Annotated in this window: 192 protein-coding genes, 1 tRNA gene, 7 pseudogenes and 1 other annotated feature (2 of these 201 only partly in view); of the genes and pseudogenes, 87 read left to right on the plus strand and 113 right to left on the minus strand. The window is 41.2% G+C overall.

Annotated elements, in window-relative coordinates:
• Positions 1–152, plus strand: the 3' portion of a protein-coding gene (locus tag P2E05_RS13370) for a hypothetical protein (protein ID WP_154623984.1). Its footprint begins 70 nt before the window's first position; 152 of the gene's 222 nt are visible here — the last part of the coding sequence; its start codon lies beyond the left edge, outside the window; the stop codon is at positions 150–152.
• A 186-nt stretch (positions 153–338) separates the two neighbouring features.
• A complete protein-coding gene (locus tag P2E05_RS13375; protein ID WP_154635716.1) occupies positions 339–1,088 on the plus strand; it encodes an ankyrin repeat domain-containing protein in 750 nt (249 codons plus the stop codon).
• A gap of 157 nt (positions 1,089–1,245) precedes the next feature.
• Here the strand turns inward: P2E05_RS13375 and P2E05_RS13380 are convergent, their stop codons facing one another.
• On the minus strand, positions 1,246–1,476 hold the full coding sequence (locus tag P2E05_RS13380) for a hypothetical protein (protein ID WP_244316437.1): 231 nt from the start codon (positions 1,474–1,476) through the stop codon (positions 1,246–1,248).
• A 988-nt stretch (positions 1,477–2,464) separates the two neighbouring features.
• Here P2E05_RS13380 and P2E05_RS13385 point away from each other — a divergent pair.
• Entirely contained in the window at positions 2,465–3,352 is an 888-nt protein-coding gene (locus tag P2E05_RS13385; protein WP_269723240.1) for a PhzF family phenazine biosynthesis protein, read from the plus strand.
• A 367-nt stretch (positions 3,353–3,719) separates the two neighbouring features.
• Positions 3,720–4,043, plus strand: a complete 324-nt coding sequence (locus P2E05_RS13390; RefSeq protein ID WP_244316438.1) for a hypothetical protein — start codon at positions 3,720–3,722, stop codon at positions 4,041–4,043.
• A 525-nt stretch (positions 4,044–4,568) separates the two neighbouring features.
• Here the strand turns inward: P2E05_RS13390 and P2E05_RS13395 are convergent.
• Complete coding sequence (locus P2E05_RS13395) at positions 4,569–4,898, minus strand: hypothetical protein (protein WP_272657468.1); 330 nt, start codon at positions 4,896–4,898, stop codon at positions 4,569–4,571.
• A 1,052-nt stretch (positions 4,899–5,950) separates the two neighbouring features.
• Between P2E05_RS13395 and tssB the strand changes: the two genes are divergently transcribed.
• The 22 genes from tssB to P2E05_RS21695 all read left to right on the plus strand — a co-directional run bounded on the left by tssB (position 5,951) and on the right by P2E05_RS21695 (position 34,735).
• A complete protein-coding gene (tssB, locus tag P2E05_RS13400; RefSeq protein WP_154623943.1) occupies positions 5,951–6,448 on the plus strand; it encodes a type VI secretion system contractile sheath small subunit in 498 nt (165 codons plus the stop codon).
• 19 nt (positions 6,449–6,467) lie between these two features.
• Entirely contained in the window at positions 6,468–8,012 is a 1,545-nt protein-coding gene (gene tssC, locus P2E05_RS13405; RefSeq protein ID WP_375097468.1) for a type VI secretion system contractile sheath large subunit, read from the plus strand.
• A gap of 23 nt (positions 8,013–8,035) precedes the next feature.
• A complete protein-coding gene (gene tssK, locus P2E05_RS13410; RefSeq protein WP_196712939.1) occupies positions 8,036–9,373 on the plus strand; it encodes a type VI secretion system baseplate subunit TssK in 1,338 nt (445 codons plus the stop codon).
• Complete coding sequence (gene tssL / locus P2E05_RS13415) at positions 9,370–10,026, plus strand: type VI secretion system protein TssL, short form (RefSeq protein ID WP_247047288.1); 657 nt, start codon at positions 9,370–9,372, stop codon at positions 10,024–10,026. The genes tssK (P2E05_RS13410) and tssL (P2E05_RS13415) overlap by 4 nt, the downstream gene beginning before the upstream one ends.
• 2 nt (positions 10,027–10,028) lie before the next feature.
• On the plus strand, positions 10,029–11,765 hold the full coding sequence (locus tag P2E05_RS13420) for an OmpA family protein (protein ID WP_272657471.1): 1,737 nt from the start codon (positions 10,029–10,031) through the stop codon (positions 11,763–11,765).
• Positions 11,766–11,767: 2 nt separating this feature from the next.
• On the plus strand, positions 11,768–12,259 hold the full coding sequence (locus P2E05_RS13425; RefSeq protein ID WP_004912469.1) for an Hcp family type VI secretion system effector: 492 nt from the start codon (positions 11,768–11,770) through the stop codon (positions 12,257–12,259).
• A 170-nt stretch (positions 12,260–12,429) separates the two neighbouring features.
• On the plus strand, positions 12,430–15,093 hold the full coding sequence (gene tssH / locus P2E05_RS13430) for a type VI secretion system ATPase TssH (protein ID WP_276122823.1): 2,664 nt from the start codon (positions 12,430–12,432) through the stop codon (positions 15,091–15,093).
• Positions 15,090–17,612: a type VI secretion system Vgr family protein gene (locus tag P2E05_RS13435; RefSeq protein ID WP_247047297.1), complete on the plus strand. Its 2,523-nt coding sequence runs from the start codon at positions 15,090–15,092 to the stop codon at positions 17,610–17,612. The genes tssH and P2E05_RS13435 overlap by 4 nt, the downstream gene beginning before the upstream one ends.
• Positions 17,613–17,653: 41 nt before the next feature.
• On the plus strand, positions 17,654–19,357 hold the full coding sequence (locus P2E05_RS13440) for a lipase family alpha/beta hydrolase (protein ID WP_272657476.1): 1,704 nt from the start codon (positions 17,654–17,656) through the stop codon (positions 19,355–19,357).
• The gene (locus P2E05_RS13445) at positions 19,344–20,453 is read left to right on the plus strand and encodes a T6SS immunity protein Tli4 family protein (RefSeq protein ID WP_249999063.1); all 1,110 of its coding nucleotides are present in this window, start codon (positions 19,344–19,346) and stop codon (positions 20,451–20,453) included. Before P2E05_RS13440 ends, P2E05_RS13445 begins: the two co-directional genes overlap by 14 nt.
• 235 nt (positions 20,454–20,688) lie before the next feature.
• Positions 20,689–20,985, plus strand: coding sequence for a hypothetical protein (locus P2E05_RS13450; RefSeq protein ID WP_249999065.1), 297 nt, complete (start codon positions 20,689–20,691; stop codon positions 20,983–20,985).
• Positions 20,986–21,072: 87 nt separating this feature from the next.
• Positions 21,073–21,330, plus strand: coding sequence for a PAAR domain-containing protein (locus P2E05_RS13455; protein ID WP_249999067.1), 258 nt, complete (start codon positions 21,073–21,075; stop codon positions 21,328–21,330).
• Between the two features lie 21 nt (positions 21,331–21,351).
• Entirely contained in the window at positions 21,352–22,440 is a 1,089-nt protein-coding gene (locus P2E05_RS13460) for a hypothetical protein (protein ID WP_272657478.1), read from the plus strand.
• Position 22,441: 1 nt separating this feature from the next.
• The gene (locus P2E05_RS13465) at positions 22,442–25,798 is read left to right on the plus strand and encodes an ImcF-related family protein (protein WP_420794205.1); all 3,357 of its coding nucleotides are present in this window, start codon (positions 22,442–22,444) and stop codon (positions 25,796–25,798) included.
• 20 nt (positions 25,799–25,818) lie between these two features.
• On the plus strand, positions 25,819–27,429 hold the full coding sequence (tssA, locus tag P2E05_RS13470) for a type VI secretion system protein TssA (RefSeq protein ID WP_163862506.1): 1,611 nt from the start codon (positions 25,819–25,821) through the stop codon (positions 27,427–27,429).
• A 40-nt stretch (positions 27,430–27,469) separates the two neighbouring features.
• Complete coding sequence (gene tssF / locus P2E05_RS13475) at positions 27,470–29,221, plus strand: type VI secretion system baseplate subunit TssF (protein ID WP_272657480.1); 1,752 nt, start codon at positions 27,470–27,472, stop codon at positions 29,219–29,221.
• The gene (tssG, locus tag P2E05_RS13480) at positions 29,197–30,288 is read left to right on the plus strand and encodes a type VI secretion system baseplate subunit TssG (RefSeq protein ID WP_249999075.1); all 1,092 of its coding nucleotides are present in this window, start codon (positions 29,197–29,199) and stop codon (positions 30,286–30,288) included. The genes tssF (P2E05_RS13475) and tssG (P2E05_RS13480) overlap by 25 nt, the downstream gene beginning before the upstream one ends.
• A 15-nt stretch (positions 30,289–30,303) precedes the next feature.
• Complete coding sequence (gene tssJ, locus P2E05_RS13485) at positions 30,304–30,843, plus strand: type VI secretion system lipoprotein TssJ (protein WP_154623922.1); 540 nt, start codon at positions 30,304–30,306, stop codon at positions 30,841–30,843.
• A 2-nt stretch (positions 30,844–30,845) separates the two neighbouring features.
• Positions 30,846–31,274, plus strand: a complete 429-nt coding sequence (gene tssE, locus P2E05_RS13490; RefSeq protein WP_154623921.1) for a type VI secretion system baseplate subunit TssE — start codon at positions 30,846–30,848, stop codon at positions 31,272–31,274.
• Between the two features lie 56 nt (positions 31,275–31,330).
• Complete coding sequence (locus tag P2E05_RS13495) at positions 31,331–32,683, plus strand: VasL domain-containing protein (RefSeq protein WP_196713458.1); 1,353 nt, start codon at positions 31,331–31,333, stop codon at positions 32,681–32,683.
• Positions 32,684–32,735: 52 nt separating this feature from the next.
• Positions 32,736–33,914 (plus strand): DUF3828 domain-containing protein, encoded by a 1,179-nt coding sequence (locus P2E05_RS13500; RefSeq protein WP_154623920.1) that lies wholly within the window; start codon positions 32,736–32,738, stop codon positions 33,912–33,914.
• 98 nt (positions 33,915–34,012) lie between these two features.
• Positions 34,013–34,735 carry a CPBP family glutamic-type intramembrane protease gene (locus tag P2E05_RS21695; RefSeq protein ID WP_154635717.1) on the plus strand — a complete coding sequence of 241 codons (723 nt, stop codon included), beginning with the start codon at positions 34,013–34,015 and terminating at the stop codon, positions 34,733–34,735.
• Positions 34,736–34,970: 235 nt separating this feature from the next.
• Here P2E05_RS21695 and P2E05_RS13510 read toward each other — a convergent pair whose 3' ends face one another.
• From P2E05_RS13510 to tssK (P2E05_RS13635), 27 genes and pseudogenes are all read right to left on the minus strand, one after another.
• The gene (locus P2E05_RS13510; protein ID WP_163862543.1) at positions 34,971–35,258 is read right to left on the minus strand and encodes a hypothetical protein; all 288 of its coding nucleotides are present in this window, start codon (positions 35,256–35,258) and stop codon (positions 34,971–34,973) included.
• A gap of 151 nt (positions 35,259–35,409) precedes the next feature.
• Positions 35,410–35,604 carry a hypothetical protein gene (locus tag P2E05_RS13515; protein WP_272657482.1) on the minus strand — a complete coding sequence of 65 codons (195 nt, stop codon included), beginning with the start codon at positions 35,602–35,604 and terminating at the stop codon, positions 35,410–35,412.
• A gap of 49 nt (positions 35,605–35,653) precedes the next feature.
• Positions 35,654–35,902, minus strand: a complete 249-nt coding sequence (locus P2E05_RS13520; RefSeq protein WP_272657483.1) for a hypothetical protein — start codon at positions 35,900–35,902, stop codon at positions 35,654–35,656.
• 66 nt (positions 35,903–35,968) lie between these two features.
• Positions 35,969–36,211 (minus strand): hypothetical protein, encoded by a 243-nt coding sequence (locus P2E05_RS13525; protein WP_272657484.1) that lies wholly within the window; start codon positions 36,209–36,211, stop codon positions 35,969–35,971.
• A gap of 21 nt (positions 36,212–36,232) precedes the next feature.
• The gene (locus tag P2E05_RS13530; protein WP_272657486.1) at positions 36,233–36,763 is read right to left on the minus strand and encodes a DUF3304 domain-containing protein; all 531 of its coding nucleotides are present in this window, start codon (positions 36,761–36,763) and stop codon (positions 36,233–36,235) included.
• A gap of 125 nt (positions 36,764–36,888) precedes the next feature.
• Complete coding sequence (locus tag P2E05_RS13535) at positions 36,889–37,428, minus strand: hypothetical protein (RefSeq protein WP_276122824.1); 540 nt, start codon at positions 37,426–37,428, stop codon at positions 36,889–36,891.
• Positions 37,429–37,590, minus strand: a complete 162-nt coding sequence (locus P2E05_RS21700) for a hypothetical protein (RefSeq protein ID WP_272682891.1) — start codon at positions 37,588–37,590, stop codon at positions 37,429–37,431.
• A 179-nt stretch (positions 37,591–37,769) separates the two neighbouring features.
• Positions 37,770–37,862, minus strand: a pseudogene (locus P2E05_RS21705) (DUF2345 domain-containing protein); the annotation flags it as partial.
• Positions 37,863–38,180: 318 nt separating this feature from the next.
• On the minus strand, positions 38,181–38,648 hold the full coding sequence (locus P2E05_RS13550) for a hypothetical protein (protein WP_272658105.1): 468 nt from the start codon (positions 38,646–38,648) through the stop codon (positions 38,181–38,183).
• Positions 38,649–38,705: 57 nt separating this feature from the next.
• A complete protein-coding gene (locus tag P2E05_RS13555) occupies positions 38,706–40,646 on the minus strand; it encodes a DUF2235 domain-containing protein (protein WP_276122826.1) in 1,941 nt (646 codons plus the stop codon).
• Positions 40,639–41,151 (minus strand): DUF3304 domain-containing protein, encoded by a 513-nt coding sequence (locus tag P2E05_RS13560; RefSeq protein ID WP_276122827.1) that lies wholly within the window; start codon positions 41,149–41,151, stop codon positions 40,639–40,641. Before P2E05_RS13560 ends, P2E05_RS13555 begins: the two co-directional genes overlap by 8 nt.
• Positions 41,151–41,978 (minus strand): DUF4123 domain-containing protein, encoded by an 828-nt coding sequence (locus P2E05_RS13565; RefSeq protein ID WP_163862563.1) that lies wholly within the window; start codon positions 41,976–41,978, stop codon positions 41,151–41,153. Before P2E05_RS13565 ends, P2E05_RS13560 begins: the two co-directional genes overlap by 1 nt.
• A 2-nt stretch (positions 41,979–41,980) precedes the next feature.
• Positions 41,981–44,314, minus strand: coding sequence for a type VI secretion system Vgr family protein (locus P2E05_RS13570; RefSeq protein WP_276122828.1), 2,334 nt, complete (start codon positions 44,312–44,314; stop codon positions 41,981–41,983).
• A 4-nt stretch (positions 44,315–44,318) separates the two neighbouring features.
• Complete coding sequence (gene tssJ / locus P2E05_RS13575) at positions 44,319–44,840, minus strand: type VI secretion system lipoprotein TssJ (protein WP_272667761.1); 522 nt, start codon at positions 44,838–44,840, stop codon at positions 44,319–44,321.
• A 45-nt stretch (positions 44,841–44,885) separates the two neighbouring features.
• A complete protein-coding gene (gene tssG, locus P2E05_RS13580) occupies positions 44,886–45,968 on the minus strand; it encodes a type VI secretion system baseplate subunit TssG (protein ID WP_276122829.1) in 1,083 nt (360 codons plus the stop codon).
• The gene (tssF, locus tag P2E05_RS13585; protein ID WP_276122830.1) at positions 45,932–47,701 is read right to left on the minus strand and encodes a type VI secretion system baseplate subunit TssF; all 1,770 of its coding nucleotides are present in this window, start codon (positions 47,699–47,701) and stop codon (positions 45,932–45,934) included. Before tssF (P2E05_RS13585) ends, tssG (P2E05_RS13580) begins: the two co-directional genes overlap by 37 nt.
• Positions 47,702–47,773: 72 nt before the next feature.
• Entirely contained in the window at positions 47,774–51,157 is a 3,384-nt protein-coding gene (locus P2E05_RS13590) for an ImcF-related family protein (RefSeq protein WP_276122831.1), read from the minus strand.
• Positions 51,150–52,373, minus strand: a complete 1,224-nt coding sequence (locus P2E05_RS13595; protein WP_276122832.1) for a hypothetical protein — start codon at positions 52,371–52,373, stop codon at positions 51,150–51,152. Before P2E05_RS13595 ends, P2E05_RS13590 begins: the two co-directional genes overlap by 8 nt.
• A gap of 1 nt (position 52,374) precedes the next feature.
• A complete protein-coding gene (locus P2E05_RS13600; RefSeq protein ID WP_006662537.1) occupies positions 52,375–52,638 on the minus strand; it encodes a PAAR domain-containing protein in 264 nt (87 codons plus the stop codon).
• Between the two features lie 34 nt (positions 52,639–52,672).
• Positions 52,673–53,047 carry a hypothetical protein gene (locus tag P2E05_RS13605; protein ID WP_276122833.1) on the minus strand — a complete coding sequence of 125 codons (375 nt, stop codon included), beginning with the start codon at positions 53,045–53,047 and terminating at the stop codon, positions 52,673–52,675.
• A gap of 4 nt (positions 53,048–53,051) precedes the next feature.
• Positions 53,052–53,450 (minus strand): hypothetical protein, encoded by a 399-nt coding sequence (locus P2E05_RS13610; protein ID WP_154624965.1) that lies wholly within the window; start codon positions 53,448–53,450, stop codon positions 53,052–53,054.
• Between the two features lie 214 nt (positions 53,451–53,664).
• Complete coding sequence (locus P2E05_RS13615; protein ID WP_154635743.1) at positions 53,665–54,216, minus strand: hypothetical protein; 552 nt, start codon at positions 54,214–54,216, stop codon at positions 53,665–53,667.
• Between the two features lie 29 nt (positions 54,217–54,245).
• Positions 54,246–57,389, minus strand: coding sequence for a hypothetical protein (locus P2E05_RS13620; protein ID WP_276122834.1), 3,144 nt, complete (start codon positions 57,387–57,389; stop codon positions 54,246–54,248).
• A 39-nt stretch (positions 57,390–57,428) separates the two neighbouring features.
• Positions 57,429–58,289, minus strand: a complete 861-nt coding sequence (locus P2E05_RS21955; protein ID WP_420794212.1) for a DUF2345 domain-containing protein — start codon at positions 58,287–58,289, stop codon at positions 57,429–57,431.
• A 12-nt stretch (positions 58,290–58,301) separates the two neighbouring features.
• Positions 58,302–59,785 (minus strand): annotated as a pseudogene (locus P2E05_RS21960) (type VI secretion system Vgr family protein); the annotation flags it as partial.
• A 49-nt stretch (positions 59,786–59,834) separates the two neighbouring features.
• Complete coding sequence (tssL, locus tag P2E05_RS13630; RefSeq protein WP_276122835.1) at positions 59,835–60,488, minus strand: type VI secretion system protein TssL, short form; 654 nt, start codon at positions 60,486–60,488, stop codon at positions 59,835–59,837.
• Positions 60,485–61,834, minus strand: a complete 1,350-nt coding sequence (gene tssK, locus P2E05_RS13635; protein ID WP_269723256.1) for a type VI secretion system baseplate subunit TssK — start codon at positions 61,832–61,834, stop codon at positions 60,485–60,487. The genes tssL (P2E05_RS13630) and tssK (P2E05_RS13635) overlap by 4 nt, the downstream gene beginning before the upstream one ends.
• 813 nt (positions 61,835–62,647) lie before the next feature.
• Here tssK (P2E05_RS13635) and P2E05_RS13640 point away from each other — a divergent pair.
• Positions 62,648–62,885 (plus strand): annotated as a pseudogene (locus tag P2E05_RS13640) (GTPase family protein); the annotation flags it as partial.
• Between the two features lie 166 nt (positions 62,886–63,051).
• Here P2E05_RS13640 and P2E05_RS13645 read toward each other — a convergent pair.
• The 3 genes and pseudogenes from P2E05_RS13645 to P2E05_RS13655 form a co-directional block, all read right to left on the minus strand.
• Positions 63,052–63,237 (minus strand): hypothetical protein, encoded by a 186-nt coding sequence (locus P2E05_RS13645; RefSeq protein ID WP_276122836.1) that lies wholly within the window; start codon positions 63,235–63,237, stop codon positions 63,052–63,054.
• Between the two features lie 619 nt (positions 63,238–63,856).
• Positions 63,857–64,508, minus strand: a pseudogene (locus tag P2E05_RS13650) (integrase core domain-containing protein); the annotation flags it as partial.
• Positions 64,509–64,673: 165 nt separating this feature from the next.
• Positions 64,674–65,033, minus strand: a complete 360-nt coding sequence (locus P2E05_RS13655; RefSeq protein WP_154624582.1) for a MerR family transcriptional regulator — start codon at positions 65,031–65,033, stop codon at positions 64,674–64,676.
• A 78-nt stretch (positions 65,034–65,111) separates the two neighbouring features.
• On the opposite strand from P2E05_RS13655, the gene P2E05_RS13660 reads away from it, so the two are divergent.
• Positions 65,112–65,894, plus strand: coding sequence for an SDR family NAD(P)-dependent oxidoreductase (locus P2E05_RS13660; protein ID WP_154624581.1), 783 nt, complete (start codon positions 65,112–65,114; stop codon positions 65,892–65,894).
• A 466-nt stretch (positions 65,895–66,360) separates the two neighbouring features.
• Here P2E05_RS13660 and P2E05_RS13665 read toward each other — a convergent pair whose 3' ends face one another.
• The 7 genes and pseudogenes from P2E05_RS13665 to P2E05_RS13695 all read right to left on the minus strand — a co-directional run bounded on the left by P2E05_RS13665 (position 66,361) and on the right by P2E05_RS13695 (position 70,825).
• Positions 66,361–67,155, minus strand: a complete 795-nt coding sequence (locus P2E05_RS13665) for an antA/AntB antirepressor family protein (RefSeq protein ID WP_276122837.1) — start codon at positions 67,153–67,155, stop codon at positions 66,361–66,363.
• 21 nt (positions 67,156–67,176) lie between these two features.
• A complete protein-coding gene (locus tag P2E05_RS13670; protein ID WP_163862586.1) occupies positions 67,177–67,452 on the minus strand; it encodes a hypothetical protein in 276 nt (91 codons plus the stop codon).
• A 15-nt stretch (positions 67,453–67,467) separates the two neighbouring features.
• Positions 67,468–67,860 (minus strand): hypothetical protein, encoded by a 393-nt coding sequence (locus P2E05_RS13675; RefSeq protein WP_154624578.1) that lies wholly within the window; start codon positions 67,858–67,860, stop codon positions 67,468–67,470.
• Positions 67,860–68,078: a helix-turn-helix transcriptional regulator gene (locus P2E05_RS13680; RefSeq protein ID WP_239978473.1), complete on the minus strand. Its 219-nt coding sequence runs from the start codon at positions 68,076–68,078 to the stop codon at positions 67,860–67,862. The genes P2E05_RS13675 and P2E05_RS13680 overlap by 1 nt, the downstream gene beginning before the upstream one ends.
• 150 nt (positions 68,079–68,228) lie before the next feature.
• A complete protein-coding gene (locus P2E05_RS13685; RefSeq protein WP_276122838.1) occupies positions 68,229–69,161 on the minus strand; it encodes a hypothetical protein in 933 nt (310 codons plus the stop codon).
• A 213-nt stretch (positions 69,162–69,374) separates the two neighbouring features.
• A pseudogene (locus P2E05_RS13690) lies at positions 69,375–70,586 on the minus strand (tyrosine-type recombinase/integrase).
• Between the two features lie 151 nt (positions 70,587–70,737).
• Positions 70,738–70,825: transfer RNA gene (locus P2E05_RS13695), tRNA-Ser, on the minus strand.
• 182 nt (positions 70,826–71,007) lie between these two features.
• On the opposite strand from P2E05_RS13695, the gene tusE reads away from it, so the two are divergent.
• Positions 71,008–71,337 carry a sulfurtransferase TusE gene (gene tusE, locus P2E05_RS13700; RefSeq protein WP_154623215.1) on the plus strand — a complete coding sequence of 110 codons (330 nt, stop codon included), beginning with the start codon at positions 71,008–71,010 and terminating at the stop codon, positions 71,335–71,337.
• A gap of 15 nt (positions 71,338–71,352) precedes the next feature.
• Here tusE and P2E05_RS13705 read toward each other — a convergent pair whose 3' ends face one another.
• Entirely contained in the window at positions 71,353–71,634 is a 282-nt protein-coding gene (locus P2E05_RS13705; RefSeq protein ID WP_154623216.1) for an acylphosphatase, read from the minus strand.
• 219 nt (positions 71,635–71,853) lie between these two features.
• On the opposite strand from P2E05_RS13705, the gene hspQ reads away from it, so the two are divergent.
• Positions 71,854–72,177 (plus strand): heat shock protein HspQ, encoded by a 324-nt coding sequence (gene hspQ / locus P2E05_RS13710; protein WP_195848159.1) that lies wholly within the window; start codon positions 71,854–71,856, stop codon positions 72,175–72,177.
• 59 nt (positions 72,178–72,236) lie between these two features.
• Here the strand turns inward: hspQ and P2E05_RS13715 are convergent, their stop codons facing one another.
• Positions 72,237–72,650 (minus strand): CoA-binding protein, encoded by a 414-nt coding sequence (locus tag P2E05_RS13715; RefSeq protein WP_154623217.1) that lies wholly within the window; start codon positions 72,648–72,650, stop codon positions 72,237–72,239.
• A gap of 260 nt (positions 72,651–72,910) precedes the next feature.
• Here P2E05_RS13715 and P2E05_RS13720 point away from each other — a divergent pair, with 260 nt between their 5' ends.
• On the plus strand, positions 72,911–73,369 hold the full coding sequence (locus P2E05_RS13720) for a methylglyoxal synthase (RefSeq protein ID WP_154623218.1): 459 nt from the start codon (positions 72,911–72,913) through the stop codon (positions 73,367–73,369).
• Positions 73,370–73,411: 42 nt separating this feature from the next.
• Here P2E05_RS13720 and helD read toward each other — a convergent pair whose 3' ends face one another.
• Positions 73,412–75,466 carry a DNA helicase IV gene (gene helD, locus P2E05_RS13725; RefSeq protein ID WP_154623219.1) on the minus strand — a complete coding sequence of 685 codons (2,055 nt, stop codon included), beginning with the start codon at positions 75,464–75,466 and terminating at the stop codon, positions 73,412–73,414.
• 256 nt (positions 75,467–75,722) lie between these two features.
• Between helD and yccS the strand changes: the two genes are divergently transcribed.
• The gene (gene yccS, locus P2E05_RS13730; protein ID WP_249999117.1) at positions 75,723–77,897 is read left to right on the plus strand and encodes a YccS family putative transporter; all 2,175 of its coding nucleotides are present in this window, start codon (positions 75,723–75,725) and stop codon (positions 77,895–77,897) included.
• 94 nt (positions 77,898–77,991) lie between these two features.
• Here the strand turns inward: yccS and P2E05_RS13735 are convergent, their stop codons facing one another.
• The gene (locus P2E05_RS13735; protein WP_154623221.1) at positions 77,992–78,621 is read right to left on the minus strand and encodes a TfoX/Sxy family DNA transformation protein; all 630 of its coding nucleotides are present in this window, start codon (positions 78,619–78,621) and stop codon (positions 77,992–77,994) included.
• Positions 78,622–78,827: 206 nt separating this feature from the next.
• Here P2E05_RS13735 and sulA point away from each other — a divergent pair, with 206 nt between their 5' ends.
• Entirely contained in the window at positions 78,828–79,349 is a 522-nt protein-coding gene (gene sulA, locus P2E05_RS13740; protein ID WP_154623222.1) for an SOS-induced cell division inhibitor SulA, read from the plus strand.
• Between the two features lie 355 nt (positions 79,350–79,704).
• Positions 79,705–80,778 (plus strand): porin OmpA, encoded by a 1,074-nt coding sequence (gene ompA / locus P2E05_RS13745; RefSeq protein ID WP_163862600.1) that lies wholly within the window; start codon positions 79,705–79,707, stop codon positions 80,776–80,778.
• Between the two features lie 223 nt (positions 80,779–81,001).
• Here ompA and matP read toward each other — a convergent pair whose 3' ends face one another.
• Positions 81,002–81,469 carry a macrodomain Ter protein MatP gene (gene matP, locus P2E05_RS13750; RefSeq protein WP_154623224.1) on the minus strand — a complete coding sequence of 156 codons (468 nt, stop codon included), beginning with the start codon at positions 81,467–81,469 and terminating at the stop codon, positions 81,002–81,004.
• Between the two features lie 162 nt (positions 81,470–81,631).
• Here matP and P2E05_RS13755 point away from each other — a divergent pair, with 162 nt between their 5' ends.
• The 3 genes from P2E05_RS13755 to fabA all read left to right on the plus strand — a co-directional run bounded on the left by P2E05_RS13755 (position 81,632) and on the right by fabA (position 84,331).
• Complete coding sequence (locus P2E05_RS13755) at positions 81,632–81,808, plus strand: GhoT/OrtT family toxin (protein ID WP_154623225.1); 177 nt, start codon at positions 81,632–81,634, stop codon at positions 81,806–81,808.
• Between the two features lie 181 nt (positions 81,809–81,989).
• Complete coding sequence (locus P2E05_RS13760; RefSeq protein ID WP_163862603.1) at positions 81,990–83,726, plus strand: AAA family ATPase; 1,737 nt, start codon at positions 81,990–81,992, stop codon at positions 83,724–83,726.
• Between the two features lie 86 nt (positions 83,727–83,812).
• The gene (gene fabA, locus P2E05_RS13765; protein ID WP_154623227.1) at positions 83,813–84,331 is read left to right on the plus strand and encodes a bifunctional 3-hydroxydecanoyl-ACP dehydratase/trans-2-decenoyl-ACP isomerase; all 519 of its coding nucleotides are present in this window, start codon (positions 83,813–83,815) and stop codon (positions 84,329–84,331) included.
• A gap of 126 nt (positions 84,332–84,457) precedes the next feature.
• Here the strand turns inward: fabA and rmf are convergent, their stop codons facing one another.
• The 6 genes from rmf to rlmKL all read right to left on the minus strand — a co-directional run bounded on the left by rmf (position 84,458) and on the right by rlmKL (position 92,606).
• Complete coding sequence (gene rmf / locus P2E05_RS13770) at positions 84,458–84,628, minus strand: ribosome modulation factor (protein ID WP_154623228.1); 171 nt, start codon at positions 84,626–84,628, stop codon at positions 84,458–84,460.
• A gap of 438 nt (positions 84,629–85,066) precedes the next feature.
• Positions 85,067–85,624 (minus strand): membrane integrity-associated transporter subunit PqiC, encoded by a 558-nt coding sequence (pqiC, locus tag P2E05_RS13775; RefSeq protein ID WP_154623431.1) that lies wholly within the window; start codon positions 85,622–85,624, stop codon positions 85,067–85,069.
• Entirely contained in the window at positions 85,624–87,273 is a 1,650-nt protein-coding gene (gene pqiB, locus P2E05_RS13780; RefSeq protein WP_163862606.1) for an intermembrane transport protein PqiB, read from the minus strand. Before pqiB ends, pqiC begins: the two co-directional genes overlap by 1 nt.
• Positions 87,270–88,544, minus strand: coding sequence for a membrane integrity-associated transporter subunit PqiA (gene pqiA / locus P2E05_RS13785; RefSeq protein WP_154623430.1), 1,275 nt, complete (start codon positions 88,542–88,544; stop codon positions 87,270–87,272). The genes pqiB and pqiA overlap by 4 nt, the downstream gene beginning before the upstream one ends.
• Positions 88,545–88,577: 33 nt before the next feature.
• Positions 88,578–90,485 (minus strand): ABC transporter ATP-binding protein, encoded by a 1,908-nt coding sequence (locus tag P2E05_RS13790; RefSeq protein WP_163862610.1) that lies wholly within the window; start codon positions 90,483–90,485, stop codon positions 88,578–88,580.
• A 12-nt stretch (positions 90,486–90,497) separates the two neighbouring features.
• Positions 90,498–92,606, minus strand: a complete 2,109-nt coding sequence (gene rlmKL / locus P2E05_RS13795; protein WP_154623428.1) for a bifunctional 23S rRNA (guanine(2069)-N(7))-methyltransferase RlmK/23S rRNA (guanine(2445)-N(2))-methyltransferase RlmL — start codon at positions 92,604–92,606, stop codon at positions 90,498–90,500.
• A 99-nt stretch (positions 92,607–92,705) separates the two neighbouring features.
• On the opposite strand from rlmKL, the gene P2E05_RS13800 reads away from it, so the two are divergent.
• A complete protein-coding gene (locus tag P2E05_RS13800; protein ID WP_154623427.1) occupies positions 92,706–93,821 on the plus strand; it encodes a YcbX family protein in 1,116 nt (371 codons plus the stop codon).
• Between the two features lie 86 nt (positions 93,822–93,907).
• Here the strand turns inward: P2E05_RS13800 and P2E05_RS13805 are convergent, their stop codons facing one another.
• From P2E05_RS13805 to pepN, 3 genes are all read right to left on the minus strand, one after another.
• Positions 93,908–94,453: a cell division protein ZapC gene (locus P2E05_RS13805; RefSeq protein ID WP_154623426.1), complete on the minus strand. Its 546-nt coding sequence runs from the start codon at positions 94,451–94,453 to the stop codon at positions 93,908–93,910.
• A 285-nt stretch (positions 94,454–94,738) separates the two neighbouring features.
• Entirely contained in the window at positions 94,739–95,749 is a 1,011-nt protein-coding gene (pyrD, locus tag P2E05_RS13810; RefSeq protein WP_154623425.1) for a quinone-dependent dihydroorotate dehydrogenase, read from the minus strand.
• Positions 95,750–96,161: 412 nt separating this feature from the next.
• On the minus strand, positions 96,162–98,780 hold the full coding sequence (gene pepN / locus P2E05_RS13815; RefSeq protein ID WP_196714090.1) for an aminopeptidase N: 2,619 nt from the start codon (positions 98,778–98,780) through the stop codon (positions 96,162–96,164).
• Positions 98,781–99,332: 552 nt separating this feature from the next.
• On the opposite strand from pepN, the gene pncB reads away from it, so the two are divergent.
• The 4 genes from pncB (at position 99,333) to P2E05_RS13835 (ending at position 105,474) form a co-directional block, all read left to right on the plus strand.
• Positions 99,333–100,547, plus strand: coding sequence for a nicotinate phosphoribosyltransferase (gene pncB / locus P2E05_RS13820; protein ID WP_154623423.1), 1,215 nt, complete (start codon positions 99,333–99,335; stop codon positions 100,545–100,547).
• A gap of 334 nt (positions 100,548–100,881) precedes the next feature.
• Positions 100,882–102,282 carry an asparagine--tRNA ligase gene (asnS, locus tag P2E05_RS13825; protein WP_276122839.1) on the plus strand — a complete coding sequence of 467 codons (1,401 nt, stop codon included), beginning with the start codon at positions 100,882–100,884 and terminating at the stop codon, positions 102,280–102,282.
• A 530-nt stretch (positions 102,283–102,812) separates the two neighbouring features.
• Positions 102,813–103,928, plus strand: a complete 1,116-nt coding sequence (gene ompC, locus P2E05_RS13830) for a porin OmpC (protein ID WP_272657905.1) — start codon at positions 102,813–102,815, stop codon at positions 103,926–103,928.
• A 355-nt stretch (positions 103,929–104,283) separates the two neighbouring features.
• Positions 104,284–105,474, plus strand: coding sequence for an amino acid aminotransferase (locus P2E05_RS13835; RefSeq protein ID WP_154623295.1), 1,191 nt, complete (start codon positions 104,284–104,286; stop codon positions 105,472–105,474).
• A gap of 125 nt (positions 105,475–105,599) precedes the next feature.
• Here the strand turns inward: P2E05_RS13835 and P2E05_RS13840 are convergent, their stop codons facing one another.
• From P2E05_RS13840 to cmoM, 8 genes are all read right to left on the minus strand, one after another.
• Positions 105,600–106,247: an MBL fold metallo-hydrolase gene (locus P2E05_RS13840; RefSeq protein WP_163862612.1), complete on the minus strand. Its 648-nt coding sequence runs from the start codon at positions 106,245–106,247 to the stop codon at positions 105,600–105,602.
• A gap of 327 nt (positions 106,248–106,574) precedes the next feature.
• Positions 106,575–107,123, minus strand: coding sequence for a YcbK family protein (locus P2E05_RS13845; RefSeq protein WP_154623293.1), 549 nt, complete (start codon positions 107,121–107,123; stop codon positions 106,575–106,577).
• Between the two features lie 418 nt (positions 107,124–107,541).
• Positions 107,542–109,269 (minus strand): L,D-transpeptidase, encoded by a 1,728-nt coding sequence (gene ldtD / locus P2E05_RS13850; RefSeq protein WP_163862615.1) that lies wholly within the window; start codon positions 109,267–109,269, stop codon positions 107,542–107,544.
• Between the two features lie 429 nt (positions 109,270–109,698).
• Positions 109,699–110,412, minus strand: a complete 714-nt coding sequence (aphA, locus tag P2E05_RS13855; protein ID WP_163862618.1) for an acid phosphatase AphA — start codon at positions 110,410–110,412, stop codon at positions 109,699–109,701.
• Positions 110,413–110,670: 258 nt separating this feature from the next.
• Positions 110,671–115,116: a chromosome partition protein MukB gene (mukB, locus tag P2E05_RS13860; RefSeq protein ID WP_154622458.1), complete on the minus strand. Its 4,446-nt coding sequence runs from the start codon at positions 115,114–115,116 to the stop codon at positions 110,671–110,673.
• Entirely contained in the window at positions 115,113–115,841 is a 729-nt protein-coding gene (gene mukE, locus P2E05_RS13865) for a chromosome partition protein MukE (protein WP_154622457.1), read from the minus strand. Before mukE ends, mukB begins: the two co-directional genes overlap by 4 nt.
• Entirely contained in the window at positions 115,822–117,147 is a 1,326-nt protein-coding gene (gene mukF, locus P2E05_RS13870) for a chromosome partition protein MukF (RefSeq protein WP_272657906.1), read from the minus strand. Before mukF ends, mukE begins: the two co-directional genes overlap by 20 nt.
• Entirely contained in the window at positions 117,144–117,932 is a 789-nt protein-coding gene (cmoM, locus tag P2E05_RS13875) for a tRNA uridine 5-oxyacetic acid(34) methyltransferase CmoM (RefSeq protein ID WP_154622455.1), read from the minus strand. The genes mukF and cmoM overlap by 4 nt, the downstream gene beginning before the upstream one ends.
• Positions 117,933–118,349: 417 nt before the next feature.
• Here cmoM and elyC point away from each other — a divergent pair, with 417 nt between their 5' ends.
• Positions 118,350–119,177, plus strand: a complete 828-nt coding sequence (gene elyC / locus P2E05_RS13880) for an envelope biogenesis factor ElyC (RefSeq protein WP_247047597.1) — start codon at positions 118,350–118,352, stop codon at positions 119,175–119,177.
• 71 nt (positions 119,178–119,248) lie between these two features.
• Here the strand turns inward: elyC and kdsB are convergent, their stop codons facing one another.
• The 13 genes from kdsB to seqA all read right to left on the minus strand — a co-directional run bounded on the left by kdsB (position 119,249) and on the right by seqA (position 134,402).
• The gene (kdsB, locus tag P2E05_RS13885; protein WP_154622453.1) at positions 119,249–119,992 is read right to left on the minus strand and encodes a 3-deoxy-manno-octulosonate cytidylyltransferase; all 744 of its coding nucleotides are present in this window, start codon (positions 119,990–119,992) and stop codon (positions 119,249–119,251) included.
• Positions 119,993–119,997: 5 nt separating this feature from the next.
• Entirely contained in the window at positions 119,998–120,177 is a 180-nt protein-coding gene (locus P2E05_RS13890) for a Trm112 family protein (protein ID WP_154622452.1), read from the minus strand.
• A gap of 144 nt (positions 120,178–120,321) precedes the next feature.
• Complete coding sequence (locus P2E05_RS13895; protein ID WP_154622451.1) at positions 120,322–120,537, minus strand: cold-shock protein; 216 nt, start codon at positions 120,535–120,537, stop codon at positions 120,322–120,324.
• Between the two features lie 385 nt (positions 120,538–120,922).
• Positions 120,923–121,921: a tetraacyldisaccharide 4'-kinase gene (gene lpxK, locus P2E05_RS13900; RefSeq protein ID WP_251464496.1), complete on the minus strand. Its 999-nt coding sequence runs from the start codon at positions 121,919–121,921 to the stop codon at positions 120,923–120,925.
• On the minus strand, positions 121,918–123,663 hold the full coding sequence (msbA, locus tag P2E05_RS13905; RefSeq protein WP_154622449.1) for a lipid A ABC transporter ATP-binding protein/permease MsbA: 1,746 nt from the start codon (positions 123,661–123,663) through the stop codon (positions 121,918–121,920). The genes lpxK and msbA overlap by 4 nt, the downstream gene beginning before the upstream one ends.
• Before the next feature lie 35 nt (positions 123,664–123,698).
• Positions 123,699–126,020 carry a DNA internalization-related competence protein ComEC/Rec2 gene (locus tag P2E05_RS13910; protein WP_272657907.1) on the minus strand — a complete coding sequence of 774 codons (2,322 nt, stop codon included), beginning with the start codon at positions 126,018–126,020 and terminating at the stop codon, positions 123,699–123,701.
• 305 nt (positions 126,021–126,325) lie between these two features.
• Entirely contained in the window at positions 126,326–126,613 is a 288-nt protein-coding gene (ihfB, locus tag P2E05_RS13915; protein ID WP_042846474.1) for an integration host factor subunit beta, read from the minus strand.
• 54 nt (positions 126,614–126,667) lie between these two features.
• A complete protein-coding gene (gene rpsA, locus P2E05_RS13920; protein WP_276122840.1) occupies positions 126,668–128,341 on the minus strand; it encodes a 30S ribosomal protein S1 in 1,674 nt (557 codons plus the stop codon).
• A 175-nt stretch (positions 128,342–128,516) separates the two neighbouring features.
• Positions 128,517–129,200 carry a (d)CMP kinase gene (cmk, locus tag P2E05_RS13925; protein WP_154624624.1) on the minus strand — a complete coding sequence of 228 codons (684 nt, stop codon included), beginning with the start codon at positions 129,198–129,200 and terminating at the stop codon, positions 128,517–128,519.
• 203 nt (positions 129,201–129,403) lie between these two features.
• Positions 129,404–130,678 (minus strand): 3-phosphoshikimate 1-carboxyvinyltransferase, encoded by a 1,275-nt coding sequence (gene aroA / locus P2E05_RS13930; RefSeq protein WP_154624627.1) that lies wholly within the window; start codon positions 130,676–130,678, stop codon positions 129,404–129,406.
• 106 nt (positions 130,679–130,784) lie between these two features.
• The gene (serC, locus tag P2E05_RS13935; protein WP_154624623.1) at positions 130,785–131,873 is read right to left on the minus strand and encodes a 3-phosphoserine/phosphohydroxythreonine transaminase; all 1,089 of its coding nucleotides are present in this window, start codon (positions 131,871–131,873) and stop codon (positions 130,785–130,787) included.
• 282 nt (positions 131,874–132,155) lie between these two features.
• Positions 132,156–133,790 (minus strand): phosphoglucomutase (alpha-D-glucose-1,6-bisphosphate-dependent), encoded by a 1,635-nt coding sequence (pgm, locus tag P2E05_RS13940; RefSeq protein WP_163862632.1) that lies wholly within the window; start codon positions 133,788–133,790, stop codon positions 132,156–132,158.
• 60 nt (positions 133,791–133,850) lie between these two features.
• Positions 133,851–134,402 (minus strand): replication initiation negative regulator SeqA, encoded by a 552-nt coding sequence (gene seqA / locus P2E05_RS13945; RefSeq protein ID WP_154624622.1) that lies wholly within the window; start codon positions 134,400–134,402, stop codon positions 133,851–133,853.
• 312 nt (positions 134,403–134,714) lie between these two features.
• Here seqA and P2E05_RS13950 point away from each other — a divergent pair, with 312 nt between their 5' ends.
• From P2E05_RS13950 to fur, 7 genes are all read left to right on the plus strand, one after another.
• A complete protein-coding gene (locus tag P2E05_RS13950) occupies positions 134,715–135,497 on the plus strand; it encodes an alpha/beta fold hydrolase (RefSeq protein WP_272657909.1) in 783 nt (260 codons plus the stop codon).
• Between the two features lie 243 nt (positions 135,498–135,740).
• Positions 135,741–137,828, plus strand: coding sequence for a peptidase domain-containing ABC transporter (locus P2E05_RS13955; RefSeq protein ID WP_163862635.1), 2,088 nt, complete (start codon positions 135,741–135,743; stop codon positions 137,826–137,828).
• A gap of 19 nt (positions 137,829–137,847) precedes the next feature.
• Complete coding sequence (locus P2E05_RS13960; protein ID WP_276122841.1) at positions 137,848–139,176, plus strand: HlyD family type I secretion periplasmic adaptor subunit; 1,329 nt, start codon at positions 137,848–137,850, stop codon at positions 139,174–139,176.
• A 3-nt stretch (positions 139,177–139,179) separates the two neighbouring features.
• Positions 139,180–141,288 (plus strand): type I secretion system permease/ATPase, encoded by a 2,109-nt coding sequence (locus P2E05_RS13965; RefSeq protein WP_276122842.1) that lies wholly within the window; start codon positions 139,180–139,182, stop codon positions 141,286–141,288.
• Between the two features lie 170 nt (positions 141,289–141,458).
• A complete protein-coding gene (ybfE, locus tag P2E05_RS13970; protein WP_154624617.1) occupies positions 141,459–141,752 on the plus strand; it encodes a LexA regulated protein in 294 nt (97 codons plus the stop codon).
• Between the two features lie 145 nt (positions 141,753–141,897).
• Complete coding sequence (gene fldA / locus P2E05_RS13975) at positions 141,898–142,425, plus strand: flavodoxin FldA (RefSeq protein ID WP_154624616.1); 528 nt, start codon at positions 141,898–141,900, stop codon at positions 142,423–142,425.
• Between the two features lie 168 nt (positions 142,426–142,593).
• On the plus strand, positions 142,594–143,043 hold the full coding sequence (gene fur, locus P2E05_RS13980) for a ferric iron uptake transcriptional regulator (RefSeq protein ID WP_154624615.1): 450 nt from the start codon (positions 142,594–142,596) through the stop codon (positions 143,041–143,043).
• A 549-nt stretch (positions 143,044–143,592) separates the two neighbouring features.
• Here fur and P2E05_RS13985 read toward each other — a convergent pair.
• Both P2E05_RS13985 and chiP read right to left on the minus strand, forming a co-directional pair.
• On the minus strand, positions 143,593–146,271 hold the full coding sequence (locus tag P2E05_RS13985) for a beta-N-acetylhexosaminidase (RefSeq protein WP_269723266.1): 2,679 nt from the start codon (positions 146,269–146,271) through the stop codon (positions 143,593–143,595).
• 68 nt (positions 146,272–146,339) lie between these two features.
• Positions 146,340–147,668, minus strand: coding sequence for a chitoporin ChiP (gene chiP, locus P2E05_RS13990; protein WP_244316515.1), 1,329 nt, complete (start codon positions 147,666–147,668; stop codon positions 146,340–146,342).
• A gap of 524 nt (positions 147,669–148,192) precedes the next feature.
• Between chiP and P2E05_RS13995 the strand changes: the two genes are divergently transcribed.
• Complete coding sequence (locus P2E05_RS13995; protein ID WP_272657912.1) at positions 148,193–149,656, plus strand: MFS transporter; 1,464 nt, start codon at positions 148,193–148,195, stop codon at positions 149,654–149,656.
• Positions 149,657–149,683: 27 nt separating this feature from the next.
• Here P2E05_RS13995 and ansB read toward each other — a convergent pair whose 3' ends face one another.
• Entirely contained in the window at positions 149,684–150,727 is a 1,044-nt protein-coding gene (gene ansB / locus P2E05_RS14000) for an L-asparaginase 2 (protein WP_276122843.1), read from the minus strand.
• Between the two features lie 194 nt (positions 150,728–150,921).
• Between ansB and ycaO the strand changes: the two genes are divergently transcribed.
• From ycaO to pflA, 4 genes are all read left to right on the plus strand, one after another.
• On the plus strand, positions 150,922–152,676 hold the full coding sequence (ycaO, locus tag P2E05_RS14005; protein WP_247047663.1) for a 30S ribosomal protein S12 methylthiotransferase accessory factor YcaO: 1,755 nt from the start codon (positions 150,922–150,924) through the stop codon (positions 152,674–152,676).
• 343 nt (positions 152,677–153,019) lie between these two features.
• Complete coding sequence (gene focA / locus P2E05_RS14010) at positions 153,020–153,877, plus strand: formate transporter FocA (RefSeq protein WP_154623620.1); 858 nt, start codon at positions 153,020–153,022, stop codon at positions 153,875–153,877.
• Positions 153,878–153,947: 70 nt separating this feature from the next.
• Positions 153,948–156,230 (plus strand): formate C-acetyltransferase, encoded by a 2,283-nt coding sequence (pflB, locus tag P2E05_RS14015; protein ID WP_154623618.1) that lies wholly within the window; start codon positions 153,948–153,950, stop codon positions 156,228–156,230.
• A 249-nt stretch (positions 156,231–156,479) separates the two neighbouring features.
• Positions 156,480–157,274, plus strand: coding sequence for a pyruvate formate lyase 1-activating protein (gene pflA, locus P2E05_RS14020; protein WP_154623617.1), 795 nt, complete (start codon positions 156,480–156,482; stop codon positions 157,272–157,274).
• A 37-nt stretch (positions 157,275–157,311) separates the two neighbouring features.
• Here pflA and P2E05_RS14025 read toward each other — a convergent pair whose 3' ends face one another.
• A complete protein-coding gene (locus P2E05_RS14025; protein ID WP_163862653.1) occupies positions 157,312–157,938 on the minus strand; it encodes a LysE family translocator in 627 nt (208 codons plus the stop codon).
• A gap of 35 nt (positions 157,939–157,973) precedes the next feature.
• Positions 157,974–158,396 (minus strand): DUF2000 domain-containing protein, encoded by a 423-nt coding sequence (locus tag P2E05_RS14030; protein ID WP_154623615.1) that lies wholly within the window; start codon positions 158,394–158,396, stop codon positions 157,974–157,976.
• 168 nt (positions 158,397–158,564) lie between these two features.
• On the opposite strand from P2E05_RS14030, the gene P2E05_RS14035 reads away from it, so the two are divergent.
• Both P2E05_RS14035 and P2E05_RS14040 read left to right on the plus strand, forming a co-directional pair.
• Positions 158,565–159,038 carry an Lrp/AsnC family transcriptional regulator gene (locus P2E05_RS14035; protein ID WP_154623614.1) on the plus strand — a complete coding sequence of 158 codons (474 nt, stop codon included), beginning with the start codon at positions 158,565–158,567 and terminating at the stop codon, positions 159,036–159,038.
• A 369-nt stretch (positions 159,039–159,407) separates the two neighbouring features.
• On the plus strand, positions 159,408–160,235 hold the full coding sequence (locus tag P2E05_RS14040) for a BPSS1780 family membrane protein (protein ID WP_163862657.1): 828 nt from the start codon (positions 159,408–159,410) through the stop codon (positions 160,233–160,235).
• Between the two features lie 168 nt (positions 160,236–160,403).
• Here the strand turns inward: P2E05_RS14040 and serS are convergent, their stop codons facing one another.
• The 5 genes from serS to lrp form a co-directional block, all read right to left on the minus strand.
• Complete coding sequence (gene serS / locus P2E05_RS14045; protein ID WP_154623158.1) at positions 160,404–161,693, minus strand: serine--tRNA ligase; 1,290 nt, start codon at positions 161,691–161,693, stop codon at positions 160,404–160,406.
• 150 nt (positions 161,694–161,843) lie between these two features.
• On the minus strand, positions 161,844–163,187 hold the full coding sequence (locus tag P2E05_RS14050) for a replication-associated recombination protein A (RefSeq protein ID WP_196714107.1): 1,344 nt from the start codon (positions 163,185–163,187) through the stop codon (positions 161,844–161,846).
• A 9-nt stretch (positions 163,188–163,196) separates the two neighbouring features.
• A complete protein-coding gene (gene lolA, locus P2E05_RS14055) occupies positions 163,197–163,817 on the minus strand; it encodes an outer membrane lipoprotein chaperone LolA (protein WP_272657914.1) in 621 nt (206 codons plus the stop codon).
• A gap of 77 nt (positions 163,818–163,894) precedes the next feature.
• Entirely contained in the window at positions 163,895–167,599 is a 3,705-nt protein-coding gene (locus P2E05_RS14060; protein WP_272657919.1) for a DNA translocase FtsK 4TM domain-containing protein, read from the minus strand.
• Between the two features lie 454 nt (positions 167,600–168,053).
• Positions 168,054–168,548: a leucine-responsive transcriptional regulator Lrp gene (lrp, locus tag P2E05_RS14065; RefSeq protein WP_004918089.1), complete on the minus strand. Its 495-nt coding sequence runs from the start codon at positions 168,546–168,548 to the stop codon at positions 168,054–168,056.
• Positions 168,549–169,089: 541 nt separating this feature from the next.
• Between lrp and trxB the strand changes: the two genes are divergently transcribed.
• The 6 genes from trxB to infA all read left to right on the plus strand — a co-directional run bounded on the left by trxB (position 169,090) and on the right by infA (position 176,858).
• Positions 169,090–170,052: a thioredoxin-disulfide reductase gene (trxB, locus tag P2E05_RS14070; protein WP_154623163.1), complete on the plus strand. Its 963-nt coding sequence runs from the start codon at positions 169,090–169,092 to the stop codon at positions 170,050–170,052.
• Between the two features lie 175 nt (positions 170,053–170,227).
• Complete coding sequence (locus P2E05_RS14075; protein WP_272657915.1) at positions 170,228–171,901, plus strand: DUF7057 domain-containing protein; 1,674 nt, start codon at positions 170,228–170,230, stop codon at positions 171,899–171,901.
• 376 nt (positions 171,902–172,277) lie between these two features.
• Entirely contained in the window at positions 172,278–174,044 is a 1,767-nt protein-coding gene (gene cydD / locus P2E05_RS14080) for a heme ABC transporter permease/ATP-binding protein CydD (RefSeq protein ID WP_272657916.1), read from the plus strand.
• A gap of 2 nt (positions 174,045–174,046) precedes the next feature.
• Positions 174,047–175,789, plus strand: coding sequence for a heme ABC transporter ATP-binding protein/permease CydC (gene cydC, locus P2E05_RS14085; RefSeq protein WP_196714110.1), 1,743 nt, complete (start codon positions 174,047–174,049; stop codon positions 175,787–175,789).
• A gap of 8 nt (positions 175,790–175,797) precedes the next feature.
• The gene (aat, locus tag P2E05_RS14090; RefSeq protein ID WP_154623170.1) at positions 175,798–176,499 is read left to right on the plus strand and encodes a leucyl/phenylalanyl-tRNA--protein transferase; all 702 of its coding nucleotides are present in this window, start codon (positions 175,798–175,800) and stop codon (positions 176,497–176,499) included.
• 140 nt (positions 176,500–176,639) lie between these two features.
• A complete protein-coding gene (gene infA, locus P2E05_RS14095) occupies positions 176,640–176,858 on the plus strand; it encodes a translation initiation factor IF-1 (protein ID WP_004244560.1) in 219 nt (72 codons plus the stop codon).
• A gap of 74 nt (positions 176,859–176,932) precedes the next feature.
• Here infA and clpA read toward each other — a convergent pair whose 3' ends face one another.
• Both clpA and clpS read right to left on the minus strand, forming a co-directional pair.
• Positions 176,933–179,218: an ATP-dependent Clp protease ATP-binding subunit ClpA gene (clpA, locus tag P2E05_RS14100; RefSeq protein WP_154623172.1), complete on the minus strand. Its 2,286-nt coding sequence runs from the start codon at positions 179,216–179,218 to the stop codon at positions 176,933–176,935.
• 30 nt (positions 179,219–179,248) lie between these two features.
• Positions 179,249–179,569, minus strand: coding sequence for an ATP-dependent Clp protease adapter ClpS (gene clpS / locus P2E05_RS14105; RefSeq protein ID WP_154623173.1), 321 nt, complete (start codon positions 179,567–179,569; stop codon positions 179,249–179,251).
• Positions 179,570–179,953: 384 nt separating this feature from the next.
• On the opposite strand from clpS, the gene cspD reads away from it, so the two are divergent.
• Complete coding sequence (gene cspD, locus P2E05_RS14110) at positions 179,954–180,205, plus strand: cold shock-like protein CspD (protein WP_154623175.1); 252 nt, start codon at positions 179,954–179,956, stop codon at positions 180,203–180,205.
• Between the two features lie 102 nt (positions 180,206–180,307).
• On the opposite strand, the gene P2E05_RS14115 is transcribed toward cspD, so the two are convergent.
• The 8 genes from P2E05_RS14115 to P2E05_RS14150 form a co-directional block, all read right to left on the minus strand.
• A complete protein-coding gene (locus P2E05_RS14115) occupies positions 180,308–181,246 on the minus strand; it encodes a DUF1177 domain-containing protein (protein ID WP_154623177.1) in 939 nt (312 codons plus the stop codon).
• 135 nt (positions 181,247–181,381) lie between these two features.
• Positions 181,382–182,131 carry an IclR family transcriptional regulator gene (locus tag P2E05_RS14120; protein ID WP_154623178.1) on the minus strand — a complete coding sequence of 250 codons (750 nt, stop codon included), beginning with the start codon at positions 182,129–182,131 and terminating at the stop codon, positions 181,382–181,384.
• Positions 182,128–182,973 carry a nitrilase-related carbon-nitrogen hydrolase gene (locus P2E05_RS14125; RefSeq protein ID WP_163862665.1) on the minus strand — a complete coding sequence of 282 codons (846 nt, stop codon included), beginning with the start codon at positions 182,971–182,973 and terminating at the stop codon, positions 182,128–182,130. Before P2E05_RS14125 ends, P2E05_RS14120 begins: the two co-directional genes overlap by 4 nt.
• 11 nt (positions 182,974–182,984) lie before the next feature.
• The gene (locus P2E05_RS14130; protein WP_276122844.1) at positions 182,985–183,542 is read right to left on the minus strand and encodes a cytosine permease; all 558 of its coding nucleotides are present in this window, start codon (positions 183,540–183,542) and stop codon (positions 182,985–182,987) included.
• Positions 183,472–184,332 carry a purine-cytosine permease family protein gene (locus P2E05_RS14135; RefSeq protein ID WP_276122845.1) on the minus strand — a complete coding sequence of 287 codons (861 nt, stop codon included), beginning with the start codon at positions 184,330–184,332 and terminating at the stop codon, positions 183,472–183,474. Before P2E05_RS14135 ends, P2E05_RS14130 begins: the two co-directional genes overlap by 71 nt.
• Positions 184,333–184,617: 285 nt before the next feature.
• Positions 184,618–186,561: a macrolide ABC transporter ATP-binding protein/permease MacB gene (gene macB, locus P2E05_RS14140; protein ID WP_154621786.1), complete on the minus strand. Its 1,944-nt coding sequence runs from the start codon at positions 186,559–186,561 to the stop codon at positions 184,618–184,620.
• Position 186,562: 1 nt separating this feature from the next.
• On the minus strand, positions 186,563–187,669 hold the full coding sequence (gene macA, locus P2E05_RS14145; RefSeq protein ID WP_154621787.1) for a macrolide transporter subunit MacA: 1,107 nt from the start codon (positions 187,667–187,669) through the stop codon (positions 186,563–186,565).
• 81 nt (positions 187,670–187,750) lie between these two features.
• Entirely contained in the window at positions 187,751–189,415 is a 1,665-nt protein-coding gene (locus tag P2E05_RS14150; RefSeq protein ID WP_154621788.1) for an ATP-dependent nuclease, read from the minus strand.
• Positions 189,416–189,871: 456 nt separating this feature from the next.
• On the opposite strand from P2E05_RS14150, the gene P2E05_RS14155 reads away from it, so the two are divergent.
• The 6 genes from P2E05_RS14155 (at position 189,872) to artM (ending at position 195,402) form a co-directional block, all read left to right on the plus strand.
• Positions 189,872–190,771 carry a lysine exporter LysO family protein gene (locus P2E05_RS14155; RefSeq protein WP_154635650.1) on the plus strand — a complete coding sequence of 300 codons (900 nt, stop codon included), beginning with the start codon at positions 189,872–189,874 and terminating at the stop codon, positions 190,769–190,771.
• A 142-nt stretch (positions 190,772–190,913) separates the two neighbouring features.
• Positions 190,914–192,389, plus strand: coding sequence for a DUF2867 domain-containing protein (locus P2E05_RS14160; protein WP_163862669.1), 1,476 nt, complete (start codon positions 190,914–190,916; stop codon positions 192,387–192,389).
• A 104-nt stretch (positions 192,390–192,493) separates the two neighbouring features.
• Positions 192,494–193,222 (plus strand): arginine ABC transporter ATP-binding protein ArtP, encoded by a 729-nt coding sequence (gene artP, locus P2E05_RS14165; RefSeq protein ID WP_276122846.1) that lies wholly within the window; start codon positions 192,494–192,496, stop codon positions 193,220–193,222.
• Positions 193,223–193,240: 18 nt separating this feature from the next.
• Complete coding sequence (gene artJ / locus P2E05_RS14170; RefSeq protein WP_276122847.1) at positions 193,241–193,984, plus strand: arginine ABC transporter substrate-binding protein; 744 nt, start codon at positions 193,241–193,243, stop codon at positions 193,982–193,984.
• A gap of 12 nt (positions 193,985–193,996) precedes the next feature.
• The gene (gene artQ / locus P2E05_RS14175; protein WP_154622377.1) at positions 193,997–194,737 is read left to right on the plus strand and encodes an arginine ABC transporter permease ArtQ; all 741 of its coding nucleotides are present in this window, start codon (positions 193,997–193,999) and stop codon (positions 194,735–194,737) included.
• On the plus strand, positions 194,734–195,402 hold the full coding sequence (gene artM, locus P2E05_RS14180) for an arginine ABC transporter permease ArtM (protein WP_154622376.1): 669 nt from the start codon (positions 194,734–194,736) through the stop codon (positions 195,400–195,402). The genes artQ and artM overlap by 4 nt, the downstream gene beginning before the upstream one ends.
• Positions 195,403–195,630: 228 nt before the next feature.
• On the opposite strand, the gene rlmC is transcribed toward artM, so the two are convergent.
• From rlmC to P2E05_RS14195, 3 genes are all read right to left on the minus strand, one after another.
• Positions 195,631–196,776 (minus strand): 23S rRNA (uracil(747)-C(5))-methyltransferase RlmC, encoded by a 1,146-nt coding sequence (rlmC, locus tag P2E05_RS14185; protein WP_154622375.1) that lies wholly within the window; start codon positions 196,774–196,776, stop codon positions 195,631–195,633.
• 11 nt (positions 196,777–196,787) lie between these two features.
• Positions 196,788–197,285 carry a YbjN domain-containing protein gene (locus P2E05_RS14190; RefSeq protein WP_154622374.1) on the minus strand — a complete coding sequence of 166 codons (498 nt, stop codon included), beginning with the start codon at positions 197,283–197,285 and terminating at the stop codon, positions 196,788–196,790.
• 129 nt (positions 197,286–197,414) lie between these two features.
• On the minus strand, positions 197,415–197,744 hold the full coding sequence (locus P2E05_RS14195) for a YbjC family protein (protein WP_154622373.1): 330 nt from the start codon (positions 197,742–197,744) through the stop codon (positions 197,415–197,417).
• A gap of 240 nt (positions 197,745–197,984) precedes the next feature.
• Here P2E05_RS14195 and P2E05_RS14200 point away from each other — a divergent pair, with 240 nt between their 5' ends.
• Positions 197,985–198,248, plus strand: a complete 264-nt coding sequence (locus tag P2E05_RS14200) for a GrxA family glutaredoxin (RefSeq protein WP_004918038.1) — start codon at positions 197,985–197,987, stop codon at positions 198,246–198,248.
• Between the two features lie 243 nt (positions 198,249–198,491).
• On the opposite strand, the gene P2E05_RS14205 is transcribed toward P2E05_RS14200, so the two are convergent.
• Positions 198,492–198,911: a secondary thiamine-phosphate synthase enzyme YjbQ gene (locus P2E05_RS14205; RefSeq protein WP_250000513.1), complete on the minus strand. Its 420-nt coding sequence runs from the start codon at positions 198,909–198,911 to the stop codon at positions 198,492–198,494.
• A gap of 182 nt (positions 198,912–199,093) precedes the next feature.
• Here P2E05_RS14205 and ybjG point away from each other — a divergent pair, with 182 nt between their 5' ends.
• The 3 genes from ybjG to P2E05_RS14220 all read left to right on the plus strand — a co-directional run bounded on the left by ybjG (position 199,094) and on the right by P2E05_RS14220 (position 203,378).
• The gene (gene ybjG, locus P2E05_RS14210; RefSeq protein ID WP_196714118.1) at positions 199,094–199,702 is read left to right on the plus strand and encodes an undecaprenyl-diphosphate phosphatase; all 609 of its coding nucleotides are present in this window, start codon (positions 199,094–199,096) and stop codon (positions 199,700–199,702) included.
• Between the two features lie 860 nt (positions 199,703–200,562).
• On the plus strand, positions 200,563–201,879 hold the full coding sequence (locus tag P2E05_RS14215) for a serine/threonine transporter (protein ID WP_154622052.1): 1,317 nt from the start codon (positions 200,563–200,565) through the stop codon (positions 201,877–201,879).
• A 131-nt stretch (positions 201,880–202,010) separates the two neighbouring features.
• The gene (locus tag P2E05_RS14220) at positions 202,011–203,378 is read left to right on the plus strand and encodes an L-serine ammonia-lyase (protein ID WP_247047231.1); all 1,368 of its coding nucleotides are present in this window, start codon (positions 202,011–202,013) and stop codon (positions 203,376–203,378) included.
• A 449-nt stretch (positions 203,379–203,827) separates the two neighbouring features.
• Here the strand turns inward: P2E05_RS14220 and P2E05_RS14225 are convergent, their stop codons facing one another.
• The gene (locus tag P2E05_RS14225) at positions 203,828–205,033 is read right to left on the minus strand and encodes a serine hydrolase (protein WP_163862675.1); all 1,206 of its coding nucleotides are present in this window, start codon (positions 205,031–205,033) and stop codon (positions 203,828–203,830) included.
• A 159-nt stretch (positions 205,034–205,192) separates the two neighbouring features.
• On the opposite strand from P2E05_RS14225, the gene P2E05_RS14230 reads away from it, so the two are divergent.
• Positions 205,193–205,816 (plus strand): glutathione S-transferase family protein, encoded by a 624-nt coding sequence (locus P2E05_RS14230; RefSeq protein WP_154622055.1) that lies wholly within the window; start codon positions 205,193–205,195, stop codon positions 205,814–205,816.
• Here the strand turns inward: P2E05_RS14230 and P2E05_RS14235 are convergent, their stop codons facing one another.
• A complete protein-coding gene (locus P2E05_RS14235) occupies positions 205,817–206,644 on the minus strand; it encodes an SDR family oxidoreductase (protein WP_154622056.1) in 828 nt (275 codons plus the stop codon).
• Positions 206,645–206,889: 245 nt separating this feature from the next.
• Positions 206,890–207,018, plus strand: a sequence feature (His leader region).
• Between the two features lie 41 nt (positions 207,019–207,059).
• Between P2E05_RS14235 and hisG the strand changes: the two genes are divergently transcribed.
• The 10 genes from hisG (at position 207,060) to P2E05_RS14285 (ending at position 215,290) form a co-directional block, all read left to right on the plus strand.
• Positions 207,060–207,959: an ATP phosphoribosyltransferase gene (gene hisG, locus P2E05_RS14240; RefSeq protein WP_163862678.1), complete on the plus strand. Its 900-nt coding sequence runs from the start codon at positions 207,060–207,062 to the stop codon at positions 207,957–207,959.
• Between the two features lie 5 nt (positions 207,960–207,964).
• A complete protein-coding gene (hisD, locus tag P2E05_RS14245) occupies positions 207,965–209,281 on the plus strand; it encodes a histidinol dehydrogenase (protein ID WP_276122848.1) in 1,317 nt (438 codons plus the stop codon).
• A gap of 3 nt (positions 209,282–209,284) precedes the next feature.
• A complete protein-coding gene (gene hisC / locus P2E05_RS14250) occupies positions 209,285–210,355 on the plus strand; it encodes a histidinol-phosphate transaminase (RefSeq protein WP_276122849.1) in 1,071 nt (356 codons plus the stop codon).
• A 20-nt stretch (positions 210,356–210,375) separates the two neighbouring features.
• Positions 210,376–211,443, plus strand: coding sequence for a bifunctional histidinol-phosphatase/imidazoleglycerol-phosphate dehydratase HisB (hisB, locus tag P2E05_RS14255; RefSeq protein ID WP_154624470.1), 1,068 nt, complete (start codon positions 210,376–210,378; stop codon positions 211,441–211,443).
• Positions 211,443–212,036, plus strand: a complete 594-nt coding sequence (gene hisH / locus P2E05_RS14260; protein WP_154624471.1) for an imidazole glycerol phosphate synthase subunit HisH — start codon at positions 211,443–211,445, stop codon at positions 212,034–212,036. The genes hisB and hisH overlap by 1 nt, the downstream gene beginning before the upstream one ends.
• Before the next feature lie 5 nt (positions 212,037–212,041).
• The gene (gene hisA, locus P2E05_RS14265) at positions 212,042–212,779 is read left to right on the plus strand and encodes a 1-(5-phosphoribosyl)-5-[(5-phosphoribosylamino)methylideneamino]imidazole-4-carboxamide isomerase (RefSeq protein ID WP_154624472.1); all 738 of its coding nucleotides are present in this window, start codon (positions 212,042–212,044) and stop codon (positions 212,777–212,779) included.
• Positions 212,761–213,537: an imidazole glycerol phosphate synthase subunit HisF gene (gene hisF, locus P2E05_RS14270; RefSeq protein WP_154624473.1), complete on the plus strand. Its 777-nt coding sequence runs from the start codon at positions 212,761–212,763 to the stop codon at positions 213,535–213,537. The genes hisA and hisF overlap by 19 nt, the downstream gene beginning before the upstream one ends.
• Positions 213,531–214,142, plus strand: coding sequence for a bifunctional phosphoribosyl-AMP cyclohydrolase/phosphoribosyl-ATP diphosphatase HisIE (hisIE, locus tag P2E05_RS14275; RefSeq protein ID WP_154624475.1), 612 nt, complete (start codon positions 213,531–213,533; stop codon positions 214,140–214,142). The genes hisF and hisIE overlap by 7 nt, the downstream gene beginning before the upstream one ends.
• Positions 214,143–214,525: 383 nt before the next feature.
• Positions 214,526–214,951 (plus strand): YbaK/prolyl-tRNA synthetase associated domain-containing protein, encoded by a 426-nt coding sequence (locus P2E05_RS14280; protein ID WP_230085899.1) that lies wholly within the window; start codon positions 214,526–214,528, stop codon positions 214,949–214,951.
• Between the two features lie 96 nt (positions 214,952–215,047).
• Positions 215,048–215,290: a DUF883 C-terminal domain-containing protein gene (locus P2E05_RS14285; protein ID WP_154624477.1), complete on the plus strand. Its 243-nt coding sequence runs from the start codon at positions 215,048–215,050 to the stop codon at positions 215,288–215,290.
• Between the two features lie 57 nt (positions 215,291–215,347).
• Here the strand turns inward: P2E05_RS14285 and P2E05_RS14290 are convergent, their stop codons facing one another.
• From P2E05_RS14290 to gndA, 12 genes and pseudogenes are all read right to left on the minus strand, one after another.
• Complete coding sequence (locus P2E05_RS14290; RefSeq protein ID WP_154624478.1) at positions 215,348–215,977, minus strand: CatB-related O-acetyltransferase; 630 nt, start codon at positions 215,975–215,977, stop codon at positions 215,348–215,350.
• A gap of 135 nt (positions 215,978–216,112) precedes the next feature.
• Positions 216,113–216,460 (minus strand): annotated as a pseudogene (locus P2E05_RS14295) (Bcr/CflA family drug resistance efflux transporter); the annotation flags it as partial.
• A 267-nt stretch (positions 216,461–216,727) separates the two neighbouring features.
• Entirely contained in the window at positions 216,728–217,807 is a 1,080-nt protein-coding gene (locus P2E05_RS14300) for a T6SS immunity protein Tli4 family protein (RefSeq protein WP_249999160.1), read from the minus strand.
• On the minus strand, positions 217,800–219,482 hold the full coding sequence (locus P2E05_RS14305) for a lipase family alpha/beta hydrolase (protein WP_249999162.1): 1,683 nt from the start codon (positions 219,480–219,482) through the stop codon (positions 217,800–217,802). The genes P2E05_RS14300 and P2E05_RS14305 overlap by 8 nt, the downstream gene beginning before the upstream one ends.
• Positions 219,483–219,660: 178 nt before the next feature.
• Positions 219,661–220,737, minus strand: a complete 1,077-nt coding sequence (locus P2E05_RS14310) for a T6SS immunity protein Tli4 family protein (protein WP_272682900.1) — start codon at positions 220,735–220,737, stop codon at positions 219,661–219,663.
• Entirely contained in the window at positions 220,737–221,075 is a 339-nt protein-coding gene (locus tag P2E05_RS14315) for a hypothetical protein (protein ID WP_276122850.1), read from the minus strand. The genes P2E05_RS14310 and P2E05_RS14315 overlap by 1 nt, the downstream gene beginning before the upstream one ends.
• On the minus strand, positions 221,076–221,666 hold the full coding sequence (locus tag P2E05_RS14320; protein WP_272677681.1) for a hypothetical protein: 591 nt from the start codon (positions 221,664–221,666) through the stop codon (positions 221,076–221,078).
• Positions 221,617–222,483 carry an esterase/lipase family protein gene (locus P2E05_RS14325; RefSeq protein ID WP_276122851.1) on the minus strand — a complete coding sequence of 289 codons (867 nt, stop codon included), beginning with the start codon at positions 222,481–222,483 and terminating at the stop codon, positions 221,617–221,619. Before P2E05_RS14325 ends, P2E05_RS14320 begins: the two co-directional genes overlap by 50 nt.
• 165 nt (positions 222,484–222,648) lie before the next feature.
• Complete coding sequence (locus P2E05_RS14330; protein WP_282563642.1) at positions 222,649–223,725, minus strand: T6SS immunity protein Tli4 family protein; 1,077 nt, start codon at positions 223,723–223,725, stop codon at positions 222,649–222,651.
• 424 nt (positions 223,726–224,149) lie between these two features.
• Positions 224,150–224,311: pseudogene (locus tag P2E05_RS14335) on the minus strand (ISNCY family transposase); the annotation flags it as partial.
• Positions 224,312–224,327: 16 nt separating this feature from the next.
• Complete coding sequence (locus P2E05_RS14340; protein ID WP_276122853.1) at positions 224,328–225,503, minus strand: multidrug effflux MFS transporter; 1,176 nt, start codon at positions 225,501–225,503, stop codon at positions 224,328–224,330.
• Between the two features lie 241 nt (positions 225,504–225,744).
• Positions 225,745–227,151 (minus strand): NADP-dependent phosphogluconate dehydrogenase, encoded by a 1,407-nt coding sequence (gndA, locus tag P2E05_RS14345; RefSeq protein ID WP_154624480.1) that lies wholly within the window; start codon positions 227,149–227,151, stop codon positions 225,745–225,747.
• Positions 227,152–227,395: 244 nt separating this feature from the next.
• Here gndA and P2E05_RS14350 point away from each other — a divergent pair, with 244 nt between their 5' ends.
• Both P2E05_RS14350 and P2E05_RS14355 read left to right on the plus strand, forming a co-directional pair.
• Complete coding sequence (locus P2E05_RS14350; RefSeq protein ID WP_154624482.1) at positions 227,396–228,970, plus strand: TerC family protein; 1,575 nt, start codon at positions 227,396–227,398, stop codon at positions 228,968–228,970.
• 171 nt (positions 228,971–229,141) lie between these two features.
• Positions 229,142–229,702, plus strand: a complete 561-nt coding sequence (locus tag P2E05_RS14355) for a hypothetical protein (RefSeq protein ID WP_247047238.1) — start codon at positions 229,142–229,144, stop codon at positions 229,700–229,702.
• A gap of 57 nt (positions 229,703–229,759) precedes the next feature.
• Here the strand turns inward: P2E05_RS14355 and asmA are convergent, their stop codons facing one another.
• Positions 229,760–230,686: the 3' portion of an outer membrane assembly protein AsmA gene (gene asmA / locus P2E05_RS14360; protein WP_272658090.1), read on the minus strand. 921 nt of this gene lie beyond the right edge of the window; only the last 927 of its 1,848 coding nucleotides appear in the window; the start codon falls outside the window, past its right edge; it ends in the stop codon at positions 229,760–229,762.

Here is a 230,686-nt window from a genome sequence, read left to right on the forward strand (position 1 = left end):
ATCACATCAAGTTTATCTCCCCCGCTGACCGCCATAAAACCAGCTCCAAAGGTATTGTTATTGCAACCATAGCAATATCCAATCCTGAGTTTAAACAGAACTGCTCCTTCAAGGACAAGACACCAGAAAAAACTAACGAAACGTTTTTATAGAGAGCAAGTGCCCTCTAAGCAATTTTTTATTGATTAAAAATCACTTTATCAAATAAAATCAAATAATTACATAAATCACATTTCCAATTAAACAATCAATTTCACTTTAGCATCATTTAAATGCAAATAATTTATTTTTAGTTAAAATAATAACCTGATCGTCAAAAAATAATATTGGAGTTAATAATGCGAGTATTCGGATTAAAAGTTGTTCTATTATCTTTATCAATGGTGGCAGCATACGCTCAAGCTCAGGTTATCAATAAAAATAATCCGCCAGAATATCAATCATTTAAATATAATTATTCTGAAATGATTGAATTAGCTAATGAAAATCGCTTACCTCATAGAATTTTCTATAAAACACCCAGCACAGGCGAAAACGCTGAATGGTTTGATGCAGTAAAACAAGGTGACTTAGTCAAAGTCAAAAAAATGGTCGCTAATGGGCAAAATATCGAAGCAAAAGATACTGGTAGTTTAGACCAAACAGCGCTTGGCTGGGCTGCATTTATCGGTGATGAAGAAATGGTTGATTACCTTATCTCTCAGAATGCGAATCTATGGGCAACTGATAAAGGAGATGTGTATAACGTATTAAAATCCGCAGTGCTTGGGAATAATGTTAATGTCGTTAAAAAAATCCATAATTTAATGAAAAAAGATGTTGATTTAAATGACCAAACGCTTGAAAGCGACGGTGAAACACTTGTTATGGTCGCCGCCAGCAATAACCGCCTTGATATCGTAAAATATCTTTTATCGCAAGGTGCTGATATTAATCGCTCCACGACAACCGATGATAAAACCTACCCTTCCTACGATCAAAGCGCACTAACCTATGCATGTAAGAATAATCTGCCAGATATGCAAAAGTTATTAATTGCTAATGGCGCATTAAATCACCGTACGGGTAAACCATCTTGCGACGAATAACGCTGAAAATACCGTCTACCATAGACGGTATTTTTATCAAAACCCCCTTGCAAACATCGTTTTTGCTTTCATATAATACTGCCATCAAAAAAATTAGTTTTTTGATGATATTTCAATTAGTTAATTAATTATTTCTATAACTTTTAATCACGCATCATTATCGCGAAAGAGTATCACAATCGAGTGTTTTTTTAGGTTCTGATAAAGATTCAAACAAAGGTTTCGCCGATGTGATAATGTCTATCACATCATCATTTGTCACAACTAAATAATGTTCAACACACGCATCATGGATATTCGCACTTTGCTCATGGAACCACTGTAAATAGGATGAATTTGCGACTTTATATAACCCTGTCGTCATCTGACCGTCAAAATAGTCAAGCATTTTTAAGAGGTTTCCTTCATCCGTTACCCTAAATGAATAAACCCATTCAAATGTTAATTTGAATATTTCCTCTGCACTACTCAAAATTAAAGAAATAGCGTGTAAGTCATAATGAAAATTATCTAACTGAATTCTAGACAATGATCTGTCACTAAGGCTAATTAACCGCTCTTGCATGGTTTAATTTCTCTAATTTAAATAAGCTTCAACCTACAGATATGATATTCCTATTGTACATGACATAAACATGTCACATGGCTCAATTTATCAACAACAAGACTCAAGCATTCATCATTATCCCATTGATGACATGATACTGTTATATCGCCGCTTTACCGTTATTACCAGCTTGCTATTATCACCAACCCTTCACCTATAATCGTAAGGATATAACCATAAGATTTTCTATTCCTATAACACCCAAAATAATGTCCTCAATGTCTGTTAGCGCTCAAAGAGTCACATCAAGTATATCGCGAGTCACTACAGAGCAGAGGTAAGCCTCGCGTGCATCAACCCGATGAGCAAATAGGCGTTAGCTAATGGTCAATAAAGCGCCATAGTCTCCACTGTAATAGAATGAGGACTCTATAATTCGTCTTTTTCCTTTACCCTGTCTGATATCACTAATGAGCCGATTTTAAACAAACTGGGCATTGATGTTCTACCCACTTTCTACCTAAAAAGAGAGAAAAAATCATTTTTGTTATACAAAACCAATTGATGATGGTAATTAGTCATAAGTTCCGCTAGTCCTGTATAGAGAAATAGTCAACAATATGAAATCCCGACCATCTGGCTGTAAAAAATTATTCAAGCTTGACCTTTTTAGACCATTTATTGACCGACTTCATCGCGATTCGATTAAGCAACCATGTTTCGGCTGAAATGGTAAACGTTCATACTAATTATTTATCTCTATCAACGATAAGAAAGCTTTATACTCAGAAAAATCAAGCAAACTGAGTCAAAAAATATTGGAGAATAGATGCAAAACGAGATACTAGATTCGGTTGGACTCGACGTTCAGGTACACCTCATAAATTCATTTACACGAAATAATTCTGGCGGTAATCCCGCTGGGGTCGTGCTCTATCCCCCTGAGCTAAGCGATGCACAAAAAATAGCCATCGCACGGAAAGTTGGCTTTTCCGAGACAGCGTTTGTCTATCGTGGCGAAAAAACCGATTTCAAGGTGGATTTTTTCACTCCAGAAGCAGAAGTAGACTTTTGTGGGCACGCTACACTAGCCGCATTTTTTACCCTTTTTTCACTTCATCAGCTGACTTCTGGGCATTATACACAGAAAACAAAAGCTGGAATTCTGAGTGTCGATGTCAGTTCTGATGGGATCATCATGGAGCAAGCTTTACCTATCATACGCAAAGGACCTGATGTTGCAGATGTTGCAAGCGCTCTTGGCATACCACAAGAAACTATCGAGGCAACGGGTCTCCCCATAGAGGTGATCTCAACAGGATTACCAGACATTATTATTCCCGTACAGCCCGGTCAATTAGATGACCTACGTCCAAACTATGCGCAAATCACCAACCTAAGTCGCCAATTTAATACGATAGGTTTCCATGTATTTGAACTGAGCAGCGATGCATCTATCACCGCCCACTGCCGTAACTTTGCACCTCTTTATGGCATAAATGAAGAATCTGCAACGGGGAGCTCCAGCGGCGCTTTAGGATGCTATTTAGTCAAGCATGTCTTGCCTAATGACACGCATTTTCTGTTAGAGCAAGGGCGTGCTATGGCATATTCTTCCCTCCTTCAGGTGATAATTAATAAACAAGGACAAACGATAAATCGTGTCAGAGTTGGTGGGCAAGCTGCGATGGTTGGTACAAAAATAGTTAGAATTTAAAAAGACAAATGAATATTACGTGGGTTTAACTCAGATAATGTCAGTGTAAAAAGCTACGATTATCGCCAAAAGCAATATCAATGCTTTACTCGCATCTTTGCTACATCCGGCCCCGTAATATTATTGTGTTGATAGATTATGCATGTCACGCCTTGTTGATATTGCAACAACCGTACCTGAAAGAAGACTCACCCGAAAATTTGTGATGGCGAAGACTAAAAACACTCATGAGTGGAAAATATTGAGTATACTGATGTGACATAAAATATATTTGCTTAAGTTGGTCTTTATGTCGACAAATTTTCACGTTTACCTCGCGACTAAATCGCTACCATCGCCTTCTAAATGGCAAGCGGAAATAACAAAAATGAATAGCTCGCTGATTATGGATACTGACATTAACTTAGTCACTTTCTCTGGCTTTCTGCCTTTTCAATTTAATCAAGAAATAACGGGCTTTGAATACTGTTCATGGTTTATAGACCATGAAGAAAAACAAGAGGTTAATATACCTAGTGCTGATTTCTGTATGTGTTTTTCAATCGGTAACAATCCCTTAGAACTAACCATAACGGTGATATCCATATACTGCCTCATAAAATTAACTGATGGCGTACTTTTTGACCCTCAAAAGGGTATATATATCGAGCCTTCTAATATTTTCACTTGGAAAAAAGAAATGTTGACTTAGCTAACCTTAACGCCTCAAAGTTTGGCATTATAGACTTTCATCAATAAACATAAGCAAAGACTCTTTAAAAGTTACTTAGCGAGTATTACCAGATTGTATCTTAGGGATTAATGAATAAACTCAACAGCTATTGAGGTGTTTACACTTCTCCACCTCCCCTAAAGTGAGACAACTATAATCAGATTTTCTGCCAAAGCTACAACCTGAATTGAACTGAACTAAACTCATAAAAGTTTAATTCCCCCCCAACGGAGAGACATCGAAAACAACGAGAAAACTCTAAATTACTATGTCTTACTTAATAAGAGTCAACCGTCACTTATGGCTATACCATAGCCCGTTTGATTAAGGAGTGGAGACTCCTTACTGACATGAAAAACAGTCAATCTATATTTCGTTCATCGTACTGAGCCCGATCATGAACCGATAAAGAAACTCATTATTGCCGCAAAAGGTCAAACTCACTAACGTACTTGCCGAACAATCCAAGGCTTAAAAACGTTGCGAAAAATGAATAAAGGTCAATTATTGACTTAATATTTTCTGTACCCAATCGCACCAACATTTGCAGTTTAAGCTCGATTCAATAGCTTCGGGATGTAATTCATACCACCATTTTTTGACTCCCTCATATTCTTGCTTTGTGAGAATAAAAGGCTTCCATTCCCCCATTCTATAATCTTGGTCACAAGGGTCGCTTCCATGAAATAAAAATTCATTCAAAAAATCACAAGGAGGAAAATAACCTGAGCTATCAATCATCCCAAAGATTCCGTAAAGAACTTTAGAGTTTTCATCAATGATATTTATTGCTTTAACAATATTAACTTTGTGTTCCATTTTATCCATTGTCATTAAATTGTTATTGCTCTTATTAGCTGATAGCCATTAAACCAATCATCACGACTTGTAGCGGTTACTTTGTTTACTTTCTGGCAAGTCATTAACTCCAGCGCGCAAATATCGAGTATCATAGGATGAGCTACGTTTGTCGCTCTTAATCTGAATGGTCATTATAGCGATAACTTTATCTGTCGCTATTTTAGTTCATGACAAATTTTTTATTTTTGTCCCTGAGATAGTTAACTTAAATGATTTCAAACTTCCATTATTTGGTTTATTCATCTTAAAACAATCACAGAAAGCATACTAATTAAAATAAAATTCCAGCCACCCCATGACACCTTAGATAATAAATTCAACAATTAAGATAATTCCAAAAAATAAGTAATCTAGCTTAATACCAAACTGAATACGCACGTACTGCACACCTCAATTAAAAATTAAAAATCACATTTAATAACAGATAGTTAAACATTGTGTTGTATATGATTCAATCAATGACACCACTGTAATTTATTTTCAGTATTATTTTGTTACGTTATTAACGTGAGTGTTTTTAATTTCAAAGTGGCTACACCGTATTTTTCGGTATAGGTTCGCTGTATTTTTTACTGCAACCCTAATGACATTCAATATACCGCATGCCTTCCAAAGACCTCAGGAACAATCATTTTTGATAGACAGTCATATATTCCTTTTTCATAGCAAGACTATTTTAATCAAAAAACGACAATCTACTAACAAAACGAGTAAAAAATCTTATATATGACACCCACATACTTTCACATATCAAATATTGCGTATAAATCTATTTGATACATCTTAATAAGTAGACATACAAAAAACAATATTACCAATTGATATTATTTACTTTTTAATTTAAGGCAAAATAAAACAGGCCATATACTAAATTTACCGTCACATTTACTGATAAGAAAAGTTGATTTATTCCATCAATAAAGATATAAATTGAATAACAACATAAGTGAAATAAACGCAATGTTATTGCAACCATTTATCAATATGCATTTCAATATGCGTGACAAATTCAAGGAATACTTCGCATGTCAGATAGCTTTCAAAATGAAGTCCCCAAAGCTCGGGTTAATATTAAATTGGATCTGCACACCGGTGGCGCTCAGAAAAAAGTCGAATTACCTCTAAAATTATTAGCCGTTGGTGATTACAGCCACGGGCAGGATGATAGAGCGTTATCTGAACGCGAAAAAATCAATATTAACAAGAATAACTTTGATAGCGTGTTAGCCGAATTCTCCCCGTCAGTGAACTTAACAGTCAAAAACACCCTTGCAGCGGATGGCAGTGAAGAAAGCATCGCATTGACGTTTAAAAATATGAAAGATTTTGAACCTGAGCAAGTCGCTCGCCAGATTCCTCAGCTTCGTGCCATGTTAGCCATGCGTAACTTATTACGTGATCTGAAATCTAATCTGCTCGATAACGCCACGTTCCGTCGAGAACTTGAAAATATCCTTAAAGACCCATCACTTAGTGATGAGTTGCGTGAAGAGCTTGCTCAATTAGCACCAAAAAAAGATTAATTTGGATTACGAAAGGATTATGCTGATGTCTGTAAAAAATGAACCAACACAAGGCGCAACCACGGTACTTGATGACACCTCAAATCACGGTGTTTATGCCTCTTTGTTTGAAAAAATTAATTTAACCCCTGTAGCAAGTATCAGTGATATTAATGCATTCCAAGATAATGCTGCATTAGCCGATGCAACCGCAGATGAACGTGTTACCGTCGCAGTTCAAGTCTTTCTTGACCGTTTGAAATCTTCAGGTCAAAAAGTGGAGCGTTTAGACCGCAATCTACTCGACCACCATATTGCTGAGCTTGATAAACAAATCAGTCAACAATTAGATGAAGTCATGCATCATTCCGAATTTCAACAAGTCGAATCAACATGGCGTGGGTTGAAATTTCTCGTTGATCGCACCGATTTTCGCCAAAATGTTAAAATTGAACTGCTCGATATTTCAAAAGACGACCTACGTCAAGATTTTGAAGATAGTCCAGAAGTCATTCAAAGTGGTCTATACCATCACACCTATATTGCCGAATACGACACACCAGGTGGTGAGCCAATTGCCGCAATGATCTCCAACTATGAATTTGACCGTAGTGCCCAAGACATTGCGCTATTACGTAATATTTCAAAAGTTTCCGCATCAGCGCATATGCCATTTATTGGTTCAGTAGGCCCTAAATTCTTCGGCAAAGATACAATGGAAGAAGTGGCTGCAATTAAAGACATTGGTAACTACTTTGACCGCGCTGAATATATCAAATGGAAAGCATTCCGTGATTCCGATGATGCCCGTTACATTGGTTTAACTATGCCTCGTGTGTTGGGTCGTCTACCTTATGGCCCCGATACAGTCCCTGTTCGTAGCTTCAATTATGTTGAAGAAGTTAAAGGGCCAGATCATGAGAAATATTTGTGGACAAATGCAACTTTCGCGTTTGCAGCGAATATGGTGAAAAGTTTTATTAATAATGGCTGGTGTGTCCAAATCCGAGGGCCTCAAGCTGGTGGTGCAGTTAAAGATTTGCCAATCCATTTATTTGACTTAGGAACTGGCAGTCAGGTGAAAATTCCTTCCGAAGTAATGATCCCTGAAACACGTGAATTTGAATTTGCAAATCTTGGATTTATTCCGCTGTCATACTACAAAAACCGTGATTATTCCTGCTTTTTCTCTGCTAACTCAGCGCAAAAGCCAGCCCTGTATGACACGGCAGATGCAACCGCTAACAGTCGCATCAACTCCCGTTTACCATACATTTTCTTGCTATCACGTATCGCCCATTATCTGAAACTTATTCAGCGTGAAAATATCGGTACGACCAAAGATAGACGTCTACTTGAGCTAGAACTCAACAATTGGGTACGTGGCTTAGTGACTGAAATGACTGATCCAGGTGATGACTTACAGGCCTCCCACCCTCTGCGCGATGCGAAAGTCGTGGTTGAGGACATTGAAGACAACCCTGGCTTCTTCCGAGTGAAACTGTATGCAGTTCCACACTTCCAAGTTGAAGGTATGGATGTCGATTTATCTTTAGTTTCACAGATGCCTAAAGCAAAATCCTAACGGTTATTAAAGGTCATTTCAGGATGAAAATCTATCGTCCCCTATGGACTGACGGGGCCTTTTTGGCCCCCCAACAATTCCAGCAACAATCCCGTTGGGATAGCTATGTTGCCGAAGTCGTTGCCAAGATGGGCATAGCCTCAACATGGGGTGTGATTAACGTTGAATTTGATGAGAGCGCCTTAACGCTCTCTCGAGTCAGCGCTCAAAAAATGGTTGTGCGATTCCAAGATGGTACACTCATTGATACTGCTCTTGCTGATTCATTACCTCCAGTATTATCCCTCAATGACTATGCTGATCGCCAGTCATTAGATATCGTTTTAGCACTGCCTTTAATGTTGGCTAATGGCGGTAACTTAGTCCCTGAAACCGGAACAGACCGTCCACGTCGATTTAACCAAGAATGGGTTAAAGTCCAAGATTTACTGGGGCATGAACAAACGGATATTGCTGTATTACGCCATGAAGCAACACTGCGTTTTGCCCACGATGAAAACAAAGCTTACATGACTTGCCCTGTTGCTAGACTCATACGTAATACGCAAGGCATGTGGGAGTTCGACAGCCATTTTATTCCACCATTACTTGCCTGTCAGGGAAGTCTCGAGTTACGAAAGCTGCTCTCTGAGTTTATGCATCGTTTGGTGGCCAAACGCCGTCGTTTAATGACATTACGCCGTGAAAGTAATGAAAAAATGGCTGACTTCGTGGTGGCTGATGTATCACTATTTTGGCTATTAAATTCTCTAAATAGTGCAGAACCCGTATTAAATGAATTTTGTACGGCATTACATCGTCATCCTGAATTACTCTATCGGGAACTTGCTCGTTTAGCTGGAAGCTTATTAACTTTCTCATTAGAAAGTAAGCTGGAAGATATTCCGCTGTATAAGCATGATCAACCTGAACAGGTTTTCCCACCACTTTTTGCACTATTAAACACCTTACTTGAAGCCAGTTTACCTTCTCGCGTCATCAATATTGAACTGATAAAAGAAGGTCCATTCTGGAAAGGGCAACTCCATGATGGTCGATTACGTGAGGAAGCCGATTTTTATTTATCTGTTCGCTCCTCCTTACCTGCGCATTTATTAATCGCCCAGTTCCCTCTCCTGTGCAAAGCTGGTAGCTATGATGATGTCGCGGATGTAGTGAATATTGCTTTAAATGGTATACCGCTAAAACCTCTTAGCCATGTGCCAACGGCAGTTCCTCTTCGCTTAGAAAATCAATATTTCGCGTTAGATATTGAAACACCAGAGGGTCAAGCCATGTTGTCCTCTAGCCAGTGTGCTTTTTATGTCCCCAGTACATTAGGTGATGTTCAATTAGAGCTATTTGCGGTACTTCGTTCATGAATAAAACTACATCACACCATACTATTGATATGATCTTTGCGCCAACTTGGTTGATGGTCTGTCAACTTCATCAAGGAATATCTATCGCCCACGGTGATAGTTTTTATCGTCGAGTCTGCCAATTAATCGATGAAACTCGACAAAAATTACTTGAGCTCGGATATTCGGAAGCCGCTATTGAGCACATGCAATATGCCCAATGTGCACTGATTGACGAAAGTGTGATGAACCGTCAGCAAAAAGATGAAGGCTATAACACTTGGCTCCAATCCCCATTACAAGCTCGTTATTTCAATACACTAGAGGCGGGCGATAAACTATGGGATCGCCTACGTGAGATCTTAAATGAAACCACGCCAAACCAAGATGTATTACTGTGTTTTCATCGCGTGCTTACACTTGGATTTGTGGGAAAGTTTCGCCGGATAGATGCACCTGAACGTGAGCGTATTGTTGTTCAGCTCAATACCCAACTACCCGATTACTTAATTTCGTCAGAGCTTCCGCTTGTGGTGAAGCCAAAGCTACGTTTCAGTCGTCGCCGACTTTACTGGTTTGGCTGGGGCGCCGGTATTCTTGTGCTCGCTGCCATGTGGTGGGGATTCAGTACATCCTTAGAACAATTATTGCAACAATGGATGATACAAGGGTAGGCATGCAAAATCTAATTAAGCAATGCCTAACGCTTTTTGCGATGGGACTTTTTCTGTGGTTACTCTGGGGATTTTGGTCCCTTGGGCAAACTGTCACCCTTTTTGTTTCCATCTTAGTCCTCGTACTCACTAGCGGGGTACTATTTTGGCAATACAAACAACGGGCGCAAACGCTTTCCACTCAGCATAACTATCATGATGTACTTCCTGCCAATAATTACCAAGGTCCCGTCATTCTGGTATGCGGGCAATCACAAGCACTATTTCCTGATGAGCAATTGCATCGTGAAACCGAGCAAGGCTGGTACCTTCGTGTTCCTAATCCACCAGAGCTCGTTAACTTACTAGTAGCATTGATGGAATATGCTCCCTCATTATCAGGGCAAATGTCATTACTTTATGCTGTATTACCGCAGCAATTGACCCAACAAGAAACACTCACTCAAGACGCCCTCAATTGGCGTAGAGCCATCGGTGAAGGTCGCCAAAAAACAGGGATAAAACTCCCGTTTTGGGTTACTATTTACCTGACATTTCCACAACAATCTGAAGATATCTTCTCTCTTAGTGATGGGCAGATACCGTGGATGACCTTACTCAGTCATCAGACAGAGTTTCAAGTAGAACAAGAAGGGGCTATTTCCCTTGCATACTCTGCATGGTTACCTACACATATTGGTCATTCTGAGCAACGCCTTCAACTTTCTTTATGGCTTGATAACTTACAGCATTGGTTAAATCAGATTTTAGTTCCTCAGTTTACTTTAGCTCAAACAGGCGCTCCTAAACTGACGCCCTCTGCATGGGCAATCCAATGGATTGATGTAACGAGTGAGCCTAATAATTTATGGCAACAATTCATTCAAGCGAAAACCTCGCTACCACTCGTTGTCTCTACTCAAAAAGTCGACGTACTACCTTTACCCGATGTCATGTTACGCCGTTTACATCATGATATTAGTTTAAGTCGTACAGAGAAAACTGTCGGTATGACTGGACTTATTTTTGGCATTTTCTTAATAGGCGCTTTAATTGGTAGTTACTACCACAATCAGCAATTAATTCGTCATACAGGGGAAGACATAACGCGTTTTTTACAGTTATCCGATACCCCATTGCCCCCTAAAATGACTGCTTACCAGCAACTGCAAGATGATGCGGCTCAATTAGCAAGTTGGGCGCGTGAGGGAATCCCAACGTTTTATTCTCTCGCCTTATACCAAGGTGATCGTATGTTGCCTTACTTGCACTCACTATTAAGTAGTTGGGCACCACCACAACCATCACCACCTACCATTATTCAAAATGCTCCAGAAGTGGTTACGCTTGACAGCTTAGCGTTATTCGATGTGGGCCAATACACACTCAAAGCAGGCGCCACTAAAGTCTTGGTAGATGCATTACTCAATATTAAAGCGAAGCCCGGTTGGTTAATTGTCGTCTCCGGCTATACCGACAACACTGGAAACGCTGAACTTAACCAAACACTGTCTTTAAAACGTGCGGAATCCGTCAGGGATTGGATGATTTCTACCAGTGATATCAGCCCAGCATGTTTTGCCGTTCGAGGAGACGGTCAAAATAACCCCGTTGCCGATAATCAGACTGCTGAAGGTCGAGCAAAGAATCGGCGCGTTGAAATTCGTTTGATCCCCCAAGCTGATGCTTGTCAAGGAACAAATACTCAAATCGTGTCATCGATGGACGATGACACACATTCGACCCAAAAGGAGAAATAACAATGGCTATTCCTGTTTATTTATGGCTAAAAGATGACGGTGGCGCGGATATCAAGGGCTCTGTTAATGTACAAGATCGTGAAGGTAGCATTGAAGTGGTTGCACAAGACCATAACCTATACATACCAACCGATAATAATACTGGTAAGTTAACTGGAACCCGTATCCATACACCATTCATTTTTGTGAAAGAAATTGATGCATCCAGCCCGTATCTGTACAAAGCGGTCACCACTGGTCAAACCTTGAAAGAGGCTGAATTCAAATGGTACCGCATTGATGATGCAGGGCAAGAAGTTGAGTATTTCAACACTAAACTAGAAAACGTCAAAGTCGTGAAAGTCGCGCCTAAAATGCACGATATCAAAGACCCAAACAAAGAGAAGCACAATCACTTAGAAGAGATTGAGCTGCGCTACGAAAAAATCACTTGGACTTATAAAGACGGCAACATCATTCATTCCGACTCATGGAATGAGCGTGCAACCGCTTAATGATCTATGCAGGCGCTTGCCGCCTGCTTTTTTGTGCTTATTTGCACCCCAATGATACACACAACACACAATTTATCTTGATACCTAATGAACCTCGGTTAACGGTTAGGGGCGGTAGCATGCCTTGCTGCCCCTAAAAAAACTTTTCCCCCCAATACGAGAGAGAGAATATGGACAATTCATCCGTGATGCTATTACGTCGCCTAAACCCTTACTGTGCCAGCGCATTAGAAGCCGCGGCTTCGCTCTGCCAGACACGAGCGCATGCGGAAATCACCATTGAACATTGGTTGCTCAAATTATTGGAAATGGGTGAAAGTGATATCACCGTATTAGCTCGTCGCTACGAATGGGATGTTTCCGCCCTTTGGCAAGACTTACTGACTGAAATCGATAGCTTACCGCGTTCTATTCATACCCGCCCTGCCTTATCGAAATCCCTACTTAAACTCATTCAACAAGCATGGGTAATAGCGTCATTAGATGAAGATATCGAACATATTCGCAGCGTACATTTATTGTCTGCTATGACTCAGCAACCGTCACTGGTGCCTAACGATAACTTATGGCCACTAATGACATTAAGTGCAACTCAACTTCAACGCTTAAGGCCCATGCTTGATGCTCAATCTGATGAGCGTCCCAACGTACAACAACTGGCCGCACATAATCAATTATTATCCCGAGAAACCCCACTTGAGCCATCATCAACAGAAGCCCACACAACCCCGAATGCCATAGGCGATACACTGAATGAGGCTTTACTTGCAGTACTGAATAAATTTACTGTCGATGTCACGGAAAAAGCCCGTGAAGGTGCGATTGACCCTGTGTTTGGGCGTGATGATGAAATTCGCCAAATGGTGGACATTCTTTCTCGTCGCCGCAAAAACAACCCAATTTTAGTGGGTGAACCTGGAGTGGGAAAAACCGCATTAGTTGAAGGCTTAGCCCTACGTATCGCTGAGGGAAATGTGCCTGTCAGCTTACAAACTACTGCGCTACGCACCTTAGACTTAGGTCTACTGCAAGCAGGTGCGGGTGTCAAAGGTGAGTTTGAGCAACGCCTAAAGAATATCATTGAAGCAGTACAACAATCCCCTACACCAATTTTGCTGTTTATTGATGAAGCACACACTATCATTGGGGCCGGTAACCAAGCAGGAGGTGCCGATGCAGCAAACTTACTCAAACCAGCTCTCGCTCGTGGTGAGTTGCGCACTATTGCTGCAACAACATGGTCAGAATACAAGCAATACTTTGAGCGTGATGCTGCTCTTGAACGCCGTTTCCAAGTAGTAAAAGTCGATGAGCCAGATGATGAAAAAGCTTGCTTAATGTTACGTGGCTTAAAATCACGCTATGCTAAATACCATGGTGTTCATATCACAGATGATGCAGTAAAAGCTGCTGTTACTTTATCTCGCCGCTATTTAACCGGTCGTCAACTACCTGATAAGGCAGTTGATTTACTTGATACAGCCAGTGCGCGTATTCGTATGAGCCTCGACACGCTGCCTGAAGAGCTGACGCGTTTAAAAGCCAAGCGCAATGCATTAGAACTGGAGCAACAGGCGATCCTTGATGATCTCGCCATAGGCAATACCGCTAACCAAACCCTTCTGAGTGAATTAGTCACTCAAGATGCACAAATAGCGATACAACTAACGGAGCTGGAACAGCGCTTCGAGAAAGAAAAAAATCTTATCAGTGAACTACTCGAGCAGCGCCGCCAATCACAAGATGTGAGTGACATCCAATCTCAATTAGAACAAGTGCAGCAAGGCGAACCACTGATCACCCCTGATGTCGATGTGCGAACGGTGGCCACTGTGATTGCCGACTGGACTGGCGTGCCATTATCCAGCTTATTAAAAGACGAGCAAACCGAACTACTTGAACTGGAAGATTCTTTGGGCAAACGCGTAGTTGGTCAAGAAAGCCCATTATTGGGGCTTGGACAACGACTGCGTGCCGCTCGTACGGGACTCGCATCAGAAAATGGCCCGCAAGGGGTATTTTTACTGGTCGGCCCAAGTGGTGTAGGGAAAACGGAAACTGCCTTAGCCTTGGCAGATGTGTTATTCGGCGGTGAAAAATCCCTTATCACTATCAACATGTCTGAATACCAAGAAGCTCATACAGTTAGCCAATTGAAAGGCTCCCCTCCGGGATATGTGGGCTACGGTCAAGGGGGTATTTTGACTGAAGCGGTACGCAAACGTCCTTACAGTGTGGTCTTACTCGATGAAGTGGAAAAAGCGCATCGCGATGTCCTTAATCTATTTTATCAAGTCTTCGACCGAGGCTTTATGCGTGATGGTGAAGGTCGTGAAATTGATTTTCGCAATACCGTGATTTTAATGACCGCCAATTTAGGCAGTGATTTATTGATGCAACAACTGGAAGAATTCCCTGAATCGACAGACGGGGAACTACAAGAACTACTGCGCCCAACCTTGCGCGACCACTTCCAGCCCGCTTTACTTGCCCGTTTCCAAACACTAATTTACCGCCCATTAGGAACAGAGGCGCTACACAAAATTGTCGAAATGAAACTGGGCAGCGTCATCAAACGCCTCTATACCCACTACAAACTTGAATGCATTGTGGAAGAAACCCTATATGACACCCTCGTGAGTGCCTGTTTATTACCCGATACCGGTGCACGCAATATTGATAGCCTACTCAACCAGCAAATTTTACCAGTACTTAGTCAACAATTACTCATGCGACAAGCTAACCACCAGCAAGCTCAAAGCCTCACCTTAGGTTACAGCGAAGAGGAAGGGATCACCTTGAGTTTTGGTGATATTAAGGAGATGACTCTATGAGCCTACTCGACACAGTCAAAAACTTGCAACAAGGTCAAAATCGCTATCGTCTTGAAGTGCAAGGCTGTAATGAATTATTAGATGTTGAACATTTTACAGGGCGTGAAGCCGCCAGCGATACCTATCGCTATCAAATTACATTTACATGTTCAGCCCAAGATCTTTCCGCACAACAATTCTTACGCCGCAATGCCAACCTGACTTTTTCAGCGCCAATGAGTAACTTAATGGGACTCGCCACTCAACCTAGTGTTGCCAAACGCGTCCATGGCGTGGTCACCGATTTTCGTCGCCTTTCAGGCTCTGCTGATGAAGCGCGCTATCAACTGGTGATTGAGCCTTTTTTCGCCTTATTACGTCACCAAATTCGTAGCCACCGTTTCTTTATCAATCAATCTATCCCTGATGTGGTTGAACAGATTCTGCGTGAACATAACTTTAAAGGTTGGGAATTCGAGTTTAATTTAGAAAAAACGTATCCTAAACGCGAACAAATTAACCAAATCAATGAAAGTGACCGTCAGTTTATCGAACGTTTATTGAGTGAAGTGGGGATTTTTTATCGTTTTGGTTTACAAGATGAAACCCAAACCGAGGTACTTCATTTTACCGATAGTCAACGCGGCTATGTGTATGACAAAACGCTGCCATTAAATAGCCCATCTGGGCTGAGCGATAACCATGTTGACAGTGTTTGGGGATTATCTTTACGTCATCAAGTGGTTGAAAGCACTGTTTTTGCCAAAGATTATAATCATCGGCTTGCGGAAGATACCTTAATTTCCGCTGTCGCTGACATGACGCACGGTGATGGAGAGAAAACCAACTACGGCGATGTTTACCACTATAAAGGTCGTCACTTAACCCGTGGGGATAAAATTCACCCTGAAACTGAAACCGCTAACTTCTGGGCAAGACTCGACCACGAACGTTTTTTAGCAAGGCAAACATTGCTTCGTGGAGAAAGTAGTGCAGCAGACCTAACACCATTATTAGTATTAAATATTCAAGACAACTCACTTACCTCAACACTGCCTACCGTCTTCAAATCGCCAATTCTAATTACGCGATTACGCTTTACAGCTAGCCGAGATAAGGCCTTAACCGTACGTTTTGATGCCGTACCTTACACAGAGTCGCTGTGTTGGCGCCCTGCCCTTAAACCGCGTCCAGTCATTGCGGGAACGTTAATGGCACGCGTGACCAGCGCGAAAGACCACGATATTTATGCCCACCAAAATGAGCACGGATTTTATTGGGTAAAATTTGACGCTGATCGTGATGATAAAACCAAAGGCTATGAAAGTATGCCTGTGCGTTTAGCAAAACCATACGCTGGCGATACGTATGGGATGCATTTCCCGCTGATCCAAGGTACTGAAGTCGCCATTGCATTCCATGAGGGTGATCCTGACCGCCCTTATATCGCTCATGCACTCCATGACTCCCGCCATCCTGACCATGTGACGGATAAAAATAACACCCGCAATGTGATCCGTACCCCTGCCAATAATAAACTGCGTATGGAGGATAAACGCGGGCAAGAGCATATTAAGCTCAGTACCGAATATGCTGGAAAAACCCAGCTCAATTTGGGGCATTTGGTGAATGCCGAGCGTGAACAGCGTGGTGATGGTTTTGAGCTACGCACCGACAGCTGGGGCGCAATTCGCGCGGGTAAAGGGTTGTTTATTACCACCGATAAACAAGACAAAGCCGGTGGTGAAGTGCTGGCGATGGGAGAGGCAATAGCCCAGTTAAAGCAAGCGCAACAACTCACCGAATCCCTCAAAGAGGCCGCTAATGTTGCAAAAGCTGAGCTTGCAGATTTACAAGCACAAAAAGACCTCTTGTCTGAAACACTCAATGAACTTAAACAATCTGCCCTGCTTGTTTCCTCGCCAGCAGGTATTGCGCATACCACCCCAAAAAGTATTCAAACATCGGCAGGTGAAAATATCATCAATACGGCTCGCCAAAGCGCCGATTTTAGCATTGCTAAAAAATTCACCGTTGCAGCAGGTGAAATTATCAGCCTATTTGCCCAAAAACTAGGCATAAAAATCTTTGCTAACCAAGGAAAAATTGCTATTGAGGCACAGCATGATGAAATGTCATTAGATTCATTAAAGGATTTAAGTATCAGTAGTCATGATGGCAAAGTCATTATCAAAGCTAAAAAAGAAATTATTTTAACTAGTGGTGGGGGTTATATTCGTATTGCAGATGGTACGGTGGAATGTGCCGCACCCGATAAAATCATTGAACGCGGTGCTGTTTGGCAAAAATTTGGCGGCCAAAGTATCAGTGAGGCAATGCAATCATGGGAAAGCTCTGAGTTTGCAGTTAAGCCTCAACTGGTTAATTTAGGAGATTTAGGTAGCCCTCATCAACCAAAACCCGTTGGTATTTATGCTGAAGGCACAAAGAGCACTAGTACTAGTGATGCTCAAGGAAATTTATCTGAACGTAAAGGTTTAGGATTAGATCAACTCGACATTAAACTTGACGATAAATAATAGCTGTCTAATAGTCTGAAATTTCATTTTTAGAAGCCTTTATGACAGATAAATTAGACCTGTCAGCAATATCCAGTGAATGCCAGCATACCTCATATCACCTTCCTCAATGGGATGAAAATGGAAAATGTAGTTGGATTAATATTCAACTTCAACGCAAGTCCCTCAATGCAGAAGCTAAATGCATTGTGCCACCAACTAAAGTGATCCCTGTGATTTTTATTCCGGGAATTATGGGGACGAACCTGATGTCCAAAAACTCCGATAAAAAAGAAATTTGGAGAGGAGATTCATTAGCTAGTGTTTATTGGGAATGGCATTCTAAAGGAGGGCGTCAGCGGCAACAATCACTTGACCCGAATACCACAATTGTAGATAACAGAGGCAATATAGAAAAGGAAATACTCACACCTTTTTCTGATGATGGTTGCTTATTTCCTAGCCGAAAAAATCGTAATTGGGGTGCTGCGCTTGGATTTAGTTATGGCCGTTTTTTGAACGTATTTCAAGCTGCTTTACTTGATGATTGGCAAACGGAACTTGTTAATTATGAAAAAAAATACAGCTATAGAGACCCCGATACATTTGAAATACAAAGTGTAACACTAAAATATTCAGGCACTGTGAGCAAACTTGTTGGAAAAAAGTTTGATACCCATGAAAAAGAAAGCGAAGAACCATTAACATCTAATGAGTTTAACCATTTCAAACGTTTTTTATTTCCAGTTCATGTGTTTGGTTATAACTGGTTACAAGATAATAAAATATCTGCCGAATCGCTTAAAACCTATATCGATGATGTATTAAAGCTATATAGGGAACAACATGGATATGGACTCGCACAAGAAAAAGTCATTCTAGTGACTCACTCGATGGGCGGCTTGATCGCACGTTATACCTCTCAAGTTTTAGGTATGAAAGAGAAAATATTGGGGATTATACACGGCGTTATTCCTGATTTGGGTTCACCAGCAGCCTATCGTAGAATGAAAGTAGGTGCTGAGGGTGAGGGATTTTTAGGAACCGCCGGGCATGTACTTGGTTCTACAGCTGAAGAACTCATGCCTGTTTTAGCACAGGCGCCATCTGCACTACAATTGTTACCCTCACCAAAATATCGTTCTCCATGGTTAACTATTACACGTTTCTCAATTGATAATGATGTGTTTTACCCTAAAAATCATGATCCATTTAGTGAGATTTATTTGCAAAAAGATGCATGGTGGCGTCTCTATGAGTCTGACATCATAGATAAAGATAAAGTCACTAGTGAAAGTAATTGGTTCCGTTACAATCTATTAATGAAAAACCAAGTTAAGAGTTTTATAACTGAATTAGCGACTTGTGAATATCACCCTAATACTTATGTTTTCTATGGAAACAAAGAAAAAATTGATGGGAAATTAATATGGAATCAAGTAGTTTCTACTGCAAATTATTCACCTCACATCGGAATTAGGCCGCCTCCCACTAAACATAGGAGAGTACTAGAATCTGGGTATCCTCTTCAAGAATTTCAATTAACATCATCCGAAACACCCGGTGATGGAACTGTTCCTATAGAATCGTTTGATGCTATAAAAAGCAGTTGCTCGATTAAAAGTATTCTTGCTACTAATGTAGAGCATCAAAGTGCTTATGAGGTTGCTAGTTTATCTAATATCTCTGATAAACCGGCCATTAAGTTTACACTAAGAGCAATTGCAAAAATGGTTAAGGATATTCCATCAAGTGAAAGTCAATAATTATCTTACATTGATTTTAGGTATTATCATTTGCTTACTCACGATTGGCGGTTGGTTACTTTATACCTCACCTTCTCCTCTAACTAAAAAGGATAAAGTTATGATAGATTCATTATTTGAAGAAACCAAGCCTCAGTGTATTGGGCGTTATCTCATAGATGTTCCTGCATCCTTTAATAATCAACTTAATGACTTTATTTTTATTGATGAGTTTAAGATAGAGAGCAAATTTATTTACCCTCCAGCCTTTAAACAGCGCGTTGAATTACGCGAGATAGAGCTAAATGAAGCTATCAATCAACCTCAAAATAAATTACACAATGCTCCATTTGTGAAAGAAATAATTTATCTTCCTGATAATAAAGGTGTTATTTTTGATAGAAATCAATCAGGTGCTGAGGATGCATATCGAGTTTTAGAAGCTCATGTTTATGTAGATAATATCGCTTTCATTATCACAACAGATATTATAGATCTCTCAGATCCGAAATATGCTGAAGAAAAATATTCATATATTAATATTTCAGGATTCAATGAGAAAGATACAAATACAAAGCCCTTACGGCTCGCTCAAATGAAATCACTAATATCACGATTAAGTGGTCGCCTCAATGATACGATTATTCCGACGGAAAAAGGCATCTGTATTCCCAATGGTTTTATTGCTGATGATAATAATGCCCATAAAAATAGAATTTCATATACATATGAGAATAATGACCTTATCTTTGGTGTCGATGTTGATGATACTATTTTAGGCTCCGATGATACGTTATTAAGCAGGAGTCTCGGTGTATATGGCGCACTATTCAAATCTAATCAACGCACAATAAAGAAAGGTGAATTGCTGTTAGGAAAAATTCCAGCACAAGAGTGGTTGATTTCAGGTGAACAAAATCTCCATGGTCAAGGTAAACCTTTTCCGTCTTATCACTTTATTTTATTCGCAAATGAATCAATTGCTTCCTATCAACAACCTTGGCTTTCTTTTGGGATGAATAACGCCAGTAAGAAAAGCCAATATAACCAAGCCCAAATGGTCGAAATTTGGGATCGCATTGTCGGTTCTCTTCGGTATAAACCGAATTCACTTTAATATTGGGAACAATGCTATTTAGAAAAAACGTCAATATCATTGATGATTGCTAAGCTAAAATGTTTTTGAATATTCTAAATAAAATATACAATCATGAAAAAACTGTAATCTTGCAATCTATTTATTATTAAAGATAAATCACATAATTTATATCGTAACTATTTCACCCTACATGGAAAATAGTTAGGCATTAAAATCACTTTCATTATTCTCTATTTTACTTCAAGGAACTATTATGAACTCCTATTTAAAGTTATTTACCCTATCCTCATTAATTATCGGTATCGCCACTGTTTCAGGTTGTGCAACTAAAACAATGACCACTGAGCGAAATAAAAATATTACTTTAGAAAACCCTTTTGGTGGCTCTACTGAAGGGCTATGCTATAAAATCACCGCAGAAAATAAAGATTATTATGGCCGTTTAGATAAAGACGGTCACCCTTTAGTGATACCTGAAATTGCAGATAAAGATATTTCTGTTAGATTATCATTATTGTCAGACAATGATTGTAAAGAACAGGGCCTTTAATATTATCTAGCCACTATTCTTAATCTTATTTGATAATAGTCACTTGATATTTTATTAATAAAAAATTTTAATTCTAGTTGGTTTATTATGAAAGGAATTGTCTGTCTTGGCGACAAAAACACTCATGGAGGCCATGTAGTTTCGGCTTCATCCACAATGTATATTAATGGAAAACAAGTTGCGCTCGTCGGGGATATTGTTTCCTGCCCCAAACATGGAAATAACCCCATTATTGAAGGGGCAGCTTCCGCTTTTGATAATGGCATTGCCATAGTGGTTGATCAGTGCCTATGTGCTTGTGGGTGCCGAGTGATCAGCTCGGAGTCTGAAACACATACTGAATAAGCAGATAAGGACATCGCATTTATGAATTGGAATATCCCTACACTCCCTGATAAAACACCGATAAAAAAACCCAACTATAAGATTATATTTATTTTTTTCACGACAATTGTTGCGGCAATTTATACTTATAGTGTCACATTACCGGCTGAGCAAAAAACACGATTATTATTTATTGCATTTCCCATTATCGCCCTCCTGTTTTTTGCATGTATAAGTTTTTTGTATATTCGTTATCAGCATTCTGTTGTTACTTGCCATAACTGGGAAAAAGAGAAAAAAATCACAAAAAGGGAATGGCAAATATGGTGCCAATCTTCGATTACCTCAATAGCAAACGTTATCTATACCCCCGATAAAGATGGTACTGACGTTTTTTTTCAAGATGCAGAAGCCGTTCCGATGTTTCCTGATAAACCACGTCGTTTATTCAATCTTCTGCAACTTGATAACAACTTCATTACAAACCTTGATAAACAACTCGAAAGACAGTGCCCTAATTATCGGTGTTATCTTTCAAAAATTTATCTCTACGATAGTAATAATCATAATAGTAATGAAAATTTAATTTATGAACATTGGCAGCTCAAACCGATTCGATCACCTCGCTATCAAGATATTTTTTCAGTCTATGATGATAACAAACAAAACGAGGCCTTTTTAATTATAACGATCCAGTCGCAAGCAGTATATAGCGAATTTATTTCAGCTCAACTGTTTTCAACAAACAGTCAGTTCATAAGTTCAAAGGATACGAATGTAAAAATAGAACGAATAATGGAAATAGACATCCAAAACATAGATAATGAAATAATAAAGTATATTGATTACAGTGGAATATCGAAAAAAAATAAATTTCAGACTTGGATAACAGATCTTAAACAAGATATAGTAGATAAGATTCTCATCACCTATACAGAAAGAAATATTGAATATGATAAACACCACCCTATTCGTTCCTTAGCATTATCTTATTCAACGCCTCATCCTAATGCATTTTTAACGTATCTTTCATTAATAACAGAAATATCAACAAAAACAGAAACAGACCAAGTCCTCATTCATCCAAATCCTCACGGTGCCAGTTACGCAGTTTACATTCACAGGTCTTAATATGAAAAATAAAATATCCGCAAGCTTTCCTCGTGGGAAACTATTTGTGATTTTTTTACTCTTACTTGTAATTTTATCAATTGTTCTGTTTGTGGCTTATCAATATAAACATTTTGATTTAATGCCGTTCTATATCGGAATATCTATAGTTAGTGTAATTACTTTATTAGGCATTTATTTTTATCCTATAAAAAATCAATTTTCACAAAAAAAACAACAAAAAGAATTTAAGCCGCAAAGTAGCTCGATGGATTTAAATATTGAAACTAAAAAATTTAGTCTATTGTATGATGACATTATTCAATCACTACGTCGTCAATACGGCACGTTCTGGCATTCCAAGGTCTCCATTTACCTTCTCCTCGGCTCCCACTCTGCGGTCGAAAAACTCGCTCCTAGCCTGACGCAAGAAATTTGGCAAGAGTGTGATGGTACCTTACTTATTTATGGTGGGGATATTGGTAGTTCGGTAGACACTGAGCGTTTGGATACCCTCAAACAGCTGCGTCGACGTCGCCCGCTCAATGGCGTTATTTGGGTGACAGAAAACAGCATTTCATCTCAACTTTTAGACAACAAAATTAACTTCACCAACCTGAATACTGCTACAGCTCATAACGCGGGGCGGACTATCCAAAACCTCTTTCAAACGTTAGGTTGGCGCGCCCCTGTCTGGGTTTGGAGTGTCAGTGATCAACAACAATCCCTTAGTGCAGCAGAAACCCCTTCCATCCTCTGTATGACTGAGCCTAATATGTCTGCTGAATCACTTTCACCCAGCCTGCTAAGCCTCATTCCTGCATTAATCGTTAACGGAACTCAAGCGTTACTACGTGAACAAAAACACACATACCTGCTTGCTTTAGCACAATTTTTACAAGCTGGAGGAAGCCAACAACTCGCCACTGCATTAGCGCCGCTCAATACACAATTACGTACACTGCCTTTTTCGGGGATCGCATTTAGCCCTTCGATCAGCCGCGCCAATCAGCAACGTTTACCTAATAGCTGGCATCCTGATATCCGTTGGAGAAGCTGGTTAAATGTGCAATCTGAACTGGCAGCAGCTTTACAACCCGCTTCTTTAGGTGTTGATAAGAAACGTATCGTTCAATACGGTGCCGCCACTGCCATGACGCTCTGGGGCGCAGGTATGATTGTCTCTTACCTTGCCAACCGCCAACTTATTGAAGAAAGCTATCAAAGTGCCACCGTCGCCGCAAATAACCAATTACCTGAAACAGAACGCCTCAAAGCCCAATATGATTTCCAGCAAACCCTAGGTTTACTCAATCATCGCGAACAAACTTCTGTGCCTTTCTGGCTCCATTTTGGGCTAAACAGTAATCAGCCACTATTAGCCCATTTATGGCCACTGTATCAGCAAACAGTACTCCCTCCTCTGCGAGATAATATCCGCCAGCAACTTGAGCAACGATTACAAGCCTATGCCCAATTATCACCAAATAGTGATGAACGTCGCCAAGCTACTCAAAGTGCGTATCAAGATTTAAAAACTTATCTAATGATGAGTACACCAGAGCGTATGGATCCGACTTTTTTCACCAACAGCGTTCTGACTAACCTTCCCGCACCTAAAGGAATGAATGAAGGAGAATGGCACACACTCGGAAAAGAGTTGTTAATGTTCTATGCCCAGCAGCTACTCCAACATCCTGAGTGGCAATTAAAATCTAATAATAACCTTATCAATCAAAGTCGCACGTTGCTCATTCGACAAATCGGCCAACGTAGCGAAAGTGCCTCGTTATATCAAAAGGTGCTTTTGCAAGCACAACATCAATTCCCTGATATGACATTAAATGATATGACTGGCGATACCGATGTTAGCTTCTTATTAACTACTGAAGAGTTTGTACCGGGAATTTTCACCCGCAAAGCGTGGGAAGAGTCCATTGAGCCAGCAATCATAAAAACTGTCGAATCGCGCCGCAATGAAATTGATTGGGTACTGAGTGATAGCCAGCACGAACTGAGCCAAGAGGTTTCCCCAGAAGTTCTCAAACAGCAGCTAACTGAGCGTTATTTTGCCGATTTTTCAAGCAGCTGGTTAAACTTTTTGAACAGTCTGCAATGGCGACATACCGAAAGCCTATCCGATACCATTGACCAACTCTCATTAATGAGCGATGTTCGCCAGTCCCCCGTAATTGCACTGATGAATACCCTTGCTTACCAAGGTAAAACTGGGCGTCAAACAGAAAAACTGGCTGACTCTTTTGTCAACTCAGCTAAAGAACTTCTCAACAAAGAACAAAAACCGGTAATCAGCCAAAAAGCCGAGTTTACGGGACCATTGGAAAACACCTTCGCTCCCATTCTGAACTTTGTCGAGCCGCAAGCCAACTCTCAAGCTGGCGATAACCTCAGTTTGCAAGCCTATTTAACCCGTATCACTCGCGTACGATTAAAACTACAGCAAGTGGTCAATGCCCCCGATCCACAAGCGATGTCCCAATCCTTTGCTCAAAGCATTTTAGAAGGAAAAAGCGTTGATTTTTCCGAAACACGAGATATGGGTAGCTTGATAGCCGCCAGTTTTGGACAAGAGTGGCAAAGTTTTGGTGATGCACTGTTAGTGGAACCTATGACCCAAGCTTGGCAACAATTACTGACACCAACCGCTCAAGGCATCAATAGCGAATGGAAAAATGCCATTGTCAATGAATGGAATAACGCCTTTGGTGGGCGCTACCCACTCAAAGAGACCCAAAGTAATATTTCTTTGCCTTTGATGGCACAATACCTGCGCCCTGACAGTGGCCGTATTCAGCGCTTCTTAGAAACTCGTTTGCAAGGCGTTTTACGTAAAGAAGGGAATCACTGGGTGCCAAATAGTACTAATGCGCAAGGGCTACACTTTAATCCCGCATTTTTGAAAGCGTTAAACACGCTCACTGAATTAGGCGATGTAGCCTTCGCCAATGGAGAAGCACGCCTCTATTTTGAGCTACGTCCGGGAACTAGTAAACAGGTGATGCAAACCATATTGGTGATTGATAAGCAAAAACTTACCTACGATAACCAATTCCCGCAATGGCAACGCTTTGTGTGGCCTGCCGATACAGTTGCGTCCGGTGCATCACTTTCTTGGATGGCGACTTCGACGGGAACACGACTCTATGGCGATTACCCTGGAGTATGGGGTTTTATTCGTTTACTTGAAACTGCCCATGTTGCCCCCTATGCGGGAAGCACCAGTAGCTATACTGTGACATGGAAAACACCTGATGGTAGCACGCTCAATTATCAACTTCGCACTGAAATGGGCCAAGGCCCACTGGCATTATTAAAACTTCGCAACTTTGTACTGCCAGAAAAAATCTTCTTGGATTAGTCCTAATAGGAAATTGTTACATGCCTTTAATGACTGCATTACGCACAGCCTGCTTTACAGGTAACCCACTTGCTGCGGATCAATTAGTAGAACAACAAGTTGTGTTGTGGGAACGCTGGTTACTGCCTATTACTCCCGAAAAGCCAATTGGAGAAGATCCTGGCTATGATGATGACTTCGAACGCATGAAAGAAGAAGTCAATAAACTGTCAGGATCAGATACCGAATTGATTTGTTCCCTTGCCGAAAATCTTCTGACTAACAGGTGTAAGGATGCACGTGTTGTTACTTACTACGTTTGGGCGCGATTACATCGAGAAGGCGAAAAAGGTTTAGCCGACGGATTAGGTTTACTCGCTGGGTTACTTCGCCGTTACCATGATACCTTATTACCAAGCCGCCCAAATAGTCGGAAATTAGCCATTGAATGGCTTGCAGGTCAACGTGTTATTGATAGCTTGTCTCTCTACCCTGAAGTGGATAGCAACGAGTTTTCTCGCATCGTCGCACTACTTGGAGCTATTACTGAAGAATTTACGGCATGGGATGAAGCGAGTCGCCCTAACCTCAGTCCACTACTACGAGCATTGGAAAACCGACTCGCCCAATCGGGGGGAGCGAATACTGTTGTTCCGCAGAATATCAAAGCTGCTGAAAATATATCCTCCAAACAAACGGCTTCAGGCATCAGCACAATTGCCCCTATCCAATCGGGTCGAGAGTTACTGGATCAAGCTAAAGTATTAGCGAATTATCTACGTAACCAACCCAATGGTTGGCTATCCGGTCATCGACTGATGAAATCAGTACGTTGGGATACCCTACACCAGTCTCCTCCTCAAAATCAGCAAGGTTGTACTCGACTTGCCCCTCCACGCTCAGATGCCAGAGCGCAATTAAAACGTTTATATTTACAACAAAATTGGCTAGAGCTAACTGAGCAAGCTGACCGATTATTTGCCGAGGGTGTTAACCATTTTTGGTTAGATGTGCAGTGGTATTTACATCAAGCATTGAGTAAATCACCTGCACCTTGGGATGGTTGGGCGGACGTGATTGCGTCTGATTTAAAACAATTTTTACTTCGTTTGCCTGGATTAGAAAATCTCGCTTGGGAAGATGGCACTCCTTTTGCCGATGAAGTCACATTAGCTTGGATCAAACAACATATCCTTGAAGAGAATATGCAATCCCTACACCATATACCCACTCAAGATACCGATGAAGGGGATAACGGTTCCATATTTGCGTTAGAACAAGAAGCCTTAACCCAAGCCGACATGGAAGGCGTGGAGGCCGCTTTAGCGTGGTTAATGTCTCGTCCGCATATACAAACCTCCCGCCAAAAATGGTTATTGCAACTGGTGATGGCAAGAGTCGCAGAGCAATTTGCTCGCCATGATTTAGCCTTGAATTTACTGCGAGAATTAGACCATCGCGCTGAACAAATGCACCTTTCTGATTGGGAACCTCATTTTATTTTCGAAATCAAAGCGCGCCAGTTACATTTACTACGAGGAAAATGCCAACGTAACACCCCAGATAAAGCCGACTTACATCATCAAATGACAGATTTACTCGCTCAATTAACACGGTTAGACCCCGTGAGAGCACTCGTACTTTATCCTTAAAATTAACACTATTAAACTTGATGAACGGAGAGTCACGCTAATGGATGATTTAACCCTTCGCTACTATGATGCCGAAATGCGATATTTGCGTGAAGCAGCGAAAGAGTTCGCTCAAGCTCACCCTGATCGCGCAGCGTTATTAGATTTAGATAAAGCCGGAACTCCCGATCCTTTTGTAGAACGACTCTTTGAAGGTTTTGCCTTTTCAATGGGGCAACTTCGTCAAAAAATTGATGATGATTTGCCAGAGTTAACGGAAGGACTAGTAAGTCTGTTATGGCCACATTACTTGCAAACAATTCCATCTCTGTCAATTGTTGAGCTATCGCCGGATATTCAGGAAATGAAGCTTTCATCAGTGATCCCTGCTGGCTTTGAAGTGCTTTCACGTCCTATAGGCCCCAAAAAAACCGTATGCCGCTACCGTACAACACGCGATTTAACACTCAACCCAATTGCCTTATCGGAGGTCAATTTATCCACTGAGCCCGACGGTCGCTCAGTTTTGCGTTTGCGTTTCGACTGTGCAAAGCTAGCAGACTGGAAACAAATTTCCCTTAATACAATTTCTTTTTATTTGGCTGGCGATGTGCCAACCACATATGCACTCCACTTAGCGCTAACAAAGCAAGTTGCAGCAACCTATATTCGTTTGCCTTCTTCACCTGATCGTATTCGTTTACCATACTGGTTTTCACCAGGTGGATTTGCCGAAGAAGACCGTCTTTGGCCAAAAGCCGATAGTACCTTTAGCGGTTATCAATTACTGCTTGAGTATTTTTCTTTTCGTGAAAAGTTTTTTTTCGTCAACTTGAAAGGACTGGGGGAAATCCAGCTCCCCACAGAGCTTAGCCATTTTGAGTTGGATATTGTGCTTAACACACAATGGGATAGTGACATCCCGTTAAGTATAGATAATTTAAAACTACATAGCGTTCCAGTAATTAATTTATTCAATGTTGAGGCCGACCCACTCACTGTAAACGGATTAGAAAGTGAATATTTACTGCGTCCTCGCCGCTTGCAAGATGGGCATACAGAAATTTATGCTGTCGATAAGGTTCATGGCACACGACGAGGAGAGCATATTCATTATGTGCCTTTTAGTAGTTTTCGCCATCGTGGAGGTATGCTACGTCACAATGCTCCTGAGCATTACTACCATACGCGAATTAAGCGTGGCGTAAACGGTTTGCATGACACTTGGTTAATTTTAGGTGGAGAGCGTGAACCCCCAATCGCATCCCTTGAAAGCGAAACACTATCTCTACAATTAACAGGTACGAACGGGCAGCTTCCTCGCAAATCACTACAGAGTACAATACTCGATAGAACTGAAGAAACCTTACAAACCCACTTAAGGGTGCATAACTTATGCAAACCGACCTTACCATGCTATCCCCCCGCTGAAGATAGGTTTCACTGGCGTGTATTAAGCCATCTCGGTGCTAGCTTTCTTAATATGATGGACAATGTGGATGTGTTACGTGGCACTTTGGCGCTTTATGATTGGCGAGAAGATGATCTCAACAGCCGTAAACTCGACGCCATGTTCCATGTTGAACAGCATCTTATCGAACGTTTTGAGAAAGGTTTTCTGCAACGTGGTATTGCTATTGACATCACTCTCGACAGTAGTGGTTTTAATGGTGATGGGGATATCCATCTTTTTGGTGAAATGCTTAATCGCTTTTTTGCTCTCTATACTGATGTACACCTATTTAATCAACTGACTTTACATATTGTACCGACAGGAAATAGCCTAACATGGACAGAGAATCACCCTCAGTAAATCAAATTATTGATGCTCTTGGGGCACGCCTTCCGTTAGTTAATTTCTATCGGTTTTGTCAACTTCTAGAGCAGTATAATCAGCAACACCTACCTTTAGGTAGCACTCAAGATCCAAAAACAGACGCCATTCGCTTTCGCCCTCATCGCGGAATGGGATTTCCAGTCACTGAAATTAAAGGGCTGGATATTGAAGATAGATATCGAAACAGCTCCGTTCCCAGTATTCGAACCACTTTTTTAGGCTTATATGGTATAACGTCTCCACTACCAACTGCCTATATTGATGACATAGCGCAGAGGCGAGAAGGCACTGAATCACTCACCGATTTTCTAGATATTTTTAACCATCGGCTCATCACCCAGTTTTATCGCATATGGCGTAAATATTCCTATCCAGCCACTTTTTTAGCGGGTGGTAAAGATGAAACTTCCCAGTATTTATATGGATTAATCGGCTTAGGTATCCCAGGAACAGCGCAGCATATTCAAGCACCACTATCGCGCTTTTTAGCTTTACTCGGCACATTACGTTTTCCGACGCGCACTGCTGAAGGCGTCATTTCACTAGTGAAATTACTCGCTCCTGATACTCAGGTACAAGTAAAACCTCATGACCCGAGACGTATTGAGCAAGAAAGTCTATCAAAGCTATCTTGTCAAAAACCAATGACATTAATCAACAAACCCGTTTTAGGTCAGTATGCAACGGATGTAAATAGTCAAATCTTAATTATGTTACAAACAGATAACCTTAATGAGGCACGCAACTGGCTACCTGATGGGCAGTTGTATCAGGATTTACTCGCGTTACTTCATGTCTATCTTGGTTCGCGCGTTAATGCTCGACTCAGCCTAAAATTACCGAGATCATTATTACCTAATGCAGCGTTAAGTACACAATCTCATCAAGGAGTACAACTAGGCCGCACTGCGGCCATGGGCGCATTAAACCCTCAAGCTAACCTTAATGACCCTTTGATTGTGTTAAATTTGGGGCGCTATCAGCGATTGACTCCTTCACCACAACCTATACCCACCACAAATTATGCTAATTATCGATTTTAATTTTGGAATATATTCATGAAACAGAGACTTTTATTGTCATTTTTCGGTAAAGCTTTATTGTTAATCGCCACGATAAACCTCACGGCTTGTGGGCTCACCCAAATGGTCAGTGATGGTACTCGTAGTGCTGCAAACGCGATTTTCTACAAACAAGTCAAAGTTGTACACTTAGATTTTGTTGCACGAGAAGCCTTAAATACCGATGATACTGGCACCTCGCTATCAACCATTATCCGTGTTTATCAACTAAAAAATTTCGAAAGCTTTGCAGAAAGCGACTATGCCACACTTTTCGCTAAAGATAGCCAAGTACTCAAATCCTCATTAGTTACACAAAAAGACCTGCGAATTCGTCCTGGTGAATCGATTTCTCTCGATATGCCCCTCGAAAAAGAGGCTGAATTTGTCGCGGTTGCTGCTATGTTCCATCATCCCGACCTTGTGACAGACAACTGGCGAGTAATTATTCCTAAAAAACGTTTACTACCTGATGAGCCTCGCCTACTTACTCTTCTCGATAACACTATGACTTTAAAGCCACTCGGAGAAAAATGATCATGTCCCAACCTTCGCTGTATGAAATGTTGACGGGCTACTTTGCTGGGGGGCTAATGATTGATGACATTCCTGAACACGATCAGGTGATCCTTTCTGTCATGGATAATATCCGTCGTATCCTTAACGCACGCGCAGGTAGCATTGAGCACCTGCCTGATTATGGTTTGCCTGATATGAGCAAACTTATCCAAGGGCTTCCCGGAACAGCTCATAATATGATGAATCTTTTATCAAAAACGCTACTAAAGTATGAACCGAGGATCAAGTCACTCTCATTAGTGTTATTGCCACAAAATAGTTTTGGGACACTACGTTATGCCCTTGAGGTGGAACTATATGAAAAAGGGTTGATCCGCTATGGTACTGAGTTTGTACCTGATGGACGTATTCTACTCCATCATTTAAAAAAACAATTTGACACAATTTAATTTCTACCAAGTGTGCTTTTTTCTTCGATTTAGACCAACAATTGCATGAGACGATGATGACCCCTGATTTGAACACATTACGCCTAGGCGGCGACCCACGCACATTAGCTGATTTTTCTGCTCTAAAAAATGAACTAAATAAACGCTTTCACCCTGCTCGTCCCGATATTGACTGGACGCGTGCACATGAGCTGTGCTTATCCTTATTCAATCAAAACGGGGCTGACTTACAAACTTGTGCTTGGTTTACCTTAATTCGCCAACACCAAAACGGTATTGTTGGCCTCAATGAAGGCCTCATTCTACTTCAACATTTATTGAATCAGCACTGGCAAGGGCTCTGGCCGCAACAAATTCACGCTCGTGTTGAAATTCTGGCGACACTGAGTCAACAATTAATCACTGGATTACGAAGTCATCCCCCTGTCTATACCGACCTTTCTGCACTTTACCAAGCCGAATCTCACCTCAAACAGATTGGACAGTTGCTACAAACTCTAGAATTAAAACACCTTACCCAACTAGAACGGCTGCACAACTTACTGACAACTCAAGCAAAACAATTAGAAAGCACCGATGCGCCAGACAGTGGTTTTATCCCACCAACACCGTTACAGATACCAAAAGTCCCCCCTACTACGTTTCATGCCAATATCGCGACAACACCTGTATCGATTAAGGCTAATGCAACCATTAGTACTGCGCCTCCCACTAAGCCATCTTATCGTAAGGGACTTTGTATTGGGATCGCTTTGGGCACCGTTCTTACAGGGACACTTTGTGCTGGGGCATTATATATTCTCCATCCACCAGTCAATAACCATATCTTAGCGCAAGTACTACCCCAATTACCTGAATTTACACCTAATATTGCATCGATAATTGAGCAACAATTACAACCTAATCCAAACCAAACAACTTCTTTTTCTAATGAGAAACTGAGTGCTATTGACCGCTATCTAACCGAACTGGGCGCGGTATCACCGATTTGGGCACAGCAATATAGCTGGAATATGGTCAATTACCTGACAACTCAATTTGGCACTCAACCTGAAGTGCGCGTATTGAATGATAAATGGCTACAAGCCATGCAGATCAATGCCGTTTCAGCAACGCAAATGAGGCAGTGGTCTCAGGGAATGGAGCAGCTTAATCATTTGAGTGAACGATTGGACAAATTAGACGGTAAACCGCGCAGCTACATCACGGGCTCTGAACTAAAAACGATTATTTTTACTGCTCGCCAGCATTTTAATCAAGGTTTACCCCTTGAGGAAGAACTTCGCCGCTTGGAAGAGCGGCAAGCACAAGGTGTGGTACCTGAATCGGAATACCAACGTATCGATACCCATTTTAAACAATTACTGAATCGATATGCGTTGTTACGCGATACGCAGGAAAAATCATGAATATCCTATCACTTACATTTAAGCCAACTGCTTTCATTCATGGGGTAAAAAAATGACACAATATTTATTGCCCGTATTCCTTTCTCTGAGCTACCCCATTGTTGTCGTAGCACAACCATCTGATTCACTTTTTAACTGTGAAAAATACAACCAAAACAATGATAAATATGAGCAATGTCAACAACGCGAAATAGCCTGCCAAACACTGATTGATAGTACACCATTAAGGGCTTCACTGCCTACCACGAGTACTTTTATCATAACAGGTAATGAAAGGGCCTATTTTCATGCCTTTCCATCAGAAATGTGCCGTTATGAAAATAAATTTGTGATCCCTGGGGACCGTTTAGGTTTCGTCGGGTATACGACTCAACCCCCCATTGTTAATGATGAGCATACATATATACTTCTTAGTTATAATGGGGTATTTGGCTGGATAGATACACGTCAAGTGGAAGCCTCTGAGGAAAAAAACTGTGATGAAATTAATAAATTAGCGCAGGAAGAAGCAAGCACCCAAAAAGGAAGAATGGGTCAGACCTATTTGATTAATTATCCAAGAACCCCCATATATTCCGCGCCAGATCTTGATTGCCAAGATAATAAACGTTACTTAATTCAAAATGACCGCGTTAAAGCAGTATACCCGGACCCCATTAATGGTTTTTATTTTGTAAGCTTTACTCATTCCTCTACAGGGACACATACGTTTGGCTGGCTACAAACACAACCGCTTGTTTCAGTGCCTAATGTAATGGACCCTAACGAACTGCCAGCTATACCGCCAGATATCGTTGTTTTAGACTTTTATGATAATGACCTACTCCCCTCTGACTACTCATTTCACCACAACTATGAGTCTGATTTCATTACACCTGAACTTTTGGATAAAATTTCAAACTCCATCACATGTGATTATGGTGATGAAGATGAATTTTCAGCAGAGCAAAAAGCCATTTGTGATATAGAAAGGGAATGCGATCAACGAGGATGTAATTGGGATGGGACGTGGATACCAGGAGGCGCTAACTATTATACTAAGTCACAAGATGTCCTTAATTCATGGGTAGAGAATCGCAAAGCCAAAGTACTGTCAATTAACAAACAAAATGCCATTGTCGATTTAATTTTAGGTGAGGGAAAACCTTATCCGCTTCATTTAATTGTTCGGTTAATCAACACGGATGGAAAATGGATGATTAATCAAATTGATGAGGTTAAGGTTAAATAGTTATTTTAATGAATTGGTTAGCGCTATTTTATGCAAATCCCTGTTTATTATAATGGTAAAACAGACTGATTTTTTAATTTCAATAAGGATTCTAATAAGTGAACTTCACTGACATAACAACTCGAATAAAAGAAAAAAATGGATTGAAAATTTTTTTAGCTATTTCTTTGGCAGTAATATGGTTTAACCTTGATTATAATTTATTGCAAATTTTTTTGGCATATATTGTGGAACCATTGCATCTAGAAGCATTTTTTATTCTAATATACCGATTAACATCAATTGCACTATTTGTATTACTATTCTTATTTTTTCGATGGTATAGCAAAAACATTGGTGAAATAGCGCTGGGAAGGGTATTCTCAATAAAATCAGTTATCCCATTTCTTCTAACCATTCTTCTATCTGTGCTTGTTATTGCTTATTTTAAATTAGGCGGTGATATGGTTACAAGAGAACTCCTCATATTTGATGAGGGAGTTATCAATAACATATTGTTATTCATTCTAACATTTATCATAAGCCCCATTGTTTATGAAGTCATCTTTAGAGGCATTGTGTTTAGCGCAATCCAAAAAGAAAACAAAACAATCATTTGGTTATTTTCTGTTATACCATTTGTTATATTCCACATTTATACAATGACTAATGTAATTTCTCCTTCGATTTGGGTGAGGATCATGATTTACCAGTATGATGTGAGCATCATGCTAATTCTTCTTTCATGTGTTTTGACGTTTGCTCGAATGAGATCGGGCGGTGTGCTATTACCTATAATATTGAACTCATTATTTTTTATGTCATATATTAAAATGATGTGATTTTTTAAATTGGGTTGTGTATATCAGTATATATCTAACCAGAATTAATATTGTGCACGCCCAATGACATTAATGGTACTTTAGTGATTTAATAAGTGTAATAATCTATTAAGTGGTTCACATCCCCCCTAAAAAATTTCAAGTTAACTAAAAGTTGAATGTTATTTTAAATTTGAACTTTAAGTTTTTTGGCTACACAGTCTCAGCCATTTAAAATATATCATTAAACCTACTGTTAGCCTTTATTCTGCTGAGCTAAAAATACCTGCATAAATTTTTCAAGATGTTTTATTTTCCCTTCAAGTTCATTTACAGTTATCATAAATACACCTTCATCGACTGGAGCCGCGGATATAGACAAATAATCACTCTCCCAATTCATCCCCATCTCTTCTTCATCACATCCCCAATCTTCAGCATCAGGATTAATTTGCATCTCAATTTCTGGGTGCAGTGAATCTGCTAGAGTTAGAATAAAACCTTCATAATAAAAATGAGTTTCATGATCGTTAATTTCAACCATCTTAACACCTAAGGGAAGCCACCTTTTCCTCAGGAAGAAAACTAAATCATTAAACTTAGTAAAGTTCATAGTATTTCCAATAAAGTATATTTTTTAAATTTTATTTCAGTCTACAGCTAAATAAAGCATTCGAAGCTAAACCAAAATAATATTAAAAATTCATCTCAAATCGAACATCAATAATTTTTTCAATGGGAGTTTTATTTATCAACGTTAACTCTCCATTTTCCAATAAATAATAATATCGAAAGGTTTCATGCGTATCTTCATCAGTGCCAGCAGCTATAATTAATCGACTATATTTATCTATATACTCAATTTTTTCACCAATAACCTCACCTTGCATTGAGTAATATACCGTAAACGATTTATTTAATGCTTTCCCTGTTTGTTTGTTAATAAACGCAGTTGAATGCTTCAACAAGGGCAAAAAACAACGAGGGAGCCCCTTTTTCAACCAGTAAATTCCGCCATTCTTTGGGGTTCGTTAATTTAGTTATCGGGTTGGATAACGCTTCCTGCCAGTCCCCATTTTTAATAACATCACCAACCATGTCTGTGGCGATATCCTCCGGAAGACTTTTCATTTCATCGAGAAAATGTTGCCATCCATTATCCATCATCGATTGCAATTTTCCCGGCACTTCATCCTCAAACGGGGTACCTAACCCTGAAAAGTAGTGCTTACGGTAAAGGAGTGAATGGGTATTTTACGGCTCATCCGGATATGCTCGATAAAGTTTTGCGATACTACTGAGGCGTGCTTCCGACGCATCTTGTTCAATATTTCGCCCTGTACCATCGAAAAAATACCCCACATGCAGCACCGACGAACAATTACCTATATTATACTCTTCGGCTTGCCCTGCTCGGCGTGACGCAGCAATTAACGTATCACATTCTGCGATTGAGAGATCACTTGATTGCACTCCTGAGTCTTTCATTCTATCCATTATGGTCGTTTCCGTTACAATTTATTGCTCTAATGCCGCTACGAGTTCTTCCGTCGTCATTCCACGCTTCCATGGAGTACCTAAATCTTCTCCCCACCATAATCGCACTTGATCATTAGGCAAAAAAAATACATGCAAAAAACGGTCTCCCCGTTTTCTTTTTGGAAGTGGAAGTGTGGCCTCTCGGGTTTCTTTCCTTAACCCAGCATCATATTGATCTCCCGTAACACTCAGTGTCCAGACTACATGTGCCATATCTCCTTTAATTATCCCGCAACATGCGGTTCCACCTTGAATACCACCATAAATATTATTGGGGTTATAAGCTGAAACATTGCCACCCGCAACGCCATTCACACTAAATCCTATAATTGGTCGATCTATCTGCGTATTGATCACCAAAATAGCCCCCCCTTGCGGCGGCCCCCAAATGATTAACCACGTAAACCAACTCACCCACCCTAAAAATGCAACCAGCAAGAGTCCAAGTAGCCTTTTTTTATACTGAATAAGGCATTGAGATATGCGCAAGATATTTTGTTTTATATTCATCAATCACAACCTAGTAATACGTTTTGCATAACTGGAAAGCACCTTTTCTAAACTGCATTCCCCTTGAGCCACTTGAGCCAATTGCGAAAGCACAAATTCCGACATTAACACTGATCGTTTTCCATTCAGGTAAAACAACGCATATAGCCGTCTATCTGCTCTTTCTTGCATCCCCGCATCACTGGCTTTCTGTAGCGCCTAAATGATCTTCTGCCGTGAATGCACGGCGGAAAATGCTGGCTCATTGGCATCTGTTGCCATTGGGCTAAAACACTTTTGACTTCGGGGTCATCATCAATTTGCTGCCAAGTCGTCTCATCCAAATACACCGTTCTGTCGTGGGTTTTGGGCTGCGCTTTAGTAGTGATATCGGTCGGTTGCCAGCCCGACAATGTCTGGTGCCACCACGTGGTTGTGCCCGAAAACAGGTAGTAGTGCCAATCTTCTTTCTGGCAACGGGCTAACACTGGCATCACCGCATGGATATAAAATCGGCTCACTATCGTTTCGAGGTCGGGTTTTACCAAGGTACAGCCCCATGCCAATTGCATCGCCAAGGGTTTGAGCGCTAATGATGAAAAAATGACGGTGGCAACTTGCTGAAACTGCGCCATTTCAGCGGCTAAATCTGCGTTGTTTTTCACCTGATACAGCCAGGGTCCCACTCATTTGGCTTCAATTAACTGAGGGTGCTGATAAAGGGAATACAGAGAACGCGTATGTTTTTGCTGAAAAGGCTCAATGGTCTGTTCGGCAAACGCCCCGCCCTCGATTAACAGGTAAATATTTTTCTGTGATTGATTTGCCGCTTGAACTAAATTTTCCATGGCTAAAATTTCCTAAGGTCAACACGGGGATCATTGCCTGCTATGGCATTGAGCAGGCACGGAATACAAATGGGTAAAGACACTGCCGGAAATTGTGCCATCTTCATCGGTAAAGTATTCGGCCCTGCGGTGGCCATCTTCGGCACCTTGCGCAAATAATCCCCCGAAGTGCCGTATTCTATTTTTCCGTTCTCCAATTTGAGGTAGCTGCCGCCACCGTTCAGGATAATCCGTTTTTTGCCAGTAAAATTGATATCTGCCCCCGAGGTGATGGTCTGCTTGACTGCTCATCTGCGCTAATAAACAGCCCTTTACCCGCGCGAATGGTGTCCCATTCGTCGATAAGAATAAAAAAGCAAAAATGCCACATTGAGCATGGCACTTGGGGCGTTATTTTAGTATCGCAATTCAGTCATACAAATTATTCTGGATTGTCTAATTTTTCACCTTCTGCATCAAATCGCTCTTGCCATTCTTTCGTTAAGCGTTCATCAAGCCGGATCTCTCCTGAAATGGCACTGTTTCATCATTTTAGTTACGATCCTTTCATAGATAGCCAAGGGTATCTCACTATTTAACAATCAAATAAGTTATTTATTGGAAATATAAACTTCTTTTTCCGAAAGGAAAATCAATGCAATAAAATAAATGAGTGAAATAACACCGATAACAATCGAAATCCAATTTAAACCTGCTAGTGTATAAAAATAATTAGATACTCTATTCAGTAAGAACATAATGAAACAGATAGCAATCGGATGTCGGTAACCAATACTACGCAATCGCTGAATTTCCAGTAATGAAAAAGTACAATAAGCGATACCATAAATGATAAGAATAACCAAACCATAAGCAAATGAAATGGAAAACCCCAAATCCAAGTCAATACTTTTTGATAGAGCCTCATGAGTGTATCGATAATTAGCACTTACAAATAAAGAATTAATCACCTTAATTGATAGTGTCAATAAAATAGCAGTTAAAATATAATAACAAAAAAATGAAAGTGACTTTCTTTTGGTATATAAAAATGCGGTGCCTATTTTTCCTTCTGACATATGCTCCCTTTTTGATGTCGTTATTAGGATCAGTTCAAGTAATAAAGTCTACTATATTTAAAACTTAGGAAATCCGGTAAATATAAAATCATTTCCAACACCTTGAGGGGCTTGTGGTGGAATATACACCTCAGGCTCATCCGGTGCAAACTGCCCAGAGAGTGGCTCCATTAAACGAATATAAAAATAGTGATAATCTATTCCTTCTGCGCGCTGTATATCGTGGATAAACCAACTATAGAGCTCATTTGAAACAGGAACATATGATACCGGAAATGGCATATTATCATATCCCGCCGTACCACAGTCGATATAGTATTGTGCCCGACGTTTAGCGGGCCAGTATATTTTATCAAAAATATCAGGAGGGACTGGATTAAGCCTTCGTGTTTTGACCTGCCATGCCATTCTTGCTACATCTGATAACCAACCCCAATTTTTCTTCAATAACGCCATTTTTTCAGAAGCACCGAACGCAGCTTGTCTAGACTTAGCTGAAATATTAAAACCACCTTGATGTGAACCTGCGGATAATAATTCAGCTTTTTCTTGATCCTCTAACTTTCGTAACTCATTTTTATATTCATAATGTTTCTGACCTAACCACGCAAAATAGCTATCAAGATGGGCATTTAAAGCTGTATAACTTAATTTTTTAAGCGGAAGACCTGATTGGTAAAATTCAACCCACTCCGTCGCCTTTTTACCTTTCACTTCTTGTTCATCTTGAAAATAGAGCCATGTTTCGAAATCCGTCTCGCGAAGTTCATCGAGTTCAGGAAACGGGACCCCTGCATGAAACGCAGCTAAATGCATTTTGTTTAAGGCGACCTTAGCGAGTTCTTCATTGGGCTTCTGTTCATTATTTCTTAATCCCCCGCCAATATCCTCACTGCAACCAGGTAATAGTTCCTCTTGATGATGCTCCCCACTTCTACCTGTTAAATAGAGACAGCGCCATTTGCGTTTTTCATGCGCAGCAATCAGATGCAAAGACTTTTTAACTTGCTTAGGTAACGGAGTCATATGGTCAATGTACTTACGCCCTGCAACGGTAGTAATTAATGAATCAACCGCAACCTCTGTCACTTTATTGCTTTTTGCCATTATCGTTAGTGCTTTCAGCCCATAGTCCAGCCCATTGTCATCACTTTGAGGCGTGTCACGAGAGCAATCAAATAAACCAACAAAAGGAATATCCACCCAAGCACCACCGTGAATCCCCCCGTAAAAATAGAGGCCCGTATCATAATCTTTTTGGCAAATTTGGTTAATTAATACGCCGATAAAGTATCGGGCTAGTGTCGCTCCCATATCAAAGCCAAAGACTGAAACTGATATGCGATGAAGTGGAATGTCTCCCGTCTCTTTCGCTTCTTGGTAAGCCTGTTTAATGACTTCTTTTAAATCATTAATCCGTGTTTCAACCCCAGTCAAAAAGTTATAGGCAATAAACTCGTTATCCCTTAAAAAAGGTGCTGCCTCAATGCCTTTTTTGGTTATTTTGGCCGTATAATCGATAAGAGTCTCCCCCATCAATTTCATTTGCCCTTTAGGAGATAATAATTCTTCAATCTCTTTAACTCCACCGCCACCAAATAAAGTATCAATACCAATATCTTTAAACGCATCAATCTCAGCATTGACAATTTCATCCTTAGTCTCATCTTTAAAATCACTATAGACTTCCGATGCGACCTGACCTGCCTTTTTATCCGTAAGAGCTTGATAAGGAGTTCCTAGGCCTGAAATATAATATTTCCAATAAATATCATTTTCTGTACTTTCTTCTGTTTTTTTGAATGCATAAAACAATTTAGCGATATTTGATGTCTTTCCTTTTGGCTCATCTAAATCCTTATTTCTCCCAACACCATCAAAAAACAAGCCTATATGCAAAGATTTCGAACAATTTCCTAATTTCCCCTCTCGAGTATGTTTTGCGCGATTACTTGCCCCTATAATAGCATCAGTGCTTGCCCTTTTTTCATTACTCATGGCTTTCCTCCGTTAAACGTTGCGTTTCATCGAAGGGATTGTAAGAAGAGCTTATTTTTGAGCTCCACTCTAATTTAATTTTTTTCATGGGTAGAAAATGAACATGAAGATTTTTCTCTCCTGCCTTACGTTCAGGCAAAAGCACCTTCATTTGATAATTTTCAGGGCGCATGCCCACATCATATTGTGAACCTTTAACACTTAGCGTCCATTTAACTATTGCTACCTTTCCTGTAATGATGCCACAACAAGTTGTCGCCCCCATCCCAGAGGCATAAGGGTTATACTTATATGCTGAGGCATTGCCTCCCATCATACCGTTCAAGGTGAATCGGGAAATCGGTCTATCTTGCCAATTATGAATAATTAGTCGAACTTCTTCATCTTCAATAGACGTCTCTGCAATAGCCGTTGATAGAAACAAGCTCCATATCCCAATCGCTATCACAAAGGGTAACAATAAAAACCATAATGATTTTTCATTACATCGTTTAATCCACTGCATTAAATAACCGCCTTATTTTTGCGTTCAAATTCTTTTATTGCATGGGCAAGGGAGTATTTCCCTTGCTGAATATTTTCTATATAGGGAGCATCTAACAACTGCGTTAGCAGAGATTGATAACCTTCCAAATACAGTAAAGCATAGGTTGTTCTATCATCACTTTCGGTTAAACCTGCTTTCTCTGCTTTTTTGAGAGTTTGGATAACTTTCTGCCGCTGAATGCACGGCGGAAAATGCTGGCTCATTGGCATCTGTTGCCATTGGGCTAAAACACTTTTGACTTCTGGATCATCATCAATTTGCTGCCAAGTCGTCTCATCCAAATACACCGTTCTGTCGTGGGTTTTGGGCTGCGCTTTAGTAGCGATATCGGTCGGTTGCCAGCCCGACAATGTCTGGTGCCACCACGTGGTTGTGCCCGAAAACAGGTAGTAGTGCCAATCTTCTTTCTGGCAACGGGCTAACACTGGCATCACCGCATGAATATAAAACCGGCTCACTATCGTTTCGAGATCGGGTTTTACTAAGGTGCATCCCCACGCCAATTGCATCGCCAAGGGTTTGAGCGCTAATGATGAAAAAATGACGGTGGCAACTTGCTGAAACTGCGCCATTTCAGCGGCTAAATCTGCGTTGTTTTTCACCTGATACAGCCAGGGTCCCACCCATTTGGCTTCAATTAGCTGAGGGTGCTGATAAAGGGAATACAGAGAACGCGTATGTTTTTGCTGAAAAGGCTCAATGGTCTGTTCGGCAAACGCCCCGCCCTCGATTAACAGGTAAATATTTTTCTGTGATTGATTTGCCGCTTGAACTAAATTTTCCATGGCTAAAATTTCCTAAGGTCAACACGGGGATCATTGCCTGCTATGGCATTAAGTAAACACGGAATACAAATGGGTAAAGGCAATGCCGGAAATTGTGCCATCTTCATCGGTAAAGTATTCGGCCCTGCGGTGGCCATCTTCGGTATCTTGCGCAAATAATCCCCTGAGGTGCCGTACTCTATTTTTCCGTTCTCCAATTTGAGATAACTGCCGCCGCCGTTTAGGATAATCCGTTTTTTGCCGGTAAAATTGATATCAGCCCCCGAGGTGATAGTCTGCTTTTGTTCACTGAAGATATCTAAACGATTATTCTGCGCTTGAACGGTCAGTGAGCCTTCCCCTGCAATCACCCCCAATTTCCCAGTACGCGCAAACAGTCCTAACTTATCCCCTGTGGACATGGTCATATTGCCGATAACGCCCACACTGATATCACCGTCAGCATTGATGGACAGGTTTTCACTGGCGGACAGTTGTAAATGTTCACCACTGGTAAACGCCATTCCTTGAGGGGCTGAAAATAACAGGCTCTGGTTCAGTGGCTCTAAACGTTGCTGTAACAGTTGTTTTTGGCTTTCAATATCCGCTTGCAGGGCTTTGGCTTGTTTCGCTGCAATGTTGAGTTGCTCGCGCTGCTGTAGAAGATGAGCGATTTCTTTAAGTGCGGCATCCATATCCAATACCTCACCTTGCGCTTTTGGCTGTTCATCGGCACTGATAAACAGCCCTTTACCGGCTCGAATAGCGCCCCATTCATCGGTACGCAGTTCAGCCCCTGCGCCGCGCATTTTCCCTTGCGCATCGACGAGATGCCCCTGATTCAGTTGCGTTTTACCGTACTCCGTCGCTAACTTGATATGCGTTTTTTCCCGCTTATCTTCCATGCGTAATTTATTGTTGGCGGGGGTGCGAAGTACATTGCGGGTGTGGTTATCACGGTTAACATGGTCAGGGTGTTCTGAGTCATGAAACGCAAACGCAATATACGGTCGGTCAATATCCCCATCATCAAAGGCAATGGCGATTTCAGTGTTGGCAATCAACGGCGCATGCAATCCGTAGGTCTCCCCCGCATACGGTTTGGCTAAACGCAACCAAAGATACGCATAGCCGGATTCGCTCTGACTGCGGTCAAAATCCAACTTAACGCGATAGCGCCCGTGCTCATCCAGCCATGCGTAAATATCGTTGCTATTACGGCTTTCAATACGGGCTGGCAAGGTTCCGGCGATTTTCGGGCGCGGTATTTCAGCAGGGCGATAGGCGTATTGCTCACTGTACGGCATGCCCTTGAGGGTCATCTGTAACGACACATCACGGGCCGCATGGTAAGTGATTTGCGTGATAAATACGCCGTCTTTCAGTTCATTAATAGGGACATTTGCAATCTCCAACACACTGCCGGTCATCAGGTAAAAGGCGTTGGTTTGTAGTGCAAATTCAGCGGAGGGATTGAGGAAACGCTCTTGCCGCAAGCGGCTGTAAAATGCGCCACTTTCGGCGTCGAGGGTTTCTGCGTGTTCATCCTCGGCACTCAAATAAGGCGGCGCATAGTGATACTCATCACCCAGTGTTGTGTTACTGAGTGGATGCAGCGTGCTCGTTTCCATCGGCGAAAGTGCGGTGCGATAATTGTAGTCTTTTACCGTGACGTTGCCTGTCACCACTTGATGAGCCAGTTGCACATCCCATACCGAAAGTTGCCCGTTATCGTGTTGACCGGATGGCAGCTGGTACGGTAATTTTTCACCAAATTGGTAATTGAGTTGGCTGTCGAAAAATAGCACTTTGTCGTTATCGGTCTTTGCCGAGTATTCAAGGCGATAACCAACCCCGACTTCAGCGAGTAAACGTTGGATAAAGGCTAAATCGGTTTCACGCCACTGAGTTATCAGTTCTCGCTCGGGGTATTGCTGTTCTAACTTAAACTCATAATCTGCCCCTTCAAAACCGTGGAATTGCAGCACATTTTCAATGACTTCAATGACCGAGACATTTTGGTAAATGGTGCTGCGCTCGGTATGACCGAGTAACGCTAAACGAGGTTCGAGCAACACGGCATAATGGGACTCATCGGCGCTGGTGGATAACCATTGTAAACGGGTGATTAACCCCGACACGCGCTTATTTGGCCCCATGCTGAACGTGGCTGGCTTTAATAGCGCCTGCTCAGGTAGGATTGAATCGAACGTTGACGTAAATTCAATCCGCCATGATGAGGTCGCATTCAATTTTTCTACACCTTCAAATTTTAGGATATCGATATCAAATCCAGCATCTTGGATCTCAAGTTGATAAGATTGATGGGCAAGAAAAGCGTTTACTGTTTCTATCATGCTATTAATCCTTTAGCGGTAACAATCTCAGCCAACCGTCACCCAATTCAATCACACGTGGTTTATCGACATCTAAGTCTTCACGGTTAATCACCAAACGCCAGGTGTTTTCTGATAAGTCGGGATTGCGAAACATGCCGAGCACCGCAACAAATTTGGTCTCTTTTTCGAGGGGCTCATCCAGAGAAACTTGCCCTTGGGGCATCACCATGACCGAAGTGGCATTGAGGGTGTCCTTTTTTAATATTTCATCCGACTGCGTTAACAGTGCTTGATACATCGCCCCTTCGACGGCTTTTTTGTCTTTCAGTTGATACACCCACACCATGGTGGCGAGCGGTGTTTGGTCTTCATCGGCATTTAGCCCTGAACGCGGGGTGAAATCTAAGCGCAATGTGGTAATTTTTTTATAAAGGATCGCGTCTTTCATGCTAACTGTCCCTTCTTTTACTGCCTGTGCTAATCCGCAACCTGCCAGTAATCCGCACAGACCAAGCACCACTATTTTTTGGCTAATGTTTTTCACGGATGCAATTTTCCTTTCATTAATGTATCCCTCATTTGTTCGCGCTTATTCAAAACGATAATCCCCTCGCTCGGCTTCAGGTCGCCCTGCATGCTCAATACCGTGATAACGCCCTAAATTCACGGTCAGAAATTGCCGGTTATCACTGAGCTTGCCCCCTTTTAGCCCTAATAACCCTGTTCGTCCCAATTGAATACGCGACGTTTTTTGTAAACGCGGCTCGGAAAGCACTCTCACGGGAACTGTTAGTTTTAAGCGCGCATCGCTGCGGTACCCCAAATACACGCGTAATAGCACTAAAAGGTCGGCATGCAAATGTCCGCCCGGCAACCAGCCTTGTGCCTCTTGGGGGTGGTGTGTGGTGAGGGAGATTAGAATTCGGCTTGTGGTGTCGCGGGCGGTTTTACCCAGTGTCGCCCGCGTTGCCAATGAAACACGTTGATGGCGGGCTAACCCCGTTCGTTCGTCGACGGGGACTTTAACGACATCGTATTCATTAATGACCGCCTGAGTATTCGGTGCCAGCAAAGAGACCAATGCTTTGACCCCTTCGCTGTTGCGTGTGGGTAATCGCATGGTGCTCAGCAAGGCTAAAAAGCGTGATATTGGCGTGGCGATCCTCTCCGCACTGCCGGGGATCCCCAAGCCAATCAATCCCAATAGACATTGAGAAGTGGCATCCGTGCCTCCGGCTTCAAAGGTCGCGGGATACGCATATTTGCGCCAGATACGGTAATACTGAGTGGTGATACGGTGATTAAAAATATCCAGAAATTCCGTTAAGGCTTCCGTCCCCTCCACACCTTGTGCGATATCATCGAGATAACTGGTCGGTAACGGTGAATCGACGCCGTACAACCCTAAAAAGTTGGTGCGAACCGTTAATGGGAGTTCGGGGTTGTTCGGGTTTTGTTCCACCGTGCGAAGTTCACCCGCCGGAAATCCCATACCCGGCCAAGGACGAAACCGTAGTGGATCATCTTTAATGTCGTTAGTGGTGCCGAGTAGTGGCGATTGCGGTGCGGCTTTTTCCAGTAATTGACAAAAACGGTAGAAATTCGCACGCCAAATCGTCGGCTCAATGTGTTTTATCAGCCGGGTACGTGTTGACTGTGATTCTCTTTCCATCTCAGGCGCTTTCCTGTGGGTTGAATAACAAGGGTTAATTGGTTAAACAGGTGGATATACGCATACAGCGAAAAAAAGCGCTGAAGCATTTCGCCAAATAAATTGATATCCCCCTCACCTGCGAAGTTATTGCCGTTTAGCGTGATTTCAATATCGACCCCGCGCATCATGTAGCCTTGTTCGAAACGGCGTATCAACGTGTGTTTCACCCCGACAATGGCTTCCAGTCGGCGACGATTCATTTCATCATCGGTCCAATCATATAGGGCCAAAGTGCCGCGAAGCACTTCCGGGTTATCCATCATGCTTAAAAAGTTAGATCCCAGATGGCTCATCACTCGCCAGTGAAAACGGTCGTTCGCAGGCGGATATAACGGAATGGTCGGTGCGGTAAGATTGCGGACTGTCACTGGCACTTTACCCGCTTTTAATACGCTATCTAGCACTGTGCTTTCAAGGGCTTTACGGGGGAGTTGCCCATTGGTGCCAGTTAAACGAATGGATAATAGCTCAGGCTTTTCGGCAAGCTGAGCCAGTTCAAATTCTTTACCGCCTAAAATCAGCCACGTATCGTAAAGACCGGAGGGCCCACGTTTAATGCGGGTATGAAAATAGCGTTCAGGGGCATCATGGCGCATCATGCCCCCACGATGACGAAAACTGCTAAATGGCACGTATTTCGGTTTACCATTTTTAATTGAACCGTGAATGCTGTCTACGCTGTAAATTTCGGTATGGCCGTCTTGTAATCGCAGGGGACGAAGCAGGTATTCATTCTCCAGTGGATTGACGGTTAACGGATCACCTTCCAACGGAAAAAGATTGATGACCGGCGCACAATGCAACCGGAAGTTCTCCGTTTCAAAAGGTAAATCTGCGGACCAGATTTCATTGAGCACGATATCAATTTCAAACCAGGTCGTCGTTTCCGTAAACTTGGCTTTCTCTAATCCCTGTAACGCCAAAAACATAAATTTATGGCGAAAACTAAAGTATTCCAGCAACAGCTGATACCCACTAAAGGCCGTATCCCCTTTCGGCCATAAATGGTCGTCATCGGTAAACCCCATCGGTTTAAACCAACCGTCAAAGGGAATACGTTCTTCGCCTGTTTCTGCATGGCGAAGGTACATGCCATGCACTTGGCGCGTCATCGCAAGGTGTAATGCGGAACTGATCGGCGCATCTGCACTGAGAAAAATCGGTAGGCTATCAAGGTAAGTCTTCGACCAATCCACTTTTTCAGGGCAGGCAAAGCGTAAGCAAATGGTGGAACGCCCATTTGGTTCGGTCTGTAACTTGGCGTTGGCAATGGAAAGTGGGCGTAATAACACATCTTGCGTGGTGCGGTACTGGCAACGCGTGCGCTGGGCGCTGATGGGTCTTGAAATCACGCCAAACCCCGCAGGTAGGCATTCAGCTTGGCGTAAATGTTGCCACTCTGGCGCAAATTCAACAATAGACAGTGATGGGATGGTGCGCAAATAATGGGGCCACAGTAAGCTCACCAGTCCTTCTGTCAGCTCAGGCAGGTCATCATCCAGTTTTTCCCGTAAGCGCCCCATCAAAAAGGCAAACCCCTCAAATAAACGTTCGACATACGGGTCGTTCGCACCGGGTTTATCTAAGTTGAGCATCGCCGCTCTATCAGGGTGTGCATTGGCAAATTCTTTACCCGCTTCTTTCAGGTAACGTAATTCAGCTTCGTAATAGCGTAGCGTCAAATCATCCATTTTAGGACTTCCTAAAACCTATTAAAAAATGAAAATAGCGGAGGCTCTTGACCGAGCCTCTCATCAATTAAGTCAACGTGGGTCAACAAGGTCACCCACAACATCGGAGGTATTCAGAAAGATATTATTAGGCAAGCGGAACTGCTGGAGTTTTAACAAGGCCAGTGGACCACTGTCGAGTTCACTGCGTAAAATAAATCGTAATGTTCCGCCCCCTTTCGTGCGCCACACCAACTGATAACGGCTACTGTCGAGTTGTGTAACTTCGGCTTGCTCTAATAAGCGTATCAATCCCCAATTACCTTGATAGTTTGCGTAGATTTGCATTCCCGAACGCACACTTTGCCAATTGAGCGTCACGCCCGGATAATAGCTTTCCCCCGGCCAGATAAAACTTTTCCAACTTTCCATTTGGTTGAAGTAATCCAGTTTTTGACCATCAAGAACCAGCTGAACTTGAGCGACACCTTTGGACGGTCTCGCCATCAATTCAAATCGAATATTGGCATCACCTTGTGCAAACACAATGTCAGCGATATCCGCCAACTGATTAATGGCTTTGAGGAATTCCGGGTTGATGGTTAAGCCTTGGCTCATCGACGGGTCTACCACCCAGCGATTGCCTTCTTTATGGACAATGCCCCCCAGATTGCTTTTGATGAATTGATCTATTCTCCCTGAATCACTACGTAAGAATTGGGCAAGTAACGGTAATGACGCATCACTCCCTGTCGCGTTGAACGGATAACGCCCTGCAAAAGCTTTGTTCCATTGTGCCACGATGGTGGTTTGCCAGCGGGTATTAAGGTTATCCGCAGCTGGCGATAAGATTTGTCGCCACGCTTGTTCTAACGGCTGCACAAACAGAGACTGCCCAAAGCTGTTCCATTCTTGCCCTAAACTGGCTGCCACTAAGTTGCTGTAATCCAAGGTGTCAGTTAAATCGATAGTTTTACCTTGAAAAACCGTTTGCGCTAACATTTTTGCCATCGCTTGCGGATCTGACGCATTACTCACTTGCTGTAATTTCAGACGGACTTGGGTGACACGAGCCAGCCACGATTGGAAACTGAGATTGCCATTTTTCCCGGTACCATCCTTACCGTCCATCATCTCCAGGATCGGACCAAATACGTCATCCAGCGGGCCTTTAGGCGCTTGGTTTTGTTCAATAAATTGCTTAACGTGCTTTTTCTTGTCTAGCAATTTCACCGCAGAATCCACAATATTATCGGCAAGCGCCTCGGTTTTTTGCCCCGTCTTACCTTGCCACGCTAAGGTGTTCATTAACGCCACCAGTGGGGATTGGCGTACATCAGCTAACACATTCAGCTGCGCAATCACTTCCGATAACGAATCCGCTTGGTGCCATTGAATGCTGTTGATCATATTGAGCCAACTGTTACCGAAGTCCACGAAATAGCGCTCTGTGAGTCGGGCTTTTAAAGCTTCGGGTGAGACCTCGTTATCCACCGCTTGGGTCTTATCGGTTAATACCCAGTCGATTTCATTACGGCGTTTATTGACGACCTCATCAATGGCGGCTTTGACTTGCTCTTCCCACGCCTGCCGGGTAAACACGCCAGGGACTATTTCATCGGTGCTAAATAACAGTTGTGCATCGGTATCACCCACCATGTCCATTAAGGTTAAATCGGGCCAATTGCTGGCAACTTGTTTTAAGACTTCTTGATACAGACCCGCTTCCGCATTTTGTTGACCGATTTGTTTTAACAAAATCTTACGCGTGGTGTTTACCAAGGTCATGTCGGGTTTGAGAGACAGTTCAGAATGCTTAGGAAGATTGTCTGCCCAGAACTGAAATAGCGATGGGGCGAGATGTTGCCATTCCCCTTTCGAAACGCCACTACGTTCAGGCCAAATCGTCAAGAGATTTTGTGTGAGCCAAGTGGTATCAACGTGGTCGGTTGAAGCTAACATCAGATAGAGTTTCAAGGCGTTGTAGGCTAGCTGTGTATTTTGTTCCCGTGCACTGCTCGCTGGCGGTAATGCGACATACGCCGCTAATTGCATTTTTAGCTCATCCATCGTCGCGGCTTTCATTAACGCTTGATGATTTTGTGTATATAGCGGCCAGAGCCTTGCTAAAGTTTGGCTGTCTTGATTTAACCCAAAACGGGTGTACCACGGTGCCCCATGCGTTTTACGGTATTGCAGACGGGCAATGTCTTCTTGAAGCACATACTGATTTTTCAAACGCTCCCCGAGTGGAACTTGTTTATCTGCGGCAATGCGAGCGGTTTCTTCTGCATGCCGAATAGCGGTTTGGTTCACGATGAATGACGTGATTGCGCCTGCACACCACAACAATAATAAGGTGAGGATGGTAACCTGAGCGGCTTGCCTTGCATTCCAACCTAATTTTTTGGCTTTGAGGCCGGATGCGGTATTGAAGAAGGTTTGCCAGACGGATGAACTCCCAAGCGCATTACTCTGGCGGTGAGGAAAGCGTTGCTCCGCGCTGAGGATCACCCCTTGAACCTGTAATGAAGCATGCCCTGCCATGATGTGTTGGAGTAATGCTCCCAATTGAGATTGGAGTTGTTTTTGTAACTGCTCACTGATACGCAATAGCCAACTCTGCTGAGGTGATTGCAATAGCACTTCCATGCCCGCGTCCCGCAAAGGTGTGACTAAGTCAGTTAAATCTGCGACGGCCTGTTCAGGTGTTGCCCTTGACTGAAAAACAGCACCAATGGGCGATGATGTGCCACTTTCTTCCTTCCATAGCGACTTTTCAATTAACCATAACCAAACGGGCACACGCCAACCCAGCGATGAAGACAGCTGTTGATGGCGGCGTAAAACATTATCTCGCTCAACCTGCGTAGGCAGAGATGGTAAGTCAAACACAAGAACACAACCATCTAATGGACGCGTTGGGCTCACGGCTTGGATTGATGAAAGATACTCATCACTTAAACTTTGTTCTGGTGCTCCACCGTAAAATAACACCACGCCATCCTGTTCTTGCCAACCCTCTTGCTTTAATCCAGGGGTCGCGAATTCAATCTCCGCATCTTGCCCTTGAACCAACAATAATTTGACCTTGCGTCGCCAAAAGCGCCCATAGCGTAATCGAAGGTGATCTTGTATCGCATTGGCATCAATGACCGCCTCACCCTGCTCGTCATCGAATCCAATCACGGAGGCATTTTTTGATAATTGCTGTTGCTTATTTTTACCCCATTGAACATACAGCCCGGATTTTCCAGAGAGCATAAACAGCTTTTCGGTGATCCAGCCCAATAGCAGAACGAATACAGCGACCAAACAACTCACGGTTAAAATGCGATCGCCCTCATAAGGGCCTAATCCGAGGGATGACGCCATCGATTCAGGAAAAGCGTAAAATAAGAAAGCCACAATGATAATTAAAAAAATCAACACGACGGCGGTGGTACCCATCAATGTTTTTACTTTCACCTTAGACATGTCTTGTGCTTTCCTTATTATTGTCTGTTTGGCGTGAAATCACCGTTATCCAAATTTCGTCATCTTCGTGCTTAGGTTGAATTGCTATCAGCTGGGCAGCAGAAGCATTGTCTTGGTTCAAACTGGCCTCGGCTAAGGCCGTGGCTATCCAAGGCGCCGTTTTTCCTGTATTCCCTAGAACCGGGTCAATCATTTTATTGGCCTTGCTCATGCTAAATTGCAACTGGTTGTGTTCGCAGGCTTTGCTCCAGTCCCCCTCTTCGTCTACTGACTGCCCTGCAACCCATGCCGCAGAGATCGTTTCAGGGGGGACATTTCCCCATAACATGGCTTGAGATAAACCTTGAGACAGATTGTCATGGCCACTTTTTTCTGGGCGATGAAAGCGAGTGGTGCAAGGGATATCGTGGATTGGTCGATTGCTCAAGAGAATACAGCCGATGGCCTCACCGTCATCATCCACAGGCTTCGAGTTATATCCAATAGATACAATCAGTAATAGGGAAGGAATATCCCAACGGGTATCTAACCATGCATCGATGGCCTCTAGTCCTTGCCCCGATATAAGACGAAAAACGTGTGAGCTTTGTTTTTTTAAGGTTTCCAACAAGATTGACTCAGTTAGTGGCTGTAACGCACTATCGATTTCCAATACGCAGTAACAAGGGATATCATCGGGGATTTTTTGTAATATCGGTTGAATTTTTACTGCGATGTTATTGATGCAGTCGGTGAGCATCAACATCGAGTCTGGCTGGTCAAACGCCGCTAAAGGCGCATAACGAAGAGGCTGAGAGCCTGAACGAAAAGGTTGTAACGCCACAAAGGGAACCGATTTGTTGATCGCTTCAAGGCTGCGATTTGCACCTTGCCCCGCAGGCGTTTCAATATAAGCATCCAATAAATAGGCGAATCGCTGACCGCGTTTGATTTCAGATTGGATCAGTGTTTCGCGTTCGTCATTCCACGTGCTTGCAGCCACCTGTTGCATTTTATACGCCATCCGCCGCGCACCGAAGGCTAAACCCCAACCACAAATAGGTAATCCCACGGCAATAAACCAAAAAATTAATCCCGTTCTGTCTTTTGTCCAAAACCATAAGGTCAGCGCAAAACCCATAAATACGATAATCAATAACGCCACTAACCAGCGGCGTGTATTAGGACGAGGCACTTTCGCGGCAGCAGGCGGAATGGTGTTAAGCCAAACAGGCATGTCAGCCTACCTTGGCAGGGGAAAAGGAGCTGATTAAGGTGCAGCCGCAACCGCATTTATGCCCCTGAAAAGCGACAGGTATCCCGTTATCGAGGTAGTTAGGGTTCCCTTCAATGATGGTCGTGGGACCATGACCTTTTTTCGGGCAAGAAACCTGATCGCCTTTGCGTGCCACCCCAATGCCCCCGAATTTCATGGTGTCAGAGCCCGTTAGCACGGTGCCACCGTGGGTGGTTTTATCCCCTTTACGAATAATTTGTTGCATGGTTTAGTCCTTTAATTTTTAACCGAGTCATTGCTTAATAAGCTACGTTATCGTTTAAACACAATTTATAGGCTTTTAAATATTGATGATTAAACGTTAAATTCACCGTGTTATCTGGATCAAATGTAATATCATGCAAGGTATTATTCATTTTATTAAAATAGACCCAGCCTATTGTTCCTGTTCCAATCGTCTCTATAAAAAGCTTTGCTCGGATAAAATCATCATTATCTTCGTCAATAATTAAATTAATATCCGCAGAATTTACTTTCCATTGTGATAAATCAAAGTTACTACTTCTGACAAGTTCTGTAATATAATCATAGCATTGTTCATGACGCTCAGCATTTGCACCGTAACTGAATAAAACTAACATCGATGCGATTCCAGATAAAACAAACGTTTTCATCCGATTAATTCCTTGGTAGTTTTTTCAGTGGGTGCCAAACATCGTTGTAGAATAATGGGCTTTTTACAAAATATTTACCATTAGCCCTTTTAATGGTAAATTGTGGTGGGTTTTCGTCACACTTATCCTCATTATTTTTATTGTAAATCAATTCAATTTCATTTTTATTGTGCTGAATGTCATAATTTCCATCACACCGAAAAAGTTCATGCCAAGATGATATGGATAATTTTGCCGTTCTATTGTCAATAAAATTGAACGTCCAATTAATAAAAGATGTGTTACCATCATTTAATTTTTCACCTGTATATTCATATGAGTATGCACCGCGGATGTTTTGCACCGAATAAGATGAAAAAGAGACGGCCATTAATAATGCCGCTGTATAAATTCTATTTAGCAACCTGCTATTCCTTTTTAATTACGTTATTTATTATATATTACACGCTTGACTTTAGATTGACGCTTATACCTAACCTTGCTGTATCGTACACTAATTTAATTGACAAAATCACCTCAACCATTTAATCATCAATGTGATGATTTTCCTTATCTTGAAATTTTCGCAAAAAGACTTCGATATTAAGCTGTAATATACATGTCTTCAAGAAAGATGATTATTGAACTGAATATAAATATTCAGGGCAACTGCTTTCAACATCGTAACCGAGATAGTAGTATAATTTAAGGTTGTTAGGCTTATTTTTATCATAAAAGTAAAGCCCTTCCGTGCTTAAGCAAGTCGCAAGCTTTAAAGTGTGATTATTATAATTTACAGTGAAACTTGATGGATCTTGGGCAGTGAAATGGATTTTCACCTTGTGACCCTTATCATAAATATAGGCAAAAAATATACCATCACTATCGTCATGTAGTTTCTTTTTGTAATTATATTTAACTAACGGTAAATTATTTATCAAATTATATCCATCATTTCCTTTTTCGGTTTTTTGAAAGTCATTCCCATTCATATTGTAACACTTAAATTCACTGTTGTTATATTGATTATTTACACAAGCTGTAACCATTTTATTGTTTAAGTCATTTTCAGTTGAGTACAGTATTTTTTCATTTGGTGAATAGGAAAAAAAACCAATGCTTAATGAATTATCATTCATCGCATAAGTCATGCCGCTAAATAATAATATAATTAATAGTTTATAGTTCATATGATTAAACTCCCATTTTAATAAAAGATTTATGCACCATCATCCGACCAATGCGGTTCATCAACAACTAATTTAATGACCCCAAAAGATGCCCCTGCATCAAAAAGATTTTTCAAATTTTTAATTGGAACGTTTGCACCACTGCCGTTAATCAAGCTTTTTCCAATTATATTCGTAATCGTCATATCAATAGCTCTTCTCTGGGTGTGCCTAGAGGTCAATGATGGTTTATATTTAATGACATATGCCCTATCCATTTGCTGCGCAGCTTTTTTTGCTGATGCTAAATCACCATTGTGCGTCCAATCAATATTGACTCCTTCTTTTTCTGGAACTTTACTCGGGTCAAAATTTTCCCGCGAGATGGCATATGCATAGTGCATAAGGTAAGCGCGTTCTGGTGGTCTGAATGTGGCAGAAATTCTTACATTTCCCCCTGCATCTCTTATAGCTTGTATAAAGCGGGTGACAGAGGAAGAAAAATCAGGTGTCAAGTCATTAACATCGACGCTTGTCGGAAATCGACTAACCCAGTGTACGCCACTAGGTTCTTTTATTTTTATTGTATTATCCTGTTCAGCGAAGCATGTACAATTATTTATTAATTGTTGGCCTTCCGATATAAGTCTATTTAATCTAACAAGCAACTCATTTCTTGTTATTTTACCATCACTATTACCGTCTTTTGTGTCTATACTTTTATTCGCTTCATAAAAGTTTTTTCCACTTAATTTGTCTTTTTCTACACTGTACATAATGTAGTCGTTATCTTTACCCACAGCTTCAGGACAAAAAATATACAAATAAATATCTTCAGGAGATTTAACTCTGTTCAATATTAATTTATTGCAGAGAAAATATAGTTTCACAACATCTAGTTGCTCCAATTCATCCATTAATGCAAGATCTTGTTTTGTATATCTTTTGTTATTAATGTTATTTATCTGAGTTATTGCTTCACCTGTAAATTGAATTAGACCTACGGCATTATTTTTAGCAATCGAAGGATCCGAGATTATATTTTCTCTAGGTACTCCTTGATATCTTTTTTTTGTTTTTCCACTTGAATCAGTATATGGAAGTAATTTTATCACTGAAGATGAAAACGTTCTTGATGTTTCCGCTGCAATACACGCCATTAAAACATTGGCATAATCATACTTTTTCTCCTCCCCCCATAGTTCAGAACAGATTCGTAAAATTTTTCGTCTAAATTCGCATCCTTTGGTGTTTCCAAGTTTTTCTGAAACAGTTTTACCCCATATTAATTTGACGCATTCATAATCTGTTTTAATTGCCGATAAAAAAACTAACGGATGCATATGCCACACTTCAGGACCGATTTTTTCATTAGTCACATCCTGCATCCAAACCATACTATCAAGAAACTCTTCGCTGTAAGAACGCCATAAGGGCGCTTCTTCACTGAGTATATTTAAAAATTTTTGCCAAACACTATCGCTTTTCTTGTAATACCAATCACTAGGGTGTTTGACTATGGTTTTATTGACGATATGGGAAAACATCGGGTTATGAAAAGCGCGGCGGTATTCCTCGGGTGAGTAAGTTTCTTGTTTATCCGATTTAATCTTATTAATTAGTCGCTGATAATTATGGGCGATAATTCCTTTTTGCGGCACAGAGGAACCCGTGATTTCGGCTTTAATATTTTCATAAACTGAGCTGATAAATTCGACTTGGGGTTGCACATGACCATTTAAGTGGTCAAATGCATCTGCATTTGCAACTAAGGCTTTAAATCCTAACTCTGCAAGGTCGCATTGGGAAAGAAATTTTGAGTATTGGGCGATATTTTCTTTAATAAGTTGGTCTTGATGCCCCATAGCCCCGAGCTCATTTGTTTTTTTGCCTAATGCTCCGAAAGCTGACTCTTGTAATTTTTTCTTGTCAGTTTCGTTGAGCTCATTTAACGTTATTTTCGGTATTGCCCCTAAATATTCTGGTAGCAAGTAAAACTCTTTATTATCTTTGCCTTTTTCTGTTTTTAACTCACTCAGTTTAAATATTTTTTCCCACTCAACCACGCGTTCTGTTTTTATAAAATCATCACCTTGCTTGTCCCACAGCATTAAATCGGGCAAACATTTTAAATACTGGGGCTTATCATGCCCAATCTTTTCTGGATTTTGCAAAAATTGAGGCAAATTGTCATCGGCACTAAAACACTCTATATGGACTTGATAGCGTGAATCAATCCCTTGTTCTTTAGGCGCTTGATAGAAGCCCATATGGCCAATACTATCGCCTGCCTTAATGGTTGTTGGTGTCGTTAAACTGACCACCTTATCAAATTGCATCATTTCTTTGGCAGGGCTGACTAACTGTTGCCACCAACTCGGCTCTATCTCAGGCAAAATGTTATTGTTATCCACCAACGTCCAACATTGGTCTCCCACGTTTAATTTTGATGTGCCTGCTATTTTTTCAATTGTCACCAAGCCATAAAGTCGCCCATTCACTGCTTTAAGCTGGCGTTGACTATCATGTTTATCCCAAGAAACAATGGAGCCTTTTGGTAGCGCGTCTAATTTGTTCTGGTCTTTATAAGTATTCGTGCCAGCAACCGCTTTCCATTCTGGTGAATAAGTCGGCAGCTTATCTTGTGTAATCCATGAGGGATTGGCTTGATAGGCGGAATATGGAGCAAGGTGCATATAGAGGGTATAAAAGTGCAGTCCGCTCTTTTGTGTTTCACCGGGTTGGATATAGTGGCGCACCAATACAAATGAACCAGATAAATTTAAATTACCGTTTTTCCAACCTAGAGGTAGATAATCTTTATTCATTCTATAGGCAACGATTTCTCCATCCGCCATACAGCGAATAGCTTGCTGCCCTTTATAAGGAATAGGGAAACTCGCCTTTTCGGTGATGGCATTACCACTTAAGGCACACCAAGGCGTAGTCGCATTGGTAATATGGATACCGCTGTGCCACATTCCATTACGACCCAACAAGTAGTTCCCTGTCGATTCCCCGCTCACATGCGCCATGATTTCATCTAGGTTTGAAAATTCTTGACCACGTTCATTTTTAGGGATAGGAAAAACAATCTTTATATTTTTGTTACCCAAAATTTTATTATTCTCAGTATTCTTTTTTTCTGGATTCGACACGGTACCGTTAGTTGTATTACTGTTTTTATCTGCCATTACAATTCCTTAAATACTCGTTGATTTTTAACCATCCCCTTAATCATGCAATGGGTGCTTTGTCACTAACTTCTGTATTTCAATGTCCGTCACATCAAACTGCAATGTTTCACATGCGATATCGCTTCCAGATCCTGGAACAAGGTAATTCGCGGCTTTGATGATGTAATCGCCTGATGAACCATGTTCAACACCTTGTCCGCTCAATTTTAGGTATGAGCCGCCGCCGTTAAGGGTCAGGGTTTGCGGTGTCGATATCACAATTTCATCTTCGCTGCTGGTGATGGTGATTTGCTGCTGGGCAAACAACTCCATCGTATTGTGTTGGGCACTAATTTCCACAGCGCCTTGGTTTGCAATGATTTTCACTTCTTCTTTGTGTGCAAATAACCCTAATGCTTTTTCAACAGCGACGGATAAGTTTTGCATCGCGCCCATATCAAGATGCTGCCCTGCGTTAACCATCGTGTTACCTAAACTATTTAATTGAAGGTGTTCACCAGACGTTAATGCAATTCCTTGCGGCGCACTGGCAAGTAACACGGCGGATTGTAACTGCTGTAAACGAGAATCTAAGAGGTCGATTTGCGATTGAACATCTGCGGCGAGTGCACTCGCTTTTTCCGCTGTTTGAGACAATGTTTGCATCTGTTGGTTAGCTTGCTGGATTTGCTGCGCCGCTTGGGTCATGTCCAGTACATCCCCTTGAGCTTTTGATTGCTCATCTGCACTGATAAACACCCCTTTTCCTGCGCGGATTGCACCGTGTTCGTCAGTACGTAATTCAAACCCTGCTCCGCGCTGTTCTCGCTGCGCATTAACCAAGTGACCTAGATTGAGTTGGGTCTTGCCATACTCCGTCGCCAGTTTGATATGTTCTTCCTGACGCTTATCTTCCATGCGCAGTTTGTTATTGGCTGGGGTTCTCAGCACATTGCGGGTATGATTATCGCGTGTTACGTGATCGGGATGTTCAGAGTCATGCTGCGCATAAGCAATATACGGTCGGTCAAGGTCACCACCGTCAAATTGCACCGACACTTCAGTCCCATCCAATAAAGGTGCATGCCATCCATAGGTATCACCTGCATAAGGCTTGGCTAAACGTAGCCATAAATAAGCAAATCCCGCCTCAGACGACTCTCTATCAAAATCCAATTTCACTCGATAGCGCCCGAATTCATCGAGCCACGCATAGGTATCGCCTTTTTCGCTACTTTCTACTCGCGCGGGCAATGTTCCGGCAATGATAGGCCGAGGGAGTAAAGGAGGTCGGAAGCATAAGGTTTCACGGTAGAGTTGCCCGGTAAACTGCACCTGAAGGCTAGCATCTCGAGCGCCATGATGGCGAACATGGGTGATTAACACACCGTCTTTCGCCAGCTGAGGAAAGACACCAGTCATTTCTAAGACTTGACCAGGCGCCAGCATTGGGCTGGTCGACTGCCCCGACACCCACGATTGGGCATTAAGAATGCGTTCATGGCGTAGTTGAGAAAAAAGGCACCACTTTCTGGGGTATCAATATCACCGACATTCAAGAAAGGTTCCGCATAGTGGTACACTTCCCCTGTAGTGACTCCCTCAAACCCTGAAATTGCTTCAGTGCTATCTTGAGGCGTTAATGCCTGACGGTAGTTATAATCACGGGTTGCGACCCCCTCACTAACCACCTGATGCGAAATTTGCAATCCCCAGACACTGTCTTGCCCATTGTCACTCATACCTGATTCATGGCGATAAGGCAGTGAGACGCCAAACTGGTAGTGTTCTTGGGCGTCATGGAAAATCACTTTATCCAATTCTAATTGAGTGTCCATTTCCATACGCCAATAAATGCCGACTTCAGCAAGAAGTCGTTGAATAAAGGCTAAATCCGTTTCCCGCCACTGGGTAATCAGTTCTCTGACCGGATATTCACGAGAAAGCTGAAACTCAAAGTCTGCCCCCTCCAAACCATGACGGCGCAGTACTTTTTCAACCACTTCCGTGACCGATTGATTTAAATACACTTCACTGCGTTTGGTGTACTGAAGTAAGGCAATACGTGGCATTAATATCAAGCTGTACCGCGTTTCATCCGTAGACGTTTTCAGGTGTTTGAATTCACTGATAATCCCATACACCGTTCGTACCGATTGATTAGGAAAACTGGGCAATAATGACGTTTGATAGGTAAAGGCCCCCGACTTCAGTAACATCTGCTCGGGAGTGATATGTGCATTGCTGCACGTTACTGTCACTTCATACCGCCAAGGTTGACTGAGGGCCTCTTCAGATTCAAAGCTCAGTACATCTAAGAAATCAGAACAGTCCTGAACCGTTAAATGATAACGGGCGTGAGAAACTGCGTTCTTCACCGTTTGTGTTAATGCATTGATGACTGAATTAGGCATATTCTATTCCCTCAGAAATGGACACGAAGTGAAAGTAAAGACGAGGCGATTACACTACTGACAACAATTGATTGAGCCATGTTTGACCGCCCCAAGTGATGGCGGTAATACCAATAAGCAACAATGCACTCCAAAACCCGAAAGAGCGCATCAATTTTAGACTGAATTTTTGATGATACTGGATAACTAACGGCAAAGTAGACTCCGGCGGTGATATCTGTGCAGTCAGTTTATCCATTAATAATTTTCGCTCGGGACTTAGCGCTTCAGTTGTAGCCTCGTGGGCGCTAAAACCGAGCATTAAGACGCGATGGAAGCAGGTTAATACGGCATCGTTCGGTTGAGCCTGCCCCAACACTGAGCGAATACGATCCCATAATGCTTCCCCTGCATCCAACGATGAAAAATAGCGCGCTTGTAAGGGGGCAACTCGCCAAGCATAGAATGCGTCACCTTCTTCATCACCCCGAGCCAATAGTTCCATCGCGGTTTTATCCAATAATGCACACTGTGCATAGATAATGTGCTCAATATTCTCGGGAGCTAGTTTTGTTTGGCCCAATGCACTTTTTACGACATCAATTTGTTGACAACACGTATCGTAAAGGGACTCTGAATCGTGGTCATACCGACCGTATTTTAGCTGGGTCACCATCAACCAGGTTTTTGCCATGAGTTTATCGATATCGATGTATTGGTTCATGAGCGTAATACCGCAAACAGTTCTAGCTCTAAGAAACCAAATAAAGATGGCACATACAGCATACAGACACCTTCTTCCAACATTTCACGCATCTCCGGAGCCTCCATATCCAGCGCAAAGTATTGGTTTTCCATGCGCACAGGGAGTGCCGCAGGCACTCGGTCAACCGGTGTGAGTGGAATACCATTTAATGCTTTACTGTAAAGTGTATTAACCGTATCAGGCGCACCAATTTTGCACAGCGTTGGGAATTTTTCGGCAATTTCCCACGCGGTTTTATCAGAACGAACAGACAGATAAAAATCCGCTTCCTCTCTAAGCCTGAGGTCATGCAATGAAGCTCGCCAAGTTTGTGGGTCTGGGTGCGTCATTTCAAGCGCAATCACGCGTGAAGGCAAGCTGGTTTCTAACAAGGTACTGAGCAAGTCAAACAAAGGTGGGAACGTATTTTCTAGGTCGTCATGGACATAGGCAGGAATGGTTGCAAGATCATGCTCTAACGAAAAGGTTAATAAACTCCCCGCCAGACGCGTCAATTCAGCCCAAATGATTTCAGGGTGGCGCTGTGGGTAACGTTCATAATTCATCAGAACATTAGCATGGGAGTTTAAGGCGTTTAACAACCAAAATAAGGAAACATCAGCGACGGCAAAATCGGCTAAACGTTCATTGCTTTCTCGACGCATTGCCATCAGTCGTTGGCAACGAGAGCGTATTTGCCGATTCAGCAAGGCTAACCGTTCTTGTAGCTCTCGACTCGCAGAAAATTGAGTCATCGGAGGAATAAACTTTCTATCTATAATCCACCCTCCCTGACCATCACGAGTTAGACGCGCAATGGGACACGTTTGCCAAGCTTCATTATTTTCATGTTGAAAACGAATAGCGATATTAAAGCGAGCAACGGCCATGGATTCATCATCTTGACCAAATAAGTCCGACACATTCACCCACTCTTCACGATAGCGTAACGCGCGTTCTGAAAAAGCCCCTTTTTTTTGAACATTCACGATCCCTTGCTGGAGAAGTGGCAATGCTAACACAATAACAAGACTGTCTGTTTGAGATAACGCGGCTGAATTTAATTCTCGGGGCTCAGGAGTGATATCACTGACTTGCGTATCGACTAATGCCCCATCAGGTAACCATGCCCTTAATTGGTGAACTTGTAAACGACCAGACGACAAGAGCGATTCGTCAAGTTCCACTGTTTCTATCCTCCAAGTAAAGGGAGAGGATAAACCTGAAACACCTTGGTTTGTAAAGTCTTCCCACTGAGCTTGTTGTTGAAATTGTTGCGGAGAGAGCAATGCCCCTTCATTCCATAATGGGCGGTAAATTTTCATTTTATGATCCTTTTAAGCAAAGATAATCGGCATGTTAACTCGTTTTTCTAATGCGACACGAAGGTGAGATAGGCGTTCAACAACTCTCGAAAATGAAATATTTCTAATATTTTGATACGCTACCGCCCTTAGCTGTCACCCAAAGCCCATAAGGTTAAAATAATCTATTGTTGTCCAAATAAATCAATCCAGATTAATAAAAATGCCATTTTAAAACGTCCGCCCCCCATCAAATGATGAATTCGATTGATAGACAGACTGAGATTAAACGACCATATCCTAAATACACTATTCAAATCATAGGGATTAACGGATAAGCCAGCAATTATTTTTATTAATTTACCTTATGTAATGATGAATACGCATAATAAGCGTTATAGACTAGCTGAACTAGAAATAAAATGTATTGTAAGGTAACAGAATGAAATACTCTGGAGTGAAGACGAACTTAAGAAGGTATGTTAGCGCATTCAATGCTGTGTTGTATGTTATCAATTAGAAAAATAACGTAAGAAAATTTAATATATTATACCTATACTATGAGTGAAGAATGTTTCTTTCCAGTTTCTCAATACGATGCTTACTTTCATGATTCGCCTCAGTATTGCGTGATAAGCATCAGAGATAGATGGGATAACGAAGCCAGTATGTAGAAAATGATGATCGACTTTATCTGTGATTTTTTCTAACTCTCCCGCTATAAGCCCAGTAGAATTCACTCATGTAATAGGTTCAAACGCATATAGAAATAACTGTTTTTCAATGCGTTTTCTTGGTTTCATAACAATCTAACAATCCCCTCTTTAATTTAGAGATTTAGCAGAGCAATTAATACAGGCTTGACCGACAGAGGCTAGTAGCGGAGGTAGCTAGGCAACTGAACAACACTTACCGGACGCAATCCGTGGAAAATTCAGCACGTAACGATTTTGGGCAATATATCAGTGATATTGTTGGTACTTTAATCGACATCATTCCCTTGTCACCACTGATAAAAAATACGATTAGTACAGTCAAAAATAGCATCGTATCTGTTGCTAAATCCCTGTAGAGCCTGTTCTTTTAACTTCTTACGTTAACTCACCGTTTAACCTTGCCGTAAATCCCTGCCGTGATTTTGTTGTTATTTTGTTGTGATTTTGTTTCAGCCTTACTACTCACCATAGATAACCCATTGATTTATTGGGTAATACATATTTGCATCACGGTAACTTATACTAAATAGTAACTATCTGCGCCCCTGTTAGCTGATAACCATTAAACCATTCATAGCGACCTGTAACCTTGGCTTTGTTTTCTTTCTGGCAGGTCATTAGCTCCAGCGCGTTAATATTGAATGCCACTAGATTTAATGGGTACGGGCTACGCTTGTCACTCTCCGCCTGAATAGTCATTGTGGCCATAACTTTACCTGTGCGGTTCTAACTCTCTCAGAGGCTTTTATTACCGTTCCTGACGTGTTGATCCTGATTGATTTCGCTTTTCTCATTTTTGGTTTATTCATCTTGATACCATCACAATATAAGCCACCGGTTAAAATATAATTCAGGTAGGATTCTGTGTGTATAGATAATCAATCTAATTATCAGAGGTGATCGAAACGTTAATTTAACCATGATGATACGGGATTATCCTGTATGTGGCTATAACCTGTTGATTATACTTAATTCCGTTAAAACGACGGAATCAAAATACAACTAATTGATAACGTTTAATTCAGTCACAAAACCAGATTAACGCTCATTGGTCATCGTTTCAGTGACCAATGGTAAGAGGTGGCAACACATTGTTTTTATTGCGAGAGGTCACAGTGACCACTAACCTTGTCACAACTCATTGATGTAACTACTAACGGTCAAATTGATCGCCAGAAACCTCACCGTAATCTCACCGTTATCGGCTTAATCCTCCCCGTAACATCCCCGTTTAATCTTGCCGTAGTTCGTTATTGTTGCTATCTATCTTTCCCTCATTAGTGAGGGCAACATCAATTTTATAATATTACGTTATGTCCACTCCCCTTTAATTGAGACACACCAATTTAGCGTTTTCTAACTGTTGACGATAGGCCTCCGGTGGGAGGTGATTTAAACTTTCATGGGTTCGATTTTGGTTATAATCTTGCAGCCAAAACCACGCTAATTCTCGCACTTGGCTTAATGGTTCAAATAAATACGCATTTAAAAACTCACGACGGAACGAACCATTAAAACGTTCGATAAACCCATTTTGCTACGGTTTTCCCAGTTGAATATGGCACAGAAAAATTTGGTTATCTTCACAATAATTCAATAAGTTAACTGAAATGAGTTCAGGACCATTATCGACTCGGGTCTGTTTCGGCAACCCTCTTTCGGCTTTCACGCGTTCCTTCATCAATAATATTGAGGGTTCTGAAGCGTTTGCCGCAATATAAACTGTCGTGCATAAAATCCAATGCCCATTGAATATTCGGGACTTTCTCTATGACTAATGGTCTTTTTTCACGCTTCGGAAGCACTTTTTTAACCCGTCGTTTCAGATTTAATCCTAATTCACAATAAACGCGATAAACTCGTTTATGATTAAAAGGATAACCTTGAAATCTCAGTCGAAAATAGCATTTCCAGAATCCCGACTGTGGAGATTTAGCTAAAACGGATTGTATGGCATCGATGACGATTTTATCTTTCTCTAATTATAGCTGTCTTATTTTAGGGGAAGTGGACAATGCCAGTAGAAAGCGTGATGATGTAAAGAGATTGTGGGTGGAATGTTCTAAAAATAGCAGGAGCATTTAAGCACCACATCCACAATAATATATGGTGCTTGTGAGTTAGTCGTGTAAGTCAATTAGTATTCATTTTTTTAATTGTTCTTGATAATGCTGAATCTTAAGTTTTAAGTTACTTAAGTGTTCATTCAAAGATAAAATTTGCTTTTCAAGGTTAGCGTAGTGTTCAGTCAGCAAATTCATTCTCTCAAGTGAGGTAGATGAGCCTATATTTCTTAGTATCGAGTATTCTTTAATCTTTTTTAAAGGCATACCCGTTTCTTTTAAGCGAGTAATAAACTTAACCCACTCAATATCATCTTCAGAATAGTACCTATGATTATTGGTTTGCCTAGATGATTTCAATATTCCTTCTTTTTCATAGTATCTAAGGGTGTATATGGTGAATCCGGTTAGTTGTGCAAACTGACTGATTGAATAATTCATGTATTACCTAGAAATTCCTTGACCTAGAGTTAACTCTATCTTTTACCATTTTGAGACTTTTGTCAAAGAGGGTGTGTTATGAAAAATAAACATTATGCGGTCGTTACAGGTGCGAGTTCAGGTATTGGACGTGAAATTTCAATAAAATTAGCTGAACGCGGGTTTAATATTATTGCAGTAGCGAGGCGAGACTCCTTGTTGAATGAATTGAAAGTCGAATTAGGCAAGATTAATGAAGGCATTGAGGTTGTCACAAAATCATGTGATTTATCTATTATCGATGATGCTATTTCACTTTATGAAGAGCTGAAAGTTTTTGATATTCGAGTATGGGTAAATAACGCTGGTGTTGGGTATTATGGGAAAGCATTTTCTCAGCCAATAAAAGATACAAAAGCTTTATTAAATTTGAATATTAATACACTCGCGATTTTATCGTTAATGTTCGTGCGCGATAACCAGAATATTGATGGTTCACAGCTGATCAATGTAAGTTCAGCAGGAGGATACACTATAGTACCTACAGCCGTTACCTATTGTGGTTCGAAATTCTTTGTCAGCTCTTTTACTGAGGGGGTGGCACATGAATTATTAAACTTAAACGCTAAAATTAAAGTTAAACTACTGGCTCCGGCAGCTACTAAAACAGATTTTGGTCGAGTTGCTAACGGGGTAGAATATTATGATTATGATAAGGTGTTTGGTACATATCATTCTAGCGAGGAATTAGCTGATTTCTTCATTCAGCTATATGATTCAAATAATGTTGTTGGATACGTCGATAGAGAAAGTTTTAGCTTTAAATTACTAGATAATAAAATGCCTTACGCGAACAACAACAAATTTAATCAAAAAATATAAGTACGATGAAACCGCCAAGGCATAAGCCGAGGCGGTTATATATAATTGGCCTTATCAACGAAAGGGAGCACCAAATATCACATGAAAAAATCATGATAAGTGACTTTAAACGTTGATGATTTAGTGACACGTTAGGACAATAGTTTTTTGGACATCGTATAGGGGCTAATGTGGATAGAATTATTTGATTTTAGAGTAATAAATAAAATGAAAATATAAATTTCTATCCTTAGGGGTGACGCTAATTATGAAAAGAGAGCTAAAAATAACAAAACAAAATTCACATGCGTTATTAAATTAATAGTGTACGAAACCGCCGGATTGGTACATATAGTTATAACCATGTACGAAAACTAGTATAGTTAATTTCATACTCGAAATATAATTGATACATTCATTTCGTATAGGCAATTTAATTATGGATACACCGCTTTGGGTGTATCAAATGTTGTTAAGCCAACCATCATTAGTTAGCCTCCAAGCGCTGGACTAGCCAACGCTGAGCCAACTCAGTTAGTTGAGCCTTTCTCTGCGCTGTAGGTGTATCTAAGTCAAGGAAAGCACAATTACGAGCCTCTAAGTAGGCTAGTAGTTTTAACTGCTCTGTACTCATGTTATCTCTGATTTCTTTAGACTTAATGCCTTTGCTTTTAGCCCATTGAGTAGGGTTGACACCAAGTATCAATTTATTGATAAAACGTGACTCATTGCTATACGCAAAGCCTTTCTGGTTGTCACCTGTGCGCTCAATATAGCCTTTCATCGCCTCGGCCATATTTTTATGATCTTCACATGCAGCAACACGATTTTTGCGCCAGTCCTGCATAGCGGCTTTATGTTCTTCTGGCGCGGCTCTGCGCAGTCGCTCCTCACATTCGATAAAATATTGGCGTGCTAATTTGCCCTGGTCATTACGTTCAACCATAGACAGCTCTTTTCCCATGTTGAGGCTGACAATATAGTCATGCTCGAATTGCTGCCTAAATTTTGTGCTCCCCCGTTTTGGTGAGCTCAAATTTTCCACAACGATATAATCGATATTCTCAACAAAGCCATATTGTTTAATTCGCCCTTTAATCCAGCTAGTATAGTCACGACCAACTTTTAGAAATGAATGTAATTTACGACTACTCACTGATTGAATTTCTTTCCCGTTAATACGGTTATTAATAACAGGAATTAAATAATCAAATGTACCCGCTAGCTCATTTTCAGGCAGAGTGCCCCCCTGACCAGTTATGGCCATATTTTTATTTTTCATAAGTTTTGCCCTTTTATTTAGTTAATTAAGAGCTGTCGCGACAACACGGGATAGCTTGACTAAATTTGTCTGCAAATACTCGCAAAACCGTACATGAATATAAAAAACATTATTTTGCGTGAATTTGCACAGATACTGTGATAGCCCTTTTAAACTTAAATAGTCATTTCCAAAATTGTAATATTTTACTTTTACATCAATAGGATAAATAAAATCAGAAATAACATTTAGAATACTTTCTTCCCTGACTTTAGGGTTAGAGAAGCCCTGACCCATTACGGCCATTTTATTTTTCATATTGCTATTTCCTTATTATTCGACTGGGTAAAGCGATAAAATCAGATCTGATTGATGGATAGAAATTCCGTCATACCCACCAGCACAAGCTCGGCTATTGATAAGATCAATAATCTTCTTTGCATCTTTCTGGTTACGAATACGGTAACGATAATGCGACCCTATCCCGTCTGGGTTCGGTTCGTCAGTACGTTCTAAGTTAATATTTAATTTACGCTCCAGTTCTGAAAAGTAATTACGGCCTGATGATAAGCGGCAATACTTTAAAATATCGTTTTCGGTAGAACCGTTATAGGCAGATAAAAAATATTTCCATGCTTTGATTTTTTTCGGTGGGTTCTTTGATAGAATAGATGCTGTCGCGTTATCCTGAGAAGCCACCTGTAGCGGGTGGTTTTTCTTTTCCATTATGCCACCTCACCAGTGCGTGATTCAGCAATCTTATTTGCTACCCACTCATCCACTTCCGATTCAATGAAAGCAATAGAGCGAGTACCAATTTTTACTGATTTAGGAAATTGACCTGTTTCGATAAGGCGATAAATCCACGCTTTGCCATAGCCAGTACGACGCATAACTTCCGGTAAGCGAATGAGATTTTCTTTTAAGGTTGTTACTGTTGGCATGTTGCCCCCTGCTATCTGTTTAATGATACGCCTTAATAGACGTTCGTAGATCTCAGGGGTTATTGAAGCGCATTAATATAATAATTTCATACTGCTACCATGTATAGTGTACCCTCTACGCCGTACAAGGTACGCTGTACAGTGTAAAAACTATAATTTGATTTGATTCTCTTTCGAGTAAAGCAATATCCAATTCCTAATAGTTACAGTTGAATAAAAATAACTCTGTTCCTCTAGCCATGTCACATAATACTCTGCCGCTTTTTGCGTAGACTTAAAATTGTTTTTATTAATTTTCCAGTCAGAACACACTAAGCTTTTAGCTTCTCTATTTTTTTTATGCCTACTATTAACAGCTTTATCAATATTCTTCCTTTGTTGTATTTCAATCTTTTCATTGTGCCCCATTAATTCATCCAACCTACCTTTAAGTGTTAAATTATCAGATAAAACCTCAGATAATTTATCCTCATGCTTTTTATCTAAATATGCCTCATTCATGAACATTGCTGATTTCCCTATTTTTAAGAAAATATCGCATATATAAAAAAATGATAATGTCTTTCTCTCAGAATTATTATCAAATTCATCTGTCATTCTAATGACATCGGCTATTAGAGATAAAGTCAACGCGGCGAAATATTCATAAGGTTCTGCGTCAGTAAATCCTTCATCTGATTCGTTATCTGGCAACCACTCTAAAGTATCATATAGAGCATCTATCTCATCAGTATTTTCAGGTGTTGGAATATCACCTAAATCCGAATCATCACCAATAAAAACCCAATGAACCCCATACCTATCTGACTCGTTAGCAAATGGGTATATGTCAACATATTCATATTCACGGGCATACCTCACTTCTTGCCATTTTTCTTCTTCCAGTTCAGCTATAGCCTCATTTTTTTTATCTTCAAAATATACATCTATAAGTTCAAAAATGAGTTTTTGCACTGTTATAATTTGAGAGTCAGTTCTGTTATTTTTTTTTAGATGATATCTAGCTGAATTAGCAAATTCTGATAATTGCTCAAATCTATAACTAGGGATAATGCCTGATAATGGTGAAAACTCATCAACCACAACGCCACCTCACGCCCTCATTCTGTAGGAGCTATGCCAGCTAGTAGAGGTGTACTAGTTTTCGGGAGCTACCCTAGACATAGCTTTATTCTTTATAGTCTACACAAGTCTACTACAGTCTATAACTACTGTCTATTTGTCCAGTTATGACTATTTCAGGTGCAAAAAAACCAGACCTTTTACAGTCTGGTTCTACATTCGACTGCTGGTGGATTAAGCACGTTTAAAGTTGCCGTGTACAACATTATCCCCGTTCTCTAATGCCCCCATATAATCAGCGTACCATTGAAGCATTTCTCTACGTCCATCGATGTACTGAGCATGGTTATACGTTCCACGGATAGAGTTTTTATCAACGTGCGCTAGCTGTGTCTCAATCCATGCAGTGTTATAGCCTTGTTCGTGTAGGATAGTGCTCATTGTGTGCCTGAATCCGTGACCTGTGGCTCTACCACTGTAGCCCATGCGCCTAATCATCGTATTCAGTGCCATATCTGATATGTGCTTTCGATAATCAGTGCGGCTAGGGAATACATATTGATAACTACCACTGATAGGGTGTATCTGCTTTAGTAAATCAATGACCTGCTCTGATAGCGGAACAATATGAGGGCGGCGCATCTTCATTTTTTCAGCCGGTATTTCCCATACTCCAGTATCAAAGTTAATTTCTGACCATTCCGCCTTTCTCAATTCGCCTGGTCGAACTCCAGTTAATATAAGCACCCTTAATGCCACTCTTACAATCTGGCTTCCCATGTACTTATCAATAGAAGAAAGAAACTCTGGTAATTCAGTTACTGAAAGATGGGCGTAGTGCTCACGCTTATGTGGAACAAAGGCACTGGCTAAATCTGGTGCAGGGTTATACTCTGCCCTACCCGTGATAATGGCGTACTTCCACACCTCGCCACAACGTTGGCGCACTTTCTTTAGTTTCTCAGTTGCTCCGCGCTTTTCCATAATAGAAAGCACTTCAAGTAATTCCATGGGTTTGATTTCGGCAATCGGGCAATGACCTATATAAGGAAATACATCTTTTTTCGAATGCGTCCATCATGTCATCACGATAACCAACAGACCAGCGATCCTTTCTACCCTCATACCATTCAAGGGCAATATTTTTAAAGGTGTTTTCAGTTTGATTAATGGTGGTCGCTTTTTCTGCTTTTCTGGATTCATTTGGATTAATACCATTGGCAACCTGTTTTCGTGATTTGTCTCTTTTCGCTCTTGCTTCATTAAGCGTGACAACAGGATAGATACCTAACGATATCATTTTAGTTTTGTCAGTAAATTAATAGCGATAACGCCAGCCTTTAAAACCGTTAGTTTCAATTAACAAAGATAGCCCGTTGGCATCCGCCAGCGTGTAGAATTTTACTTTTGACTTGCACGCTTGATTGCCATGTCTGTTAGCTTTATAAATCACCAATATTGTAGAAGGGAATTCGATACAACAAATTGCAGAGATTTAGAAAGTCGATAGTCGATTTTATTAGCGTGAGATTTTGTTAGGAGATTGGATTATTACTGAATAATAGGAGATTTCAGAAAACGCTAGGAGATGTTGAAATGGCGGAGGAGGAGAGATTCGAACTCTCGGATGGTTTCCCATCGGCGGTTTTCAAGACCGCTGCCTTCAGCCGCTCGGCCACCCCTCCGCAATGACGTGCACTATAAACATCTGGGCTTTCGATGTAAACCCTTATTTTTATCAATTGCTATAAAAATAGACGCTTAGCGTATCGTTGGGCTAAATTATCGGCATATTTAACAGGTTACTTGGGTTATTGACTATTTTTTGCTAAATTTGCACTCTATTTTTGTTTAGGTAGAAATTTGTATGTTGCGTTTTAACGGTCAAGAAATTGAGACTGATTCACAAGGCTACCTTATTGATAGCCAACAATGGAGCGAGGCGCTTATTCCTCTTCTCGCTGAGCAAGAAAATATTACGCTGACAGAAGAGCACCTTGAAATTGTTCGCTTTGTTCGTGCCTTTTACGAAGAGTTTAACACCTCACCCGCTATTCGTATGCTGGTAAAAGCGGTTTCACAGCAATTTGGAGAGGAAAAAGGAAATAGCCGCTACTTGTATCGACTATTCCCTAAAGGTCCCGCAAAGCAAGCCACGAAACTTGCTGGGTTACCAAAACCTGTCAAATGCATTTAACTCATTACCCTAAAATTAATAGCGGACTGAAAAATCCGCTATTTTTTCAGTTGCCCAGTTTTCGCTAAAATAATGGTCGATTTTTGCTCCAGGGGGACCACCTGCATTAAGCCATTCCTCTACAAAGCAGATATCTTGCTCTGAGCCGTAAATGCCTAGCGCAACGCTGCCATCTTCGCGATTACAAACATATCCTTTTATTCCATTCTGATTAGCCCAATGATATGTTTGATAGCGAAAACCAACCCCTTGTACACGGCCATAAATATAAAACAAACGTCCGGCTGCTTTTGTCATTTTTAGCCCCCTTTATCAGTAGATTATTTATAAATAACCTATTTATTACAGTTGTGTTTTATGCGTTGAACAGATAATCTGAGATCGAGGCACTGCTTTTCATGTTACATATAAGACAGTGTATTGCGTTATGAATAATTGTCCATACATTGGCTTGAAAACGCGGAACACTGCCCAGATATAAAGTTATAGCATAAGCAAGGCTTTTAGGAGGTGGCTATGATGATCACCAGTAAATATGGGATCGGGCAACAAGTTAGACATAAATTACTCGGCTACCTAGGCGTTGTAGTAGATGTTGATGCTGAATACTCGCTCGAACAACCGCATGACGATGATGATATTGCTGCAAACAGCACATTACGTGATTTGCCTTGGTATCACGTTGTTATGGAAGACGATAATGGCGAAGCTATTCATACTTATTTGGCAGAAGCTCAAATTACTTATGAAACCGCTGATGACCATCCAGAACAACCCTCTATGGACGAATTAGCTGAATCTATTCGTTCACAATTACAAGCACCACGCCTACGTAACTAATCCTTTATCGTTCATCCACAGTAAAGCAGCGCGTTAGCTGCTTTACTACGTTATGGCGCTTATTTTTCTAAGCCTAACGCCGGAATTTCTTGTTTTGGACACTTATCCATGACAAATTTCATACCAGCAGACAAAGCGATTTGTTGAGCTTCTTCACTGATAACGCCTTTTTGCAGCCATAACACTTTTGCTTTAACGTCTACGGCTTCCCGTGCGACGCCAACGGCAGCATCGGCATTACGGAACACATCTACCATATCTATAGGTTGGGGAATATCGCTCAGCTTTTCATATACTTTTTGCCCTAATAATGTTTGACCCGATAGTTTAGGACTAACCGGAATCACGGTGTACCCCTGCTCTAATAGATATGCCATCACTTCATAACTTGGGCGATTTTGTTTATCACTTGCTCCGACCAATGCGATCGTGTTAACACGCCGTAATATTTCAGCAATTTCTTGACTATCCATCAAAATATCTCCCAAAATCAGTAAACTATTAACTCACAATATGATATACCTTGTCCTGCGTGATCACTCAATTTCTCTATTATAGGCCATCACGCTAAGGTTGCTGGCAATACGGGAAAACGTATTTATTCCACTTTAACCATTTGTTATAAAATAATAAATTGATTTCCCTAATTATTTCCATAACAACCAGCCACAACAGGTAAATAAGCATTATTAATGCTCTTAGCGTGATATCACGCGACTTTTAAGGGAACATCATGGAATCAACAACTCGTAGAATAAAAACCCCGAAAAATATAGCACTGGTTGCCCATGACCACTGCAAATCCTCGCTATTAGCATGGGCGACAAAAAATAGTGAGCAGCTAAAGCCTCATAAACTGTTTGGGACAGGAACGACAGCCAGTCTAATTAGTCACCATACTGGTCTTAATGTCACCGGTATGCTGAGTGGCCCGATGGGAGGTGACCAACAAATTGGCGCAATGATCGCTGAACAAAAGATCGATGTGATGATATTTTTCTGGGATCCACTCAATGCGGTTCCTCATGATCCCGATGTTAAAGCCCTATTACGCTTAGCAACAGTCTGGAATATCCCCGTTGCGACCAACCCCGCAACAGCAGACTTTATCATTACCTCACCATACTTTGATGGTGAAATTGATGTCGTTATTCCTGATTATCAACGATACTTGCAAGAGCGCACCAAATAACGAATCAGTGCCGGATAGTTCATGTCCGGCACCTATCATCCATTATGGTTTTTTCTGTTTAGGAACACCTAACTGTTTTAAGATATCCACAAACTCTGAAGGCTCATCAGGATGGTAAAGTAGCCATACCTGCTGTTTAGCACGCGTCATTGCAACATATAATAATCGTCGCTCTTCCGCATACTCGAACTCTTCGTGTTTCGGTAGCAAAACCTGTTCCATAATAGATTCTCTCGCCACCGCTGGAAAACTATCTTTCCCACTATTAAGCCCACAAATAATGACATGGTCCGCTTGTTTGCCTTTTGAAGCATGAATAGTCATAAACTCGATATTCAACTTCGGCCAGCGTGTTTTAGCTTTATTTAAAATTTCGGGTCTTAAGTAATGGTAACGTGCTAAACACAAAATAGTTTCATTATCTGTAACGTAGCCACTCATTTTGTCTAATAAACGCTCTAGTGCATTTTCATCGAGCAAAATGACCGATTTCTTACTGCCTTTCACTAAGCTATTGAGCGGTTTATCGAGTTGAGTCGGATTTTGTAATATGAAGCGATTAGCTATTTCGCCAATACGTTCATTAAATCGATAAGTTGTATCTAAAGCGCATAGCGCTCCTTGCCCAAAATTTTGTTCAAAAGATGTTGTGAGATCTAATTCTGCACCACTAAAACGATAAATCGCTTGCCAATCATCACCAACTGCAAAGAGTGAGGTCTGCTTATTTTGCTGACGTAATGCTTGTAACAACTTTGCTCTTAATGGTGAGATATCTTGGAACTCATCAACTAAAATATGCTTCCAAGGACTGATAAAACGCCCTTTCTCCAATAAATTAATTGCTTGGTGAATGAGTCCCGAAAAATCAATAGCCCCTTCTTCTTTTAACGCACTCTTCCATGCTTTTAAAAGAGGCGACATGAGACGAATACGTTTTTGAAATAGGCTTTGTTGCTGTTCATCTGCGGCCTCGATCATCTCTTTTTGGCTGCCACCATGCATACGCATTAAGCTTAACCAACGATCTAACCGAGTAACGACCCGTTTACTGATTTTTTCATCTTGCCAAAACTCACCTTCAGGAACATCCCACTGTAATTCATCGGTTAACCACTCACGCCACCCCTTGGCTTGTGCTTTTTTACTACTACACTGTTCGCGCCATTCATTAAGTAATAATTCACTGCGTTTTTGTGAATTTATTTCTAATTCACTGATAACTGGTGATTTGTTACTACCTTCACGAATAATCTGTAGCGCTAATGCATGAAAGGTTTTTGCCTCAATATCCTCTTGTTGCAAGCGCTCATGAATGCGCTCATTCATTTCTTGAGCCGCTTTACGCCCAAAAGCCAATAATAAGATTTGCTCAGGCTTAGCGAGCCCTCTTAAAAGCAACCAACCTGCTCTGGCAACAAGTACCGATGTTTTTCCGCTCCCCGCACCAGCCAGCACCAAAATATTTTCTTCGCCATTAATCACTGCCAGAGATTGGCTGGGGTTCAGTGGTGATGTTTCAACATGTTGAAAAAAGTCACCATAGCGTGACAATATTGATTCACTCCATTGTTGATTAATATGCTGTCGACAGCGTTCGCCATCTTCTAGCCACTGTAAGCAATAACGATAAGCGGCAGCACAGTTTTCAAATTGGCTAACACGAGCCAATGGCAAAGGGAGAGACGAAAATTTTTCGCTAATTTTTTTCCGAAAGGACGCTAACTCACGTAAGTTGAGCCAACTATCTTGTTGAGTTTGTTGCTGAATAGATTTTGCGAGTGAAGTCAGGACTTCAGCACTGATTTCACTCATTTCTAGGCTCCATTGCTGCCACTTATCATTTAAATAATGATAAAAGCGTTGAGTTTGCTTCCATTCAGTACCATGTAAACGTACGACTTGCTCATCAGAGAGTTCAAACTCTAGCTCTCCCCAGACAATGCCTCTTTTACAATGAATATCAATTAACTGATTAAAAGGTATAAGGTATTGATGTTTTTCCCCACTCACCTCAATGCCAGCATTCAATAAGCGAACCCGATTATAGGGATGCTGAGCCAGGCGCTGCCCAATCTGTGTTGATTTCAGTTCCATACATCCTGCACCTGAGTTGTTCAATTATGAAAATAACGGTAGCTTGATTCCAAACAGTTTTTTATTACTCATAAACACGCTATCCTATATAGACTCTACATAATTCGAGTTGTATCTAGAAAATGTTCAACAATGTGTTGAAAAGAAAACTAGATTATATAGGCACTTAAATTTGCAGGTTGAAAACACATCAACAACTAAGCAACTTGAAATATGACGAGTATAGACTAGGGAATGTTTGCCTTTGAGGTACTTTGTGTTAACGCTGCTTACCAGTTATCGTCGTGTTTTATATAACAGCCATATTTTATATTATATCCGAATCTTAATCGCCCTGACAGGGACGACTCTCATTCCTTGGTTATTAAACCAAGAGCCCAAAGTCACAATTCCCTTAACCTTAGGCATGGTTGCGGCGGCTCTGACGGATCTCGATGATAGATTAACTGGCCGCTTAAAAAACTTAGTTATCACACTATGTTGCTTTTTTATCGCATCCGTCTCTATTGAATTATTATTCCCACATCCAATACTTTTCTTCTTTGGTCTGGCAATTTCAACCTGTGGATTCATTCTATTGGGCGCATTAGGTCAACGCTATGCTACGATTGCTTTTGGTGCGCTATTAATTGCCATCTATACCATGCTGGGTGTGCCTATTTTTGATACATGGTATCAACAACCTGCTTTGCTACTCATTGGTGCTATTTGGTATAACGTCTTGACCTTAATCGGCCATATTCTATTTCCAGTTAGGCCGTTGCAAGATGCCATTACGCAATGTTATCAGCAATTAGCGGCTTATCTTGATGCTAAAGCTAACCTATTCGACCCCGATTTGGAAGATGACTACCCGCAGTCAGTCTACGAGCTAGCACTCGTTAATAGCACATTAGTCAGTACGATGAATCAAGCAAAAATAGCGCTTCTTAGCCGACTAAAAGGTGATCGCGGACAAAAAGGCACCCGTACGACGTTGCAATATTATTTTGTGGCGCAAGATATCCATGAACGTGCCAGCTCATCACACATTCAATACCAACAACTGAGTCGCACCCTGCGCCACAGCGATATATTATTCCGTTTTCAACGTTTACTGAGTATGCAAGCAAGAGCTTGCCAGCAAGTCGCTCAATCAGTCCTATGGCGTAAACAATATCAACATAATCCACGCTTTGAAGGTACTTTCACTTACCTTGAAAACTCACTGCAATTACTTAAGCAACGCTCCCCAGCGATTCATGAAATAAAAGCGTTGTATAACTTACTCAAAAACTTGAAAGGTATTGACGTGCAATTGCGTGGGCTTAGCCTTGAACAGAATTCACGGCAACACCACAATAAACAAATTGAACAATTATCAGATGAGTCCCCTTCAGGTCTCAGTGATATTATTGCCCGCTTTAAACATCATTTAACGCCTAAGTCTGCACTTTTCCGCCATGCCGTTAGAATGTCACTCTTACTCTGTACAGGCTATCTCATTATCCAGTTATTTGATTTAGAAAGAGGATATTGGATTTTATTAACCAGTTTATTTGTTTGCCAACCTAACTATAGTGCAACCAAACGACGACTCGCACTACGGATAATCGGTACCCTCATCGGGATACTCGTTGGGTTACCTTTATTAAATTTTGTGCCTTCAATGGAAGGACAGCTGACCTTAATCGTTATTTCTGGTTTGCTATTTTTTGTTTTCCGTAGCAGCCAATATGCTCAAGCAACCCTATTTATTACCTTGCTTGTTCTCTTTTGTTTTAACCTATTAGGAGAAGGATTTGAGGTTGCTCTTCCTCGGGTCATTGATACTTTAATCGGTTGTTTTATTGCCTTTCTTGCAGTGAGCTTTATATGGCCTGATTGGAAATTTCGCCAATTACCTCAAGTGGTACAAAAAACCATGGACAGCAATTGCCGTTATTTAGATGCGATTTTGCAACAGTACTATCAAGGTAAAGATAATAGCCTTGAATACCGAGTAGCACGGCGAGATGCCCATAATAATGATGCAGAATTTGCTTCTATTGTTTCGAATATGGCATCAGACCCGAAGTCCTATCAAGTCACCCAAGAACAGGCATTTAGGCTTCTATGCCTTAACCATACATTGCTGAGCTATATTTCCGCCCTTGGTGCACATCGAGAGCAGATGCAAAATAAGGATAACCTCACGATTTTAAGTGATGCTATTTGCTATGTAGAAACCTCATTGCAAATCCTGACGTTGGACGCTCAAGCCGAAGAGAAATCAGAACAGTTACGAGAAAGTATTACGCGTCGCATTGATAGCATATCCGTCAGTGATGATGAAAAAACAGTACTGATTATGGAACAAGCAAGATTATTACTGGAGCTTATTCCTGAAATCAAGGCTATGATCATACAAATTAATACGTCAGCAAATCATTATGTACACGAGCAAAATTAAGTCAGTTAGCCGATAAATAAAACAGATGAGCGGGTGTCAAAATGTGGCGAAACAGTGACATCCCCTCTCATCGTTTATCTCACCTTAATTAGCCCTACCCCACACTGTTATACCAATTGATCAATTCTTGTTTCATTTGTAATGGTAAAACAGCACTATGATAGCCTTCTATTGCCCCCGCTAATCCAATCAGTAATTTAATACTAGGAGAAAATCGCCCCAACTGTTTTAGCTTCAAAAAGCAAGCTTTCGCACCTATTGCTCGTAAATCATCAACTTTATGAATGCCGATTTTGCCTAATGCTCTCTCTACTGACATATTCATATTCGGTAAATCTTTGATGCGTAATACCGCTGATTGTTTTTGTTTTCGTTCTTCAATCGCAGAACGATAAGCTAACTCAATACAATGGAGCAATAACTCTTCATTTTCCCATATCTGCTCAGGGATCTGATAATAACGCAGTTCTAGCGGTATGCCTTTTTTGCTAAACACTAGCCGCCTAAGTTTAATAGATTCAAAGTAGCTTCTTGCAAAAAGACATCCACGTAAATATAAAAGGCCATCTAATGTTAACCCGATGATGGCACTATCGATGATTAGACAATATCCACCAAAGTGGTTTTTCTTTTTAAACTCACCAAAACGTTTTAATAGCTGATCTAATCGAGGATCATTCTTTTCCAGTAAAGACATACACCCAAGCTCCTTATGAGTATTCATCTACTTCCATCCTTGTATGTGAAACTATAAATATCCTAATTTTACAAACAATTAGCAGAAACCTATTCTGAGATGAACAGCCTAAAACTCCAAGAATATTGCAGATAAAAACACCAAAGTTGCGAAGCGCTTTGAAAAAATAGGCTTGATATTGTATGAATATACAGTTACTGTATATTCATACAGCTTGATTGGTGAGGTGAATTATGGCTATCTATTCTTGGAACAAAGCAACTGAACATTCTGTTAACCACAGTACGCAAGTCATGCCTTCAACACCACATATCCATGATGCCATGCAGCATGGTATGGTGAGTGAACTGGTTTATGATGAAAAACATCCTATTATGGATTACATCCTACTACCAATGTTGCGCCAATTTGGTGTGCAATCTCGCTGGTTGCTTTGGTTGAGTCCAAATAAAAAGTTGAGTCGCCATTGGCTAGAGCAGTCTGGTTTACCTATAAATAAAATCATGCAATTAAGTAATATGCCGTCAATAACGACAATAGATGCAATGGAAAAGGCATTAAAGAGTGGTAATTACAGTGTCGTACTCGGCTGGCTTCCTGAATTAAATGAACAGGACTTTGCTCGATTACAAAGCGCGGCTCAAGAAGGTCATTCTATTGGCTTTATTATGCGCCCTCAAAAAACACATAATATTGCAAGTATCCATTCTGGACAGCTAAATAACCTAAAAATTCACTCTAACTATTATCACTAGCCAAGATTAAGAATATTCTTAGTAAATTTGACATTTGGATATAACAAGCTCAAAAAATGTAGAAAAAATAATTGAGATCAATGGGATAGATAATAATCAATCTAAAATTAGGTTATGTTTATCTCTCTGATTTATCCACTAAAATATGTTTTTTTATAACGATTTTTGCTTGCTCTACTTGTATCTTTTTAAGTTCGTTGTAGACTTTAGCTTGTTAAGGTTATGGCATTATTTTTTACTTTTTATAAATTTTTGTAGATAATGTCAGCGAAACCTAGCAAGTATTTTAAACCAATGGCGAATAATAAGGCTCATTGAAGCCATGCCTATATTGGATGATAACGAGGCGTAAAAAATGAAAAAGACAGCTATCGCAGTAGCAGTGGCAGTAGCAGCTTTCGCAACTGTTGCGCAGGCAGCTCCAAAAGACAACACTTGGTATACCGGTGCTAAACTGGGTTGGTCTCACTATGAAGACACAAGCTTTACTCCAGTTGATCGTAATGCAACTGTAGGTAACAGTACTGACCGTGATACTTTCGGTGCTGGTGCATACGCAGGTTACCAATACAACCAGTACATGGGCTTCGAGCTTGGTTATGACTGGTTTGGTAAAATGAAATACAAAGGTGCTGGTAACAACGGCGACCTGAAATCAATGGGTGTTTCTCTGACGACCAAACTAAGCTATCCAGTAATGGATGACTTAGACGTTTACACTCGTTTAGGTGGTATGGTATGGCGTACTGATGTTAAAGCACATCAAGAAGGTCAACCAAATTACAAAGAAAACGACACTGGCGTTTCTCCTGTATACGCACTGGGTGTTGAATATGCAATCACTCCAAACTGGGCGACTCGTTTAGACTACCAGTGGGTGAGCAACATCGGTGATAACGATAACTTGGGCGTACGTCCAGACAACGGCATGCTGAGCGTTGGTCTAGCATATCGTTTCAACCAAGAAGCAGCGCCAGTTGTTGAGCCAGCGCCAGTTGTTGAGCCAGCTCCAGTTGTTGAGAACAAACGTTTCACTCTGCGTTCAGACGTTCTGTTCAACTTCAACAAAGCAACTCTGAAGCCAGAAGGTCAGCAAGCACTGAACGAACTGTATAACGAACTGAGCAGCATCGACCCAACTCAAGGTCGCGTACTGGTAGTTGGTTTCACAGACCGTATCGGTTCACAAAACTACAACCTGCCACTGTCACAAAAACGTGCTCAGTCAGTTGTTGACTACCTGGTAGCTAAAGGCGTTCCAGCTAGCGCAATCGCTGCTGAAGGTCGTGGTAAAGAAGATCCAGTAACTGGTAACAAATGTGACAACGTTAAAGGCCGTGCTGCTCTGATCGAGTGTCTGGCACCAGACCGTCGCGTTGAAATCGAAATCCAAGGTACAACTGAAGTTGTAACTCAACCAGGCGCTTAATAACAAGTTCCTCGGTCGAATTTCGATCTGAACACAAAAAACCCCATTTCGATGGGGTTTTTTTTATCTCTAAAGTCACTTAAAGCAGGCGATAGCCTAAGTCTTATCCCGTCACAACTAGGCTTTGCTTATATCCCAGTCAGTGAAGCGTCAATGATTACATCTTTTACTCATAGAGCATCGCGATCTTAGTTGATCATTCAATAACAGCAAACGATCAATATTACGGCTTGTTAGTATTTGAATTACCTAAAATCGCTTGAAGATCTTCTTTTAATAAGCTCATTTGGCTTTCATACTTATCCTTATGCTCTGCATCCTCGATCAACTGAATGATCGTTTCCGATAATGTTTTATTGCGCTTAACGGCAAGATTAGATAATCGCTGCCAAACAGAAAAATCAAGGTCAATAGACTTTTTTCTCGTATGCGGATGCTCTGCATTGAAATGGCGTTTACGCCTAGCGCGAATACTCTGTTTCATACGATTATCTAATTGTGGATTCATATGTAAATTAATCCACTTCATAACATCTGTCGGCCGATTCTCCATTTTTAACAGCAAGGCAATCGCTTCATCTTCTGCACTTCTTTCAATATATCGAGTGATTGCCTCACCACTTCTGGACTTCTTCACCAGATAATCCCATTTCCAGCCACATTCTAGATTTTCAAGCTGTTGATATTTCATAATTTTTCCCGACGAAGATCGAATCTAGTTTTATATTAGCAATTTTAACTGAAGAAGCACAATTCAGCGGTAACAACAAACGACCCTTCACAAAGAAGATAACAACTTAGCACAAAATAGTGTACAATCTGCCCTCATCTGTTAACAAATTAATGAATTAGCATGTCCACATTTGAATGCATACTCCTCGTTTATGGAATAGGTGGCGTATGCTCTGCTCTAATAACACTACGCCTAACAAAAGACCCTAACATAGTTATGAGATTACTCAGTGCACTACTTATAGGCGTTACATGGCCAATGTCTTTACCTGTTGTACTGTTATTTGCTTTATTCTAGTCGATTATACGTCAATTATTGCTGCAAGATTGACGCTCAGACGCTAATATAGCAACCTTGCCCAATGGGTAATAAATGGACCTGAAAACAATGTAAAATATTCAAACAGGATTCAGGCATACGCGCCCTGCTCACCAACAGGCATTTTACTTATAATCATTTTAATAGCAGAAAAATTATAGTGATCAGTCAAGAACTAACATGGCAAGGCCTAACACCTGACCTAACACCTTATCAGGCAACTTTTGTCTCTTCAGATACCCTGACCCCTGCTACTTTGTCAGAAATTCAACCTAGGCTATTTAATAGCATTGAACGTTTTATCAAAGAAAACTCACGCACGCGTTTCATGTTTATCAAGTCTGAGCAAAGTGAGCATTATTTGCAGGTATTTTCTGAAGCGATCAGCCCTTTACTGACCCAATTTTCGCCGATTAAGGGTGATTATCAGCTCACTGACAATAAACTCGCTTTTAAATGGCACCCTGAAATTGACGGACGCTTTTCTAGCCAGACTAAGATTGCATACCGCGACTGGATAGAACCAGAACAATTGTTTGGCTATATCACAGCTTCACTGCATTTAGTTCCTGGATTATTACATCAAATCAACGGTGGTGTCCTAATATTATCGGCATCATCACTGATTGCCCAACCATTGATGTGGCAAAGATTACAGAATATGGTGGCTCGTCGCCAACTTGAATGGTTGCCATTTTCTGATAACCAGCCTCTACCTATAGAAATTGATGCTCAACCGCTTGATATAAAATTGATTATCGTTGGTGATAGGCTGGAGTTAGAAGAATTTGAATATATCGACTCAGAATTATTTGAGAATGCTATCTATGGTGAATATGAACCCATCATGTTCTTTGATGATAAAGAACAATTAGTTCTGTGGATGCGCTATATCAAATCACTTATTGACGCTAATCATTTGCCTGAAATTGCCTCCGATGGCTGGATGACGTTTATTACACAAGCTACGCGGTTTTGTGAAGACAAGTTTAATTTACCTCTCGATAGCCAATGGCTCATCCGCAAATTAACCGATGCGTCTCATTACCAAATCGATAACATGATGGGTGATGAAGCATTCAAACAGGCACTTGAAAATCGCCTATGGCGTCATAGCTTTCTTTCTGAGCGCTCACAAGACGACATCTTACAGGAACAGGTTTTTATCCGAACAGAGGGAGAAGTTATCGGCCAAATTAATGGTTTGTCCGTTTTACAGTACCCCGGTCACCCTGAAGCGTTAGGTGAGCCTTCACGCATTACCTGTGTGGCACATTTAGGTGATGGTGAATTTGTGGATGTTGAAAGAAAAGCAGAGCTTGGTGGTAATATCCATGCTAAAGGCATGATGATCATGCAAGCTTATTTAAATTATGAACTAAAATTAGAGCAGCCACAGCCATTCTCAGCCTCAATTGTCTTTGAGCAGTCCTATGGTGAAGTCGATGGTGATAGCGCTTCTTTGGCTGAACTATGCGCCCTCATTAGTGCATTAGCACTACAGCCTATCGATCAACAAATAGCGGTAACCGGGGCGGTAGATCAATTTGGTTATGTGCAACCTATTGGCGGCGTGAATGAAAAAATTGAAGGCTTCTTCGATATATGTGCTCAACGTCACTTAACAGGCCAGCAAGGTGTCATCATCCCAATGGCAAATGTCCGCCATCTGTGCCTCAATCAAACCGTTGTTGACGCAGTCAAAGAAGGTCAATTTCATATATGGCCAGTAGAACATGTCGCTCAAGCGATCACCTTACTGACCAAACAAGCTTACTTTGAGCAACAAGCTGAAGGTGACAACGTACACTTGTTAGCTTTAATTCAAGAACGGATAAATCAAGCTAACTCGCCAGAAAAACCAAAGCTTCCTTGGTTTCTGAAATGGCTTGGTTGAGTAAAAAAATATCAGATCGGAGTTGTTCAGCGTACAAGTGTAAGCTATCCTGTATCCTTAAACTTAATTAAGGCTATAAGAAGAACATGGTTGATAAACGCAGTTCCTACACAAAAAGTGATTTAGAAGCTTCTGGAAGAGGCGAATTATTTGGCGAAAATGGGCCTCCATTACCTTCTGGCAATATGTTGATGATGGATCGCATCATCACCATGACTGAAGATGGCGGTTCTTTCAATAAAGGCTATGTCGAAGCTGAACTGGATATCAATCCAGACTTGTGGTTCTTTGGCTGCCATTTTGTGAATGATCCTGTTATGCCTGGCTGTTTAGGTCTGGATGCGATGTGGCAGTTGGTCGGCTTCTACCTTGGTTGGCTGGGTGGCGAAGGCAAAGGTCGCGCATTGGGCGTTGGTGAAGTTAAATTCACCGGACAGGTTCTACCAACAGCGAAAAAAGTGACTTACCGTATCAATTTTAAACGTGTTATTAATCGTAAATTGATTATGGGACTTGCTGATGGCGAAGTATTAGTTGATGGTAAAGTCATTTACGTTGCTAATGACCTGAAAGTTGGTCTATTTAAAGACACAAGTGCTTTCTAAACCGACTGACGCTATATGATCTAAAACCTCCGCAATCGCGGAGGTTTAAAATTGTGGTTTAAAGGGAATTAAAAAACCGTTTATCTAGGTTCTCTAATCAGTAAGTTATGCTGTGCTATGCTCTGCCTATGCAGAGAGTGTCGTCCGGTCCTCCATGGCCTTTCGCCAGCCTCCCAACCAATGCGAACGCGCGTCCACCGACTGATAAGGGCATAATTCTTTTGAACGCCCTGCAATACCTGCTTGATAACCTCTTGATAAAGCTCTTTCTAAACGGTCTCGCTTCTGTCTTTTCATGCCTTACTTCCCTCATTGTTTAAATGGAAAAGAAAACAGCACCTAAAACCCTTAATAGCTTTAAGTTAAGTCATTAGTCAGATTGTACTTAACGACGTTCTCTGTGTGCACCTAGAAAACCTAGGTGATAGCTTAGTTTGTTAGCGACAGGAACCTAAAACTACATAGGGCTCTTAATTTAGGTACAGTATAGAAATACCGCTGGCAGGTCAGAAAATCAAGTAAAGAATTTCATATGAATGTCATAAATGTTATAAATGTGATATATACATTCAAAAAGTGACAACTAATTGATATTAAATATATTAATATCATATTCCTTATAGAAGTTCATAGTACGATAATTTATATTTGAATGATTTATAAGCAGTTTTACAAAAAAAATGCGCCTCCGTTGATGAAAACACGAGGCGCATTTATCCGTAATCATAGTGTTAATTAGGGTTTGCTGATCTCTTTCGCTATCCCATCTGCCACTTGCTGCCATCCTTGCGATAAGGTGCGCACCAAATCAGGATAACCATCTTCTTTTTGTTCAAGCTGTATATCAAAGTTACGGCGGATCACTTCACGACCATTCGATAATGTCCAAAAACCTTGTACTAAAACCATCCCATCATAACGCCCATTAAACGCGGTCAGCGTGATATCTAGCGTATCAGGTGAATTCTGTAGCGGCTGTAGAGACACTAAGCGTCCCGGTAACGCAGACGATAGTTCACTGACCATGGATTGTCCTAACTGCTGTTCAAGTGGACTAGCCCATAAGTGTGAGCTTGCATTACTGTAGCTGACATCCGATGTCTGGTAAGTAATGCCGTTTGATGTCAAAACATCAGCCAACATAACTCGTTGCAGCCAAATTTGATTTTGTTGCCCCATCACTACCGCTGTTTGTGTTGCCGGCGCTTTTACCGGCAATTGGTAGTACATTTTTTCAGGGGTGCTGCTACAAGCCGCCAGCATTAAAACAAATATCGATACCAGATATCTCATTATTTTTTCACTCCTTTAGGCACAGGATCCTTCGACGGCTCGGCCTCGAATACTAAGGCATTACTCTTATTATTCAACGTCCGTAATAATGGCTGCACTTCCCTAAGCACCTGATCTAAACGCTGCATATTATCAACCATCTTATTATATGCTGGTGAGCCAGGTTGGAACCCTTGCATTGCTCGATTCATCTCGTTCAAGGTTTTTTGCAAGTCTCTAGGTAAGTTCTGGAACTCTTTACTGCCCATGACTTTATTCAGTTCAGCCAGCATCACCTGCGCTTCTTTAATCGTTTTCTGCCCTTCAGCCAGTGTTTGGGTCGTTTGATTCAACATAGGCTCAATCGGCATACTATTGATTTTATCCAAGACTGAAATCACTTTTTGCTGAATTTGCGCCAAACCACCACTGGTTGTTGGAATCACTTTATAACCAGCCACCACATCAGGCCCTTTATAATCCGGTACGTTAGGCACGAAATCAAGGTCAACAAACAGCGCTCCTGTCAGTAAGTTACCTGATTTCAGTGAGGCACGAAGCCCATCTTTCATCGCTAATTTCAGTTCATTTTTCAGATTGAAGTCAGCACCCACATCTTTCCTGAATCGTTCTGGCTCTATATGGATTAATACCGGAATGCGGAAGTCATTATCCAGTTTCTGATCAAGACCTTCAGTATAGAAAGGCACTTGAGCTACTGTACCTAAACGGATACCACGGAATTCTACAGGCGCCCCAGGCTGTAAACCTCTTACTGAATCCGAGAAGAACAGAACAAAATCTTGATACTCGGTATACAGGGAATTTTGGATACTACTTTGGTTATCAAAGAGTTTAAATTCCGTATTTTCTTTCACCCCTTCACCGGGTACCCAACCTGCTGGCACATCAAAACTAACCCCACCAGCAAGTAAGGTTGCTATTGATCCCAGTTCCACATGAATACCTTGCGATGACATATCGAAAGCGATGCCGCTATCCTTCCAAAAGCGCACATTGGTACTAATGAGCTTATCATACGGCGCATTGATGAATAGCTGATAGCGCATATCACGCTTATCCATGTCAAAATTACTGGTTTCAACAGAACCGACACGATAGCCTCTAAACAAGACAGGGTCCCCAGGATTCAATTGACCAGCACGATCACTCACCAATATCACTCGGATCCCTTTTGCATCAGGAGAAGCTAACGGAGGCGAATCTAACAGCGTAAATTCGTTATGCTCTTTTGATGAACTACCGGGTTGTAATTCAATGAATACCCCTGATAGCAATGTTCCCAGACCTGTCACACCTTCACGGCCGATAGCTGGTTTCACAATCCAAAAAGCAGAATCAGTGCGTAGCAAATCTTTCATATCGCTATTAAGGCGAGCCTTAATGACAACTCGGCTAAAGTTGTCGTCTAATGTCACACTTTCAACGATACCAATATCTACACTACGGCTTTTAATCTTGGTTTTACCGGCTTCAATGCCTTCAGCATTATAAGTAATTAACGTCACTTCAGGGCCTTGATGGCTGAAGTGATAAAATAATATCCAAGCACCAATTAAGACAGTGATGATAGGGATCACCCATACAGGTGACCAACTTTTCAGTTTACTGACTTTGGCATTGGCCTGTGGCGTTTTTTGTTCACTCACCCGATGGCTCCTTCTTGTTCAACAACTTTTATTGCATTTTTCTTTTCGCAGCGATCCCATGTCAGTCTGGGGTCGAAAGTCATCGCAGCAAACATCGTTAAAATGACCACGACGCCAAAGAAAATAACGCCCTGTGCAGGGACGATACTCATTAATTGCCCCATTTGAACTAATGCAGCCAAAATGGTAATAACAAATACGTCAATCATTGACCAACGACCTACATATTCAACTAATTCATAAATAAAGTGCATACGATGGGGGTCTCGATTGCCATACCCCTGAGAATCAAGGCATAGCCACGCAATACCTATCATTTTTAATGAAGGTACCATAATACTGGCAATAAAAATCACTAACGCAACGGGATATGAACCATCCCCCCACAATAGTATTACGCCATCCATAATAGTCGCCGGCATGTCGCTACCCAGCATATTGGTTGTCATGACAGGCAGCAGATTCGCTGGGATATACAATATAAAAGAAGTCAATAACAGTGCGGCTGTCCATTGTATGCTTTGATGCTTACGCACACTACCATGTGCATGGCAGCGAGGACATTGAGATTGCTCAGCGGGCAAAATCGCTGTACACACTAAGCACAACCGAACATTTTGACTGATCCCTGTACGTCCAACCTCTAGCTTTTGTGCCAATTTTGGGGCGGGTTCGATTTTGTTCCACATCCAGTGCCTATCAAGGCATTGAAACGCCCTCACTTGTAAAACACAAAATAAACAATAAGGCAAAAAGCTTAATCCAACACCAATATCCCCATAGGCAATCAGTTTCACGAAACTGACCAGCACGCCCGCAAGGAAAATTTCTGCCATACACCAAGATTTCATTTGAAACAGGATACGGCTCATCCACACTTTAATCGGTTTTGGTACATACACTTGCATACCAAAGAGTATGATAGTCACCATACAAAAGGCGGGGATCACTAATGAAAAAAACAGAAAGAATAGAGCCAACCCGCTGTAACGGGTTGTCGCGATAATCTCTATAATTTGAAATAAAGAGATTTCATTTTCAATTCCAGCTGCACTCATTTTGACAAATGGAAACATACATGCAACCAGCAGCATGATTAATGCACTGAATGCATATGCTGCTGGCTGCTTATACGGATAGCGCCACTTTGCAACCAACACAGTATGGCAACGTGGACATGTAGCTTTAGTGCCTTGCTCTAATTCAGGCACTGCAACTAGCATGTCGCACTGTGTACACAGCACATGTTCATGAGACTCATGAGAGCACAAGGTGATTCGCCCCTTCTATTTTTGATCTATAAACTAACTATTTTTTAATAGTTCAAGTTCTTGCCAACGATCAAATGCTTGTTCTAGCGCTTGTTCTTTCTCAGCCAATGCATTTAATGTTTTTTCTGTAACATCATGAGGCTGATTAAAGAAGTCTGCATCACTGATTGTGGCTTGCAGTGTTTCAATTTCGCTCTCAAGTTGCTCAAGCTTTGATGGTAATTGTTCTAATTCACGTAGTAAATGGTAGCTAATCTTATTATTTCGCTTTGTAGGCTCTTTTACTTTAGTGAATTTCTCTTCGTCCGATATTTTACTTTGTTGCGTGGTTTTCAAACTCACGGTTTGTGCTTTTTGCTGCTGAGCGTCAAAATATCCCCCCGCGTAGCGATTGATCACCCCGTTGCCTTCAAAAATCCAACATTCCGTGACGCTATTGTCAACAAACTCACGGTCATGGCTGACTAATAGCACTGTGCCTTGATAGCTGTCCACCAACTCCTCAAGTAGTTCTAGAGTTTCCACATCAAGGTCGTTAGTCGGTTCATCGAGGATCAATAAGTTACTGGGTTTTAAAAATAACCGAGCAAGTAATAGCCTATTACGCTCTCCCCCCGATAACGCACGAACCGGAGTCATCGCACGTTTCGGTGGGAACATAAAGTCTTGTAGATAACCTAAGACATGGCGTGGTTTGCCGTTCACCATCACCTCTTGCTTTCCTTCTGCGAGGTTATCCATTACTGTTTTATCGGGATCGAGAGCCGCACGGTGTTGATCGAAATAAGCGACCTCTAACTTAGTGCCGCAATGCACCTTACCACTATTGGCTTGTAAGTCTCCCAGCATTAATTTCAGCAGCGTCGTCTTACCACAGCCATTTGGCCCCACTAAGGCAATTTTGTCACCGCGCATCACTTGTGCACTAAAATCTTTGACTAAGACTTTGCCATCAATGTGATAGTTCACATTTTCGATCTCAAACACAATTTTTCCTGAGCGAGCCGCTTCTTCAACTTGCATTTTTGCGCTACCCAGTACTTCACGACGCTGAGAACGTTCAACTCGCAAAGCTTTTAACGCACGCACACGCCCTTCATTACGCGTACGTCTTGCTTTGATGCCTTGACGGATCCACGCCTCTTCTTGGGCAAGTTTGCGGTCAAATTCTGCATTTTGCATCTCTTCTACACGCAAAGCTTCCTCTTTTGCGATCAAATAGGCATCATAATTACCCGGCCACGATGACAATTTGCCTCTATCGAGATCAACAATACGTGTTGCCATATTGCGGATAAATGAACGGTCATGGGAGATAAAGACGATACTACCTTGGAAATCTTTCAGGAAATTCTCTAACCATAAAATGGTTTCAATATCCAAGTGGTTAGTCGGCTCATCAAGAAACAATACACGTGGATTGCTGACTAATGCACGGCCCAATGCCGCTTTGCGTAGCCAACCACCTGATAATGAAGACAACTGCGCGTCCGCAGGAAGATCCAGTTTTTTCAATACGTCACTAATACGAGCATCGAGTAGCCATAAATTCCGACTATCAAGAACCTCTTGTAATTCAGCTAATTTGTTTAAATTCTTTTCACTTGGATCGCTTTCCACCAATTTAGACACATGATGGTAATCTTTAAGATACTCAGCTTGCTCCGCAACCCCTTCCGCAACAAAATCAAAAATAGTCCCTTCAATATTACGTGGTGGGTCTTGTTGTAAACGGGCAACAATCAGATCTTGTTGATAAAGAAGCTGCCCATCATCAAGCGGCTGCTCCTTCGTTAATACACGCATTAATGTGGATTTACCTGCACCATTACGGCCAACTAAACAAACACGTTCATTGTCTTCAATATGAAGTTCAGTACTATCCAATAAAGGTGCATCACTAAACGATAAATATGCACCTGACAAATTAATTAAAGCCATTGATTTTATCCTTTACGCTGCGTGGCGTATCAGCCAGCAGTTATGAATCTGACGGTTACGAGCAAAGTCTTCTGAACGTGTTTTCGCTGTAATTTCTTCGGCTTGTAATCCAAGGTCGCTCAGTGCTTCGCTATCCATTTTAAAACCTCGCTTATTATTGGAAAACATAATCGTTCCCCCACGGCGTAACATGCGTTTTAAATGGCTGATCAACTGGATATGATCACGTTGCACATCAAAAGTACCGTCCATTCGTTTTGAGTTTGAAAAAGTGGGTGGATCAATGAAGATCAAATCAAATTGTTCATGACTATTTGCTAACCAATTCAGGCAGTCCGCTTGAACCAAACGATGTTGACGTCCAGTTAAGCCGTTTGCTTGTAAGTTTTTCTCTGCCCATTCTAGGTAGGTACGAGACATATCCACCGAGGTTGTACTTTTCGCACCGCCCAAACCCGCATGGACGGTGGCTGAACCGGTATAACAAAACAAGTTCAAAAAGTCTGCACCGCGGCTCATTTGCCCTAACATACGACGAGCAATACGATGGTCTAAAAATAACCCAGTATCAAGATAATCCGTTAAATTGACGAGCATTTTAGCGTTGTATTCTTGCACTAAAAAGAAATCTTCTTTTTGTGCCAATTTTTCGTATTGCTGTTTCCCCTTCTGGCGTTGGCGCGTTTTTAACACCAGTTGGTTGGATGATAGCTGCAATACGTTCATTGTCGCCGTGATAACATCAAATAGTCGTTGACGAGCTTTGCGCTCATCTACCGTTTTCGGTGGGGCATATTCTTGGATAACGACTTTGTCACCATAGATATCGACGGCAACATTGTATTCAGGCAAATCCGCATCATAGACGCGGTAACAATCAACACCTTGCTGTTTAGCCCACTTGCTGAACTTTTTGTGATTTTTACGTAGACGATTCGCAAAATCTGGTGAAATTTCCCCCACGGTTTCAGACGGGGTCTCAGCCAGAACATAATTTTTTTGTACGCACTCCAATGGCCCATTTTTCGCTTTAAATTCACGTTCTGAACGCAATTGCAAACAGCTTAAAAGCTCTGGGGAAGCACTAAAAATGGATAAACGCCACCCTGGAAAACGTGATTTAACCACACGACCTAATTGGCTATGCAACGCAATCAACGCAGGCTCACTTTCAAGACGTTCACCATAAGGAGGGTTACTTAAAATAGTACCTTTATGATCCGTTTTAACCGGGTTTTCAAGCATCGCCGCATCGCCTTGATTCAAGCTTATCAATTCTTGAACCCCAGCTCTGCGTGCATTAGAACGCGCCATATCGAGTACACGTTTATCAATATCAACGCCATAAAAACGCGAGGTTGTTTCTTTCAAACCTTGACGGAAACGTACCTGAGCTTCTGTGATCAGTTCACGCCATAATTCAGGATTATATTTTGACCATGCATAGAATCCCCAATGTTCACGATATAAACCAGGGGCTCTATCCGCCGCAATCATTGCCGCTTCAATGAGCAATGTGCCTGAACCGCACATAGGATCGACAAGAGGCGTATCTTTTTGCCAACCTGAACGGTTTATAATCGCAGCCGCTAAATTTTCTTTTAATGGCGCTTGGCCCGCTAAATCACGATAACCGCGAATGTGGAGTGCATCACCACTTAAATCAAGCGCGACACTCGCCCTCTCTTTATTTAAATAAACGTTAACACGAATATCGGGTTGTTGCCGTGCAACATCTGGCCGCTGGTCTAATTTACGTACAAAGCAATCGACAATCGCATCTTTAACTTTTAACGCCCCATATTGGCTATTGCGGATTTCGTCATTAGTACCACTAAAATGAACTGAAAATGTATCATTAACCGAGAAGATTTCGGTCCAGTCAATGGCCTGTACACCAAGGTATAAATCTAAGTCGCTGTAAACGTCAAACTCATTCAATGGTAATAAGATACGGGATGCCAGCCTGCTCCAGAGCAGACTCTGATACATCACCCGTTCATCAGCCTGAAAATAGACACCCCCTTGTGCAATTTTGCACTGGCTAGCGCCCAGAGCTTCTAATTCGGATTTCAATAGTTCTTCAAGGCCACGAGCTGTGCTGGCAAACAGAGAATTCATAGTATTTTTTACCAATTTGGATGAAAAATTGTTGCGCATTATAGCTAATCTTATGGAGTTGTCATAAAGTTGCTCAGCAACAATTATAAGGATTAAATAATGATAACGCTTTCACGCCTTTATACCCACCCAGTCAAGTCCATGAGAGGCATACGTTTGTCTCATGCTTACGCTGATACCAGTGGATTAATCTTTGATCGTAATTTTATGGTAACAACGCTGGAAGGTAAATTTATCACCGCGAGAAAATACCCTCAGATGTTACTATTCACACCAGCAATGTTAAATAATGGTCTTTATCTTAAAGCACCCGATGGCGAAAGTGTGACGGTATTGTATCAGGACTTTGATGAGAATCAGAGCCCAACTGAAGTTTGGGGGAATCATTTTCATGCCTTGATTGCACCCGAAACGATTAATTCTTGGTTGAGTCGCTATTTTGAGGAGCCTGTTCAACTTCGTTGGATAAGCCCTCATCTGTCTCGCCGAGTCAAAACCATGCCCGATGTTCCAATGTCTTTTGCTGACGGTTACCCCTTCTTATTAATTAATGAAGCCTCAGTGCAGGAACTCCAAAAGCGCTGCCCTGCCAGCATTAAACTTGAACAATTTAGAGGTAACCTGATCATCACAGGTGCGCAACCTTTCGAAGAGGATACTTGGAAAAAAATCCAGATAGGGGATGTCATCTTTACCCTTGATCGCCCATGTAGCCGCTGCATTTTGACCACCGTGAGCCCAGAAAAAGGCATAAAGCACCCTAATAGTGAGCCTCTCGCCACTTTGCAAACGTTCCGCACCGCTGAAAATGGTGATGTCGACTTTGGCCAAAATGTGATTATTCATAATACCGGAGTCATTCGTGTGGGTGATGAAGTTACCGTACTCGAAAAGAAACAACCTAATCGCTATATCCCAAAAGAAAGGGAAACAGGCAGCAAGGCGACCGGTACAACCACACCACTAAGCACAGTGACCATGACTTTTGAACATCATGATTATGAAGGGAATAACCAAGAAGTCATTCTTGAACAATTAGAAGCAAAAGGAGTATCGCTGCCTTATTCCTGTCGCGCAGGCATTTGTGGTCAATGCAAAATAAAGCTGCTCGAAGGAGAAGTGACACCATTAAAACAGAGTGCAATTAAAGGTGATGGCTATATATTAGCCTGTAGTTGTATTCCTAAAAGTGCAATTAAATTAGCTTTACGTTAGTTTTTAAACACCATCATATCAATAATTATTTTAATGATGGTGTTATGAGTCATATTAAAAAAACATAAACGATCAAGGATGATCAATTAAATGACATTGCCATACAATAAGCGATTAGACTTGCGCTTATATTCCCTCATACGATCGTTCATGATCTTAATGGGATCACAGAAGCGTAATTTACGATCTGGTAATTCTAATTGTGCTTCTGCCAATAAACATAAACTTGCCGATGCCCCCGCTTCAGCAATAATAAATGTGGCAATATTGCGGGTGCTTTCTAAACAAACTTGAATAAGCTGGCCTTGAGCTGGCTGTTTAATATCGTGAAAAGATGAAAAATACCAACTTTTTGGCATTTGTGGTTTTAGAAAACGAAATGCCACTAAACTATTGAGCACTAATTCGGCTCTTTCTTCATTAGATAAATTTAATCTTTTAGCCTGTTCGTCGAATATATAAAACTCAGCAGCATCTTCAATACTAAAAGGCATTTCATCACGCGCAAACGCAGTTAGCATTTTTGCGGGAAAACATGAGCGAAATATCATGCCGTTGGCGAGATCCAACATCACCCTATCATGGTCATGATCAAAATACCAACGCCAATGATCATCAGGTTTTATTATCATAAACGATCCCTTAGCGATTTATCGGTATACTCACCATACTTGAAGTTGCTAGTTGAGCCGATTCTATTAGCCTAATTATATTATCAGCGCTTTTTAACGAAACGAATAATGTGACTTAACAGCTACGTGCAACTCAAATTAGTCAGAGTACAAATACATTTTTTAGATAGAAATATAAATAATTCGGTTCTAAAAATGTCAAAATGATTTAAAAATAAGCATCCAACTCAATATAGATTAAAAGGGAGCATAAATAAAGCCCCCTTTAGGTAAATTTACAGTTAACTATATATGGTTCACAATATCTTTAATTAACTTTGGACCATTATATATAAAACCTGAATAAATTTGGATCAATGATGCGCCTGCATCCATTTTCTCACGTGCGGATGTTAATGAATCAATTCCACCCACGCCAATAATTGGTAACTTGCCATTTAATTCACGAGAAATGATCCTAATAACTTCAGTACTTTTTAGTTGCACTGGGCGTCCACTTAAACCACCAGCTTCATTACAGTGATTTAAACCTTGGACTAAGGAGCGATCTAAAGTGGTATTCGTGGCGATCACACCATCTATATTATGGCGAACTAAACTATCTGTAACTTGTATTATTTCTTCTTCGCTTAAATCCGGGGCAACTTTAACGGCAACAGGAACATATTTTTGATGTTTCGATTGTAATTCCAACTGCTTTGTTTTTATTCCGCTTAACAAATCGTCCAAAGCTTCTCCATATTGCAGCGTGCGTAAACCCGGCGTATTTGGTGACGAAATATTAATAGCAATATAACCTGCATGTGTATAAACCTTATCCATGCAAATTAAATAATCATCCTTACCTTGCTCTACTGGCGTATCTTTATTTTTGCCAATATTAATTCCAATCACCCCACCGTAGGTTGATTTTTTGACATTCTCAACAAGGTTATCAACACCTTTATTATTAAACCCCATACGATTGATCAACGCTTCTGCTTCAACTAACCGAAACAGCCTTGGCTTGTCATTACCAGCCTGCGGTCGAGGAGTGACGGTACCGATTTCAACAAAACCAAAGCCCATTGCACCGAAAGCGTCAATACATTCGCCATCTTTATCTAACCCTGCGGCTAGACCAAGTGGATTTTTAAATGACAGCCCCATACATTGAACAGGTTTAGTCGCCACCGATTGGCGAAGAAGACATTTAAGAGGAGAATTATTTAAGCGCTGAAGCTGACGGAAAGTCAGTTCATGGGCTTTTTCTGGGTCGAACTGGAATAGAGCCTTGCGGGCAAGGTGATATAACATATCCAATAACCTATTTCTGTCTATACCTGCCATACTTTAAGCTGAAATGCGCACTGATGCTTAACGCCAACAACTTAAATTACTTTGTGTATAAAGCGATTAAAAGACACAATGTTCCGCGCATCAAAACACCCAACAAATAAAATTTGCTGAGCCTATATTAAGCAAAGGGAACATTTTCATCCGATAAAACGCGACATAGATTACCCTATCTTGCGCTACTTTTTCTATGAAAAAATCAATTTATTGCACACAAGCTGATTAGTCGGGAGTTAACAAAGCGGATTCCCCCATTCGAAACGCCCTATCATGAATAACACCCTGCCAGCTTTTTTGTGACGGATTGAAAAGAACAAGCCCTTGAAAAATATTCTCAAGGGCTTGTATTGGTTACTGATTGGTTATGAGAAACTTAGCTCTCAAGTGCCTTCGTCACTTTTTCAAACAGGTCACCGGATAGGTTATCTAACCCTTTCAACTGCTCTAAAGTATTACGCATTAGACTTTGACGTTTTTCATCAAAACGTTTTAAGCGGATCAACGGCTCAATCAACCGTGATGCAACTTGAGGGTTGCGTGTATTTAAATCAACTAAAATGTCATACAGGAACTGATAACCACTTCCATCTTGTGCATGGAATGCAGACGGATTACCAGAAGCAAACGCACCGACTAGAGAACGAACACGGTTCGGGTTACTCATACTAAACGAACGGTGAGTCAACAAGCTCCGCACTTTTTCCAATACATCGGGCGCTGGGCTAGTGCCTTGCAGCGTAAACCATTTATCCATCACCAAGCCATCATGATGCCAACGTTCATCAAACGCAGTCATCAACGATTCAAGGCAAGGTAATTGAGATTCGCTCGCTGCTGTCAATGCGGCCAATGAATCCGTCATATTGTCAGCCGATGCAAATTGCGTAGAAACTAATTTATCCGCCAGCGCCTGGTCATCCCCTGCTGCAAGATATTGCAAGCACACATTGCGTAATGAACGTTTCGCAATATCACCATGATCAACACGGTAACCATCAATATGAATTGATTGATAAACGGCTAAGAACTCATCCGCCATTTCCACGGCCAATTGATGTGCAATAAAATCAGCGACAATGTGGATAGCATCAGGGTCGATAGTTTGAAAATACTCCGCCATCTCATTCTCAGAAGGCAGTGTTAAAATCAATGCGGCCAATGCTGGATCGATAGAATCACTCAATAACACCGCTCTAAATGCATCAATCACATGCTCAGGCAAAACGAATTCTTTGCCCGCTTGATGATTCGCAACATTGAGCTTCACATAGTTACCGATCAATTGCTGAGCCGCATCCCAACGAGAGAACTCATTGCTTGCATATTGCATCAAAAAGGCAAGTTGCTCATCACTATATGGATAATCTAATTTAACAGGTGCAGAGAATTCACGTAATAATGAAGGAACCGGACGGCTAGGAACTTCATCAAAAGTGAACGTTTGTGATTCTTGTGTGACGTTCAACACTGAATTGATATGGCTTCCCATATGTTTCAACGGGATAATAGAACCGTCTTCAGCATATAATTCAATATCTAACGGAATATGTAACGGCAGCTTTTCCGCTTGATCCGCTGTTGGTGGCGTCATTTGTCTAACATGTAATACATATTCTTGTTTTTCAGGGAAATATTCATCACGTACCGTTAAAACAGGCGTACCTGATTGGCTGTACCAGCGACGGAATAACGACAGATCCACATTCGAGGCATCTTCCATGGCTTGCACAAAATCATCACAGGTCGCAGCACTACCATCATGGCGATGAACATACAACTGTATCCCTGCTTGGAACATCTCTTCGCCTAATAATGTGTGGATCATTCGAATGACTTCTGAACCTTTTTCATAAACGGTTAAGGTATAGAAGTTATTCATCTCAATCACTTTTTCAGGACGGATCGGATGTGCCATAGGGCTAGCATCTTCAGCAAACTGAGCAGCACGCATCACTTTCACATTATTAATGCGGTTGACAGAACGCGAACCGAGATCTGAACTAAATTCTTGATCGCGGAAAACGGTTAAGCCTTCTTTTAAACTTAATTGGAACCAATCACGACAAGTAATACGGTTCCCTGTCCAGTTATGGAAATATTCGTGGCCGATCACCGATTCAATATTTAAATAATCTTTATCCGTGGCAGTCTCATTTTTCGCGAGCACGTATTTGGAGTTGAAAACATTCAGACCTTTGTTTTCCATCGCGCCCATATTAAAGAAATCAACCGCGACTATCATGTAAATATCGAGATCGTATTCCAGACCAAAGCGCTCTTCATCCCACTTCATCGCATTTTTTAGGGATTGCATTGCCCATGGCGCGCGGTCAAGGTTGCCTTTATCAACAAAGAGTTCTAAAGCCACTTCTCTGCCAGTGCGTGTAATAAAAGTATCGCGAAGCACATCAAAGTCACCAGCGACTAACGCAAATAGGTAGCTTGGTTTTGGGAAAGGATCTTGCCACTTAACCCAATGACGTCCATCATCCAGTTCACCTTCAGCGATGCGATTACCATTAGATAATAAATAAGGATAACGTTGTTTATCCGCAGTAATCGTCGTTGTGTAACGCGCTAAAACGTCAGGACGATCCTGATAATAAGTGATATGACGGAAACCTTCAGCTTCACATTGTGTACATAGCGCATCCCCTGAAACATATAAACCTTCTAGCGCTGTATTTTTTTCAGGGCTGATTTCATTCACAATACGTAATGTGAAAGCTTCAGGTAAGGATTCCAATATCAGCTTACCGTCTTGCTCTTGATAATGCGTCCAAGACTGACCATCCACTTCGACACTGATTAATTTCAGGTCTTCACCATGCAGTTCCAGTGTCGATGATTCTGGGTTAAGGCGTTTTACTTGGCTAATCGCCGTGACAACCGTTTTTGCTGGGTCGAGAATAAAATCGAGATCAATTTCAGAGATAGTATAATCAGGGGCTTTATAGTCCTGACGATATTTCGCTTGTCGCAATTGGGTCATAAGTAACCTTTTTTATTCGTTAATTCGATACAGTCGTTTATCATTTATTCTTTATATTACTATACGCTGCTGCAACAAAAATGCCTATGAGAAACAATTGCATCATATTATGTTGCCTATTTATGACTATCAGTATCAACAATTGTTAAGAATTGGTTTGCTCGTTGATGCTATAACACTGTTAAATAGAAAATTACGTGTTAGTATCATTTCATACCTGATGACTAGTATAGATATATTAACGCTTGTTAAATAACCATAACAGCCAGTATTCCATCCTAGTCAATCATGTCAATGATGATACGTTCAAGGGGAATCTAAGCGATAAGAAAGGTATCGCAAGGAACAAAATAGCCGTCGATGATGAGTATAGACAAACTTAATCATCACGCTATCACTTGAAATGTGAAGGGTATAAATAAATATTGGAAGAGCTCACATAGATAAGAGTGATGCAATAAGGCTTCTATCTTCTGCTAAAGTGAGTATACTTTTCCAACTTTAAACGATTTAGCTAATAAGTAGATAGCTCCGCGAGGACGCCTGCGCGCCATGAATTTAGACGCTACCCCCATTATTACATCACTGCTTGACACTGATGCTTATAAGCTTCATATGCAGCAGGCCGTATTTCACCATTACAGCCAAGTTCCGGTTGTTGCCGAGTTCCGCTGTCGTAGCCGTGAAATTTTAGGTACTTATGCGAATGAAATCCGCCAGCAAGTCCAATTGATGGCCCATCTTTCACTAACTAATGAAGAAGTTAATTATTTAAGTGGTCTTCCTTTTTTCAAAGACGACTATCTTGCTTGGTTAAAAAACTTCCGTTTTAAGCCAGAACAAGTGGACATTACCCTTGCAGATGATGGGCAGCTCGCTATCCGTATTAGCGGCCCATGGTGCGAAGTCATTATGTGGGAAGTCCCACTGCTTGCTTTGATCAGTGAAATTGTTCAACGCGATAGACACCCACAGATTACCCGCGAGGATGCGGTGAGTCAGTTAAAAAAATTACTGACCGTCTTTTATGCCCAAGCGGCCGAAAATCATATCGACCTTAGCCATTTTAAATTAATGGATTTCGGCACCCGTCGCCGTTTTTCCTATGATGTACAATCCGCTATCGTTTCCATGCTCAAAGATGAGTTTCCTTATCTTGTCGGCACCAGTAACTATAAATTGGCTCATGAATTAGGATTAGCCCCTGTTGGTACGCAAGCTCATGAGTGGTTTCAAGCTCATCAACAAATCAGCCCTGAACTCGCAAATAGCCAACGAGCCGCATTGCAAAGCTGGCTCGATGAATACCCCGATCAACTCGGTATTGCTTTAACAGACTGTATTACGATGGATGCTTTTTTGCGTGATTTCGATGATAATTTTGCGAAGCGCTACCAAGGACTACGTCATGATTCGGGTGACCCTATCGAATGGGGTGAAAAAGCCATCGCACACTATGAAAAATTAGGCATTGATCCAATGACGAAAACATTAGTGTTTTCTGATAGCTTAGACCTGCAAAAATCATTGGAGCTGTATCGTTATTTCCATAAGCGTATTAATCTGGTATTTGGGATCGGTACAAGGCTCACGTGCAATATTCCCGGAGTCGTTCCTTTAAATATCGTCATCAAATTGGTTGAATGTAATGGCAAGCCTGTCGCAAAACTGTCTGATAGTCCAGGCAAAACCATTTGTGAAGATGATGAGTTCGTTAATCAACTGCGTAAAGCTTTCGACCTACCGAAAATGGAAAAAGCCTGTTAATGGCATTTTCAGCCTGTGTGATACTCAAGCGCCTTCTTTTTGAGTATCACACAAAAAGTGCCATCTTCATTAATATTCATAGTAGATGATTATATTTACTTGCTATTAGAGCCCTAACTAAGGTATAGCTAGGGACTACGACCTTTCTGGTAGAAAAGTCACGATTTTTTACTTGTTTCCTGCCTCACGGCAAGTAACATAGAACATCAATCTTGAAATAGAGAATTTCAGGAAAACAAATACTTTCACTGGTCATATCAATATGGTTGATAAACAATCAGAACAGTGGAAATGTCATCGTTAATTTCGTTTATATAAAAAGAGAGTAATTTTTATGATCGTTGCGCCTGTAGTCGATGTACTGCAAGGCCGTGTGGCGGTGGGCTCTGAAGTCACCGTTCAAGGCTGGGTACGTACAAGGAGAGATTCAAATGCTGGTTTTTCTTTCCTCGCCGTTTATGACGGTTCCTGCTTTAACCCATTACAGGCTGTCATCAATAATAATTTATCTAATTATAACGACGAAGTCCTGCATCTGACGACAGGCTGTTCTGTTGAAGTCACGGGGATCGTGAAAGAATCACCAGGCCAAGGCCAATTTTTCGAGTTAGAAGCAACAGCAGTTAAAGTGGTAGGTTGGGTTGAAGATCCTGACACTTACCCGATGGCGGCAAAACGCCATAGCGTTGAGTATCTACGTGAAGTCGCACACTTGCGTCCACGCACTAACTTAATCGGTGCAGTAGCGCGTGTTCGCCACACGCTTGCCCAAGCATTACATCGTTTCTTTGATGAGCAAGGTTACTTTTGGGTTTCAACCCCAATTATCACAGCATCTGATACCGAAGGTGCGGGTGAAATGTTCCGTGTTTCGACACTGGACTACAATAACCTGCCACGTAATGACAAAGGTGAAGTTGATTTCAGTGAGGATTTCTTTGGTCGTGAGTCCTTCTTAACCGTATCAGGACAATTGAATGGCGAAGCTTATGCTACAGCATTAAGCAAAGTTTATACCTTTGGCCCGACTTTCCGTGCAGAAAACTCAAACACCAGCCGCCACTTAGCGGAATTCTGGATGGTTGAGCCGGAAGTGGCTTTCGCTAATCTTGATGATGTGGCGGGTCTTGCAGAACAAATGCTGAAATTTGTCTTCAAGGCAGCACTTGATGAGCGTCGTGATGATCTCGAGTTCTTTGCTCAACGTGTCGATAAAGACGTCATCAACCGTTTAGAAAACTTTGTTAATTCAGATTTCGCGCAAGTCGACTATACCGATGCGATCAAGATCCTAGAAACTTGTGGTAAGAAATTTGAAAACCCAGTGTACTGGGGGGTTGATATGTCTTCTGAGCATGAGCGCTATTTGGCTGAGCAACATTTCAAAGCACCGGTGGTTGTTAAAAACTATCCTAAGGACATTAAAGCTTTCTATATGCGCCTTAACGAAGATGGCAAGACAGTGGCAGCAATGGATGTACTCGCCCCCGGTATTGGTGAAATCATCGGTGGTTCACAACGTGAAGAGCGCCTTGATATGTTAGACGCACGTCTTGATGAAATGGGAATGAATAAAGAAGATTACTGGTGGTATCGCGATCTACGCCGCTATGGCACAGTACCACACTCTGGTTTTGGCCTTGGCTTCGAGCGCTTAGTGGCTTATGTCACTGGCGTTGGTAACGTTCGTGAAGTCATTCCCTTCCCACGTACGCCAAGAAATGCAGCATTCTAAGACTTATTAGCCTTATCTTTTATATCGAATATCGGGTCGCTATAGACCCGATATTATTTTTAATATCTTTTATTACTTTTATAATATTTTCAAAGGCTATAACCACGTTGACACCAGTGTACAAATTAACACCATTTTTTAAGCCAATTTAATTTAGATCAGAAAAATCTGCTTTTTTCCTCATTTCTTGTCTTATCTATAAGCAAATCTGTCAATTATACTTATCTAAATTGTTCAAAAAAAGCGCAATTTAACCTCTCAAAAAGTTCCCTAAATTTTGTAATTATTTTTAAACTGGTCATACCTGCGGTTGTTTTTTGATCTATTTTTTACATTTTGAAACACCTTGTTACCATTTGTTTCAGAATCTTTATTTTTGTAGCACTTTGAGGGTAGATAAATTTATTTACCAATGGAACACTGGACGCCGACATAGACGACACTAATCTCTCATAAATAGTTCCAATTTTTTTTGAGAATTATTTTTGGCAGTGGCAGGTGTCCGAATAACACCAATGAGGGTAATAATAATGATGAAACGCAATATTCTTGCAATGGTTATCCCAGCTCTGTTGGCTGCAGGCGCAGCAAACGCAGCTGAAGTATACAACAAAGACGGCAACAAACTAGACGTTTACGGTAAAGTTGACGTTCGTCACTATTTTGCTGACGCTGATAAAGGTAAGAAAAGTGAAGATGGCGACGATTCACGCGTTCGTTTAGGCCTGAAAGGTGATACTCAAATCACTGATCAACTGACTGGTTTTGGTCGTTTCGAGTGGGAAACTAAGACTAACAAGTCTGAAGGTCACAACGAAAATAAAAACCGTCTAGCGTATGCTGGTCTGAAATTTGCTGATTTCGGTTCAATCGACTACGGCCGTAACTACGGTGTGGTTTATGACACGAACGCATGGACCGACGTATTCCCACTGTGGGGCGCGGATACTATGGCTCAGTCTGACAACTTCATGACTAGCCGTAACCGTAACCTGTTAACTTACCGTAACAACAACGCATTCGGTTATGTTGATGGCCTGAGCTTCGCTCTGCAATATCAAGGCAAAAACGGTGACAACAACAAATCATCTTCAGGCGATGCTGCTAAAGACAACGGTGACGGCTACGGTTTCTCTGCAGCGTATGACTTAGGTTGGGGCGTATCACTGGGTGGTGGTTACTCTAACTCTTCTCGTACTCCTAATCAGCAACATGACACAACTGCTGGCGGTCAAAAAGCGCAAGCATGGAACGTTGGTGGTAAATTCGACGCTAACAACGTTTACTTAGCAGCTATGTACGGCCAAACTCTGAACACAACTCGTTATGGTTCAGACGACAGTATCGCTAACAAAACTGAAAACGTTGAATTAGTTGCTCAATACCTGTTCGACTTCGGTCTGAAACCATCTATTGGTTATAACCAATCTAAAGGTAAAGACTTAGGCCGTACTTATAATGGTAAAACTTACAACAACCAAGATCTGGTTAAATACATCTCTGTAGGTTCTTACTACTACTTCAACAAAAACATGTCTGCAGTTGTTGATTACAAAATCAACCTGCTGAAAGACAACGACTTCACTCGTGAAAACGGTATCAACACTGATAACGTAGTTGGTCTGGGTCTGGTTTACCAGTTCTAATTATTGTTTAAACAATAATTCAGACAACAGTGAAATCTGTTTTGAAAAGCAACGCTTCGGCGTTGCTTTTTTTGTTGTGTGACGCGCTATTTTTATCCTTATTTGTCCCTTTACCCTCGTACACTCTCTCCCTAACCACTAAATCCTGCATTAAGATCAATTATTAATCTAAAGTGTCGATACGTTAGAGAAAATCGCTGCATTTAGTGCGGTTAATGGTCAGATCCCATGCAATTTATACCTACATCACAAGATCTTACCAATTTTTAGTAAAACGGTTGGCAAATTGTTTTCTGCGCGTTAACCTGAGCACTCAACATTTTCGGCTTAACAACTGAGCTTTGGAATCGACAACATGTTTGAAAAAATTACTGCTGCCCCTGCTGACCCTATTTTAGGCCTTGCTGATAGTTTCCGTGCTGACCCTCGTGATAACAAAATTAACCTCGGTATCGGCGTTTACAAAGATGAGTCTGGTAAAACTCCAGTTCTAGACACTGTGAAAAAAGCAGAAAAATTCCTGCTTGAAAATGAAAACACCAAAAACTATCTTGCCATCAGTGGGATGCCAGAATTTGGTCGTGTCACTCAAGAGCTGTTATTTGGTAAAGAGCATGAAATTGTCACTTCTCAGCGTGCTCGTACTGCACAAGCGCCGGGCGGAACTGGTGCTCTGCGTATTGCGGCTGATTTTATCGCTAGCCAAACCAACGCTAAGCGTGTTTGGATAAGCAATCCAACTTGGCCAAACCATAAAAATATTTTTGAAGCTGCTGGCTTAGAAGTCCTGACCTACAACTACTATGATGCCGCTAATCACGGTATGGATTTTGATGGCATGCTAAACAGCCTATCTGCTGCCGTAGCCGGTGATGTTATCGTTCTGCATGGTTGCTGCCATAACCCAACTGGCATCGACCCAACGGTAGAGCAATGGACTAAACTGTCTGCACTATGTGCTGAAAAAGGTTTACTGCCAGTGTTTGACTTTGCTTACCAAGGGTTTGCAAAAGGTTTAGATGAGGATGCTGAAGGCCTGCGTATCTTTACTAAACAAAATCCAGAAATGATCGTAGCAAGTTCTTATTCGAAAAACTTTGGCTTATATAATGAGCGTGTCGGAGCTTGCACCATTATTGCTAAAGATAGTGATAATGCAGAGCGCGCATTTAGCCAAGCGAAAGCCGTTATTCGTGCTAACTACTCAAACCCACCAGCACATGGTGCCGCTGTCGTCACAACCATTTTATCTGATGATGCCCTGAAAGCTGAGTGGATCCAAGAATTGACGTCAATGCGTGAGCGTATTAAACGTATGCGTCAGTTGCTGGTAAGCACACTTGAAGAGAAAGGCGCTAAACAAGACTTTAGCTTCATCATTAACCAAAATGGTATGTTCTCCTTCAGTGGCCTGACAAAAGAGCAGGTAGAGCGTCTACGTAGCGAATTTGGTATCTATGCAGTGAGTTCTGGACGTATTAACGTCGCTGGCTTAACACTCGAAAATATGGTTCCACTGTGTGAAGCGATCGTTAAAGTCATCTAAGTTGTAAAACAATCTGAACAGCAAAAAGAACGATACATATGTATCGTTCTTTTTTTTATTAATGAATACCGTGTCTAATTATAAAACGCCCCACTTAATGAGGCGTTTATTGTTCAAATTGTTAATTACCAAACAGGTAAGTCATCCTGCAAGAACGGGTTTGTCTGCCGCTCATGACCTAAATTCGACATAGGACCGTGACCGGGTATAAATTGATACTCATCGCCAAGTGGTAATACTTTATTTTTAATCGATGCAATCAGTACTTGATGGTCACCACGAGGGAAATCACTACGCCCTACACCCCCTTTAAATAATACATCCCCCATGGAAATCAGTTTATCTGCATGATTAACAAATATAATATGACCAGGTGTATGCCCTGGACAATGCAGAACATCAAAAGTTATTGGGCCACAGCTCACCGTCTGCCCCTCTTCTAACCAATAATCAGGTGTAAAGTCAGGACAGCCTTCAATATTAAACATCGCATTTTGTTGTGCCAACGCCTCAATCCAGAAAGCATCTTCCTTTTGCGGACCATAAATAGGTACCGAAAAATGTTTGGCAATAGCCGCGGTAGCTCCGATATGATCGGCATGCCCGTGGGTAAGAAGAATTTTGCTGAGCTTTAAGCCACGTTCTTCAATCGCAGCAATCAGTTTTTCAGCCTCACCGCCTGGATCAACAATCACGGCTTCCATTGAGTTTTCATCCCAAATCACCTGACAATTTTGCATAAAAGGGGTTACTGGGATAATCGTATATTTCATCGAACATTGACTCCGCATCTATGCTACATAGGCTTACGCCGTCTGAGTAACAGAATAATAAAAAAATAATTATTAGGAGCATACAGAAGTCAGAGAGGTGTGTAAATGAAGGGAAGCAATGCGCATAGAAACACGGAAAACAGTCATAACGCTCACCACTTAAAACCAGATAAAGCGACGTTAATTGACTGACAGGTATTCTCAATAATTCGCGTTGCAGCTAGGCGACAAGTAAGGGTATCCCGAGGAGCATACAAAAGCATGTGGCTCGGGTAACCGAGCGTAGTCAACAATGCTGCGACGTGAATTATGACGAATAACCCAAACCTACCAAGTCCGTGCAGGCCCCGTATCTATATGAACAAAATTACTTCTTGGATAATAACCAACACCACCCGCCTTCATTTTTAAAGCTGCTTTACGAATGTTACTGAGTTGGATACCTTCAATATGGAAATCCATCGCTTGCCCGCGTGTATGGTAGCTCTTTTTCGCCACACCACTACTGCTTCGACGCAATGCATTATTAGTTTCAAGTGAACGATAACCTGAAATCAGCTGAATAGGCTTATTAGTTCCTAACATAACTTGCAGCATATAGATTTGATCAAATAATTTAGGGTCTATCGTTTTGATTTTATCGCTACGGTGATCACGGAATAAATGATTTAATCGGGCTAGTTCTGATTTATTATAATGGCGTCCATCAAAAAACTCTGTTTTTAAAAATTCCCCGGTATTGAGGTTTTGAAAACGCAAAATTTTTGGTCTAGGCGTCGTCATAGCGGCAAAGACATGGTTAGGTAATAAGCTCAGCCCAAAAGCAGCTGCACCAACACCTAACCATTTGCGGCGGTTTTGGTCAATGATATCCATAGGTAGTAGCTCAATTTCAATTAATTAAATATACTGATAATGTTTCAAAGCACTGCGTTATTCACTATCTGTTGCAAGCCGATTGACATAAATACTTATGTTTTCTGACTGACTTCATAGCCGCCTAGCTGAAACTCAAAACAATTAGTATTAGGAACAAAATTTATACTAATAATCAGTCTAACAAATGATATTTAACTTGAATGTATATTAATGTAAATAAATAGGTAAATAAGCGCAAATTTTACATATCATCATCCAAATAGTGACCTGTATCACTAATAATTAGCGAAATATACTCCTTTCATCCTCTGATAATGACTGGAAATTTAGCAGATTAATTTAACGACACACTATCCCCTATCTACCAACAATCAATGGTACTACGGCAGGAAGAAAAATCCCCCTGCCGCTAAGCTTAGTGTAAGAAACTTTTAATGACGGGCAATTGCTTTTCCACATTTTCAATACTGTTATCATATTGATAAATATCTGCACGATACTGTGGCTTTTGCTCTTTATCTACCCAAGCTGTTTGATAGTAAAGATAAACAGGGATACGATCTGGAATATTAACATAACGTGTACTGCCTGCTTTTACGGCTCCATCTATACGCTTTTGCTCCCAGCCTGCATCACCTAATAAAATACTTGCCAACTCATTTGCTTTATTGACTCGAACACAACCGGAACTGATAGCACGTGCGCTACGATTAAATAAACTGTGATTCGGCGTATCATGCAGATAAATCGCATCCGAACTTGGCATATTAAATTTATACCGGCCTAATGAGTTCGTTGGCCCCGGCGCTTGGCGGATCCGATAGGGAAAATTCGCTGGGGTAATTTCATCCCAGTTAATTGAATACGGATCGATTTCAAATGAGTCCTGCCCCCAGCCCGAATAGACGGTGTAACCCTTACGGCTAAAATAACTGGGATCCTGCTTACCACGAGGTGCGATATCTTTACGAGCCATGCTTGTTGGAACGCTCCAAGGTGGATTAATAACAACGTTATTTAATGCACTGCTCATAATCGGCGTCTTCCGGTCGGGACGCCCCACAATCACCTTTGAATCCAAAATAACGTCATCATTTAGATAAAAATTTAATGAGAAAGCGGGAATATTAACTAAAATTCCTGTTCCACTATCTTCAGGAATGATACGTAAACGTTGAATATTCAGCGCCATTAGCCCTGCTTTTTGCTGAGGCTTCATATTGAGCCAAACTTTGGTTCCTTTACCCACCATACCATCGGCTTCTAGCCCATAGCTTTGTTGAAACTTCTTCACAGGTTCAATCAAGTCTTCACTGTATAAACGGGCTTGGGCAGTTGCTTTTGCTTTCTCTTCCTCGCTTGCTGCTGCATCTATCTCAGTAGAGATAGCGGCAGCATCGATAAATCCTTGGCGGTATAAGATTTCACGCAAAGTGATAACATCATCACTCGATTGACCCGGTTTCAGTGTTTTGGTCTCCACTAATTCCAGTCCATCATCGTTCATGTTAAGTTGTTTCAACATTTCTTGACGCATAGGTTGATACAACGCATGTTGTGGCGCCTGAGCCTTTACCCATTCGCTTAAATTATTTTCAGCCACTGACTCTAGCCATGGTTTCATTTGCTCAACGGTTGGCGCGCTAATGTTATACGGCTTCTTTTGGTATAACCAAAATTGCCCATTCGCTGAAACCCCTGAAAGGTACTGCAAATACCCCAACATCGCATCAGACAGCATCACATCTCGGCCTAACTCACTTAATTGTGTATTTTCTAATGCGACTAACCATTCACTAAATTGTGGCTGCACCCCAGAAAGAGCCAGCTCTGCTAATTGTTGTTGGAATTGTTCAATAGCCGTTTCATCTTGCCATAACAATTTCATTTGCCGATCTGCGTAGATCTTGGCAATTTGCGATGAAAAAACGGGTTTTACATCAGCAGGTAATGAGGATGTAATTTGCGCTAAACTTTCAGCCGGTGTCATTACCACGGTAGGTGTCGCAATAACCGCTTGTTGTGGTGCCGTTTCTTCAGCTAGCACTTGCCCATTATCTTGTGCGGAAAGTACTGGGAGCTGTATCGACAATAGCCCACAAATTATTGAGAGTTGCAGCACTTTCACTCTTTTCTTTGCCATAAATCCACCTTAAGTCACGACATGGATAACAATCATTTTTATTATATTGAATATTTATTGTATTTAAATTTGAAAAGAATGTTATAGGAATTAGCTAATTTTGTCTTTAAATAAGCGTCAACATTTTTCTTACTCTGCATGAAAACAGAATAATTTTAGCAAATGAAAAATAGAATTATTTAGCTTTTGAGTTTATGTAGAAGACTGATAAAAAAACTGCTTTTAATTAATCACTCCAATGTCAAAATAAACTTATTCAGTGTATTTGATATTCAATATGACTTAAGAAGAAAAATTTGAACGTGGGATATTGTTACAATGTACTGTCCATTTTTACTATCACAATCGAATGCCGTATCATTTTTTGACTCAAAAAATTAAAGACGCTAAGCGCCTTTAATTTCATTAATATAAGCCAATTAACGCAAATTAGTACTCTGAATTAATCACAACTTCCTCACCAAACTGCCCTGCTTTTGGCAGTGGCTGATAAGAGGAGTTTGCTGCACGTAAGATACGAATACCGCGAATATTTAATTCTCGTGCTGCTGCAATATCGGCATCAGCATCACCATAATAAATTTTTAATTTGTGATCACGCATCCAACTGACTTTATTATTTTGACCAGGCTCATCACCTGCAAAAATGACAGGATTCATTTTATCTTCTGGGATTTTTAGGCCTTCTTGAACATATTTAGTGACGGTTTCTGTTTTTGTTTTAGTACGGCCAGTAATAAAATAAACCGTATCGCCACGTTTTAAGTGCATTTGGACTAAATCGATGCCAACTTTTTTAGGCATACTGAATTTATCCCACTCATTATTCATTTTTTCCCAAAACTCAATATTTTTTAAGTAACTAAAATCATTTGGGGAATATTCCAACTTACCACGATAAAAACCTGGACTAGAAAATAACACGGTATCATCAATATCAAAGCCTACCGCCATTGGAGCTTGACCTTCTAGGCTATTTTTAATTTGCTCAATAGACACCCAATGTATAGGTTTCTGTTCAGCAAGTTCAGCCACCGTCACCCCTGAACTGACGACTTCAGGCATTAATACCTTAGCCTGTGATGTTGCCGTCAAACTGAGTACCAAAGCAACGGCGCTTAAGGTTAATGTCGTTTTTTTCATGTTTAATCCTTATTCATTTATTGACTATGCAGGCATCATGAAAGCAAACCATAACGATATCAAATCTAATTTATTGGGATGCATCACAAGAATTCAGATAATAATGTCTTTCTCTTCATGAAAATGAGACACAAATCTCATTAATATTTTCTGTTTTAGAAGATGCGGCCGAAATACAGTAAATTTAGCTTTAGCTTATTAAAAAAAACGGTGTTAAAAATAACACCGTTTTTCATTTCGCATTAATCAATGAGTGAATTAACTTTGCGATAACTGAGCCTGAATATTTGAATTATCTTGGCCAAAACCTTTAAGACCAACAACATGAACGTGTTCACGGTTATCAAATACTTTACGAACCAATTTATACGTGGTGCCTTTTTCAGGGCTGATATTTTCAGGTGCAGCAATAATTAATTGCATTTCTAATCGTTCACAAAGCTCAAATAAGGTCGCAATAGATTTAGCATCTAGACGAGCCGCTTCATCGAGGAACAACAAACGACAAGGAATAATGTCTTTTGCACGTAAGCGACGTGACTCTTCTTCCCAACTTTGAACGACCATCACCAGTATCGACATCCCCGTACCGATAGCCTCACCGGTCGATAATGCCCCACTTTCCGCTTTCAACCATCCATCTGAACCCCGGTTGACTTCAACCTCAAGTTCAAGATAGTTACGATAATCAAGCAGTTCTTCACCAATAGTCTGTGGTAAGCGTTGCCCCATATCGATCTGAGGATTTAAACGTTGATACAGTTTCGCCATTGCTTCCGAGAAAGTGAGACGCTGGCTAGTAAATAAATCTTGATGCAATTCGCTCTCTTCTGATAACACTGTCAGCATTAATGAGTGACTTTCGCGAATATTAACATTCAGTCTAACCCCTTTAACTTGACCAAATGCAACAGATTGTAAGCCTTGGTTCAACATGCGAATACGGTTTTGCTCACGCTGAATCGTCTTACGAATAATATTCGCCACACTCTTCGAGCTAATCGCCAATTTCTGCTCGCGCGCCGTCAGCTCTTCAGTTAAACGCGCCAGTTCAATTTCCATTTGCTCAATCGCGTCAATAGGATCATCTGTCCGAATGATATCTTGTCGGATACGTTCACGTAGATGCTGATAGACCGCGATAAAGAACTGAATTTTACGTTCTGGACGTTTAGGATCTTCAGACAGGCGTAACACATCTCGCAGATGTTCGTTATCAGCGACCGCGAGACGTAAGGCACCTAATGCCTTATCCGACATAGAACGCAGACTATCGCCATCCGTATACGCTAATTCACGGCGATGTAAGCGACGTTCGACACCATTATCCTTCACTAAACGCATGACAGCACACCAGCCAGCTTTGGCTGAAACTACTTGTTCACGTAAGAGATAATAATCTTTTTCTAACTTACGAATGCGTTTTTGTAAGTTTTCCATTTCAGCTTCGCACAAGGTCAGCTGTTTTTCTAACTGGTTAATACGCGTACGATTTGCCATCACAGATTGATGCAGCTCATCACGGCGTATACGCGCGCGCTCTTGTGCATCAGGATCCGCTTTCACACCAATATCCTGCATTTCGGCTTCTAACTCTTTCAACATCTCTTGTTTAGTATCAAAAGAGCTGCGTAAAGACGCGAGTACCTGATTAAACTGTGCTGACTGAGATTGTTGCTGACGTAATAATTCACGAGCTCGACTTCTTTCGCCTTCCGCTTGTTCTAAGCGTTGACGCAGCTTATCGTTGAGGTCGGCATTTTCGTTGACCATCCCCGTCGAATCACTGTAGCTAAAGTGAGCTCGACGCTGCACCACTTCGACCAACGCGAATGCCTGCTGTTTCGCAATTTGTTGGCTATGTTTTGCCGTTTCATAGTCTTGGCGCAATTGATCATGTTGTTCAGGATCACTGAGTAGCACGGTCACAATCGGCTCAAGTTTTATCAAAGATTGACCATGCTTATTCAAGAAATGCGCCGCTTCTTCAGCCTCTGAGAGCTCATCGCGAATTTCATCAACACGATCAGCCAGCGTTTCATCCATCAATAACCCAACCAATGGTAATAGTCGGTTCAAGGCTGACACAGACTCTTTACCTTGGACAAATTGTTGGCGCTGCTGCTGAGTTTGCTCCTCAAACTGTGCCAAGCTACGCTCAAGTTCCGTGCGTTTTTGGTTCAAAATACGGATTTCAGCTTCAGGGTCGGCTTCGAAGGCGACTGAAATATGTTGGCCGATAAAACGACTAAATGCTTGGTGCGCACGTTGAATTTTTTGTACATCGAATGATAGCGTTGCATAGCGCTCAGCCAAACTATCACGCTCTAATGTTAAAGCATCAAGATGAGTTTCACGTGCGGCACGGCCAAACAATGGCACTTCCGGATAGCGAGAGAAACGCCACTGTCTATCTGACGAACGAACTAGTACCGCGTTTTCAAATTCTTCTGCATCAAAAACACTATCATCAAAAGAGGATGGATCTCCCTCAATAAAATATACGTCTTCAGGGCAATCCTGTAGTGTTTCTAATTGGCTACGAACTGCGGAGAGATCTTGGACAACGATACCATTACGGGCCGGGCCATACAGTGCTGAGAAGTATGGGGCATCATCAATAGTAATATCATCATAGATTTCTGAAAGTAAAACACCACCAAAACGTTCAGCAAGGGCAAGTAAACGACTATCTTCAGCACCACTCGGTTGGCTAAGACGCTCTATTTGCTTTTCTAGCTCACGCCGTTGCGCGGCGACTTCATCACGTTCAACAGTAATTTCCCTTTCTTGCTCAAGCAATTGCTGCATATATTCAGTAACAGCACTGCTTGACTCAAAGGATTCCCCTGACTGTTCATTCAGCTGAGTCAGCGCTTCTTGAGCCATTAACCAAGCTGGTGCTTTAGTCGTTAATGTTTGAATACGCTGGCGGATCTGCTCAATCTCTTGACGCATTTGCATGCGACGTTCGCCGCTTTCATTAACGCCAATACTGAGTTCTTCTTGCTGAGCTTCAATTTCTGCCATTAAGGCATCTAATTCGTCAGGTTCATAGCTTTTGTTATGACGCTTACAAAACTCACTTAATAGACGTTCTGCATTTTGCTGGCTATCTAAACGTTGTTGTAACTCAGATAGCTGCATGCGTAATGGCTGCACACGTTCAGCCAAATGTTGCTGGGAAGACCAGTCACGTAGGAGACTCCTTGCTTGTTGATAAGCATCACTACGGCTGACTTCACCAACGATATTTCTGACGAGTTGATACGCTTGCTCAAACTGACTATGCGCAGCATCGGCAACACTCATTTTCTGCTCTAATGTCAGTAATGCTTCCGTCGCTTGCTGTTCACGGGCTTCAAATGTTTCTAGCCATTCATCTGCATTATCTATTGATAATTCAGGTAATTGGCAGAGTTCACGCGCTCGAGTTAATGCCTGTAAAGCCTGTTGATATTGAATTGCGCGGGTTTGCTGGACATCTAATGCTTGTTGGTAATCGGCCAATTGGCTTTTCAATTCATCAACTTCAATTTCCGCCGCCTCGGAACGTGCTTCAAGTTCTTCCTGCTGTTCAGTCGCTTCAGCAACAACCTCTGATTGTTCTTCCAAGCGATAGGTCAATTCTTCGATATCGGCTTGATAGCGGTCAATTTTTTCTTGTTGGCGTAAAGCGGTTTGCACAAGGTTTAAGTGATCGCTTGCCGCTTGATAATCGGCCTCTAAATCTGAAGACGCGCTGTTTTGCTCATTTAACTCACGCGCAATTTCTACGCTACGAACTTGCTCTTGGCGCAGCTGTTTACGGCTAGCGAATAATTCACTCCGAGCCGCCATTGCCGAATCAAGATGAATACGCCTTTCATTGGAATGACGCATATAATCGGCAGACACATAGTCTGTCGCTTGGCTAATTAAATGCTTAAATAGATCACGGTCGGATTGAGTAACACGAATGGCTTCAAGTGTGAGTCGGTTTTCACGTAGTGCGGCTTCCATATCTTGGAATGCCTTACGGACGCCACTATTTTCAGGTAATAAATAATCACGTAACGAACGGGTAATCGCACTGGAAATCCCGCCATAAAGTGAGGCTTCGATCAGACGATAATATTTACTACGATCACTCGCTGAGCGTAAACGTTTTGGCAAAACGCCTAATTCAAAAAGAACCGAATGATAATCCGTAATTGAGTTAAATTGTTTAAAATGAATGCCTTCTTGCTGCTCCATGCGTTCTTTTAAATCATTTAACGCAATCACTTTAGCCTGACGTCCATCGAGTACTTCGGTTAGGATTTCCGTCGGTACTGTCGCGATGGGAACCCCTTGGATCATAAAGGGTTTGATATCAACTTTTTTATCACGCCCAGCGACTTGTTGTAGCCTAACCCCTACCATCACCCGTTGGTGTTTCGAGTTCAGCACATCCAAAATGGCATAGCAAACACCGGGGCGTAATTTACCGTGTAACCCTTTATCTCGTGAACCTGACGTTGCACCTGCTTCGGTAGTATTACGGAAGTGAAGTAATGTGAGATCGGGGATCATAGCAGTAATAAAAGCGGCCATGGTCGTCGATTTACCGGCGCCATTTCCTCCTGAGAGGGTGGTAACCAACTCATCAAGGTCAAAGGTACGCGCAAAAAAACCATTCCAGTTAATCAGCGTCAGTGAGCGAAATTTACCACGTTCAATCATACTTGTTCATCCTCATCACTCTCAGGCGCATCTTGATTTTCATCACTCTCGTCATCTTCACTATCTTGTAAGGATAATCCACCTTCAAGGGAAATCGCCTCACCATCACGGATCATGCGTAATTGTGCTTCTTGTACGTTGTCACCACTACGAACATCGGCACCAAAACGGAAGACTGATTCAGAAATAATAAATTTATTCGCGTCATTTTGAATAAAATGCACCATACCTAGGCGGCGTAAACGGTTCAGAGATGTTCTCAACTTTTCTTGCAGTTTTTGTTTATCTAAGTCCGAACCTGTTGAGCGTTGGTTAACAAACTTCAGCAACTTACTCTCGTCCGCTAAAGACAATAGTTCTTCAAACAGCTCTTGCGCCGTAAAAATACCTTGGTTAGTTAATCGTTCTGGACTCAAGTAGAGGTAACAAAGAATTTTACCTACCATCATGTCCAGTTCAGATAGCACTGAGCGAGGAATCAAGGTCGTTGAGCGAGGACGTAAATAAAAAAAGCCTTCTGGAGCTCGAATCAATTCTACATTATAGCGTGCATAAAATTGTTCCAGTGCTTCTTGAAAATCCATCAAAAAGGCATGGTTATCAAGATCATCAATACTAATATGACGTCCTGAACGCAACTGGCTATCTAGCTCTGGAAAAATGGGATTAGCCAATGCTTGTGCCATTTTAATTGGCATAAATTGTTCAATATTTGTCGATGACATGTGCCTGCACCTTGGCTCCGTGATCATTAATTGCCTGCCACTCTGACGGAAGCCCCGCCAAATCAGCTTCTGCAATACCTAATTTTACAGCCTGATCAATAATAATTCGTGCAACGTCAAAATGACGTTTCTGAGGATACTGCTTTAAGTACGCTTGTACTACCCGAGCAACATCCAGTGGCTGTTGTTCTCGTTTATAGAATGCCAACTCAGTTTCCATCAATTCTGCAAGTCGATCATTCACTTCACTGAATTCTTCAAATTCAAGCTCTGGAGGCAGCTCTCCCATGACTTCTTCGTCATTTAATGTCAGCTCTTCATCACGCATGTCAAATAAGCGATCAGCGTTGGCATAAGTCAATGCCCATGGACTATCTAAGTATTGTTGAACCGACTGACGTAAACGTTGGGAGAAAATACGGTTTTTATCCATATCAATTGCCGTACGGATAAATTTATGAACATGGCGGTCATAGCCTATCCAAAGGTCGATAGACTGCTGTCCCCAGCTGACGATACGGTCTAATTTATTTTGCAGATCATAAACTAACCGATCAACCATATCGGAAAAGACAGGCGCATTCATATTCGCTTCTTGAATGCGTAATAAATTCGCTTGTAACTTATCGCCTGCGGCCTCTAGTGTATCTTGAAGCTCGCGCAATGTGCCTGACGTTTCTGATAATAATTGTTCACAGTTAGCAATAGCGGCTTGCCAGTCTTGGTTTAACAGTGCCGCAATATCTTCTTTGACGCTGTTTTGCTGCTCATCCATAACGCGCTGAGATAAATCAATACTATCGAATATTTCAGCAACTGAATATTTTAATGGCGCAAAGACAAAACGATGCCAATAGAATTCATCACCACCTTCCTCGGCCGCCTCTGCGGCTCTTTGTAGCTCTCCCGCTACAATGGATAGCTGCATAGACAGCCTTAAAGTGGAAAATTCACGTTGACGAATATAGTAGTCACTAATACCGATACCAAGCGATGTTAAACGGTATATTGCGTTACCTTCCGCAATATCACTTGTGAAACGGTTAAATATTTTCTGGCGAACCATATCGTTGATGGCATTATTCGCTCTGACAGATAACGATTCCGTGGTTTGCTCAAACCCTTTACACACCTCACGAAATGCGTCGATCAATTCCCCTTCACTCATTTCACCGTTAACACGTTCGCTGTTTAATACTGCGACTGCCAACAAAAAAGCCAAACGCTCTGCTGGCAGTGAAATTGAAAAATCATTTTTTCGTGCCCAGGACACGAGTTCAGGGACGGTCTGGGAAAAATCACTCATAAATCGTCCTTTATTATTGGTTTTCGTGCCATGACATGAATATAACGTCCCATACTGATATAGGGCTCCTGACGACAATATTGCTGCTCTAAAGCCAACAGTGCAGGAAAATCTTGTTGCTGTAATTGCCTGCTTTGTAGGTAATCATGAAATACTCTGACACCGCTTTTGCCAATAATATCCATTTTACAATCCGACAGCCACTCATCGACCTGTTGGGGTAATAATGGATTTTGTGGCGATAATGAACGTTTACGTCGACGCTGAATATGCGGTGTAGCAAGATGAAAGTTGCCTAAAATTGCATTTCGCATGACTAAACCATTAGCATTATAGAACATCACAGAAAAGACGCCTTCTGGCCTAATTATATCGACCAACTGTTCAATTGCATATTTCTGATCACTAATCCACTCAAGTACAGCATGAAATAACACTAAATCTACGGGTTCTTCAATATGTTGATCAATATCCTGTACTGCACAATGGATAAAGCGCATATTCTCGCTAATCCCTTGTTGTTGAGCAAGTTCGCTGGCACGCTCTAACATTTCTTCAGATAAATCGCAAAGTATGACTTGATGTCCCATTGCTGCAAGTTTGCGTGAAAAATGCCCTTCTCCACCACCTGCATCCAATATACGCAATGTTTGTCCATCAAACTGAGAGTTAATCAGTTGTGTTAAATCTTGCCAAACAACCGCTTCACGTATTTTACCTTTTGTTGTGCCATAGATATTTTTTGCAAATTTATCAGCAATATCATCAAAGTTGCGGTCTACCATGTATTATCCGGTGGTCCTAAAAATGGGCAATTTATGTCCGTTAACCTAACGCCAATCGCCTAATAAACGCCAAAATCAGCCTGTTCTCATCTTGTAAATGATGAAATAAGATCAAATCCAGAATATGATCCAAAACACGCTCAGCTAAAATAGGCTCGAACATCATGCAAAGTATGCAAGGTGGCTGACGCCTAAATGACATACTCTAACTAATTCGAAGTGCAGTTGGCGACCAGGACATTAGTCGCTGAGAGTTTCGATAACTCTATGACTCATACGTATAAACATAGTCAACAACGCTGCAACTTGAAGTCCTGCGAGTATAACAGATAATAGCCTTATTTTGGCATAGTGCTGTTCTGAATTCAGCAATCGGAACAACGAATTGACGATAAATTCCAAAAAATAGGTTCACTTATGCTATTTCTTTTAAAAAAATATCTTGGGGCATTGCTTATGCCATTGCCTCTGCTGCTGATTCTCGGATTCATTGGCATCCTATTATTATGGTTCACTCATTGGCAAAAAAGCGGCAAAACCTGTGTTTCTATAAGCTTAATATTGATTACCTTATTAGGCTTGCAGCCCATTGCTGACAACTTACTGTCTCCTGTCGAAGAGGGCTTTGATAAACGCTATGAGTTAATTACGAATAATCCACCAGACAATATTCACTATATTGTCGTACTTGGTGGGGGCTTTACCTACAACCCCGATTGGAGTCCAAGCTCTAATTTATTAAATAACAGTCTGCCACGCGTTACCGAGGGCATTCGTTTATACCTAAAACACCCTGGAAGCAAATTGATATTTACGGGGGGGAAAGCAAGTAGCTCGATAAGTAGCGCGGAAGTGGCTGCAATGGTCGCCCAATCGCTAGGTGTACCCGCAGAAGATACCATTGCATTGACCGAACCTAAAGACACTCAAGAAGAAGCATTTGAAGTCGAAAAAATTACCGGTAAAGAGCCATTTTTATTAGTGACATCCGCCAATCATTTGCCAAGAGCCATGTCCATGTTTACTGCCCGAGGTATGCAGCCAATTGCCGCCCCCGCGAATCAGCTCGCCATCAAAAGTGCGTTGAATCCTTGGGAAAAATATATCCCTTCAGCCTATTATTTTAGTCATAGCGAACGGGCTTGGTATGAATTAATCGGCTCTATCTGGTTTTATTTAAAACCCGATAATACTCAACCCCTTGAAACGCCTTTACTCACCCCTGATACCGTAGAGGCTGAATAAATTAAAGCTAACAAAAAAGGTGTGACTCAGCGATGAGTACACACCTTATTTCACAATAAGCTATGGGCGGATTATTTGAATTGCTTTCTCACGACTTCAAGGTCTTCAGGTGTATCCACGCCCGCCCCCGGTGCTTTTTCGGCCACCGCGACATGAATTTTCTCTCCATACCACAGCACTCTTAACTGTTCTAGCATTTCGATTTTTTCTAATGGGCTTGTTTCCCATTTAATATAGCGACGGATAAAACCCGCTCGGTAAGCATAGATGCCAATATGACGTAAGAAGTGATCACCAATCGTGTCTTGGTTAATCGCAAATCTATCTCTCTCCCATGGAATGGTCGCTCGAGAAAAATAAAGCGCATAACCTTCATGATCCGTTACCACCTTCACCGCGTTTGGGTTAAAAGCTTCTTGGACATCATGAATAGGAACAGCCAATGTTCCCATTTGTGCCTGACTACCGTGAAGATTTCTAGCGACTTGACTGATAATTTCAGGTGGGATCAAAGGCTCATCCCCCTGTACATTCACGATAATCTCGTCATCAGAAAACCCGTAGGTGTCAATCACTTCAGCTAATCGTTCTGTACCTGATTGATGATTCGGGTCAGTCATGCAGGCTTCACCGCCTGCTTGAATAACCGCATGCGCAACATCAGGATGATCTGTTGCGACAACAACACGTGATGCACCTGATTTAATCGCTTGTTCCATGACTCTTACCACCATCGGCTTGCCATGAATATCAGCCAGTGGTTTACCTGGTAAACGAGTCGAAGCATAACGAGCAGGAATAATGACGGTAAACATAATGATTACTGTCCTTCATCCAGTGCAACTTGGCGTGCTTCCGTTTCTAGCAGGACAGGAATACCATCACGAATAGGATATGCGAGGTGATCGAACTTGCAAATAAGTTCAAGGTTTTCTTTGTGATAGCTTAATTTGCCATGACAAACAGGACAAGCAATGATTTCAAGTAAACGGTGATCCATGTTTTCTCCCAAATGGATTTAACTCACTTCCCATCAGGATAGCACAAGCAGATATCACCGTTAACTTTAATCTTTTTGAATAGACTCTCCTGCGAGCGATTGAGAGGATAGATGCAGGAGATAATAGCTCTGTTAATTATTTAATTAATAAGCGATGACATCAGCAGCCGTTATGCCATCAGAATTGCGAGTAACAGAAAACTCGACGTTTTGACCTTCAGATAATGATTTGATTTTTTTATTTGCAATTGATTTACGTGTAACAAAGATATCGTCACCGCCATTCATTGGTGAAATAAATCCATAACCTTTATTTGCATCAAACCATTTCACTCGGCCCATATGTAATTGAAAATTCATATTAAAACTCCTTTTGTTCTTAGAACAATAATTCTATTTATTGTTTTACTATTACTCTTTACACGTTATACCCCATGATAAATTGCCGATTTATTAAAACGCTTTAAGAGCAAGTAAACTATTACCATTAGATGTGCTTTATCAAATAACACATACAATTAACGACCTTCCACGTACCAATAATCCACTGTAACTTAACAGCACTCTTTGACATTAAGATGACAAAACTGATGAGTAAACGTGGAAATTGCGAGGATATAAAGACTAACTAAATAAACAGGTCGTGAGTCAATTAAACATAGTCTCTATTTATCAATGTATTACATTTATACATACAATAAGGAGATCTATATCACGTTGTAGATATTATTATCACAGTAAATGGTTATAGACAAGTTTTTTTATGGCGCTCTATCGTATTTTTTATTTCATTGAGTATTTTTATCTCACCTTGAGCATCAAAAGATGCATCAACAGGTAGATACCACCAATTAGCTTGAGCGAAAGACTGGCATTTAACCGCATCTTTTTCTGTCATTAATAATGGCTCATCATTTGGTGTTAGCGCTGACAGTTGCTGTTTTTGATAAGGATGATGATCTGCAAAAGCGTAAGATTGAATAACCTGTATGCCCTTTTTTTCAAGAGAATCAAAAAAACGAGGGGGATGGCCAATACCAGCCATAGCAATCACTTGCTTAAGATCGCTAACGGCACATTTTTCACCACTGAGTAAATTAACTGCTGCATCACCTTCTAATGCCATGGTTATTTCATTAGATTTTGGTTGCCCACCATTGACAATCACCGCGTTAACGGAGTTCAAACGCCCTGCTCGTTCACGCATTGGCCCTGCGGGTAGCCACCAGCCATTTCCAAAACGACGCTGACCATCAATCACAACAATTTCATAGTCTCTAGCAAGAGCATAATGCTGTAAACCGTCATCAGTCACGATCACATCTAATGAATAAGCTTCGAGTAATGCTTTCACTGCATCACTACGCTTGGGAGCCACAGCTACGGGGACTTGGGTGCGATAATGAATTAAAATTGGTTCATCACCGGCCTCTGAGGTGGTAGTGGTGGATGAAACGACTAACGGATAGTGTTGAGCTTTCCCACCATAGCCACGAGAAACAACACCAACGCGATAACCTTTTTGGGTTAGTGATTCAACTAACCAAATAACGACAGGCGTTTTACCATTTCCCCCTGCCGTTAAATTACCTACAACAATCACTGGGACGGGTGCCTTCCAAGAAGGCAATAGGCCAACTTTATAAGCCATACGTCTAACTAACGCGATCACACCATATAGTAGTGATAGCGGAAGGAGTAAGATATAAAGCCATGATTGGCCCGCCCAGATTCGTTCTATCATTGGCTAAACTGTATCTTATGTAATTGAGCATAGGCACCATTTTTAGCCAATAATTCTTTATGGTTACCACGTTCAATAATACGACCATCTTGGACAACGACAATTTCATCCGCGTTCTCAATCGTCGATAAGCGGTGAGCAATCACTAAAGATGTTCTATTTTTTTGCAATTCATCTAACGCGGCTTGAATCGCTCTTTCAGATTCCGTATCAAGCGCTGATGTTGCTTCATCCAAGATCAGGATCGGTGCATCGCGCAGTAATGCTCTCGCAATTGCGATACGTTGGCGCTGCCCTCCAGATAACATCACCCCATTTTCGCCAATAACCGTATCTAATCCCTTATCAAGTTTTGAGATAAAGTCCATCGCATAAGCCATCTCTGCTGCTTTTTCAATTTGTTCGCGGCTAAAACGCCCATCGGTAGCATAAGCGATGTTGTTCGCAATAGTGTCATTGAATAAATAAACGTGTTGCGATACTAAAGCAACTTGGCTACGAAGTGACTCCAGCGTGTATTCTTTGATATCGTGGCCATCAATATAAATACTGCCTTTATCAATATCATAAAAACGCGTAATCAAATTGGCGATGGTAGATTTACCAGAACCTGAACGCCCGACTAAAGCAACAGATTTACCTGCGGGTAAAGTGAAAGAAATATCCTCTAATGCTGGATGCTCTTTCGTCGCATAGGTAAAGGTCACATTTTTAAACTCAATATCCCCCTTCACATTCGAGAGTACTTTAGTTCCTTCATCTTTTTCTTGTTCACTGTCTAAAATCGCAAACAGCGTTTGGCATGCAGCCATACCACGTTGAAATTGAGAGTTAACATTAGTTAAAGATTTCAAAGGGCGCATTAATGCAAACATTGATGAAAAGACAACCGCAATAGTTCCCGACGTTAATTGCTCACGAATCTCAGGGAAGCTTGCTGCATATAAAACAAATGCCAGTGCAAAAGAGGCAATTAACTGGATGATAGGATCTGAAATCGCCGATGCGGTAACCATTTTCATCGACTGGCTACGCATATTATTACTGACTTTATTAAAGCGCTCAGTTTCAACTTTCTGTCCACCAAAAATTAAAACTTCTTTATGCCCTTTTAGCATTTGTTCAGCACTGGCCGTCACATGCCCCATGCCTGTTTGCATATTTTTGCTGATCTTACGAAACCGCTTTGAAACGATACGGATCGTAATCGAGACAATAGGTGCGATAACAATCAGAATGAGGGACAGTTGCCAGCTATAATAGAACATCATCGCAAATAAACCGATGATGTATGCGCTTTCGCGAATAATGGTGATTAATGCACCGGAAGATGATGCTGCAACCTGTTCAGAGTCATAGGTAATACGGGACAGTAGCGTGCCAGTTGATTGTTGATCAAAAAAGCTGACTGGCATCCCCATCATATGGCGGAATAACCTACGGCGCATACTCATGACGACTTGCCCAGAAACCCAAGAAACACAATAGGTCGAAACAAAACTGGACAATCCGCGGATAACAATTAGACCTAACACCGCAATAGGGAGCCATTTTAAAACGTCATTATCTGCTTTATCAAACCCTTCATCGAGTAAAGGTTTTAATAAAGAAATCATAAACGCATCCCCTGCTGCGTTGATGATCAAGGCAATAGCTGCAACAACCAAACCCGCTTTAAACGGCGAAATAGTAGGCCATAACCGGCGAAACGTTTGTCGTGTCGAAAGGTCTTTATCAATCATATTATTATTACCAAACTTAATGTAAGCGCACTATTCTACTCGGGAAATGTCAGATCACCAAACCAGAGATGATACCAGCGCGGATGTATTTCCTGTCTATACCGAGCTATTTGTAATTTTTCTTTTTTAAACCAAGCGGTTATCTGTCCAGATTCCGCCGTGTTAATCCATTTAATATTACTGTGTTTGTACCGTAAATACACTTTATGCGATGGTATTTTCCAAGGGCTGTATCTTGCAGAAGAGACTAATACCACCTTTGGTGAAACGGTTCTAATGAATAATGAGGTTGATGAAGTATTGCTACCATGGTGTGGTGCAAACAGAATATCTGAATCTAATTGATGCTTATAAAGTGCGGTGATCGCTTTTTCTCCCTGATTTTCTATATCACCTGTCAGTAAAACTTTATGCTTTCCATCACTCAACATAATGACACAAGAATCATTATTGTGTGACTTTTTAGATAACTGTTCCGGCCACAGTACTTCAAAATTCAGCTTGCCCCATTGCCAGCGCTGCCCTTTATAACAAGGAAGGTGCTTTTTACCGCCAAAACTGCTGCGTATATTTAACCAAGGGTATTGCCTAGTTAGGAAATTAACACCACCAGTATGATCGAGATGGTTATGACTCAAAATAATCCCCATAGGAATAATTTTTTTGCGTTTGAGGTAAGGGATTATCTGCCGTTGTGCATTATTTCCATCAGCCCAACGGTTTCCTGTATCATAGAGATACGCCACCCCATTTTGTTGTATAATGACGGCAAGCCCATGGCCTATATCAAGGGTAGTTAAGCTCCATTGTGGCTCCTCTTTATCAGCGTTGTTCTCTGTCCCTATACATATCGCAATAATACAACCTAATAATCCAATATAAGATTTATACCAACCAAATGTGATAAATCCGCCGATTAGCCAACAAAATAAAAAGAGCCATACTGATATTGATGGTAGCTCAAACCAAAAATGACTTAACCCCTTTAATGGCTTTATGCCTAGCGATATGATCCTATCGATAAGCTGTAAAATAAACTGATGGATATCAGGTACTGGAAACGGCAACAATAGAAATGATAACAAAATGAAAGGAACAACTAACCATGACACAATTGGCACTAACCATAAATTAGCCCAAAAATTCATTAAGTTAAAACCTTGAAATAGCATGATTTGTATTGGCGCTAATAAGATTAATAACCCGACTTGTAGATGAATAAAGGGAATAATCCATCGCATCATTTTAGGGTAATGAGAATATGACGCCAAAGGGAATAATTGGAACCAATATAAAATGGCTAACACCGCAAAACTGGACAGCCAAAAACTATCAGACAATATTGCTAAAGGGTCCGCCGCAATAATTAGCCCGATACTCCAGATTGCCCATTGCCATGAGAAATAACGGCTATTTTGCTGTGTAATATATATCCATAACCCTAATGCAATTAGGGCTCTTACCGCAGGAATCGCGAAGCCTGAAATCCATCCATAAAGCCCAGCAAAAATAAAACCGATGACAATCGGTATGTTAGGATTAATGAAGTAACGGGGAAGTCGGTAAAGTAAAAGCCGCGCAATCCAATAGCCTAAAAGATAAGATAAACCAATATGTAAACCAGATATCGCAATCAGATGACTCACACCCGTATTTTGCAACAGCGTGGATAACTCTGTTGTTAATAACCCGCGTTCTCCAAACATTAATGCATAAGTGATACCTGCATTTTCTAATATGGATATATTCTTCTTGTACGACTCGATGATGTTATGTCTAGGTGAGCACTGGGAATTAATCACTGTAGATTGTGAGCTTTTTAATTTCCCTATAATACGTTGAGATAAGCGATAACGTTGTTGGTCGAATCCTCCTTCATTCAAAGAGGCATGTAATGGGTTTAAACGCGCATTAATCCGCCAAGACTGCCCTTCACAAAGTTTATTATTCGTTTTACCTTTCGCTTGCCATACCGCATAAAGTGGAGGAAAAACAAATTTTCCCTCTATTTTATCTATTCTGACCTTGATTTTCCCTTTCTCTTGATTGAATAAAGGAGAACTGATAATCGTAATATCTAAAGGTTGATACCGTTGAGATAAGAGATTTATTTTTTCGATAACCTCATTTGCATGCCAACATGCCCATATAAAAGAGATGATGATTAAAATAAAAAACTTTAAATTGCGTTGGGCTTTAATAAAAGCGAAGAAAAGCAATAAAATTATTAATAAATAATTTATTTGGGGAATATCATGAATAAATAAAATAGGTAGTGCGCCTATGAAAATGGCTATTGCTGCTAAAGTATAGGAAAGTTTTCCCCCTCGAAAAAGCGCCAACCAACTTTCAAGCATAGTATCGCCTCTCAGTACGCCACGTGAATAATTAGCATACTTAGGCCAATAATATTAATAAACGTATCATAATCAATGATACGAGCAGCTTCCCAGTTATGAATGCAAATCAGAAAAATGTGTTCTTTTTTAAGTGCGCCTTCGCAAATTGCGAATAATTTTCTTATTTAAGAAGCAAACCTCTCTACTTACCATTTATTTATTTGTTTAGTTAGTTAGTTAGTTAGTTAGTTAGTTAAATAATAAAAAACGGCGCTACATAATGTAAACGCCGTTTTGAACTAATAATTAAGATTTATAGTCAATTACTGACCATAAATATTTACACGGTCACGTAATTCCTTACCGGGTTTAAAGTGAGGAACGTATTTACCTTCCAACTCCACTTTGTCTCCAGTTTTTGGGTTACGCCCAACACGCGGAGCACGGTAGTGAAGAGAAAAACTGCCGAATCCGCGGACTTCTATACGTTCACCACCAGCCAGGGTATCTGCCATATGCTCGAGAATTTCTTTAACAGCTTCCTCGACCGTTTTTGCTGACAAATGAGATTGCTGGCTAGCCAGTCTTTCGATTAACTCAGACTTGGTCATAGTACCTCCCTAAACTACCGTTACGAAGGGGCAACTTTCGTGCCCCCACCTTAATTATTCGCCTTTAGCTGCTTTGAAAGCTTCAGCCATTGCGTTGTTACCAAAGCTAGTATCTTCTTGCTTGTTCACAGTAGCGATAGCGTCTTTTTCATCAGCTTCGTCTTTTGCACGAACAGACAGATTGATTACACGGTTTTTACGGTCAACACCCGTGTATTTAGCTTCAACATCATCACCTACTTTCAGAACCTGTGTTGCATCTTCAACACGGTCACGTGAAGCTTCAGAAGCACGTAGGTAACCTTCAACGCCCAGAGTCAGCTCAACAGTTGCACCTTTAGCGTCAACTGCGATAACTTTACCAGTTACGATTGCGCCTTTCTTAGTTGCTGCTAAGTAGTTGTTGAATGGATCTTCAGCTAACTGCTTAACACCTAGAGAAATACGCTCACGCTCTGCATCGACTTGCAGAACAACAGCTGCGATTTCGTCACCTTTTTTGTATTCACGAACTGCTTCTTCGCCTGCAACGTTCCAGGAGATGTCAGACAGGTGAACCAGGCCATCGATACCGCCTTCCAGTCCGATGAAGATACCAAAGTCAGTGATTGACTTGATTTTACCTTCAACGCGGTCGCCTTTGTTGTGAGTTTCTGCAAATTGCTGCCATGGGTTAGATTTGCATTGTTTCAGGCCCAGGGAGATACGACGACGTTCTTCATCGATATCCAGAACCATAACTTCAACAACATCACCAACATTCACAACTTTAGATGGGTGGATGTTTTTGTTAGTCCAATCCATTTCTGAAACGTGAACCAGACCTTCAACGCCTTCTTCGATTTCTACGAAGCAACCATAGTCAGTCAGGTTAGTAACGCGACCAGTCAGTTTAGTACCTTCTGGGTAACGTTTAGCGATTGCGACCCAAGGATCTTCGCCCAGTTGTTTCAGACCCAGAGAAACACGAGTGCGCTCACGGTCGAATTTCAGAACTTTAACTGTGATTTCATCACCAACATTGACGATTTCGCTTGGGTGTTTAACACGTTTCCAAGCCATATCAGTGATGTGCAGCAGGCCATCAACACCGCCGAGGTCAACGAATGCACCGTAGTCAGTAAGGTTCTTAACGATACCTTTAACTTCCATGCCTTCTTGCAGATTTTCGAGCAGTTGATCACGTTCTGCGCTGCTTTCAAATTCAATTACAGCACGGCGAGAAACAACAACGTTGTTGCGTTTCTGATCCAGCTTAATAACTTTGAACTCTAGCTCTTTGCCTTCCAAGTGCGTAGTGTCACGAACTGGGCGAACGTCTACCAGTGAACCAGGTAAGAACGCACGGATGCCGTTCAGTTCAACAGTGAAACCACCTTTAACTTTACCGTTGATAACACCAGTTACAGTTTCAGCTTCTTCGTAAGCTTTTTCCAGCATCAGCCATGCTTCATGACGTTTAGCTTTCTCACGAGAAAGGATAGTTTCACCGAAACCATCTTCAACTGCATCCAGAGCTACGTCGATTTCGTCGCCAACTTGGATTTCTAGCTCACCCTGAGCATTTTTGAATTGTTCTACTGGGATAGCAGATTCAGATTTCAGACCTGCGTCAACTAGAACAACGTCTTTATCGATGGCAACAACTGTACCACGGACGATAGAACCAGGACGGGTTTCAATATTCTGCAGGGATTCTTCAAAGAGTTGAGCAAAAGATTCTGTCATATTAATGATCTTCAAGGGTTTTTAATTAACGTCCATTCAGCTTCCGGCCAAATGGGGTTGTTTCACATACCCCACAACTTTCCATGTCATAAGGTTGCTACCATGTTGAACTAAAAATCAACATAGTATTAAGTGCGTATACTATCTACATTATAAGCTAAAATACAGCCAATTATTAAGATAATTGTAGAATTTTTTTCGCATAGGCCTGTGCTTTTTCAATGACTTCCCCAATAGACATACTTGTGGAATCCAGTATTAAAGCATCCTTCGCGGCGACTAAAGGCGCAACTTTACGGTTACGATCCCGATAATCACGTTCTTGTATTTCGGTCAAAAGTCGTTCAAAGTTAACATCAAACCCTTTTTCCTGCAACTGCTTCATACGTCGATGAGCTCGCTCTTCGGCAGAGGCATCCAGGAAAATTTTGACTGGCGCATCAGGAAAAACAACGGTTCCCATATCACGGCCATCCGCAATCAGCCCAGGCATAGCCCTAAAAGCGCGCTGACGGCGCAGCAAAGCTTCCCTTACGCGGGGGAAAGCCGCTATTTGTGATGCTGTCTTACCGACATCTTCAGTACGAATTTGATTTGAAACATCTTCGCCTTCTAAAATCACTTTTAACTGGTCTTCTTCAGGTACAAAGCGTACATCGAGATTTGCCGCTAAAGGCACTAACGCATCTTCTGACTGAATATCAACATGATGATGCAGTGCTGCTAATGCGAGAACGCGATAAATAGCGCCAGAATCTAAGAGTTGCCATCCAAACTGATTTGCCAGCGCTTGGCATAATGTACCTTTACCAGCTCCGCTTGGTCCATCAACGGTGATTACAGGGGCTACAGCCACCATAAAAGGTCTCCTTCATCTGCAAGTGATTTAAGCACCTGCAATTAAAATCTGTGGCTGTATTATACCTACTCGACGATTTTGTGAAATAAGTGCTTGCCAATGAGTTAAAGAAAAAACCTAGACCAAATAACGTTAGCAACGATGAAATGAAGGCACTGACTGACATTACGGCTATTTATGTCAGTCAGTCGATTGATTAAAATTTAACTCAAACGTGCCAGCTGTTGGAAATAATCAGGGAATGTTTTTGCTGTACAGCCAGGATCAAGAATTGTCACTGGTGTATCGGATAGAGCCACCAGTGAAAAACACATTGCAATTCGATGATCGTTGTACGTTTCAATTTCCGCATGCTGCAATTGTGCTGGAGGAACAATACGAATAAAATCATATCCTTCTTCAACTTCAGCACCGACTTTTCGTAATTCTGTCGCCATTGCATACAACCTGTCAGTTTCTTTTACACGCCAGTTGTAAATATTGCGGATCACGGTTTCCCCTTTCGCAAATAAGGCGACGGTACCAATTGTCATTGCCGCATCGGGGATAGCATTCATATCCATATCAATGCCACTAAGAGTCCCTCGTTCACACTCAACAAAGTCATCCCCCCAACGGATTGTCGCTCCCATTTTTTCCAGTACATTGGCAAATTTAGTATCACCCTGTAGGCTATTACGGCCAATACCTGTCACCCTTACTGTTCCCCCTTTAATTGCCGCTGCGGCGAGGAAATAAGAAGCGGACGAAGCATCACCTTCAACCAAATATTCACCCGGTGATTGATACTGCTGTTGTCCCTGAATAATAAATTGCTGATATTGATGATTTTCTACTTTGACACCGAATGTATCCATCAATGCAAGCGTAATATCAATATAAGGTTTTGAAACCAAATCACCTGAAATCGTAATGACGGTATCTTTTTCCGCCAAGGGCGCTGCCATGAGAAGCGCGGTTAAAAATTGGCTGGAAACCGAACCATCCACCGATATTGCGCCACCAGAAAAACCACCTCGTAAACGAATGGGGGGATAATTCTCTTGTTCTAAATATTCAATAACGGCCCCGCCTTCACGTAAAGCATCAACTAGATGCCCAATTGGGCGCTCTTTCATGCGAGGCTCGCCGGTTAGAATAATGTTATTCGCGGCTAACGAGAGTGCTGCCGTTAAAGGACGCATTGCCGTACCCGCATTGCCTAGAAAAATATCTAATTGTTCTGGGTGACACAGAATGCCGCCAAGACCTTTAACACTGCAACGGGTTTTATCTTCAGACAATTGATAATCAATACCTAATTGGCTTAATGCATTCAGCATATGGCGAATATCATCACTGTCTAATAAGTTTGTCAGCACCGTTGTGCCGTTAGCCATTGCCGCTAATAAAAGCGCTCGGTTCGATACACTTTTAGACCCTGGCAGGTTGATCGTTCCGTTGATTGAAGAGATAGGTTGTAATGTCAGGGATTGCATAAAGCGCGGGTTCTCCAATACTGTTTTCCTAATAATTTATTATCGTTTTCAAAATAGAAGAGAGTAAAACCCGACCTAACATTCAATGCTTAGGTCGGGAAATCGATTACGCGTGGCGACGTTCAAAGTCAGCCATAAAGTCAACAAGAGCTTGGACCCCAGCTAATGGCATTGCATTATAGATTGATGCACGCATACCACCAGAAACACGGTGCCCTTTGAGTGACAATAGGCCTTGTGCTTTTGCTTCTTCAAGGAATTTTTCATCCAGTGCAGGGTTTTGCATTTGGAAAGGCACGTTCATCCACGAACGATTTTCCACCGCGACTCGGTTGATATAAAACTCACTGTCATCGATTGCGTTATACAGTAATTGGGATTTTTCATAGTTACGTTTTGCCATCTCTTGCAGGCCGCCCTGTTCTTTTAACCATTTGAAAACCATGCCTGATAAGTACCAAGCAAAGGTAGGCGGTGTATTAAACATAGAGTCATATTTAGCCAGCACCGTATAATCCAGCACGGAAGGTGTTTGTTTTGCTGCTTTACCGAGTAAATCTTCACGAATAATCACAATTGTTAGGCCGGCAGGACCAATATTTTTCTGTGCACCAGCGTAAACAACCCCGTAACGGCTAATATCGATAGGTTTAGAAAGAATGGATGATGAATAATCTGCAATAATGACTTTATCTTTAGGGAAATCAGGTTCTTCATGAATAGCGAGACCATCAATGGTTTCATTAGGGCAGTAGTGAACATAAGCTGCCTCTTGGCTTAATTGCCATTCACTCATCGGTTTAATACCTAAAACACCGTCTTTTTCTTGTTTTACTTGAATAATATTAGGTGAGCAGTATTTTTGTGCTTCTTCTGCTGCTGATTCGGCCCAATATCCACCAACAATATAGTCAGCGGTGGATTTATCGCCTAATAGATTCATCGGCAATGCCGCAAAATGACCGCGGGCACCCCCATGGCAAAATAACACTTTATAATTTTGTGGGATATTTAACAGATCACGTAGATTTTGCTCTGCTTCTTCTGCCACAGCAATAAAATCTTTACCGCGGTGGCTAACTTCCATGACAGAAACGCCCAAACCTTTCCAGTTACAAAACTCCTGTTCAGCACGACGCATGACCTCGACGGGTAGCATTGCAGGACCCGCACTGAAATTATAAACCTGACTCATTGATTTCACCCTATCTTCAATTTCAACAATGTTTGTTAAATTAATTCAGTGACTATGGTTGTATCATCCCCCGTCGCTGGCTGCAACGGTTATTGTCGGGTTAGGCAGAAATAGAATGAGGCGAATGAAAGGTAAAAAAAGAGCGGAATTTTGTTAATCGCGTCACAACAAATACCGTCACAATATTATCAAGCAATCGCAGGCTAAAAAAAAATAAAATCCCGATTATCGCTCGTTGGCCATAATCGGGATTTAAATATTTTTCAGTGAATAACTGAGTGACTAAGCAATCACTTTATTGACAATTTCTATTGCTTCTTGCTCTATTTGACGCAAATGTTCTTCACCACGGAAGCTTTCACAATAGATTTTATAAGCCTCTTCCGTTCCTGATGGACGTGCAGCAAACCAACCATGCTCTGTAATGACTTTTAATCCGCCAATAGAAGCGCCATTACCAGGAGCCGTTGTTAATCGTTGAATAATTTTATCACCCGCTAAAGAATCTGCGGTGACCATTTCAGGTGATAATTTGCTTAACTTCGCTTTTTGCGCATGAGTGGCTTTAGCTTGGATACGGCTATAGATTGGCGCGCCAAATTTTTCAGCTAATTTATTATAGCGCTGCTGAGGATTTTCCCCCGTTACTGCCGTGATTTCAGCCGCTAACAAACACAAAATAATGCCGTCTTTATCTGTGGACCATGGCGTACCATCAAATTTTAGGAAAGAGGCACCCGCGCTCTCTTCACCCCCAAATCCTAATGACCCGCTAAAGAGTCCATCAACAAACCATTTAAAACCAACCGGAACTTCCACGAGCTCACGACCGTTATCAGCAACAACACGGTCAATCATGGCACTGGATACCAGCGTTTTACCGACAGCAACCTCTTTTCGCCATTGAGGACGATGCTGGAATAGATAATCGATCGCGACAGCAAGGTAGTGGTTTGGATTCATTAAGCCTGCTGGGGTCACAATACCATGGCGGTCATAATCAGGATCATTAGCAAAGGCTAAATCAAACTTCTCTTTCATCCCTAGCAACCCCGCCATCGCCCAACGTGACGAACAGTCCATACGGATCACGCCATCATGATCGAGAGGCATAAAGCGGAAGGTTTGATCTAACTGATCGTTAACCAGTTCTAGGTCTAATTGATAATATTCCGCAATTTTTCGCCAATATTCGATACCTGAGCCACCAAGCGGATCCACGCCTAATTTCAAGCCCGCTTTTTGAATCGCTTGCATATCAATGACGTCACCGAGTGCTGCGACATACGGCATCACTAAATCTTTTTCTGTCACATAATCGCTGGCGAGAGCCTCTTCGAAAGAAATACGTTTCACACCAGCCAATTTTTCTGCCAATAATTGATTCGCTCTCTTTTCAATAACTGACGTTAAATCGGTATCCGCGGGTCCCCCATTTGATGGGTTATATTTAATACCGCCATCTTCAGGGGGATTATGTGAAGGGGTAATCACAATGCCATCGGCGACATCTTGATGGGACTGGTTATAACTAAGGATGGCATGGGATATGGCAGGCGTTGGGGTAAAACCATTATCTGCTTGGATAACAACGTTAACCTGATTTGCAGTTAACACTTCAATAACAGAAATAAATGCAGCTTCAGACAACGCGTGAGTATCTTTACCAACAAAACATGGGCCAGTTAGACCTTGCTGTTGGCGTAACTCTGCAATCGCTTGAGCAATAGCAAGAATATGATTTTCATTAAAATTCTTTCTACTGGCACTACCTCGATGCCCTGACGTGCCAAACTTGACAGCGTGCTCAGGATTACCGACTTGTGGTTGCAATTGATAATATTGAGCGGTTAGTTGTGCAACATTAATCAAATCTGTTTGAAATGGAAGCTGCCCTGCACGTTCATGAATTGTCACTTGTTATCTCCCAATGCGCTGGTCCTTGGTCATAGCACCAGCGATGCCTCAATTTTTAGATTAGATAGTATTACAAACTTTCTCAATCACATTGGCAGGGAACTGCATCTCCTGCATGATGGCTTCAACCATGCTACGTTTGCGATTGGTATTTGTATTGGTGATTACCCAGAATGGCGTTCCTGGGATATGGCGAGGTTTTGACTGCTTGCCTGCGGCTAGCAGTGTTTGCTCATCGCCAGCAAAATACACGCGGGTACGACCATGCATTGACTCTGTGGCATTAGCAAAGATAGTCGCATCTAAGCTATAGAGTGTCGATAAAATTAGCATAAAACGGTCTATGGCTTTGCCTTTTTCTGCATACGCATCAGAAAGCAGAAGTTCTCTCATGACCCTAACTGGATTTTGCGGCGTAATCGTTGTTTTCTTTGTCTCTTCAACAACCGTTTGTGGCAGTTGTTCATTGCCGAGTTCTTTGGTGGCTTGTACTGGCTGACCGGACTTTAAATTTAACATACGGCGCAAAATATCCGATGCACTTTCACCGATATGCAGTGTATGGCTGGCTATATAGCGGTAAAGCTCTTCATCAACTTCTATCGTTTTCATTTTTTCCCAGTACTTTTTTAACTAAAATTTGCTTTGCGATTATAAGATAGATTTCAAAAAAACAAAACAATTAAAATTTCAATAACTTAAAGTAAACAGCTCGCTAACTTCAGCGATATTTCAGTAAGTTATCACCTGATTGATTATTTTGTGTTTAATTAAGAAAAAAATACATAGATAACTAAATCAATTCCGTTATGTTATGTTTATTCTTTTATTGATAGCATAGATGAATTAATCAGCCAATTTGGTTTTTGATAGCGTACATGTCATCATATCTTTATATAGGATTAAAAGGCTGATTAATAAATTATGACTACCCTGCTAAACCATACCATTCATAAACCTGAAGCTCCAATCTCATCGACCCCCGTTGTTCTTATTCACGGCCTATTTGGTGATTTGCATAATCTCGGCGTGTTAGGTCGCGATTTACAAAAATATTTTGAGACTATCCAAGTTGATGTCAGAAACCATGGCGATTCATTTCGTGCAGATACCATGGAATATCGTCAAATGGCCCAAGATGTCATTACATTATTACAATCCCTCGGCTATAACAGCGCCATACTGATAGGTCATTCAATGGGAGGGAAAATTTCCATGGCCGCAACAGAAATCGCGCCTGATTTTGTTGAGAAAGTTATCGCCATTGACATGGCTCCTGTTGCTTATCAGGTTCGTCGCCATGATACAATTATCGCCGCCCTTGAAGCCGTTCTCCGAAACGGAGCTAAAAACCGCCAAGAAGCCACAGCCATTATGCGTGAATATCTTGATGAAAACAGTGTGATTCAGTTTTTACTCAAATCATTCCGTCAGGGTGAATGGAAATTTAACCTTCCTGCCATCAAAGATGATTATGAATCCATCATAGGTTGGAAAACTGTACCAACCTGGGATAAACCAGTGTTGTTAATTCCCGGTGGCAACTCTCCTTATGTTCAGGCGGAATACCGCGAGCAAATTGCAGCACAATTTCCTAATGCGAAAGCTTGGGTGGTTGCGGATGCTGGACATTGGGTTCACGCTGAAAAACCCGATCATGTGCTAAGAGCCATTCATCGTTTTCTCTCATTGCCTGAATACGAATAAATTCAGGCTTCATTGATAATGAAGGGAATAAATAACCCTTCATTATCAATATCCCCGAAATAAAAATATATAAGACAAACTTTAATACACTGATAATTATTATTTCTGTATTATCTTTGGACAAGCTATTTATTCAACTCAATCTATTGCTATTAATAATTATTTTACCATCAATTTTGATGATAAATAGATGTTATGTATTTTTACAACCAGCAATAAAACAAAGGAATGTTCACAGATATAATGGACAATAATAATACTCAATCAATACTACATTTTATTGGTGTGATAATAAGATTAACTCATGGGATGAATCAGGAAGCGTTTAATCAACTCATTGATAATACCAAAGATCTCAATGAGGCATTACACGTCATTAAAAAAAAGGTTCATGTCACCGTTCAATATAAAAATCAAAAAAACAAAAACATTGAAAAAATAGATACGCCCTCTATTATTTACGACCATGATGACACCGCTTATTTATTAGCTAATTTCAATCATGAAAAAGTTCTTATTCAACGATTTGGTCATTATCCACCGGAACTTTGGAGCTTAGCGGAATTTAAGCAAAAATGGAGTGGGAAATGGCTACACGTTAAATCCAAGCAAAGTCAATTTGATATTACATGGTTTCGAACTGAGTTTTTAAAACATAAAAAAATTATTGCATGTATTTTATTATTTTCATTTATGTTGCAAATACTTGCTTTGATCAGCCCTCTTATGATCCAAGTCATTATGGATAAAGTTTTAGTTCATAATAGTATGATGACCCTAGATGTTCTTATCTTTGGTCTGATTGTCGCCGCCATGATGGAGGTGACTCTCAAAGGGTTGAGAGAATATATCTATAACCATACTGTCAATCGAATCGATATCACTTTAGGATTAAAGCTAGTTAATCATTTGCTACACCTCCCCCTTTCTTTTTTCAAAAATCGTCAAATCGGCGCTATTGTCACAAGAGTTAAAGAACTAGAAACTATACGTGAGTTTTTAACAGGGAGCTTTTTTACACTTTGTGTCGATATTCTCTTCTTATTTGTCTTTATATATGTCATGAGTGTATTGTCTCTGACGCTCACGCTGGTTTTTCTCTGTTCTATTCCTTTTTATCTATTAATTGCTTGGTGGCTAACGCCTAAAATTGAAGCTGCGGCACATGAACAATTTACCAACATAGCGATAAACACTTCGTTTTTAACAGAAAGTATTAATGGTATTGAGACCGCTAAAAGCCTGTCTATTGAACCTCATTTTACGCGCCGTTGGGATCAACAAACTTCTGATATGAGCCAGACTTCTTTCACTGCTGGCCAAATCGCTTCTCGTTCCGAATATATTGTGATGGTCATTGAAAAATTAACCAGCGCCATTATTTTATGGCTTGGAGCGACAGAAGTGCTGGCATTACAGCTGACTATCGGACAGTTTATTGCTTTTCATCTAATGGTTAATCACGCAAGCCAACCATTACTGAAATTAGTTAAGCTTTGGGGAGATTATATTAGAACCAAAGTGGCTATTGAAAAACTCGCACAAATGATTAATTTACCGATCGAGCAAATACAAGGTCGCGATAATAATCAATTAAACGGCAATATTTATTTACGTAATATTTCTTTCCGTTATCAACCTGATCAAGCTTATATTCTTGATAATTTTAATTTAGCCATTCGTTCAGGTGAAACATTAGGTATCGTCGGCACATCAGGTTCGGGAAAAAGCACCTTAGCACGCTTATTACTGCGGCTATATACCCCAGAAAAAGGCGAGATCTTTTTAGATGATACGCCAATATCATCGCTGAACATACACTCTTTAAGAAAACAAATTGGTATCGTTTTACAAGAAAACTTTCTTTTTAACCAGACTGTTTTCGATAATATCGCCCAGACTTATCCCAACGCATCCATGGATGAAGTGATCCATGCAGCTAAAATGGCCGGCGCCCATGAATTTATTTTAAAACTGCCCATGGGGTATGACACTTTATTAGCTGAAGGTGGCGCCTCATTATCGGGCGGGCAAAGGCAGCGAATAGCGATTGCGCGAACACTGCTAGCGAATCCTAAAATTATTATTTTTGATGAAGCAACAAGCGCATTAGATGATGAGTCTCAAGCCGTTATACAGGAAAATATGCAGCTTATTGCTCAAGGTAGAACCCTTATTACGATTGCTCATCGTCTCTCTACCATTCGTCATCACCAACGCATTATCGTTATGCAAAAAGGTAAAATTGTCGAGCAAGGTAGTCATCAACAGCTCATTGAGCAAGGCCAATTTTATAAGCATTTGTGGACACTACAACAATCTTTTAAATAATTACATGGATGTTAACCCAATGAAATTAGGATCAGCGAACACTCGGTATCATCATTTTTTACCGTCCCATTTGGCTTTATTAAAAAACCCACCGTCATACCTTGCATTAATAACAGCCATAACCATCAGTATCGGTATTTTATTAGCCATTGTTTGGTCATATATCGGTAAATTGGATATTCAAGCCACAGCACAAGGTAAACTCGTGGTTTCAGGTCATACGCAATTTATTCAAGCTTTTGAGTTGAGTCGTTTACAACATATTTATGTGACTAATGGCCAAACAGTTAAACAAGGCGACCCTTTATTAAGAGTCAATGTGTTAGGGGTAAGCCAAGATATCCTCACTCTCAACTATCAAATTAGTTTTCAAAAAATTGAAAAATTAGTACATCATGCATTGTTAGAAGAAACTCATCCCAAATTCGCTCATGAATTTAGTCAATTATTAGCCCCTGAGCAGCAGCGCGTTTTAAAAAGCTATCAAAATTTAAAAAATGAGTATGACGCATTAATTAAAGAAACCGAAAATGAAATGGCTCTTAATCGTACCCATTATTCCGCAAGAACGCATGAGTTAAAAGATGTGAATGCACTATTAAATAATATCCAAAAACGTCTTGATGCACACCGGACGTTAAGCAAGAAACACCTGATTAGCCAAAAGGAATTTTTAGAACACGAAAAAGAACTGTTAATGGCTAAAAAAGAAAAAACCGCAAAACTGTCAGAACTAACCATTCTCAATAACCAATATGATTCATTACAAGAAAAACGTCATCGGTTACAAACACAAAAAAGACAAGAATGGTATGAAAAATATCGACAAGCAGAGTTTAAACAGGATTCTGCTGAGCAAGAATTACTAAAACATCAAGAAAGAGAACAGTTAAAGATCGTTCGTTCACCAGTGGATGGTACCGTACAACAATTGGCTACCTATACACTTGGCGCGGTACTACAACCTACTCAGCAACTGATGGTAATAGTCCCCAACAAAGATGTTCAGCTGGCCGAGGTAAAAATTCTCAATAAAGATATTGGCTTTATTCGAGAAGGCCAAAATGTAACGGTTAAAATCGATGCCTTTCCCTACACTCGCTATGGCACGATTGAAGGAGAAGTCGTTTCTATCTCTAGAGATAGCACTCAAGATGAACAATTAGGCTTAGTCTTTTTAGGACAAATTGCGTTAAAGAAGAAAAATTTATTTGTTGAAGGCGAGAAAATTGAATTAACACCGGGTCTCTCTGTAACGACAGAAATAAAAACCGAAAAACGGCGTATTATCGATTATTTGTTAAGCCCAATCCAAGAATATACGACCACTGCCATGAGGGAAAAATAATCCATGAACGGAATTGAAAATAACTCAGGTCTAGAGGCTCTGGTATGGATTGCAAATTATTACCAAAAAAATGTCACAAAAGATCAGTTGATGCATGCAATTGGTATGCATGCGCTTTCCCCCACAGATTGGGAGCTAAGAGAATGTGCACATATTATAGGCTATGAAACTGAAATCACCCTATTAGATACCTCCAATATCCATGATGTGCCATTACCAGCCCTTATTTATTTAAATGGATTTTGGAGAATTCTGTCCAAAGATAAATCGAATGAATTAATTTTAATTGATCCAATTAATAATGAATTCATTCACTGGCATGAACGTCATTCAACTTATCCTGAAAGCCTAACACTCTTACTTATAAAAGAACAATTTGAAACAGAGAAAAAAACAACGTTTGGTATTAGTTGGTTTATCCCTTCAATACTTAGACAACGGTCGCAATTAAAAAATGTCTTTATTTTGGCAGCAATTGTGCAAATTTTTGCTTTAATTAGCCCGTTGTTTTTTCAAAATGTTATCGATAAAGTTTTAGTCGGACGCAGCTTAAATAGCTTACAGGTGTTGGCCATAGGAATTGTAGGTTTAGCATTCGCTGAACCTATTTATAGTTTTTTGCGTAATAAAATTTTTAGTTATACCAGTACACAGATTAGCGCTGAGTTATCAGGTAAGTTATATCGCCATTTAATGGCGTTACCTCTCGACTATTTTAAACAGCGCCCAACAGGAAAAATTATTGCTCGTATAAGAGAAATGACACGCATTCGCCAGTTTTTAACGGGGTCAACATTAATGTTATTTATCGACCTAGTATTTGTCATTCTCTTTATGGCTGTTTTATTTTCTTACAGTGTTGTCATGTCATGGATCTTAATGGGGTCTTTAGCACTCTTTTGTATTCTATGGATGATACTCGGCCCAATCATTCGTCTACACACTGAAAAATCCTATCAAGCAGATGAAAATAGTCTCACTTTCTTGACTGAGGCAATGACTGGCATTGAAACCATAAAAACCACCGCGACCGAAAAATACGTCTATCGCCGCTGGCAAAAACGGCTCAGTAAACAGCTTATTCAAGGTTTCAAAGTGACTTTACGGAGTATAGTGGCAACACAATTAATGACGCTCGTCAGTAAAATCACCACCGCTTTGTTACTTTGGATCGGAGTAAAAGAAGTGATGAGTGGTGGAATGACTGCGGGTGAATTAGTCGCTTACAATATGTTAAGTGCTCATGTCACTCAACCAGTACTGCGCTTAGCTCAAATTTGGCAAGATTTTCAACATACCATCATATCGCTTCGTCGTGTAGGGGACATCCTTGATGAGCCGATTGAAAATGAAAGAAAAGGGATTACCAGTAGTGCTTCTATACAAGGCAATATTGATTTCCATAATATTCGCTTTCGTTATCACCCAGAAACACCTGAGGTGCTATGTAACCTAACGTTAACCATTAAAGCGGGCGAGTTTATTGGTATTACAGGACCATCGGGGTCTGGAAAAAGTACCTTAACCAAACTGCTACAACGGTTATATATTCCGCAACAGGGACAAGTTATCGTTGACGGTATGGACCTAGCTGTCAGTGATACCATCGCGTTGCGACGTCGCATGAGTGTAGTACTACAAGAAAGCCAGCTATTTGTCGGTACTATTGAGGAAAACATTCGTTTGAGTCACCCCCAAGCGAGCCATGAAGAGGTGATTGAAGCTGCCACTCTCGCCGGTGCCTATGATTTTATCATGTCACTACCCGATAATTTTAATTATCCTGTGTCTGAACGCGGGCTTAATCTATCAGGGGGACAACGTCAACGTATCGCACTCGCTAGAGCACTGTTAACAAAACCCGATATTCTGATCCTTGATGAAGCCACATCGGCGTTAGATTATGACTCAGAGGCCGCAATCATGAAGAATATGCCACTTATTACTAAAGGAAGGACAGTCATCAGTATCGCACATCGCTTAAACACGATTCAGTATGCCGATAGGATTTGTGTTATTCGCAATGGCGAAATTGCCGAAATCGATACCCACCCAAATTTACTACAGAAAAATGGCGTTTATGCCCATCTGTGGCGGCAGCAGACCCAGTAAATTGTGCTTAATTAGCACCAATAGAATCTAGATTGGTGCTTTTTCAAGCAAATCATTCTTTTTTTTACTATCAATAACTTTCGCTCCATATACGCTATGGTACAAGGGAGTCAGCTAGGGTATCATTGCGCGCTGGATTATTGGTACACGCCCTTTAGCATTAAAAAAATATGGCAAAAGAACAAACTGATCGCACTACCCTTGATTTGTTCGCTGAGGAACGCAGGCCTGGGCGACCTAAAACAAGTCCGCTATCGCGGGATGAACAATTAAGAATTAACAAACGAAACCAACTTAAGCGTGATAAGGTCAAAGGACTACGCCGCGTCGAATTAAAACTCAATGAAGATGCAGTGGCCATATTGAATCAATTGGCTGATGAAAAAAACATGAGCCGTAGTGAGCTAATAGAAGAAATGTTGATGTCACAACTAGCACTGGTCTACGAGCCTTCTGGTGAATGATTTCCTCTTCTAAATCACACAAATTCGACAGATTTATTCACGCTTTTTCGCCAAAATAGGGCCAAAATTCTCGTTATTTTAGTTCAAATTTAGCCCTATCTGGCTTGAACAAACCAGATTGGAAAAACAAGAGGTTATTCACTTTATGGCAGTCATAGGCATTTTCTTCGGTAGTGACACTGGTAATACAGAAAATATTGCCAAGATGATCCAAAAGAGATTAGGCAGTGAGAACGCGGAAGTTCATGATATTGCTAAATGCAGCAAAGAAGATATTGAAGCATTCGATATTCTACTTCTCGGTATCCCAACTTGGTATTACGGCGAAGCTCAATGTGATTGGGATGACTTTTTCCCAACCCTCGAAGAAATTGATTTTGATGGCAAACTTGTCGCGCTATTTGGCTGTGGTGACCAAGAAGACTACGCAGAATACTTCTGTGATGCAATGGGGACCATTCGCGATATTATTGAACCACGTGGCGCTGTCATTGTCGGTCATTGGCCTACAGATGGCTACCATTTTGAAGTGTCTAAAGGTATGGCAGATGATAATCACTTTATCGGCCTTGCTATTGATGAAGACCGCCAGCCTGAGCTGACTGAAGAACGCGTTGATGCATGGGTACAACAAATTTCAGAAGAGATGTCTCTAGCCGAAATTTTGGGCTAAGCTGACGATAGAAATAAAATGAAACTATTATAATAATGAGACAGAGCATGGTTTCTATTTTTTATTTCCATGCCTATAATTGTAAATCAGTTTCGATGACAACTGAGCTTATGTTAAAAATGTCTCATTATTGTTAAATTTATGATTTAAGATACAGGACAAACCCGCATGACAGACAACAACAAAGCATTGAAGAATGCTGGACTCAAAGTCACTCTTCCAAGATTAAAGATATTGGAAGTACTTCAGGAGCCTGAGTGCCATCACGTCAGTGCGGAAGATCTCTATAAAAAACTCATTGATATGGGCGAAGAGATCGGTCTGGCTACGGTATACCGCGTATTGAACCAATTTGATGATGCTGGCATTGTCACACGTCATAACTTTGAAGGCGGTAAATCCGTTTTTGAACTGACTCAACAGCACCACCACGATCATCTGATTTGTTTAGATTGTGGTAAAGTTATCGAATTCTCTGATAAATCCATTGAAGAACGTCAGACCAATATTGCTGCACGCCATGGTATTAAACTCTCTAACCACAGCTTGTACCTATATGGTCACTGTGCTGATGGCGATTGCCGCGAAAATGCGGATGCTCACGAAGCAAAAGAGTAATTTAATGGTTGAAAAACCATTAACATAATTCATAAAAAGGAACGTATTTAGCTCCTTATATATACTGATAAACCTCATGAATCACATGGGGTTTTCTTTTGTTTATCGCTAAATACTGACGCATGTCTTGCGTCAGCTTGCCTTATTTATCAAGAAAAACATCCTGAGTCATCATCTCTCCCATCCTTCTATTTTCCAATCATCGATCTCATGACAAAACAGACGTTAATCAAACAGTCGCATCATTATATTGTATCTATAAACTCAGCTAACTATAAATAGCTAACAGTTTACGATGAACCTGATGCTGCGATTGTCAGGGAAAGGTGTATTAGAAAAGATAAAGCACCTAAGTGCCAATGACGAGATTACTGAGTCTCCTCAAAATACATGTCGTCTGGATATAGAAAAAAGCGGTGTCTATTGAAGCTGAAAGCGTTAATTTCTTGGCAATCATCATCTATTAAACATACACGAGTACTGTAATAGGCGGTTAAACCTAGCATTTAAAAAGGTGGTACGCTCTGGCACCACCCTCATAGTCTCTCGTTATTTTTGCACCACCGTTTCTACACGACTTGTTCTTGTTCCAGCTGGGTTTTTGGCTCGTACTTTTACATTACCCTTAACCTTTGGAGGCTTTTGTGCTGAATACGTTTGCCAATGGTCGCTATCTGCTAAAGCATATTCAATCACTAAACCTGGATAACTGATATTGGCGAGTAAAAGGCCATTTTCAATTTTCGCACCAGGCACAGGGATACGATAAGCCACCCCTGCTCTATCTAGACGGGGTAACTCTTTCATACCAACGAGACTCGCAAAACGGCTCCAATCATCTGCCAGTTTTTGCTGTGAAACATAATTGGTTTTACCGCCGATATATTCACGACCTATTTGGTACTGATTTTCCCATTGCGCTTTATGCCATGCCCTTTCAGCTAAAGGCAGGATGCGAGGAAATAGCATGTATTCCGCCTTATCATCCGTCCTTACAGCTTCGCTCCATAGTTGTCCAGAAAGACCATAGACACCTGGCCATGGCTTATCACTTTTCGCACTAAATGAGTTACCATCCCTATCAACGGAAGTTTCCGCATTTTGTGGTAAATTATCAGGCGCAAAAGAAAAGATTTTTTGTTCGTCACTCGCTCGGGTCGCCCAGTAATAGCCACTTTCATTTGGATTGACTTCATAAGGCATATCTAAATACACATAGTCAGGGTTCGAAATGACCACTTGATAACCTTTATTAGCCCAATCATTCGCCGAATCGAATCCTCCCCAATACAGTGTATCCCAGAAGTTAACCCTGACATTATCCGTTGCAAAATCGTTTGCACTAGAAGCATCTTTCAAACCATCCTGCCAAGCTTGCATTGTTGTCACCCCTTTTTGCTGTAAACTTTCACTCACTTGTTTAGCAAAATGGCTGGAGAGATGATCAAAGTCACTCACATCACCTCGCTTGATCAATGCCTGACACGCTTCCGATTTCGCCCATGGCTTATCTTCTATTTGTTTATCGATTATGCCTTTGCCCGGTTCGATATTGCCTGCTTTATCTTGGAAACCCGCACCTAAACGAATATTTTTCGCTTCATCACCACCAAAGTGCCATGTTTTTAATGGAACCCCCGCCTCCTTGTGCATTTGCATAACCTCACTGACCACTTTATTAACAAAGTTTTTAGAGGAATCTAAACAAGGATTTAAATAACTGCGTTTATCGTAGAATTGGACAGAGGTTGTTACTGATGTATCCGATGGATCAACTAAGCGGTATTCACTCGCGGCAGCCTCATTGCCAGCCGCTTTTAATTTGTTATAACGAGCTTCCATTGAAACAACGGCGGCACGGGCATGTGCAGGCATATCTATTTCAGGGATGACCTCAATATTACGATCTTTGGCATAGCGTAAAATGTCAATATAGTCATCACGGGTAAAATAGCCGCTTCCCATATTATTATTCTCTGCCCCCGATCCTAACTGCGGTAATAAACACGTTTGTTCATCCAAATCATGACAGCGTTGGCTTCCCACCTCTGTAAGCTCAGGTAACCCCGGAATTTCAATTCGCCATCCTTCATCATCGGTTAAGTGAAAGTGGAATTTATTTAATTTATAACGAGACATTTGGTCAATTAAACGTTTAACCATCTGTTTACTATGGAAGTTTCTTCCTACATCTAAAAATACTCCTCGATAATCCATACGAGGTTTATCTTTCACAATCATTGTCGCCACACTAGGCTTATCGGCTTCTGTTACGGCAGAAAGCAGTGATTGCATACCATAGAATAAGCCGACATGGTCATAACCAATAATTTCAGCCTGTTGTGGTGTGATCACTAACTCATATGCACCACTGACTTGATTCTCTGGCGCGAACTGTCTAGGTGCGATCTTCCCGAGTATAGGGAATCCCTGAACATTCTGTTTTAATTTGACCTGTTGTAAATGCTCATTAATGACAGCTAATTCTCCCTGAGTCAGGCCATCAAGTTGTAATTTAACACCGTTGGAAAGATCCGCATTCCCTTCTTGTATCTTAATATCGAGTGGCGTCGGTAAGATTTGTCCTCGTAACTGTTGCTCAGATAATGTTTGCAAAGAAAGATTTTTTTGGTAACGATTTTCGGGGGTCATTAAGACATTATTATCGGCTCCCGTTCTTTTCCAGTTTTTCATTTCAAATGGTGCAACGAACATGGTTGAGTCTTGAGTATCTGTGCTTTTCAAATTACGAGGCCGAGCATCACCCGAGGTCGCATACCAACGAGGCATAAAGTCAGAATAGCTCACTTGCCAATATTCCCCCGTCACTGGCAACACAATTTTTTCGTGTGCTTTTATGCCATTAAACTGCTCAGTGGGGGTGATTTTATGCAAATCCCCCGTTAAATGGGTGATAGTAAACTGTGGGTTATCTTGTTTGAGTATTTGCCGAATACTATGAAAATAAAGTGCCCAATCAGCCGATTCAATCGCTTGATCACCATTGGTCAACGTAATATCAACGCGATTACAAGCCGCCCAATCCGCCCCAAGTGCAGCGCAATCCATGCCATGCTCACCTGCTTGGTTATCAACCACATTAATTTTTACATCGATATGACTTAATGCATCAACGATTTGATCCGATGTTTGCTCAGCATTCGCCATCGTAGAAATAAAGGTGGCTGAAATTAATAACGCTAAAGGATGTAAATAATGTCTTTTCATTGTGACCTCAATATTAAATTCAATTTAGCCACTGCCACATAATATTTTTAATAGCAGTGACCGTGCTATCAAAAAATAGTGAATGGCATCATGACCATAAACTTAATATCTTTTTCATCCTGAAATATATTACCGAACCCACCACCATAACTTGGAATATCGGTATGGTTATCATATTTAGTAAAGTGCAATTTAAATAAAGTATCTTTAGCTCTACCTGTTTGGATACTATATAAAATATCGATATTCCAAGCGCTTTCTCTTAATTTTACATCTTGGGCATATTGTGTATTAGTACTTGGTTTAGCATCCCAACCATAAATATAAGATGTACCTACTTTCCAACCAGCCAGATCCCAATGAGCTAAATCGTACATGACACCAGCAAAAACCGCTTTTTCATTATTCGCGTTATAATCTGAACGCCCATCCCACCAAATATCCAATCGACCATTTGATGTCGCGTAGCCTGGCGTCATGCGCTGTAAGAAATAGCCTTGATTACCTTTCGCTTTGGCGTAAGTTCCTTCCACGCGAAAATCAAATTGCTCGTAGGTATAACCTAATGTCACCGCCTGTAAGAAAGCGAGGCCATCATAAACATCATTCACTCCGCCATCAGATACCTTATCTTTTGCGCCATAGAATTGATAAGACATTCGTAAATCACGATTAACAATAGGTACCGCATAAGAGGCCTTTGCAAAATATTGATCTATATAGTCTTTAGCTTGTCCATAAGCCCCTTCTAATACCAATGAATTTTTAAAATCATATTTAAAACCAATAGATTGTAGATAGCTAATCCCTGTTTTACTATCAGCTTCACGGAAGTTGTACATATCACGATACCAAGGGGCTTTATATCGATCAGTCCACATATAGGACATGCTCAAAGCCCCCTTGTTTTCAAAATCAAATACCGCTCCGACTTCAATTCCTCGATAAGTACCGGGCATATAGCTCCAATGGGAAGCCAACAGTGTTTGTCCTGTGGGTTGGATATAGCCTCCTTTCCCCCAAAATGGACCATATTTCATTTTGGCAGCCGCTTTATAAACACTGACGCCGCTACGATCGCCTGACCATTTTTCATCCCAACGCGTTTTCGCATCACTAAAACCAATTTCATTAGGTGCCGCGGGACCACTATTTGATAATTCAATGGCAGTAAATGCCGCTAAATCTAAACCGATGAGATCCTGAAAATAACCTGAAGAATAATCAAGACTGGCATTTACGGTAGAATGCTTAAGGTTATCGGCATATTTTTTATATTTATCGCTTTCAGGGTTTAACTCTTTTCTAGAACGATCGCGTTGCCAATAATACAACCCGCCTTTAAGTGTTGAATCATCTAAAAATTGCTCAGAAAAACTTATTGGTTGATAACTCATAGGAAGAAGTGCGATACCTATTTTAAGCACGAGCATCCCCCTGCCACGATTGACATTTTTATTAACCATTCGCTGTTTCCTCAGTTTTTTATATTATTTTTTAGTGATAAGTTTCAGTAGTCGCCCATTAGGTAATTATTAATTTCAATAAACAAAATACGAGTACCTACTTAGCCTATTTTTCGCGACGCGAATTATCAAGGTTAAAAATATATTTATTCCTAAAATATGACCCAAGACACATTAATTTTTCTATTCATTCTCAGTGTTAATCATTCAAATCGATAATGTTTTTCGCATTAATATCCTGAATTAAAGATTAAACTTAGATAAAAAATCCTGTATTGAGGGTCCACTTAATACTTATTTCAATATAAAAAATAACATTCTTTGCCTGTAAGCGTTTCAATCAAACTTGCTAAGTTGATGCATAACTGCTTTAGTTGAGAACACGTTTTTTAATCACAAATAAACCAAGTGAATATTTCCATGTAAGCAAAGAAAAATGAAATTAGAGAGATACGATGGAACAATCGCACGAAAATATTGACGGGAAACATCAGGAAGGCTGGCGAACACTCCTTACTGGCAAAAATCTCTGTTTAACACTCGCCTTGTCCGGCGGTATATGCCTTCATGCTATTAACGTTTATATCACCATAACAACGCTACCTTCTGTTGTACGGGATATTGGCGGCATTGATTTTTATGCCTGGAATACCACACTGTTTATCCTATCTTCGATTATTTCATCAGCATTAACATCACGACTTCTTAATTATTTTGGCCCAAGAAAAAGTTATGGCCTTGCTACATTGATTTTTCTGATCGGCTCAATGGTTTGTGCTATGACGCCTTCCATGCCTATCATGCTATTAGGCAGAGTTATTCAAGGTGTGGGTGGGGGTATTTTACTCACATTATCTTATTCCATGGTGCATATCGTATTTGCTCAGCACTTATGGTCGAGAGTATTAGCCATGATGTCGAGTATGTGGGGAATGGCAACGCTATTAGGCCCTGCTCTAGGGGGAATATTTGCTGAGTATGATGTGTGGCGAGGCGCTTTTTGGTGTCTAGTGGTGGTTGGTATCCCCTATCTATGGCTAACTTGGCGAGTATTACCTGCGCAAAATCCTAATGAACAATGCCCACAGCAACCTATACCACTGCAAGCGCTTTTATTGCTTTCCTTTGCTGTTCTCGCTATCTCTTTAGGAAGTTTAAGCCAAGATAAATTTATTCCCATCGGGGGAATGTTAATCGCTATCTTATTGTGTGTACGACTTGTCATTATTGAACGCCGTGGACACAATACACTCTTCCCGCATGGCACATTTCATTTTTCCGCACAGCTCGCGCCAATCTACCTGACCATGGCACTACTTGGCCTAAGCGTACAGACTGAAGTTTTTGTTCCTTATTTTTTACAGATATTGCATGGCGTTGCCCCATTATTATCGGGTTATTTGGCTGCGCTTGTCGGCGCTGGTTGGTCAAGTGCGGCTATCTTGTCATCTTCTTTTAAACCGACTATTGCCGTTCGTATTATTCGTTTAGGCCCCCTATTCACACTTATCGGTTTAATCACACTTGCCTTATTCATGACGAAAATCATTCAGCTAGAGCAATTGCAAATATGGATAATTTGCCTCGCTTTATTTATCACAGGGGCAAGTATTGGCGCGGCATGGCCACATTTATTAACGCGAGTATTGCAAGTGTCAGTTGGCAGTGAATCCCAGAAAGCCTCTTCTGCGATTACAACATTACAGTTATTTTCTACCGCTTTCGGTGCCTCACTGGCAGGGATGATCGCAAATCTTGCAGGGCTTTCTGTACCTGGCGGGATGGATGGTGCAAAATCAGCGTCTCTTTGGTTATTTGTCTTATTTTCGTTAGTACCTTGCTTTGCATTAATCACGGCAAATATTGTCGCAAACAGGGTTAATTTGTCATCTAAAAATGAACAAGAGGGGCATAAATAGCCCCTCTTTGGTGACGTTATATCCGCATTAATATTTTTCAAATAATGATTGGATTTTTTGTGGATCTTGAGTTTCAGTCAGGGCGAGTTGCAATAAAATACGTGCTTTTTGCGGGTTCAAGCGTTCTGAAGCCACAAAGCCATATAAGTTATCATCAACTTCGGCATTGCGTGTCGTGTAACCTGTTGGTACACGGCTCGAACGAACAACCACAATATCTTCTTTAGCTGCTGTGGCTAGCGCATCAAAAACCGTTTTATACATATTACCATTTCCGACACCAGCGCTGACAATCCCTTTCGCTCCCTCTTCACGCAAAGCCTTGACAGGTGCGGCTGAAGCATTTGCATAGTTATAAACAATACCGACTAGAGGTAGCTTATCCAGTTTGCTCACATCAAAAGCTGCCTTCGTTGCCCTTGGTTCGGCTGATTTATAAAAGGTTACTTTACCGTCATGGATAAAACCTTGTGGGCCAGCATTCACAGCATCAAACGCTTGTACTTCTGTGGTGCTCATTTTCACCACATCCCGTCCCTGAACGACTTTGTCATTCATGGCCATTAACACACCACGTTCACCAGCAGATTTATCCGCTGCCACCACCACTGCATTATAAAGATTAAGAGGACCATCAGCACTCAATGCAGTTGATGGTCTCATTGCGCCAACTAACACAATTGGTTTTTGGCAGGATGTTGTTAAATCAAGGAAAAAAGCGGTTTCCTCTAATGTGTCTGTACCATAAGTAATCACAAATCCATCGGTGTTATCACACTCTTGATTGATTTTTTTCGCTAATGTCAGCCACACCTGATCATTCATATCTTGAGAGCCAATATTGACGATCTGCTCACCTGTAAGATTGGCAATTTTTTTAATCTCAGGCACCGCATTAATAAGCGCATCAATCCCCACTTTACCGGCTTGATAGCTAGAAGATGTGGCTGAATCACCACCACCTGCAATCGTGCCTCCCGTTGCTAAGACCGTAATATTAGGTAATGCATACACCGATGCAGTACAGAGTGTGAGCGCTGTCGCCAGTAATACCTTTTTACCTTGTTTCATCCTATGACCTCTATTTTAAATAAACTTACGTTATTATGTGGAATTGAAACAGTATTTCCGTGATGCCTCTATCTATTTTAGATGAAATTATGAATATTTAGATGATTTACTCTAATAAGAATAAAAAGCGTGAGCAGACATGGAAAAATCCGTATCATAGGCCGCCTATACCCCTTTTTAACAAGTGATTGACCATGACCCAAACCTTTATCCCAGGCAAAGACGCCGCCCTTGAAGTGTCTATTGACGCTTTTCAAACTAAATTGAAAAAACTAGGCTTTGATATTGAAGAAGCCTCATGGCTAAATCCTGTGCCTAACGTTTGGTCAGTCCATATTCGCGACAAAGAGTGTCCGCTATGCTTTACCAACGGTAAAGGCGCCAGCAAAAAAGCCGCTCTTGCTTCAGCCCTTGGCGAATACTTCGAACGTTTATCCACTAACTACTTCTTTGCCGATTTTTATTTAGGCAAGTCTATTGCTGAAGGCGATTTTGTTCATTATCCAAATGAAAAATGGTTCCCACTCACCGATGATGATAGTTTGCCAGAAGGTATTTTAGATGCTCGCTTACGCCGATTTTATGATCCTGATGGTGCATTAGCAGGCAGTCAATTAATTGATTTGCAGTCAGGAAATGAAGAGCGAGGTATCTGTGCGCTACCTTTTACTCGCCAATCTGATAATCAAACCGTTTATATTCCAATGAATATTGTTGGTAACCTGTATGTGTCTAATGGCATGTCGGCAGGTAACACGGCAAATGAAGCACGTGTGCAAGGATTATCTGAAGTCTTTGAGCGTTTTGTGAAAAATCGTATTATTGCAGAAAGTATCAGCCTACCTGCAATCCCGACAGACGTTATGGCTCGCTACCCAAATGTTGTTGAAGCCGTTGAAACCTTAGAAAAAGAAGGCTTCCCAATCTTCTGTTATGACGCGTCTCTCGGCGGTCAATTTCCTGTGATCTGTGTTGTGCTATTTAATCCTCAAAATGGCACCTGTTTTGCTTCTTTTGGTGCGCATCCTGATTTTGGTGTTGCCTTAGAGCGTACAGTCACCGAACTGCTACAAGGCCGTGGCCTCAAAGATCTTGATGTGTTTAACGCGCCAACATTTGACGATGAAGAGGTGGCTGAACACACAAACTTAGAAACCCACTTCATTGACTCAAGTGGACTTATTAGCTGGGATCTGTTTAAAGATGAAGCCGATTACCCATTTGTTGATTGGAGTTTCAAAGGCACCACTCAAGAAGAGTTCGCCACATTGATGGGGATCTTTAATCAATTAGATGCGGAAGTGTATATCGCCGATTACCACCATTTAGGCGTCTATGCATGCCGTATTCTTGTGCCTGGTATGTCTGATATTTATCCCGTAGAAGATCTGCATATTGCCAACAATGCAATGGGCGCACATTTACGCGATACCATTATTAACCTGCCTGATAGTCAATGGGAAAAACAAGATTACCTCAATCTTATTGAGCAGCTTGACGATGAAGGCCTAGATGATTTTACTCGTGTACGTGAATTATTGGGTCTTGCCGTAGGCAAAGATAATGGCTGGAGTCACTTACGTATTGGCGAATTAAAGTCTATGTTAGCCTTAGCCGGTGGCGACCTTGAGCAAGCGCTCGCTTGGGTTGAGTGGACACAAGACTTTAACAGCTCCGTATTTACAGCTGAACGAGCGAATTATTACCGCTGTTTACACACCTTGCTGTTATTAAATCAAGAAGAGCAGCGTGATAAGTCACAATACTACACTGCATTTGTTCGCATGTATGGTCAAAAAACTGTCGACGCCGCTTCCGCCGCTCTTTCAGGTGAATCATGCTTTTATGGTTTGTGGTCTATCGATGATGAATTAACGGCATTACCAGCACACCAAGCGTTACTTGCAGCCTATGAAAAACTGCAAAAAGCTAAACGTGAAAATGCCTAATCCCATTCTCGATCATCTTTTTAAGATAATGGCCTTTAGGCCATTATCTTCACATAAACTAAATTAATTAAAAACACGTCTAAATTTGCAATATTTAGATAACAAATAGGCCCGTTTTTTTACTTGTATTTTGGGTTAAACGGTAAAACATAAAAATTTTTAGTAAATTTTAAAATTTATTTAATTTATATAAATCAAGAAGATAAATCAAAAATTAACTATTTTTCAACAATTTAAGTCGATTTCTTACGACAGTTCATGATCCATATCAAATTTCTCTGTTATGCCGTTTGTTACTATGATTGCGTGCTATAATTAATCAACTTTGTAAGAGAGTGTTAGTATGAAAGCTGACAACCCTTTTAATCTTTTGCCTCCTGCTGTAATGGCTCAAGTTGCAGATGACTCTGGTGTCTACAAAGCCAACAAACATCCTGCAATTACATACTTGTCAGCATTCACTGCCGGTATCTTTATCTCAATCGCATTTGTTTTTTATATTACTGCGACCACTGGCGCACAAGCAGCTCCCTTCGGCTTTACCAAACTCATTGGTGGTGTCTGCTTCTCTCTTGGATTAATGCTCGTTGTCATATGCGGTGCAGATTTGTTTACTTCCACTGTATTGACCATTGTTTCCAAAGCAACAGGGCGAATCACTTGGGGACAAATGTTTCTAAACTGGTTCAACGTGTATATTGGCAACCTGATTGGCGCACTGTTCTTTGTCGCGTTGATTTGGTTCGCTGGGCAATATACTGCGGCAAATGGTCAGTGGGGACTTAATGTCTTACAAACTGCCGATCATAAACTGCACCATACATTTATTGAGGCTGTTTGTTTAGGTATTTTAGCTAACTTAATGGTTTGTTTAGCTGTTTGGATGAGTTATTCAGGTCGTAGCCTAGCCGATAAATTATTGGTTCTTGTGCTCCCTGTCGCCATGTTCGTCGCTAGCGGCTTTGAACATAGCATCGCAAACATGTTTATGATCCCGCTAGGCATCATGATCAAAGAGTTTGCCCCTATTGAATTCTGGACACAGATTGGTGTTTCACCAGAACACTTTTCACAGTTAACTGTTAGTCATTTTATTACAGACAACCTTATACCAGTCACTATCGGTAACATTATTGGCGGCGCACTTTTAGTCGGCCTAATTTATTGGTTCATGCATTTACGTGGTGGCCAAAAACATTAATAGCCACTGACACTCACGAAAAGATTTATTAAGATCCTTAAAAGATCCATTGTTAAAAGGTAAAAGTATCATGTCAGAATTAAATGAAAAATTCGCTTTAGCATGGCAAGGTTTTAACCAAGGTAACTGGCAGGATAACGTCGATGTACGTGACTTCATCCAGAAAAACTATACTCCATATGAAGGTGACGAATCTTTCTTAGCAGGCTCTACCCCAGCAACTGATACGCTGTGGGACAAAGTCATGGAAGGAATCAAAATCGAGAACCGTACGCATGCGCCCGTTGATTTTGACACTGATGTTGCATCAACGATTACTTCCCATGATGCGGGTTATATCGCCAAAGATTTAGAACAAATCGTTGGTCTACAAACTGATGCACCTCTAAAACGTGGACTCATTCCATTCGGTGGGATCAAAATGGTTGAAGGTTCATGTAAAGCCTATGATCGTACTTTAGATCCTAGCCTGAAAAAAATCTTCACTGAATACCGTAAAACTCATAACCAAGGTGTTTTCGATGTCTATACACCAGACATCCTAAAATGCCGTAAATCAGGTATCTTAACCGGTTTACCTGATGCTTATGGTCGTGGTCGTATCATCGGTGACTACCGTCGTGTAGCTCTGTATGGTATTGATTACTTAATGAAAGATAAGTTTAATCAGTTTGGTTCACTGCAAGAAAGATTAGAAAAAGGTGAAGACTTGCAGATGACCATCCAACTGCGTGAAGAAATTGCTGAGCAACACCGCGCATTGGGTCAAATCAAAGAGATGGCTGCAAAATATGGCTATGACATCTCTGGTCCTGCAACTAACGCAAAAGAAGCCGTTCAGTGGACTTATTTCGCTTACTTAGCGGCTGTGAAATCGCAAAACGGCGCAGCAATGTCATTTGGTCGTGTTTCAACCTTCTTAGACGTCTATATTCAGCGTGACCTTGAAGCAGGTAAACTGACTGAACAAGAAGCGCAAGAGCTAATCGACCACTTAGTCATGAAACTGCGTATGGTACGTTTCCTACGTACGCCTGAGTATGATGAACTGTTCTCTGGTGACCCAATCTGGGCAACAGAATCACTAGCAGGTATGGGTCTTGACGGCCGTACGCTGGTGACTAAAAACACATTCCGTTTCCTGAACACGCTGTATACCATGGGCCCATCTCCAGAGCCTAACATGACTATCCTGTGGTCAGAGCAACTGCCGATTAGCTTCAAAAAATTCGCGGCAAAAGTGTCTATCGATACTTCATCTGTTCAGTATGAGAACGATGACCTAATGCGCCCTGACTTCAACAATGACGACTATGCTATCGCATGTTGCGTAAGCCCAATGATCGTTGGTAAACAAATGCAGTTCTTCGGTGCTCGCGCTAACTTAGCGAAAACCATGCTATACACGATCAACGGTGGTGTAGACGAAAAACTGAAAATGCAAGTTGGTCCTAAACATGCACCAATCATGGATGAAGTCCTTGACTTCGATACTGTGATGGATCGCATGGATCACTTCATGGACTGGTTGGCAACTCAATATGTCACTGCGCTGAACATCATCCACTATATGCATGACAAATACAGCTATGAAGCTGCATTGATGGCACTGCATGATCGTGATGTCTACCGTACAATGGCTTGTGGTATCGCGGGTCTCTCTGTTGCAGCTGACTCACTGTCTGCTATCAAATACGCCAAAGTTAAACCAATTCGTGATGAAGACGGTATTGCTATTGACTTTGAAATTGAAGGTGAATACCCACAATTCGGTAACAACGACTCACGTGTCGATGATATCGCTTGCGACTTAGTTGAACGTTTCATGAAGAAAATTCAGAAACTGCCTACTTATCGTAATGCAGTACCAACTCAGTCAATCCTAACCATCACGTCTAACGTGGTTTATGGTAAGAAAACAGGTAACACCCCAGATGGTCGTCGTGCAGGCGCTCCATTCGGACCAGGTGCGAACCCAATGCACGGTCGTGACCAAAAAGGTGCGGTTGCTTCACTGACTTCCGTTGCTAAACTGCCATTTGCTTACGCGAAAGATGGTATTTCTTATACCTTCTCTATCGTACCAAATGCGTTAGGTAAAGATGATGAAGTACGTAAGGCTAACCTAGCCGGTTTGATGGATGGTTACTTCCACCATGAAGCGTCTATCGAAGGCGGTCAGCACCTGAACGTTAACGTGATGAACCGTGAAATGTTGTTGGATGCGATGGAAAACCCAGAGAAGTATCCTCAGTTAACCATCCGTGTTTCTGGTTATGCAGTGCGTTTTAACTCACTGACTAAAGAGCAACAACAAGACGTTATTACTCGTACTTTCACCAGTTCAATGTAATAATGAGCATCATAAATTAATAAAATAACTAAAAAGCCCCAACCATGGGGCTTTTTTAGAACTAAACCCGAATATTTTAAGCTATTGGTCACTGAAAGTTGTTTTCACATAATAAATAACCAATAAATCTACAGTTCAAATTATTAATGATGAATACCTTAAATAATTCGAGTTGTAAGTAAGCGGCCACTCAATAGCCTTACTCTCCGCCGCTTGAAGTATGACGGGTCTTTTTTTGGAGTTCCTGCTATGTCGACAACAACCAATACGATTCCAACCACAGATATCAGTACCACTTCACCGCCTGCAACTCTCGGGCGTATCCACTCCTTTGAGTCTTGTGGGACCGTTGATGGGCCTGGAATACGCTTTATTGTCTTCTTTCAAGGTTGTTTAATGCGTTGTTTATACTGCCACAACCGTGATACTTGGGACACTCATACTGGCAAAATGGTCACTGTCGAAGAGTTAATGAAAGAAGCTGTGACATATCGCCATTTTATGAATGCGAGTGGTGGCGGTGTAACGGCATCCGGTGGTGAAGCGATTTTACAAGCAGAGTTCGTTCGTGACTGGTTCCGTGCATGTAAAACACAAAATATCCATACCTGCCTTGATACTAACGGTTTTGTTCGTCGCTATGATCCCGTTATCGATGAGCTTATGGATGCCACTGATTTAGTCATGCTGGATTTAAAACAGCTTAATGATGAGATACACCAAACTTTAGTCGGCGTCTCTAATCATCGTACACTTGAATTCGCGCGTTATCTTGCCAAACGTAACCAAAAAACATGGGTACGTTATGTGGTTGTTCCAGGATGGAGTGATGATGACCATTCCGTACATCTCTTAGGTGAATTCACCAAGGATATGAAAAATATCGAGAAAATCGAATTACTTCCTTACCACGAACTGGGTAAACACAAGTGGGAAACCATGGGGGAAGAATATAAACTCGATGGTGTAAAACCACCTTCAAAAGAGAGCATGGAACGCGTGAAAAGTATCCTAGAAAGCTACGGCCACAAGGTAATGTATTGACAATAATGGCTCTACCCTCGCGTAGAGCCACTCTTATTTATTGTGTCTTGAGTAACATACCTATTGCAGCAGCAGCCATCATCAATGCCGTTCCTCTAAATATTATCCTTTGTGATCGTCTACTCGATAAGAACTGGCTCGCTTTCTTAGCTCCCAAAATAAATACCATTCCGACTAAAAGTAATATTGATAATGTAATCGGTATTAATATTGTGCTCCAAATTGTTATGGTAATCTCATTCAAAGAAATCACTAAAGGTAATATCGCCATATAAAAAGCGATTGTTTTTGGATTACTTAAGGTGATCATCAGCCCTGAAGCACCGATTATCGCGAATTGTTTTGTTGAGATAGAATCTGAAGTCTTTAATGGTTGAATATCCTGTCGCCATAATGAATATGCTAACCATAATAAATACAAGGCGGCTCCCCAATAAATAACATTAAAAATAATAGCTAAATAATCTGCGACCAAAACCAAGCCAAATATCGCAAACGAAAGATAAAGAATATCCCCCAATATTAATCCACTCAGTAGTGCGAAACCCATTACAACCCCTCCATTCAAGGTACGTGCGACGACGGCCGTCATTCCCGGTCCCGGAATAATGGCAGCAATAGCCAACGCACTCCCATAAGAGAGTAACTGCGTGATGCTTATCATATTATTAACCTATAGAAGAGTGGTGAGATAATCGCTTATTTAAATAACGATAAATTTCCCGTTAATTTATTTATCTTATTTTTTTTACCCACTAAACCAATAGCCGCTAATTGAATATCTTGATCTAGAGTACTCATTAATCTGAGCTTATACTCATCATAATTTTTACAGGACTGAGCAATTAGACTAAAAGGTAATAAATAAACATCTTCAATGTCATAACACTCTTTTTGTATTTGTTTAATTCGATCAGCAGAACCTTTTAATATTGGTAATGATGCTAGAATGACGCCGGGATAATGAATATTATCTGCACTCGCCAAATCTTGCCCTATCAGTTGTTCAATTTTATTCCCAATGCCAACACCGATAATACTTGCTGCATTCATAGCTAAGCCTAACGCTAAGTCTTGATTAATAATAATGGCACAACGATGAGTAGATACATCAAATTGCATACTTGCCTCTTTAATTCATAATGGGAAGTGACTTCATACGACAAGGTGTAATACGCGATAATTATGGCATCAATAAATAGAAATTTGTTGTCTATCTTATCTATAGTAGAGTAATAAAAAGAAATAATTGACCGATGATTCGCCAAATTAAGCAAGGAAATTCCCATTATGGCCATAGATAAGACAGAAATAAAAATTCTTCAGTTACTGCAAGATGATGCCCGCATCACCAATCAGGTATTAGCAGACAAAGTGGGTATGTCGGCCTCGCCATGCTGGCGACGAGTCCGTAAATTGGAAGAGGATGATGTTATTCAAGGCTATCGTGCTATTCTCAACCGTAAAAAAATTGGTTTAGGCGTGATGGTATTTGTCAGAGTAACAATCGATAGTCATAGCGAAACAGAAGCCAAAAAGTTTGAGCAAGAAGTCAGTGAATTAGAAAATGTGGTTTCATGCTACAGTATTGGTGGTGATGCGGACTTCTTATTACAAGTTGTCTCACATGATTTAGATTCCTATGCCGATTTTGCGATGTCAGTGATCCGCCGACTTCCGGGGATTAAGGAGATGCAAAGTATGTTCGTACTTAAAGAAATTAAGCCATTAGTTTCTTATCCCGTAACAACAGTAAATAGTTAACGAATATTATTACTGATAAATTTTTGTGAGTTGTAAAAACGGCTCACTTTTATTTAGCTTATTCTTCCTCATGTTTAAAATATCCGTGTAGACCTTTTGTCATATTTTTAGCACTAATACTCAAAAAATGCATAAAAAAGGATAAATATTTGTATAACCATCTAATAAAAACCCTATTCCCAACTCTTTACATTGAATTTTTCTTCCCAGAATAGTCTGCTTTGAATAAATTTTATTTAACTACATAATCATGCACGGCACACGGTACTTGAATAACTCAAGTATATTTTTATTTGTTATTTAAATTTTGACCATATTTCCATTAAAAACATTACACTTTCATTACACATTACGGGTTATTTTTCTATCATGAATAACGAAAATTTCGATTCCCAAAATGCACCTGCATCTTCTGTAAACAAACAAACCCCTATGGATAATTCTGTATTTCTCGCTGAGCCAAGAGCTGTTGATGCTGGCGAAGGAATTAATTGGATTAGCCAAGCATGGGCTATGGTTAAAGAAAAGTTAGGTATGTGGGTACTGATTAATATTATTTTCTTTGCTTTTATCTTAGTTCTTTCAATGATCCCATTGGTGAATTTCTTTGTGACTTTCGTAAGCCCAATTCTTATTGGTGGTATCATTGCTATCTGTGAAAAACAGCGTACAACAGGTGAAGTCGATATTGGTACCTTATTTGCTGGTTTCCAAACGAAATTTGGTGCTCTATTTGCTGTCGGCGCAATTAACTTTGCTGTGACACTCGTTGGTGGTTTTATTGCAACCATGATCGGGGGTACGGCATTAATGGCTGTTCTATTAGAAGCAGGTCAAGGTGGACAAATTTCACCAGAAGCTATCTTTGCTTTAGGTGGTTCATTCTTCTATATCGCCATCATTATGGCCATCACTGGTATCGTCGCTGCCGCAATGACTTGGTTCGCTCCTGCTCTTATCATGAACCATAATTTCAAAGTAGGTGCAGCGATCTCTGCAAGCCTAAAAGCGGTCAGTAAAAATATCCTTCCAGGTATTCTATTCTTTATCGTGATTACCATCATTCTGTTTGTTTCCGCAATCCCATTCGGATTAGGTCTTTTAATCACGATGCCTATCATGTGTGTTTGTTATTACACTTCCTACCGTAACCTATTCTTTGCACAAAATGATGATAAACAAAAATTAATTAACTAAGTTTATCCTCTTTCGTTTTGACTGAAATTAGAGGCTACAAATCAAAACCACCCACTCGGGTGGTTTTATATTTGAGCCTCTAATAGAATGCAAACGGGCAAATACCGTCAAAATAATAACGCCACTAAAAAGTGGCGTTATTATTTCTAGTTAATTTAACTCAATCAATTAGCCGATATATTCGAGGCCTTTCATGTATGGACGTAATACTTCAGGCACTTCAATACGACCATCTGCTAATTGGTAGTTTTCCAATACAGCAACTAATGTACGGCCCACAGCCAAGCCTGAGCCATTCAGTGTATGCACCAATTGGGTTTTCTTATCACCCTTACTGCGGAAACGAGCTTGCATACGACGTGCTTGGAAATCCCACATATTCGAGCAAGAAGAGATTTCACGATACGTATTTTGAGCAGGCAGCCAAACTTCTAAGTCATAAGTTTTACGCGAACCAAAACCAATATCCCCCGTGCAAAGGATCACTTTGCGATACGGCAGTTTTAGCAGTTGTAGAACTTTCTCAGCATGACCGGTTAGCTCTTCTAACGCTTCCATCGATTTTTCTGGATGAACCACTTGCACTAATTCTACTTTATCGAATTGGTGCATACGGATAAGACCACGCGTATCACGGCCATAAGAACCCGCCTCGGAACGGAAGCAAGGTGTATGCGCTGTCATTTTCAGTGGTAATGCATCTTCTTCAAGGATCTCATCACGAACTAAGTTAGTCACAGGAACCTCAGCCGTCGGGATCAACGCATAAGTGCTTTCTGCTTCTTCTTCCAGCGGCTTAGTATGGAATAGATCTTCACCGAATTTAGGTAATTGGCCTGTACCATAAAGCGTATCATGGTTAACCAAGTAAGGAACATACAACTCTTGGTAGCCATGTTGCTCAGTATGTAGATCCAACATAAACTGTGCCAGTGCGCGATGTAAACGAGCTATTTGCCCTTTCATCACCACAAAACGTGCACCTGTGAGTTTAACCGCAGCTGGAAAATCTAATCCGCCCGCTAGTTCACCGAGGCTAACATGGTCTTTCACCTCAAAATCATATTGGCGAGGTTCTCCCCAACGAGCCACCTCAACGTTATCTGAATCATCTTTACCATCAGGTACAGCATCATCAGGCATATTTGGGATGCTTAATGCAATATCACGGATTTCTTGTTGTAGCTTATCTAGTGCTACCTTCGCGGCATCCAATTTTTCGCCTAACTGATTCACTTCCTGACGTAAAGGCTCAATATCTTCACCGCGCGCCTTAGCGGCACCAATGGATTTCGATCGCGAGTTACGCTCTGCTTGCAGGGATTCAGTTTCAACTTGTAAAACTTTGCGGCGTTCTTCTAATTCACGCAGCTTTTCCACATCAAGGGTAAAACCCCTGCGAGCCAGTTTTTCAGCAACCGCGTCTAGCTCCGTACGCAGTAAATTGGGATCGAGCATGCTTATCCTGTGATTATTGTTAGTAAATATTGAAAGAGAGTATAACACGTTCCAGTATTATACCCTGTACACCTTCAAGTCGCTGGTGACCATGCGACTCAAAAAATTTTATAAAAAATCTTATTTTATAACCTTACCGCATTGCCCACATTAGCGATAGCGTTTTGTTGGGCTATTTTGATCCTGTTGCGCTAACCAGTTTAATTTTTCTGCTATTTTCGCTTCCAGACCCCGATTTGTGGGATGGTAATATTGGGTATGCTGCATTTCAGGTGGAAAATAGACCTCTCCAGCGGCATACGCATTCTCCTCATCATGAGCGTAGCGATATTCTTTTCCAGCTCCCAGCTCTTTCAATAGCTTTGTTGGGGCATTGCGCAAATGAGCGGGAACGTCATAGTCTGGTTGCCTCTGTGCATCTGCCAATGCCGCCTTATAAGCGGTATACACCGCATTGCTTTTCGGTGCACATGCTAAATAAACAATGGCCTGAGCGATTGCTCGCTCACCTTCCGCAGGCCCTACACGGGTAAAACAATCCCACGCCGAAATTGCGACCTGCATTGCTCGAGGATCCGCATTACCAACATCCTCAGATGCTATTGCTAACAAGCGACGGGCCACATATAACGGATCGCCCCCCGCAGTGATAATACGCGCATACCAATATAAAGCAGCATCAGGAGCCGACCCTCTTACTGACTTATGTAAGGCTGAAATCAAGTCATAATAACGGTCGCCTTTATTATCGAAACGTGCGGCGCGTTCTCCACTGACTTCTTTTAACAATTCGGCAGTTAAAACACGCTGACCATGGCTATCACTTTCCGCCATATCCGCCATCATTTCTAGCAAATTGAGGGAGCGTCTTGCATCACCATTCACTAATTCAGCAATTAATTTACGAGTACTCTCAGGCAAAATAATATTTTGTCCACCCAAACCATGTTTTGTATCGCTCATGGCTTGTAACAACACTTTTTCAATATCACTGGCATCTAATGATTTGAGAAGATAAACACGTGCACGAGACAAAAGCGCTGAATTCAATTCAAATGAGGGATTTTCTGTTGTTGCGCCGATAAAAGTGATCGTGCCATCTTCAATATGTGGCAAAAAAGCATCTTGTTGGCTTTTATTAAAGCGATGTACCTCATCGACAAATAGAATCGTTCGACGCCCTGCATCACGGTTTTGCCGTGCTTTTTCGATCGATTCTCGAATCTCCTTAATACCGGATGTAACCGCAGAAATCCGTTCGATATCGGCTTGAGCATAGTGGCCAATAATTTCAGCTAACGTCGTTTTACCTGTTCCCGGAGGTCCCCACAAAATCATTGAATGTAGATGGCCAGCCTTAATTGCCCGCGGTAATGGTTTTCCCTCCGCCAGCAAATGTTGTTGTCCTATATACTGTTCAAGCACCTCTGGGCGCATACGCGCCGCTAGAGGTTGAAATTCATTTTGTGAAAAATCGAGTGATAGGTTACCCACTATTTCCTCTTATTGACCACCAGAGCGTTGATCATCGAGTGTGACACCTTTTGGTACAGCAAAGGTGAATTGACGCTTATCAACAGGCCCATTCTTTTGTTCTTTAAGTTGGTAGGCACTTGTTTGCCCATCTTGTTCAATCGCAGAAAACTTCTCAATGGTACCTTCAGGTGAAACGGTAATAGAAAAGCGTTTCAAAGTGCCATTCGTGAGCTTAGGCTTCAAATCAAACGTATTCCCCTGCTGAATAATCGAATACTGTTTCCAATCTGACGGATTATTGCGGGTAATTAATAAAAATGGCGTATCTTGGGTCGCATCTGCAAGATTTGTCACCGTAACTTGTTCTACAAATGGGTTGTAAAACCATAAGTTTTTACCGTCAGAGACTAAGACACTCTCATCAGGCGATGTCATATTCCAATTAAATAAATTCGGGCGCTGTAACCATAACTCGCCAACACCTTCTTGAACCAAATCACCTTCAGGGCTAGTGACTTTTTGAGAGAAGCTAGCATGAAAGCTATTGACCTTATTCAGACGTTCCTGAAGGTCTTTGCTGGCATCTGCCAGCACTGAGCCGATATGTAAACTTAGGGCTAATGCCCCCAATAACATCATTTTTTTCATCGAACAAAGACCTTTTATTGATACCGTAATAAGCACTACGCTTTGGCCATTGCGCTTGCAACAACCCACACTATAAATTAGTAATCAGCTTGCCGCGGAGAGAGTACCTCACGGTTACCATTATGGCCCGGCTCACTCACAATACCTTGTGTTTCCATCTGTTCGACAATTCGCGCTGCGCGGTTATAACCGATACGGAACTGACGCTGAACACCAGAAATTGAAACACGTTGTTTATCGACAACAAACTCAACGGCTTGGTCAAATAATGGATCGAGCTCCTCTTCCGCACTATCGTAGCCGCCTCCCTCATTTTCATCGCTGCATTTAGTGATGCTATCGATATATTGAGGACGTCCACGTGCTTTCCAGTCATTCACCACCGCATGCACTTCCTGGTCACGAACAAACGCACCATGAACGCGAACAGGAATCGATGAGTTAGGAGGTAAATACAACATATCCCCCATTCCCAGCAAGGACTCTGCACCGCCCTGATCAAGAATGGTTCGTGAATCAATTTTACTCGAAACAGTAAATGCAATTCGAGTTGGAATATTGGCTTTAATCAAACCAGTAATAATATCCACCGATGGGCGTTGTGTCGCCAAGACTAGATGAATACCTGCCGCACGTGCTTTTTGTGCAAGGCGAGCAATCAGCTCTTCAACTTTTTTACCGGCAGTCATCATTAGGTCGGCAAATTCATCAACCATCACGACAATATACGGCTCTTTTTTCAGCATGGGATGTTCCATTTCCATGCTATCGCTCGGTTTCCAATGAGGATCTGGAATGGGTCTTCCCATCTCCTCAGCGGCTTTAATTTTATCATTGTAGCCTGCTAAATTGCGCACCCCGAGCGCCGACATTAATTTATAACGGCGTTCCATTTCGTTGACACACCAACGTAATGCATTTGCAGCATCTTTCATGTCGGTGACAACTTCCGTCAATAAATGAGGAATGCCTTCATAAATAGACAATTCCAACATTTTCGGGTCGATCATGATAAAGCGTACATCTTCGGGCTTAGATTTATATAGGATACTGAGGATCATGGCGTTGACCCCTACAGATTTACCTGAGCCCGTTGTTCCCGCGACCAATAGATGAGGCATTTTTGCCAGATCTGCGATAACAGGATCCCCTTCAATATCTTTCCCTAACACCATGGTTAATGGTGATGAACTATGCCTAAATTGTTCGCAATCTAACACTTCTCTTAGATAAACGGTTTGCCGTTTCTCATTAGGTAGCTCAAGGCCTACGTAAGGTTTACCAGGGATAACTTCAACCACCCTGACTGCCGTTGTTGAAAGTGAGCGAGCAAGGTCTCGTGATAATGTCGAAATACGTGCGGCTTTTACCCCTGGCGCTAAATCCAGTTCAAATCGGGTAATAACAGGCCCCGGTGAAAAACCAACAACATCAGCTTTAACACGATAATCATTTAAACGCGCTTCAATCAATCTCGCCGTCTGCTCTAATGTAAACATATCCACAGGCTCTTCTTGAGCTGGAGGCGTGGTTAACAAGTCCAAAGAAGGCATTGGCGTTGTTGGTTTAGGCAACGGCTGATCATTACGCACCAAGAATGGGTGAAATAGACTATCTTGTTGTGGCTGTTGCGGCTGTTGTGGCTGTTGCGGCTGTTGCGGCTGTTGCGGCTGTTGCGGCTGTTGCGGCTGTTGCGGCTGTTGCGGCTGTTGCGGCTGTTGCGGCACAACAGTATCAGTCCGGTAAGCAGCGCTGTCCAGCATTGGCGACACATTTTTTACTGTATTGTCGACTGGAGGTGTATTTGAGTTACTCGCCGTTGTTGTCGCGCTAAATGATGGCATAAACAGTGGATCCGCCGGTTCTTCATTAACCAGATCATTAACTGGAGAGAAACTATCCAGCACTGAAATATGTTCACTTAGGTCAAAATTCGGCTCAACGCTATCATTGGCTCTATCATGCTCTGACGGTTGAGTCGATAGGCCATTATCAGGCGTTGTCAATTGATGAGCCTGAGGCTCTACTTGCGTTGATGAGGTAGGCCAACGGTGCTCGATGTCCGGTTGAGTATAACGCGTAGCAACTGGCTCAATTTTTTCGCTCCTCGGTTCCGATGGCGTGATATCGAGAGGGATTGATGCATCATCGTCATGGCCACTATCTTCATCAACGCCATAACGTTCACGTTGCTGCTGCAAAAATTGCTCACGTAGCCTATTTTCTTGTTCGTTATCGTCATCTTGCTGCTGATTCTCTTCAGAAGAAGACCATTGCTGATAAACTTGCTCGCGTTGTAATGCTTCTTCCTTGCGACGCTGAAGCTCAGCATCACGCTGTGAAGGAATTCGAATACCATACAGCTCTCTACGCGTTGGCAGGCGCACAGGATTTGGACGAGGTAATTCAGGCTCTAAGTTTTGTTTTACCTGTGCGTGGCGCTCCAGTGCCGCAACAGAAATTCCTGCTGCTGCTAATGCCGCAGGGTCGGCAACCCTATCAGACATCGATTGCCCATTTGCCTGAGATACGGCATCGCTTACCGGTGAAATAGGCATTGTTGGCTCAGGTGTATTTTGTGCACCCGACAGCCCCGAAAATGAAGAAAGTGTGTTCTGTTCAATCGGTGCTTGCTTTTGTTGTTCAGCTTGTTGCTGACTTAATGATGGCGATGCTGTTTGAGGTTGTGCATGATTTAAGGATTGCCAATCAACAGGTTGTTCACGACTTGGATTCATTGAGTGAGTCGAAACATCATTGAGACTATTTTCAGGTTGCTGTACCGCGTGGCTTGACGCTTGCGGATTTTCATTCGTTTTAAATTGAAAATCTCTATCGTACACAACTGGTTGATAATCGTCAGGCACTTCAAAGTGATATGCCTCTTGCTGCTCGGTGGCTGAAAATGAGGGTAAATTTTCATCCTCTGCTGCTAGGGATGAGGCCACCGGGGTATCCGTGTGTTCAGTCTGCATTGCCACGGGTTGTGTTGTCGCTTGTGGTTCACCCACGTCAACCGCGGCTAATTCACTAATTGTGGGTGAAGAAAATAATACATCGTCGCTATCCGCATCGAAATTTTCGATGGCCTGACGTTCAGCTTCTTGTGCCCGTTGCAAAGCATCTTCTGCTTCTTCCACGTCATAGTCTACAGTATCATCACCACGTGCACGGTTAGTCATCAGTGTAAGAGGGATTAGCACCGCAGCACCAATTTTTTCCGCTATCGTCAACCAAGACCAGCCTGTAAATAGCGTAAAGCTGATTGCCCATAGAAAAAGCAAGGCAAGTGTAGCACCTAATGCGTTGAACCATGGCATGATAGCGTTACTGAACACACTACCTATCACGCCACCAGAAGAGAAATTGGGCAAATCATCGAAATTAAGTGCAGCGAGGCCACAGGATGATAAGATCAGTGCTAACCCACCAATCAAACGTAATGAGAGTGAGAAAAAGTCGATGTAACGACGCTGGCTTTCATAGCGATAGATGCTCCAGCAACCAAGCAACAATAACGGCGGGATGGCAAATGCAAGGATCCCAAAAGCAGAAAAGAGAATATCCGCACTCCATGAGCCAACACTTCCCCCCAAGTTTTTAACTGGCGCATTCCATGTGGTCTGTGACCAGCTCGGGTCTGAAGGGTTGAAACTCAACAATGCGACCATTAAGAATATGGCACTCAAACAAATGGCCAGCAAAATGACTTCGAGTAGTCGTCTGCCGCTACTGAGTTTTTTAAATCGAATGTGTTTGTCTTCTGTATATTCTTGGCTCATTACTGTTTCTTTACTGACTGATGATGTCACCCATGTCGAAACGAATTCATCGGAATTCGCTATGATGATAAGCACATTGTGAAAGCCATTCTAACACCAATCACCGTCTTGTGCGTGACTTGTTGCCACTATGGCAAACTAAACAACTATAGGCACTGCAAGATGCAGTATTTCATCTTACAGTTGATGATTCAATTTCTATTTGATGTTAAAAATCTTAATTATTTATAGCTTTAATATCAATAGATTGAAACTAGAACTTGCGGTTATCTAGGGTATTTTCAGAAAAAATCATATCAACAACGCACGGCGTGACTGAAAGTGGATGGAAAATTACTTAAAAAGAGAGAAAATCCAACATCAAAAACGGAACAACGCTGAGTAAACTCAGCGTTGAAACAGCAGTGCGGCAACAATCTGTTATGTTGCCCAGAAATGAGACTATCGAAGATAGTTAGCGCGTTTTAATAACCAGACGGTTACTTTGCTTCACTTCTTCCATAACTACATATGTACGCGTATCGTTAACACCTGGTAGACGCAGCAGAGTCTCACCGAGTAGCTTACGATAAGCGGACATATCAGGCACACGCGTTTTCAACAAATAATCGAAGTCACCAGAAACTAAATGACATTCTTGGATCTCTTCGAGTTTTTGCACCGCGGTATTAAATTGCTCAAACACATCTGGTGCACCACGGTTTAAGGTGATTTCAACGAAAACCAGTAGTGATGCGTCTAAATAGTGAGGGTTCAGTAGTGCTGTATAGCCAGAAATAAACCCTTGTCTCTCCAAACGACGAACACGCTCCAAACATGGCGTTGGTGACAACCCCACACGCTTAGACAATTCTACGTTTGAAATACGCCCGTCTTTCTGTAGTTCGTTTAGAATATTCCTATCAATACGGTCGAGGTCTTTTCCAGGACGCTTTTTATTGTCAATCATCTCTTTATCTCTCTTTCTCTAATTGTTATTTCCCACACCTATAAAACAGCACCATCCTCGCTCATACTTTATTTATTAGGTATTCGTGTTCAGGAGCAAATTTTATGCGCAATGCTGAGATCGACGTGAACGGAAACCCTGTTCACAATGATTACCTGTTTGTTAAGTTATAAGTGTTGTAAAGTTAACTTTCCGTCTAGAACAAAAATGCACCGTTTACATTGGTTCACTAGATAATTAACTCTTACATAGATGTTTTCGCAAATGCACAGCCGATTGTCAAAGCAAATGAATAAAAATCAGTACAAGATTTCGCTTTTTTTTCTATTCAAACGTTTCGCTAGCCGGATTCAAGAATATTCCTAAAAATCCGCTTCCCCGATGTTACAATACTTGCCATAGCAAATTTTTACTTTAATCACTATTATCTATCGCAAAAATAGCCCAGTTACAATTTACTTAGTATTTAAATCACTTTTTTTAGCTAGCCAATTCTCCTACAATCCCATTATTGCTATTTTTAATTAAAAATGAGGTATTCATGAGCACAGCCATACATCGCAAGTTAATCATTTTGGGTTCTGGCCCTGCCGGATACACAGCTGCCGTCTACGCTGCTCGTGCCAATTTAAGTCCCGCACTGATTACTGGGGTGGAAAAAGGTGGTCAGTTAACCACAACAACCGAAGTTGAAAACTGGCCGGGTGACCCTGAAGGCCTAACAGGTCCAGGTTTGATGGATCGTATGTATGAACACGCGACCAAATTCCAAACAGAAATTATTTCTGATCACATTAATAAAGTTGACCTCAAGCAGCGCCCTTTCCACCTCTTTGGTGATGAAAAAGAATATACTTGTGACGCTTTGATTATTGCGACAGGTGCATCTGCACGCTATATCGGCCTGCCTTCTGAAGAAGCCTTTAAAGGCCGTGGCGTATCCGCTTGTGCAACCTGCGATGGTTTCTTCTATCGTAACCAAAAAGTTGCCGTTGTTGGTGGTGGTAATACTGCTGTTGAAGAAGCACTTTATCTGTCCAATATAGCCTCAGAAGTTCACTTAATTCACCGCCGTGATAGCTTCCGCGCTGAAAAAATCCTAGTTGACCGTTTAATGGACAAAGTGAACAACGGTAATATTATCCTGCATACTGACCGTACACTGGATGAAGTTCTCGGCGATGATATGGGAGTAACAGGCGTTCGCTTACGTAATACAAAGAGCGATGAAACTGAAGAACTGGACGTAATGGGCGCATTTATTGCCATCGGCCACAGCCCAAATACGGGTATTTTTGATGGCCAGCTAGATTTAGAAAATGGCTATATTAAAGTGCAGTCCGGTACTCACGGGAATGCAACACAAACCTCTGTTCCTGGCGTCTTTGCTGCGGGTGATGTTATGGATCATATTTATCGCCAAGCAATTACATCAGCGGGTACTGGCTGTATGGCCGCACTTGATGCAGAACGTTATTTAGATGGTTTAGCGGATAAAAAATAATATTAGCCGAGTATCAACACCATTAGGCACCTTAAACTGGTGCCTTTTTTATTTCTATCTCTCATTCAAATTCATCGAAACATCCGTTTTTTTCAGAACAAGTTCAATAGGTATTTGATGCCTCCAATCTATAATGAACTCATCGCCAATATACGCTTCTACTAAAGGGAACCTCATGGGTCAGCAAACACTGAAAGAATCAGTTAGTCGTTACGCCTATCTTTTTGTTGCCCTACTTGCCATTGTGCAAGCAACGATTATTCTTTACTCAACGAATTATTCAGTACAGCAAGAGATTGGCTTAAGTGAACAATATTTTTATTTGTCATTATTACTCGCGATTTTTGTTCCTTCTGCCACCAGTTACTTATTTACCCAAGTTAAAGCAGCCGTTTTCTATCTTAATATTTTGATCATCATTTTATTAACGATTTGGATCAGTTTATGGCAGGCTAGGCACTCAGCATCAAGCAGCGATGCCCACTTCTTTCTCGCATTTTTGACATTAACCATCCTGTTTTTCGTCTTACTGCCTTGGATGCAAATGCGTCAATTTTCTGGTACATGGCAGATCAATTATGCCTGTTTGATTAGTTTCTATATCAAAAATACGCTATTAGGCATACTGGCCTCAGTGATTGGCGGATTACTGACCGCACTCATTTTACTGGCCAGTTTCTTATTTCAAACTGTTAACTTATTTTTTTTGCACGATATATTGAGCCATGAATTTACCTTATGGTTAAGCTTTACATTAGGCTTTAACATAGGGCTGATTTTTTTACGCTCCAACTTTGAGCTTCAATTAAGTCATTTCGTAAGTTATATCGCCCGCTTCTTCTTGATCGTTTTACATGTTATTGCCATTGTATTCGTGATTGGCCTTCTCTTTTCATCTTTTACGGAACTGAAATATTCAGATTTTGGTTCTATCACGCTATTGTGGTTTTTACTCCTCAATATTATTTTAATTAACCTAACTTATGGTGATGGTAGTTATCAATATCAGCTCCCTTCATGGCTAACCCCGTTTATGTTATTGAGCATTCTTTTGCTGAATGTTTTCTCCTTCCTATCACTCTACGGTATTTTTATTCGTGTCAATCAATACAGTTGGAGTGTTGAGCGTTTATATGCCTCTACAATCGCACTCTTTTTCACTGCTGTTGTTTTAGCGTATAGCGTTGTAGTGATCCTCAAAAGGCAACGTTGGGTACTAACATTAGGCACCATTAACAAAGTGGCACTCTTAGGCTTAATTGCCACTATTTTGCTCATTAATAGCCCTATTTTTGATTTCCAGCGGATAACGTTAAATAGCCTATTAGCCGGTGTTGAAAAGGGGAAAATTGAAGTTAACCCAATGCTTGCCCGTGATTTAGGTCAATTAGGTCCCGACGGTAAACAAGCCTTAGCACAATTAAAATTGAATCCAGACTATAAAAAACAGCTTGAAATGGTGATGCCTTATGACGAATCCAGCAGATCACTCAAAGATGTGTTAGTAATAGCGAAAAACAGTGCAGATTTGCCTGATAGTTGGTGGAATATCAGTGATAAATCATATGAATGGTACTGTACTGCAAGTGTTGAGCCTAATAACTGTCTTGGTTTTATGGCCGATGTTAACCAAGATGGGCGTGATGACGTTGTGATGTGTTATGCATATAAAGAAAGCAATTATTTTGATTGTCTTATTTGGCAGCAAAAAGAAGAAAATTGGCTCGTTGTGGATACACAAACACACCAGTATGATTCGTCAGAATCGCTAAATACGGCTTGGAATAAACTGTTAAATGGGCAATTTGGCTTAGCACCTAAAGAATGGCGTCAAATTGTGCCAAAATAATCAAGTTAACACAGGAGGTAATAGCAATACTGATAAGTAAAGCTATTACCTACTATTATATTTATTCCCAATTAAATATGATGGAATTGCTTAGGCTCCCCTTAGCTTCATATATCAATGGCACGATTAGAGGATACCGATAAATTATTTATTCATTCTCTTGATTTTAATTTCAAATAACCGTCGATTGTTCTTTACCTTTATAAAACATATCAATAACAATTATCTGGACTGTTTTAATAACACACTTTTATTATGCAACATATCGCAAAGAAGCTGTTATGATAGATAAAAAATTCCGTTATGCTGTAACCTATCACTTATTTTAGCTAGCGGCACACTCTCAATATAAAACTATACCTGCACACTGATCATTATGGATAAAACAAGACAGACTGAATTGGTACGTTGGTTAAAACAGCATAGTACATCGGCAAAACGCTGGTTACGCATTTCTATGCTATTAGGCGTTGTTAGTGGCCTGCTCATTATCGCTCAAGCATGGTTCTTAGCGGTGATACTGCAAGCACTGATTATGGATCATATCCCTCGGGAACAATTGGTTACCCCCTTTGTACTGCTCCTTATCGTATTTGTATTACGTGCGCTCGTAACCTTAATTCGAGAACGTGTTGGCTTTCGTTGTGGGCAAGTCGTACGCCAAGAAGTTCGCGCTATGGTCTTGAATAAGTTGCAACAATTAGGTCCTGTGTGGGTAAAAGGTAAACCCGCGGGGAGTTGGGCAACGATTGTTCTCGAACAAATCGAGGATATGCAAGAATACTATTCACGCTACCTACCGCAAATGTATCTGGCAAGTATCATTCCAATGATGATCCTGATTGCCATCTTTCCATTTAACTGGGCAGCGGGTTTGATACTTTTTGCGACAGCGCCATTGATTCCCATTTTTATGGCGCTGGTCGGTCTTGGTGCGGCAGATGCCAACCGTCGTAACTTTATTGCGCTAGGTCGCCTCAGTGGCAGCTTTTTGGATCGGTTACGCGGGTTAGATACTTTGCGGTTATTTTTCCGTGAAAAAGCAGAGGTTCAACAAATTCGGGAATCAACCGAAGATTTCCGTTCACGAACCATGGAAGTACTCAGAATGGCGTTCCTCTCCTCGGGGGTTTTAGAGTTCTTTGCTTCTATTTCAATTGCTATCGTTGCCGTCTATTTTGGTTTTTCTTATCTCGGCGAACTAAATTTTGGTAGCTATGGCTTACCTGTTACCATGTTTGCGGGTTTTCTTGCCTTAATCCTATCCCCTGAGTTCTTCCAACCGCTACGCGATCTGGGCACCTATTATCATGCGAAAGCACAAGCAGTAGGTGCGGCCGAAAGCCTCGTGACCTTGTTAGAAAGCGATGGCGAACAGGTAACCGAAACAGGCAATAAAACACCGCTCGATCAACCTATTCGCATCCAAGCCGAAGGATTAGAAATTTTTTCTCATGACGGCCAACGTCTTGTCGGCCCTCTCGATTTTATTATTGAACCACAACAACGCGTTGCCATTGTTGGGCAAAGTGGCGCGGGGAAAAGCTCTTTACTTAATCTATTGTTAGGGTTTTTGCCTTATCAAGGTTCAATTAAAATTAACGGTGATGAACTGAACGAGCTTTGCCATGAAAAATGGCGAGTATTCATTGGCTGGGTTGGGCAAAATCCACATTTACCTGAGCAAACACTCGTCGAGAATATCTGTTTAGGTAAACCGAACGCTTCAGCAGCTGAGATACAACAAGCAATGGATGACGCTTATGTCTCAGAGTTTCTTCCTATGCTACCTGATGGCTTAAATACCCGTCTTGGAGACTATGCGGCACGGTTATCGGTTGGGCAAGCACAACGTGTTGCGGTTGCGCGTACACTGTTAAAACCATCCCGTATTTTATTGCTTGATGAGCCTGCCGCCAGCCTTGATGCACACAGCGAACAACGCGTTATGCATACTTTAAACCAGCTAGCGCAAAAGCAAACGACAATTATGGTCACCCATATGCTGGAAGAAACCGTTAATTATGACCAAATTTGGGTGATGGCAAATGGCCAAATCATTCAGCGTGGCAATTATGCAGAACTGAGTCAATCCGCTGGGCCATTTGCCCGTTTATTGACCCATCGTAATGAGGAGCTTTGATAATGCGAGTTCTATTACCTTTTCTGGCACTCTATCGCCGTCATTGGTTTCTGATCCTACTCGGCATGATCTTAGCCATCGTGACTTTACTTGCCAGCATCGGGCTCCTCACCTTATCTGGATGGTTCTTAGCAGGTGCGGCTATTGCCGGCTTCCCCGGTATTTACTACTTCAATTATATGCTGCCTGCTGCGGGAGTGCGAGGCGCCGCAATTTTCCGGACCGCAGGACGTTATGCTGAACGATTAGTCAGCCATGACGCGACATTCCGAGTATTGGCACATTTACGTGTTTTCGCCTTCAGCAAAATATTACCCCTGTCACCAGGCGGAATTAGTCGCTTCCGTCAAGGCGAGGTGCTTAACCGCTTGGTTGCTGACGTGGAAACCTTAGATCATCTGTATTTACGTGTGCTATCACCTATTTTTGCCGCTTTTGTGGTGATCTTCGTCCTGATTTTTGGTTTGAGCTTCCTTGATCCTCGCTTAGCGTGGACACTTGGTTGCATCATGCTCTTGTTACTGTTTACATTGCCATTCGTATTTTACCGAGCAGGTAAGCCTATCGGTCAAGAACTGACGCATTTACGCGCGCATTATCGCACAGTGCTCACATCGGCCTTGCAAGGGCAAGCTGAATTGACCTTATTCGGTGCCCTTCCCCGTTTTCGTAAAACATTGTCTGATATTGAAAGTCAGTGGCAAGTACGTCAACAACAGCAAGCTAGCCTAACGGGGTTATCCCAAGGGATTATCCTGTTTGCTTCCGGCTTTACTGCAACACTCTTGTTGTGGATGGCAGCAGATCATGTCGGAGGGAACACAAACCCTGGTGCGTTGATCGCTCTATTTGTGTTCTGTGCATTAGCCGCCTTTGAAGCCTTAGGGCCTGTGGCCGTTGCATTTCAACATATGGGCCAAGTGATCGCTTCAGCGGAGCGAGTATCTCAATTAATCGATGCCAAACCTGAAGTCACCTTTCCACAAAAAGGTTTATCGCTACCTCAATTGGAAAGCCTTGTCGTCGATAATATTTCTTTTACTTATCCTGAGCAGCCTTTCCCTGTTTTAAGACAAGTGTCACTTTCACTAAAACAAGGCCAACATATTGCTTTATTGGGTAAAACAGGTTGCGGCAAATCGACATTATTACAGCTATTAACCCGAGCTTGGGATGTTGATAGTGGTATGATCTACATTAATGGGCAGGATATCCGTGACTATAGTGAGCAAGCTCTACGCGCGATTATGTCTGTCGTTCCACAAAGGGTGCATATCTTTAGTGATACGCTACGTAATAATTTACTTCTTGCGAATGATAAAGCGACCGATAAGCAACTTAATGAAGTTCTACAACAAGTCGGCCTCGGCAATTTGCTTGAGAATGAACAAAAACTTAATGCATGGATGGGTGAAGGCGGTCGACAATTATCAGGTGGGGAGCAACGTCGTTTAGGTATCGCTCGCGCGCTTCTACATGACACGCCATTAATTTTAATGGATGAACCCACTGAAGGACTTGATGCACAAACGGAACAACAAATCCTTTCGTTGTTGAAAGAGAAATGTGCCGAGAAAACACTGATTGTCATCACGCACCGTATGCAAGGCATAGAACAAATGGATGCCATTTGCGTGATGGATAACGGTGAAATTATTGAGCAAGGTTCGCATCAAGCATTATTAGCGTCAAAAGGACGTTACTTCCAGTTTCGTCAACGCCATTTGCAACAACAGGTTCTGTGAGGCACATCATGTACCAACTCGATGATGACTCCTATTTATTCCCGCCAGTGCATGAAGCCATGCGGGAACCTAATGGCCTGTTAGCAATAGGCGGCGATTTAGCACCTGAACGGCTTAAGGCTGCTTATTATGATGGTATCTTTCCTTGGTTTAATCCCGGTGAAATGCCATTGTGGTGGTCGCCTGACCCCCGAGCTGTTTTAATGGTGGGTGAATTGCATATTAGCCGTTCAATGAAAAAATTATTGAGAAAGCAAAAATATCGCATCACCATCAACCATGCCTTCAACGAGGTTATTGAGGCGTGTGCTATCCGTGAAGAGGGAACATGGATTGTGCCTGAAGTTTGCGTTGGGTATCAGGCTCTACATCAACAAGGGGTCGCACATTCTGTCGAAGCTTGGTATGGTGAAGAGCTGGTTGGCGGCCTATATGGCGTGAACCTAGGGCACCTATTTTGTGGCGAATCTATGTTCAGTAGAATGAATGATGCATCCAAAGTTGCTTTTATTACATTCTATTTTCATTTTTTGCGCTATAATGGGCAGCTTTTTGATTGTCAGGTACTTAACCACCATACCGCCTCATTAGGCGCAAAAGAAATATCCCGTCGGGATTTTTTACATATTCTTTATCGGTGGCGTAACAAAGCGATTGATCCCGCCTGCTGGTTACCGCAATCGATTGAAATACAGTCATTATTCGAATAGCGAATTCTGGCTTTAAGCTATTTTATGCCCACACTGCTCAAGAAAAATCGCTTTAAAATGCGACATTTCTTTACTTAGTGAGGGTTTTTGGGCATTATCTTGCCCGTTAAAAATCATGGTTATTAGACTTAGAGGATTAGATGGCCAAAGAAGACAATATTGAAATGCAGGGCACAGTACTCGATACCCTGCCAAACACAATGTTTCGTGTTGAACTGGAAAATGGTCACGTAGTGACTGCCCACATTTCTGGAAAAATGCGTAAAAACTATATCCGCATCCTGACAGGCGACAAGGTAACTGTAGAGTTAACTCCGTACGACCTGAGCAAAGGCCGTATCATTTTCCGTAGCCGCTGATTCTATCTCTTCAGGCAAGGCCTGATACAGCCACAGGTGGTGTGCTATTGCACAACACACCTGTGGTCTATTTGTCAGAATACCGCATCCTCCGGAGAGGCCTTGTGCACGCTACTGAAGCTATATGTCAGTGTGTTGCTTTTTTCATCAAGCCCGATACTCACCGAGCCACCATTAGTTAGCGAACCGAATAACAACTCATTTGCTAATGGTTTTTTCAGGTTATCCTGAATAACACGTGCCATGGGTCGGGCTCCCATTGCCTTATCATAGCCTTTCTCACATAACCAGCGGCGAGCCGCTTGGCTAACCTCAATAGACACCCCTTTCTCATCCAATTGTGCTTGAAGCTCGACAATAAATTTATCCACCACCTGAGTGATAATCTCAACCGACAATGAGTTGAACCAAATAATGCCATCAAGGCGGTTACGGAACTCAGGCGAAAAGACTTTCTTAATTTCAGATAAGGCGTCAGTACTATTATCTTGCTCAGCAAATCCAATAGAACGGCGTTGTGTTTCTTGAACCCCCGCGTTAGTCGTCATCACAATAATAACATTACGAAAATCCGCTTTGCGCCCATTATTATCAGTCAGAGTACCGTGATCCATGACTTGCAACAGGATATTGAACACATCTGGATGTGCTTTTTCAATTTCATCCAGTAGCACTACTGAATGAGGATGTTTAATCACTGCATCCGTTAATAAGCCACCTTGGTCAAACCCAACATACCCTGGGGGAGCCCCGATCAAACGGCTCACAGTATGTCGCTCCATGTATTCGGACATGTCAAAACGCAATAATTTAATATCAAGCGCTTTAGCTAACTGCACGGTAACTTCTGTTTTACCAACACCTGTTGGACCTGCAAACAAGAAAGAACCAACCGGTTTATGCTCTTGGCCTAAACCAGCACGACTCATTTTTATCGCTTCAGTTAACGCTGCAATCGCATCATCTTGCCCAAACACCAACATTTTTAAACGGGCATCCAAGGTTTTCAAACGCTCTTTATCACTTGAAGAAACGGTTTTTTCTGGAATACGCGCAATACGTGCAACCACAGATTCAATTTCAGGCACACCGATTGTTTTCTTGCGCTTGCTGGGTGCGACTAAGCGAGTCCTCGCCCCTGCTTCATCGATCACATCAATTGCTTTATCAGGTAAATGTCTATCCGTAATATATTTAACGGATAAATCAACTGCCGCCTGAATCGCTTTCGCGGTATAGCGAACATCATGGTGAGATTCGTATTTTGGTTTTAACCCATTAATAATACGAACGGTTTCTTCTGCTGTAGGCTCTACAATATCGATTTTCTGAAAGCGGCGTGCAAGCGCTCTATCTTTTTCAAATACATTGCTGAATTCTTGATAGGTTGTTGAACCAATCACGCGAATCCGGCCGCCTGACAGTAATGGCTTGATTAAGTTTGCGGCGTCCACTTGTCCACCAGACGCTGCGCCAGCACCAATGATAGTATGGATTTCATCAATAAAAAGAATGCTTTTACTGTCTTTTTCCAACATTTTCAACAGTGATTTAAAGCGTTTTTCAAAGTCACCACGGTATTTAGTCCCTGCCAACAAAGCGCCAATATCGAGTGAATAGATAGTGCAGCCTTTCATCACTTCAGGTACATCATTTTGCTCGATACGCCATGCAAGCCCTTCCGCTATCGCGGTTTTCCCTACGCCTGATTCACCGACCAACAATGGGTTATTTTTACGACGGCGGCACAGAACTTGAATGGTTCTTTCTAGCTCGGCCTGACGCCCCACCAGAGGGTCAATATTGCCTTGTTTCGCCAATTGATTGAGGTTCGTCGTAAAGTTATCCATGTGATCATCGGAAACAGGCTGCTCTTCATTGCTAACTTGGCTATTAGCGGCATCTTGCTCAGATTGCGCTGGGTTTTCGCCTTTAATGGTGCCATGAGAAATAAAGTTAACAACATCTAAACGGCTTACGTCATGTTTACGCAATAAATAAGCGGCTTGTGATTCTTGTTCACTGAAGATTGCCACAAGAACATTGGCACCACTCACTTCATGACGCCCAGATGATTGAACGTGGAAAACAGCGCGTTGTAGAACACGCTGAAAACTTAAAGTGGGTTGCGTATCACGATTATCATTTTCAGGTAACAGTGGTGTCGTTTGCGCAATAAAGTGCTCAAGCTCTTGCCTCAAGACAACGAGGTCAACTTTACAGGCATCCAATGCTTCACGCGCTGACGTGTTACTTAATAATGCCAGCAACAGGTGCTCCACTGTCATAAATTCGTGTCGATTATCTTTCGCTTTTGCAAATGCGACGTTCAGACTAAGCTCCAGTTCTTGATTGAGCATAAGCACCTCCCAAAATTGATATTAGCTAGTTCACACTTTTTCTATTGTGCACAACAAAGGGTACTCATGTTCGCGCGCATAGCTGTTAACTTGTGCCGCTTTTGTTTCAGCAACCTCTGCCGTAAAAATACCGCAAACCCCTTTTCCCTGAAAATGAACATCTAACATTATCTGTGTAGCGCGTTCTTCATCAAAAGAAAAGTATTTTTGTAACACTTCAACAACAAAATCCATTGGAGTGTAGTCATCATTATTTAATATAACCTTATACATTGAAGGTGGCTGTAAGACTTGTTCCACTTCATCCTTAATAATGACATCTGTTTTAAATGTACCAAGAAAATCGCTCATTACTTGTCGTGCTCGGAGTTAAGATTCAATTAAGCATAACCTTTATTATCAATGATTTCTATTAATCAAGATAACAATTAAATGTCGTGAGAATCATTTGTTTTATCAATCATTGATTCACTCTAATAACAGTGTAACACGCTATTCAAAGTAACTCATATGACCAATAGTTTGTGACCAACTTCAAAGTTTATAAAGGAAGGAGCGTTAGCCATATCAAATTTTTATCACTTTGCCAAAAATCCGCAAACTGATCGCTTGACGTCCGAAGGCAATTCACTACAGTATGATTTGCAGACAGTCAATATGGGTAATTATACTTAGTCGATGCATAGTGATTATGCATTTATGTCAAACACAACTTGTAAATACGAAGGACGATGTATGGAGACAGGTACAGTTAAATGGTTCAATAACGCCAAAGGCTTTGGTTTCATCTGCCCAGAAAATGGGGGAGAAGATATTTTCGCTCATTACTCCTGCATACAGATGGATGGTTACAGGACATTAAAGGCTGGCCAGAAAGTCAATTTTAGTATTAATACTGGCCCAAAAGGAAACCATGCCAATCTCATCATTCCGATTGAAAATGGTACATTGAATAATACAAGTGCGGAGGCAACGCCTCAAGAATAATTCAGCCTAATAGAGCACAGTTAATTACTTCATGCGTTCAGTAATGATGACATGACAATTTTTGGTAGTTAACTGTGTCTATTTCTAAACAATATGCAGAGATCAGCGCGGGCGGCTGTGTGTTTGCAAAAATGATAGGTCACCGTAAAGTGATTTAAGTAAAGCAAACTGCTCTTCATCATAGAATTGGCAATGCCCGCTACTAAATTCTTTAGCAACTTCAATCATAAACTTCACCGCGGCAGCAATGTCCACTTCATGGCTGGCACCTGTGGAACACCCCGGGACAATCGTTTGTGTGCAAATAGCAACCCCCACCACAGGCGCTGTGGTTGATACCGATGGTTGCATAATACTATTGATGTGGTGTAAGCCATTACCGTAAGGTGTAATATCTTGCACTGCGAGTGGGAAGGTCACCGCATGTTGCCCGCTGCTCCATTCCATTAATCGCAATAAGTCTTCAGCAACCGGTAGGATATAACCTTCTTTAACTGTCGGCGACAATGCATACCCTTTGTGGTTCAGTAAGCGATTTCCCTTGGTTGTATCTACCGATAATATGGCATCAGCTTCAGGAATGGCTTCATGTTGATTCATCGTCTCATCATTAAGAGGGGAATCCATAAAATCAACGGGGCTATGAGGACGGGTCGGTGCTGTTGGGCAGATATGTGTTGTTATAATCACATCACCCTTCAAAATATCACCGCTTTCACGCATATTGGCGAGTTTTAGCGCCGCCGCAATCGCCGCGATCGCACCATCGGCATCAGAGACAACGCCAATACGCGATGGCCTCGCGCCAATTCCGCCCAAACGACCTATAATGCCAAGTGTCGGTGTGTTTTTACCTTGTAATTTCCCCTGACTTCCTGGAATGACTATACGAACAAAATCACTTTGCCCTTTTTCGTCTTGCACTGTTTTTGAGGATACCTCAACGCCAGTGAAATGCTTAAATAAGGCAACAATATCATCCCCACTAACAACGGCACTATCGATTAACTCGTAAGCGCACAGGGTCTGTTTTAAACTCATATTTTACCCTTGGTATTTTTACAACTTCAGGTCAATTCTGTTGTTATTTCGCAAATTATTGAGAATAACAACAGATAATTGACCCTATTTCCTGGTGAAGGCGTATTCACGCACTATAAAATTTAATTGTTATGTTTATGGTTTAATACTACGTTTTAACCAATAAGAATCGCCTACCATGCTGCCAATATAGGATGCTTTATGACATATTTGTGTGGCTAGCTGGTCTAATAATTCAGGCGTAATCTGTGATGCAGGTAAACTCAAGCACAATGCATAGAGGGTACCTTGCGCTGGGTCATAAACAGTACTCGATACAGAAGCCACTCCTGGAACCGATTCATTAATCGAATATGCCCAACCCCGTTCTTCAATCATATTCAGTTCTTGACGTAACTGATCTTGTTTCTCTTGTGGTTCTTGGCAAATAATCACCTCGCGCTCGCTTAACGAGTTACGAGACAGCAAGGCTTTTCCTGTCGAAGTCCCCGCTATCGGTAACTTAGTTCCCGGTCGAGTGATGACTTGCAACATACTATTACCAATTCGGGCATGCACGACCCGAACCTTATCTTTATCTCTTAAAGAGACATAAGTGGTATAACCCGTTTCTTTCGTCAGCTCATCCAGCGATTCAAGCACCATATCAATAACAGGGTTCATCCCTCTAGCATGATGAGCTAATTCCATAATGATCAAACCCGGACGATAAATAGGCGCATCATTTTTCTTTTCGAGTAAGCCATACTCCGCCATCTGTTTTAATAAACGCGATGCAGAGCTTTTTGGCATTCCCAATTCATTAACTAACGTTGTCACTGTAAGCTCATCGCCTGAGCGAAGAAACAAACGGTATACATCGACAACACTTGAGAGAATACTCATAACTCACCTGTAAACGGAGAATTTTGCACCAATGCCTGATAGCTTTGTGGTTTTCGATCTCTTAAATAAGGAATATTCAGGCGAGTATGTGCCTGAACAAGAAAGTTTACTTCTCCCATGAGCAATGCCTCGCTATCACAGCGAGCCTCATTAAGAAGTTGTCCTCTAGGACCTAAAATTTTACTTCCACCAAACAAATGTAAATCACCTTCATGACCCCAACGATTCACTGCTAGCACGTGAGTCCCATTTTCAAGAGCACGACAAGCGGTATTAATATCCCACATGTCTCTGTCTTGGATGCACCATGCAGAAGGTGCGATCAATAATTCTGCACCATTTAAAGTCAGAATTCGTGCCACCTCGGGGAAGCCCATGTCATAACAAATCATGATGCCTATTTTGCCGATTGGCGTCTCAAAGACGGGATAGTCACTGCCACAGCTGAACCACTGTTTTTCGATGCCAAATGCATGAACTTTGCGAAAAACACCGCTGATATCTTCACACCCTGGGTTCCAGACACCGACAGAGTTATATACCTCGCCTAAATAATGACCTCTTTCGGCAAAACCACTCACAATAGTGAGATCCAAACGGGTAGCCAGTGAACTGAATAATTGATAGGTTTCACTGCCTGTACTATCGCTAAGATCCCATAATCGCGTAGAGAGCAAATCGCCTCGATAACCTGTTGTTGCCAATTCAGGGAAGCAGATCAGCTTAGCGCCTTGTTCAGCGGCTTGATGACAAAAATCCGTCATACGCTGTAAATTTTGGGTCTTATCACCAAGCGTAGAATTAAATTGTGCAAGCGCAACTTTAACGATGTGATTACTCATCGCTCTCATCCTTAATCTGAGTGACTTACTTTACGGAATTGAACCGTATCAACACCTCTAATGCGAGCTTGCCAACGCATTCCAATCCAATATAGAAGAGCACTTGCAAGCAGTGAATTCAGTGCAGGTACACCAAAGTCGGCATTAAAAGGACCTAATTCAGAACTTAGCCAACCGACGATCACAGCAATGATCCAAACAATTAGCGTAATAGGGTTAAACGCCTCACAAGTCAGTGGGAGTTCCCCTTTCGCTCTTGTTGTCTCTAATTCTTTACGATCACGTTTTAATAAGTAGTAATCAATGACCATGATGCCAGCAACAGGCGGAATCGCTATTCCTAAATAAATCAGAAAACCAATAAAGTTATCTAAAATACCTAGCATTGAAGCAATAGTGCCAAAAATACCAATGACCCATGTGAGATAACGACGATCAAAACGTTTATTAAAAATAGCGTTCAATAAAGTCGAAAAACCTAAAGATGATGAATATAGGTTAATATCGTTCATTTTGATGGTTGAGAAGATAACAATTGATGCGCCAACTAGCCCAGTTAGTGTCATCATCAAATCGAATACCTGAGACGTATGTAATGCCAGCGGCCATCAATACGGCGATCATATTAACTAACAACTCACCAAAAAAAGTCCCGATAAGAGTCATCCAAAAAACCTCTTTTGGGCTTTTCATGAAACGACTAATATCGGGCGTTGTGACAGCGGAAATAATAAACCCACCAGCAACCATAGTAATGGCCGCGGGTAAAGTCATAAGAGGCCCTGCTGGTTCAGCACTACTGATAAGGACACTAATATCCTGCCCTGAAAGCAGATTATAAGTTGCCCAGACTAACGCGAGTAAAAATAGCGGCGTTGAAATATTGGCGGTAATAGATAAAAAGCGATACCCATATACCGTAATAATCGTCACCGCAATACCTGTAATAAGCGACCAAGTCCCTGGTGTTAGCACATTCGTCGCTTTATACATACCATCCGCAAAGAAACCGTTTTGTACGCCGAACCACCCCATCAGTGAAATCGCAATAGCGCCACCAATCAGAGCAGATCCTAACTTACCAAACCCAGACCACCGTGACAGTAGACTGATTGACATTCCTTCGCGGCACGCAGCTGCACCTAATGCCCAGCTAACGACTTGTAAAATAACTGAACCTAGCATGGTGGCCCAAAACGCTTGCCAAAAAGTCAGTCCATAACCGAGAGCGGCCCCTAACATCACCTGTGAAACACAGGCCAGTGAACCAATACGGATTATTAGGACTTCATAAAATGGCCGACGGGCACTGAGAGGTACCCTAGCCAGAGAATAATCTTCACCCATTTTATTCGCCATTTTAGTATTCCTGCTGTGAGAATCTTTGCTGTTAAATTTTTTTTGGCTTATTATCCGGTTCCATTTTATGGAACTGGGTTTCATTTATTCCACGAGATGAATGATATCCGCCTTCGCTACCAAATCGCAAGTAAAATTTATCTTTTAAGATATATTTTTAGGTGTCGAAATATTACTAAAGACGGAAAACAAAACCTTTAGAAGGGAAATTAATATAAAAATAAGGATGTTGAAGCACCTCTTTAATGATTAGAGGTGCTTCACAAATTTGAAAAAAGAGGGAAATTATTCTCTGGCTAACGCATCAATAGGGTTTAATCTAGCGGCACTTCTTGCAGGTAAGAACCCAAAAATAATACCGATCGCAGTCGAACACACAAATGCACTAATCAACGCGATTGGCTGAAAAACAAACTCCCAGCCAGGTAATGCCATTTGAGCAAGTAGGCTGATACCATAAGAAAGGGCTATGCCCATTCCTCCCCCCATCAAACAGACGAGCACTGCCTCAATTAAAAATTGTTGCATCACATCACTCGTTCGTGCTCCTACAGCCATACGAATACCAATTTCTCGTGTGCGCTCTGTTACAGACACCAACATGATATTCATTACCCCAATCCCGCCAACAACCAGTGAAATAACAGCCACTAAGGTGAGAAATAGCTGCATCGTACGCGTGGTTTTTTCGGCGGTTTTCACTAGCGTGTCGATATTATAGGTAAAAATATCTTTTTTACCGTGTCGCAGTGTTAACAAACGAGTGATTTGTTGCTCTGCTACTTTGGCATCAATGCCCTCTTTAACCCTAACAACAATACTATCCAAATAAGGTCGGTTTACGATTTTGCTATTGACGGTGGTATCAGGCAACCAAATCGATAATGAATTATCTGAACCAAAAATTGATTTTTGTTCCGCTAATACCCCAATCACCGTTGCTGGCATATTACCAATCAAAATAGTTTCACCAACCACTTGTTTCTGATTAGGGAAAAAACGTCGTTTCGTATTAGCATCAATCACGACCACTTGAGCTCTACGTCTCACCATATCTTCAGTAAAGTTCATCCCCTCAGAAAATTTTTCGGCATAAACTTGAAAATAATCACGCCCAACGCCTAATAATCGTGCTGAAGCATCTAAATTGCCTCGGCGTAATCGAGTTGATTGAGATAACTCACCAGATACCGCTTGAACATAGGGCTGCTTTGCAATGGCATCAACATCGGCTGGTTTTAACGATTGCCGGTCTTGTGCATTATCGCTACCAAAATCCTCGCCTGGATACACTGAGATGGTATTCGTACCAATTGATTTGATATCATTAAGTACCATTCCCTGTGCAGCATCCCCTATCACCATGATAGAGACGACTGACGCAATACCAATAATAATGCCCAGCATCGTCAATAAGGTACGCATTTTATTCACGACCATGGCACGCCATGCCATTAACAGTGCTTCACTGAATCGGCCGTACATTTGTGACAAGGACATTTTTCTCGGTGCGGATTTTTTTAATCGCGGTGGTGCTGACGTTGTCACTGTTCCGGAATCACGAATGATTTCACCGTCTTTAATTTCAATGATGCGTTCAGCCTGCTGGGCCACTTTTGGATCATGAGTAACAATGATTACGGTGTGACCTTGTGCGCGCAGGTCTTTGAGGATTTTCATGACCTCTTCACCTGAATGGCTATCAAGAGCACCTGTAGGTTCGTCAGCAAGGATCACTTGACCGCCATTCATTAATGCTCGTGCAATACTGACTCGCTGTTGTTGCCCACCAGACAGCTGATTAGGCCGATATTCTGCGCGTTCTTTAAGCCCTAATTTGGCCAGTAATTCAATCGCTCTTTGACGTCGCTGTGTTTTGCCCACCCCCGCATAAACGGCTGGAACCTCAACATTTTGCTCCGCCGTTAAATGGCTTAACAAATGATAACGTTGAAAAATAAAACCAAAGTGCTCTCGACGCAATTCCGCTAACTGATTATTATCAAGCTGTGAAATTGTTTGTTGAGCAACGAAATACTCGCCTGAACTCGGCTTATCCAAACATCCAATGATATTCATTAATGTTGATTTACCTGAGCCTGAAGCGCCAATAATGGCAACCATCTCCCCTGCTTCAATCTTTAGTGAGACGTCTTTCAGTACGGTAATTTCGGTTTCACCAGCGGGATAACGTCGAGTTATCCCTTTCAGTTCTAATAAGGCCGACATATTAATCCACCGTGCTGCGACTAGTGATAACCTGTTCGCCTTCTTTTAAGCCATCAATGACTTCAACATAAATATCATTGCGGCTACCAATTTTTATCTGGCGCTTCTCGGCATTTTCACCATTAAGGATCTCAACGTCATACACCTGCGGTGAAACTTCTGTGCCTAATGCCGACAAAGGTAAAAGCAGGACATCTTTATGTGATTCGAGATCAATTTGCACCTGTGCCGTCATTTGCAATTTCAGTAAATGCTGAGGATTAGGCACCTCAAAACGCGCGTAGTAAAAGATTGCATCATTAATTTTTTCAGGCGTCGGTAAAATATCTTTCAATACCCCTGAAAAGCGTTTATCGGGAGCACCTAATACGGTAAATGAGGCCGCTTGACCAGGCTTAAGATAAATCACATCAGCTTCTGATACTTCAGTCTTTACTAGCATGGTATCGAGATCGGCTAACGTTAAAATGGTAGGAGCCTCTTGCGCCGCTATCACCGTTTGACCTTGTAATGTTTTAATAAAGGTCACAATGCCATCCATTGGCGCGGTAATCTGCGTGTATTTAAGATTCGTTTTAGCGGTATCTAAAGTGGCTTGATTACGCTTAATCTGTGATTGATACGTTGCTACCTGTGCCTTTTTCACTTCAACATCTGTTTGCGCTTTATCTAAATCTTGTTTAGAAACCGCTTGAAGTTTGGATAGACTCAATTGGCGTTGGTAAGTCACCTCTGCTAAACGTAATTCCGCTTTTGCTAAGGCTAAATTAGATTCTAACTCATGAATCGTTTCTTGAGATTCGGTAACATCGTTTTGTGCTTTTTGGGGATCGATAACAGCAAGTAAATCGCCTTTTTTGACGTTATCGCCCTCTTTCACATACAAGGTTTGTAGTTGCCCGCTAACCTGCGCCCCAACATCAACTTTTCTGACCGCGTCCAGTTTCCCTGTTGCTTGAACTTGCTTATTTAAATCACCTCGCGTCACAGAAACTGTTTGAAAGACTTCTTTTTGTTCTCCCCCAAAAAATAACAATGCGATAACCATCAAAATCAAAATTACTGATAAAGAAATCAGCCACTTTTTTTTACGTGAATTTGCTCTCATTCAATCCATACCTATAACAATAAAGAGAGGGCTACGCCCCCTCAAAAATTCACTCTCTTCAAAACCTGCTTATGATGTTACTTAGTAAGCTTTCCCCCTCGCTAGCCACGCGACTCGTGAAAACATGCTTTTGAGTTGTGATGGTATTGAGTCGGGCCCTAATTCTGCCGCGCGGTTAACAATGGCTATCGCAAGGTCAGGTTTTGAGGCTTTTGAAATCGCCTTAATAATCACTCGTCGCGTGGACACTTTTGCGTTATCAGGGATCCCCGATATTTCGTGGTAAAGATGCCCAAAGCCTTCACGATACAAAAAATGCTCCATATCGGGTGCGGGTAACCGTGTTAATCGGTCGCGCTCTGTATCATGCATTTTTTCAGCAAAACTAATCGCCGTTGCCGCATATTTTTTGCCTGCTTCGTCACCATCAACCAATGTATGCCATTCTATACCCATTCCATTGGCAAACTTTAACAAAGGCTTAAGACCACTTTGTGCAAATTCAATCACCTTGATCCCTTCGGTTTCAAAGTAATAATTACATTGTCTAGCTAACTCATTCATCAACCAAATTTCAGTTTCTCCTTCCACCAGTAACCAACAGCGAGCAAACATTGCAGAAGGCCGGTTAAAACGGATATGAAAGGAGATTTTACGAATTTCTTCTGCGGATAACTCATTCTCTCGTAAACGATAAGCAGAGACTTTGCCGGAATCCCGTACTAAACGGCAAATATTTTCAATGGGAACCTGTGATAAAAGCTCCCCTGAGTTTGTTGTCGTAAGACGTTGTAGAGAAAAAAGATTTAACAGCCCCCAAGCAATCGACAACATAATCGGGTGTAATCGTGTCTCAGGGTCTTCGACAATGACGAGAGGCCGAGCATACTTATCCAGTTGCATATTGCCTTTTGATTGTAGCAGAGAAGAAAACATTCCTAATATAATCAACCGGATATTACGTTGATTGGGTTTAGCAATAATGCGGCTGATATTATCTAAGGCCTGCCAACCTCGTTTGCGGGGCTCAATTTTAATCGTTTCATTCTTTTCTTGAAACATGAATGCGCTTTGCCCAGCAAAATAATGGCTGAGTAATTGCTGCATTGCATCAACGCCTTCAACTAACTCTTCATCGCTCAGCCTTTGTGGGTTATTGATCAAGGCTCGCGTCAGTTCTTCCATACGTACATTAAAAATATCACGAACTTCTTTTTCACCTGACACAATGGTCTCGGTGTTTAATGAGGGGAGAAAACGGGCGTCACGTAAACGGATAACAGGGTACAAACGAATAATTTCTTTAATATACTTACCGACATTATCCAAAGATAACTTGTTTCCTCCCGCATTAAGGAAACTACGATCAACACTAATGCTTCCATCGTCATTTAATACTGCACTAACACGATAAAAAATATGTTTTAAATCATCACCATTATCGACCCAAACAGAACTAAGATGACGAAAACGAAATGAACGATGGCGTCCGGGCCGATTTTCACAAAATTTAAGCACTATCTGTAATGAACGAAACCGCGAAGTATCATCGCCCGTTGGATGATAAAAGTCGTGCTTATTAAACTGATAATGTTCCTGTTCTGGTGAAAGTAAGAGAGTCAATGCATCTAAAAGACTCGACTTTCCCCACGAGTTTTCACCTACTAAAACCGTATTTTTATTCAAAGCTAATGAGAGCCGGTTAATCCCTCTAAAACCGTATATTTCCACACGTTCCAGATACATACACCCTCTCCTTGCTATTCACTATTTTTAGAGCTTACCTTATTAACCGATAGACTGACTATAAGAGTGCTCAAAAATTAAATATATTTACATCAATATATACTCTAAATAATTCGACACGTAGTAAAACAGTAGATAAATGGATTGGAAAAGCATGTAGAGCCAAATCGCTAACAAAAATGCAGGTAGTCAACCATTCAATACACTTGTAGTATACCGAGTATAGCGAACCATATTGAGCATCTATTTTTAGTGTTATAAAATAGTTAAACTTTATTTTTTAGTCTTTTTATCCTATTTTTTATCGATAGCTAGAGAAAAAGACGTTGCTGTAATAGTTGTTGTAATAAAAGTATTTGGCCTGCTGTTATAAAAACAGGATACAGGCAAAATCATTTTAAAATATAATAATGATTATATAACTCCTTGTTAATGGGATAAATTTAAGGATGCAAAATGTATTCAGGACTACTCATTATTTTACTACCGTTAACACTAGGTTATCTTATCCCTATAAAAAATAAAAAGATCTTAGATATTACCCATCGTGCATTAAATTCAATGGTATATATCATTTTATTTTTAATGGGGGTTACACTCGCCTTACTTGAAAACTTAAGTGTTCACCTCTTTTCCATTTTAATCTACGCACTAACATTTTTTGGTTGTATCTTTTCGCTCAACCTGATTTCACTCTTGCTATTAGATAAGCTTGATCCTTGGAAAATTCCAAAGCATAAACAAGAAAAACCGCCTTCACGTATCAAGATGGTTTTCGAATCACTCCAGCTATGTGGTGTTTTGTTAATCGGTTTCTTGGTCGGCTTAACCGGCTTTGATTTTCTTCACTATGCCGATAAAGGTAGCCAAATAGCTTTAATGGCCCTATTACTCTTAGTTGGCTTGCAACTACGTAACAGTGGCATGAGTATTAAACAGATATTAGTTAACCGTCGTGGTACAACGATTGCCTTTGTAATGGCCGTCAGTGCACTCGCAGGTGGTGCTATTGCTGCAATATTATTGGGTCTACCGGTCAAAATGGGACTGGCATTAGCCTCAGGTTTTGGCTGGTATTCCTTAACGGGTATCGTATTAACCGATGCTTACGGCCCTGTTATGGGAAGTGCCGCGTTCTTTAATGACCTTGCTCGTGAACTTGCCGCAATTATGCTAATTCCTCTAATGATTAATCGCTACCGTTCTACGGCTTTAGGGATATGTGGCTCCACGTCAATGGATTTTACACTTCCCGTTCTCCAGCGTAGTGGAGGGGTTTCTATTGTTCCCGCAGCGATTGTTCATGGCTTCGTGCTGAGTCTCGTTACCCCTATCTTAATGGCCTTCTTTACCTAACCCCCTTTTTCTTTATATCCACCTGCTTATTCATGACTAAGTGAATAAGCAGGTATCCTAAAATGACGATATTTAACAGCGCTTTACATAAGTAGAATTTCAGTCACAATAGCGTTAGATGAGTGCGAAATAGGAAACCAACATGAGTGAAAAACAACGTATTTTAGTCTTGGGGGCGAGTGGCTATATCGGGCAGAATTTAATCCCTGAATTAATTAAACAAGGCCATCAAGTGACAGCAGCAGCAAGACGTGTAGATTGGATGCTCTCCCAAGGTTGGCAAGACACGCAATGCATCTATGTTGATTTACAAGATCCTGAAACACTCAATGATATTATGCAGGAAATCGATATTGTCTATTTCCTCGTTCATAGCATGGCGGATCAAGCCAATCTCATTGAACGTGAACGCACTGCGGCACGTCATGTTCAGCAAGCGCTTGATGAGTCTAATGTAAAACATGTCATTTATCTTAGTTCATTACAGCATGGCCATAGTTATTCACAGCATTTAATCTCTCGCCGTTTAACCGGAGAGATCCTGCGCGAAAGCAAAGTGCCTGTCACCGAAATTCGCTCAGCTATCATTGTTGGTTCGGGTTCCGCCGCCTTTGAAATCATGCGTGATATGGTTTACAACTTAGCCATTTTGACTCCGCCACGTTGGGTTCGCTCAAAATCATCACCAATCGCATTGAGTAATATCCTTTATTATTTAACTGAATTCGCAAAACTGCCTGTCACGGAAGATCATATCTATGATGCCGGTGGCCCAGAATATATGAGCTACCAAGAATTATTTAAACGCTTTATCAAAATCAGCGGCAAACGTCGGTTACTGATCCCTATTCCCATTCCAATCAGTATGATTTCGGTACATTTCATTAGTCTAATCACTTCAGTACCACCTTCCATTGCGAAAGAGTTGATCCAAGGCCTACAACATGATCTGCCAGCAGATGATAAAGCGCTACGCCAATTGATCCCACAAACGTTAGTTTCATTTGATGATGCTGTCAGAATGACTTTATCTCAAGAAGCCGATGCGATCGATAATGCAGATTGGGGATACGATCCTGAAGTTAAAAAACGTTGGCGCCCAGGTTATGGTTTTTATCCTAAACAAGCAGGTTTTACCCTCGGTACCTCCGCCAGCACAGAATCTTTATGGCACGTCGTACAACAAATTGGGGGGAAAGATGGCTACTTTTATGCCAATGCCCTTTGGAAGACCCGTGCGATTATGGATGACATGATGCTAAACAAGGTGAAATATGGTCGGCCTGATCGCGAAGAACTTCAGCTAGGTGATGAGATCGATGGCTGGAGAGTGATTAATATCGAACCAGAAAAACAGCTTAGTTTATTATTTGGTATGAAAGCGCCAGGTTTAGGCCGTCTCACCTTTACGATTCATGATACCGGAAGTCGCCGTTCAATTGATGTACGTGCTTGGTGGCATCCTGCTGGCTTCAGTGGATTACTGTATTGGTTCGCCATGATGCCAGCACATTTATTTATTTTTAAAGGAATGGCAAAACGCATCAGTGAGCTGGCTTTTGAACGCGATAAACAGCGTGCTCATAAACCACAAACAGAGCAATTATCTTCAAAATAATCATTGATTGAAGATAAAAACCAAATTTTTATGCATACAATATTGCATAAATATGCTTACAGGATTAATATCTGTGTCAATTAAACAAGGTATTATTGGTAAGCATGAGCATTCAATTAAAAAATATAAACTGTTTTTACGGCTCTCATCAGGCACTTTTTGATATTAACTTAGAGTGCCCAGCCGGAGAAACCATGGTGTTACTCGGTCCTAGCGGCGCTGGTAAAAGCTCTTTATTACGCGTGTTAAATCTGCTCGAGATGCCACGTTCAGGTTTGCTTAACATTGCAGGTCAGCAATTTGACTTTGCATCTACACCCGATGCCAAGGCGATCCGTGCATTGCGCCAAAATGTAGGTATGGTATTTCAACAATACAACTTGTGGCCACATTTGACCGTTTTAGATAACCTTATTGAAGCACCATGCCGAGTTTTAAAGCTGTCACGTCAAGAAGCAAAAGCCAAAGCGGAGAAATTGCTAGAGCGTTTACGCCTAACACAATTCGCAACACGTTTTCCGTTACATTTATCGGGTGGTCAACAACAACGTGTTGCCATTGCCCGTGCACTGATGATGGAACCCCAAGTGCTGCTATTTGATGAACCTACTGCGGCACTTGATCCTGAAATTACGGCACAAGTTGTCGATATTATTCGGGAATTGTCAGCAACAGGAATTACACAGGTTATCGTTACTCATGAAGTAGAGATCGCCCGTAAAGCCGCTAGCCGTGTGGTGTATATGGAAAACGGCCATATTATTGAACAAGGGGATGCTAGCCACTTCACTGCTCCTCAAACTCAAGCATTTGCAAACTATCTGTCACATTAATAGATATAGGATTAAGCAATGAAAAAAATGATATTAGCTGCACTACTTGGCGCTGTAACCTTATCTGCAACTGCGGCGGAAAAAGAGACTATCCGTTTTGCAACAGAAGCAACATACGCACCATTTGAAATGTTCGATAAAAATAACCAAATCGTTGGCTTTGATGTTGATTTGGCAAATGCTATGTGTGAAAAAATGAATGCGACATGCACATTTACTCACCAATCCTTCGATAGCTTGATCCCAAGTCTAAAATTCCGTCGTTTTGAAGCATTAATGGCAGGAATAGATATTACGCCAGATCGTCAAAAACAAGTTGATTTCACGGATACTTACTATCCTAACTCAGCCGAATTTATCGCCATTAAAGAGAAGGTTTCTTCGGTCGATCAACTGCAAGGTAAAAAAATTGGTGTACAAAACGGAACAACTCACCAAAAATACATCATGGAACAACATAAAGGTATGACAACTGTGCCTTATGATAACTATCAATCTGCCATTCTTGACCTACAAAATGGCCGTATTGATGCCGTGTTTGGCGATACTGCGGTTGCCGACGAATGGCTAAAAGCTAAAGGTAACGAAAACTTAGCACCTATTGGTGAAAAAGTCACAGACCCACAATACTTCGGCATTGGTCTCGGTATTGCAGTACGTAAAGGTAATAAAGAGTTATTAGATAAAATGAATAAGGCACTCGCAGAAGTCAAAGCAGATGGTACTTATGACGTTATCTATAAAAAATGGTTTGAACAATAATCGATACTGTTAATGAATAATTTTCTTTTTCTAACAAGTGCCGCCGGTCTGACCGTCGGCCTTGCTGTTTCTGCCCTTATATTGGGTTTGATTCTCGCCATGCTATTCACAGCTTGGGAATCCGTTCGATTTAAACCAATCGCATTTTTAGGAACCTGTTGGGTAACGTTAATTCGAGGCTTACCAGAACTGCTGGTTGTCCTGTTTGTTTACTTCGGGACACTGCAACTGATAAACCTATTAGGCGATGGTATTGATATCAACCTTGGTTTCTGGCAAACCACCTTACAAATTGATCCAAGCATTTTCTTTGCGGAAAGTGGTGAGTTCGACTTTACGCCTTTTGCTTGCGGTGTGGTTGCACTGGCTCTACTGTATGCATCCTATGCATCACAGACGCTACGAGGAGCCTTAAAAGCCGTACCTTATGGGCAATGGGAAGCTGGTTTAGCCCTCGGATTAACTAAACGAACTATTTTCTTTCGCTTTATCATGCCTCAGATGTGGCGTCATGCGCTGCCCGGATTAGGGAACCAGTGGTTAGTTTTACTCAAAGATACCGCTTTAGTTTCTTTAATCAGTGTTAATGATTTAATGTTGCAGACTAAAACCATCGTTAACCGTACCCATGAACCGTTTACATGGTATGCGATTGTTGGCTTAATCTACTTAGCGATCACCTTATTGAGCCAAGTCATCCTAAAACGAATCGAGTTGCGTACAACCCGTTTTGAGCGAGGTGAATCGCAATGATCGATTTAATTCTTAATATTCTTCCTGGCTTACCGACCAGTTTATCATTGACGTTCAGTGCATTGTTTATCGCTTTTGTCTTGGCGGTAGTCTTTACATTGATTCTATCTTTGAAAACACCGGTGATTTCCCAAGCGGTGAAGGTTTACATCACGCTATTTACGGGAACCCCATTATTAGTGCAGTTCTTTTTAATTTATAATGGCCCTAGCCAATTTAAATCATTACAGAACTACCCTGTTTTATGGGATTTTATTTCGACACCATGGGTCTGTGCTGTAATTGCGTTGGCATTAAATAGTGCGGCTTACTCAACATTACTTTTCCACGGTGCGGTAAAAGCGATTCCTTCAGGACAGTGGCAATCTTGCCAAGCATTAGGTATGTCTAAAGCACAAACTATGCGCATTATTCTGCCTTATGCTTTCAAACGCTCTCTATCTTCTTATTCAAATGAAGTCGTGTTGATCTTCAAGAGTACATCATTAGCCAGTACCATCACGATGATGGATATTATGGGCTACAGTAGCCAGGTGTTTGGGCAAAGTTGGGATGTTATGGCGTTTGTCGCTGCTGGTATTATTTATCTTGTTGTTAATGCCATCTTAACCATTATTATGCGATTGATTGAGCGCCAAGCACTCGCGTTTGAACAACGAAGTTAAGCTTTTCATGATGGCATATTGCCATATGCCATCATGAAATTAGCGCCATCATATCCAATTCTACGAATTTACGTCGCAGCCACTCAACAGATGGCTGCAACTGTATCGTTCCTGTCTACCAGATACCTATCAAGTCAAAGCGCCATCACTCGCCATTATGCTTGGCGTAGCTTGCATTTCTCGAGGAGCAGTCAGCCACTTGCTAACATGCAAGTGACTGTGAATAAATCAATGCTTGTGTTCTGTGGAGACCTTGGCAAGCAAGGTTAGCACTTCATAATGCGATGTGTGAGGAAACATATCAAACAGCTGAACTTTGCGAACGTCGTAGCCGACCAATTGCTCTATATCTTTTGCCATTGTTTGCGCATTACAGCTCGAATATAAAATATAGTCTGGCTGCATTCTTGAAAGATAATCACACAGCGCTTTACCAATCCCACGCCTTGGTGGGTTGACTAAAACAAGTTGAGGAACACCTTCTTTAGCTGTCGCAAACTGAGTGGAATCTAACGCTTGGAATTCAACCCGCTGTAAACCTAGTTCTTGGGCTGACTGCTTTGCACAAGCGATAGCAGGTGCACTAATTTCAATGCCCGTTAATTTGGTTTGTTTATCAGCACAATGTAAACCAAAGCCGCCAACTCCACAGAAAAGATCCCATAAGCTATCAATCTTAAGTTCCCTTACCCATTCACGCGCTGTTTGATATAGCTGCGCAGCAACAACAGGGTTAGTTTGAAAAAAACTGTGAGGGCGTATAAACAAAGGAACTTGGTTAAACTCTTCCCGTAGAACCTGTTGCTCAGTAAGATAGATTTCTTGCTCACCCTCTAAAATCGCCATATGAATAGGCTGTAAATTGACGGTGATAACGGCTAATTGTGGGAGTTGCTGCTTTAGCCAAGGCAATGCCTTTTTTAATTGCTCAACTTTTTTTTCTGAACGCAATACAAAGCGCAACATAAATTGCCCTGTATGCTGGCTCTGAGTTAACAAGATATATTTTAATTCCCCTCGTTTGCGTTCAATGTTATATGGCGTTAAGCCTGCACGCGCAATAAAAGGCTTAAGCACGTCAAACACAGGTTCGAAACCTTCAGTATAGAGAGGGCAATGAGTTAAGCTAACCGCCTGTCCTTGCGGGTTGATGATGCCAAATACAGGCTTTTCAACACTACCGCTAATGACCATTTTTGCTTTATTACGAAATCTGACCGAGGCGCTCGCAACGGGAGGCTGAAATACTGCTGGTGAAAGCGTAGGTAGCAGGGAAAACAAATTGTCTTGTTTTAGTCTAAGTTGTTGCTCAGCCGGTAATTCAAGCCACTGGCAGGAACGACATTCACCTGCCTCATATTTTTCACAATACATAATATAAAAATTTAGTGAAGGATCACGGAAGGATTATCATCAACATCAAGTTCAATGGTTTCTTCATCAAACTCATCTTGATTAGCATAAAGTAGATTATTACTATAAATTTCAAACACAATTGATGATATTTGCTCTTCGGCTTGCTGTAAAAAATGACAAAACTGACGATAAGTCATCCCAGCTTCAAGAGAAAATGATTGGCTAACAATTAACTTAGGTAGGTTTTCGTTATTAATTTCTAAAAAGACTTTCGCCGTCAGCGAACTCGCATTAATTTGGCTAATATTTGCCACCAAAGTCACTATTGCGGTCGGTTTCAGCTCAGCTAAAGCAGAAAGAACCAGTACATTATTAATAATGTCCAGTTTAGCATCAAAGATACCTTCTATATTTTGCATATGAGGCAAATGCAACGCCGCGCATGAATCACACTCGAAATAGGACGTTTTGAGTTGATCGAGCCATTCACGCAATTGTGAGATGTCTGGGTAACAAATAGAATCCATGGGTAACAACCTTCTTCAACTCAAATAATAACAAATCGCCTGACTCTAACTAAACCAAACCGAACGTTTATGGTTAGAAAAGTGGATAATTTTCACACATCAACCGTGAAAACGCCAGTAAAACCATGCTCACTCATCCTTTTTCTCTTTTTCATCATCGTTATTTCGATTTTTTCTACTTCCCGGCCTTGCCGTTTTTTGACTATCAATCCCAAGAAAGCTTAATCGATGAATCGCACGCCAAACGATGTTAATCGTTGCAGGTATCAAGCAACCAATTCCAACCATCACTATCGCCACCATTGCATTTTTTTGCATCAATGGTTCAGGTAATGTCAAGTAACCATTCATGGCAAGTAATACAACAATGAGTAGCAGAATACCGATAGCTTCTAAAATTAAAATGGGTTTAGGTAGATCAGATAGTGAACGCATTTCACGTTGTGGTTTTTTATTCATCGTATACCCTTTGGTCAATTTTTATCAATAACCTACTCAAATTAGCAGATAGCTATGTCATGTCAGTGGCTGGCGCACATCAACCATGCTGTACTTTAAAATATGACCAACAGCTACTCACCGTATTATATGACAGACCTATACTAACAAAAGGAAAAATCATCTTTTATTTCTTTGCTGTTATAGGCATAGTATTGAGCATTGTGGATAAAAAACAGAATTAGTCATATAGGAGATACTATGTATACTGTGATTTTTGGTCGTCCAGGCTGCCCATACTGCGTGCGTGCGAAAGAGTTAGCGGAAAAACTGAAAAATGATCGTGATGATTTCGACTATCGCTATGTCGATATTCAAGCAGAAGGCCTCACCAAAGAAGATCTTTCAAAAACAGTAGGTAAAGAAGTTCTGACCGTGCCACAAATTTTTATCGATGAAAAACACATCGGTGGCTGCACAGATTTTGAAGCTTATGCGAAAGAGCATCTAGACCTTTATAAATAAGCATTCACTTTCAAGCGGTTCACGCCTTCCTTTGAGCCGCTTTCTTATCCAATTTGTGCTATTCCAGCCAGAAATTCAAAAATAAAGCAAATTTTTTTTCTTACATGCGAACTTTCTTATTGAGAAGGAGTCTTAATTTATGCCACTGCTTTTCTTTGATGTCCCCATATTGAGGAGCCCGATAGCCAACTTTACGTCTTACTGCTATCGGGTTTTTTGTTGCCCATTTTCAAGCGATCCCTCTTATTCCCCTTGTAATGTCAGAATGAGCCTACGCTGACCGCCATAATTTCGATGTTCACATAGATAAATCCCTTGCCATGTTCCCATGTTTAATTGCCCCTTGCTCACAGGAATGGTCAAACTCGCCCCTAGAATGCTCCCTTTAAGATGAGCAGGCATATCATCACTTCCTTCATAATTGTGCTGATAGTAAGGTTCATCTTCAGGAACCATACGATTAAAAAAATGCTCAAAGTCCTTTCTTACCGTATAATCCGCATTTTCATTTATCGTCAATGAGGCTGAGGTATGTTGAATGAACACATTCAGTAACCCAATCCGAATCTGTTTTAGCTCTGGTAGCTGCTGTAAAATTTCCTCAGTAACAAGATGAAATCCCCTTTCTTTTGCCATTAGCTTTATTTCTTTTTGAACCCACATCACCTGTCCTTTCCCCCATTTCATGTTTTTCATTGATAACCATTGAGCAAATCATCAACAAAACGTCAATTTATCGACTAATTTCACCAATATTAAGATAAAGGTACTTTACCTGTCATGTAAGAGACTTTACTCTCTCGCTTTATTGTCTTTAATATCACCATTTTCAGAGGTATACACTCGTGCTGGAACAACTTAATCTGGATCTTTTTAATCTCATTAATGCGGCCCCAGCGTCTGCAAGTGGTACTATCGCATTTGCAACCGTTATCGCTAAACGCTTAATTCTCCTTTTCCCCTTATTCACCGCAGCATGTTGGTTTTGGGGAGCACAACAAGACATGACTCGTCAAAGAGCCTTTGTGTGTAAAACTGCATATGCATTAGTGATTGGCTTAGCAATTTCATGGTTGATTGGTTTAGTCGCGCCTCACGACCGACCTTTTGTGATGGGTATTGGTACTAACTTCCTTGAACACGAACCGACTTCCTCGTTCCCTAGTAACCACGGAACGATTGTCTTTACCTTTGTATTTGCATTTTTATTCTGGCTAAGAACTTGGGTTGGCGTATTAATGCTTGTTCCCGCCATTGCTATTGCATGGTCACGCATCTATCTCGGGGTTCACTGGCCGTTAGACATGGTTGGCGCATTTATCTTAGGCCTAATCTCATGCGGATTAACTCAGATTTTTTGGTGCCTTATTGGCCATAAAATTCAAGCTCCTCTCACTCGCCTCTACCACATGATATTTGCGTCTCTGATCCGTAAAGGCTGGTTGCAAGCCTAATAATCTTATTAATCGGTACTGGCGTTATTTCCGCCAGTACCTAAGCTATTTAAATATTGCGTTGTATCAATATTTAGTTTTATTTTTTTATCCTTCAAATGAATAAAATAACGCTTTCCTAACAAAAAATAACAACAATTACTTAACAAATATTTCGTTACGTTTTTTAATTATTTTTTGCATCGAAAAATAAGTATTAACCTCTTCCTCTTATCACCTTATCGTTCATTAATGTATTTAGAATTAAAAAACTAAAAAAACAATAATTATTCACTAAGTGAATCACTTAACCACCAATAAAAATACCAATAAAAATCAATTCTTTATATAACTCACCGATTGAGTATAATATTTTTCACATTAACATTTTTTTCTTAAATTAATTTATTTCACTGTTATTTTTTTATATTAATTTAATTTATTAATATAATAATAAATTGCAGACTAAATATAAAAAGGCATATAACGCCCTTATCTTGGTTATTTTTCATTGTCACAAATAGCATTATATCCGTTAATCTTAAGGCAAATTTTTTAACATTTTTATAAAAATCGAAAAAAAGCATCATTAAAGACATTTTTCTCTTTTGAGAGTATGATCACGGTGATTTCTACTAATAATATGTACATTTGCACCATCAAAAACGGTTTATCAAATTTACATATAAAATTAACAAAACTGATTGAAAATAAATTTACTATCAGTTTTATATTTATTTCCAATCAGATTGTTACGTTGAAACAAAAACTGCACATTATATTTGGCGATATTTTGTTCGTACCAAAAGATTAAAACATCAGCGATGACTTATTGTCCTCGCTCAGATGCCTATTTTTTGACTTTTATTTCGGAGACTATTATGGATACAACTCGAGTTGGTTCCATCGATAAAACAGCCTCGCAAACAGTGGATGCCGCGGCTTGGCGTAAAACTGACACAGTATGGATGCTGGGATTATATGGTACAGCAATCGGTGCTGGTGTTCTGTTTTTACCCATTAACGCGGGAATGAGTGGATTAATTCCTGTTCTGTTGATGTTGGTATTAGCCTTCCCAATGACCTTTTTTGCTCACCGTGGCTTAACACGCTTTGTTCTTTCTGGTTCAAAACCAGAAGGGGATATCACGGAAGTCGTGGAAGAGCATTTTGGACGAACTGCCGGTAACTGGATCACCTTGCTGTATTTCTTCGCCATCTACCCTATTTTGCTGGTGTATGGGGTTTCAATTACCAATAACGTCAACAAATTCCTTACTGAACTCATGGGATTCGCCGCGCCACCACGTTGGTTACTTGCGCTGATCTTAGTGGGTGGGATTATGGCAATTGTTTCATTCGGTGAAAAATATATTGTTAAAGTGATGAGCATGCTGGTATTCCCATTCATTGCGGTCCTGCTCGCGTTCTCTTTATATATGATCCCTCATTGGAATGGCGCAGTACTGGATACATTAACAATGGAAGGTATTGCCGAAGCAGCAAAACACAGCGGTGGACAAAGCATGTGGGTGACCATCTGGTTGACAATCCCTGTCATGGTATTTGCCTTCAACCATTCACCGATTATTTCTGCCTTCTCTGTAGCGAAACGCGAAGAGTACGGTGCGCAAGCAGAGAAAAAGTGTTCACGCATCCTAGCCTCTGCCCATATCTTGATGGTCTTTACCGTCATGTTCTTTGTGTTTAGCTGTGTGTTTACCCTTTCATCAGCTGACCTAGCGCAAGCAAAAGCTCAGAACATTAGTATCCTTGATTACCTTTCAGGCTACTTTGATCAACCTTTCATCAAGTTTGCTGCCGCTATCATCGCGTTTGTTGCTATAATTAAGTCATTCCTCGGTCACTATTTAGGTGCACGAGAAGGTTTTAATGGCCTAGTTGAGCGCGCATACCGTGCAAAAGGCAAAACAATTGATATCCGTAAGCTCAATCGTGGTACCGCTATTTTCATGTTGGTCACAACTTGGTTAGTCGCAACACTGAACCCTGGCGTATTGGATATCATTGAGAGTTTAGGTGGCCCAGTGATTGCAATCCTCCTGTTCTTAATGCCGGTATATGCGATTAGCAAAGTTCCTGCAATGCATAAGTACGCGGGTAAGTTTAGCAATGTGTTTGTCGTCGTGATGGGTCTGATTGCTATCTCCGCGGCAACTTATAAACTGTTCTTCTAAGCATACCTTTGAGGGAGGCGTGATCCACTCCGGCGGACATACCTCCCCTTCTCAATACAATAAGATGCCGGAATACACGGCATCACATGCCTAAAATATTAAGACTTTATTTTATATAGGAAGCGCTGAATATGATTAGCGTATTTGATATCTTCAAAATTGGTATCGGTCCATCTAGTTCCCACACCGTCGGCCCGATGAAAGCAGGTAAACAATTTGTCGAGGATTTGATTCAGCAAAATCGACTGACCTCAACAACACGAATTGTTGTTGACGTCTATGGTTCTTTATCACTAACGGGTAAAGGACATGCGACTGATATTGCTATTATCATGGGCCTCGCGGGTAATTTACCTGATACTGTTGATATTGACTCTATTCCCAATTTTATCCGTCACGTAGAACAAAGCGGCAAACTTCTGTTAGCCCAAGGCCAACATGAAGTGGATTTTCCTGTTGAAGGTGGTATGAATTTCCATTCAACCAATCTACCTTTGCATGAGAATGGCATGACCATTACGGCATTTAATGCAGATGATGTTGTTTACAAAAAAACCTATTACTCGATTGGCGGTGGATTTATTGTCGACGAAGAGCACTTTGGTCAATCGGATGAGCAATCAGTACAAGTTCCATATCCTTATCAATATGCCGCTGACTTACAAAAACATTGTAAAGAAACCGGCTTATCCCTCTCTGCATTAGTGATGCAAAATGAGCTTGCCTTGCACAGCAAAGAAGAGATTCATGAATACCTATCTGCCGTTTGGGATGTCATGAAAGCCGGTATTGAACGTGGTGTCACTACAGAAGGGTTATTACCGGGGCCACTGCGTGTTCCTCGCCGTGCAGCCGCTTTACGCCGTCAATTAGTCACTAGCGACAATACCAATATCGACCCTATGGCCGTTATTGATTGGATCAATATGTTTGCTTTAGCTGTAAACGAAGAAAATGCCGCTGGTGGCCGTGTGGTCACCGCACCAACGAATGGTGCATGCGGTATTATTCCTGCCGTGTTAGCTTACTACGATAAATTTATTCGCCCTGTTAACGAAAACTCTTACACCCGCTATTTCTTAGTATCTGGTGTGATTGGGTCATTATATAAAATGAATGCCTCTATCTCAGGTGCAGAAGTTGGATGTCAAGGTGAAGTCGGTGTAGCTTGTTCAATGGCTGCGGCAGGACTGGCTGAACTCATGGGTGGAAGCCCTGAACAAGTTTGTATCGCTGCTGAAATTGCAATGGAGCATAATTTAGGGCTAACTTGTGACCCCGTTGGCGGTCAAGTACAAGTACCTTGCATTGAACGTAATGCGATTGCTGCGGTGAAAGCAGTGAACGCGGCACGTATGGCATTACGCCGCGTCAGTGACCCACGGGTATGTTTAGACAAGGTTATCGAAACCATGTATGAAACAGGTAAAGATATCAATGCTAAATATCGTGAAACCTCACAGGGAGGCTTAGCCATCAAACTAGCACATTGTGAATAATCCATAAAATACAAGTAACCATCTCTACGGAGGTGGTTACTGCTATTTTAAATCAGCAAATTAAGTCGTAGAAAATATAATAGCGTCAGAAACTACGCTTTCCTTTTTATCTGGTAGCCCCCCTGTATTTTCCATCAAACGTCATTTAGGCAATCCACACGCGCCATTAAAAACCTAAGATATTGATAAATTGAAACTTACCGAGCTACCGTGATTGAGGCATTTGATTTGCTGACGTTAAAACGGGAAGAGGTCTCTCCCTTCCCGTTTAGATTGGCGGGCTGCTAAACCATAAGGTTTGCTTTTATTTATGTCGTTAACTTCGTTTTCTATCAAGACCATGGTAGAAAACGTTTATTAACGGCTCATCTTCACATAGGCTTTATTGATATACCTAACCGTAGTAGCTGCTAATATCTCCCTGGTTAAAATGTTTTTAACATAACAATTTAACCAAAAATAGCCGTCCACCAGCCGCTAACCGTTTTAACGATATAATCCCAAATTCGGCCAAAGAACCCTCCTTCCTCAACAGCTTCTTTTACGACTAGAGGACGCTGCTCAATCACTTCATCATTCAAGATAAAGTTGACCGTGCCTACAGCCTGATTCTTAGCTAATGGCGCCTCAATTGAGGGATCAGACAGTGTATAACTCACTTTCAAATTCTGTAATTGCCCTTTTGGTATGGTAATAGCAGCATCTTTTTCTACGCCGAGTGCAACTTCTGATTTATCACCAAACCAAACTCGTTGAGTTTGTAATGTTTGATCAGCCTTTATTGGCGTGACGGTCTCAAAGAAACGGAATCCCCAAGTTAATAGTTTTTCACTTTCAGAAAAACGCACACGATCACTTGGCGCACCAAGCACAACGGAAATTAAACGCATTGGGCCATCTGTCGCTGATGCCACTAAATTATGCCCTGCCCCACTGGTATGCCCCGTTTTCACGCCATCCACGTTGAGGTTTTGGCTCCACAATAGACGGTTACGATTCGGTTGACGGATTTTATTAAACGTAAACTCTTTTTCTTTGTGTAATGCGTACTCTTCTGGTACATCGCGGATCATGGCTTGCGCTAGGATTGCCATATCATGAGCGGTACTGTATTGCCCTTCGGAGTCTAAGCCATGTACCGTTTTAAAATGGGTATTTTTTAAACCCAACTGCTGTACATATTGATTCATCAAACTCACAAACGAGTCTTGGCTACCTGCGACATAATCGGCTAATGCAATACTGGCATCATTACCCGATTGAATAACAACCCCTTTATTTAAATCCAATACTGACACTCGATCTTTTGGCTTCAAAAACATCAATGATGAACCTTTCAACACTGGGTTCCCCGTTGCCCAAGCATCGACGCCAACCGTTACCATATCTTGTGGGGTAATTTTGCCCGCTTTAATGGCTTGACCTACCACATAGCTCGTCATCATTTTTGTTAGGCTTGCCGGATCTAACCGTTCATCTGGGTTGCCCGAGGCCAATATTTTACCGCTATCGTAGTCCATCAAAACGAAAGCTTTGGCATCAACCTGTGGAGCAACCGGTGTCTCTGCTGCATAAGAAAAACTGCTTACAGCAACTAAAAGGCCTAATCCAGTTCCTAGATATTGTGCCTTTAAGGTTAAAAATTTTCTGTTCATCGGTTACTCCTTTACAAATACTAAAACGGTTAATTCATTATTAATGTAGGACTTTTTACGCTATTAAGCTACACACAACAAATAAAGATTGTTCCCATAATGCAATTTCATCTATCTTAGAGACGATAAACAACGAAATATCAAATCATGGGGTAAACTATGCTAACTGTATGGGGTCGTAAAAACTCATCAAACGTCAAAAAAGTGCTTTGGTGCCTTGAAGAACTGAATGTTGCTTATAATCAAAAAGATGTTGGAGGTCCTTTTGGCGGACTTGATACACCTGAATATCAGAAAATGAACCCAAACGGCACTATCCCAACTTTACAGGATGATGACTTCACCCTGTGGGAATCAAATACCATTTTACGATACCTTACGGAAAAATTTGATCACTCTCACTTATTAGTCTCACAAAACCTCCAAGAGAAAGCTGCGGCAGACAAATGGTTGGACTGGGGATGTGGGACTTTATTCGACAGTATTAAACAAATGATGAATAAAATTGTGCGTGTTCCCGTCGCTGAGCGCGATCCTGAAGTCGCGCGTGCAATTTATCATCATCTTGAAAAATTGTTTAAAATTGCCGATGAAGCACTGGCAAATCAGCCTTATTTTAATGGCCAAAAATTTGGTATTGCCGATATCGCCATTGCCCCATTATTTTATCCATGGCATGAAATTGCCACCGAACGCCCTGAATTCCCTAATTTAGAGCGTTGGTATCAGCAATTAAAAACGCGCCCCGCTTTCCAAAAAATTGTGTTGATCCCACTGAAATAATTAAATTGTCATTGGCATATTCATCGGGTTTGGGTATTGATACTCAAACCCGAGTTCTTGGCAAATACGGTTACCGTTCACAATCTTTCCAGTTGTTGCTTCCGTTTCAAGCATAAACTCAGGCAATTCTAAATTTAGAGATTGGGAGGCTTGACGATAAAAATCAGCGCGTTGTGGATGCTCTGGTGCACACAAGTTATAAATATGCCCACCCTGAGGTTGTTTCAACAATAATTTGATTGCCTCAATCACATCATCTTGATGAACAATATTCACCGGCTGTTGCGCCCCTTTGAGTGATTTTTTGCCTGCAAGGAAACGTCCAGCATGGCGATTCTCACCAACTAAGCCTGCGAGCCGTAAAATATCCACCGAAATATTTGGTAGCGCATGCAGCCAATTTTCAACATCAATCAAAGCTTGTGCTGATGCCGTGGTTGCCTGACGTTCGCTCTCTTCATTAACTTCACCGCTAAGATCACCATAAACCGACGTTGAAGAAGTGAAAATCACGCGGGGGATCCGAAAAGTTATCGCCGTATCGACAAGTAATTCAATTGTTTCAACATAAGCAGATACATTAATTTTTGAAGGTGGTAGTAAAATAATGAGTGCCCCTGCCTCTTCCATTAATTGAGCGAAATCAGTGGGATCACAGTCTAATTCCGGCGTTAATTGTAAATAATAACAATCAATCCCTATAGCACGAGCCGCCGCAATACCATCCGGCGTTGTTTTGGTACCAGAAACATCCATACCAGCAGCTAACAAGGCTCTCGCAAGCGGTAATCCCAACCAACCTAATCCAACAATCGCAACCTTTTTCATCTATCACCTCTGATTACCGATAACGACTTAATTTCATCTAGGTTAACTGAAAACCTTTTAACTTCCGAATATATTATTTATGCGATTATTCACTATGAAACCTCACTATCTAATTATTATTGGTTATTTTGCAAAAAACAGTTGCATTGTAGGGAGGAGATCGGATAGGTTGATAGGTAATGAATGTTTAAGCAACTAACACCATTACTAACGGAAGCTATTATGACTCGTATTTCTCGCAACCATCATCATCACCATCATCCTGATTAGTCTTTCGGGCGATGTGTGCTGGAAGACGATCAACGACTCTTCCGGTGGCTGAAATGCGAATTAGAGAAAACCCTCGGAAGATAATCTTCCGAGGGTTTTTTTATTATTAATCAAAAATATATTACAAAATAAGCAGGGTAAAATTATGTTGGACAAATCACGATTAAGAATTGCCATTCAAAAGTCAGGACGCTTAAGTGAAGACTCACAAGAACTACTTGCACGCTGTGGAATTAAAATCAATTTACAGCAACAGCGACTGATTGCTTATGCAGAAAATATGCCTATTGATTTACTGCGTGTACGTGATGACGATATCCCAGGACTGGTCATGGACGGCGTTGTAGACCTTGGAATTATCGGTGAAAACGTTCTTGAAGAAGAATTATTAAGCCGCCGCGCTCAAGGCGATAACCCCGCATACAAAACACTACGTCGTCTTGATTTTGGTGCTTGCCGTTTGTCATTAGCCGCACCTCTTGACTTTAACTACACAGGTGCAGAGTGCTTAAATGGCGCTCGTATTGCGACCTCTTACCCGAACTTATTAAAACGTTATTTCGATGAAAAAGGCATTCAATTTAAATCTTGCTTATTAAACGGCTCTGTCGAAGTCGCGCCTCGGGCAGGTCTTGCCGATGCCATTTGTGACCTAGTTTCTACTGGCGCAACACTCGAAGCGAATGGCCTCAAAGAAGTTGAAGTGATTTATCGTTCAAAAGCCTGCTTAATCCAACGTGACGGCGAAATTTCTTCAGATAAACAACAGCTTATTGACCGCATGATGACTCGTATTCAGGGCGTTATTCAAGCTCGTGAATCCAAATACATCATGTTGCACGCTCCAAGTGAACGTTTGGAAGATATTATTGCATTGCTGCCAGGCGCAGAACGCCCAACTCTGCTCCCATTAGCAGGCGATCAAAATCGCGTAGCTATGCACATGGTCAGTAGCGAAACCTTGTTCTGGGAAACCATGGAAAAACTTAAAGCATTAGGTGCTAGCTCTATTTTAGTTCTGCCTATTGAAAAAATGATGGAGTAAGTGCAATGGAAATGGGATTTAACCAACCGATTCGCTGGTCAGAATGTAATGCAAATGAGCAAACAGCACTGCTGACACGCCCAGCCATTGCGGCATCAGACAATATTCGTCGCGCGGTCACACAGATCATTGAGCAAGTACAAGCTCGTGGCGACAATGCACTCATTGAATTTAGCCAACGTTTTGATAAAACGGCCATTTCTAGCATTCGAGTCATGCCAGATAGCATTGAGCAAGCTGAATCACGCCTCGATGACGACATCAAAGTCGCGATGAAAAATGCTATTGGTAATATCCGTCGTTTTCATGAAGCACAAAAACCTGAAATTATTCGCGTTGAGACTCAGTCAGGCGTGGTTTGTCAACAAATCACCCGCCCAATTGATTCGGTTGGCTTATATATTCCCGGCGGCTCAGCGCCATTGCTCTCAACGGTAATGATGCTAGGCACCCCTGCACAAATTGCAGGTTGTCGACAAATTATCCTTTGCTCTCCCCCACCGATTGCGGATGAAATTCTCTATGCTGCAAAACTGTGTGGTATTAGCGATATCTTTCAGGTGGGCGGTGCGCAAGCCATTGCTGCAATGGCATTTGGTACAGAGAGTATCCCAGCGGTCGATAAGATTTTTGGCCCAGGCAATGCTTATGTAACAGAAGCGAAACGCCAAGTGAGCCAAAGCCACGAAGGAGCAGCCATTGATATGCCAGCAGGCCCATCAGAAGTGCTTGTTATTGCAGATAGCCAAGCAAACCCTGCATTTACAGCTTCAGATCTGTTATCGCAAGCTGAGCATGGACCTGATTCACAAGTTATTCTACTAACGGATAGCCAAGAATTTGCTATGCAGGTTATTGATGAAACAGAAAAACAACTGGCTGAATTATCACGTGCTGACATCGCGAGAGCCGCACTGAGTGCTAGTCGTGTAATTATCGCCGATTCAATTGCACAATGTGTCGAAATTAGCAATCGCTACGGGCCTGAACACCTGATTTTGCAAACTCGTAATGCCGATGCACTCGTTGACAGCATAACTAGTGCAGGCTCTGTGTTCGTCGGAGATTGGTCACCTGAATCAGCGGGCGATTATGCATCAGGAACTAATCATGTGCTGCCAACTTATGGCTATACATCGACATATTCCAGCTTGGGTCTTGCTGATTTTATGAAACGGATGACAGTACAAAAGCTTTCACCTCAAGGGTTACTTGGGTTAGCGACAACGATTGAAACACTCGCGCAAGCAGAGAGCCTAACTGCCCACAAAAATGCCGTAACATTACGTGTTACTGAACTCAAAAAACAAAGTCAGGAGTAAGTGATGAGCGAAAACTTTAAAGCCGCTAGCCTTGCGCGTGAGAATGTGAAAGTGATGACCCCTTATATGTCTGCTCGTCACTTAGGTGGTAACGGCGATGTTTGGTTAAATGCCAATGAATACCCTATTGCACCAGAATTCCAATTTAACGAACGTAATCTAAACCGTTACCCAGAATGCCAGCCCGCCAGTGTCATTCTCAACTATGCCGCTTATGCAAATGTTGCTCCTGAGCAAGTATTAGTTTGCCGAGGTGCCGATGAATCTATCGAACTGCTGATCCGTGCATTTTGTGAACCGGGCAAAGACGCTGTGATGTTTTGTCCTCCAACCTATGGTATGTATAGTGTCAGCGCTGAAACTTTTGGCGTAGAACAGAAAAAAATTCCCGCTTTACCAGACTGGTCATTAAATATTGATGCCATTCGTGAAAATTTGCCAAACACCAAATTGATCTATATTTGTAGCCCAAATAATCCAACTGGCAACATCATCGATAATAAGGCACTGCGTGAAGTGCTCGACATGGCGGCGGGTCAAGCGCTTGTGGTTGTTGATGAAGCCTATATTGAATTTTGCCCACAATACAGTGTGGCAGGCTGGCTGGCTAACTATCCAAACCTTGTGGTATTAAGAACATTATCAAAAGCCTTTGCGCTGGCTGGCCTACGTTGTGGTTTCACATTAGCCTCCGCCGATGTAATCGAAATACTCTTAAAAGTGATCGCTCCTTATCCTCTTTCGACACCCGTTGCGATGATAGCCGCAGAAGCATTGAGCGTGGAAGGAATAGCGACAATGAAACACCGTGTCGCAACAATCACGAATGATCGTATTGCCTTGTCTGAAGCGCTAGCGGAACTCTCTATCGTAGAAAAAGTGTATCCCAGTGAGACCAACTATATTTTGGTGCGTTTTACGGATGGAAATAAAGTATTTAAAGCGCTGTGGGAACAAGGCATTATTTTGCGTGACCAAAGTAAACAGCCAGGACTTTCTAACTGCCTACGCATCACTGTGGGTACTGAAACCGAAAACGTGCGTGTTATTGAAGCTATTGAAGCCCTTTGCTAAACCTGAAATAGGAAATATTCATGAGCCAAAAAATTCTTTTTATTGACCGTGATGGTACATTAATCACTGAACCACCTACTGATTTTCAGGTCGATAGCCTAAGCAAATTAGCTTTTGAAAAAGCAGTGATTCCAAGCCTGCTGGCCTTACAAAAAGCCAACTACCGCTTAGTCATGGTCACCAATCAAGATGGTTTAGGTACCGACAGCTTCCCAACCGCTGATTTCGAACCACCACACAACTTAATGATGCAGGTTTTTGAGTCACAAGGGATTAATTTTGACGATGTATTAATTTGTCCTCACAAACCCGCGGATGGCTGTAACTGCCGTAAACCAAAACTAGGCTTAGTGGAAAACTACCTAGTTGAAGGTAAATTAGATAAAGCGAACAGTTATGTGATTGGTGATCGTGAAACTGACCTACAATTGGCCGAAAATATGGGGATCCAAGGCCTACGCTATAGCCCTGATTCACTTGATTGGGTGGCTATCACCGATAAATTAACTCAGCGTGATCGCCATGCAATCGTTGAGCGTGTCACAAAAGAAACCAATATTCGCGTCGAACTCTGGCTTGATCGTGAGGGTGGAAGCGAAATCAATACGGGTGTCGGCTTCTTTGACCACATGCTTGACCAGATCGCCACTCACGGTGGTTTCCGTTTGAATATCCAAGTTAAAGGTGACCTGTTTATTGATGACCACCACACCGTAGAAGATACGGGTTTGGCACTCGGTGAAGCATTACGCGTTGCTCTCGGCGATAAACGTGGTATCGCACGCTTTGGCTTTGTACTCCCAATGGATGAGTGCCAAGCGCGTTGTGCATTAGACATTTCAGGCCGACCACACCTTGAATATAAAGCAGAATTTAAATACCAACGTGTTGGTGACCTCAGCACTGAAATGATCGAACACTTTTTCAGCTCCCTATCCTATGCGATGGGATGTACCTTACACCTGAAAACGAAAGGGAAAAACGATCACCACAAAGCTGAAAGCCTATTTAAGGTATTTGGTCGTACCTTACGTCAAGCTATCCGCGTTGAAGGAGATACGTTACCTAGCTCGAAAGGGGTTCTCTAATGAACGTTGTTATCCTTGATACAGGCTGTGCAAATTTGTCTTCTGTGGCCTATGCCGTCAAACGTTTAGGCTATACCCCACAGATCAGTCGTGATACCAACACCATTTTACAAGCAGATAAAGTTTTCCTACCGGGTGTCGGAACTGCAAGCGCAGCGATGGAACAACTCCAGCAACGTGAACTGATCCCCTTAATTAAAGCACTGACTCAGCCTGTTTTAGGTATTTGTTTAGGTATGCAATTAATGGGGAGTGTTAGTGAAGAAGGAAAATCGTTGATCCCACTGCTTGGCTTGATAGATAGCCCAGTCCAAAAAATGAATGCGGATGGTTTACCTGTTCCTCATAGTGGCTGGAATCAAGTCAAACCTTTAGCAGGCCACCCTTTATTTAAAGGGATCCGCGACGATGCTTACTTCTATTTTGTGCATAGCTACTCCATGCCTATTTCAGGCAATACCATTGCACAAACCCAATACGGTAATCCATTTAGCAGTGCTGTCAATCAGGATAATTTTTATGGTGTTCAGTTTCACCCTGAGCGCTCGGGAGCAGCTGGCTCTCGCCTGATCCAAAACTTTTTGGAGATGTAATTGAGATGATCATTCCTGCTTTAGATCTTATTGATGGTAATGTTGTTCGTTTACATCAAGGCGATTATGCCAAGCAAACCGCTTACGGCAGTGATCCCCTGCCACGCTTACAACAATACCAACAAGAAGGCGCAAAATTATTACACTTAGTTGATTTAACTGGGGCAAAAGATCCACAAAAACGCCAAATTCCCCTCCTTAAAAAACTGTTAGCTGGAGTGTCTGTACCCGTTCAAGTCGGTGGCGGGATCCGCACAGAAGAGGATGTAAAAGCACTTTTAGATGCAGGGGCTACACGGGTGGTTATTGGTTCAACCGCGGTGAAACAGCCTGAATTAGTTAAAACCTGGTTCGAACGTTATGGTGGAGAAGCCATCGTACTCGCCCTTGATGTGCGAATTAACCAACAAGGTATAAAAGAGATTGCCATCAGTGGTTGGCAAGAAAACTCTAATCTTTCATTAGAACAAGCCATTGAAATGTATCAACCTTATGGGTTAAAGCACGTTTTATGCACGGATATTTCTAAAGATGGCACATTGGCAGGTTCAAATGTCAATTTATACCAAGAAATTAGCCAAAAATATCCAGCTATTGCATTTCAAGCATCTGGTGGTATTGGCTCTTTGGCGGATATCGCTGCTATTCCAGGGTCAGGCGCCGCGGGGGTGATTGTTGGTCGTGCCCTACTCGAAGGCAAATTCACAGTCGCGGAGGCAATCGCATGTTGGCAAAACGCATAATTCCTTGTTTGGATGTTCGGGATGGACAAGTAGTAAAAGGGGTTCAATTTCGTCATCATGAGATTATTGGTGATATCGTTCCACTGGCACAGCGCTACGCCCAAGAAGGTGCTGATGAACTGGTATTTTACGATATTACAGCATCATCTGATGGAAGAGTGGTCGATAAGAGTTGGGTATCAAAAGTTGCTGAAGTCATTGATATTCCATTTTGCGTTGCGGGTGGTATCAAAAGTGTTGAAGACGCGGCGCAAATTTTATCATTTGGCGCTGATAAAATATCCATTAACTCACCAGCGCTATCGGATCCAACACTAATTAGCCGCCTTGCTGATCGTTTTGGCGTACAATGCATTGTCGTCGGTATCGATACCTGGTTTGACCATGAAACGGGTGACTACCTCGTTTATCAATTTACAGGGGATGAAAAACGGACCACCCAAACACGCTGGAAAACCCTCGATTGGGTCACTGAAGTTCAACAACGAGGTGCCGGTGAAATTGTCTTAAATATGATGAACCAAGACGGTGTACGCCAAGGCTATGATTTAATCCAACTGAAGAAAGTCCGTGATGTCTGCCAAGTGCCATTAATCGCCTCTGGTGGTGCTGGTGAAATGGTACATTTCTTAGATGCTTTTACTGAAGCAAAGGTTGATGGTGCCCTCGCCGCATCCGTCTTCCACAAGCAAATCATCAATATTGGTGAATTAAAGCAATACCTTGCAGAAAATGGAGTTCAAATAAGAGTATGTTAACCACAGAACAATGTCGCCAACTTGCTTGGCAAAAAGTGGATGGATTAATGCCCGTGGTTGTGCAACACGCAACTTCTGGCGATGTATTAATGTTAGGTTATATGAACCCAGAAGCGTTGCAAGCCACATTAGATAGCCGCAAGGTAACCTTTTATTCACGAACCAAACAGCGCTTATGGACTAAAGGCGAAACATCGGGCAACTATCTTAATTTAGTCGATATCTATCCTGATTGTGATAGTGATACGCTACTCGCCCTAGTGCAACCGGTTGGGCCAACTTGCCACAATGGTACGGAGAGCTGTTTTGCTCCCGCTCAAAGTGATTGGGGATTCTTATTTGAGCTGGAAACCTTATTAAAATCACGTAAGTGTGCTGATCCGGAAAGCTCATATACGGCGCGTCTATATGCAAGTGGTACTAAACGTATCGCTCAAAAAGTTGGCGAAGAAGGCGTTGAAACAGCACTTGCAGCCACAGTCAATGATCGTGCTGAGCTAACGAATGAAGCCGCCGATCTAATGTACCACCTGCTGGTACTCTTACAGGACCAAGATCTTGATTTAAGCACCATTATCAAACGTCTGAAAGAACGCCATCAATAATAATGCGGTAGCCTGCTTAAGGTGGGCTACCCAATATAACAAAATGCGCTGATACTTGATCGTCGACCAAATCCTCTCTATTCTCTTACCTATAAGTGGCGACTTAGATAACTGAGTCAACCAATTCACGTAAAAGCCTATTTTAATCAACATGCGATTTAGACAATGAGTTCGCTATTAACTTAAAAACTCTCTTATTGCGTTGCCTAGCTCCCATTATTTCTTCCAATTTTCATATCATATCCATGGTATTTAGCTTGTTATCTAATTTTGCTACTATCTCAACTGTTTATTTTTATAAAAAAGGAACCGTCGTGTCAGAAAGCCCTATTTTTATTCAATTAACCCAATTACTTGATAAACAGAATGCGCGATACCGCGTGATGGAACATCCAACGGCAGGTAAATCAGAAGAAGTGGCAAAAATACGTGGCACACAATTAGGTCAAGGTGCTAAAGGCTTAGTTTGCCACGTTAAAGGAAATGGTATTCGTCAACATGTTCTCGCAATCCTTCCTGCTGATAAACAAGCGGATTTAACGAAGATCGCTCATGCCATCGGAGGCACTCGCGCCTCATTAGCAAGCCCAAAAGAAGTGGATGAATTAACTCAATGTGTTTTTGGTGCAATCCCGCCCTTTAGTTTTCATCCATCTCTAAAACTCATTGCTGATCCTTATTTATTTGTTCGTTTTGAAGAGCTGGCTTTTAATGCAGGAACACTTGAGCGCTCAGTTATTTTGAATACAGAAGATTACCGTCGTATTGCTAATCCAACTTTAGTCGATTTTATTCGAGATGATGAATAAAAGTAAAAGTACCTATTTTTAAGTAAAATCAAGTATCATATTTTTTAAGACTGCTACACTTAATAGTGACTGTTATTCACTCTTAAGGAGAATATAATGAGTTTATTCGACAAAGCAGAAAGCAAAGCTAGAGAAGCAACAGGTACAGCAGAACAAGCCTACGGTGAAGCAACGGGTTCTGCTGAGCATCAAATAAAAGGTACTGTCAGAAAATGTGCAGCTCAAGGCTGTGACACGCTCAATTCTGCTGTGGATACAGTAAAAAGTAATCCTCTTGCCGCAGCAACTGTCGCTGCTGGTATCGGATTTATATTCGGTTATTTAGCCGGCAAAAAATAATTCTGATAAATAAAATGCAAAAAGGGAATGATAATAAACTCATTCCCTCTGTATTATTTATTTTAAATATTTAGCCAAGGCTATTTTCAAAGCTGTTATATCTGAATTACACAAATAAGGCTTTAAGGCATTAAATTGTGCTTCTGGCCAATCGTAGATCTTTAATGCCAGAAGTTCTGCAATGATATCAGGCGCAAAACGATAGCTAATCCGTTTAGCAGGATTGCCACCCACAATACTGTATGGTTCGACATCCTTCACCACAACACTATTTGCTGCGATAACTGCGCCTTCACCAATGTTTATGCCTGGCATAATCAATGCCCGCATTCCAATCCAAGCTCCGTCACCAATAACCGTATCGCCTTTACCTACATAGGCTTCATTAACATATTCAATAAATGGATATAAACAAAACCAATCTGTTCTGTGAGTATGGTTTCCCCCCATCAATATGACGGCTTCTCCCCCAATACACACATAATCGCCAATATAAAGTTGATCGACATCCCAAGGTAATTGCCAATCACGGCTGACTTCATCCCCTTGTAAATAGCGGACTACTGATTGTTCAAACCCATTATCCCAGCAGTCACTATAATAACTATGACGTCCTTTGATATGGATATTCGGATTCTGTACAACTTCGTGTAAAAGTTGATATTTTGACCAATGTTTCTGATTCATGGTAACAATCCTAATTATAAAATTATTATTACCATAGAACGCTGTCTATGGTGATGTATTCGCGCTCAAAAATACATCACCTTTAGCAACCCTTGGCTGCTTTAATAACGGATTTATCATCTATCTTTTCTCTACTTAACGCGTTAATTTTAAGCTGGTATTTCGTGCAACCAACGCAATCACTCCGCCTAATAACATTAACATAGCTAATGCCCAATTTGCAGGTAAGGGAGAGCTAATCGCCAATAAACTCAGGGCTGCACCTACTGCCATTTGAATAAAACCCACTAAAGCCGAAGCCGTTCCTGCCTCTTTTTCAAAAGGTTCTAAAGCATAACTCGTTGCGGTTCCCATCATAAAGGCAAGGCCTGTACAGACACACGCTACAGGTAACATATAAGCTAACCAGTGGTTTTGTAACTCTGTTGGTAAGACAAGTAAACCGAATAACAAGCCTAAACACCCCGCTATCATAAATAGGCTTCACCATAAAAATTCCTTTTCAATGAAGTTAATATTCAATATCAATCATAGAGAGATGTTGCATACTGTGGCTTTAACCAATGACCTCCCACATTACCTTTATGGTAACCTCCTAGATATCCACTCAATGTCGGATCATATTTTTTATTCACAATCATCTCCTTAACAATCATGATTAAATTTAATATCAGATCTACAAATGATCCCCATAAGTACCTTTATGTAAAATTATAACGATAACAACATCATCTGCCGCTTTGAGAAACACTAGAACCCATTAGGTTTATAACGTAGAGAACCAACAATCCGATCCCAAATTTCGACCATTTGCCACTGGCTGTATTGAGTATTTTTGTCTGCATTGTTTAACCCAATGTATAGCAACGGTTTCTGTGAATCAGCAATCTTTTCATTTGAATACAAAATAAATTCAAACATGTCATTATCTTCTTGCTTATTTTGTTTTCCTACCATTAGCCATTCTAGGGATGGAATTCCATTTAGTGATAACTTTTCTTTCTTAATCGTGTTTTTCTTAGCTAATGACATAGCTTCATTGATTTGTGGACTGCGATTAAACAACGTATCATCAGAACCAATAGCCGTATTATCGGATCTAAATCCCAAGATAAAATCATCATTTTCATAAGTAAATGAAATAATTTCTTTATGTTTATTTCCATCATCCACAATAAACCCGTTCGGAATACAAACACCCTTATCGACGGGAATGTCTTCGTTTTTTCGTCCGGACAACCGAGATATAAGTGATTGCATAGCTACTAATTTAGTTGGTTTATCATTCGCCTGAATTTCACTAAAACCTCTAGCCAAAAAATCAATTTTCTTCTTTTCATACTTTTTATCAGAAAAATCTCTAATATTTACTGTGATAACAAAGGCTATTAGTTCAGTATAGACATGAGCCTCTAATATTCTGTAAGAATCATCAGATCCTGATTTGTTTCTATCGAAAATAACCCCTTTACCATTGGGTAGTTGGATAATTTCTTTTAATACAGGGGCATTTTTTTCACTGGTTTTTCCATTGCGAAGCTCTTGTTCCCGTAGCTCAATTCGTTGTTTAAAGGCAGGTGGATAGATGAATTTACTTTCAATTTTAAAATCATCAATAAACACTTGATTATCATTCATATTATTAAATGGAATAGGAATATCCACGACAAATCGACCAACACATTGAGGTTTTACGTTTTCAAAGAATGCATCTATCAAAATATAATCCTTTTCAGTTAAACGGCTTTCTTTGTCATAAACGACCAAGCCTAAAAAAACTAATGAGAATAAAAATAAGCCCATCAGTAAACCAAGATGCTTATTAATCATTTAATGGCACATCCATAACCATTTTAATAATTGCTCTTAACGTAAATTGAATTGCCGGTCTCTTTTTTATGTCAGTAACATCATCAACTTTGTAAGCGTCTTGATGGTCAACATTCGTTGCTAAAATACTTTTGATTGACGGGTGGGCATAAATAGCCGAGAACGACTCGATAGGTACTGTGCCATCTCCAGCCGTTTTTGATGAATTTAATTTAAACTCTTTAGCCAACTGACCTGTTTCTCGTTTTTGCCGATTTGTTGGCGGTAGATGAGTTTCTCTTTGGGAAAATACATATGGACTTACGGTTAACTTCGTTGGTACCCAATCAAGAGAACCATCCGACTCAACTTGATCGCCATAAAAAACATAAGTATTTGGGTGATATAATCCCTTTTCCTGCTGATTCATAAATTTGCGAACCGTATCATCTATAATGTCATTATAAGCAAGCCAATTATTATCTATTATCGTTGTGTCTTTATCCAAAATGTCCGGTCTATAAAGTTTCCACCAAACATCGTTTCTAAGATAAATATCCTTAAACGGATCAAATTTTCCGGTTTGAGGATCTTTTGTTTGAGGATAATTACCTTCCTCTGGAATAAATAACCATGGTGACTTATAGGAAGGGTAAGGAAGTAATTGTAAAGGAGCTGGAGATTGAGCTAGAACTGGCATTAATTCTTTAGCGGACCACCCTAAAATTCGCCCTGCAGTATAGCCTTCTTCACTTGCTCCAGTTCCCATCCGCCTATACGCTGCGGGAGACCCTAAATCAGGAATAACGCCATGAACAACACCTAATACTTTATTCTGGCATCCCTCAAACGTTGATTCTGGGGTTGGATTCATCGCATATCGAGCCACTAACCCCCCCATGGAATGGGTTACTAAAATGACTTTCTCTACCGCTAAACCATATCCATGACACCTGTATAAATTAATTACTTTATCGATATACTCCACAAGTTTAGATGCGGATTCAGCATTATCAGCAAGCCAGTTATAGCCAAAAACATGCAATGGAAATAAAAAGCGATTGAAATGGTCGAGTTCTTTTTGAGTTAATGTTTGCTCATTCTCTTTTTCTTTTGTTCCTAATGGTTTCTCGACAAATTCATTTAGAATACTGACATATGGTAAATTAATATCACCTTTGCTTATGAGTTCGAAATTAAGGACATTACTCTGCCAGTCATTAATTAATGCAGCCTGAAAAACACTCAGGAAACGCCCATAACTATAATTAAGAGCTTCCCCCCAACCTCTATCATGACGTTTAGGAAATAGATATCCATCATCAGAAAAGGGCGTATAGACTTCTTTATCAACTAAACCTCTGTTATCAACTCTTGTTGATTCAGGGTTTAATATGTTTTTTCTTTCATGCCCTGTTCTTTCAGCCCATTTTAGAAAAATGTCATACCCTGCATCCCCTCGCCACATTTCTTTTTTATCATCTCCTTTTGACATTAAATTCGTTCCCATTATCCCAGGGATAAAAATAACGGGGATAATTTTTCTGGGCGGCAAAATACACTTTGCTTCGGCATTGAAGGACTTAGGTTGAAGTTGAACATCATCCCAATGGCATTTTCCATCTTCTGTCCATTTAGGGATGTGATACGAAAGGTGTTGGCATTCATCTATTTCAGGGGAGTCTTTCTCTGACATAACATTAATCCTTTTGCGTTATCTATAAGGTAAATAGAATAGCGAAATTTCACTTAAGTGTCTGTTTGGATAAATCTGTTTTTGGTGTCACTCCAATTTTAAAATGTCACGTGTCAGGGCATGTAAGCACCTTATGTTAAATAAGCGCAATAATGAATATATTATTGCGCTACAAGCCTTAGTAAGCATTAGGGCGGATTTTAAAGGATTGCAAAACGCGATCCCAAATTTCAACCATTTGATCATCCGTATAATGGACAACCTTGCTGGTCGAATGCATCAATATGCTAACGGATGGATGTAAATAGCCGATATTTTTTTCATTCGCATAATATTGAAAATAATAAAATTTATCGGATTGATTGTCATAGCGAGGATCTCGCCCCAACGTTAACCACTCTTCACCTGCCACGTTATTAAACTGTACGTTTCCTTTCCGTAACGTTTTACCCCCATATTGAGAAAGAACAGATTTAATTTCATCAGCCCTATCCAACATACTTTCCTTTTCACTTTCTATCGTATTATCCATATCGACCGCCCAATAGAATTGCGGATTTTCAAAAACCATCGAAATTTCTTCTTGATGCGATTTACCATCATCGCGAATAAAGCCATAAGGAATGCAGACCCCTTTTTCGGTTGGAATTTCATTCTTTGGTCGCCCTTGTAACCGAGAAATCAAGGATTGCATGGCCACTAATTTTGGTGATCTATCTGTAAATAATCTATTATTTTTCTTGTATCTTTCTTGCCTATTTTTATATTTATCGTTAGTAATATCTTTATATTTTGAAATGATGATAAAAGCCACGTTATCAATATACACATGAGCTTCTAATTCTCTAGCAGCATCTGGATAAGCATAGCTTTCATTTCTGTCAAAGATAACACCATCATTTATTCTAATTATCTCTTTCAAAAATGGCCCATCTGACTCATCGCTCACACGTTGTTTTTTTAATTTTTCTTCCCGTAATTCAATCCGTTGTTTAAACGAAGGGGGATAAATAAATTGACTCTCAATTATCATCTCATCAATTTTAATAATCGATGATAATTCCTGTGTTAAAGATTTAGGATAATTAAAGGTATAACGTCCTAAACAATAGGTCGGTGCATCATCAAATAGAGTATTAATCACAGCAGAATCCTTTTCATTAAGTGAAGTTGAATACGTTTTATTAGGTACAGAGCAAGCCGCTAAACTTGCCAATAAGACCAAACTCGAAATACTCACCAATCCTTTTTTCATTAGGGTTTCACCTCATCCGTTTGCAAGATACGACACAGGGAACGCAAGGTAAATTTAATGGCAGGGGAAACATCCCCTGTTTTTTCATACGTATCAAACTCCGCATCCCCTTTTAGAGGCGCAAACTGATAGGCGTTCTGATGGTCAACATTCATTTCTAAAATTTCTTTAAACAGGTCTTTTCTAACTAAATTAATAGAATATTTAGGCACTGTACCGTCACCGCGCCCCCCCTCATAATCCATTGAGGGCGTATTCTTCCACTTATCACTGGACTTGAGTAAGGTATACTCACGCTTGTCACCATAGTCGTCTGTCGCTCGGCTATCGTCAGACACCTATAACCACGAGGTTTTATCCCGTAATTTCCATGTCACGGTTTCATCTGAACGGCGAGAGTCTTTCGGGTCATTTTCATCAAAATACGCTCCATAAAATTGATAAGTATTTATATGATATTGACCATTCATATCTTGAATAAACGGTTTAACCGTATCCCTTATTATTTTTTTATATTTTTTCAAATTAGAATCAATTAGTTCCGATTTTCCGTCCAAAATATCAGGCTCGTACATTCGCCACCACACATCATCTTGAAGATAAATCTCCTCAAATGGATCCCCCTTTTGCGGTAGCAATAAATCCGTCACACCATCCGGACTGCCTTTTTCAATCCGCAGCCACGGCTGACCATGATTATATTTCGGAGAGGGTAAGAGTTGTAACGGTGCAGGGGATTGCGCTAAGACAGACATGAGCCGTGTGGCACTCATGCCCAGCACTAACCCCATCGGCATCGAATACTCCCCAATTTTCATCATTTTGTAGGCAGTTGGCGAACCTAAGTCGGGCATCACACCATGCACAACCCCCAGTATTTTATCTTTGTAGGGCGTATCTAATAATTCGGAAGCGTAACGGGATACCAACCCCCCCCATCGAATGGGTTACAAGAATGACTTTCTCATGCCCTTCTTCAAAGGCGAGCCCATGTCCAATTCCTCCATTCTGTTTAGGGCGGTATAAATTTAAGATCTCATCAATGTATTTGCCGAGGTCTTGTGCAGACTGAGCGTTGTCTTGTAACCAGTTATAACCAAAAGCATGAAGCGGAAGCAGTAAATCACGGTATTTCCCCGCTTCCCGAAGCGAAAGTGGGTTGGTATCCTCTGGCGTGAGGGGTTTATCTAAAATGAACTTGAACGTTGATTCTTGAGAAAAATATTCCTCGGCTTCATCTGCCGTCGCGCATCCCTGACTTTTCGCTTTGTTGTAATACTGCTCCCAAACCAGCAATTCTTTCTGTAACTTGTCGAGTGGATCTGCATACGAAAACTGCAATACACTTCCCCACCCTCTTTTCTGTCTTGAATTGGCGAAGTAAGTAGACTCGTTGTCATTTTTATCGACATCTTGAGTGGGATCTGTTTCTGTCGTTTCAGGATCGAGTAATTTTTTCCGTTTATTTCCCGAGGTAAAAAGCCAACCGAGCGCATCCACAGCCATTCCAAGCTTACTCGTGCGAATACGCCAGATTGATTTTTTATCTTTTTTACTTCGTAAGTTAGATCCCATAATACCGGGTAAAAAAATAACCGGAACCACTTTGGTTGAAGGGAGATAACAATGCGCTTTGGCATTTTCAGATTGATGTTTCAGTCGTAAGTCTTTCCAAACGGCACATTTGTTGCCATCAAATTCAGCGAAGCAATGTTGAATATTTTCTGTTTGTTCATTCTGACTCATTATTTATCCTTTAAATTTAGGTTATGAATAAAATATAACCTAAAATCAAGAAGACGGCAGTAAGATAAAGAGACATTACTGAATTGGAGCTACAAATGTCAGGGCATGTAAGCACCTTTATGTTAAATAAGCGCAATAATAACCCTATCATTGCGCTATCTAAGCTTAATAAGCGTTAGGGCGAATTTTAAAAGATTGCAGAACGCGATCCCAAATTTCAACCATTTGATCATCCGTATAATGGACAACCTTACTGGTCGAATGCATCAATATGCTAACGGATGGATGTAAATAGCCGATATTTTTTTCATTCGCATAATATTGGAAATAATAAAACTTATCGGATTGATTGTCATAGCGAGGATCTCGCCCCAACGTTAACCACTCTTCACCTGCCACGTTATTAAACTGTACGTTTCCTTTCCGTAACGTTTTACCCCCATATTGAGAAAGAACAGATTTAATTTCATCAGCCCTATCCAACATACTTTCCTTTTCACTTTCTATCGTATTATCCATATCGACCGCCCAATAGAATTGCGGGTTTTCAAAAACCATCGAAATTTCTTCTTGGTGCGATTTTCCATCATCGCGAATAAAGCCATAAGGAATGCAGACCCCTTTTTCGGTTGGAATTTCATTCTTTGGTCTCCCTTGTAACCGAGAAATTAACGACTGCATCACCGCTAATTTTTGAGGTTTATCAGTAAATGGCTTATTTTCTTCCTTATGTTCTAATTGTTCATCTACATATTTTGATTTGGAAACATCTTCAAATTTTGAAGTTATAATAAAAGCAACATTATCAATGTATACGTTAGCCTCTAAAACACGAAGTACATCTGGATATTGGTATGCCTCATTCCTTTCAAAAATAACACCATTATCTAATCTAATAATATTTTTTAGAAAAGGCCCATCAGATTCATCACTGACACGTTGTTTTTTTAATTCTTCCTCTCGTAATTCAATACGCTGCTTAAACGAAGGGGGGTAAATAAATTGACTCTCAATAGTCATCTCATCAATTTTAATAATGGAAGAGAAATCTTGTGTTAAAGATTTAGGATAATTAAAGGTATAACGCCCTAAACAGTAGGTGGGTGCATCATCAAACTGAGTATTAATTACAGCAGAATCCTTTTCATTAAGTGAAGTTGAATGCGTTTTATTTGGCACTGAGCACGAGACCAAACTCGCCAATAAGACCAAACCGGAAATACTCACCAATCCCTTTTTCATTTAGGTTTCACCTCATCCGTTTGCAATATCCGACACAGGAAACATAAGGTAAATTTAATAGCAGGGGAAACATCCCCTGTTTTTTCATACGTATCAAACTCCGCATCCCCTTTTGCGGCAACAATAAATCCGTCACACTATCCGGACTGCCTTTTTCAATCCGTAACCACGGCTAACCATGATTATATTGAGTGGAGTCTGTTTCTTTTGGATCCAGTAATTTTTTTCGTTTATTGCCTGAAGTAAAAAGCCAACCGAACGCATCCACAACCATTCCAAGCTTACTCGTGCAAATACGCCAGATTGATTTTTTATCTTTTTTACTTCGTAAGTTAGATCCCATAATACCGGGTAAAAAAATAACCGGAACCACTTTGGTTGAAGGGAGAGATAACAATGCGCTTTGGCATTTTTTAACTTCTATCTCGTTTTTCCCTTGGCGTTCCAAGTCATCCATCTTGTCTTGAGCTAGTTTGAGTACTGTTCCAAGCCGTTTGTTATCAACAAATTGTCCTTAGTCAATACAATCCAGCTTGTCGAACGCCTGATAACCTAATGAACGATGTCCATATCTGAAAGTTAGCGTTCAATCTTTTCTCTACTTAACGCGTTAATTTTAAGCTGGTATTTCGTGCAACCAACGCAATCACTCCGCCTACTAACATTAACATAGCTAATGCCCAATTTGCAGGTAAGGGAGAGCTGATCGCCAATAAACTCAGAGCTGCACCTACTGCCATTTGAATAAAACCCACTAAAGCCGAAGCCGTTCCTGCCTCTTTTTCAAAAGGTTCTAAAGCATAACTCGTTGCGGTTCCCATCATAAAGGCAAGGCCTGTACAGGCACACGCTACAGGTAACATATAAGCTAACCAGTGGTTTTGTAACTCTGTTGGTAAGACAAGCAAACCGAATAACAAGCCTAAACACCCCGCTATCATAAATAGGCTGCCGGCTTTTAAACAGTTAGGGCGACCAATTTTGGGGATATAATAGTTAGCAATGTAACTCGCAAACATAATCCAAAAACCATTAGCACCAAACGCCAATGAAAACTCTAGTGGCGTGAGTCCTGCATCCCCCATTAAGACAATCGGTGCGAATGAAACATACGTCAGGACCATGCCCATACTACCTGCATTCACCAATGCAAAAATAATAAAGTGCTTGTTACGCAAGATATGCAGGTAGTGATTGAGTTGCAACTTCTTCACATTTTGCAAACTCGCCGGGCGAGTTTCTGGCAAAAATGCGATGACTAGAATTAAAATGAGTACCGCATAGAGAGCCAAAAACCAAAAAGGGGCTCGCCATCCCCAATATTCAGCGAGAAAGCCCCCCAAAAGCGGTGCTAATGCTGGTACGATATTGAGCGTTCCATTTAAAAAACCAAATGCACGCGCAGCTTCCGTGCCGTTCATCCGATCACGAACACCACTAAAAGCCACAACGCCAGTGCAACAAACAGCGACCCCCTGTAATACCCTAGCGGCAATAAAAATTTCCGGGGTTGTTGATAACGCTGCGACAGTTGAACCGACAATGTAAATTAGGATGCCCACAATCGCGATAGGCTTACGTCCATATCGGTCGATCAAGGGGCCAGAAATTAACTGCCCTATACCAAAAATTAGTATAAATAATGCAATAGTAGACTGTATCAGCGACTCGGGCGCCCCTAACGCAATCGCAATTGTAGGAATTGTTGGCAGATATAAATCAATTGCCAATGGACTCAGCAGCACAAGTAACAGCAGCAAGACAAGGAACTTTCGCATAAATAGAATTCTTACTTATAATCATAAAATGATCAGCTAGGCTTACAGTAATACCTGAGGCCTAAGAATAAAAACAAGCTTTCGATTCTATCAGTATCATCAATCAAAACCATACTCGATCCAATAATAAAGATAAAAACGACCAATAAGTATTGATAGTACATCCCTATTTTTATACTTAAAAATAAAAAAGGTGCTGGAAAACCAGCACCTTAATAATTTAATACGTTATTTTAACGTATTATTCCATCCATTCGGTATGGAACACACCTTCTTTATCAGTACGCTTATAAGTGTGAGCACCAAAGTAATCACGTTGCGCTTGAATTAGGTTTGCAGGCAATACCGCTGAACGGTAGCTATCGTAATAAGAAATTGCCGCAGAGAAGGTCGGTGTTGGGATGCCGTTTTGTACGCCATAGCACACCACATCACGTAGTGCTTGCTGATATTCATCAGCGATTTGCTTAAAGTATGGCGCTAACAGCAAGTTAGCGATCTGTGCATTATCATTGTATGCATCAGTGATTTTTTGCAAGAATTGTGCACGAATGATACAACCCGCGCGGAAAATTTTAGCAATTTCACCGTAGTTCAGATCCCAATTGTATTCATCTGAAGCGGCTTTCAGTTGTTGGAAGCCTTGGGCATAAGAAACAATTTTACCTAAGTAGAGTGCACGACGAACTTTCTCAATAAATTGTTTTTTATCGCCTTCAACAGGCTTCAATACTGGGCCTGTTAGTACTTTAGATGCGGCAACACGTTGGTCTTTCAGGAAAGAGATATAACGTGCAAATACAGATTCAGTGATCAACGTTACTGGGATACCTAAATCCAATGAACTTTGGCTTGTCCATTTACCTGTACCTTTATTCGCTGCTTCATCTAAAATCACATCAACCAAATATTTTCCATCTTCATCTTTTTTCTTGAAGATATCCGCAGTGATTTCGATCAGATAGCTACTAAGTTCGCCTTGGTTCCAATCAGCAAAAATTTCCGCCAACTCTTCATTGCTCAGGTTTAAAGAACCTTTTAGCAATGAATATGCTTCAGCGATCAACTGCATGTCACCGTATTCGATACCATTGTGAACCATTTTCACATAGTGACCAGCACCATCTGGACCGATATAAGTTACGCAAGGCTCGCCTTCGGCTTTAGCGGCAATTTCTTTCAAAATTGGTGCAACCAGCTCATAAGCTTCTTTTTGACCACCAGGCATGATAGATGGGCCTTTTAGAGCGCCTTCTTCACCACCAGAAACCCCTGTACCGATAAAGTTAAAGCCTTGCTCAGACAGTTCACGGTTACGACGGATAGTATCTTTATACAGAGTGTTGCCGCCATCAATCAGGATATCACCTTTGTCTAGATGCGGAGTCAATGCAGCAATCGTTTTATCCGTTGCTTCACCCGCTTTCACCATCAACAGGATACGGCGTGGTTTTTCCAGAGAGTCGACAAACTCTTCAATCGTGTAGCTGGGAACTAATTTTTTCCCTGGATTTTCGGCAATAACTTCATCCGTTTTATCTTTTGAACGGTTGAAAATAGAGACGGAATAACCACGGCTTTCAATATTCAGGGCAAGATTGCGCCCCATGACAGCCATACCGACAACACCAATCTGTTGCTTTGACATGAAAAACTCCTGTCTGATTAGGACCTAAGCCAGCCATTTTTATGCTGGCAATTCTGTTAACAGGATCACATGTTAACTCAGGTTTGTTCTGCTGGGTAGTTATTGATGCAATCGATGACGCAAACGGAATATTATTTGTAGATTATCGTCTCATACGCGACAATTTTTATTGAAATTTAGGGAAACAAACCGCATTATTCACGAGTCGGCATATGCCGTCATATCAGAAGGTAAAACAAACTGTATGGAATGGATCGCAGATCCTTCGATTTGGGCGGGGCTTGCCACCTTAATCGTTCTAGAAATCGTTCTTGGTATTGATAACCTCGTCTTTATTGCCATTTTGGCAGACAAACTGCCGCAAAAATTGCGTGATAGGGCTCGTGTGACGGGTCTCATGCTCGCTCTCGTGATGCGAGTTATTCTGCTATTTAGCTTGTCTTGGCTAATCACTCTCACCAAGCCTTTAATAACATTATTCGATCATCCATTTAGCGCCCGAGATCTCATCATGTTGGTGGGTGGGTTATTCTTGCTATTTAAAGCCACAATGGAGTTAAACGAACGATTAGAGGGGGGGGATGAGCACACCACTAATCAACGAAAAACATCGAATTTCTGGGCTGTTGTTGCACAAATTATCGTCCTAGATGCGGTATTCTCTCTTGACTCAGTCATTACCGCCGTTGGGATGGTTGACCATATTGGGGTTATGGTTGCAGCAGTGACTATTGCCATGATCCTTATGATATGGGCAAGTAAGCCGCTAACATCGTTCGTCAACAATCACCCAACTATTGTGATCTTATGTCTCAGCTTCTTGCTGATGATCGGCTTTAGCTTAGTTGCTGAAGGCTTTGGTTACGCAATACCAAAAGGTTATCTGTATGCTGCGATTGGCTTCTCTATTATGATTGAAGTCTTAAACCAGTTTGCACAATTTAACCGTCGCAAATTCCTCAAAGGTAGTCGTCCACTTCGTGAACGTACGGCTGAAGCCGTTTTACGTATTCTAAGTGGTAACCACGAACGTGCGGAGCTAGATGCGCACACTTCAGACTTAATCGCGGACAACCAAGCGGTTTTTGACCCTCAAGAGCGCCAGATGATCGCCCGTGTTTTAGGTATGGCTCAACGTAATGTCGAAAGTATTATGACATCACGTCATGATGTGGAATATCTCGATGTCAATAAGTCTGCCAATGAGCTGCTGCAATTGCTGGAAAAAAATCCGCATTCACGTTTTGTTGTTATCGATGAAACCGTGAGTGATGAGCCTGTTGGTGTTGTTCACATGCTCGATTTAGTCAAACAGCAGTTAAGTGGTCAGCCGCTAAACTTACGAGCTTTGATTACTCAACCTCTTATCTTCCCTGAAGGTCTCTCGCTATTAAAAGCATTGGAGCAGTTTCGTAAAGCACAGACTCACTTTGCTTTTGTCGTCGACGAGTTTGGCTCTGTCGAGGGTGTTGTCACCTTAACGGATGTGATGGAAACGATCGCCGGTAACTTACCAGATGGTGAAGAAGAAAATGACTCACGTCATGATATTCAAAAGCTAGAAAATGGGAGTTGGATTGCTAACGGCTTTATGCCATTAGAAGATTTGATCCTATTTGTTCCTATGGAACTGGATGAAAAGCGCGAATATGAAACCATTGCAGGCTTATTGATGGAACACCTACAACGAGTACCTGAAGAAGGTGAACAAATTGAAGTCAATGGCTGCATTTTCCAGCCGCTTGAAATCAAAAACCACCGTATTAGTAAAGTGCTCATTGTTCCTCCGAAAGTACCGGAAGAAGACGAAGAAGAATAATTTTTGTTTATTCATACAATACCGGCCAAATTGGCCGGTATTTTTTATAGTGCGGATAAGTATTCCCATAACAAGTCACTTGAAGCGCCAAAATAACAGCGTTTTTTAAAAGCATTAATCATTTGATTGTTCAATAATTCGGATAACTTAATAAGGCTATTCGAGGTTAACATGGTCCAGTCAATCACTCATAAAGCATTAAATTACACACAACAGTTACAACAGCCAGAAATAACAGCTCACAACTCAGGTATTACTGGAAATATCAAACGTACAACCAATAATGTTCAATCAAATCCAGTTCTAAATCAGCAAAACACGTCTAAAGTTGATAGTGGAATCTTTAAGCTTAAAGAATTAAAAGGAATAGAAAAAGAGGTTAACTCTATTCAGCAAAAAATGAAGACATTATTAGAAAATATAGGTCATGAACGAGGAGCGATGGAGAGAGAAAATAATAAAAAAGAGTTAACAATATTTTCAAACACGCTTCATTCTCTGAAGGCTAAAACAGCAAACTATCAAGAAAGACTCAATAGCGTAAACTATAAGCAAAACTCTAAAAAACGGGAAACGCTTGCAAAATTTGAAAGTAAATTAAATGCAGCGAGCTTAGATAAAAATAAGATTGAATCAAAAGAAGGCTATAAAAATATGAAAGCGACTCAAGAAGCCAATAAAAAATTTGATAACACAACGCCAAAATACGTCACCCCTCGTAGTTTACTCTAATCATTTTATCCCAATAAATGGCATCATGACCTATGATGCCATTTATCAATAGAAAAGCTATAGTGCATTCAGCAAATCACTCAATCCTTTTTGTTCCTCTTTCTTCAAAAAGTTCCCTAATGCCTCTTTGGCTTGTGTCTTTAATTCATTACGTAGCAATCTTTCAACATTAAGTTGATATTGTAAGTTGCTCCAACCGCCATAAATACGTAGCGGTATTGTCATTGATTGCAGTTGTTGAATAAAGCGAGAGTCTCCGCCCCAACCTTGCGTAATTTGCACACCGAGATTCACATCCAATGTTTCTGCTGGCACATTTGCCCATCCTTGTCCCGTAATTGAAATTAAAGGAGAAGTTGCATTCATGGATGCAATGTTAATCGTGCCTTTATTTAAGCGACCATTAACGGTGAATTGCTCTACTTCAGTATAATTACCTGTATTAACAGGTGCATTGATTTTATTGGTCACCCGTGAAATAGATTGTTGGATTAATAATGGAATATTTAATCCTGCTAAGCGTGCATTTTGTAAACTGAAATTCACTGGGCCTTGCCATAAATTTTTCACCGCATAATCATCATAACCTGGGCCCGATAAATCGGCATTGATTGTCACAATACCACTCAGTTTTTCTGGCATATTAAACGCTTTCAACAATGGCGTTAAATTAATATTTTGAATATTAGGTTTCGCTGTAACTTGCGCTGGAATATTTGAGTAATTAATACTCACAGGAAGCGAAAACTGGCCATTAAAGGCCTGACCTTCTAATTGGGAAATGGTTAATTGCGGCGCTTGGTTTTGTGCTGCAAATTTTACCGCATTCACTGCCATTCCACGATAAACTAAATTCTCAATATTTAAATTAATATTTCCAGTAAATGATTTTAGGTTAGATAAATCATATTTCTGTGTTTCTTTTCCAGAAATCACCGGTTTAACGCCAACGCGAGTAGAAAGGTTCGTTTCATTAGACGAATT

Source organism: Providencia stuartii (assembly GCF_029277985.1).
GTDB classification, from domain to species: domain Bacteria; phylum Pseudomonadota; class Gammaproteobacteria; order Enterobacterales; family Enterobacteriaceae; genus Providencia; species Providencia zhejiangensis.

Coding starts and splice junctions, on each gene's coding strand:
- hspQ (WP_195848159.1), top strand. CDS start 71,854: ATGATGATCACCAGTAAATATGGGATCGGGCAACAAGTTAGACATAAA.
- clpA (WP_154623172.1), bottom strand. CDS start 179,218: ATGCTCAATCAAGAACTGGAGCTTAGTCTGAACGTCGCATTTGCAAAA.
- pncB (WP_154623423.1), top strand. CDS start 99,333: ATGAATTTAGACGCTACCCCCATTATTACATCACTGCTTGACACTGAT.
- P2E05_RS21700 (WP_272682891.1), bottom strand. CDS start 37,590: ATGGAAAATTTAGTTCAAGCGGCAAATCAATCACAGAAAAATATTTAC.
- lrp (WP_004918089.1), bottom strand. CDS start 168,548: ATGATTGACAATAAAAAGCGTCCTGGAAAAGACCTCGACCGTATTGAT.
- P2E05_RS13720 (WP_154623218.1), top strand. CDS start 72,911: ATGGAATCAACAACTCGTAGAATAAAAACCCCGAAAAATATAGCACTG.
- rlmKL (WP_154623428.1), bottom strand. CDS start 92,606: ATGAATTCTCTGTTTGCCAGCACAGCTCGTGGCCTTGAAGAACTATTG.
- cydC (WP_196714110.1), top strand. CDS start 174,047: ATGCGAGTTCTATTACCTTTTCTGGCACTCTATCGCCGTCATTGGTTT.
- P2E05_RS13530 (WP_272657486.1), bottom strand. CDS start 36,763: ATGAATATAAAACAAAATATCTTGCGCATATCTCAATGCCTTATTCAG.
- P2E05_RS13390 (WP_244316438.1), top strand. CDS start 3,720: ATGAATAGCTCGCTGATTATGGATACTGACATTAACTTAGTCACTTTC.
- pqiC (WP_154623431.1), bottom strand. CDS start 85,624: ATGAGATATCTGGTATCGATATTTGTTTTAATGCTGGCGGCTTGTAGC.
- tssK (WP_196712939.1), top strand. CDS start 8,036: ATGAAAATCTATCGTCCCCTATGGACTGACGGGGCCTTTTTGGCCCCC.
- P2E05_RS13790 (WP_163862610.1), bottom strand. CDS start 90,485: ATGGCTTTAATTAATTTGTCAGGTGCATATTTATCGTTTAGTGATGCA.
- P2E05_RS14130 (WP_276122844.1), bottom strand. CDS start 183,542: ATGATGACACTAACTGGGCTAGTTGGCGCATCAATTGTTATCTTCTCA.
- ompA (WP_163862600.1), top strand. CDS start 79,705: ATGAAAAAGACAGCTATCGCAGTAGCAGTGGCAGTAGCAGCTTTCGCA.
- P2E05_RS13705 (WP_154623216.1), bottom strand. CDS start 71,634: ATGACAAAAGCAGCCGGACGTTTGTTTTATATTTATGGCCGTGTACAA.
- P2E05_RS13425 (WP_004912469.1), top strand. CDS start 11,768: ATGGCTATTCCTGTTTATTTATGGCTAAAAGATGACGGTGGCGCGGAT.
- P2E05_RS13565 (WP_163862563.1), bottom strand. CDS start 41,978: ATGGAAAATTTAGTTCAAGCGGCAAATCAATCACAGAAAAATATTTAC.
- P2E05_RS14060 (WP_272657919.1), bottom strand. CDS start 167,599: ATGAGCCAAGAATATACAGAAGACAAACACATTCGATTTAAAAAACTC.
- gndA (WP_154624480.1), bottom strand. CDS start 227,151: ATGTCAAAGCAACAGATTGGTGTTGTCGGTATGGCTGTCATGGGGCGC.
- P2E05_RS14225 (WP_163862675.1), bottom strand. CDS start 205,033: ATGAACAGAAAATTTTTAACCTTAAAGGCACAATATCTAGGAACTGGA.
- ompC (WP_272657905.1), top strand. CDS start 102,813: ATGATGAAACGCAATATTCTTGCAATGGTTATCCCAGCTCTGTTGGCT.
- tssF (WP_276122830.1), bottom strand. CDS start 47,701: ATGGATGATTTGACGCTACGCTATTACGAAGCTGAATTACGTTACCTG.
- hisA (WP_154624472.1), top strand. CDS start 212,042: ATGATCATTCCTGCTTTAGATCTTATTGATGGTAATGTTGTTCGTTTA.
- matP (WP_154623224.1), bottom strand. CDS start 81,469: ATGAAATATCAACAGCTTGAAAATCTAGAATGTGGCTGGAAATGGGAT.
- P2E05_RS13560 (WP_276122827.1), bottom strand. CDS start 41,151: ATGCAGTGGATTAAACGATGTAATGAAAAATCATTATGGTTTTTATTG.
- P2E05_RS14200 (WP_004918038.1), top strand. CDS start 197,985: ATGTATACTGTGATTTTTGGTCGTCCAGGCTGCCCATACTGCGTGCGT.
- P2E05_RS13955 (WP_163862635.1), top strand. CDS start 135,741: ATGGACAATAATAATACTCAATCAATACTACATTTTATTGGTGTGATA.
- tssJ (WP_154623922.1), top strand. CDS start 30,304: ATGAAACAGAGACTTTTATTGTCATTTTTCGGTAAAGCTTTATTGTTA.
- P2E05_RS13550 (WP_272658105.1), bottom strand. CDS start 38,648: ATGTCAGAAGGAAAAATAGGCACCGCATTTTTATATACCAAAAGAAAG.
- chiP (WP_244316515.1), bottom strand. CDS start 147,668: ATGAGTTATCAACCAATAAGTTTTTCTGAGCAATTTTTAGATGATTCA.
- P2E05_RS13965 (WP_276122842.1), top strand. CDS start 139,180: ATGAACGGAATTGAAAATAACTCAGGTCTAGAGGCTCTGGTATGGATT.
- artJ (WP_276122847.1), top strand. CDS start 193,241: ATGAAAAAAATGATATTAGCTGCACTACTTGGCGCTGTAACCTTATCT.
- P2E05_RS13570 (WP_276122828.1), bottom strand. CDS start 44,314: ATGATAGAAACAGTAAACGCTTTTCTTGCCCATCAATCTTATCAACTT.
- P2E05_RS14350 (WP_154624482.1), top strand. CDS start 227,396: ATGGAATGGATCGCAGATCCTTCGATTTGGGCGGGGCTTGCCACCTTA.
- P2E05_RS13420 (WP_272657471.1), top strand. CDS start 10,029: ATGCAAAATCTAATTAAGCAATGCCTAACGCTTTTTGCGATGGGACTT.
- pflA (WP_154623617.1), top strand. CDS start 156,480: ATGTCGACAACAACCAATACGATTCCAACCACAGATATCAGTACCACT.
- aat (WP_154623170.1), top strand. CDS start 175,798: ATGTACCAACTCGATGATGACTCCTATTTATTCCCGCCAGTGCATGAA.
- P2E05_RS14150 (WP_154621788.1), bottom strand. CDS start 189,415: ATGTATCTGGAACGTGTGGAAATATACGGTTTTAGAGGGATTAACCGG.
- P2E05_RS13375 (WP_154635716.1), top strand. CDS start 339: ATGCGAGTATTCGGATTAAAAGTTGTTCTATTATCTTTATCAATGGTG.
- P2E05_RS13515 (WP_272657482.1), bottom strand. CDS start 35,604: ATGCAAGGTGAGGTTATTGGTGAAAAAATTGAGTATATAGATAAATAT.
- P2E05_RS13715 (WP_154623217.1), bottom strand. CDS start 72,650: ATGGATAGTCAAGAAATTGCTGAAATATTACGGCGTGTTAACACGATC.
- P2E05_RS14310 (WP_272682900.1), bottom strand. CDS start 220,737: ATGAAAAAAGGATTGGTGAGTATTTCGAGTTTGGTCTTATTGGCAAGT.
- P2E05_RS13655 (WP_154624582.1), bottom strand. CDS start 65,033: ATGAATTATTCAATCAGTCAGTTTGCACAACTAACCGGATTCACCATA.
- P2E05_RS13895 (WP_154622451.1), bottom strand. CDS start 120,537: ATGAATTTTCAATTACATATGGGCCGAGTGAAATGGTTTGATGCAAAT.
- P2E05_RS13615 (WP_154635743.1), bottom strand. CDS start 54,216: ATGAACTATAAACTATTAATTATATTATTATTTAGCGGCATGACTTAT.
- serS (WP_154623158.1), bottom strand. CDS start 161,693: ATGCTCGATCCCAATTTACTGCGTACGGAGCTAGACGCGGTTGCTGAA.
- P2E05_RS14280 (WP_230085899.1), top strand. CDS start 214,526: ATGGAACATCCAACGGCAGGTAAATCAGAAGAAGTGGCAAAAATACGT.
- rpsA (WP_276122840.1), bottom strand. CDS start 128,341: ATGACAGAATCTTTTGCTCAACTCTTTGAAGAATCCCTGCAGAATATT.
- P2E05_RS13440 (WP_272657476.1), top strand. CDS start 17,654: ATGACAGATAAATTAGACCTGTCAGCAATATCCAGTGAATGCCAGCAT.
- P2E05_RS14215 (WP_154622052.1), top strand. CDS start 200,563: ATGGATACAACTCGAGTTGGTTCCATCGATAAAACAGCCTCGCAAACA.
- P2E05_RS14300 (WP_249999160.1), bottom strand. CDS start 217,807: ATGATTAATAAGCATCTTGGTTTACTGATGGGCTTATTTTTATTCTCA.
- P2E05_RS14025 (WP_163862653.1), bottom strand. CDS start 157,938: ATGATAAGCATCACGCAGTTACTCTCTTATGGGAGTGCGTTGGCTATT.
- P2E05_RS13555 (WP_276122826.1), bottom strand. CDS start 40,646: ATGAGTAATGAAAAAAGGGCAAGCACTGATGCTATTATAGGGGCAAGT.
- lolA (WP_272657914.1), bottom strand. CDS start 163,817: ATGAAAAAAATGATGTTATTGGGGGCATTAGCCCTAAGTTTACATATC.
- rmf (WP_154623228.1), bottom strand. CDS start 84,628: ATGAAAAGACAGAAGCGAGACCGTTTAGAAAGAGCTTTATCAAGAGGT.
- clpS (WP_154623173.1), bottom strand. CDS start 179,569: ATGAGCGATTTTCTTGGTACATTTAAAACAGATGTCATTATTAAGGAT.
- seqA (WP_154624622.1), bottom strand. CDS start 134,402: ATGAAAACGATAGAAGTTGATGAAGAGCTTTACCGCTATATAGCCAGC.
- P2E05_RS13465 (WP_420794205.1), top strand. CDS start 22,442: ATGAAAAATAAAATATCCGCAAGCTTTCCTCGTGGGAAACTATTTGTG.
- P2E05_RS13595 (WP_276122832.1), bottom strand. CDS start 52,373: ATGCCTGTTTGGCTTAACACCATTCCGCCTGCTGCCGCGAAAGTGCCT.
- kdsB (WP_154622453.1), bottom strand. CDS start 119,992: ATGTTTACCGTCATTATTCCTGCTCGTTATGCTTCGACTCGTTTACCA.
- cydD (WP_272657916.1), top strand. CDS start 172,278: ATGGATAAAACAAGACAGACTGAATTGGTACGTTGGTTAAAACAGCAT.
- tssG (WP_249999075.1), top strand. CDS start 29,197: ATGGACAGAGAATCACCCTCAGTAAATCAAATTATTGATGCTCTTGGG.
- P2E05_RS13675 (WP_154624578.1), bottom strand. CDS start 67,860: ATGGAAAAGAAAAACCACCCGCTACAGGTGGCTTCTCAGGATAACGCG.
- tssG (WP_276122829.1), bottom strand. CDS start 45,968: ATGGAAAGAGAATCACAGTCAACACGTACCCGGCTGATAAAACACATT.
- P2E05_RS14160 (WP_163862669.1), top strand. CDS start 190,914: ATGAGTGAAAAACAACGTATTTTAGTCTTGGGGGCGAGTGGCTATATC.
- hisB (WP_154624470.1), top strand. CDS start 210,376: ATGAGCCAAAAAATTCTTTTTATTGACCGTGATGGTACATTAATCACT.
- tssB (WP_154623943.1), top strand. CDS start 5,951: ATGTCAGATAGCTTTCAAAATGAAGTCCCCAAAGCTCGGGTTAATATT.
- artP (WP_276122846.1), top strand. CDS start 192,494: ATGAGCATTCAATTAAAAAATATAAACTGTTTTTACGGCTCTCATCAG.
- P2E05_RS21955 (WP_420794212.1), bottom strand. CDS start 58,289: ATGGAAGATAAGCGTCAGGAAGAACATATCAAACTGGCGACGGAGTAT.
- cspD (WP_154623175.1), top strand. CDS start 179,954: ATGGAGACAGGTACAGTTAAATGGTTCAATAACGCCAAAGGCTTTGGT.
- hisD (WP_276122848.1), top strand. CDS start 207,965: ATGGAAATGGGATTTAACCAACCGATTCGCTGGTCAGAATGTAATGCA.
- P2E05_RS13455 (WP_249999067.1), top strand. CDS start 21,073: ATGAAAGGAATTGTCTGTCTTGGCGACAAAAACACTCATGGAGGCCAT.
- P2E05_RS13800 (WP_154623427.1), top strand. CDS start 92,706: ATGATAACGCTTTCACGCCTTTATACCCACCCAGTCAAGTCCATGAGA.
- tssL (WP_276122835.1), bottom strand. CDS start 60,488: ATGAACCAATACATCGATATCGATAAACTCATGGCAAAAACCTGGTTG.
- helD (WP_154623219.1), bottom strand. CDS start 75,466: ATGGAACTGAAATCAACACAGATTGGGCAGCGCCTGGCTCAGCATCCC.
- P2E05_RS13840 (WP_163862612.1), bottom strand. CDS start 106,247: ATGAAATATACGATTATCCCAGTAACCCCTTTTATGCAAAATTGTCAG.
- serC (WP_154624623.1), bottom strand. CDS start 131,873: ATGAGTCAGGTTTATAATTTCAGTGCGGGTCCTGCAATGCTACCCGTC.
- P2E05_RS14155 (WP_154635650.1), top strand. CDS start 189,872: ATGTATTCAGGACTACTCATTATTTTACTACCGTTAACACTAGGTTAT.
- P2E05_RS13435 (WP_247047297.1), top strand. CDS start 15,090: ATGAGCCTACTCGACACAGTCAAAAACTTGCAACAAGGTCAAAATCGC.
- P2E05_RS13890 (WP_154622452.1), bottom strand. CDS start 120,177: ATGGATCACCGTTTACTTGAAATCATTGCTTGTCCTGTTTGTCATGGC.
- P2E05_RS13645 (WP_276122836.1), bottom strand. CDS start 63,237: ATGGCCACAATGACTATTCAGGCGGAGAGTGACAAGCGTAGCCCGTAC.
- tssK (WP_269723256.1), bottom strand. CDS start 61,834: ATGAAAATTTACCGCCCATTATGGAATGAAGGGGCATTGCTCTCTCCG.
- focA (WP_154623620.1), top strand. CDS start 153,020: ATGAAAGCTGACAACCCTTTTAATCTTTTGCCTCCTGCTGTAATGGCT.
- tssH (WP_276122823.1), top strand. CDS start 12,430: ATGGACAATTCATCCGTGATGCTATTACGTCGCCTAAACCCTTACTGT.
- mukF (WP_272657906.1), bottom strand. CDS start 117,147: ATGAGTGATTTTTCCCAGACCGTCCCTGAACTCGTGTCCTGGGCACGA.
- P2E05_RS14075 (WP_272657915.1), top strand. CDS start 170,228: ATGGGTCAGCAAACACTGAAAGAATCAGTTAGTCGTTACGCCTATCTT.
- P2E05_RS14135 (WP_276122845.1), bottom strand. CDS start 184,332: ATGGCGAATAAAATGGGTGAAGATTATTCTCTGGCTAGGGTACCTCTC.
- rlmC (WP_154622375.1), bottom strand. CDS start 196,776: ATGTATTGTGAAAAATATGAGGCAGGTGAATGTCGTTCCTGCCAGTGG.
- P2E05_RS13605 (WP_276122833.1), bottom strand. CDS start 53,047: ATGAAAACGTTTGTTTTATCTGGAATCGCATCGATGTTAGTTTTATTC.
- hisG (WP_163862678.1), top strand. CDS start 207,060: ATGTTGGACAAATCACGATTAAGAATTGCCATTCAAAAGTCAGGACGC.
- P2E05_RS13735 (WP_154623221.1), bottom strand. CDS start 78,621: ATGAATACTCATAAGGAGCTTGGGTGTATGTCTTTACTGGAAAAGAAT.
- P2E05_RS13910 (WP_272657907.1), bottom strand. CDS start 126,020: ATGCTTGAAAGTTGGTTGGCGCTTTTTCGAGGGGGAAAACTTTCCTAT.
- mukE (WP_154622457.1), bottom strand. CDS start 115,841: ATGTCATCGACAAATATTGAACAATTTATGCCAATTAAAATGGCACAA.
- cmoM (WP_154622455.1), bottom strand. CDS start 117,932: ATGGTAGACCGCAACTTTGATGATATTGCTGATAAATTTGCAAAAAAT.
- tssE (WP_154623921.1), top strand. CDS start 30,846: ATGTCCCAACCTTCGCTGTATGAAATGTTGACGGGCTACTTTGCTGGG.
- P2E05_RS14120 (WP_154623178.1), bottom strand. CDS start 182,131: ATGAGTATTCTCTCAAGTGTTGTCGATGTATACCGTTTGTTTCTTCGC.
- P2E05_RS13510 (WP_163862543.1), bottom strand. CDS start 35,258: ATGGTTGAAATTAACGATCATGAAACTCATTTTTATTATGAAGGTTTT.
- P2E05_RS13805 (WP_154623426.1), bottom strand. CDS start 94,453: ATGATAATAAAACCTGATGATCATTGGCGTTGGTATTTTGATCATGAC.
- P2E05_RS13995 (WP_272657912.1), top strand. CDS start 148,193: ATGGAACAATCGCACGAAAATATTGACGGGAAACATCAGGAAGGCTGG.
- P2E05_RS13450 (WP_249999065.1), top strand. CDS start 20,689: ATGAACTCCTATTTAAAGTTATTTACCCTATCCTCATTAATTATCGGT.
- P2E05_RS13835 (WP_154623295.1), top strand. CDS start 104,284: ATGTTTGAAAAAATTACTGCTGCCCCTGCTGACCCTATTTTAGGCCTT.
- P2E05_RS14305 (WP_249999162.1), bottom strand. CDS start 219,482: ATGTCAGAGAAAGACTCCCCTGAAATAGATGAATGCCAACACCTTTCG.
- P2E05_RS13950 (WP_272657909.1), top strand. CDS start 134,715: ATGACTACCCTGCTAAACCATACCATTCATAAACCTGAAGCTCCAATC.
- P2E05_RS13960 (WP_276122841.1), top strand. CDS start 137,848: ATGAAATTAGGATCAGCGAACACTCGGTATCATCATTTTTTACCGTCC.
- hisH (WP_154624471.1), top strand. CDS start 211,443: ATGAACGTTGTTATCCTTGATACAGGCTGTGCAAATTTGTCTTCTGTG.
- P2E05_RS14115 (WP_154623177.1), bottom strand. CDS start 181,246: ATGAGTTTAAAACAGACCCTGTGCGCTTACGAGTTAATCGATAGTGCC.
- P2E05_RS14205 (WP_250000513.1), bottom strand. CDS start 198,911: ATGTGGGTTCAAAAAGAAATAAAGCTAATGGCAAAAGAAAGGGGATTT.
- tssL (WP_247047288.1), top strand. CDS start 9,370: ATGAATAAAACTACATCACACCATACTATTGATATGATCTTTGCGCCA.
- P2E05_RS14125 (WP_163862665.1), bottom strand. CDS start 182,973: ATGAGTAATCACATCGTTAAAGTTGCGCTTGCACAATTTAATTCTACG.
- P2E05_RS13385 (WP_269723240.1), top strand. CDS start 2,465: ATGCAAAACGAGATACTAGATTCGGTTGGACTCGACGTTCAGGTACAC.
- P2E05_RS13755 (WP_154623225.1), top strand. CDS start 81,632: ATGTCCACATTTGAATGCATACTCCTCGTTTATGGAATAGGTGGCGTA.
- ybfE (WP_154624617.1), top strand. CDS start 141,459: ATGGCAAAAGAACAAACTGATCGCACTACCCTTGATTTGTTCGCTGAG.
- aroA (WP_154624627.1), bottom strand. CDS start 130,678: ATGCAATCCCTGACATTACAACCTATCTCTTCAATCAACGGAACGATC.
- mukB (WP_154622458.1), bottom strand. CDS start 115,116: ATGATTGAACGTGGTAAATTTCGCTCACTGACGCTGATTAACTGGAAT.
- lpxK (WP_251464496.1), bottom strand. CDS start 121,921: ATGATAGAACGAATCTGGGCGGGCCAATCATGGCTTTATATCTTACTC.
- P2E05_RS13590 (WP_276122831.1), bottom strand. CDS start 51,157: ATGTCTAAGGTGAAAGTAAAAACATTGATGGGTACCACCGCCGTCGTG.
- P2E05_RS14190 (WP_154622374.1), bottom strand. CDS start 197,285: ATGGATTCTATTTGTTACCCAGACATCTCACAATTGCGTGAATGGCTC.
- P2E05_RS13380 (WP_244316437.1), bottom strand. CDS start 1,476: ATGCTTGACTATTTTGACGGTCAGATGACGACAGGGTTATATAAAGTC.
- ihfB (WP_042846474.1), bottom strand. CDS start 126,613: ATGACCAAGTCTGAGTTAATCGAAAGACTGGCTAGCCAGCAATCTCAT.
- asnS (WP_276122839.1), top strand. CDS start 100,882: ATGATCGTTGCGCCTGTAGTCGATGTACTGCAAGGCCGTGTGGCGGTG.
- P2E05_RS14285 (WP_154624477.1), top strand. CDS start 215,048: ATGAGTTTATTCGACAAAGCAGAAAGCAAAGCTAGAGAAGCAACAGGT.
- P2E05_RS13500 (WP_154623920.1), top strand. CDS start 32,736: ATGACACAATATTTATTGCCCGTATTCCTTTCTCTGAGCTACCCCATT.
- elyC (WP_247047597.1), top strand. CDS start 118,350: ATGCTATTTCTTTTAAAAAAATATCTTGGGGCATTGCTTATGCCATTG.
- tssC (WP_375097468.1), top strand. CDS start 6,468: ATGCTGATGTCTGTAAAAAATGAACCAACACAAGGCGCAACCACGGTA.
- P2E05_RS14035 (WP_154623614.1), top strand. CDS start 158,565: ATGGCCATAGATAAGACAGAAATAAAAATTCTTCAGTTACTGCAAGAT.
- ycaO (WP_247047663.1), top strand. CDS start 150,922: ATGACCCAAACCTTTATCCCAGGCAAAGACGCCGCCCTTGAAGTGTCT.
- pyrD (WP_154623425.1), bottom strand. CDS start 95,749: ATGTTATATCACCTTGCCCGCAAGGCTCTATTCCAGTTCGACCCAGAA.
- artM (WP_154622376.1), top strand. CDS start 194,734: ATGATCGATTTAATTCTTAATATTCTTCCTGGCTTACCGACCAGTTTA.
- P2E05_RS13680 (WP_239978473.1), bottom strand. CDS start 68,078: ATGCCAACAGTAACAACCTTAAAAGAAAATCTCATTCGCTTACCGGAA.
- macB (WP_154621786.1), bottom strand. CDS start 186,561: ATGTCGGCCTTATTAGAACTGAAAGGGATAACTCGACGTTATCCCGCT.
- P2E05_RS14340 (WP_276122853.1), bottom strand. CDS start 225,503: ATGCGAAAGTTCCTTGTCTTGCTGCTGTTACTTGTGCTGCTGAGTCCA.
- P2E05_RS13495 (WP_196713458.1), top strand. CDS start 31,331: ATGACCCCTGATTTGAACACATTACGCCTAGGCGGCGACCCACGCACA.
- P2E05_RS14330 (WP_282563642.1), bottom strand. CDS start 223,725: ATGAAAAAGGGATTGGTGAGTATTTCCGGTTTGGTCTTATTGGCGAGT.
- P2E05_RS13620 (WP_276122834.1), bottom strand. CDS start 57,389: ATGGCAGATAAAAACAGTAATACAACTAACGGTACCGTGTCGAATCCA.
- tssF (WP_272657480.1), top strand. CDS start 27,470: ATGGATGATTTAACCCTTCGCTACTATGATGCCGAAATGCGATATTTG.
- hisF (WP_154624473.1), top strand. CDS start 212,761: ATGTTGGCAAAACGCATAATTCCTTGTTTGGATGTTCGGGATGGACAA.
- pepN (WP_196714090.1), bottom strand. CDS start 98,780: ATGACCCAATTGCGACAAGCGAAATATCGTCAGGACTATAAAGCCCCT.
- P2E05_RS14030 (WP_154623615.1), bottom strand. CDS start 158,396: ATGCAATTTGATGTATCTACTCATCGTTGTGCCATTATTATTAATCAA.
- P2E05_RS13665 (WP_276122837.1), bottom strand. CDS start 67,155: ATGAAAAATAAAAATATGGCCATAACTGGTCAGGGGGGCACTCTGCCT.
- sulA (WP_154623222.1), top strand. CDS start 78,828: ATGGCTATCTATTCTTGGAACAAAGCAACTGAACATTCTGTTAACCAC.
- P2E05_RS14040 (WP_163862657.1), top strand. CDS start 159,408: ATGAATAACGAAAATTTCGATTCCCAAAATGCACCTGCATCTTCTGTA.
- P2E05_RS13460 (WP_272657478.1), top strand. CDS start 21,352: ATGAATTGGAATATCCCTACACTCCCTGATAAAACACCGATAAAAAAA.
- P2E05_RS13660 (WP_154624581.1), top strand. CDS start 65,112: ATGAAAAATAAACATTATGCGGTCGTTACAGGTGCGAGTTCAGGTATT.
- msbA (WP_154622449.1), bottom strand. CDS start 123,663: ATGATTGATAAAGACCTTTCGACACGACAAACGTTTCGCCGGTTATGG.
- P2E05_RS14355 (WP_247047238.1), top strand. CDS start 229,142: ATGGTCCAGTCAATCACTCATAAAGCATTAAATTACACACAACAGTTA.
- P2E05_RS14235 (WP_154622056.1), bottom strand. CDS start 206,644: ATGAAAAAGGTTGCGATTGTTGGATTAGGTTGGTTGGGATTACCGCTT.
- infA (WP_004244560.1), top strand. CDS start 176,640: ATGGCCAAAGAAGACAATATTGAAATGCAGGGCACAGTACTCGATACC.
- trxB (WP_154623163.1), top strand. CDS start 169,090: ATGAGCACAGCCATACATCGCAAGTTAATCATTTTGGGTTCTGGCCCT.
- P2E05_RS13600 (WP_006662537.1), bottom strand. CDS start 52,638: ATGCAACAAATTATTCGTAAAGGGGATAAAACCACCCACGGTGGCACC.
- P2E05_RS13525 (WP_272657484.1), bottom strand. CDS start 36,211: ATGGATAGAATGAAAGACTCAGGAGTGCAATCAAGTGATCTCTCAATC.
- ansB (WP_276122843.1), bottom strand. CDS start 150,727: ATGAAACAAGGTAAAAAGGTATTACTGGCGACAGCGCTCACACTCTGT.
- tusE (WP_154623215.1), top strand. CDS start 71,008: ATGTTGCGTTTTAACGGTCAAGAAATTGAGACTGATTCACAAGGCTAC.
- P2E05_RS13985 (WP_269723266.1), bottom strand. CDS start 146,271: ATGAAAAGACATTATTTACATCCTTTAGCGTTATTAATTTCAGCCACC.
- P2E05_RS14325 (WP_276122851.1), bottom strand. CDS start 222,483: ATGAGTCAGAATGAACAAACAGAAAATATTCAACATTGCTTCGCTGAA.
- hisC (WP_276122849.1), top strand. CDS start 209,285: ATGAGCGAAAACTTTAAAGCCGCTAGCCTTGCGCGTGAGAATGTGAAA.
- tssA (WP_163862506.1), top strand. CDS start 25,819: ATGCCTTTAATGACTGCATTACGCACAGCCTGCTTTACAGGTAACCCA.
- P2E05_RS13670 (WP_163862586.1), bottom strand. CDS start 67,452: ATGAAAAATAAAATGGCCGTAATGGGTCAGGGCTTCTCTAACCCTAAA.
- fabA (WP_154623227.1), top strand. CDS start 83,813: ATGGTTGATAAACGCAGTTCCTACACAAAAAGTGATTTAGAAGCTTCT.
- P2E05_RS14220 (WP_247047231.1), top strand. CDS start 202,011: ATGATTAGCGTATTTGATATCTTCAAAATTGGTATCGGTCCATCTAGT.
- fur (WP_154624615.1), top strand. CDS start 142,594: ATGACAGACAACAACAAAGCATTGAAGAATGCTGGACTCAAAGTCACT.
- P2E05_RS13395 (WP_272657468.1), bottom strand. CDS start 4,898: ATGACAATGGATAAAATGGAACACAAAGTTAATATTGTTAAAGCAATA.
- P2E05_RS13845 (WP_154623293.1), bottom strand. CDS start 107,123: ATGGATATCATTGACCAAAACCGCCGCAAATGGTTAGGTGTTGGTGCA.
- fldA (WP_154624616.1), top strand. CDS start 141,898: ATGGCAGTCATAGGCATTTTCTTCGGTAGTGACACTGGTAATACAGAA.
- aphA (WP_163862618.1), bottom strand. CDS start 110,412: ATGAAAAAAACGACATTAACCTTAAGCGCCGTTGCTTTGGTACTCAGT.
- macA (WP_154621787.1), bottom strand. CDS start 187,669: ATGAGAGCAAATTCACGTAAAAAAAAGTGGCTGATTTCTTTATCAGTA.
- ldtD (WP_163862615.1), bottom strand. CDS start 109,269: ATGGCAAAGAAAAGAGTGAAAGTGCTGCAACTCTCAATAATTTGTGGG.
- cmk (WP_154624624.1), bottom strand. CDS start 129,200: ATGGTGGCTGTAGCCCCTGTAATCACCGTTGATGGACCAAGCGGAGCT.
- hisIE (WP_154624475.1), top strand. CDS start 213,531: ATGTTAACCACAGAACAATGTCGCCAACTTGCTTGGCAAAAAGTGGAT.
- P2E05_RS14290 (WP_154624478.1), bottom strand. CDS start 215,977: ATGAATCAGAAACATTGGTCAAAATATCAACTTTTACACGAAGTTGTA.
- pflB (WP_154623618.1), top strand. CDS start 153,948: ATGTCAGAATTAAATGAAAAATTCGCTTTAGCATGGCAAGGTTTTAAC.
- P2E05_RS14230 (WP_154622055.1), top strand. CDS start 205,193: ATGCTAACTGTATGGGGTCGTAAAAACTCATCAAACGTCAAAAAAGTG.
- artQ (WP_154622377.1), top strand. CDS start 193,997: ATGAATAATTTTCTTTTTCTAACAAGTGCCGCCGGTCTGACCGTCGGC.
- P2E05_RS14195 (WP_154622373.1), bottom strand. CDS start 197,744: ATGAATAAAAAACCACAACGTGAAATGCGTTCACTATCTGATCTACCT.